The 230,686-nt window shown below is 33.6% G+C and carries 199 protein-coding genes, 2 tRNA genes and 5 pseudogenes; 126 read left to right on the top strand and 80 right to left on the bottom strand.

Going from position 1 to position 230,686, the window contains the following annotated elements:
• Window positions 1–99 precede the first annotated feature (99 nt).
• Window positions 100–810 carry an FRG domain-containing protein gene (locus tag OLM54_RS05260; RefSeq protein WP_264537554.1) on the top strand — a complete coding sequence of 237 codons (711 nt, stop codon included), beginning with the start codon at window positions 100–102 and terminating at the stop codon, window positions 808–810.
• Window positions 811–958: 148 nt separating this feature from the next.
• On the opposite strand, the gene OLM54_RS05265 is transcribed toward OLM54_RS05260, so the two are convergent.
• Window positions 959–1,366: an XRE family transcriptional regulator gene (locus OLM54_RS05265; RefSeq protein WP_264537555.1), complete on the bottom strand. Its 408-nt coding sequence runs from the start codon at window positions 1,364–1,366 to the stop codon at window positions 959–961.
• A gap of 180 nt (window positions 1,367–1,546) precedes the next feature.
• Here OLM54_RS05265 and OLM54_RS05270 point away from each other — a divergent pair, with 180 nt between their 5' ends.
• Window positions 1,547–2,107, top strand: coding sequence for a hypothetical protein (locus tag OLM54_RS05270; protein ID WP_264537556.1), 561 nt, complete (start codon window positions 1,547–1,549; stop codon window positions 2,105–2,107).
• Window positions 2,108–2,445: 338 nt separating this feature from the next.
• Here OLM54_RS05270 and OLM54_RS05275 read toward each other — a convergent pair whose 3' ends face one another.
• The gene (locus OLM54_RS05275) at window positions 2,446–2,802 is read right to left on the bottom strand and encodes a winged helix-turn-helix transcriptional regulator (RefSeq protein WP_264537557.1); all 357 of its coding nucleotides are present in this window, start codon (window positions 2,800–2,802) and stop codon (window positions 2,446–2,448) included.
• Window positions 2,803–2,915: 113 nt separating this feature from the next.
• Here OLM54_RS05275 and OLM54_RS05280 point away from each other — a divergent pair, with 113 nt between their 5' ends.
• From OLM54_RS05280 to OLM54_RS05295, 4 genes and pseudogenes are all read left to right on the top strand, one after another.
• A complete protein-coding gene (locus OLM54_RS05280; RefSeq protein WP_264537558.1) occupies window positions 2,916–3,878 on the top strand; it encodes an aldo/keto reductase in 963 nt (320 codons plus the stop codon).
• Between the two features lie 808 nt (window positions 3,879–4,686).
• Entirely contained in the window at window positions 4,687–4,986 is a 300-nt protein-coding gene (locus OLM54_RS05285; protein ID WP_264537559.1) for a hypothetical protein, read from the top strand.
• An 18-nt stretch (window positions 4,987–5,004) separates the two neighbouring features.
• Window positions 5,005–5,472 (top strand): annotated as a pseudogene (locus OLM54_RS05290) (DUF2490 domain-containing protein); the annotation flags it as partial.
• A gap of 264 nt (window positions 5,473–5,736) precedes the next feature.
• Window positions 5,737–5,877, top strand: coding sequence for a hypothetical protein (locus OLM54_RS05295; protein WP_264537560.1), 141 nt, complete (start codon window positions 5,737–5,739; stop codon window positions 5,875–5,877).
• A gap of 134 nt (window positions 5,878–6,011) precedes the next feature.
• Here OLM54_RS05295 and OLM54_RS05300 read toward each other — a convergent pair whose 3' ends face one another.
• Window positions 6,012–8,396 carry an arylsulfatase gene (locus OLM54_RS05300; protein WP_264537561.1) on the bottom strand — a complete coding sequence of 795 codons (2,385 nt, stop codon included), beginning with the start codon at window positions 8,394–8,396 and terminating at the stop codon, window positions 6,012–6,014.
• Between the two features lie 594 nt (window positions 8,397–8,990).
• Here OLM54_RS05300 and OLM54_RS05305 point away from each other — a divergent pair.
• The 4 genes and pseudogenes from OLM54_RS05305 to OLM54_RS21710 all read left to right on the top strand — a co-directional run bounded on the left by OLM54_RS05305 (window position 8,991) and on the right by OLM54_RS21710 (window position 26,451).
• Window positions 8,991–12,272: a PKD domain-containing protein gene (locus tag OLM54_RS05305; RefSeq protein ID WP_264537562.1), complete on the top strand. Its 3,282-nt coding sequence runs from the start codon at window positions 8,991–8,993 to the stop codon at window positions 12,270–12,272.
• A gap of 1,424 nt (window positions 12,273–13,696) precedes the next feature.
• On the top strand, window positions 13,697–23,566 hold the full coding sequence (locus tag OLM54_RS05310) for a gliding motility-associated C-terminal domain-containing protein (RefSeq protein ID WP_264538544.1): 9,870 nt from the start codon (window positions 13,697–13,699) through the stop codon (window positions 23,564–23,566).
• A gap of 34 nt (window positions 23,567–23,600) precedes the next feature.
• Entirely contained in the window at window positions 23,601–24,518 is a 918-nt protein-coding gene (locus OLM54_RS05315) for a type IX secretion system membrane protein PorP/SprF (RefSeq protein ID WP_264537563.1), read from the top strand.
• A gap of 12 nt (window positions 24,519–24,530) precedes the next feature.
• Window positions 24,531–26,451 (top strand): annotated as a pseudogene (locus OLM54_RS21710) (OmpA family protein).
• 11 nt (window positions 26,452–26,462) lie between these two features.
• On the opposite strand, the gene OLM54_RS05325 reads toward OLM54_RS21710, so the two are convergent.
• From OLM54_RS05325 to OLM54_RS05350, 6 genes are all read right to left on the bottom strand, one after another.
• Window positions 26,463–27,044, bottom strand: a complete 582-nt coding sequence (locus OLM54_RS05325; protein WP_264537564.1) for a hypothetical protein — start codon at window positions 27,042–27,044, stop codon at window positions 26,463–26,465.
• Entirely contained in the window at window positions 27,044–27,880 is an 837-nt protein-coding gene (locus OLM54_RS05330; RefSeq protein WP_264537565.1) for a hypothetical protein, read from the bottom strand. Before OLM54_RS05330 ends, OLM54_RS05325 begins: the two co-directional genes overlap by 1 nt.
• 227 nt (window positions 27,881–28,107) lie before the next feature.
• Window positions 28,108–28,923, bottom strand: a complete 816-nt coding sequence (locus tag OLM54_RS05335; protein ID WP_264537566.1) for a DUF4239 domain-containing protein — start codon at window positions 28,921–28,923, stop codon at window positions 28,108–28,110.
• Window positions 28,924–29,127: 204 nt separating this feature from the next.
• The gene (locus OLM54_RS05340; protein WP_264537567.1) at window positions 29,128–29,574 is read right to left on the bottom strand and encodes a hypothetical protein; all 447 of its coding nucleotides are present in this window, start codon (window positions 29,572–29,574) and stop codon (window positions 29,128–29,130) included.
• 326 nt (window positions 29,575–29,900) lie between these two features.
• Complete coding sequence (locus OLM54_RS05345) at window positions 29,901–30,080, bottom strand: hypothetical protein (protein ID WP_264537568.1); 180 nt, start codon at window positions 30,078–30,080, stop codon at window positions 29,901–29,903.
• 199 nt (window positions 30,081–30,279) lie between these two features.
• Window positions 30,280–30,353 (bottom strand) — tRNA-Arg (locus tag OLM54_RS05350).
• Between the two features lie 113 nt (window positions 30,354–30,466).
• On the opposite strand from OLM54_RS05350, the gene OLM54_RS05355 reads away from it, so the two are divergent.
• From OLM54_RS05355 to OLM54_RS05365, 3 genes are read left to right on the top strand one after another with little or no spacing between them, the layout of a single operon-like run.
• Window positions 30,467–30,979 (top strand): adenine phosphoribosyltransferase, encoded by a 513-nt coding sequence (locus OLM54_RS05355; RefSeq protein WP_264537569.1) that lies wholly within the window; start codon window positions 30,467–30,469, stop codon window positions 30,977–30,979.
• A 31-nt stretch (window positions 30,980–31,010) separates the two neighbouring features.
• Complete coding sequence (locus OLM54_RS05360; RefSeq protein ID WP_264537570.1) at window positions 31,011–31,481, top strand: hypothetical protein; 471 nt, start codon at window positions 31,011–31,013, stop codon at window positions 31,479–31,481.
• Window positions 31,409–31,783: a hypothetical protein gene (locus tag OLM54_RS05365; protein WP_264537571.1), complete on the top strand. Its 375-nt coding sequence runs from the start codon at window positions 31,409–31,411 to the stop codon at window positions 31,781–31,783. The genes OLM54_RS05360 and OLM54_RS05365 overlap by 73 nt, the downstream gene beginning before the upstream one ends.
• Before the next feature lie 21 nt (window positions 31,784–31,804).
• On the opposite strand, the gene OLM54_RS05370 is transcribed toward OLM54_RS05365, so the two are convergent.
• The 3 genes from OLM54_RS05370 to OLM54_RS05380 all read right to left on the bottom strand — a co-directional run bounded on the left by OLM54_RS05370 (window position 31,805) and on the right by OLM54_RS05380 (window position 34,291).
• Window positions 31,805–32,449: a response regulator transcription factor gene (locus OLM54_RS05370; protein ID WP_264537572.1), complete on the bottom strand. Its 645-nt coding sequence runs from the start codon at window positions 32,447–32,449 to the stop codon at window positions 31,805–31,807.
• Window positions 32,439–33,224, bottom strand: a complete 786-nt coding sequence (locus OLM54_RS05375) for a sensor histidine kinase (protein WP_264537573.1) — start codon at window positions 33,222–33,224, stop codon at window positions 32,439–32,441. Before OLM54_RS05375 ends, OLM54_RS05370 begins: the two co-directional genes overlap by 11 nt.
• 629 nt (window positions 33,225–33,853) lie before the next feature.
• Window positions 33,854–34,291 (bottom strand): hypothetical protein, encoded by a 438-nt coding sequence (locus tag OLM54_RS05380; protein WP_264537574.1) that lies wholly within the window; start codon window positions 34,289–34,291, stop codon window positions 33,854–33,856.
• A gap of 257 nt (window positions 34,292–34,548) precedes the next feature.
• Here OLM54_RS05380 and OLM54_RS21630 point away from each other — a divergent pair, with 257 nt between their 5' ends.
• Both OLM54_RS21630 and OLM54_RS21635 read left to right on the top strand, forming a co-directional pair.
• Window positions 34,549–34,695, top strand: a complete 147-nt coding sequence (locus tag OLM54_RS21630; protein WP_319802313.1) for a peptidoglycan-binding domain-containing protein — start codon at window positions 34,549–34,551, stop codon at window positions 34,693–34,695.
• 187 nt (window positions 34,696–34,882) lie between these two features.
• The gene (locus OLM54_RS21635; RefSeq protein ID WP_319802314.1) at window positions 34,883–35,371 is read left to right on the top strand and encodes an N-acetylmuramidase family protein; all 489 of its coding nucleotides are present in this window, start codon (window positions 34,883–34,885) and stop codon (window positions 35,369–35,371) included.
• A 395-nt stretch (window positions 35,372–35,766) separates the two neighbouring features.
• On the opposite strand, the gene pheT is transcribed toward OLM54_RS21635, so the two are convergent.
• A complete protein-coding gene (gene pheT, locus OLM54_RS05390) occupies window positions 35,767–38,187 on the bottom strand; it encodes a phenylalanine--tRNA ligase subunit beta (protein WP_264537575.1) in 2,421 nt (806 codons plus the stop codon).
• A 273-nt stretch (window positions 38,188–38,460) separates the two neighbouring features.
• On the opposite strand from pheT, the gene OLM54_RS05395 reads away from it, so the two are divergent.
• Window positions 38,461–39,372 carry an aldehyde dehydrogenase family protein gene (locus tag OLM54_RS05395; protein WP_264537576.1) on the top strand — a complete coding sequence of 304 codons (912 nt, stop codon included), beginning with the start codon at window positions 38,461–38,463 and terminating at the stop codon, window positions 39,370–39,372.
• 27 nt (window positions 39,373–39,399) lie between these two features.
• On the opposite strand, the gene OLM54_RS05400 is transcribed toward OLM54_RS05395, so the two are convergent.
• The 5 genes from OLM54_RS05400 to OLM54_RS05420 form a co-directional block, all read right to left on the bottom strand.
• Window positions 39,400–40,335 (bottom strand): AraC family transcriptional regulator, encoded by a 936-nt coding sequence (locus tag OLM54_RS05400; protein ID WP_264537577.1) that lies wholly within the window; start codon window positions 40,333–40,335, stop codon window positions 39,400–39,402.
• A gap of 65 nt (window positions 40,336–40,400) precedes the next feature.
• The gene (locus OLM54_RS05405) at window positions 40,401–41,264 is read right to left on the bottom strand and encodes a bestrophin family protein (RefSeq protein ID WP_264537578.1); all 864 of its coding nucleotides are present in this window, start codon (window positions 41,262–41,264) and stop codon (window positions 40,401–40,403) included.
• Window positions 41,265–41,503: 239 nt separating this feature from the next.
• Window positions 41,504–42,814, bottom strand: a complete 1,311-nt coding sequence (locus OLM54_RS05410) for a TolC family protein (protein WP_264537579.1) — start codon at window positions 42,812–42,814, stop codon at window positions 41,504–41,506.
• Between the two features lie 69 nt (window positions 42,815–42,883).
• A complete protein-coding gene (locus OLM54_RS05415; protein WP_264537580.1) occupies window positions 42,884–45,979 on the bottom strand; it encodes an efflux RND transporter permease subunit in 3,096 nt (1,031 codons plus the stop codon).
• Between the two features lie 116 nt (window positions 45,980–46,095).
• Complete coding sequence (locus tag OLM54_RS05420; RefSeq protein ID WP_264537581.1) at window positions 46,096–47,154, bottom strand: efflux RND transporter periplasmic adaptor subunit; 1,059 nt, start codon at window positions 47,152–47,154, stop codon at window positions 46,096–46,098.
• A gap of 542 nt (window positions 47,155–47,696) precedes the next feature.
• Here OLM54_RS05420 and OLM54_RS05425 point away from each other — a divergent pair.
• The 4 genes from OLM54_RS05425 to OLM54_RS05440 all read left to right on the top strand — a co-directional run bounded on the left by OLM54_RS05425 (window position 47,697) and on the right by OLM54_RS05440 (window position 50,248).
• Window positions 47,697–48,296: a TlpA family protein disulfide reductase gene (locus OLM54_RS05425; RefSeq protein WP_264537582.1), complete on the top strand. Its 600-nt coding sequence runs from the start codon at window positions 47,697–47,699 to the stop codon at window positions 48,294–48,296.
• Between the two features lie 29 nt (window positions 48,297–48,325).
• On the top strand, window positions 48,326–49,180 hold the full coding sequence (locus OLM54_RS05430; protein WP_264537583.1) for a hypothetical protein: 855 nt from the start codon (window positions 48,326–48,328) through the stop codon (window positions 49,178–49,180).
• A 57-nt stretch (window positions 49,181–49,237) separates the two neighbouring features.
• Window positions 49,238–49,582, top strand: coding sequence for a hypothetical protein (locus OLM54_RS05435; RefSeq protein ID WP_264537584.1), 345 nt, complete (start codon window positions 49,238–49,240; stop codon window positions 49,580–49,582).
• Window positions 49,583–49,645: 63 nt separating this feature from the next.
• Window positions 49,646–50,248 carry a PAS domain-containing protein gene (locus OLM54_RS05440; RefSeq protein ID WP_264537585.1) on the top strand — a complete coding sequence of 201 codons (603 nt, stop codon included), beginning with the start codon at window positions 49,646–49,648 and terminating at the stop codon, window positions 50,246–50,248.
• Window positions 50,249–50,683: 435 nt separating this feature from the next.
• Here OLM54_RS05440 and recG read toward each other — a convergent pair whose 3' ends face one another.
• Entirely contained in the window at window positions 50,684–52,837 is a 2,154-nt protein-coding gene (recG, locus tag OLM54_RS05445) for an ATP-dependent DNA helicase RecG (RefSeq protein WP_264538545.1), read from the bottom strand.
• Window positions 52,838–53,006: 169 nt separating this feature from the next.
• Here recG and OLM54_RS05450 point away from each other — a divergent pair, with 169 nt between their 5' ends.
• Window positions 53,007–53,552, top strand: coding sequence for a DUF1697 domain-containing protein (locus OLM54_RS05450; RefSeq protein WP_264537586.1), 546 nt, complete (start codon window positions 53,007–53,009; stop codon window positions 53,550–53,552).
• A gap of 45 nt (window positions 53,553–53,597) precedes the next feature.
• Here the strand turns inward: OLM54_RS05450 and OLM54_RS05455 are convergent, their stop codons facing one another.
• Window positions 53,598–54,371: a diphthine--ammonia ligase gene (locus OLM54_RS05455; RefSeq protein WP_264537587.1), complete on the bottom strand. Its 774-nt coding sequence runs from the start codon at window positions 54,369–54,371 to the stop codon at window positions 53,598–53,600.
• Window positions 54,372–54,437: 66 nt separating this feature from the next.
• On the opposite strand from OLM54_RS05455, the gene OLM54_RS05460 reads away from it, so the two are divergent.
• Window positions 54,438–56,498 carry a M1 family metallopeptidase gene (locus tag OLM54_RS05460; protein WP_264537588.1) on the top strand — a complete coding sequence of 687 codons (2,061 nt, stop codon included), beginning with the start codon at window positions 54,438–54,440 and terminating at the stop codon, window positions 56,496–56,498.
• A 29-nt stretch (window positions 56,499–56,527) separates the two neighbouring features.
• Complete coding sequence (locus OLM54_RS05465) at window positions 56,528–57,433, top strand: patatin family protein (protein WP_264537589.1); 906 nt, start codon at window positions 56,528–56,530, stop codon at window positions 57,431–57,433.
• A gap of 73 nt (window positions 57,434–57,506) precedes the next feature.
• Here the strand turns inward: OLM54_RS05465 and OLM54_RS05470 are convergent, their stop codons facing one another.
• A complete protein-coding gene (locus OLM54_RS05470; protein ID WP_264537590.1) occupies window positions 57,507–58,028 on the bottom strand; it encodes a hypothetical protein in 522 nt (173 codons plus the stop codon).
• A 123-nt stretch (window positions 58,029–58,151) separates the two neighbouring features.
• On the opposite strand from OLM54_RS05470, the gene OLM54_RS05475 reads away from it, so the two are divergent.
• The 3 genes from OLM54_RS05475 (at window position 58,152) to OLM54_RS05485 (ending at window position 62,173) form a co-directional block, all read left to right on the top strand.
• On the top strand, window positions 58,152–58,919 hold the full coding sequence (locus OLM54_RS05475) for a sulfite exporter TauE/SafE family protein (RefSeq protein ID WP_264537591.1): 768 nt from the start codon (window positions 58,152–58,154) through the stop codon (window positions 58,917–58,919).
• Between the two features lie 156 nt (window positions 58,920–59,075).
• The gene (locus OLM54_RS05480) at window positions 59,076–61,412 is read left to right on the top strand and encodes an ATP-dependent helicase (RefSeq protein WP_264537592.1); all 2,337 of its coding nucleotides are present in this window, start codon (window positions 59,076–59,078) and stop codon (window positions 61,410–61,412) included.
• 140 nt (window positions 61,413–61,552) lie between these two features.
• The gene (locus OLM54_RS05485) at window positions 61,553–62,173 is read left to right on the top strand and encodes an L-threonylcarbamoyladenylate synthase (protein ID WP_264537593.1); all 621 of its coding nucleotides are present in this window, start codon (window positions 61,553–61,555) and stop codon (window positions 62,171–62,173) included.
• Window positions 62,174–62,363: 190 nt separating this feature from the next.
• On the opposite strand, the gene OLM54_RS05490 is transcribed toward OLM54_RS05485, so the two are convergent.
• From OLM54_RS05490 to OLM54_RS05500, 3 genes are read right to left on the bottom strand one after another with little or no spacing between them, the layout of a single operon-like run.
• Complete coding sequence (locus tag OLM54_RS05490) at window positions 62,364–63,197, bottom strand: flagellar motor protein MotB (protein ID WP_264537594.1); 834 nt, start codon at window positions 63,195–63,197, stop codon at window positions 62,364–62,366.
• Between the two features lie 34 nt (window positions 63,198–63,231).
• Window positions 63,232–64,251: a glycosyltransferase family 2 protein gene (locus OLM54_RS05495; protein ID WP_264537595.1), complete on the bottom strand. Its 1,020-nt coding sequence runs from the start codon at window positions 64,249–64,251 to the stop codon at window positions 63,232–63,234.
• Window positions 64,252–64,267: 16 nt separating this feature from the next.
• Window positions 64,268–64,720, bottom strand: a complete 453-nt coding sequence (locus OLM54_RS05500) for a type I restriction enzyme HsdR N-terminal domain-containing protein (protein WP_264537596.1) — start codon at window positions 64,718–64,720, stop codon at window positions 64,268–64,270.
• Window positions 64,721–64,816: 96 nt separating this feature from the next.
• On the opposite strand from OLM54_RS05500, the gene holA reads away from it, so the two are divergent.
• From holA to ettA, 3 genes are all read left to right on the top strand, one after another.
• A complete protein-coding gene (gene holA, locus OLM54_RS05505; protein WP_264537597.1) occupies window positions 64,817–65,821 on the top strand; it encodes a DNA polymerase III subunit delta in 1,005 nt (334 codons plus the stop codon).
• A 67-nt stretch (window positions 65,822–65,888) separates the two neighbouring features.
• Window positions 65,889–66,071, top strand: a complete 183-nt coding sequence (locus tag OLM54_RS05510) for a CAL67264 family membrane protein (RefSeq protein ID WP_035680915.1) — start codon at window positions 65,889–65,891, stop codon at window positions 66,069–66,071.
• 76 nt (window positions 66,072–66,147) lie between these two features.
• Complete coding sequence (gene ettA, locus OLM54_RS05515) at window positions 66,148–67,839, top strand: energy-dependent translational throttle protein EttA (protein ID WP_264537598.1); 1,692 nt, start codon at window positions 66,148–66,150, stop codon at window positions 67,837–67,839.
• Window positions 67,840–68,065: 226 nt separating this feature from the next.
• Here the strand turns inward: ettA and OLM54_RS05520 are convergent.
• The 3 genes and pseudogenes from OLM54_RS05520 to OLM54_RS05530 all read right to left on the bottom strand — a co-directional run bounded on the left by OLM54_RS05520 (window position 68,066) and on the right by OLM54_RS05530 (window position 71,549).
• Window positions 68,066–68,508: pseudogene (locus OLM54_RS05520) on the bottom strand (thiol-disulfide oxidoreductase DCC family protein).
• Between the two features lie 214 nt (window positions 68,509–68,722).
• The gene (locus OLM54_RS05525; protein ID WP_264537599.1) at window positions 68,723–69,028 is read right to left on the bottom strand and encodes a GIY-YIG nuclease family protein; all 306 of its coding nucleotides are present in this window, start codon (window positions 69,026–69,028) and stop codon (window positions 68,723–68,725) included.
• 355 nt (window positions 69,029–69,383) lie between these two features.
• Window positions 69,384–71,549 (bottom strand): endonuclease MutS2, encoded by a 2,166-nt coding sequence (locus OLM54_RS05530; protein ID WP_264537600.1) that lies wholly within the window; start codon window positions 71,547–71,549, stop codon window positions 69,384–69,386.
• Window positions 71,550–71,681: 132 nt separating this feature from the next.
• Between OLM54_RS05530 and OLM54_RS05535 the strand changes: the two genes are divergently transcribed.
• Window positions 71,682–72,347: a uracil-DNA glycosylase gene (locus OLM54_RS05535; protein ID WP_264537601.1), complete on the top strand. Its 666-nt coding sequence runs from the start codon at window positions 71,682–71,684 to the stop codon at window positions 72,345–72,347.
• Between the two features lie 117 nt (window positions 72,348–72,464).
• On the opposite strand, the gene OLM54_RS05540 is transcribed toward OLM54_RS05535, so the two are convergent.
• From OLM54_RS05540 to OLM54_RS05555, 4 genes are all read right to left on the bottom strand, one after another.
• Window positions 72,465–72,851, bottom strand: a complete 387-nt coding sequence (locus OLM54_RS05540; RefSeq protein WP_264537602.1) for a DUF4258 domain-containing protein — start codon at window positions 72,849–72,851, stop codon at window positions 72,465–72,467.
• A 36-nt stretch (window positions 72,852–72,887) separates the two neighbouring features.
• The gene (locus OLM54_RS05545; RefSeq protein WP_059115633.1) at window positions 72,888–74,087 is read right to left on the bottom strand and encodes an alanine dehydrogenase; all 1,200 of its coding nucleotides are present in this window, start codon (window positions 74,085–74,087) and stop codon (window positions 72,888–72,890) included.
• 202 nt (window positions 74,088–74,289) lie between these two features.
• The gene (tsaE, locus tag OLM54_RS05550) at window positions 74,290–74,697 is read right to left on the bottom strand and encodes a tRNA (adenosine(37)-N6)-threonylcarbamoyltransferase complex ATPase subunit type 1 TsaE (RefSeq protein WP_264537603.1); all 408 of its coding nucleotides are present in this window, start codon (window positions 74,695–74,697) and stop codon (window positions 74,290–74,292) included.
• A 143-nt stretch (window positions 74,698–74,840) separates the two neighbouring features.
• Window positions 74,841–76,394, bottom strand: a complete 1,554-nt coding sequence (locus tag OLM54_RS05555; protein WP_264537604.1) for a bifunctional response regulator/alkaline phosphatase family protein — start codon at window positions 76,392–76,394, stop codon at window positions 74,841–74,843.
• A gap of 220 nt (window positions 76,395–76,614) precedes the next feature.
• On the opposite strand from OLM54_RS05555, the gene OLM54_RS05560 reads away from it, so the two are divergent.
• The 23 genes and pseudogenes from OLM54_RS05560 to OLM54_RS05670 all read left to right on the top strand — a co-directional run bounded on the left by OLM54_RS05560 (window position 76,615) and on the right by OLM54_RS05670 (window position 103,779).
• Entirely contained in the window at window positions 76,615–77,844 is a 1,230-nt protein-coding gene (locus OLM54_RS05560; protein ID WP_264537605.1) for an HD domain-containing protein, read from the top strand.
• A 39-nt stretch (window positions 77,845–77,883) separates the two neighbouring features.
• Entirely contained in the window at window positions 77,884–78,927 is a 1,044-nt protein-coding gene (gene lpxD / locus OLM54_RS05565; protein WP_264537606.1) for a UDP-3-O-(3-hydroxymyristoyl)glucosamine N-acyltransferase, read from the top strand.
• Window positions 78,920–80,308: a bifunctional UDP-3-O-[3-hydroxymyristoyl] N-acetylglucosamine deacetylase/3-hydroxyacyl-ACP dehydratase gene (locus OLM54_RS05570; RefSeq protein ID WP_264537607.1), complete on the top strand. Its 1,389-nt coding sequence runs from the start codon at window positions 78,920–78,922 to the stop codon at window positions 80,306–80,308. Before lpxD ends, OLM54_RS05570 begins: the two co-directional genes overlap by 8 nt.
• Window positions 80,309–80,382: 74 nt before the next feature.
• Window positions 80,383–81,168 carry an acyl-ACP--UDP-N-acetylglucosamine O-acyltransferase gene (gene lpxA, locus OLM54_RS05575; RefSeq protein WP_029270176.1) on the top strand — a complete coding sequence of 262 codons (786 nt, stop codon included), beginning with the start codon at window positions 80,383–80,385 and terminating at the stop codon, window positions 81,166–81,168.
• A gap of 132 nt (window positions 81,169–81,300) precedes the next feature.
• A pseudogene (gene efp, locus OLM54_RS05580) lies at window positions 81,301–81,866 on the top strand (elongation factor P).
• 136 nt (window positions 81,867–82,002) lie between these two features.
• Window positions 82,003–82,932 (top strand): UDP-3-O-(3-hydroxymyristoyl)glucosamine N-acyltransferase, encoded by a 930-nt coding sequence (locus OLM54_RS05585; RefSeq protein ID WP_264537608.1) that lies wholly within the window; start codon window positions 82,003–82,005, stop codon window positions 82,930–82,932.
• 1 nt (window position 82,933) lies between these two features.
• Window positions 82,934–83,296: a nuclear transport factor 2 family protein gene (locus tag OLM54_RS05590; protein ID WP_264537609.1), complete on the top strand. Its 363-nt coding sequence runs from the start codon at window positions 82,934–82,936 to the stop codon at window positions 83,294–83,296.
• A gap of 84 nt (window positions 83,297–83,380) precedes the next feature.
• Window positions 83,381–84,253 (top strand): succinate--CoA ligase subunit alpha, encoded by an 873-nt coding sequence (gene sucD / locus OLM54_RS05595; protein ID WP_047775108.1) that lies wholly within the window; start codon window positions 83,381–83,383, stop codon window positions 84,251–84,253.
• A 141-nt stretch (window positions 84,254–84,394) separates the two neighbouring features.
• Window positions 84,395–84,823: a hypothetical protein gene (locus OLM54_RS05600; protein WP_264537610.1), complete on the top strand. Its 429-nt coding sequence runs from the start codon at window positions 84,395–84,397 to the stop codon at window positions 84,821–84,823.
• Window positions 84,824–84,946: 123 nt separating this feature from the next.
• Complete coding sequence (locus tag OLM54_RS05605) at window positions 84,947–87,418, top strand: T9SS type A sorting domain-containing protein (RefSeq protein WP_264537611.1); 2,472 nt, start codon at window positions 84,947–84,949, stop codon at window positions 87,416–87,418.
• A gap of 260 nt (window positions 87,419–87,678) precedes the next feature.
• Window positions 87,679–88,296, top strand: a complete 618-nt coding sequence (locus OLM54_RS05610; RefSeq protein ID WP_264537612.1) for an RNA polymerase sigma factor — start codon at window positions 87,679–87,681, stop codon at window positions 88,294–88,296.
• A gap of 80 nt (window positions 88,297–88,376) precedes the next feature.
• A complete protein-coding gene (locus OLM54_RS05615; protein ID WP_264537613.1) occupies window positions 88,377–89,489 on the top strand; it encodes a FecR family protein in 1,113 nt (370 codons plus the stop codon).
• Between the two features lie 212 nt (window positions 89,490–89,701).
• A complete protein-coding gene (locus OLM54_RS05620) occupies window positions 89,702–93,418 on the top strand; it encodes a SusC/RagA family TonB-linked outer membrane protein (RefSeq protein WP_264537614.1) in 3,717 nt (1,238 codons plus the stop codon).
• A 12-nt stretch (window positions 93,419–93,430) separates the two neighbouring features.
• The gene (locus OLM54_RS05625; protein ID WP_264537615.1) at window positions 93,431–94,912 is read left to right on the top strand and encodes a RagB/SusD family nutrient uptake outer membrane protein; all 1,482 of its coding nucleotides are present in this window, start codon (window positions 93,431–93,433) and stop codon (window positions 94,910–94,912) included.
• Between the two features lie 18 nt (window positions 94,913–94,930).
• Window positions 94,931–95,791 (top strand): putative zinc-binding metallopeptidase, encoded by an 861-nt coding sequence (locus tag OLM54_RS05630; RefSeq protein WP_264537616.1) that lies wholly within the window; start codon window positions 94,931–94,933, stop codon window positions 95,789–95,791.
• 46 nt (window positions 95,792–95,837) lie between these two features.
• Window positions 95,838–97,178, top strand: coding sequence for a DUF4302 domain-containing protein (locus tag OLM54_RS05635; RefSeq protein ID WP_264537617.1), 1,341 nt, complete (start codon window positions 95,838–95,840; stop codon window positions 97,176–97,178).
• 96 nt (window positions 97,179–97,274) lie between these two features.
• Window positions 97,275–97,553, top strand: coding sequence for a hypothetical protein (locus tag OLM54_RS05640; RefSeq protein ID WP_264537618.1), 279 nt, complete (start codon window positions 97,275–97,277; stop codon window positions 97,551–97,553).
• 284 nt (window positions 97,554–97,837) lie between these two features.
• Window positions 97,838–98,584: a 3-oxoacyl-[acyl-carrier-protein] reductase gene (gene fabG / locus OLM54_RS05645; RefSeq protein ID WP_264537619.1), complete on the top strand. Its 747-nt coding sequence runs from the start codon at window positions 97,838–97,840 to the stop codon at window positions 98,582–98,584.
• 92 nt (window positions 98,585–98,676) lie between these two features.
• On the top strand, window positions 98,677–100,704 hold the full coding sequence (locus tag OLM54_RS05650; RefSeq protein WP_264537620.1) for a hypothetical protein: 2,028 nt from the start codon (window positions 98,677–98,679) through the stop codon (window positions 100,702–100,704).
• Between the two features lie 91 nt (window positions 100,705–100,795).
• Window positions 100,796–101,308, top strand: a complete 513-nt coding sequence (locus OLM54_RS05655) for a Panacea domain-containing protein (protein WP_264537621.1) — start codon at window positions 100,796–100,798, stop codon at window positions 101,306–101,308.
• On the top strand, window positions 101,298–101,819 hold the full coding sequence (locus OLM54_RS05660; protein ID WP_264537622.1) for a hypothetical protein: 522 nt from the start codon (window positions 101,298–101,300) through the stop codon (window positions 101,817–101,819). Before OLM54_RS05655 ends, OLM54_RS05660 begins: the two co-directional genes overlap by 11 nt.
• Window positions 101,820–101,830: 11 nt before the next feature.
• Complete coding sequence (locus OLM54_RS05665) at window positions 101,831–102,727, top strand: LysR family transcriptional regulator (RefSeq protein ID WP_264537623.1); 897 nt, start codon at window positions 101,831–101,833, stop codon at window positions 102,725–102,727.
• 74 nt (window positions 102,728–102,801) lie between these two features.
• Complete coding sequence (locus OLM54_RS05670; RefSeq protein ID WP_264537624.1) at window positions 102,802–103,779, top strand: YeiH family protein; 978 nt, start codon at window positions 102,802–102,804, stop codon at window positions 103,777–103,779.
• A 4-nt stretch (window positions 103,780–103,783) separates the two neighbouring features.
• Here the strand turns inward: OLM54_RS05670 and OLM54_RS05675 are convergent, their stop codons facing one another.
• On the bottom strand, window positions 103,784–104,731 hold the full coding sequence (locus tag OLM54_RS05675; protein ID WP_264537625.1) for a hypothetical protein: 948 nt from the start codon (window positions 104,729–104,731) through the stop codon (window positions 103,784–103,786).
• A 182-nt stretch (window positions 104,732–104,913) separates the two neighbouring features.
• On the opposite strand from OLM54_RS05675, the gene OLM54_RS05680 reads away from it, so the two are divergent.
• Window positions 104,914–105,912 carry a zinc dependent phospholipase C family protein gene (locus tag OLM54_RS05680; RefSeq protein ID WP_264537626.1) on the top strand — a complete coding sequence of 333 codons (999 nt, stop codon included), beginning with the start codon at window positions 104,914–104,916 and terminating at the stop codon, window positions 105,910–105,912.
• 254 nt (window positions 105,913–106,166) lie between these two features.
• Here the strand turns inward: OLM54_RS05680 and OLM54_RS05685 are convergent, their stop codons facing one another.
• Window positions 106,167–108,257, bottom strand: coding sequence for an LTA synthase family protein (locus OLM54_RS05685; protein ID WP_264537627.1), 2,091 nt, complete (start codon window positions 108,255–108,257; stop codon window positions 106,167–106,169).
• Window positions 108,258–108,460: 203 nt separating this feature from the next.
• Between OLM54_RS05685 and OLM54_RS05690 the strand changes: the two genes are divergently transcribed.
• The 11 genes from OLM54_RS05690 (at window position 108,461) to hisIE (ending at window position 118,781) form a co-directional block, all read left to right on the top strand.
• Window positions 108,461–109,123: a response regulator transcription factor gene (locus OLM54_RS05690; protein WP_264537628.1), complete on the top strand. Its 663-nt coding sequence runs from the start codon at window positions 108,461–108,463 to the stop codon at window positions 109,121–109,123.
• Between the two features lie 3 nt (window positions 109,124–109,126).
• Window positions 109,127–110,005: a histidine kinase dimerization/phospho-acceptor domain-containing protein gene (locus tag OLM54_RS21640; protein ID WP_319802315.1), complete on the top strand. Its 879-nt coding sequence runs from the start codon at window positions 109,127–109,129 to the stop codon at window positions 110,003–110,005.
• Window positions 109,996–110,523 (top strand): ATP-binding protein, encoded by a 528-nt coding sequence (locus OLM54_RS21645; protein ID WP_319802316.1) that lies wholly within the window; start codon window positions 109,996–109,998, stop codon window positions 110,521–110,523. The genes OLM54_RS21640 and OLM54_RS21645 overlap by 10 nt, the downstream gene beginning before the upstream one ends.
• Before the next feature lie 314 nt (window positions 110,524–110,837).
• Window positions 110,838–111,695, top strand: a complete 858-nt coding sequence (gene hisG / locus OLM54_RS05700; RefSeq protein ID WP_065450122.1) for an ATP phosphoribosyltransferase — start codon at window positions 110,838–110,840, stop codon at window positions 111,693–111,695.
• 166 nt (window positions 111,696–111,861) lie between these two features.
• Entirely contained in the window at window positions 111,862–113,145 is a 1,284-nt protein-coding gene (hisD, locus tag OLM54_RS05705) for a histidinol dehydrogenase (protein ID WP_264537629.1), read from the top strand.
• Between the two features lie 103 nt (window positions 113,146–113,248).
• Window positions 113,249–114,295, top strand: coding sequence for a histidinol-phosphate transaminase (gene hisC / locus OLM54_RS05710; RefSeq protein WP_264537630.1), 1,047 nt, complete (start codon window positions 113,249–113,251; stop codon window positions 114,293–114,295).
• Between the two features lie 193 nt (window positions 114,296–114,488).
• The gene (gene hisB, locus OLM54_RS05715) at window positions 114,489–115,625 is read left to right on the top strand and encodes a bifunctional histidinol-phosphatase/imidazoleglycerol-phosphate dehydratase HisB (protein ID WP_264537631.1); all 1,137 of its coding nucleotides are present in this window, start codon (window positions 114,489–114,491) and stop codon (window positions 115,623–115,625) included.
• A gap of 101 nt (window positions 115,626–115,726) precedes the next feature.
• Entirely contained in the window at window positions 115,727–116,320 is a 594-nt protein-coding gene (gene hisH / locus OLM54_RS05720; RefSeq protein ID WP_264537632.1) for an imidazole glycerol phosphate synthase subunit HisH, read from the top strand.
• Window positions 116,321–116,422: 102 nt separating this feature from the next.
• A complete protein-coding gene (hisA, locus tag OLM54_RS05725; RefSeq protein ID WP_264537633.1) occupies window positions 116,423–117,181 on the top strand; it encodes a 1-(5-phosphoribosyl)-5-[(5-phosphoribosylamino)methylideneamino]imidazole-4-carboxamide isomerase in 759 nt (252 codons plus the stop codon).
• A 79-nt stretch (window positions 117,182–117,260) separates the two neighbouring features.
• Window positions 117,261–118,016 (top strand): imidazole glycerol phosphate synthase subunit HisF, encoded by a 756-nt coding sequence (gene hisF, locus OLM54_RS05730; protein WP_264537634.1) that lies wholly within the window; start codon window positions 117,261–117,263, stop codon window positions 118,014–118,016.
• Between the two features lie 168 nt (window positions 118,017–118,184).
• Window positions 118,185–118,781 (top strand): bifunctional phosphoribosyl-AMP cyclohydrolase/phosphoribosyl-ATP diphosphatase HisIE, encoded by a 597-nt coding sequence (gene hisIE, locus OLM54_RS05735; protein ID WP_264537635.1) that lies wholly within the window; start codon window positions 118,185–118,187, stop codon window positions 118,779–118,781.
• Window positions 118,782–118,968: 187 nt separating this feature from the next.
• Here the strand turns inward: hisIE and OLM54_RS05740 are convergent, their stop codons facing one another.
• Entirely contained in the window at window positions 118,969–119,661 is a 693-nt protein-coding gene (locus OLM54_RS05740) for a carbohydrate-binding family 9-like protein (RefSeq protein WP_264537636.1), read from the bottom strand.
• Window positions 119,662–119,825: 164 nt separating this feature from the next.
• On the opposite strand from OLM54_RS05740, the gene OLM54_RS05745 reads away from it, so the two are divergent.
• From OLM54_RS05745 to OLM54_RS05755, 3 genes are all read left to right on the top strand, one after another.
• Complete coding sequence (locus tag OLM54_RS05745) at window positions 119,826–121,478, top strand: M1 family metallopeptidase (protein WP_264537637.1); 1,653 nt, start codon at window positions 119,826–119,828, stop codon at window positions 121,476–121,478.
• 175 nt (window positions 121,479–121,653) lie between these two features.
• Window positions 121,654–123,309, top strand: a complete 1,656-nt coding sequence (locus OLM54_RS05750; RefSeq protein WP_264537638.1) for a M1 family metallopeptidase — start codon at window positions 121,654–121,656, stop codon at window positions 123,307–123,309.
• A gap of 416 nt (window positions 123,310–123,725) precedes the next feature.
• On the top strand, window positions 123,726–123,908 hold the full coding sequence (locus OLM54_RS05755; protein WP_264537639.1) for a hypothetical protein: 183 nt from the start codon (window positions 123,726–123,728) through the stop codon (window positions 123,906–123,908).
• Window positions 123,909–124,110: 202 nt separating this feature from the next.
• On the opposite strand, the gene OLM54_RS05760 is transcribed toward OLM54_RS05755, so the two are convergent.
• Window positions 124,111–125,655: a hypothetical protein gene (locus OLM54_RS05760; protein ID WP_264537640.1), complete on the bottom strand. Its 1,545-nt coding sequence runs from the start codon at window positions 125,653–125,655 to the stop codon at window positions 124,111–124,113.
• A 155-nt stretch (window positions 125,656–125,810) separates the two neighbouring features.
• Between OLM54_RS05760 and OLM54_RS05765 the strand changes: the two genes are divergently transcribed.
• The 7 genes from OLM54_RS05765 (at window position 125,811) to acs (ending at window position 136,569) form a co-directional block, all read left to right on the top strand.
• The gene (locus OLM54_RS05765) at window positions 125,811–126,986 is read left to right on the top strand and encodes a 2-isopropylmalate synthase (RefSeq protein WP_264537641.1); all 1,176 of its coding nucleotides are present in this window, start codon (window positions 125,811–125,813) and stop codon (window positions 126,984–126,986) included.
• A gap of 90 nt (window positions 126,987–127,076) precedes the next feature.
• On the top strand, window positions 127,077–128,195 hold the full coding sequence (gene leuB / locus OLM54_RS05770; protein ID WP_264537642.1) for a 3-isopropylmalate dehydrogenase: 1,119 nt from the start codon (window positions 127,077–127,079) through the stop codon (window positions 128,193–128,195).
• Window positions 128,196–128,464: 269 nt separating this feature from the next.
• Window positions 128,465–130,138 carry a dihydroxy-acid dehydratase gene (ilvD, locus tag OLM54_RS05775; RefSeq protein ID WP_264537643.1) on the top strand — a complete coding sequence of 558 codons (1,674 nt, stop codon included), beginning with the start codon at window positions 128,465–128,467 and terminating at the stop codon, window positions 130,136–130,138.
• A gap of 219 nt (window positions 130,139–130,357) precedes the next feature.
• The gene (gene ilvB, locus OLM54_RS05780) at window positions 130,358–132,046 is read left to right on the top strand and encodes a biosynthetic-type acetolactate synthase large subunit (RefSeq protein WP_264537644.1); all 1,689 of its coding nucleotides are present in this window, start codon (window positions 130,358–130,360) and stop codon (window positions 132,044–132,046) included.
• Window positions 132,047–132,131: 85 nt separating this feature from the next.
• Complete coding sequence (gene ilvN / locus OLM54_RS05785) at window positions 132,132–132,653, top strand: acetolactate synthase small subunit (RefSeq protein ID WP_264537645.1); 522 nt, start codon at window positions 132,132–132,134, stop codon at window positions 132,651–132,653.
• 41 nt (window positions 132,654–132,694) lie between these two features.
• The gene (gene ilvC / locus OLM54_RS05790) at window positions 132,695–134,164 is read left to right on the top strand and encodes a ketol-acid reductoisomerase (protein ID WP_264537646.1); all 1,470 of its coding nucleotides are present in this window, start codon (window positions 132,695–132,697) and stop codon (window positions 134,162–134,164) included.
• A gap of 494 nt (window positions 134,165–134,658) precedes the next feature.
• Window positions 134,659–136,569, top strand: a complete 1,911-nt coding sequence (gene acs / locus OLM54_RS05795; protein ID WP_264537647.1) for an acetate--CoA ligase — start codon at window positions 134,659–134,661, stop codon at window positions 136,567–136,569.
• A gap of 270 nt (window positions 136,570–136,839) precedes the next feature.
• Here acs and OLM54_RS05800 read toward each other — a convergent pair whose 3' ends face one another.
• From OLM54_RS05800 to OLM54_RS05815, 4 genes are all read right to left on the bottom strand, one after another.
• A complete protein-coding gene (locus OLM54_RS05800; RefSeq protein ID WP_264537648.1) occupies window positions 136,840–137,436 on the bottom strand; it encodes a PolC-type DNA polymerase III in 597 nt (198 codons plus the stop codon).
• Between the two features lie 2 nt (window positions 137,437–137,438).
• Window positions 137,439–139,355 carry a DUF294 nucleotidyltransferase-like domain-containing protein gene (locus OLM54_RS05805; RefSeq protein WP_264537649.1) on the bottom strand — a complete coding sequence of 639 codons (1,917 nt, stop codon included), beginning with the start codon at window positions 139,353–139,355 and terminating at the stop codon, window positions 137,439–137,441.
• Window positions 139,356–139,722: 367 nt separating this feature from the next.
• A complete protein-coding gene (locus tag OLM54_RS05810) occupies window positions 139,723–140,103 on the bottom strand; it encodes a hypothetical protein (RefSeq protein WP_264537650.1) in 381 nt (126 codons plus the stop codon).
• 93 nt (window positions 140,104–140,196) lie between these two features.
• Complete coding sequence (locus OLM54_RS05815) at window positions 140,197–140,613, bottom strand: hypothetical protein (RefSeq protein ID WP_264537651.1); 417 nt, start codon at window positions 140,611–140,613, stop codon at window positions 140,197–140,199.
• A 143-nt stretch (window positions 140,614–140,756) separates the two neighbouring features.
• Between OLM54_RS05815 and OLM54_RS05820 the strand changes: the two genes are divergently transcribed.
• Window positions 140,757–141,986: a multidrug effflux MFS transporter gene (locus tag OLM54_RS05820; protein WP_264537652.1), complete on the top strand. Its 1,230-nt coding sequence runs from the start codon at window positions 140,757–140,759 to the stop codon at window positions 141,984–141,986.
• A 138-nt stretch (window positions 141,987–142,124) separates the two neighbouring features.
• Here OLM54_RS05820 and OLM54_RS05825 read toward each other — a convergent pair whose 3' ends face one another.
• The 5 genes from OLM54_RS05825 to OLM54_RS05845 form a co-directional block, all read right to left on the bottom strand.
• Entirely contained in the window at window positions 142,125–143,384 is a 1,260-nt protein-coding gene (locus tag OLM54_RS05825) for an NAD(P)/FAD-dependent oxidoreductase (RefSeq protein ID WP_264537653.1), read from the bottom strand.
• Window positions 143,385–143,508: 124 nt separating this feature from the next.
• On the bottom strand, window positions 143,509–144,036 hold the full coding sequence (locus OLM54_RS05830; protein WP_264537654.1) for a GNAT family N-acetyltransferase: 528 nt from the start codon (window positions 144,034–144,036) through the stop codon (window positions 143,509–143,511).
• A gap of 83 nt (window positions 144,037–144,119) precedes the next feature.
• Window positions 144,120–145,454, bottom strand: a complete 1,335-nt coding sequence (locus OLM54_RS05835; protein WP_264537655.1) for a DEAD/DEAH box helicase — start codon at window positions 145,452–145,454, stop codon at window positions 144,120–144,122.
• A 215-nt stretch (window positions 145,455–145,669) separates the two neighbouring features.
• Window positions 145,670–147,208: a DEAD/DEAH box helicase gene (locus OLM54_RS05840; protein WP_264537656.1), complete on the bottom strand. Its 1,539-nt coding sequence runs from the start codon at window positions 147,206–147,208 to the stop codon at window positions 145,670–145,672.
• A gap of 108 nt (window positions 147,209–147,316) precedes the next feature.
• On the bottom strand, window positions 147,317–147,850 hold the full coding sequence (locus tag OLM54_RS05845) for a DUF6155 family protein (RefSeq protein ID WP_264537657.1): 534 nt from the start codon (window positions 147,848–147,850) through the stop codon (window positions 147,317–147,319).
• Between the two features lie 104 nt (window positions 147,851–147,954).
• Between OLM54_RS05845 and OLM54_RS05850 the strand changes: the two genes are divergently transcribed.
• Together OLM54_RS05850 and OLM54_RS05855 are read left to right on the top strand one after the other, a co-directional pair.
• Window positions 147,955–148,242, top strand: coding sequence for a DUF3817 domain-containing protein (locus OLM54_RS05850; RefSeq protein ID WP_264537658.1), 288 nt, complete (start codon window positions 147,955–147,957; stop codon window positions 148,240–148,242).
• A complete protein-coding gene (locus OLM54_RS05855) occupies window positions 148,235–149,491 on the top strand; it encodes a mechanosensitive ion channel family protein (RefSeq protein ID WP_264537659.1) in 1,257 nt (418 codons plus the stop codon). The genes OLM54_RS05850 and OLM54_RS05855 overlap by 8 nt, the downstream gene beginning before the upstream one ends.
• A 169-nt stretch (window positions 149,492–149,660) precedes the next feature.
• Here OLM54_RS05855 and OLM54_RS05860 read toward each other — a convergent pair whose 3' ends face one another.
• Window positions 149,661–150,086: a hypothetical protein gene (locus tag OLM54_RS05860; RefSeq protein ID WP_264537660.1), complete on the bottom strand. Its 426-nt coding sequence runs from the start codon at window positions 150,084–150,086 to the stop codon at window positions 149,661–149,663.
• Between the two features lie 13 nt (window positions 150,087–150,099).
• Complete coding sequence (locus OLM54_RS05865; protein ID WP_264537661.1) at window positions 150,100–150,483, bottom strand: acyl-CoA thioesterase; 384 nt, start codon at window positions 150,481–150,483, stop codon at window positions 150,100–150,102.
• Window positions 150,484–150,551: 68 nt separating this feature from the next.
• Between OLM54_RS05865 and OLM54_RS05870 the strand changes: the two genes are divergently transcribed.
• The gene (locus OLM54_RS05870) at window positions 150,552–150,959 is read left to right on the top strand and encodes a glyoxalase (RefSeq protein WP_264537662.1); all 408 of its coding nucleotides are present in this window, start codon (window positions 150,552–150,554) and stop codon (window positions 150,957–150,959) included.
• A gap of 411 nt (window positions 150,960–151,370) precedes the next feature.
• Here the strand turns inward: OLM54_RS05870 and OLM54_RS05875 are convergent, their stop codons facing one another.
• Window positions 151,371–153,347: a dehydrogenase E1 component subunit alpha/beta gene (locus OLM54_RS05875; protein WP_264537663.1), complete on the bottom strand. Its 1,977-nt coding sequence runs from the start codon at window positions 153,345–153,347 to the stop codon at window positions 151,371–151,373.
• A 299-nt stretch (window positions 153,348–153,646) separates the two neighbouring features.
• Between OLM54_RS05875 and OLM54_RS05880 the strand changes: the two genes are divergently transcribed.
• From OLM54_RS05880 to OLM54_RS05915, 8 genes are all read left to right on the top strand, one after another.
• Entirely contained in the window at window positions 153,647–154,597 is a 951-nt protein-coding gene (locus OLM54_RS05880) for an isopenicillin N synthase family dioxygenase (protein ID WP_264537664.1), read from the top strand.
• A gap of 132 nt (window positions 154,598–154,729) precedes the next feature.
• On the top strand, window positions 154,730–155,062 hold the full coding sequence (locus OLM54_RS05885; RefSeq protein ID WP_264537665.1) for a translation initiation factor: 333 nt from the start codon (window positions 154,730–154,732) through the stop codon (window positions 155,060–155,062).
• A gap of 113 nt (window positions 155,063–155,175) precedes the next feature.
• On the top strand, window positions 155,176–156,045 hold the full coding sequence (locus OLM54_RS05890) for a nucleoside phosphorylase (protein ID WP_264537666.1): 870 nt from the start codon (window positions 155,176–155,178) through the stop codon (window positions 156,043–156,045).
• A gap of 32 nt (window positions 156,046–156,077) precedes the next feature.
• Window positions 156,078–156,518, top strand: a complete 441-nt coding sequence (locus OLM54_RS05895; RefSeq protein ID WP_264537667.1) for a DinB family protein — start codon at window positions 156,078–156,080, stop codon at window positions 156,516–156,518.
• A gap of 68 nt (window positions 156,519–156,586) precedes the next feature.
• A complete protein-coding gene (locus tag OLM54_RS05900) occupies window positions 156,587–157,060 on the top strand; it encodes a DUF4265 domain-containing protein (RefSeq protein WP_264537668.1) in 474 nt (157 codons plus the stop codon).
• Between the two features lie 57 nt (window positions 157,061–157,117).
• Window positions 157,118–157,969 (top strand): substrate-binding domain-containing protein, encoded by an 852-nt coding sequence (locus OLM54_RS05905; protein WP_264537669.1) that lies wholly within the window; start codon window positions 157,118–157,120, stop codon window positions 157,967–157,969.
• Window positions 157,970–157,988: 19 nt separating this feature from the next.
• On the top strand, window positions 157,989–158,921 hold the full coding sequence (locus OLM54_RS05910) for a transglutaminase (protein WP_264537670.1): 933 nt from the start codon (window positions 157,989–157,991) through the stop codon (window positions 158,919–158,921).
• A gap of 196 nt (window positions 158,922–159,117) precedes the next feature.
• On the top strand, window positions 159,118–159,483 hold the full coding sequence (locus OLM54_RS05915) for a hypothetical protein (RefSeq protein WP_264537671.1): 366 nt from the start codon (window positions 159,118–159,120) through the stop codon (window positions 159,481–159,483).
• 66 nt (window positions 159,484–159,549) lie between these two features.
• Here OLM54_RS05915 and OLM54_RS05920 read toward each other — a convergent pair whose 3' ends face one another.
• Window positions 159,550–160,251 carry a LytR/AlgR family response regulator transcription factor gene (locus OLM54_RS05920; RefSeq protein WP_264537672.1) on the bottom strand — a complete coding sequence of 234 codons (702 nt, stop codon included), beginning with the start codon at window positions 160,249–160,251 and terminating at the stop codon, window positions 159,550–159,552.
• A 12-nt stretch (window positions 160,252–160,263) separates the two neighbouring features.
• Window positions 160,264–161,340, bottom strand: a complete 1,077-nt coding sequence (locus OLM54_RS05925) for a sensor histidine kinase (RefSeq protein ID WP_264537673.1) — start codon at window positions 161,338–161,340, stop codon at window positions 160,264–160,266.
• Between the two features lie 209 nt (window positions 161,341–161,549).
• Here OLM54_RS05925 and OLM54_RS05930 point away from each other — a divergent pair, with 209 nt between their 5' ends.
• The 6 genes from OLM54_RS05930 to OLM54_RS05955 all read left to right on the top strand — a co-directional run bounded on the left by OLM54_RS05930 (window position 161,550) and on the right by OLM54_RS05955 (window position 169,065).
• Window positions 161,550–163,895, top strand: coding sequence for a TonB-dependent receptor domain-containing protein (locus OLM54_RS05930; RefSeq protein WP_264537674.1), 2,346 nt, complete (start codon window positions 161,550–161,552; stop codon window positions 163,893–163,895).
• Window positions 163,896–163,974: 79 nt separating this feature from the next.
• Entirely contained in the window at window positions 163,975–164,400 is a 426-nt protein-coding gene (locus OLM54_RS05935; protein ID WP_264537675.1) for a GNAT family N-acetyltransferase, read from the top strand.
• 63 nt (window positions 164,401–164,463) lie between these two features.
• The gene (locus tag OLM54_RS05940; protein ID WP_264537676.1) at window positions 164,464–165,039 is read left to right on the top strand and encodes a YdeI/OmpD-associated family protein; all 576 of its coding nucleotides are present in this window, start codon (window positions 164,464–164,466) and stop codon (window positions 165,037–165,039) included.
• A 73-nt stretch (window positions 165,040–165,112) separates the two neighbouring features.
• Window positions 165,113–166,267, top strand: coding sequence for a Gfo/Idh/MocA family protein (locus tag OLM54_RS05945; RefSeq protein WP_264537677.1), 1,155 nt, complete (start codon window positions 165,113–165,115; stop codon window positions 166,265–166,267).
• Between the two features lie 99 nt (window positions 166,268–166,366).
• Window positions 166,367–167,176: a hypothetical protein gene (locus OLM54_RS05950; protein WP_264537678.1), complete on the top strand. Its 810-nt coding sequence runs from the start codon at window positions 166,367–166,369 to the stop codon at window positions 167,174–167,176.
• Between the two features lie 89 nt (window positions 167,177–167,265).
• Window positions 167,266–169,065: a S41 family peptidase gene (locus tag OLM54_RS05955; RefSeq protein ID WP_264537679.1), complete on the top strand. Its 1,800-nt coding sequence runs from the start codon at window positions 167,266–167,268 to the stop codon at window positions 169,063–169,065.
• Window positions 169,066–169,213: 148 nt separating this feature from the next.
• Here OLM54_RS05955 and OLM54_RS05960 read toward each other — a convergent pair whose 3' ends face one another.
• Window positions 169,214–169,465 carry a hypothetical protein gene (locus OLM54_RS05960; RefSeq protein ID WP_264537680.1) on the bottom strand — a complete coding sequence of 84 codons (252 nt, stop codon included), beginning with the start codon at window positions 169,463–169,465 and terminating at the stop codon, window positions 169,214–169,216.
• A gap of 29 nt (window positions 169,466–169,494) precedes the next feature.
• On the opposite strand from OLM54_RS05960, the gene OLM54_RS05965 reads away from it, so the two are divergent.
• The 7 genes from OLM54_RS05965 (at window position 169,495) to OLM54_RS05995 (ending at window position 173,404) form a co-directional block, all read left to right on the top strand.
• Window positions 169,495–170,220: a helix-turn-helix transcriptional regulator gene (locus OLM54_RS05965; RefSeq protein ID WP_264537681.1), complete on the top strand. Its 726-nt coding sequence runs from the start codon at window positions 169,495–169,497 to the stop codon at window positions 170,218–170,220.
• A gap of 125 nt (window positions 170,221–170,345) precedes the next feature.
• Complete coding sequence (locus tag OLM54_RS05970) at window positions 170,346–170,669, top strand: ArsR/SmtB family transcription factor (protein WP_264537682.1); 324 nt, start codon at window positions 170,346–170,348, stop codon at window positions 170,667–170,669.
• A gap of 2 nt (window positions 170,670–170,671) precedes the next feature.
• A complete protein-coding gene (locus OLM54_RS05975) occupies window positions 170,672–171,139 on the top strand; it encodes an SRPBCC domain-containing protein (RefSeq protein ID WP_264537683.1) in 468 nt (155 codons plus the stop codon).
• Between the two features lie 223 nt (window positions 171,140–171,362).
• Window positions 171,363–171,746: a DoxX family protein gene (locus OLM54_RS05980; RefSeq protein WP_264537684.1), complete on the top strand. Its 384-nt coding sequence runs from the start codon at window positions 171,363–171,365 to the stop codon at window positions 171,744–171,746.
• A 244-nt stretch (window positions 171,747–171,990) separates the two neighbouring features.
• Window positions 171,991–172,389: a DNA alkylation repair protein gene (locus OLM54_RS05985; protein ID WP_264537685.1), complete on the top strand. Its 399-nt coding sequence runs from the start codon at window positions 171,991–171,993 to the stop codon at window positions 172,387–172,389.
• Window positions 172,329–172,661, top strand: coding sequence for a DNA alkylation repair protein (locus OLM54_RS05990; RefSeq protein ID WP_264537686.1), 333 nt, complete (start codon window positions 172,329–172,331; stop codon window positions 172,659–172,661). The genes OLM54_RS05985 and OLM54_RS05990 overlap by 61 nt, the downstream gene beginning before the upstream one ends.
• 185 nt (window positions 172,662–172,846) lie before the next feature.
• Window positions 172,847–173,404, top strand: coding sequence for a DUF4256 domain-containing protein (locus OLM54_RS05995; RefSeq protein WP_264537687.1), 558 nt, complete (start codon window positions 172,847–172,849; stop codon window positions 173,402–173,404).
• A gap of 127 nt (window positions 173,405–173,531) precedes the next feature.
• Here OLM54_RS05995 and OLM54_RS06000 read toward each other — a convergent pair whose 3' ends face one another.
• On the bottom strand, window positions 173,532–173,897 hold the full coding sequence (locus tag OLM54_RS06000) for a PepSY-like domain-containing protein (RefSeq protein WP_264537688.1): 366 nt from the start codon (window positions 173,895–173,897) through the stop codon (window positions 173,532–173,534).
• Between the two features lie 265 nt (window positions 173,898–174,162).
• On the opposite strand from OLM54_RS06000, the gene OLM54_RS06005 reads away from it, so the two are divergent.
• Window positions 174,163–174,732 carry a Crp/Fnr family transcriptional regulator gene (locus OLM54_RS06005; RefSeq protein ID WP_264537689.1) on the top strand — a complete coding sequence of 190 codons (570 nt, stop codon included), beginning with the start codon at window positions 174,163–174,165 and terminating at the stop codon, window positions 174,730–174,732.
• 78 nt (window positions 174,733–174,810) lie between these two features.
• Window positions 174,811–175,548 carry an SDR family NAD(P)-dependent oxidoreductase gene (locus OLM54_RS06010; protein WP_264537690.1) on the top strand — a complete coding sequence of 246 codons (738 nt, stop codon included), beginning with the start codon at window positions 174,811–174,813 and terminating at the stop codon, window positions 175,546–175,548.
• Between the two features lie 71 nt (window positions 175,549–175,619).
• Here the strand turns inward: OLM54_RS06010 and OLM54_RS06015 are convergent, their stop codons facing one another.
• The 3 genes and pseudogenes from OLM54_RS06015 to OLM54_RS06025 all read right to left on the bottom strand — a co-directional run bounded on the left by OLM54_RS06015 (window position 175,620) and on the right by OLM54_RS06025 (window position 178,197).
• Window positions 175,620–176,129 carry an ankyrin repeat domain-containing protein gene (locus OLM54_RS06015; protein WP_264537691.1) on the bottom strand — a complete coding sequence of 170 codons (510 nt, stop codon included), beginning with the start codon at window positions 176,127–176,129 and terminating at the stop codon, window positions 175,620–175,622.
• 3 nt (window positions 176,130–176,132) lie between these two features.
• Window positions 176,133–177,656, bottom strand: a pseudogene (locus tag OLM54_RS06020) (catalase).
• 187 nt (window positions 177,657–177,843) lie between these two features.
• Window positions 177,844–178,197, bottom strand: coding sequence for a winged helix-turn-helix transcriptional regulator (locus OLM54_RS06025; protein ID WP_264537692.1), 354 nt, complete (start codon window positions 178,195–178,197; stop codon window positions 177,844–177,846).
• Between the two features lie 107 nt (window positions 178,198–178,304).
• Here OLM54_RS06025 and OLM54_RS06030 point away from each other — a divergent pair, with 107 nt between their 5' ends.
• Together OLM54_RS06030 and OLM54_RS06035 are read left to right on the top strand one after the other, a co-directional pair.
• Window positions 178,305–179,060 carry an SDR family NAD(P)-dependent oxidoreductase gene (locus OLM54_RS06030; RefSeq protein WP_264537693.1) on the top strand — a complete coding sequence of 252 codons (756 nt, stop codon included), beginning with the start codon at window positions 178,305–178,307 and terminating at the stop codon, window positions 179,058–179,060.
• Between the two features lie 25 nt (window positions 179,061–179,085).
• A complete protein-coding gene (locus tag OLM54_RS06035) occupies window positions 179,086–179,856 on the top strand; it encodes an SDR family oxidoreductase (RefSeq protein ID WP_264537694.1) in 771 nt (256 codons plus the stop codon).
• Between the two features lie 91 nt (window positions 179,857–179,947).
• Here the strand turns inward: OLM54_RS06035 and OLM54_RS06040 are convergent, their stop codons facing one another.
• The 5 genes from OLM54_RS06040 to OLM54_RS06060 all read right to left on the bottom strand — a co-directional run bounded on the left by OLM54_RS06040 (window position 179,948) and on the right by OLM54_RS06060 (window position 183,517).
• Window positions 179,948–180,361, bottom strand: coding sequence for a hypothetical protein (locus OLM54_RS06040; protein ID WP_264537695.1), 414 nt, complete (start codon window positions 180,359–180,361; stop codon window positions 179,948–179,950).
• 19 nt (window positions 180,362–180,380) lie between these two features.
• A complete protein-coding gene (locus tag OLM54_RS06045) occupies window positions 180,381–181,718 on the bottom strand; it encodes a hypothetical protein (protein ID WP_264537696.1) in 1,338 nt (445 codons plus the stop codon).
• A gap of 669 nt (window positions 181,719–182,387) precedes the next feature.
• Entirely contained in the window at window positions 182,388–182,798 is a 411-nt protein-coding gene (locus OLM54_RS06050) for a helix-turn-helix domain-containing protein (protein ID WP_264537697.1), read from the bottom strand.
• 125 nt (window positions 182,799–182,923) lie between these two features.
• Window positions 182,924–183,331 carry a helix-turn-helix domain-containing protein gene (locus OLM54_RS06055; protein ID WP_264537698.1) on the bottom strand — a complete coding sequence of 136 codons (408 nt, stop codon included), beginning with the start codon at window positions 183,329–183,331 and terminating at the stop codon, window positions 182,924–182,926.
• A 111-nt stretch (window positions 183,332–183,442) separates the two neighbouring features.
• Window positions 183,443–183,517 (bottom strand) — tRNA-Val (locus tag OLM54_RS06060).
• Between the two features lie 265 nt (window positions 183,518–183,782).
• Here OLM54_RS06060 and OLM54_RS06065 point away from each other — a divergent pair.
• A complete protein-coding gene (locus OLM54_RS06065) occupies window positions 183,783–185,573 on the top strand; it encodes an ABC transporter ATP-binding protein (protein ID WP_264537699.1) in 1,791 nt (596 codons plus the stop codon).
• A 100-nt stretch (window positions 185,574–185,673) separates the two neighbouring features.
• Here OLM54_RS06065 and OLM54_RS06070 read toward each other — a convergent pair whose 3' ends face one another.
• Entirely contained in the window at window positions 185,674–186,843 is a 1,170-nt protein-coding gene (locus OLM54_RS06070) for a proline dehydrogenase family protein (RefSeq protein ID WP_264537700.1), read from the bottom strand.
• Window positions 186,844–187,157: 314 nt separating this feature from the next.
• On the opposite strand from OLM54_RS06070, the gene OLM54_RS06075 reads away from it, so the two are divergent.
• The 6 genes from OLM54_RS06075 to recQ all read left to right on the top strand — a co-directional run bounded on the left by OLM54_RS06075 (window position 187,158) and on the right by recQ (window position 196,115).
• Window positions 187,158–189,455: an O-antigen ligase family protein gene (locus OLM54_RS06075; RefSeq protein ID WP_264537701.1), complete on the top strand. Its 2,298-nt coding sequence runs from the start codon at window positions 187,158–187,160 to the stop codon at window positions 189,453–189,455.
• A gap of 142 nt (window positions 189,456–189,597) precedes the next feature.
• A complete protein-coding gene (aroB, locus tag OLM54_RS06080; RefSeq protein WP_264537702.1) occupies window positions 189,598–190,665 on the top strand; it encodes a 3-dehydroquinate synthase in 1,068 nt (355 codons plus the stop codon).
• Between the two features lie 296 nt (window positions 190,666–190,961).
• Window positions 190,962–192,365 carry an arginine decarboxylase gene (locus OLM54_RS06085; RefSeq protein WP_264537703.1) on the top strand — a complete coding sequence of 468 codons (1,404 nt, stop codon included), beginning with the start codon at window positions 190,962–190,964 and terminating at the stop codon, window positions 192,363–192,365.
• Between the two features lie 104 nt (window positions 192,366–192,469).
• The gene (locus OLM54_RS06090; RefSeq protein ID WP_056253513.1) at window positions 192,470–193,438 is read left to right on the top strand and encodes a deoxyhypusine synthase family protein; all 969 of its coding nucleotides are present in this window, start codon (window positions 192,470–192,472) and stop codon (window positions 193,436–193,438) included.
• 7 nt (window positions 193,439–193,445) lie between these two features.
• A complete protein-coding gene (locus OLM54_RS06095; protein ID WP_264537704.1) occupies window positions 193,446–193,853 on the top strand; it encodes a DNA primase in 408 nt (135 codons plus the stop codon).
• Between the two features lie 153 nt (window positions 193,854–194,006).
• Window positions 194,007–196,115, top strand: coding sequence for a DNA helicase RecQ (gene recQ / locus OLM54_RS06100; RefSeq protein ID WP_264537705.1), 2,109 nt, complete (start codon window positions 194,007–194,009; stop codon window positions 196,113–196,115).
• A 150-nt stretch (window positions 196,116–196,265) separates the two neighbouring features.
• Here recQ and OLM54_RS06105 read toward each other — a convergent pair whose 3' ends face one another.
• The 4 genes from OLM54_RS06105 to OLM54_RS06120 all read right to left on the bottom strand — a co-directional run bounded on the left by OLM54_RS06105 (window position 196,266) and on the right by OLM54_RS06120 (window position 201,210).
• A complete protein-coding gene (locus tag OLM54_RS06105) occupies window positions 196,266–196,781 on the bottom strand; it encodes a DinB family protein (protein WP_264537706.1) in 516 nt (171 codons plus the stop codon).
• A 41-nt stretch (window positions 196,782–196,822) separates the two neighbouring features.
• Window positions 196,823–199,408: a phosphoenolpyruvate carboxylase gene (locus OLM54_RS06110; protein ID WP_264537707.1), complete on the bottom strand. Its 2,586-nt coding sequence runs from the start codon at window positions 199,406–199,408 to the stop codon at window positions 196,823–196,825.
• A gap of 90 nt (window positions 199,409–199,498) precedes the next feature.
• Window positions 199,499–199,978 carry an Lrp/AsnC family transcriptional regulator gene (locus tag OLM54_RS06115; protein WP_007805990.1) on the bottom strand — a complete coding sequence of 160 codons (480 nt, stop codon included), beginning with the start codon at window positions 199,976–199,978 and terminating at the stop codon, window positions 199,499–199,501.
• A gap of 77 nt (window positions 199,979–200,055) precedes the next feature.
• Window positions 200,056–201,210: a M14 metallopeptidase family protein gene (locus OLM54_RS06120; RefSeq protein ID WP_264537708.1), complete on the bottom strand. Its 1,155-nt coding sequence runs from the start codon at window positions 201,208–201,210 to the stop codon at window positions 200,056–200,058.
• Between the two features lie 312 nt (window positions 201,211–201,522).
• Here OLM54_RS06120 and OLM54_RS06125 point away from each other — a divergent pair, with 312 nt between their 5' ends.
• Window positions 201,523–201,999 carry a helix-turn-helix transcriptional regulator gene (locus tag OLM54_RS06125; RefSeq protein WP_264537709.1) on the top strand — a complete coding sequence of 159 codons (477 nt, stop codon included), beginning with the start codon at window positions 201,523–201,525 and terminating at the stop codon, window positions 201,997–201,999.
• Window positions 202,000–202,170: 171 nt separating this feature from the next.
• Here the strand turns inward: OLM54_RS06125 and OLM54_RS06130 are convergent, their stop codons facing one another.
• A complete protein-coding gene (locus OLM54_RS06130; RefSeq protein WP_264537710.1) occupies window positions 202,171–202,722 on the bottom strand; it encodes a 1-acyl-sn-glycerol-3-phosphate acyltransferase in 552 nt (183 codons plus the stop codon).
• A gap of 64 nt (window positions 202,723–202,786) precedes the next feature.
• Between OLM54_RS06130 and OLM54_RS06135 the strand changes: the two genes are divergently transcribed.
• Genes OLM54_RS06135 through OLM54_RS06155 form a run of 5 tightly spaced genes read left to right on the top strand, consistent with a single transcriptional unit; the run spans window position 202,787 to window position 205,678 of the window.
• On the top strand, window positions 202,787–203,452 hold the full coding sequence (locus tag OLM54_RS06135) for a spermidine synthase (protein ID WP_264537711.1): 666 nt from the start codon (window positions 202,787–202,789) through the stop codon (window positions 203,450–203,452).
• A gap of 11 nt (window positions 203,453–203,463) precedes the next feature.
• On the top strand, window positions 203,464–204,141 hold the full coding sequence (locus OLM54_RS06140; RefSeq protein ID WP_264537712.1) for a peptidoglycan DD-metalloendopeptidase family protein: 678 nt from the start codon (window positions 203,464–203,466) through the stop codon (window positions 204,139–204,141).
• Between the two features lie 6 nt (window positions 204,142–204,147).
• Window positions 204,148–204,621, top strand: a complete 474-nt coding sequence (locus OLM54_RS06145) for a hypothetical protein (RefSeq protein ID WP_264537713.1) — start codon at window positions 204,148–204,150, stop codon at window positions 204,619–204,621.
• 14 nt (window positions 204,622–204,635) lie between these two features.
• Window positions 204,636–205,160 (top strand): hypothetical protein, encoded by a 525-nt coding sequence (locus tag OLM54_RS06150; RefSeq protein WP_264537714.1) that lies wholly within the window; start codon window positions 204,636–204,638, stop codon window positions 205,158–205,160.
• Between the two features lie 47 nt (window positions 205,161–205,207).
• Window positions 205,208–205,678 (top strand): nuclear transport factor 2 family protein, encoded by a 471-nt coding sequence (locus OLM54_RS06155; protein WP_264537715.1) that lies wholly within the window; start codon window positions 205,208–205,210, stop codon window positions 205,676–205,678.
• A 9-nt stretch (window positions 205,679–205,687) separates the two neighbouring features.
• On the opposite strand, the gene OLM54_RS06160 is transcribed toward OLM54_RS06155, so the two are convergent.
• Window positions 205,688–207,175, bottom strand: a complete 1,488-nt coding sequence (locus tag OLM54_RS06160; protein WP_264537716.1) for an aminotransferase class V-fold PLP-dependent enzyme — start codon at window positions 207,173–207,175, stop codon at window positions 205,688–205,690.
• Window positions 207,176–207,357: 182 nt separating this feature from the next.
• On the opposite strand from OLM54_RS06160, the gene msrA reads away from it, so the two are divergent.
• Together msrA and OLM54_RS06170 are read left to right on the top strand one after the other, a co-directional pair.
• On the top strand, window positions 207,358–207,891 hold the full coding sequence (gene msrA, locus OLM54_RS06165; RefSeq protein ID WP_264537717.1) for a peptide-methionine (S)-S-oxide reductase MsrA: 534 nt from the start codon (window positions 207,358–207,360) through the stop codon (window positions 207,889–207,891).
• A gap of 141 nt (window positions 207,892–208,032) precedes the next feature.
• Complete coding sequence (locus tag OLM54_RS06170; protein WP_264537718.1) at window positions 208,033–209,601, top strand: protein adenylyltransferase SelO; 1,569 nt, start codon at window positions 208,033–208,035, stop codon at window positions 209,599–209,601.
• 7 nt (window positions 209,602–209,608) lie between these two features.
• On the opposite strand, the gene OLM54_RS06175 is transcribed toward OLM54_RS06170, so the two are convergent.
• Both OLM54_RS06175 and OLM54_RS06180 read right to left on the bottom strand, forming a co-directional pair.
• Window positions 209,609–210,574, bottom strand: coding sequence for a YpdA family putative bacillithiol disulfide reductase (locus OLM54_RS06175; RefSeq protein ID WP_264537719.1), 966 nt, complete (start codon window positions 210,572–210,574; stop codon window positions 209,609–209,611).
• Between the two features lie 6 nt (window positions 210,575–210,580).
• Complete coding sequence (locus OLM54_RS06180; RefSeq protein WP_264537720.1) at window positions 210,581–211,054, bottom strand: CYTH domain-containing protein; 474 nt, start codon at window positions 211,052–211,054, stop codon at window positions 210,581–210,583.
• A 178-nt stretch (window positions 211,055–211,232) separates the two neighbouring features.
• Here OLM54_RS06180 and OLM54_RS06185 point away from each other — a divergent pair, with 178 nt between their 5' ends.
• The gene (locus OLM54_RS06185; RefSeq protein ID WP_264537721.1) at window positions 211,233–212,144 is read left to right on the top strand and encodes an OmpA family protein; all 912 of its coding nucleotides are present in this window, start codon (window positions 211,233–211,235) and stop codon (window positions 212,142–212,144) included.
• 19 nt (window positions 212,145–212,163) lie between these two features.
• The gene (locus OLM54_RS06190) at window positions 212,164–212,715 is read left to right on the top strand and encodes a hypothetical protein (protein WP_264537722.1); all 552 of its coding nucleotides are present in this window, start codon (window positions 212,164–212,166) and stop codon (window positions 212,713–212,715) included.
• Window positions 212,716–212,762: 47 nt separating this feature from the next.
• On the opposite strand, the gene OLM54_RS06195 is transcribed toward OLM54_RS06190, so the two are convergent.
• From OLM54_RS06195 to menD, 8 genes are all read right to left on the bottom strand, one after another.
• On the bottom strand, window positions 212,763–213,809 hold the full coding sequence (locus tag OLM54_RS06195) for an o-succinylbenzoate synthase (RefSeq protein ID WP_264537723.1): 1,047 nt from the start codon (window positions 213,807–213,809) through the stop codon (window positions 212,763–212,765).
• A 97-nt stretch (window positions 213,810–213,906) separates the two neighbouring features.
• Window positions 213,907–215,109 (bottom strand): tetratricopeptide repeat protein, encoded by a 1,203-nt coding sequence (locus OLM54_RS06200; protein ID WP_264537724.1) that lies wholly within the window; start codon window positions 215,107–215,109, stop codon window positions 213,907–213,909.
• Window positions 215,110–215,348: 239 nt separating this feature from the next.
• Entirely contained in the window at window positions 215,349–216,026 is a 678-nt protein-coding gene (locus OLM54_RS06205; RefSeq protein ID WP_264537725.1) for a metal-dependent hydrolase, read from the bottom strand.
• Window positions 216,027–216,056: 30 nt separating this feature from the next.
• Window positions 216,057–217,019 carry a 1,4-dihydroxy-2-naphthoate octaprenyltransferase gene (gene menA, locus OLM54_RS06210; protein ID WP_264537726.1) on the bottom strand — a complete coding sequence of 321 codons (963 nt, stop codon included), beginning with the start codon at window positions 217,017–217,019 and terminating at the stop codon, window positions 216,057–216,059.
• Between the two features lie 107 nt (window positions 217,020–217,126).
• Window positions 217,127–217,960, bottom strand: coding sequence for a 1,4-dihydroxy-2-naphthoyl-CoA synthase (locus OLM54_RS06215; protein ID WP_264537727.1), 834 nt, complete (start codon window positions 217,958–217,960; stop codon window positions 217,127–217,129).
• A 738-nt stretch (window positions 217,961–218,698) separates the two neighbouring features.
• On the bottom strand, window positions 218,699–219,556 hold the full coding sequence (locus OLM54_RS06220; RefSeq protein WP_264537728.1) for a S1 RNA-binding domain-containing protein: 858 nt from the start codon (window positions 219,554–219,556) through the stop codon (window positions 218,699–218,701).
• 187 nt (window positions 219,557–219,743) lie between these two features.
• Entirely contained in the window at window positions 219,744–220,085 is a 342-nt protein-coding gene (locus OLM54_RS06225; protein ID WP_264537729.1) for a DUF2853 family protein, read from the bottom strand.
• Window positions 220,086–220,185: 100 nt separating this feature from the next.
• A complete protein-coding gene (gene menD / locus OLM54_RS06230; protein ID WP_264537730.1) occupies window positions 220,186–221,847 on the bottom strand; it encodes a 2-succinyl-5-enolpyruvyl-6-hydroxy-3-cyclohexene-1-carboxylic-acid synthase in 1,662 nt (553 codons plus the stop codon).
• A 174-nt stretch (window positions 221,848–222,021) separates the two neighbouring features.
• Between menD and OLM54_RS06235 the strand changes: the two genes are divergently transcribed.
• Entirely contained in the window at window positions 222,022–223,197 is a 1,176-nt protein-coding gene (locus OLM54_RS06235) for a thioredoxin family protein (protein WP_264537731.1), read from the top strand.
• An 82-nt stretch (window positions 223,198–223,279) separates the two neighbouring features.
• Window positions 223,280–223,777 carry a GNAT family N-acetyltransferase gene (locus OLM54_RS06240; RefSeq protein WP_264537732.1) on the top strand — a complete coding sequence of 166 codons (498 nt, stop codon included), beginning with the start codon at window positions 223,280–223,282 and terminating at the stop codon, window positions 223,775–223,777.
• Here OLM54_RS06240 and OLM54_RS06245 read toward each other — a convergent pair.
• From OLM54_RS06245 to OLM54_RS06255, 3 genes are all read right to left on the bottom strand, one after another.
• Complete coding sequence (locus tag OLM54_RS06245; RefSeq protein WP_264537733.1) at window positions 223,755–223,922, bottom strand: hypothetical protein; 168 nt, start codon at window positions 223,920–223,922, stop codon at window positions 223,755–223,757. The genes OLM54_RS06240 and OLM54_RS06245 overlap by 23 nt on opposite strands.
• Before the next feature lie 76 nt (window positions 223,923–223,998).
• Window positions 223,999–224,586, bottom strand: coding sequence for a glutathione peroxidase (locus OLM54_RS06250; protein WP_264537734.1), 588 nt, complete (start codon window positions 224,584–224,586; stop codon window positions 223,999–224,001).
• Window positions 224,587–224,937: 351 nt separating this feature from the next.
• Window positions 224,938–225,117 carry a hypothetical protein gene (locus OLM54_RS06255; RefSeq protein WP_264537735.1) on the bottom strand — a complete coding sequence of 60 codons (180 nt, stop codon included), beginning with the start codon at window positions 225,115–225,117 and terminating at the stop codon, window positions 224,938–224,940.
• A gap of 302 nt (window positions 225,118–225,419) precedes the next feature.
• Here OLM54_RS06255 and OLM54_RS06260 point away from each other — a divergent pair, with 302 nt between their 5' ends.
• From OLM54_RS06260 to OLM54_RS06270, 3 genes are all read left to right on the top strand, one after another.
• Complete coding sequence (locus OLM54_RS06260; protein WP_264537736.1) at window positions 225,420–225,950, top strand: RNA polymerase sigma factor; 531 nt, start codon at window positions 225,420–225,422, stop codon at window positions 225,948–225,950.
• Window positions 225,950–226,738: an anti-sigma factor gene (locus OLM54_RS06265; RefSeq protein ID WP_264537737.1), complete on the top strand. Its 789-nt coding sequence runs from the start codon at window positions 225,950–225,952 to the stop codon at window positions 226,736–226,738. Before OLM54_RS06260 ends, OLM54_RS06265 begins: the two co-directional genes overlap by 1 nt.
• Window positions 226,739–226,814: 76 nt before the next feature.
• Window positions 226,815–227,237 carry a DoxX family protein gene (locus OLM54_RS06270; RefSeq protein WP_264537738.1) on the top strand — a complete coding sequence of 141 codons (423 nt, stop codon included), beginning with the start codon at window positions 226,815–226,817 and terminating at the stop codon, window positions 227,235–227,237.
• 81 nt (window positions 227,238–227,318) lie between these two features.
• On the opposite strand, the gene ccsA is transcribed toward OLM54_RS06270, so the two are convergent.
• Window positions 227,319–230,516, bottom strand: a complete 3,198-nt coding sequence (gene ccsA / locus OLM54_RS06275; protein ID WP_264537739.1) for a cytochrome c biogenesis protein CcsA — start codon at window positions 230,514–230,516, stop codon at window positions 227,319–227,321.
• Between the last annotated feature and the right edge of the window lie 170 nt (window positions 230,517–230,686).

The following is a 230,686-nucleotide window of genomic DNA, read 5'->3' on the forward strand; positions in this document are numbered from 1 at the left end:
TGTAAACTTAATCTTAAATTGTTAATTTTGGGAGAATTGAGCCCCAACTTTACAAGCTGGAGGGACGTTAGCGTTAACTTTAAGAAAATATTGCTTTATATGAGAAAACATAAAATAAATTCTTTTCAAGATTTTTTAATCTATATCGACGATATTGAACTGATAGGTTATGATATAAATCTTTTTCGTGGACAATCTGTTAATCAGCCACTATTGCCATCGATTTGTAGAGATGAACCTAAAACTGATACTACAGAAATTGAAATTAAAATGCTTGAAGATTTCAAAAGACGCTCTTCTTTATTAATTAGTAAAAAATTTCAAACTGATTGGGAATGGTTAATATATGCTCAACATTTCGGTCTAAAAACAAGATTATTAGATTGGACAAGTAATCCTTTAGTTGCATTATGGTTTGCTTGTCAAAATCAATATTCAATGAAGGAAAATTCTTTTTTATATATACTCTCTTGCGACGATAAAATGCGAGTTGACTTATCTAAAAATCAATCGCCTTTTAATACTACTAGTACAAAAATTTTAAGACCAACTTTGAATAATGAAAGAATAGTTGCCCAAGCAGGTTGGTTTACAGCACACAGATACTCAAAAACTGATAACCAATTTGTAGCTTTAGAGAAAAATTTAAATCTTAAAAGTCATTTAATAGAAATTGAAATTCCAGCACAATTGAAAAAAGAATTGCTAAGGAAATTGTCTATGTTTGGGATAAATAATCAAACAATTTTTCCAGATGTTAATGGCTTAAGTTTACATTTGAATTGGAAATATTTAGTAAATAAGTATTAAAGCTTATTGCTAGTGACTAATGGATTTTTGGTAATTGGCTTAATTAAAAGTTGGTTTGTATTTAAAATTGTTTACAAATCCAAATTATGAAAAACAAAAAAAGAGACTCAAAAGTCTCTTTCCAAAATCAATATATCTTAATAAACAATTATCTACTAATCAATTTCTCAAGCCTCACCATCATTTCATCTTTCTCTTTCAACATACGCTCGTATAACGCAATTTTTTCTTCATGAAGTTGAATTATCTTGTCAATTGGATTAACATTAAATGTAGCACTATAACCTGTATTTAAGAAAGCTCCATTATCAAAAGTATTAGAAATAATATTTATCGCTTGTTCTTCATCAAAATTCTGAAAAGCTTCAACAGGAATTTTTAATAATACTGAAATTTGTTTAAGCAGGCTATCTTCAATTACGTCTTTTGCCTCCAGCATAGAAATTTTCTTCTGATTCCAGTCATTTCCCAGATCAAAAGCCAAAGCTTCTTGTTTGATGCCAAGCATTTCTCTGAAGCGTTTTACGTTTCTTCCCTGATGTATTTTCTGTTCCATAATGAATATCAATTTTCTAAAGGCTCAAAGTTAAAGCCAATCGGATAAAAATCCTGAGTTTCAAAGATAAAAAAATATCCCATAAAACATCACTTTTGTCAGATATTATATCCGCAATTAGTAATAGATTATCCTTTTGAAAGACTGGAATTTCGCTTGTCAATTTTAAATCTCCTTGGTATGAAAAAGAATAAAATATCCTTCAAAACTAATTATTGGGAAGAATATTCGGCAGAAAATCCATTTAGGGCAATTGACGCCTTTTTTGACTTTGAACATCTTGATTATTATAAACAATCTTTAACCGAAGCGGTAATCTATAGCTATAAATCAAAAATTTACCAACAGGATAATCCTTCGAGTGTTTTTGTGTTGTATAGTGTTGTGAGCTCTTTTATTAAAGCCTGTTACGGTCTTCAACAAAAAAGCAAAAAATGGAAAGTAAACGAGTCTGAACGTTGTGAAACTATATATCATCTTTCGTCGCTCACGAAAGAAGAATTCGATAATCCTTTTATTGTATTTCAAAAAGCATTTGAAGAAAATACTCTCGAAGACTTTGAATTATTTCTATGTCTAATCATAGAGCTTTCATTATCTCCTTTTGCCGGAGATCCTTACTGTGACCTCACGACGCCTTATATTCACGTAATTAAAATGCTCGATGCAGTAGGATTAATTACAGAAAGAGGCGTTGAAAAAATCAAGAAAAAAGATCGGATTGATTGTGTAGCAGAATAAGTTATACTAATTATTAATATTACATTACTTTTTCAAACTTAATTGTTTAAAGCAAATAATTGATTATTTTTTTGTTTTAGTTTACAAATTGTGGGGATATGGTTAGGTAACAAAAATAAAAAATCCCTATTTTACTAGGGGTTTTTGATGCTTTTAAAGCTTTTTTTAAAGAACTCGCTACAATGACTACACTGTTAATTTATAGAAATGATGAACTACCTTCAAAGGCTTTAAAAGCATTTTTAGATCAGTATAGATAGATTTATTTTGATAAAATTATAGTTTTCTAATTTTTCAGTTTTTGAATTAATACAAAAACTATAGATTAAAAATCGAAGTTAAACTTGTGAGATTATCAAATGCTCTAATTCTTCACGATGCGTTTCGCCCCATTTTGCAGTAAGAGCAATAACGGGTATAAGTGTTTCTCCTAAAGGTGTTAATTTATATTCCACTTTTAAAGGAATTTCATTAAAATCAATTTTAGAGAGAATTCCATGATCAATGAGTTGTTTCAGCTGCGTATCCAAAACTCTTCGGCTTGCCTTTGGAATTTTTCTTTGTAATTCTCCGGGTCTTTTAATTCCCGAATAAATACTCCAGATCAAAGCAAGTTTCCACTTTCCGTTTATTACTTCGAGAAATAAATTTAATCCACAATCTAAGGAAACAGGTAATTTTTTTTGATAAGTCATATGATGATTTTCTACAGTAAAAATAGTAAAAATAAAAATCTGATAGGGTTGAATTTAGCCGTAATTGTATGTGTTGAACCTTCTGTGTAATTTTGCTTCATAAAATAAAAGTCATGAAAAATAAATTATTTGGAAAGAAAACAGGTTTATATGCAAGTGAACTCATTTTAGGAGCCGCTATGTTGGGAAACCGAAAAGGGTATGGATCTAATGCCGAAGAAGCGAAACAAATTTTAACTGCTTACGCCGATGCCGGAGGGAATTTTATAGACATCTCTGACCGTTACCAGCTTGGTGAAGCAGAAGAACTTGTTGGGAAGTTTGTAGAGCATCAGCGAAGCAATTTTATTATATGTACAAAATATACGCAAAGCAATGAAAATAACCCTGTAATAAGCAACTACGGAAATCATCGTAAGGCGATGAGACAAGCTGTAGAATCAAGCCTGAAACGATTAAAAACGGATTATATTGATGTTTACATGCCGCATTTTGATGACGGTGTTACACCTATTGATGAAATTGTACGTGGTTTGGAGGATTTAGTAAACGCCGGAAAAGTTCTTTATACAGGTTTAACCAATTTTCCTGCATGGAAAGTTGCTGCAATCGCAAAAAGTACAAATCTAAGCGCAATTCAAATTGAATATAATTTAGTACAGCGCACTGCCGACAGGGAATTTATACCGATGGCTTCAGAATTTGGTTTAGGGACAATGATGTATTCGCCATTAGCCGGTGGGCTGCTGACAGGAAAATACCGTCAGGGAGAATCCGGACGTATAAATCCCAATTCAGATTCAGAATATAAGGAAGATTATTTTACAAGAAAAATCATAGATCAACTTATCGTAATTTCTGAGGAACTGGGTAGTACACCGGGTCAGGTAGCTTTTGCATGGATTTTATCAAAGGATGCTTTTCCAATAGTTGGAGCTAGAGCTGTTTCTCATTTAAATGATGCTTTGAAGGCAGTATCTTTTCAGCTTACCGCAGATCAAATTACAATTTTAGATCAGCTCAGTGCAGTTTCTTTGGGCTATCCACATGATTTATTAAAACAAGTTCGAGGGTGATCTGATATTTTGTTTGCAGTAAAATATATTGCCGTAATTTATTTTATAAAAATTGCAACAAATCCAAATTTTATACAAAATTAATAATCGAAGGTATAACAGTAGAAAATTCAAATAATGATGAAATGATAAACATTTTTAAAAGAAATGTCATCATATGCAATTTAGGATATTATGGAGTCGTAATTTCTCTTCTATTTGTTGTTCGAATCCTGTTAAGTTTAAATAAATATTCCTTTACAGTTGTTTCTTTATTTTAGAGTGATCTAAAAAAGAAAAAAAAGAAAAAATGATTAAAAGTTAGCGTATTTAATTGCGTAAATGAAAAAATGGCGTCAATTGTCTTCAATTGACGCCATTTGGCTGTGTAGTGACCCCTAAAGGACAGATTACAAACCATTTTATGGAGGACTTAAAGAGATTGGCTTACTGGAAGTAGAAGCTGTCTTTATATGGCTTCAGTATTTTGGTTTGGATGTCCCGTTGGGGATTGGTGTAAATTGTATTTCAGTTTACTCTGATTTTGCCACTAAATGTAGTTGGATAATTTTTAGTTAATTTTCATAAGATTCAGTATTAATTTTTTCTGGATAATATGCAGCAAATCGAAGAATGTAAATCGATTCTTTAACTTATCAAAGTATGTTTTAAAGTTTTGAAAAAGTAAATCATATCTATAGTATTTCTATATGGGAGCTTGATTTATTAGATGAAATAATTTACTAAATTAGATGTGATCAATCTAAGTGCTGTTAAAAACGTATGAGACTCGAGTGAGAATTTCTTTTAATAACTTTAAAACGCAGTCATGAGAATTAAAATTTTGTTATTATTCTTATTGCTACTGAATTTAAATTCTTATAGTCAAACTGATAAATTAAATCAGTTTTGGAACGAATATGCCTTCACTAAAGATATTAATCAAAATTGGGTAATTCAGGCTGATGCTGGTTTAAACACCAGCAGTATTCCCGACAGCAGAAATATGTTTCATAATCTTACCCAGGTCTATTTGAGAGCATGGATTCATTATTATCCTTCACAGCGATGGAAGCTTTCTGCCTTTATTGCCTATTTTCACAACAGTAATGTTCCAGAACTGAATTAGGAAAAAGCCCCTGAATTTAGAATTGCTTTACAGGCATCTTATAACTTATTTAAAGAAAACCGGCTTAAGATCAATCTTCGAGGCAGGTTTGAGGATCGATTTCTTGAAGATAAGAATTCCAAATTTGAAGCTGTGGAACGATTTAGATTTCAAATAAAAGCTGTTTATCCGCTGCTCTTTTTTAAAATAAAAAATAACTCAGTTTATCTCTTTGGTTCTGAGGAAATTTATTTTAAGACCAAAAGCGCAGTCAGCGGTCCCGAATTCTTTGACCGTAATAGAATAACGGGTGGTTTTGGACTGCCTCTTAATGATAATATGCAGATTGAGGCTTCTTATGCCTGTGATATAATGCCAAGGACAGTAAATGATAAAGTAGTTAACGCATTTCAATTGAATTTTATTTACAGCAATATTTTTTCAAAAAAGGAAAAACCTTTTAAACGAGCAAAGACAAATGTAGATGATGGAAGCGGGGGATTGTAGTGTAAGAACACTAATTAGTATTATTATGCCTTTTTCTAAGAAATTAACAACACTTGATTCTAATCATAAAAACTAGGTTCCATTTTATATTTTGAAACATTGTTTAAATTTATTGTTTCTTATTTCTGCGTAAATTAGTTTGGCTTAATTAAAATTTTTCCAATATGTCAATACCAGATGAATTACATACTGCAAAATTTGCTGAATATTTTGAGTCTATCAAGATTTTCTATTTGGTAGATGATAGATTCAAAATGATTTGTGATGAGTATTGTGCCTGTAAAAAAAAATGCCGAAAAGTATAGAAAAAAAATTGAAAAAAAATTCAGTCAAAGAATAAAATCAGAGAATCTTGCTAAGGAATTGGAAGAAGAAATTTTGATTTACTTATTTAGAAAATTATAGCGGATCAGGCCCCATATAGATCAAAAGATATCGATATAAGCTGATAGCAGAATAGATAAAAAGAGCTGCGCATACAGATTTATAAAATCCTGTCCGCAGCTCTTTTTAATTTTATTTTACAACTATACCGCGTATTATTTCAAATTCACGGTAACTTTCTCAATTTCTCCCTGAAAGGTGAAAGGGACATCGTAGCTTCTATTTACCGGAGTTCCAAAATCTTCTCCGACATCGAGGGTTTCGTCAGCAGAGAACCTGCTGGGAACTGTTTTTGGAATATCGCCTTTAGCGGCTTCTTTTCCATCGACCAATAAAGTTACTTTTGCCGCTTTTCCTGTACCGCCGCCGGAATAATCAAAATTCACTGTAATGTTGTGTTTACCAGCTGTCAAAGCGGTTGGCGACTGAATCGACCATTTTGACTGGGGATAGTGTGAAAAGGCATAAGCAAAGGTTGGCTTTCCTTTCTGAAGCATTAAAGCCAAACCGGCAAAATACCCGCCTTGAGTGATAATCATTCCTTCGTCGCCTGCTTTTACTTCTATATCTGCAGTAATACTGAAAGAAGTGTTTTTCATATTTGGTGCCATTCCCTCTGTTATACGGGAATTTCCTTCATGATAAACATAGCTGGTTCTGCCTTTGTTTAAGTTAGGGCGGTTTTCAGGATTGACCCTATCTATATAGCGGTCATCAAGTGGGAACACATTATATTTGCGTCCTTCATCCAAAAAGGCTTTTTGAAGCTCTTTTAATTTTTCAGGATTTTTGGCAGCTACATTTTCAGCCTGGCTGAAATCTTTTTTCAGATCGTACAATTCCCATTTATAATCCTTCATGGGATCTTCTGAGGGAATAGGGTGTCCCTGCCAAGGTAAGTTTCTAGGTGTTGTATTGGCCAGCCAGCCGTCTTTATAAATTCCCCTGTTGGCTATAATCTCGTAGTACTGGGTGGTATGTGTTTCGGGAGCAGAAGCATTGTCAAAACTGTAAACAAGACTTTTTCCTGCCATTGGCACCTGTTTGAATCCATCTACTGAATTAGGGGCAGGAATATTAGCGGCTTCCAAAATAGTAGGAACAATATCTGTAATATGAGCATACTGGCTTCGGATTTGTCCAGTCTGTTTGATTCTTTTTGGCCAGGAAATCACCATTCCTGTTCTTGTGCCTCCCAGATGTGAAGCAATTTTTTTATCCCATTGGTATGGAGTGTTCATGGCATGCGCCCAGCTTTGGGAGTAATGTTCCTGCATCCACGGTCCTCCAAATTCATCGAGGTTCTTCAGCATAAATTCCTCCGTATCTTTTTCCCCGTTTACCATAATTCCAATTTCACTGGTTAGTCCTTGTCCGGTCGGGTCTTCAGCGCTGGCCCCATTATCTCCCATGATGTAGATGATAAGTGTATTGTCAAGTTCTCCTAAGTCTTTAATGGACTGAATTACCCTTCCAATCTGGTAATCACAAAAGGCAAGCTGTGCTGCATACACTTCCATTTCTCTGGCTACCACTTTTTTCATATTTGGGCTAAGTGCATCCCATTTTTGATAATCATCAGGAGTTGGCGCCAGTTTAGCATCTTTAGGAATGATCCCTAATTTCTTTTGGTTTTCATATGTTGCAATGCGCTGTTTGTCAAAACCCTGATCAAATTTTCCTTTAAATTTTGCAATCCATTCTTTTGGCGCCTGATGCGGTGCGTGCGCTGTACCTGGAGTATAATAGGCAAAAAACGGCTTATTGGGAGAAACTGCCTTTTGTGTCTGAATCCATTTTATAGCATGATTGGCTAAATCTTTATCCAATACATAATCAGGATCTACTTTACCATCAACCAAATATGGGTCTATAGGTTTTGTTCCTTCAATTAAGGAAGGCCTGAACTGATGCGCATCTGCACCTAAAAAGCCATAAAAATATTCAAAACCTAAACCTGTAGGCCATAAGTAGAAGGGCCCGGCAGGAGTGGACTGCCAATCTGGTACGTTATGGTTTTTACCAAACCAGGAAGTCCCGTAGCCATTGTCTGTTAATATTTTTCCGATAGTAGCAACGCTTTTTGGAACTAGACTGTTATAACCGGGATAAGGGGTAGAGAACTCCATAATGATCCCCGTAGCTGCAGTATGATGATTTCTTCCTGTAATAAGAGAGGCTCTTGAAGGCGAGCACACGGCCGTGGTATGAAAACGATTGTACTGCAGTCCGTTTTTAGCCAGCGCATCAAAATTAGGTGTTGGAACAGGACCTCCAAATGTAGAGGTAGCACCAAAACCAACATCATCAATTAGTATTAAAAGCACATTAGGAGCTCCCTGAGGAGCACTAATTTCTTTAGGCCATTCAATGGGATCAGAATCCTTAATGTTAGGCTCTATCTTACCTGTTTTTTGGTAAGCTTCAATTGGTAAAACCGTTCTGTCAGGCCAGTTTTGCGTTGAAGAATTTTCTTGAGATTGCATTACACTTAATGGAAGCAATGCTAGTACTGCAAAGAGTAAGAATTTACTTTTCATAAATAATGGTTTTTTGTTGAATCAAAAAAAGTGCAGAATGTTTTAAATGCTTGATTATTAGGAGTATTAGTAAAGTTAGTTAATTTTATAATATGTGTTAAAAATTTTGTTAAAAATTTCTAACTTTTTGATATTGTTGTAGATATGCCCAGCCAGCTTTGAATAAATATTTAATTTTTTAGAATTAATTATAAAAGTGCAATTTTTAAAAAAAAGGATACCAAGAGTAAAAAACATGTTGCAGATTATAAGTTGCAACCAAGTTATGTTCGAAAATTTGTACACGTTTTATAATTTTAGTCTCTCTGATATATTATTTAATCTAAAATAAGATTAATAAGATTAATAAGATTAAAATTTGTTAACATTTTTTTTTGTAATTTTACGTAAAGTGTTTGTAATTAAGGCTTTATTTTTTTTTTAATCAAATCTACTTCCTCTTTTAAAACATCTATATCAAGCAGATCCCTTAACGAACAAGTGCCCATATTTTAATTTGATAATAAGCAAGATTTTAAAACCAAATCATTTATAGTTTTAAATACCATTATCTATAGACAGTAATTCATTTTTTAAGTTTTAAATAAAAGATGTATGAAATTAATTTACCCACTTTTGGATTTTAAAGCAGTACAAAAAGTTTTGTTATCCATTATATTTCTTTTGCCTGTATTATCTTTTTCTCAGAACTGTACCGTAAATGCAAACGTAGACAGGATAATCTGCCCTGGTGGAGAAGGAGGTCTGCCTTTTGATCAGTTTTTATTATTAGGGACGGCAAATACTGATGCAGGATTAGGGTATCTGCAGAATCCTGTCTGGACTCAGATATCAGGACTTGCGGTTGTGATAGACGATCCAACAAGTCTTCAGAGTTTAGTAAGGGGTGCAAGCCCTGGCAATTCTTACGGTTTTAGGCTTACCGCGCAATGCCAGGACGGATCAACTGTTTCCGATGATTTTCTCATTACAATCAAGCCCATAACACTAGCAAAAGCGGGAACAGACCAAACCTATTGCCATGGAACGTATGTTTTAAATGGAAATGCAGTTGGCGCTTCTGAAACAGGGACTTGGTCCATTGAGGGAAATAATAATGCGGGTATTAGTATCAGCAATCCAAATTCGCCAAATGCTTCCATTACAGTTTCCGGAGCAAGTTCCGGAAGTACTACTTTAAGATGGACAATCGTTAACAGCGCATCCAACTGCCAGAGTTTTGATGAAGTTGTCATTACTACCCTGGGAGGTATTGAACCTGTTACAGCGGGAGCAGATATTACACTTTCAAATTGTTATTCTTCCACACAGAATGTAAACCTTAACGGAAGCTTTGGAGGAAATACTCCGGGACAGCAGCAAGGAATGTGGACTGTAGTTTCCGGCCCAAATATTCCGAATTTCTCGAACCCAAATGATAACGATACCAATGTTAATGGTCTTGTAGAAGGAACCTATGTTTTAAGATGGACAGTTACAGGTAATTGTGCCAATGGAACTGATGAAGTTACCATAACAGTTCCAGCGCCAACAGCTGACGTCACCGATGTGGGAGATGCCAATTTAATTTATTGTGACGCAAGAACCTCAACGGTTTTGCAGGGAACAATTCCATTGTATGTCAATGAAACGGTGCAGTGGACCCAGACTGGAGGTCCCATTACAGCAAACATTCAAAACCCGAACTCATCTTCGACATTGGTTACAGGTATGAGTGTGCTTGGAACCTACAATTTTTTATATACCTTAAATAATAGCACTACAGGATGTACGTCTACAGGAACTTACAATGTTACTTTAGAAGAAGTCATAGTCATATCGGCAGGTCCGGATCAGACATTAGGCTGCAGTGAATTCTCTGCCACTATCCCGGTTACTTCAACCGGTAACGGACAAATGAGCTGGCAGATTGTAAGCGGTCCAACGCCTTATACCGCAACATATCCTTCGTTTCCAACACCTTTGGTGAATTTTTCGGGAAATGCGGTAACAATTGATAGTTTACGGGTTTCAGGTACTTATGTTGTAAGGTTGATAAAAGCACCAAACCCGGGAAGCCAGTGCGAAACGGTTTATGATGATGTTTCAATAGTAATATCAGCACCGCCTTCAGCGTCAAGCGGAGGGACGCTACAGAACTTGGCTTGTAATTTAACAACGGCTCAATTAGCAGGAAATACACCAACGCGGGGACGAGGAACATGGTCGCAGGTTTCAGGACCTTCTACGGCAGCCTTTTCGGATGTTAAAAATCCTGAAACCACCGTTTCTGGATTAGTAAATGGCAAATACAGGTTTAGGTGGACGATTTCCGGCGGTCCTGCCTGTGAGGTTACACAAAGCATTGCCGAAGTTATTGTGTCGAGCGCAACACCTACACCGGCCCAGGCAGGAAATGACCAGTCTATTTGTTTTGGTGCGCCGGTTCAGCTGCAGGGAAATGCAACGATTACAAGCGAAATAGGAACATGGACCGTTTCTCCAAGTGCAGGGATAACTTTTAATAATGCAAACGACCCAAATGCCATTGCTTTGGGATTGGCACAAAATACAGCTTACACTTTTACATGGACAATTGTAAACGGCTGCGGAAGCTCTTCAGACAGCGTTGATGTATCTACAAATGCAGCACAGGGAGCTACTGCAAATGCGGGAACAGACCAATGTCTTGCGACAGGAACAACTACTGTGACATTAGCCGCAAATAATCCTTCTCCGGGAACAGGTTTATGGATACAGACGGCAGGAACAGCGGCAACAATTACAAATCCCGCTCAATTTAATACAACAGTTACAGGATTAAGTGACGGAAATTATGAATTTCAATGGACAGTAAGCAATGTAGGATGTACAGATGCGCAAGATACCGTTGCCGTAACAATAGCGCCACCAATTACAATTGCTCAGGCAGGAAATGATCAAAATGTCTGTGGGACTGCAGCAACACTTGCAGGAAATGCCCCGGCAGTTGGAGAGACTGGTTTATGGGAATTTGTGAGCGGAGGAGACGGACCTGTAATTACAGACCCCACCAATCCTACTACTGCAATTACAGGTTTAACTTCAGGTTCATGGGTTTACAAATGGACAATTTCAAGAGGAGCCTGCGCTGTTTCTTCAGATAATGTTCAGCTGAATGTCAGCCAGCCACCATCAACAGCTATTGCAGGAACAGATCAAACCATTTGTAACCAGACGAGTGTAACACTTGGAGCCGCAGTGCCAGATGCCGGAACAAATGGAATATGGTCGTTAATAAGCGGGCCAAATTCTCCTGTGTTCTCTAATGTAACAAGCGCAAATTCAACTCTATCGGGATTAATAACAGGAGAATATATTTTAGAATGGACCACTTCTACAGGAATAAATTGTCCGTCAAGCAAAGATCAGGTAAGTATAAAAGTAACGGAAGCTGCAGCGGCGGGTTCGGATTTTTCAACCTGTTTAGTTGGACCTCTTTATTTGGTAGGAAACGAAACCAGCACAGGAACCTGGAATTATGTTTCCGGAGGAAGCGGCGCGCCTACCATTACACAAACGGGAAATAATAGCGCTTCTGTGACTGGTTTAACACCGGAGTATATGTTTTTAGATATACGATTCCGGCGCAGGGTTCTTGTCCTGAATCTTCAGATGATATTCAGGTTACTGTTAATGGTCAGGCCTCTACGGCTAGCGCGGGACCAGATCAGGTTTTGTGCAGTGCCAGTCTGCCTGCGCAGGAAATTCAGCTTGCGGCGACTAATCCAATTCAGGGAACAGGTTTATGGACTGTTCTGTCAGGGCCATCAGGAGGAACTTTTGATAATGCAGCACTTCCAAATGCAAAATATACAAATCCTGGATTTGGAATTTATGTTTTTAACTGGACAGTAAGTTCCGGAAGCTGTAGTAATTCGGATCAGGTCCGGGTTGAATATGCTGCTTCACCTTCAGCGGCAGCTGCAGAAGGCGATAATGCTGTTTGTGGCTCTACGACAGAACTTACAGCAACACCGCCAGCAGTTGGAACAGGAAAATGGGCCCAGGTTTCCGGACCTACAACAGCTGTTTTCAGTTCTGAAATTCTGCCAACAACAACAGTTTCAAATTTAACACAAACAGGAGGGGTTTATGTTTTTAGCTGGACCGTTACAAACGGAACAGTATGTACACCAACAACCACGAATGTGCAGATTACTGTTACAGCAGATTTAACGGTTCCTCAAGCCGGACCAGACCAAACGATCTGCCAGTCTTCAACAGCAACTTTGGCAGCCAATGCAATCACAGTAGGAAGCGGGGAATGGTCACAATTTAGCGGACCTGCAGCCGGATCTTTTTCGAATACAGCAAGTCCAACTTCTACTTTTACGCCAAACGGAGCCGGAATTTATGTTTTACGCTGGACAGCAACCAATCTTTCCTGTGTCTTTTTTGATGATGTTACAATAACGGCTGATCCTCTGCCAACAACTTCAGCAGCAGGAACGCCAATTTCAATATGTGAATTTCAAGCCTTAAATTTAGCGGCCAATACACCAGCAATTGGGACGGGACTTTGGTCACAAATTTCAGGACCGACAACTGTAGTTTTTGAAACGCCAGCATCCCCAACAACCTCTGTTTTTGGCACTCAGGCAGGAGTTTATGAATTTCAGTGGACAATTTCAAACGGATCATGCCCTCCAAGTTCAAGCACAGTTTCAGTTACTATAAATCCTTTGCCGCCGCTTGCCCATGCAGGAATAGATCAAACTATTTGTAACGCTTCAACAGCAACTTTAAACGGAAATAATCCTTCGACCGGAACCGGGACATGGACATTTGTTTCGAATCCCGGAAATACGGCCCTTATTACAAATCCAAATGCTTTTAATACAACCGTAACTTCTATTTCTGTCGGAACAACAAGATTAAAATGGACGATCAGCAATGGCTCCTGTACGTCATATTCAGATGAGGTAAATATCGCCAGACCAGCAGATTTGACTGCTTCAGCATTAGCAAGTGACAGTACAATCTGCGAAGGCGGAACGATCACTTTAAACACAACTCCATCAGGAAGCATTGCTCCGTATATGTATCAATGGCAATCTTCGGCAGATGGAACAACGGGTTGGACAGACATTTCCGGTCAGACAAATGCATCATTTACATCAAGTAATTCTTTAACTGCCGGAGAATATTATTACAGAGTAAATGTGTCTAGTTCTTGTGCCCAAATTACGAGTAATGTTGCAAAAGTTACCATTATTCAGGACCCTGTAATTACAACACAGCCTGTTGGAAATACAATTTGTTCCGGTAATACGCACACAATGAATGTTGCTGCAACGACAACAAATTTAGCAGCAGGAACAATTGCTTATCAATGGCAAAGTTCTGTTGATGGAGCTTCTGGCTGGACAAATGTTTCAGGCGGGACAGGAGCTAATTCAGATACCTATACAACTTCGACATTAACTTCTAATTTATATTTTAGGGCCAGAATCACACAATCAGTAAGCGGCTGTGAAGCTTTCTCAAATCCGGCATTAGTAAATGTTACTGCCATTACAGCGCAGCCTGCAACGCCTGCGGCAGTTTGTATTGGAGGCATTGTCAATATCAGTGTAACCGCTTCTTCAAACGGCGGATCGGGAACCTTAAGTTACCAATGGCAGAGTGATTCAGGTTCGGGTTTTGTAAATGAAACAAACCCAACGGCAACAACGACCAATTTTACCTCAGACGCTTTAAATAGCACAACTGTTTTTCGGGTTTTAGTAACTTCATCAACAACAAATTGTACATTAACTTCAAATCCGGTTACAGCAACCGTTGTTCCGGATCCTGCCATTACAGCTCAGCCAGCCGGGGGAATTGTGTGCAGCGGCGGAACATTTACCTTAACGGTTGCTGCAAATGGCGGAACACCAGGTCTAAATTATCAATGGTTCAGCAGTTCGGATAATGTGAGCTTTGCGTCAATTTCGGGAGCAAATTCAAATACCTATACAACTCCGGTTCTTACTGCTGATACCTATTACAGAGCAGAAGTTTCAGCAACTGGAAACGGTTGTGGTCTGGTTACTTCAAACAATGTGTTGGTTGATGTAATTCCAGATCCGGTTGTTACACAGCAGCCCTTCGGAAACACAATATGTTCGGGCACAACCTATACGATGAATGCTGCCGTTTCAGCCGATGCTTCTGGCGGAACCTTAATCTATCAGTGGGAAAGTTCTACAGACGGAACATCAGGCTGGGCAAATGTAATGGGAGGAACAGGAGCTACAACAGATACTTATACAACAGCAGTATTAACTTCAAACTTATATTACAGGGTTAGAATTACACAGGCTTTCAGCGGTTGTGAAGTTTACTCCAATACTGCTCTGGTTTTCGTTACAACTATTGCAGGACAGCCAGCAACTCCTGCTGCTATTTGTGTTGGAGGAACAGTAAGTTTAAGTGTAACGGCTTCCATAAACGGAGGATCAGGAACATTAAGCTATCAATGGCAAAGTGATTCAGGCTCCGGTTTTGTAAACGAGACAAATCCAACAGCAACAACGGCCAATTTTACCTCAGATGCTTTAAGCATAACTACTGTATTTAGAGCTATAGTTACTTCATCGGCAACAAATTGTACTTTGACCTCGAACCCAGTGACAGCAACTGTTGTTCCGGATCCGGCAATAACCGTTCAGCCAGCAGGAACTACCATCTGCTCCGGCGCAAATCATACCTTATCCGTTTCAGCGACAAACGGAACTCCTGGTTTAACCTATCAATGGTTCAGCAGTTTAAATAATACTACATTTACTGCCATTACAGGTGCAACTGCTCCAACTTATGCAACGCCTGCGTTAACGCAGACAACGTTTTACAGAGTTGATGTATCAGCAAGTGGAAATGGCTGTACCACCATTACATCAAATGCCGCGACGGTAACCGTTTTATCAGATGTTTCCATTACCACGCAGCCGGTTCAAAAAACAAATATTTGCAGTGGTTCAACAGCAACTTTAAACGTAACAGCAAGCGGAGGTTCCGGAAACTATACCTATCAATGGAAAAATTCTATTGTTCTGGCAGGACCTTATAATGATATTCCGGGAGCAACTTCAGCAAGTTATACTACTCCAGCCTTAACACAAAACACCTATTATCAGGTTGTCATTTCAGACGCAACCCAAGGCTGTGATCCTGTATCATCATCGATCGCGGCCGTTATTATTCCGAGTATTACAACACAGCCAGCTACACCGCCGACAGTTTGCGTAGGAGGTACTGTTTCTGTTTCTGCTCAGGCTTCTGCTAACGGGGGTTCTGCCAATTTTACCTATCAATGGCAAAGTTCGGCAGACGGAACCACAGGCTGGGCGAATGTTTCGGGAGGAACAGGCGGTTCAACTGCCAATTATACTTCGGGACCTCTTACTGCAATAACTTACTATCGTTGTGTCATCACTTCAACGACACCTTCCTGTACGCTTATTACCAATGTTGTAACGGCGGCAGTAATACCGGATCCAACAATAGCGGTACAGCCTGTTGGAGGAAATATCTGTGAAGGCGGTACTTTTACCTTAACAGCAAGCGCGGCAAATGGTTCAGGATCTTATGCGTATCAATGGCAGAAATCTTTAGATGGAAGTTCGGGATGGGCAAATGTAACGGATGGAACAGGCGCAAACACGACGTCTTACACAACCGGAGCTGTAAATGCAGCTACTTTCTACAGACTGCAGGTAACAGATTCTGGAATTGGCTGTGGAGTTGTAAATTCAGATGCAGCAGAAGTTGATGTTTTTGAATCTCCAATTATAAACTTACAGCCAACAGATGGAGAAGTTTGTATTAATCAGACCCATACTTTTGCCGTTACGGCAACAGGAAATATTCCGTCAGGAACTTTATTGTATCAATGGCAGACAGCATCGGCTTTGACAGGGCCTTATATAAATGTTACAGATGGTACGGGCGGAACAACGTCTTTGTATACAACACCAGCATATGCTACTTCGGGCAATCGATATTTCAGGGTTTTAATTTCCCAATCACAGGCAGGCTGCCAGACTACTTCAAATCAGGTTACGTTACATGTTTTTGACGTTCCGGCCGCGCCGATTGGTTTGGTAACACAACAGCCTTCCTGTACAAATGCAGCAGGCACAATTGCCATCACCAATCCGGATTTGGGAACTGGATATGAATACAGTACAGACGGAATAACTTTTCAGACCAGTAATATTTTTGCTGGTTTGGCCTCTGGAAATGTTCCAATTTATGTACGTAGAATTGGTTTGAATACTTGTATTTCTTCACCTTCAAGCTTTACCATTTTTAATAGAATATGCTCAGCTGCTGAAAACTTTGCTTCAATATCCGGAGATGTTGGAGGAAATACGGGAACGCAGACTATCTTAGACAGCGATACATTAAATGGAATTCCGGTAACGGCGTCCAATGTTCAGATAACGGTAAATTCTATTTCAAGTTATTTGATTTTTGATTCCCTAACCAATACGATTTCCGTAGCCGCTGGGACTCCTGCAGATGATTATACTTTAACCTATACAATCTGTGAAGTTGGAAATTTAAGCAATTGCTCCACTGCAACTGAAACCATAGAAGTAACAACTGCCGGAATTGATGCCAGAATTGATGTTGTAGTTCCGCCTGTTAATGGATATACAGGTGCAAATAATGTTATTAATGCCTTAACAAATGACAGACTGGCAAGCGCGCAGGCCACACTTTCAAACGTAACGCTTTCCGTAACAAGCCCGGCTTCGCCAATAGATCCTGCTGTTTTGAATGTGCCTGTTCTAGATGTTTCTACAGGAAATGTAAATGTGCCGGCGGGAACCGTAAAAGGACTTTACGAAATCAAATACCGCATCTGTGAAATTGGAAGCCCTTTAAATTGTGATACGGCAAGTATTTTAGTGCAGGTTCAAACTACACTAATTGATGCGGATGATGATACAGCTCAAAATATTAATGGTTATACCGGACAAATAAACGTGGTTAATGCCTTAACGAACGATAGTTTGAACGGGGTTCCAATTACAACCGCAAATTTTGATGAAATAACAGTAACGCAGGAAACAGGGGCAAGCGCAGTTTATCCCGGGGCCAATGTGCCAATATTCAGTACAACGACAGGCTGGGTAACTGTGCCGGAAGGAACTCCTGCGGATACCTATTACATTACCTATCATATTTGCGAGAAATTGAATCCTTCAAATTGTTCGGATGCAAGTATTGCAATTGTTGTTGATCCGGCGCCGTTAATCGTAAATGATAACCTTGTTTCAAATGTAAACGGATATCAAGGAGCGGTGAACATCATTAATGCTTACACCAGCAACGACACTTTTAACGGAGCGGCTGTAAATATTAATTTAGCAGGACTTCTTACACCTTCAATTTTGATTCCTGCAACGCCAAAAACTCCCGGAGCGCCAGTTCCCGAATTGGTAGCGGCCTCAGGAAGAGTTAATATTCCGCCAGGAACACCCGAAGGGCAGTATCAGATTAAATATCAAATCTGCGAGAATCTTAATACGCCTGCAGTTCCGCCAATTGCAGGAGATTTAAGAACAGGAAATTGTGATGATGCTGTTGTTATAATTAATGTAACAGCGCCGCCAATTCTTGCCAGTGACGATACTGTTGGCAATGTCAATAGTTATTCTGGCGGAACAGATGTCATAAATGCCTTTGATAATGATGTATTAAATGGCGGCGCAATTGATCTCAGCACTATTACAGCAGCTATTATTTCAAATCCAAGTGCAATAAATGGCGGTCCGGTTCCAACGTTTGATACAGCAACAGGTTTTGTGAGCGTTCCGGCAGGAACCCCGGCAGGCGAATATAAATTTGTTTATGAAATCTGCGAAAACCTCAATACAGGAAACTGCGATCAGGCTACGATCACTATTACGGTTGTTCCGGCGCAAATTGATGCCGTTAATGATATTCCGTTTGCTTCCATCAATGGATTTACCGGTAATCCTAATGCTATAAATGCCCTGGATAATGACACTTTAAACGGAGTTTTGGTTATTGCCTCAGAAGTTCAGATTGATGTTTTAATTCCGGCAAGCCCTGCCAACGGAAGTTCAGTTCCAATCTTAAATCCATTAACAGGGAACGTCAATATACCGGCAGGAACAGCAGCAGGAACTTATAATATAACCTATCGCTTAAGGGAAAAACTGAACCTTGCCAATACTGATATTGCCCTTATTTCGATAGAAGTCACAGCTCCGGTTATTGAAGCAAATGACGATACGATTACCAATATAAACGGATATGCTGCCACAGCAAATGCCATCAATGTTTTGTCTAATGACACCCTTAACGGTTCAGCTGCAGCCCTTTCAAATATAAATATAACGGTTGATGCTCCGGCTGTGCCCATAAATGGCGGACCAATTCCTGTATTGGAACCGTTAACCGGAAATGTGAGTATTCCGGCAGGAACCCCTGCAGGAGATTATGAAATTAAATACACCATCTGCGAGAAAATAAATAGCACAAACTGCAATAATGCGACCGTATTTATTAATGTAATTGGAGCGCCAATTATTGCTAATGATGATTCTGCCAGCGGTATAAACGGATTTTCCGGAGCAAACAATGTTGTAAATGCTTTGACAAACGATACGCTCAATGGCGTTGCGGTAATTCCGTCGCAGGTTAACATCAGTAATATTGTTCCGGCAGCGGCAATAAATGGAGGGGAAATCCCTGTTTTAGATCCGTCAGGCGGAAGTGTAAATGTGCCGGCGGGAACTTCAGCGGGAAGTTATACTATTCAATATCGCTTAACAGAAAATTTAAATGCCGGCAACTTTGATACAGCAACAATAACCATTAATGTTGCTGCCCCGGCAATTGTGGCCAATAATGATGCTGCAAGTAATATTAACGGATTTACGGGCGCAAATAATGTGATTAATGCCATTACAAACGACAGATTAAACGGATTGGATATTCAGTTAATTAAAATTAATATTACTTCGATTTCAACAACAACTCCATCGGATTATGTTTCAGGGAACCCGGTTCCGGTATTGAATACTTTAACCGGAAATGTAGATGTTCCGGCCGGAACTTCATCAGGAACTTACGTGATTCATTATGGAATCTGCGAAAAACTAAATCCGTTAAATTGCAGTGAAGCTGATATTACACTCAATATTACCGCGCCAGTTATTGATGCTGACAATGATTTTGCCAATAATATTAACGGGTATGAAGGTGCTGCCAATGTTGTGAATGCTTTGGCAAATGATGAACTTAACGGCGCGCCGGCTGCTATACTTCAAGTCGATATTCATTCTTTAAGTACAACGCCACCTGCTTCTTCAACAAACGGAATTGTTCCGATATTAAATCTGCTTACAGGATTTGTAGATGTTCCGGGGGGAACTTCGGCGGGAACTTATACGATTCAGTATGAAATCTGCCAGAAAATAAACCCGGCAAACTGCAGTGCCGCAGCCATTATAATTGTTGTAAACCAGCCTTCGATTGCAGCCCAAGACGATTCAATTACAAATATAAACGGATTCGAGGGAGCAGGCAATGTCCTAAATGCATTCACAGATAATGATACCTATAACGGGGTTCTTTTAACCGATACCAGTTTGATAACTCCAACTATTATAACTCCTGCAGCTCCTATAAACGGTGGTTTAGTTCCAACATTAGATCCTGCAACTGGTTTTGTCAGCATTCCGGCAGGAACACCGGCAGGAGCTTATCAGATCAGATATAGAATCTGCGCTAAACTGAATACGCCAAATTGTGATCAAGCGCTCATCAATATTGTTGTGATCAATCCAATTATAGCGGCAAATGATGATACAGCAGGAAATATTATAGGATACAGCGGGGCAAATAATGTAATAAACGCCTACACCAACGACACGCTGAATGATGCGCCGGTTGTATTATCAGATATTAACCGGACATTAATTACCCCGGCAAGTTCAATTAACGGATCTCCGGTTCCGGTATTGAATTTATTGACCGGAAATGTAGATGTCCCGGCAGGTACTCATGAAGGCGAATACAAAATAGTGTATAAAATCTGTGATAGGCTCAATCCAGCAAATTGTGATCAGGCTGTTATCACCATTACCGTTATTGCAAACCCAATTGATGCCGTTAACGATTCGCCTGCCGCTGTATTTGATGGATCTGTCGATACAGGCAATGCCGTAAATGTGTTGGATAATGATACCTTAAATGGGGCTGCCGCGATTCCTTCAGAAGTTCAAATTGATGTTTTAGTGCCTGCAGGTCCTATTAATGCAGGTTTAGTTCCAATTTTGAATCCATCAACAGGAATTGTCAGTATTCCGGCGGGAACCACAACAGGAACTTACACAATGACCTATCGTCTGAGTGAAAAACTGAATTTAAGCAACACCGATACGGCCATAATTACAATCCAGATACAGGCGCCAATTCTTGCTGTAAATGACAGCGTAACAGGAATTAACGGATACACAGGTGAAACCAGTGTTGTAAACGCAATTGCGAATGACTTATTGAACGGTGCTGCTGTTTCATTATCCCAGATCAATATCACTTCAATAAACACAGCAACCCCTGCAGATTATACTTCAGGAAATCCGCTTCCGGTATTAAATACAGCAGCAGGAATTGTGGATGTTCCGGCGGGAACATCTTCGGGAACTTATATTATTCACTATGGAATCTGCGAAAAAATAAACCCGGCAAACTGCAGCGAAGCCGATATAAGTGTTGTGGTGACTTCTGCCACAATTATTGCAAATAACGACATTGATCTTAATGTAAACGGGTATACAGGATCCGCAAATGCCTTGAATGTTTTGGACAATGACAGTTTTAATGATTCATCGATAGAGGCTAAAAATGCAAAAATAAAAGTCATCAATATCAGCCAGATCACCATTGCGGTTTTAGATCCTGCAGATCCTGTTAACGGAAATCCTAATGTGCCGTCTTTGGATCCGGCAACAGGAATTGTCAGTGTTCCGCCCCAGACTCCTGCGGGATTATACAGAATAGAATATCGAATTTCAGAGAATCTAAATCCGGCCAATTTTGATGACGCGACTGTATTTATTACGGTAACGGCAACGCTGATAGAGGCTAACAATGATACCGTCTTAAATATTAATGGTTTTCAGGGGCAGGCCAATGTTATCAATGCAATTGCAAACGACAAACTGAATGGGGCGGCTGCTCAATTGGCTGAAATAACCATTGGAGTTGTGATACCTGCAGCTTCAATAAATGGAGCTCCCGTTCCGGCTTTAGATCTGGTTACCGGCAGTGTGAGTGTTCCGGCAGGAACGCCAAGCGGAACTTATACGATCAGATATCAGATTTGTGAGAAATTAAATGCCACAAACTGCAGTCAGGCCGATATTATTGTGACCGTAATTTCAGGGCCAATAATGTCAAATGATGATGCCGCTGGTGGAATTAACGGTTTAGATGGAGCTAATAATGTATTGAATGTGCTGACCAATGACGTATTAGATAATACAGCGCCAACGTTAGCTCAGGTTAAAATAAACCTGCTGACGCCAGCCGATGTTATTTCTTCAGCTGCCGTACCTGTTTTAAATACTGCTACAGGACTGGCAAGTGTTCCGGCGGGTACTTCATCAGGAATTTATACCATTGTGTATGAAATCTGCGAAAACCTAAACCCGGTAAATTGTGACCAGGCAGTCATTAAAATAACGGTTGTACAGCCCTCCATTACCCTGGTGAAAAGAGGGGTTTTCTCCGATACCAACGGCGATGGCTACGCGCAGCCGGGAGAACTGATCCGTTATACATTCCTGGTAAGCAATACCGGAAGTATGGATTTAAGCAGTGTGACAGTTACGGATCCCAAAGCCACCATTTCCGGAAACCCAATAGCCAGTTTACCTGCCGGTCAGCTCAACGTAACCAATTATACAGGAACGTATGTTTTAACTCAGGCCGATATTAATTCAGGTAGGGTTGCCAATCAGGCTTTGGTTACCGCGCAGCCTTCCGTAGGAAGTGCCATTCAGGATTTATCAGACAGCGATGACCCGGCGCTTGTCGGCAAAGACGACCCAACCATTACCCCTGTGCCTCAATTCAAACAGATTACTTTAGTAAAAGGGGGAACACTGACAGGTAACGGCGGGGCAGGATCTGTGATCCATTATAATTTCATTGTCAGAAATACAGGTAATGTGGTATTGACGAATATTGAAATAACTGACCCATTGATAGGCACAGCGAAAATTGCTGTTACGCCAGGTGTATTAATTCCAGGAGCGGCAGGAACAGCTTCAGCATCGTATACGGTAAAGGTTGCCGATGTTGCGCAGGGCGATGTAATCAATACGGCCCTTGTGGCAGGAGAGGCGCCTGACGGAACCCTTGTTTTTGATGTTTCAGATAGTGATGATCCAACTTTGGGCGGGGATGATGATCTTACCAATGTTGATTTAACCATGCAGCCCTCTATTGCAGTTATTAAAACGGGAGTATTTAACGATGAAAATAAAAACGGTTTTGCTGAAATTGGTGAAACCATCACCTACCATTTCGCTGTTACCAATACCGGAAATGTACCGCTGGTGAACATCATTATAAAAGACCCGAAACCTGGACTTGTCATCATAGGGGACCCTATTATTCTTCGAAAAGATGAAACCAATGCGGATCATTTTGTCGGCACTTATACTTTAACGGCTCAGGATATTGATAAAGGAAGTGTTGAGAATCAGGCGGCAGTGCAGGGAGTTGATCCAAAACAGGCAGCGGTAACCGATACATCCGATGATAATTCCATTGCAGAGGACGATCCGACCATTCTTGTGTTAAATGCATGTAAAATCACGATTTATAACGCCGTTTCGCCAAATGGAGACGGCCGAAATGAGATTTTTAAAATTGATAATATTAAATGTTATTCGAATTCTTACGTGCAGATTTACGACCGCTGGGGTGTTCTGGTTTATGATGCTCATAACTACGATAATGAATCGGTGGCCTTTAGGGGAATTTCAGAAGGAAGGGCAACAATTAATAAACAAAAACGACTGCCCGCTGGAACCTATTTTTATGTGATTACCTATACGACGTACTTAAATGAACCGGTAACTAAAACAGGCTATCTGTATTTATCGGGAAATTAAATTTTAAGATTATTGATTAAACAAACGATCTGCTATGAGAACTAAACTATTTGCCCTGACCATTATGCTTGTAACACTTGGCAGTTACGCACAGCAGGATGCGCAGTTTACCCAGTATATGTACAACACCATTACGATAAATCCTGCCTACGCCGGTTCCCGGGGGGCGCTGAGTATTTTTGGCTTGTACAGAACCCAGTGGGTAGGTCTGGACGGGGCACCTGAAACGAGTACTTTTTCCATAAATACGCCTTTAAACAATAGCCGGCTGGGAATCGGGGCATCACTAATTAATGATAAAATAGGCCCGACCAATGAAAATAATTTATCGGCAGACCTGTCCTATACCATTCAGACTTCTGCAGAATTCAAGCTTTCTTTTGGAATCAAAGGAACGGCAAACTTGTTCAATCTGGATATTAATAAACTCAACCCGGAAGATCAGGGAGATCCCCAGTTTCAGGATCTGGACAATAAATTTTCTCCCAATGTCGGCGCGGGAGTTTACTGGCATTCCGACAAGGCTTATGTCGGGTTGTCTGTTCCTCACTTCATTGAGACCAATCGCTATGATGACAACGATGTTGCCATTTACAAGGATAAAATCAATTACTATTTAATGGGAGGTTATGTATTTAACCTGGACAGGTATGAGTATTATAAATTCAAACCCGCAGTTCTGGCCAAGATGGTAGAAGGGGCGCCGCTGCAGGTTGATATTTCAGCCAATTTTATGTTTGTTGACAAATTTGTTTTGGGCGCTGCTTACAGATGGAGCGCTTCTGTGAGTGCTATGGCCGGTTTCCAGATAACCGACGGCCTTTACATAGGCTATGGATATGACCGTGAAACCACAAAACTGAACAACTACAATTCGGGCTCGCATGAGATATTTCTGCGCTATGAATTCATCAGCAGTAAAAACAGAATGACAACGCCGCGTTTCTTTTAAAAACGAATGATTATGAAAAAGTATTTAATTGTTTTTATAACTATTGCCTGCATATCTGCATTTAACAGTTATGCACAGGATTCAAAAATTAATGCTGCGGAGAAGAGCTACAGCAGCCTTGCCTATAAGGATGCGGTTAAGTCCTATGAAAGGGCGGCTGATAAAGGCTATAAGTCTGAGGAAATGTTTAAAAAACTGGGCAACTCGTATTATTTTAATTCAGATTATCAAGCCGCTGCAAGATGGTATGGAGAACTCTTTGCAATGAACAGTGCAGCGGGGCCTGAATATTACTACCGATATGCCCAGTGTTTAAAATCAATCGGGCAGTGGGAGAAGGCAGGCAAAATTATGGATGAGTTTAATGTCTTTTATAAAAATGATACAAGGGGAAAACTTTATAAGCAAGATGCAGATTACCTGGAACAGATTAAGGCCAATTCAGGACGGTATACGATCGCCGATGCTGGTATTAATTCAAAATATTCGGATTACAGCACCATTGTCCATGACAATAAAATCTATTTTGCTTCTGCCAGGGATACGGGCAATTTTTCAAAACGAAAACACAAATGGAACAACGAATATTTTACCAATTTATATCAAGCTGACCTGGATTCATCGAAGGTTACAAAAATAAAGTTGGTACTGAACTCAAAATTTCACGAAAGCTCGCCTGTTTTTACCAAAGACGGCCGCACGGTTTATTTTACAAGAAATGATTATGTAAACGGGAAAAGGGGCAGGGATGAAAATAAGGTGACCCTGGTTAAAATTTACAAGGCAAGTTTTGAAAACAACAAATGGACCAGTATAACAAGCCTGCCTTTTAACAGTGATAATTACAGCACCGGGCATCCGGCCCTTAGCGCTGATGAAAAAACATTATATTTTGCGTCGAATATGCGGGCAGTTTTGGCCAGTCGGATATTTATAAAGTCAGCATAAACGGCAGCGGGGGATACGGAAGTCCCCAGAACTTAGGAAAAAGCATCAATACAGAGGGAAAGAAACCTTTCCGTATGTGACCAGTGAAAACGAAATTTATTTTGCCTCTGACGGGCATCCGGGCCTTGGCGGATTGGATGTATTTGTGGGTAAAATTGAAGACAGCGGCATGATCAGCAATATCCAGAACCTGGGTGCTGACATCAATTCCCCTAAAGATGATTTTGCCTATATCATTGACCCGGTTTCCCGAAAAGGGTATTTCAGTTCCAATAAAGACGGAGGACAGGGGTCTGATGATATTTATAAGTTTACCGAAACCAGAAAATTAAAATGCATCCAGAATCTGGAAGGAATAATAACCGATGCTGAAAACGGTACTGTTCTGCCCGATACAAAAGTGATCCTTTATGAGAAAGACCAAATCAAATTTACTGCAGTTTCTGATCCAGCGGGCTTTTATAGTTTACCCGCGCAGTGCAGTAAAGCGTATACGATACGTGCTGAAAGGAGAAATTATGACAAGAAAGAAATAAGTGTGGCCATAGCGGCACTAAATGGAAAAACCAATGTTCCGATTGCTTTGGATAAATCGGCCTGTCAATTAATTGTGGGTACTGATCTGGCCAAATGCTTTGGAATAAAAGTGATTTATTTTGATTTAAATAAATCCGATATTGTTGACCAGGCAGCATCAGACCTGGAAAAAATCCTGGCTGCCTTAAAGGAGAACCCTACCATGAAACTGGATATCCGATCCCATACCGACAGCCGCGGATCTTATAAATACAATGAATCACTATCAGACAGAAGAGCTAAATCTACAATGCAATGGTTGATTACTAAAGGTATTGATCCTGATAGATTAACGGCTAAAGGATATGGAGAAAGCAAGCTTATAAATGCCTGTTCTGACGGAGTTAAGTGTTCTGAAGAAGAGCATCAGCAAAACAGGAGAAGCGAGTTTATTATCACTCACATATAGGTGTATAAAAATTATTTTCTGCCAAAATTTTTTGCAATCCCTATTCCGATGGTCCAGGTATCGTAGGCATTCCATTTAAAGTCATAACCAATGCTGCCCAACACCTCCCAACCGCTGTTAATTTCATAACCATATTCGACACCGGCACGGGTTAAAAGGAAATCCTCCTCTTTGGCAAATTCACCGCCCATTCCGAGTAGAAAGCTCCAGTGATCGTTAAGTTTGTAAATTCCCATTAGTGCCGGAGCAATAGGATAGCTCCTTTCCACAGTTTCTTTATCCTCACCGCTTTCAAGATTTTTTTCAACTTTAAATTTTTCTATAATAATATCCGTGTGCAGACCTAATGCCCAGTGAAGGCTCAGGTGATATGTATAGTCGATTCCCCAGGCAGGGAGTGAAAGCACCTCTCTGTCACCTTCTTCGTTTCGGCCTTCAAATACATGTGCATGGCTGATTACCAGACCCAATTGATGATGCGGTGTAAATACTTCTTCGTTTTCCTGCGCAATATTGCGGCAGGAAAATAGAAGAATTATGCCTGTAATGCAGACTTTGGTTTTAATGAATCTCATAAAAACATTCTTGATCATTATTCAAACGGATGTTTTTTTCCAAAAGAGTACGATACCGTGAGTGAAGGACCGTTATATCCCCATTTGAAGTATCCCTGCAGTCTTTCTTTTTGTACATCGACATCGAAATTCAAACCTGTATAACCAAGTGCCAGATCCAGGTTTGGCAGCACTTCATACATAACCGATACATTATAACTTATGATTTTCCCGCTGACATCCTTTATTTTTAAAGAGAGATAGCTCACATTTCCTGTCAGTGCCAGTCTATCGGTAAAAGCATACCCGCCCCAGATTCCAATATCGGGCAGCGGTGCGGTAAAGTCAAAATCATCACTGTATCCCAATTCGGCGGTGGCCCCGGCAAGGCTGATTCCAACGTTGCTTCTAAGGACGTGGGCACCGATCATCAAGCCAATTTCATATTTCGGATCCAGAAAGAAAGCGTAACCGTAAGAGAACCGGTAGATACTGGTTTCAAAGAAAGAATTAACACTGGCATCAACCGGATAGGTATGATCGCCAAATTCGATTTCTTTTTTAAGCTGATACGAGGTAGTTCTTTCCAGATGGAAATAACTCAAGTCAAATCTTGATCTGCGCGAAGCGCGCCACTGTACATCACTGAGAAAAGTGCTGGAGGATTTGCGGAAGCCCAGGTCATCTTCAAAATCGATGGTAGTCCCAAAAGTGCCGCTTTGATTGCCGACTTCAATTTTGGTATTATTGACAGGGATAAAAAGTCCTGCTGTTACTTTTATTCGTCGGGCAAACCAGGGCGGAACCGGTTTTGGTCTTTTATACAGATAATCATCAGCATTATTTCCAGCTGAAAAAGTAGTATCCCAGAGCATGCTGTTGTCGGGTAAACGGCTGTCTGCTGTGCCGCTGCGGTATTGTGCAGCAGCAAAACCCCGGCGAGCAGTATACTGTTAAAAATAGATGTAATTTTCATAATCAATAATTTTAATGTTGCCAATTGGAATTCCCCTCTAAAGGAAAAAACAGTATACATTTCCTGAATGCCGTTTTTTCAGTATTCCTAATTATTTTGAAATAGCAGATAATAATGCTGAGAATGCTACTTTGCATGGAGCTGTTTGTAAAGTGTTGTAATCGGAGATTGATTTAATTTCATAATTCCGGTCTCTGGCCGGTCCAAAGCCAGAATAAGGAACATGACAGAAGAAAAAATCACAGCGATAAAAACGGCCAGGATACTATTTTTGCTGCCGGAAATTCCAAATTGAAATCCCAGCAGGAACATGGAGAATAAAGTGATAATGAACAGGACCAGTAATATTGCGGTGGGGATCCGGTACTCAAATGTATAGGTGATCCTCTGATTGTAGATGTCCACCAGGTCGTTAACAGACGAGGTGTATAAAGAATAGGCTTCTGAACTGCGGTCCTGGGAGGCTAATTTTTCTGAGTAATCCCATAAGGAATCAAGAATATGCTGTGATCTGGTTTTTACTTTTTCTAACTCAGCGGGCCGGGCATCTTTGGCAAGTTCAATCCGTAATTGGGTATATTCTGTCAAAAGGTTTCTGGAGGAAGACCGGTAAGGTTCAGGGACCAGGCCTGCCTGAAGATAAGTTCTCCTTATAGCTGTCACTTCCTCAAGCAGCAGTTCTTTTCTGTGGCCGTAACGGCTGTCGACAATCTGAAAGGTGAAAGCGAGCATGAAAGCTAGAAGGCCCAGAGCGGCGCCCACTACTGACCCTATAGGGGAATCATTAATTTCTCCTTTTTTTTCCTGATCACCATTCCGTATTTCTGTCCAGCAACAATGGGTATCAGTATACTGAAAAATGGAATAAGGAACATTCCAATGATTTGGATATAACTGATACTGCCCATGGATAAAAGGTTGAAAATAGACGATCAAAATCAATTGCAACAGTAATTTTTCCTAACTGCACCAAAGCAGCAATAAAGGATAATCAAAGTTCTGACAATTAATGAATTCCGGCAGGATAATACAGCTTTAAATGGTTGCAAGTTATAATCTGCAACAAAATTTAACATAGTGAACAGCATATGGAAGTGAAGCTGACCGGCATCAATTAGAGCTGTCTTTTTTTTAAAGTGATAGATTTTACTGAACTGCCTTGTAAACCATCAGGACGATGATGGTAAAAAGATTGTGCAGGAATACCAGCTGAAGGTAATATCCCTTAAAATTATCTAAATGCCCTGATGGTATGACAAGGATCAAAAAAGTCCAGCTTATAATTCGCAGCAGGGCACTTATGAATCCTATAAACAAGCTTGCCGTCCATGATATTTCCCTGAATTCACAGTACCATATCAGGCAGTAAACTGCAGTTAAACAGATTCCCATGCCGTGGCTGATGATAGTGCTGGAAATGAATTTGGCTTTCAGGGAAAAGTCTACCTCCAGCATCGCAAGAAGCCAGGTAAGGAAGGCGGGCTCCCGATAGATTTCGCTCTGTGTCGCCGATACAGTTTTGTAGAACAGTACAAGGATACAGAAGGCCGCCAGCCATGAGAGCATAATTTGAAAGAGCAGATAAAGGGCCATAAAATAAAAATAGGGGCGTATTTATGCACCAAATATAAGAAGATTAATGTTTGGAATCCCTTATAAAGAAAAGACTGAAATTCATTTTAGTTTTATATCGTATCGGCTTTTTGTCTTAAAGGAAGGGTCACGGTAAATTTCAATGGCTTTATTATTTCTGGTAATGATTCGAACTTAAGCTTATAATTAACAATTATTCAGTGTCTTGATTTGTACTTTAAATTAAATGCAGCGATTCTGCACCCAATTCAAATTAATACTCTGTTTATATTGTTTCTTTCGTTAGCTTTTTATGGCAAAAAAAAGAATCAAGTCCAATTTTGGGATTAGGTATCTTCATCTTTTTCGTTTAGAAATTTTCTTACTTGAACATATGCGATTTTTTGTAGAAATTCTAAAATCTCTTTTGCTTCTTCAAGTGTAACATTCTTTCCTTCATCGCTAAGCATTTTTTGAGCTTTATTAGCTGTAATTTTTCCTCTATATTTTTCTTCTTCAATTTCCATAAACTTAAATTAATGTTAAGATGAAGGTAGTTATTTTTTATAATATCAATGTTTACAGAGTTTTAAAGATGGTTTGTATACCGTAAAGTCAACCTTACTGGATTTACAAACCTTTTTTTTATAAGTTAAATTGGGTTAAATTAAGTGAAAAAAGCATAAAAAAAACGCTAAAACTAATGTTTTAACGTTTTTTTAAGAGTGACCTCGACTGGATTCAAACCAGTAACCTCTTGAGCCGTAATCAAGTGCGCTATTCAGTTGCGCCACGAGGCCTTTTGTTTTCACTAAGGTTATTTTTTATACCTTTGGTGATTGCTGTTAGCGGGTGCAAATATAGGCATAAATGTGACATATACAAACGAAAAATAACATAAAAATAAAAAAAAATGAAGATTGAAAATTATATACGTGATATTCAGGGGTTTCCTAAAGAAGGAATTTTATTTAAAGATATCACGCCATTACTAATTGATCCAAATGCGAGGGAAGAATGCCTTAAAATATTGCTAAATTCTTTAAACGGACAAAAAATTGATAAGGTGATAGGAGCGGAGAGTCGTGGTTTTTTCTTCGGAATGTTATTGGCAGATCGATTAAATGCAGGTTTTGTGCCGGTTCGTAAACCTAAAAAACTGCCTTTTACCACTATTTCGGCTTCTTATGAACTAGAATACGGAACAGATTCGCTGGAAATACATATTGATGCGATTAAAAAAGGCGAAAAAGTTTTAATTCATGACGATGTTCTGGCAACCGGCGGAACCGCAAAAGCGCTTGCTGATTTGGTAACTGAACTTGGCGGCGAAATTGTTCAGTTTAATTTTTTAATGGAACTTTCTTTTTTAAACGGAAGAGATAAAATAAAGGATAATCCTATATTTGCTGCAATAACCTATTGATAAACCCAAATCAACCTAAATCTACCTACCTATGAAACAATTGTATTGTTTGGCCTTACTTACCGTATTATTTTCCTGTAATGAGAAAAAAGAAACTACGACAGAAAATCTAACTAAAAACACTTTAAAAGACAGCACAATCATAAAAGAAGCAACAGCCAATGCTTTAGACTTAAACCTGAAAAGTGTTTTAAGACCTGACGAAAATTTAAAACTCGAGCAAGTTTATAATGATAATGTTGAGTTTGTAAATTTTGACGGCAACGGCGATTATGCTTTATTTACAGTTCAAAAAAACAACAAGTTAATTTCGTTTTACACTGATCTTGCCGACGTTAAAACGTTTAAAAGAGGTGATATATTAGATGTTGCCTGGAAAATGGACACTATTTATGAAGCAGGCGAAGGCGAAAAACAAGAATTTGCAGAATGGCTGGTAACTGCCAAAAAAGTAAAAGACGGAAATGTAAGTTTGTTTCGAAAAAGTATCCAAAACAAATAAAATATTATACAGATAAAGAAGATTACACTGCCGATTTTAAAGATTATATCTATGAAGAAGTAGAATTTTATCTGGCAAATTCTAAAAATGAATTGGTAAAAAGTGCCATAAAAGATTCAAAAGCTAATTTGAGCTATTCAATTGAAGAAAAAGACAAAGACGGGCGTTCGTATGTCGTTTTAGGAATTTCGAATGATTTCGAGCATCATACCAATATAATTCAATGGCTGTATCTCGATAACGAAAATAGAAAACTATACGAATACGATTTACCAAATGATAAATTGATTCAGTTCGATTAAAGAATTTAAAATTGTCTTAGTTTATACTAAGACAATTTTGTTTTTAATAGCATATAAAACCAGTCCAATTCTGGTTTTAATTTCGAGTTTATCAAAAAGGCACTCTCTGTAGCCATCAATTGTTTTTGGGCTCAAACACATTTCAGAAGCAATTTCCTTATATGTTTTTTCTGTGCAGGCATGTTTTATAAAAACGATTTCTTTTTCTTTTAAACTGATTTTTTTCGAGTCGTTATTCGCTTTCTTTACTAACATTCCCGAAACTAATTCGGTAAAATAAAAGCCTTTTTCGATAACGGAAATAATACCGTCTTTAAAAATTTCGGGCGAAGTATCTTTTAGCAAATACCCTTTTGCGCCGTTGGTAATCATTTTTATAATAACTTCTTCATCATCATTTACAGACAGCGCAATAACTTTAAGCGCCGGCATATTTTCTTTAATCCATTTCATGGTACTAATACCATCTAAAACAGGCATATTAACATCTAATAAAATTAAATCGACATCAGTATTTATATTTTCCTGTAAATACGAAATAAATACTTTTCCGTTTTCGAAGCGGTTAATTACTTCAAAATCTTTAAAGCTATTTATAAGAAGTTCAAGCGATTGCGAAAACAGTAAATGATCATCTACAATAATAATTTTGTTTTTAGGTTTCATCGGGTTTAGTTAAGGGATATTCTAAAGTTACGGTTGTTCCTGTTGCATCAGAGTTCATGATTAGTGCGGCTCCAATTAATTTAGCTCTCAATTTCATATTGCTTAATCCCAGGCCTGAGTTTGTTTTAAGGGCGTCGTAACCAATTCCAAAATCTTGTATTTTCAGGCAAAAAAGATCAGCAGTTGTTGTAATATTTACATCAAACTTGTCACTGTGCGAATGTTTCAGGCTGTTATGCAAAGCCTCCTGAAAAATTCTGTAAATAAACAAATCGTGTTCTTCGTTAATCTCCGGTATTTCTCCGGAAAGCGTGTATTTATATTGAATTTTTTTCAGCTTTTTTATACGCTCTAAATCCTGTTTTATGGCTTCGATAAAATTGCTTTGCAGTAAATTGTCCTTATTGATAATTCGGGATAAAATTCTGATTTCGTCCAGCGATTTGGCTAATATTTCTTTTAAATCACTTAGTTCATTATGCTGAATGGGTTTTTCGCTGTTGATATACATATTAAGCTGCATAATACCAACCGAGACGATTTGCCCGATATTATCATGTAATTCTTTACTTATTTCAGAAAGAGTCTGATCTTTAATTTCAATTCTCGTTTTAATTAACTCAGATTGAAAATAAAGATCAGCTTCCATTTTTTCTACCAGATAGGTATTCTTTTTCTTTAGAAAATAAAAGAATATAACAAGCAAAATGATCAGTAAAGTTAAGAAAACTATACCTAACGAAATAACTAATAATTGTACTTCTTTTCGCTCCATAAAAATCCGATGATAAAACAAGTATGCGTTAAAAAATTCAGAATAAACAATACTAAACTAAATATTGAATCGTCTTGTTTGATTAAAAACCATTTTATGGCAAGCATGAAAGGTAAAAAAGGCACGTGAAAAACCAGAATTCCCAGAATGTACCAAAAAAAAACTGATTTTTTAAAATTTAATATTTTATCTGAATTAAAAATCTCTACCAAATATAAGCAAGATAGTATCATAACTACCAGAACACCAACTGCAAAACTATAAATAAACGAGTTATTGAGATCTTTTTCAAAATATAAAAGATTGAGAAAAAAAGAAAACACAAACAAGATTAAAAACATTACGGCTGATATTTTGTTATTCTGTTTTAGTAAAAGACTCCTGAGAAGCAATATGTAGGCACAAAAACTGACAAGCATGTAAAAATTATATACATAATAATTTAATAAACCTGTCCAGTAAGTAAAATAGTAGCCAACAATTTCTATAAGTATCGAAAACCAAATTAAAATAACTAACGATTTTGCTTTACGACCAGGAAGTTTGTGCAACGAAATCAAACCGATAATTCCTGATAATAAAGCAAAATAAATGACATAAGATCTTAAAAATTCAAACATAAATTTTTTTTAATATATTAAGCTTGGCGGTCTGCCAATGTTTCCGTAATTCATTGGTTCAAGGCTTTGTATATCGCTTGGTGCATCATCTTCTAACGCAACAAAACTTTGAATTTTTGCCGTATTTGCAGCTTCTGCTTTCTTGCCTGTTGGTACTAAAAATAAAGTGGTTTGTCCTGCTTTTTCTCCATGTTTTTCATCTTCGGGATAAACACCAAAATAAAAGCGAATACCATCAACATTATAACCGTCCTGTACGCCTTGGGTTTTTATATAATGAATGTAACTTTCTAAAGCCTCTATCGAATACCAAATGGCATTTGCATCTTCTTTTTTAACAGATTTGCCGGTTTTTAAAGCAGCTTTCTTTTTGTTGTAATTTACGTTTAATACCTGAGCAAATTCTCGGGTAATTAACTGGCTTGGTTTTGCGGGTGGATTTTTCATGTTTTTAATGTAATTAGTTAAAGGTTTAGTTAAAAAATATTTTTTAGATATTTCTGCCAAAATTATTTTAATCGTTTTAGAAACACAAGGGTGAATACACCCTTTTTTTACGAGGTAAATTTATTTAAAAAATCAGGTTAAAATACTGTTGTTTAGTGTTTTATGAATAATTATTTTTACAATGTTTGTTTTACTGAAAAAATAAACAAAAAATACGGAGTTCAACCATCATCAAAAATAATTATAAATAAGAAACCATGAAAACTATAAAATCAGGTCTGAGATCAAATGAAGTTTATTACTTAAATGAACTTCTCGAAAAACTAAAATACAGCGTTGTTGTTTCTGATTACTTTGGAGTCGAAACAGATAAGGCGGTGAAAGACTTTCAGTTAAAAAAATAATCTGGTTGTAGACGGAATTGTTGGCTTAAAAACATGGTCTGCACTTATTGAAAAAAGTAAAGAAGGATTTTCTTCTAATAACAAATTACTTTCAGAGCAAAATCTTATTGATTTTTCTAAAGATCATAATCTTGAGCTCGCTGTTGTTAAAGCGGTTAACGAAGTAGAGAGTGGAGGAAAAGGTTTTTTGGTAGACGGACGACCAAAGATTTTATTTGAAGGACATATTTTTTGGAAAGAACTCGAAAAACGAGGTATAAATCCGGCGAATTATGCCAATGCCAATAATCAGGATATTTTGTTTAAAAACTATACAAAAAAGTATTATTTGGGAGGTGCCGCAGAATATACACGATTAGAAAAAGCAATACATTTAAATCCAGATAAAAAGTTTAGCGACGCAGCAAAATGTGCCGCATCCTGGGGTTTGTATCAAATTATGGGCTTTAATGCAGTTTCTATAGGGTATAAAAATATAGACGAATATGTCGATAAAATGTATCTGAATGAAGGCGAACAGCTAAAAGCATTTGGATTGTTTCTCGCAAAGAATAATTTGATTGGTTTTTTAAGAAATAAAAAATGGGCAGATTTTGCTTCAAAATACAATGGACCAATTTATAAAACCAATAAATACGATGAGAAGTTAAAGAAAGCCTATATTAAATTTTCCTGAGGTTTTTTTGTTTGAAGTTTCAGGTTTAAAGTTTCAGGTTTGAGGTTTCTTTTGTTTCAGGTTTCTTTTGTTTCAGGTTTCAGGTTTTGCGTTTAGTTTGTCATTTCGATCGAAGAGAGAAATCACACACGAAACTCGACAAAGATTGGCGACATACTATACGGAGCTTCTGGTGTGATTTCTCGTTCCTCGAAATGACAAAACTAGTAACTTTCAAAACCTGAAAATTGAAACCTTTGCAGTTAATTAAACGTTCCAACAAACTTGAAACCTGAAACTTGAAACAAAAGAAACCTGAAACCGCAAACAAAACGCAAAACAAAACCCGACAGGTTTTTAAAACCTGTCGGGTTTGAATTATGTATAAACAAAAGTTTAGCTATAAACAGAAAGTTTTATCTTAAACTTGCTCCAAGTTCTGTCTCAAAAGTTTGTTGCAATTTCGACATGATTTTATCAATCTGAGTATCTGTAAGCGTTTTTGTATTATCCTGAATAGTAAAACTTAAAGCATACGATTTTTTACCTTCCGGAAGTTTTTCACCTTCATAAACATCAAATAAATTAACGTCTTTTAAAAGTGCTTTTTCTGTTTGCTTCGCCAGGTTATAAATACTATCGTAAGTTGTATTCTGATCGATTAGTAACGCTAAATCTCTGCGAACTTCCGGATATTTAGGAATTTCGGTATATTTAATTTTTCCGGTAATGATTTTCAATACTAAATCCCAGTTAAAATCAGCATAATAAACATCTTGTTTGATTCCGAAATGTTTTAAAATCGATTTTTTTACGACTCCCATTTCAACCAAAGTATCATTGTTGTAGCAAATAGAAGTTCCTTCTGAGAAAACATCAGATTGCATTGGCGCATTCGAGATTTTATCAATTCCCAAACGAGACAAAACCGCATTTACATATCCTTTTAATAAAAAGAAATCAGTTGATTTTTGAGGATTTGTCCAGCTTTCTTTATTTCTGTTTCCGGAAATAGACAAAGAAAGGTGTTTATGTTCTTCGTAACCGTTTAGGTATTTATGGTAAGATTTTCCAAATTCAAACAATTTCAAATCAGAATTTCTTCTGTTAATATTGTATGAAATCGCTTCAAGCCCGGAAAACAATAATGATTGACGCATTGTAGATAAATCACTACTCAACGGGTTTAGCATGGTAACATTATGTTCTTCTTTTAAAACAGCTGATAGTTTTGCATAAGCCGCTGTTGTTAAAGAGTTTGCCATCATTTCATGAAATCCTTGCGAATTCAATTGTGATGCAATTACATTTTGTACTTTATAATCTTCTGTTCTTGGTGAATTTGCAACCGTTGCGTTGAATTTTTTAGAGAAATCAATATTGTTATAACCGTAAACTCTCAAAATTTCTTCGATAACATCAATTTCACGCTGCACATCAACACGATAAGCAGGAATCGTTAATCCTAAACCGGAATCAGAAACACTGTTTACTTTAATATCTAGAGAAACTAATATTTTCTTGATGGTATCTTTTGGAATTTCCTGTCCGATAATTTTAGAAACATGGCTAAAATTCAGTAAAACAGAAAAATCTTCTACTTTTTTTGGATAAACTTCCACAACATCACACGTAATTTTTCCGCCTGCAACTTCCTGAATTAAAAGTGCAGCACGTTTCAAAGCATATTCTGTAATTGTTGGGTCAATTCCTCTTTCAAATCTAAAAGAAGCATCGGTATTTAATTGATGTCTTTTTGCTGTTTTACGAACGCTAACGGCATCAAAATAAGCACTTTCTAAAAATATAGTGGTAGTTCCGTCTGTAACACCCGATTTTTTTCCTCCAAAAACACCTGCAATACAAAGCGGTCCTTTTTCGTCGCAAATCATTAAATCTTCGGCGTGTAATGTTCTTTCAACATCATCAAGAGTGGTGAATTTAGTTCCCTCAGGAAGTGTTTTTACAATTACTTTTCCTGAAATTTTTGCAGCATCAAAAGCGTGTAATGGCTGTCCTAATTCGTGTAAAACATAATTAGTAACATCGACAATATTATTTTTTGGAGTTAATCCAATAGATTTTAAACGATCTTGTAACCATGCCGGAGAAGGTCCAACAGAAATTCCAGAAATCGTTACACCGCAATATCTTGGTGCTAAATGAGGATCTTCGACACTTACATCAATTTTTAAAGTACGCATGTCAACTCTAAAATTGCTTACAGATGGCGTAATCAATTCTACGTTTACACCGCGTTGCAGCATTCCTGCTCTTAAATCACGCGCAGTTCCAAAATGACTCATGGCGTCAGCACGATTTGGCGTTAATCCAATTTCGAAAACTTCATCACTTGCAATTTGAAATACCTCTGCAGCAGGAGTTCCGGGAACCAATTCCTGATCCAAAACCATAATTCCGTCATGGCTTGTTCCTAATCCTAATTCATCCTCGGCACAAATCATTCCGTGACTATCCTGACCGCGGATTTTTCCTTTTTTTATAGTAAATTCAGCTCCGTCTTTATCGTATAAAACTGTACCAATAGTAGCAACAGGCACTTTTTGTCCTGCGGCAACATTAGCAGCTCCGCAAACAATTTGTATAGGCGTTTCTAAGCCAATATCTACAGTTGTAACCTTTAATCTGTCGGCATCCGGATGTTTTTCGCACGTTAATACATGTCCAACAACAACCCCTTCTAAACCACCTTTTACTGATTCGTATTTTTCGACAACTTCAACTTCAAGACCCAAATCTGTCAATAATTCTGAAGTTTGCTCAGATGTCCAGTCTGTTTTAATAAATTGTTTTAACCAGTTGTAAGATATTTTCATGTTAACTTTTTTATTCTAGTATGAGGATACAAATATAAGGATTGCACATTGTAGTAAGAAAGAAATTATTTGGTTTTTTATCGTTGTTTTTAATTTTGATTTAAGTTATTATAAATGAGAATTTTACTGCTTTTTAACCAATTGTTTAATCAATAAAACATCAAATGCAGTTTAGAAAAATGAATCTGATACTTTTGTGCTACAAGATGAATGAAAAGTGCTATCCTGCTTTCGGGAATAAGCGTAGTTTTGACACAAATAAAATAATTAAGAATGAGTACTATTAGCCAAAAACCAAAATTTAAACCGGAATATAATAATTATATAAATGGAAAATCTAAAGCACCTGTTAAAGGAAAATATTTTGATGTTATTTCGTCAATCGACGGAAAAGCACTTACAAAAGCAGCTTATTCAGACAATGAAGATTTAGAAATAGCGGTAGATGCCGCATATAAAGCGCTTAATTCATGGCAAAAAACATCTGTTGCCGAGCGAAGTATTTTATTAAATAAGATTGCTAAAGAAATAGAAGACAATCTTGAATGTATCACTTTGCTGCAAAGTATTGACAATAGTAAAGTGGTTCGTAAAAAAGCAGTATCAGATATTCCGCTGGCTATTGATCATTTTAGGTATTTTGCAGGTTTAATGCGTACAGAAGAAAATGCTATTGAAGCGATGGATTCTCAAATTGTTTCTATTACATTATGCGATCCGTTAAAGGTTGTTACGAGGGTGATTCCGTGGAATTTTCCCGTTTTATTGGCCGTTTGGAAAATTGCACCGGCATTGGCAGCAGGAAATACAATTGTTTTAAAAGCCGACGAAAGAATGCCGTTGTCGATATTAGTTTTGATTAAGTTAATAGGATCTGTTCTTCCTCCGGGAGTTTTAAATATTGTAAACGGTTTTGACTTTGAATTTAGGTCTTCATCAAAAACAGATAAAAAAACTTCTAAAGCTGCATTTATGAGTTCTCCCACGGGAAATTCGGCAATCCGGCATATTGAAAACAGTATTTTGTTTACGCCTCAGGTAAATGGAAAATTTCCAAATATATTTGACCCGTCTGTAGCAGATCATGATGATGATTTTTTTGATAAAGCTATTGAAGGTGCTGTTTTATTTGCACTAAATCATATACTAATCAGGCAGGATATTCATGTTAAAAATAAGGGTTAGAAGTTTTATACTTTTAACCCCAAACTTTTACCTTTTTAGATTATTGACATGCAACGTTTTATATTGCTTTGGAGTAATTCCTTCGTGCTTTTTAAACACCCGTGTAAAATAATTAGCGTCTACAAAACCAGATAAATAGCAAATTTCATTAATTTGTAATTCAGGATTTTGGAGTAATTTTTTGGCATGTTTTATTTTTTCTTTCAAAATATATTCAATCGGACTCATGCCTAATTCCCGTTTAAAAAATCGATAAAATGATACGGTACTCATGCAGGCTTTTTCGCTTAAACTTTTAAGATTAATATTTCCTTTTAAATTGAGTTTGATAAATTCAGTCATTTCAAAAATCAAATTGTTAGGCTGAATAAGCGTTCCGTTATCAAGAGATTTTAAATTTTGAGTTTGTATAATCCGAATCAATAGTTCTTTTAAAGCCAAATCTGCCAGCGCATCTTTAGTAATCGATGTACTCATGCATTCTTTAAGAAGTTTGTTAATCGTTGTTGCCAGATCTGCATTATTATAGAAATAGTAATTTTGATAATCTAAGTTCCAATATTCATTATGATTTTCTTTTGGATAATTTTCGTTTAAATAAATTAAAGTATTTGTTATTTTCGATTTATCAATTGCCAATGCGAGACATTGTGTTGGATTTTTTTCTGATGCTTCAGGAAAATCGATTTTCATTTCTACGTTTGATGGAATTATAACTGTTTCACCGGGTAAATAATCAAACGCGGGATCATCAAAAAGATGCATTATCTTTTTGCCTTTTAGCATACTTGTTACTACAAAATCATTGAATTTTAGCGGTACCAAGCGGGAACATTCGTAAGTTTCAAAAATATTTAACTCACATTGACTCAGTGTATAAATGGTTCTGTTTTCGACCAGTGTTTTTAATGATTTTTCATTCGACAAATCAGGATGATTGTTGATAAAATGTTGTTTGCTCATTGTAATTAAATTTAAGAGTTTTTTAAATTTAATCAAAATAGAAGCTTTATAGGATTTAACGCCTATTAAATCAGTTCTTCAACATGTTTTTTGATGTTTTCGGCAATCTTTTTTGTTGGCAAATCATTTTCATCATCGCCAAAAGGATCTTCAATTTCCTCGGCAATAAGCTCTAAACTGGCTAAAACATAAAAGATAAAAACCACAACAGGCGCCACATAATATCCTAAGCTAATCGAATATCCAAATGGTAAAGTCATCGTATAAAAGAAAATGAATTTTTTTATGAAAGCGCTGTACGAGTAGGGAATAGGTGTGTTTTTAATTCTTTCGCAAGCGCCGCAAATATCGGTAAAAGACTGTAATTCTTCGTTTAGAATAATTAACTGATCTCCGGTAATTTTTTTGGCATCATACAAATCATTGATTTTATGAAACATCATTCTTTTTACCTGATTCGGTTTGTGTTTATAATGATCAATTTCTAAATCAACGTCTTCAAAAAGCTGTTTTCCGGTATCTGTATCTTTAAGATGTCTGTGTAAAATAGAAGCGTATGTTGGAATAAATTTTCTAAAAAACTTTCGGTCGTTTTCATCTTTCAGCATTGCCGATAGTTTGATGGCAAGGTTACGGCTGCTGTTTACAAGACCGCCCCATAATTTACGGCCTTCCCACCAACGATCATAGGCTGTATTGGTACGGAAAACAAGCAATAATGAAATCACAAAACCAAGCATTCCGTGCATAATAGGAATGTTGTGTATATAATCGTTTTTACTAAATTTAAAATATTCAACCTCCAGATAACCAACTATTGCAGCATAAATTCCAATCGCAATCATGATTGGAAATAATTTTCTAACGGTATCAGATTTATGAAAATGGAATATAAAAGTAAACCAGTCTTTGGTATTATATGAGATCATTAAAATTTGTTTTTGTAAACAAATTTAATTTAAAAATTAAGCTTTGTGTGCAATTCTTGAAAATTTTATTTAACACATAGAAACATAGACTTTTTCTTTTCTTAAAGAAGATTAAAATAAATGATACATCATTTAAACATAGTCCCGAAGCATCGGGATGCATTTAAATAAGTGAAATGCCTTTTTTGCAGTGATACAAATCTATGTTTCTATGTGTTAAAATAATTATAGACAACGAGTTAAAAATTAATATTTCCCGCCAATTCTTTTAACGCAATTTCAGATAATTTTGCTTCATATTGCGCATTGCTGTAACGCACTTTTGCATTTACATAATTAAGCTGTGCCGTTCTAAAATCAAGTGTTGTAATAGTTCCAATTCTAAATTTATCCAACGTAATTTGAAGATTTTGTTTGGCAATTGCTTCGTTATCTTCTTCAAGACCAATTAATTCAAGGTTGGTTAAATACGTTTGAAAAGCGGTACTTAATTGCGTGTTCAAAATCATATTTTGCTGTTCGATTGCAATTTGAGTATTCTCGATTTGCAATTTGGCAACTTTTTCATTTCGATGCTGATTAAAACCGTCAAAGATATTCAGCGTTGCATTAAAACCATAATTTAAACCTCTTGCAGATGACTGAGTTGTAAAGCCCAGACTCGATTGACTGTCGGCAAAATTATATCCCGAAGTTAAGTTTACCACAGGATAACGATCTGCTTTTACTTGTTTGAGTTGTAACTCGGCAATACGTTTATTAATAACCTGCGATTCTAAAGCCGGATTTTGCTTTTGTGCCAAATCCATTAAATTAGCCAGAACCAAAGTATTGTCAACCGTTACTTTATCACTTACCTTAAAGTCAATTTTAGGATCACGGGCTAAATATTGATTCAATAAAATTTTGGCATTTGCATACGATTCCTTTTGTCTTAATAACGCAACCTGATCAGAATTTAAATCTACCTGAGCATTTAAAACCTCCAATTTTGAAGCTTTCCCGATACTGAAACGATTTTGTGCCAATTCTAATCTTTGTTTAGAAATTACAATTGTAGTATCTAAAGCGGCTAATTGCTGTTGTTGCTGCACCAAATCATAATAAGAAGAATTTACCTGACCAATTTTTACCAAAATAGTTTGTTTAAGCTGAGAATCGCCCAGTTTTTGAAGCTCTTTTAACTGATCTAATCTGGCAAACATTTTCATACCGTCAAAAACAGTCCATCCTAAACTTACACCATAATTTAAACTATTGTTTTTAGCATTGTCAAGAGATGTAGATGTGCCATCCTGACGGGTTTGCGATGTATTTTGAATACTTCTGTTATCTGTAACCGAAGCTGTAGCAACAGGCAGCATTCCGGCGTTTCCAATAGTTACATTGGTTTCGTTTATTTTTGTGTTGTTTTTTGCAATTTTAATTTCAAAGTTATTTTCCAAAGCTATTTTCATAGCATCTTCAATAGTCAGAACTTCCTGTGCATTCACTTTTATGATGCAAAACAAGAATAATAGCAGCGTATTGAATAAAATTTTAGTATTCATATTGGTTTTCTTTTGCCATGAATTCACGAATTAATTTAATAAAATTCGTGAATTCATGGCTAATATTATTTATTTACTTTCTCTTTCGTATTCGTCAATATGATCAAATTCCGGATAATGTTTTCTGGCTTTAGACCACATCAAATAAATAGCAGGAATTACAAAAAGGGTTAATGCCAAAGAGAAAATAGTTCCTCCAACAATTACAACTCCCATTCCAATTCTACTTGTAGAAGCTGCTCCAAGCGACATTGCAATTGGCAAAGCGCCTAATGCAATGGCTAAACTCGTCATTAAAATAGGGCGCAAACGTGCTTCTGAAGCTTCTAAAATGGCTTCTAGTTTTGGTTTTCCCTGTTCTCGTAACTGATTCGCAAATTCGACAATCAAAATACCATTTTTGGTTACCAAACCAATAAGCATTACCGTACCAATCTGGCTAAAAATATTCCAGGTTTGATTGAATAACCATAAGGAGAATAAAGCTCCCGCAACCGCCATTGGCACCGTTAAAATAATAATAAACGGATCTATAAAACTCTCAAACTGAGCGGCAAGAATCAAAAATATTAATAATAAAGCCAATCCAAAAGCAAAAGAAGTATTCGAGCTGCTTTCGACAAAATCTCGCGATTCTCCACTTAAATCCGTTGTAAAACTCTGGTCTAAAACTTTCGCTTTAATTCGGTCCATTTCTTCAATACCGTCGCTGATACTTTTTCCCGGTGCTAAACCTGCAGAAACGGTTGCCGACATATATCTATTATTGTGATACAATTGCGGCGGATTACTTTGTTCTTCGACTTTAACCACGTTGTCCATTTGAATTAATTCTCCGTTTTTGTTTTTTACAAACATCGAAGTTAAATCCAAAGGTTTCGAACGGTCTTTTTGGTCAAATTGTCCAATAACCTGATATTGTTTTCCGTTTTTTATGAAATAGCCAAAACGCTGTCCGCTCAAAGAAAGTTGCAGCGTTTGCGCAATATCCATAATCGAAATTCCTAAACTTTCTGCTTTTGCGCGATCAATACTTACATTAATCTCCGGTTTATTAAATTTCAGATTTACATCTGTTGTCGAGAATACATCACTTTTCCCGACTTCATCCATGAAAACCGGAATTTTTTCTCTTAGTTTTTCAAAAGTCGGAGCCTGAATAATATACTGAATTGGTAAACCTCCACGTCGGTTTACGGCAATTGTAGGCTGTTGAATTACAGATGTTTTAGCATCCGGATATTTTTTAGTCCATTTCGTTAATTTATCAGCAATATCTTTTTGAGATCTCGTTCTTTCATCCGGTTCCTTCAACGAAAGCCTGATGAAACCTGAATTTGTTGCAGAACCTCCGGAACCTCCGGCGGTAATGACCAAACTTACTTTTTTCTCCGGAATTGAATCTTCAACCAATTTTGACATTTCCTGCATAAAACGGTTGGTATAATCGTAAGATGAACCTTCTGGAGTTGTCATACGCATGGTTACAGAACTACGGTCATCATAAGGAGCAGTTTCTTTGGGAAGTATGGTAAAAAATAAATAAATCAATCCAAAACAAACAATTAATATGGGGAAACTAATCCATTTTTTCTCCATAAAGCGACCTAAAGATTCGGCATATCCGCTATTTAGCTTTTCGAAAAAAGGCTCTGTTTTAACGTAGAATTTTGATTTTTTTTGCTCGCCGCCTTTCATTAAATACGCATTCAGCATTGGCGTTAATGTCAGCGATACAAAGGCAGAAATTAGAACCGCGGCTCCAATTACAACCCCAAATTCCCGAAAGAGTCGACCAACGAAACCTTCTAAGAAAATTACAGGTAAAAATACTGCGGCTAATGTTACCGAAATTGAAATTACGGCATAAAAAATCTCATTTGAACCTTTTATCGCCGCTTCAATTGGCGACATTCCTTCTTCGACTTTCTTGAAGATATTTTCGGTAACCACAATTCCGTCATCAACCACCAGACCGGTTGCTAAAACAATAGCTAAAAGGGTTAATACATTGATAGAGAATCCAAAAAGCCACATGATAAAAAACGTAGCAATTAACGAAACCGGAATATCAATTAAAGGTCTGAAGGCAATTGCCCAGTCTCTAAAAAATAAATAGATAATAATGATTACCAAAATAATCGAAATACCTAAAGTTTCGGCAACTTCAAGTACTGATTTTTTTACGAAAAGCGTATTATCAAGTGCAATATTTAGTTTAATATCCTTTGGAAGATCCTTCTTTAGAGCATCATATTTTTTATAAAACTCTTTCGAAATATCAAGATAATTGGCGCCCGGCATTGGTACAATCGCCAATCCAATCATTGGAAGCCCAGAAGATGTTAAGGAAGTTTCGATATTTTCAGGTCCTAATTCAGCACCGCCAACATCACTTAAACGAACAATTTTATCGCCATCAGTACGAATAATAATATTATTAAATTCTTCCGGTTTAGATAAATTTCCGATTGTTTTTACGGTTAATTCCGTGTTATTTCCCGTTAGTTTTCCAGAAGGTAATTCGACATTTTGTGCATTTAAGGCGTCACGAACTTCTGCAACTGTACAGCCGTAAGCCGTTAATTTTACAGGATCGATCCATAAACGCATTGCGTACCGTTTTTGTCCCCAAATTTGTACACCGCTAACTCCGGGAATTGTTTCTAAACGCTGCGAAATAACATTTTCGGCATAATCGCTTAATTCTAGAGAGCTTCTGGTATCACTTTGAACAGTCATCGAAATAATAGATTCACTATCGGCATCTGCCTTAGAAACTACCGGCGGCGCATCAATATCCTGTGGCAAACTTCGAACGGCTTGCGAAACTTTGTCACGAACATCATTCGCAGCTTCTTCAAGATTTTTGTCTAAGTTAAATTCGATGGTAATATTACTGCTTCCCTGATTACTTGACGATGTAATATTTCGAATTCCGTCAATTGCATTTACAGCTTTCTCAAGAGGTTCCGTAATTTGCGATTCAATAATATCAGAATTGGCTCCGGTATAATTGGTTCTGATAGAAACCTGTGCCGGATCAATAGAAGGAAATTCACGAACACCCAAAAAAGTATAACCAATGAAACCGAATAAAATAATTAAAAGATTCAGTACAATGGTTAAAACGGGTCTTCTTATACTTGTGGTTGATAAACTCATGTGAGATTTTAGATTTTAGATTGTTGATTTTAGATTGTTGATTTCTAATATCTATGTTCAAGCCTTATGACTTTTGGCTTTAAGACTTTCCGCTTTAGGAATATTTCACTTTAGGACTATTTCACTTTAACTTTTATCGGGGCTTCATTTTTTAATGACATTACGCCACTTGTAATCAAAGTATCTCCGGCTTTTAATCCTGATAAAATTAAAATAGAAGCATCTGTTCTGGTGGTTGCATCTACCATAACTTCTTTGGCTTTGCCCATATTGGCGATGTATACTTTTTTACCGTCTTGTACTGGTACAATAGCTTCTGTAGGAACTACAATGGCATCTTTTATAATATTTAAAGGCAATTTTACATCAGCAAAAGTTCCCGGAAAAAGTTTTCCGTCAATATTATCCGCAATAGAACGTATTTTTAATGTACGGGTTGCCACTTCAACTTCCGGCTCTATGGCGTAAATTTTTGCAGTATATACTTTATCAGATCCTGAAACAGAAAAATCAATCGTTGAACCATTTTTTACTTGTGAAGCATATTTTTCAGGAATCGAAAATGTAATTTTTAATTTTCCGGTATTCACTAATTTTGCCACCAAAACAGCTGGTGTAATATAAGTTCCCGGTGAAATAGAACGCAAACCAACTTTTCCTGAAAAAGGAGCTTTAACAGATGTTTTGGCAATTTGGGCTCTTATTAATTGAGTCTGGGCTTTCATCGAAGCATAATCTGCATTTGCAACATCAAATTCTTCCTGACTAATTGCTTCTTTTTGTAGTAATAACTTCGCTCGTCTTTCATTTTCGCCCGCTAAACCTTCTTTTGTCTGGGCTTGTCTTAACTGCGCTTTTAATTCAACATCATTTACTTTAAAAAGTACCTGACCTTTATTTACATAAGTACCTTCATTAAAGTAAATACCTTCAACAATTCCCGAAACTTCACTATGAATTTCTATTTGTTCATTGGCTTCAATAGATCCTGATAATGACAAATTATTATCAAAAGTCGAAGTTTTAACAACAATTCCCGTTACAGTTGTAGGCTTGTCTTTGTCGCCGGATTTTTTAGATTCGTCGTTTTTACTTTTGTTAGAAATCACTCTGTAAGTGATAAACCCTCCGAGTACTATAATTATAAGGGCGTAAATAAGGTTTTTTACTTTCATAAAATTGAGGTAAAGATATTTTTTTGGTGTTTTTAGTAGCTCGCAAATTTAACTTTTTGTATCGAAATCGAAAGGTGTTAGCGTTTATTTAACACATGAATCACAATAAATTTAAACAGCTGTTTGAATGGTTATTTCTGCAAAACTTTTGTCTTTAGACAATGATTTTTTGAAATGGTTTAAAATGAAAATGATTTTTTTAAGCTAAAACTAATAATTTCAAAAGATACAACTTGTAAAGTATTAAATATCAGATAATTGGTTTTATTTTAAAGATTTATCAGACAGAAATAATTTTAGGATAATTATTTTTTTTGCTTTTTGTCTGATTTTTTTTGCATTTAATCGTTTTTATTTGTAACATTGGTAAGCTTAAACAAAATGGTAGTTTTTTTGTGAGAATATTAATGTTTTCGGATGTTAAGTGTTAAAGTATGTAGGTTTTTTATTTTATTTTAAGTTAAAAACATACCTTTTTAAAACTAAATAATTAACAAGTGTTTATAATTCGTTCTATTTTTTAAATTAAAACTACCTGATTTATGAGGAAAAAAATACTCGTTAGTTTATGGATCACATTACTGTTTTGTGCCATTTCATTTTTGTTTTGGCAAAACGAATTAAAGTATACCTTACCTACGCCGGTTCCTAAAAATTACCATGCAGTTGCAATGGGTTCTACAATTAATTTAGGAAAATGCTGGATCACAAACAACAAACCGGTTTTTATTCATTTTTTTAATCCGGATTGTCCGTGTTCGCGCTTTAATATACCTCACGTAAGCGCACTCATTAAAAAATACGGTGACCAAATTAATTTTAAAATTGTGGTATTAAACAAACACAAAGATTTTACAATAGCAGAGATCCAGAAAAAGTTTAATGCCGATATTCCTGTCTATTTTGATGAAAGTATGGCCGTAAAATGTGGTGTTTTTTCTACGCCGCAAGCTGTCATTATGGATGGTTCTCACAGGTTATATTATCGCGGAAACTACAATAAAACAAGATATTGCACCAATGCCGACAGTAATTATGCCCAAATGGCAATAGATTCATTGCTGCAGCAAACCAAATCTCCATCATTTGATGCTTTAGCTCTGAGAGCTTACGGATGCTCATTACCAAAATGTACTAAATAAATCTAATCTTAACCTAAATTACTACAATTATGAAAACAAAAGCCAGTTTAAACGAACAGGATTATTTGCACAGTTTTATGTCGACAATGACGCAAAAATCAGACACGATTATCAATTACGTTCTTGCAGCCTATTTCTTTCTGGGAATTGGTCTTGCTTTCAAATACGATACATTCGAAATTGGAGTAGGAGTGGGTACCTTGAATCTTTTAATGTATTATTCGGCAAAACTTTTACTCAAAAAATCAAATTTTTACCAGTATGTTTTATCCGTAGTTTTAGCAATTTTTATGGCGCAGTATATCTATCAGATGCATGGTATGTTTGAGATGCATTTTACAGTATTTATTGCCAGTACGATTTTGATTATTTATCAAAACTGGAAACTGCAAATTCCGCTTACGCTTTTGGTAGTCCTGCATCACGCTGGTTTGGCTTATATGCAGAATTTTGTTTATCAGGATCCAAGAGGATTGCAGGTTTATTTTTCGCAGGTAAATTTTGACATGGAAACTTTGATTATTCATGTAGTATTGGCTGCTGTGGTATTTTTCATGAACGGGTATTGGGCTTATTATTTTAAAGAACACAGCCAGAATCACATTTCTAAAATATCTGACGAATACGAATTGGAAAACATCAAATTGGCTTCGGCAAAATACAGTTCCTTAACTGCAACCAAAGAATATAATGATTTCGTACACAGAACAACTTTAGATTTAAAATTACCGGTAAGTTCTGTCTTAAAATTAATTGATGTTTCAAAAGGACATACTGATAATGATCAATTGCTTAATTATCTGGAAATGATGAGAGAAAGTGCTAAAAAAATTGACGATTTAGTGAACGATATTCACGTAAAATCTACAAATGGCAGAGGTTAGAATTTTATATTTTGCCACTTCGTTTTCTCAAATCAATTTTTAACTTAATCTTATTTTATGTCCAAACACGATTTTGAATCAGCAAACAGAATGCTGATGAACTTAAAAAAATCATTTGATGTTTTTTTGAAAAATGATGCTTCTTCACATTCATTTGAAAAAGCGGGATCTGAAACCGAATTCGGTAAAGAGGTTGCCAAAATTTTTGATGAAAACAAGGACAATCCAAATGTAAAAAATTTAGATTTTCAGTATAAAAAAATCATTCAGATTGCCAACGATATTCAGCATTTAAAACAAGTAAATGATAATACTTTGCCTGATTGGTTAGAAGATGAACTGGAAAATGTTTTTAAGAAAATCAAAGACTTATTGAAGATTTTAGAAGAAGAACTTAATTAAAAAACTTTAAAGAACACCACTTATACGTACAAACGTAATTACTATTAATTAAAACACAAGATTATGGATACCAGAATTACTCGCCCAACCCCATCTGACAGAGAAGTTGATTGGAACAAAACAAAGGTGTTACTCAGTAAAACAGATACAAAAGGAACCATTTTATATGCCAACGAAGCTTTTATTGATGTTTCTGGTTATGATGAATTTGAGCTGATCGGACAGCCGCACAACGTTATACGTCATCCCGATATGCCAAAAGTGATTTTTAAATTTTTATGGGATAGTATCAAATCAAACAAAAATATTCATGCGATTATAAAAAATATGTCTAAAACAGGCAGATATTATTGGGTAATTACCGATTTTAAAATAATAGCCGATGGCGATGGAGAAATTGTTGGATTTTTTGGAACCCGAAAATCAGTGCCCGAAGAAATTATCGTAAAGTTTATAGAACCATTGTATAAAAAACTAATACACATTGAAGAAGTAAGCGGAATTGAAGCCTCTGAAAATTATTTGATTGGCTTTTTAGAAGAACGAAAGAAAACGTACATGGAATATGTAGATCATTTGGTTGCAACAGGCAAAGACGATAAAAATAAAGTAAGTAAAGGTTTTTTTAATGGTTTTTTCGAAAAAAAGAATACTGGTAAAAAGTAAAAAGTTAAATGTAAAAAGTTAAATGTAAAAAGTAAAAGGTAAAAAGTTAAAAGTTAAATGTTAGAAGTTAAGTGGAAAACATCTAACATTTAACATCTAACATTTCACATCCAATATTTAACATCTAACACATATGCTTCATTGTATCGATAAAATATTCAACTTAAAATTTGCTCCCCAACAAATTTAAATCAACCTTACCGTAATGGTAATTGGATATTGATACAGTGAAGTTATTTTTTTTCTTTAGGTTCAAAGGTGCAAAGTTTCAGAGGTTCAAAGTTGCAAAGGTTAAAAACGAAAAAGTTTTAACCTGAAACCTGAAATTAAAGCTTAAAAAAAATAAAAATCCAACCTTTGTCCATATAAACCTTTATCCCTCTGAACCTCAGTCCCTATGAACCTTTGTACCTTTGAACCTTTGTCCCTTTGAACCTAACTAATATAATTCCAAATATTCTTTTTCTTCGTTAATTCGATGAAAACCGCTTTTAAAGTCGCGTGTTCCGGTTTTTGTAAAGGAGCATCATTTTTTAAAACCATTAAAGCATAATTTCTGGCTAAAGCCAAAATATCACGATCGCGAACAATGTCTGCGATTTGCAGGTTTAGAACGCCACTTTGCTGCGTTCCCATTAAATCGCCGGGACCACGAAGTTTTAAGTCAACTTCGGCAATTTCAAAACCATCGTTAGTCTGAACCATCGTTTCCATTCTCGTTTTACTGTCCGCACTTAATTTATGGCTCGTCATTAAAATACAATAACTCTGCTCAGCGCCACGACCAACACGTCCGCGTAATTGGTGCAGTTGCGATAAACCAAAACGTTCCGCACTTTCGATAATCATAACACTCGCATTTGGCACATTTACGCCTACTTCAATCACGGTTGTAGCCACCATAATATTGGTTTTTCCTTCAGAAAAGCGTTTCATTTCGGCATCTTTATCAGCAGGTTTCATTTTTCCGTGCAAAATAGAAATCGAATATTGCGGTAACGGAAAATCGCGCGAAATACTTTCGTAACCGTCCATTAAATCTTTAAAATCCATTTTTTCAGATTCCTGAATTAGCGGATAAACAATATAAATTTGTCTTCCAAGAGCAATTTCATCTCTCAGAAACTTCCAGACTTTCAAACGATTACTGTCAAAACGATGCACGGTTTGAATAGGTTTTCTGCCCGGAGGCAATTCATCAATCACAGAAATATCCAAATCGCCGTATAAACTCATTGCCAGAGTTCGCGGAATTGGCGTTGCCGTCATAACCAAAACGTGTGGCGGAATTTCGTTTTTCTTCCACAATTTAGAACGCTGTTCCACACCAAAACGGTGTTGTTCATCAATTACAGCCAAACCTAAATTCAGAAACTTTACTTTATCTTCAAGCAAAGCATGCGTTCCTATCAAGATATGTAAAGATCCGTTTTCAAGCTCTTCGTGAATGATTTTTCGAGCCGCAGTTTTAGTAGAACCTGTTAATATTTTTATGTTGATATTTAATGTTTTAGCCAATTCTGATAAACCAATAAAATGCTGATTAGCCAAAATTTCGGTTGGCGCCATTAAACAAGCCTGAAAACCATTATCGAGCGCCAAAAGCATGCTCATAAAAGCGACAATTGTTTTTCCTGAACCTACATCACCCTGCAATAATCGGTTCATTTGGGCATTACTTCCCATATCAGAACGGATTTCTTTAATCACTCTTTTTTGCGCATTTGTAAGTTCAAAAGGCAAATGATTTTGATAGAATTCATTAAAAAACTCACCCACTTTTGTAAACGGATGTCCTTTTATTTTATGTTTTCTGATTAGATTTTTCGTAATTAATTGCAATTGAATAAAGAACAATTCTTCAAACTTTAATCGGAATTGGGCTTTCGCCAAAGCATCAGTACTTTTTGGAAAATGAATATTAAATAAAGCAGCTTTTTTTGAAATTAACTTTAATTCCTCCATTAAATAAGCAGGGAAAGTTTCAGAAAACAACGCTTGAGTTTCAATAAACAATTGCTGCATTAATTTATTAATCGTTCTATTCGAAATACCGCGATTCGTTAACGTTTCTGTAGAAGGATAAACCGGCTGCATGGCAGATCGTAAACTTTTTTCGTGTTCACTCAATAATTCAATTTCCGGATGCGCCATACTAAACTGACTTCCGTAAAGAGAACATTTTCCAAAAATCACACAAACTTCATTCAGTTTCAAACTTTCGCGAACCCATTTATGTCCCTGAAACCAGTTTAGGTCAATTTGCCCCGTATCATCCACAAAAGTAGCAACAAGACGTTTTTTATTCTTAGCAAATTCAACCGTTTTTATGTTGATAATTTTACCAATAATCTGAACTTCAGCACCAGTATTCTGCAATTCATTGATCTTATAATATCGGGTTCTGTCAATATACCGATTCGGAAAAAAATTAATCAAATCTCCGTATTTATGAATTCCCAATTCCTTACGAAGCAACTGGCCGCGACTGGGACCAACGCCTTTTAGGTATTCAATTGGGGTTTCAAGAAGATTATTAGACATTTTTTTAGACTTCTTAGATTTTAGATCTTTAGACTTAGACTTTATAAAATAGAATATAGAAAATAGAGTATAGAAAATATAGACAAAAGTCTGTGCTCTATTTTCTATATTCTTTTCTCTTTAGGAAAGCGAAGATAGATTTTAATTGGGAATTTTGAAAATGAGCGGGTTTAAAGTGTAGAAAATAATATCTTTGAAGAATAAAATTTTACAAATGACAACACATTTAGCACTTTTACGCGGCATCAACGTTTCTGGTCATAATATGATGAAAATGGACGCTTTGAAAGCAATGTTGGAAAATATTGGTTTTCAAAATGTGAAGACTTATCTGCAATCCGGAAATGTTTTTGTTGATACTGACGAAGAAAGCGCTTCAAAAGTGGGTTTCATGATCAAACAGGAAATTTTTAAGGTTTTCGGACATGAAGTTCCTGTGATTGTAATTACGAAAGAAGATTTAGAATTGTGTTTTAAAAACAACCCATATTTCAAGGAAAAAGATATCGATACCAAAAAACTATACGTAGCATTTGTTTCGACATTATTGAAAAAAGAAAATATAAATGATTTGAAAATCAGTCAGTTTAAGCCAGACGAAGCAAGTATTGACGGAAACAGAATTTTTATTAAATATGATGTTGGCGCCGGAAAAACCAGATTGGAAGGCAAATATATCGAGAAAAAACTGAACGTTTTAGTAACAATGCGAAACTGGAATACGGTTACGAATTTGCTTGCGATGTATGCTGAAAATTAGAAAATGAGTCAATTAGATAATTATTAAAGAGCATTCTAAAATTATCTAATTAACACATTTCAAATCACAATACCAAAATCCAAAATCAAAAGGATCATTTGTGGTAGAATCGCAAGCGGTATTTGATGTGTTTTCATTTTTAGGTTCTTCGTATTTGCGATACACAATTTCCCCAATTTCAAAAAGGATTGGTTCTGAAAAAATAGGACCATCAAATGTAAACGTATGAAACTCGCCATTTTCTCCGCAAACATCTACATTTTCGGGCAAATCATTAATGAAGTCCTGATCGATAATTCGCCCAACAAAACTTTTATCGAGATATCTCTCATTAACACAAACCACAATCGTTTTAAATCCTAAGGCAATAAATTCCTGAATTAAATCATGAGTCGGAATTTTCCAGATTGGAAAAACGCCTTCAAAACCTATTTTTGCCAATTGATCTTCGCGATATTTTCGCAAATCTTCCAGAAAAATATCCCCAAAAACAGAATGTGTAATACCTTCATTTTTCAATTCTGTTAACGTTTCAGCCATTATAGCATCATAGATTTCCATTGTTGGCATTTCCGGAATCTGTATGATTTTTAAAGGTATGACGATACTTTTTGCCTGCGATTCCAATAATTCAACACGAACGCCATGCATCGAAATTCTCTGAAATTGCTGGTTGACGCTTGTTAGAAGATATTCGATTTTATATTCGGAATTTTTTAAGATTTTGTATAATGTAAGAGCAGAATCTTTTCCGCTGCTCCAATTGAATATGGCTTTTTTTGGTGTTGACACGATATTGTAATTTTCTATCGTAAACATACAAATTTCATTCGATTTGTTAATGAAACCTTTGTAACTTTGAACTTTGCCGCTAATCTATTTTAAATGAAATACATTCTCTTATTATTTACCACATTCATTTTTGCTCAACAAACCCAATTTGTCGATTTTAAATCGGTAAACGGACAATTGAAATTATACGCCAAAGAAAAAACGGTTACAGGATCTGTCGATTATCAATTTGATGTTTTACAGCCCATTGACACGATTAAATTAGATGCCAAAAACATGGAATTTTCAAAGGTCGAAATCAATCAAAAAGAGGTAGTTTTTGTAAATACAGGCAAGGAATTGCAAATTATTTTCAATTTCCAGAAAGGGCAAAATCATCTAACTTTTGATTATGTTGTAAAGCCAAAACAAGCTTTGTATTTTGTAGCTATTGAAAACACCGACGTGCAAATCTGGACGCAAGGGCAGGGAAGATACACCAGTAATTGGTTTCCGAGTTTTGATGATGTGAATGAAAAACTGGTTTTTAATCTGGGAATTACGTATGATAAAAATTATCAGGTGGTTTCAAACGGAACTTTAAAAGAAAAAACAGCAACCGGAGATTTATTGCATTGGCAATATCAGATGAAAAACCCAATGAGTTCTTATTTATTGATGCTTGCCATTGGAAAATATGATAAAAAAGAATTCACGGCAAAATCTAAAATTCCGTTAGAATATTATTTAGAAAATAAAGATGCGAATCGTTTTGAGCCAACATATCGTTATTCGAAACGCATTTTTGATTTTTTAGAGAAAGAAATTGGAGTTGATTATCCATGGGAAATTTACAGAGAAATTCCGGTTCGCGATTTTTTATATGCGGGAATGGAAAATACAACATCGACACTTTTTGCAACACGTTATGTTGTTGATTCGATAGGTTTTGAAGATCGAAATTATACCAATGTTGATGCGCATGAACTGGCACATCATTGGTTTGGAGATTTAATAACCGCCGAAAGCAGCACGCATCACTGGCTCCAGGAAGGTTTTGCAACCTATTATGCGGCATTAGCAGAAAGGGAAATTTATGGCGATGATTATTTTTATTCGAAATTATATGATACCGCTCAACAAATAAAATTCGCCTCAAGAACCGATACAATTCCCGTTTTAAATGCCAAAGCAAGCTCGCTTACTTTTTATGAAAAAGGAGCCTGGGCATTGTTCGTTTTACATGAATCAATTGGTGACAAAGCGTTCAAAAAAGCTATAAAAAGTTATTTAAAAAAGTATGCTTTTCAAAATGTCAATACGCAGAATTTTCTCGACGAAATAAAAAAAGTATCCAATTTTGATGTTGCTCAATTTCAAAAAACGTGGTTAGAATCAACAGTTTTTGATACAGCTGCAGCAAATGCTTTGTTGAGTAAAAATAAATCAATTCAAATTCGTTTAGAAGTTGATAAACTGAAAAAAACACCAATTGCAGATAAACTGGATTTTCTAAGAAACACCTTAAAATCTGATGTTTATTATGCTGTAAAAGAAGCTATTGTTGATCAATTAGAAAACGAAAAATTTGAAGCAAAGAAAGAACTTTTACTTTTGGCTTTGCAAACTAATAATGTACAAATTCGTCAGGCTGTTGCAGGTAGTTTGACCAAAATTCCGGAAGATTTCAGAACAGCATATGAAACTTTGCTTGACGATAAATCCTATCAAACGCAGGAAATTGCATTGTATTGGTTATGGAAAAACTTCCCAAATCATCGCACTGAATATTTGGATAAATCTAAAAACTGGATCGGTTTTAATGACTATAATTTGCGTACGATGTGGCTTTCGCTGGCATTATCAACACCGGATTACAGTACTAATTCTGAAGGTTTAATTGCAGAATTAATTTCGTTTTCATCAACAAAATACGAAGCTGCAACACGACAAAATGCTCTTGAAAAATTGATTGCTTTTAAGATAATTAACGATCAGGTTCTCAGTAATTTAGTTAGTTCGACAACACATCATATGTGGCAATTTTCAAAATTTGGAAGAGAAACAATTCGATTTTTATTAAAAAATCCTGAAATGCGTGCTTCGTTTGATAGAATTTTACCTAATTTGAGCCCCGATGAACAATTTCAATTGAATCGTTTGTTGAAAGAATAGAACGCCAAAAACAAAACCTACAATATTTTATGAGAGCATTGGTTATTTCCGGTGGTGGCAGTAAAGGCGCATTTGCCGGCGGTGTTGCACAATATTTAATAGAAGAGAAAAATTACGAATACGACTTATTTTTAGGAACTTCAACCGGAAGTTTGCTTATTCCGCATTTAGCTTTAGGACATATCAAAAAAATTCATTCGGTTTACACCAATGTTACCATGTCGAGTATTTTCAATATTTGCCCATTTGTGGTAAAAAATAAAGATGGAGTTGATATTGTAACCATAAATCACTTCAATGTTTTACGTCAGTTTTTTAAAGGAAAAAGAACTTTTGGCGAAAGTAAAGGATTGAAGAAATACATTCAGAATAATTTTAGTCTTTCTGATTTCAATAAACTAAAAAAACTCAATAATGACGTTATAATTACCGTAACCAATTTTACCAAAAACGAATCAGAATACAAATCTATAAAAGATTGTACGTATGAAGAATTTTGTGACTGGTCGTGGATTTCGAGTAATTATGTTCCGTTTATGAGTTTGGTAGAAAAAAATAACTACGAATACGGCGATGGCGGATTTTCTAGTTTGGTGCCAATTCGTGAAGCGATTAACCGCGGAGCAACAGAAATTGATGTAATTATTCTGGAAACCGAAGTGAATATGGATAAAATGGTTATTGGTAAAAACCCGTTTTCGCTAATGATTGATTTGTTTAGAATTGCCTTAGATCAGGTTGAAAAACACGATATTGCTATAGGAAAACTTATGGCAAACAATAAGAATGTGAAACTTAACTTATATTACACACCAACAAAACTCACTGATAATGCGCTTATTTTTAATAAGGAAGTAATGAAATTATGGTGGGAACAAGGGTACGAATATGCTCAGAATAAGTCTGAGGTTATGAGTGATAACAGGAAATTTTAGATTATTTGATTTTAGATTTTAGATTGCTGTAACGTTAATCTAAAATCTAAAATCTGAATTCTAAAATTAATTCTTACCAAAGCTCTGAAACTTCATTTTTAATATATCCCAAAGCAGCATTACTAGGAGATTGTTTTTCTAATAAATCATTTAAAATTACTTCGCGTAATTTATCTGCGCTGTCTACACGCTCGCTCATGGCAGCTTTACGAATAATTTGTATTGTTGAGTTTTTGGCTGTTGTAATAATTGTCCAGCATTCATCAGACATGTAAATTTGCTGCGTTAAATTGTGCTCAAATTCCTGTTCGATCTGATCGATTACAAAGTTTTCATAATCGTGTTTTTGATTTGAAATTGGCGCGATTCTAATCAATAATTTTGTCAAATTAATACGTTCCAAATATAAAGTCATACGCTCATAAGCCTGTAAACGTATTGGCAAAGATTGTTTTTGATATTCTCTGTTTAATAAAAAAGCACGTTTTTTATCGTTGTTTTTAATGTGTAATTCAAAAAAACTGTAAGCCACAAATCCGGTAACAATGGCTGGTAAAGTATAACTGGCTAATTCTATAATTCTTGTAAAATCCATTTGAATAATTTTTCAACAAAAATATACTTTTTGATGAGAAAACAACATTATTTTTATTGTAATAAATGAAATGGAAGCCTACTTTTGTGCACAATTCTTTAAACCGACTGAAACCCAATATAAATGGAATCATACATCATAATTTTACTTTGTTTAGCGGCTTTTGCTGCAGGATTTATTGATGCAATTGTAGGCGGCGGCGGATTAATACAAACTCCAATGGGTTTAATTTTATTGCCTAATTTACCGGTTTCAACAGTTATTGGAACTTTAAAATTACCCGCTTTTACCGGAACCGCTTTTGCCGCTTTTCAATATTTGAAAAAAGTAGTTATTGAGTGGAAGTTATTATTGATTATGATGTGTTTGGCGGTTCCGTCGGCATTTTTGGGTTCGACGATATTAACGATGGTCAGCAATGATTTTATGAAGCCACTTTTGCTTGTCGTTTTGTCTTTATTGTTTATTTATACCTATGCAAAGAAAAATTTTGGTCAGCATGTTGAAAAAGATCATTCTTCGACGACACGAATAATTTATGCGGTTGTAATTAGTATAATTGTTGGCTTTTATGATGGATTTATCGGTCCCGGAACCGGAAGTTTTTTTGTCGTTGCTTTTATCGCACTTTTAGGTTTTGATTTTTTACACGCTTCGGCAAATGCTAAAATGGTTAATCTGGCGACAAACTTTGGTTCGATTTGTTTGTTTATGATAAAGGGGAAAATCATTTGGTCAATTGCAATTCCGATGGCAATTAGTAACGGACTTGGCGGCTGGATTGGTGCTAAATTGGCAATCAACAAAGGAAATGGTTTTATTAGGATTTTCTTTTTGGTTGTAGTAATTGGCACTTTGATTCGTTTTGCTTATGATGTGTTTTTTAAGTGAAAGATGCTAAGGTTCTTAGATTCTGAGTTCCTGAGTTCCTGAGTTTTATTTTAATAACTCAGAATCTCAGAACCTCAGAACCTTAGCGTCTTAAAAAAAAGGTACTAGCTTATTCAATCATTAATTCTTATTTTTGCATAAAAGGAGAAAAATTTCATGCGTAAATATATTGACCAGCTGAACGAAGCACAACGAGAACCCGTTTTACAAAAAGACGGGCCAATGATTATTATTGCTGGTGCAGGATCTGGAAAAACCCGTGTTTTAACAATTAGAATTGCTTATTTGATGGCTCAGGGTGTTGATGCTTTCAATATTTTGTCACTTACGTTTACGAACAAAGCGGCTCGTGAAATGAAGCACAGGATTTCGGATATTGTGGGAGCGACGGAGGCAAAAAACCTTTGGATGGGAACTTTTCACTCGATTTTTGCACGTATTCTTCGTTCAGAATCAGAACATTTGGGATATCCGTCTAACTTTACGATTTATGATTCTCAGGATTCGCAGCGGCTTATTTCTTCGATTATAAAGGAAATGCAGCTGGATCGTGATATCTATAAACCAAAACAGGTTTTGGGCCGAATTTCGAGTTATAAAAATAGTCTGATTACGGTAAAAGCATATTTTAATAATCCTGAATTACAAGAGGCTGATGCTATGGCGAAAAAGCCAAGATTGGGAGAAATTTATCAGCAATATGTAGAGCGCTGTTTTAAAGCAGGGGCAATGGATTTTGATGATTTATTATTGAAAACCAATGAGTTACTAACGCGTTTTCCGGAAGTATTGTCTAAATACCAAAACCGTTTTCGTTATATCCTGGTTGATGAGTACCAGGATACAAATCACTCTCAGTATTTGATTGTTAGGGCTTTATCAGATAAATTTCAGAATATTTGTGTGGTTGGAGATGATGCGCAGAGTATTTATGCTTTCCGTGGCGCGAATATTAATAATATCTTGAATTTCCAGAAGGATTATGAAGGTGTAAAAACCTTTAGATTGGAGCAAAATTACCGTTCGACAAGAAATATTGTTGAAGCTGCAAATACAATTATTGACAAGAATAAAACGAAGCTTGATAAAATTGTTTGGACAGCAAATGATTTTGGTCCGAAGATTAAAGTACATCGCAGTTTAACTGATGCCGAAGAAGGTCGTTTTGTAGCGAGTACAATTTTTGAGCAAAAAATGCAAAATCAATTGCACAACGGTTCGTTTGCAATTTTGTATCGTACTAACGCTCAATCTCGTGCAATGGAAGATGCATTGAGAAAACGCGATATTCCGTATCGAATTTATGGCGGATTGTCATTTTACCAACGCAAGGAAATTAAAGATGTTTTGTGTTATTTGCGTTTGGTAATTAATCCTAAAGATGAAGAAGCGCTGATTCGTGTAATTAATTATCCGGCTCGTGGAATTGGTGATACTACGGTAGAAAAACTAACTATTGCGGCAAATCATTACAAACGTTCGATTTGGGAAGTAATGGTGAATATTGATAAAATTGATTTGAAACTGAATGCCGGAACAAAAAATAAACTGAATGATTTTGTAACGATGATTCAGAGTTTTCAGGTAATCGATCAAAATCAGGATGCTTTTTATGTTACGGATCATGTGGCGAAAAAAACAGGTTTGGTTCAGGAACTGAAAAAAGATGCTACGCCTGAAGGGATGGCAAAAATTCAGAATATAGAGGAACTTTTAAATGGTATAAAAGATTTTACGGAAGGGCAAAGAGAAATTGACGGAGCAAGAGGTGCATTGTCTGAATTTATGGAAGATGTGGCACTTGCAACAGATTTAGATAAAGATACATCTGATGAAGATCGTGTAGCTTTGATGACGATTCACCTGGCAAAAGGACTTGAATTTCCGCATGTTTTTGTGGTTGGTATGGAAGAAGATTTGTTTCCGAGTGCCATGAGTATGAGTACCAGAAGCGAGCTTGAAGAAGAACGTCGTTTGTTTTACGTAGCTTTGACCCGCGCTGAACATCAGGCGTATTTAACGTATGCGCAATCGCGTTACCGCTGGGGAAAACTGACAGATAGCGAACCGTCTCGTTTTATTGAAGAAATTGATCCGCAATATTTAGAATATTTAACACCTGCAGAAAGCAATTATCGTTATAAACCCATGATTGATGGTGATATTTTTGGTGATGTTGATAAATCGAAACTACGATTGGCAAAACCGGTAGGAGGAACTCCGCCCAAATATATTACGGATAACGAACCAAAACCGGATTTAAATATTCGTAAACTAAAACCTGTTTCAGGAAATGCTCCGGCTTCTGCCGGTACAAATTTATTTGATAGTAAATTAACCATTGGAAATGTTGTCATGCATGAGCGCTTTGGTAAAGGTGAAGTGGTTAATCTTGAAGGCGTTGGCGCTGATAAAAAAGCAGAAATTAAATTTGAAGTCGGCGGAATTAAAAAACTGTTGCTTCGATTTGCAAAACTTGATGTAATTGGGTAAAAAAAGTTTCAAGTTTAAAGTTTCAGGTTTTTACCAATTTTGTGTAAAATTTCCCGAACTTTATAGTAAACACTTAATAAACTTATTCACGTTTTCAACTTGAAACCTGAAACAAATAAAAACTTGAAACAAAAAACAAAATGGCTGAGTTCATAAAAATATATCCTGATAAACCTAGTGAAGCTGCAATTGCAAAGGTTGTAAAAGTGCTTCAAAACGGAGGTTTGGTTATTTATCCAACAGATACTGTTTACGGTTTGGGTTGTGATATTACCAATTCTCGTGCTTTAGAAAAAATTGCCAAAATTAAAGGAGTAAAATTAGAAAAAGCTAATTTTTCATTTATATGTCATGATTTGAGTAATCTTTCAGATTATGTGCGCCAGATAGATACTTCGACTTTTAAAATTCTAAAAAGAGCTTTGCCGGGACCTTATACTTTTATTTTACCGGGAAATAATAATTTGCCAAAAGAGTTTAAAAAGAAAACTACTGTTGGTATTCGTGTGCCTGATAACAATATTATTTTGGAAATTGTTCGACAACTAGGAAATCCTGTTGTCTCTACATCAATTCGTGACGAAGATGATGTAATTGAATATACTACAGATCCTGAATTGATTTTTGAGAAATGGCAGAATCTTGTCGATATGGTAATTGACGGTGGTTACGGTGATAATATCGGTTCGACGATTATTGACCTTTCAGAACACGAGCCAGTAATTGTAAGGGAAGGCAAGGGCGATATTGGAATTTTGTAAAAAAATACTGAAATAGTATAATTATTTAAAATAAATAACTAACTTTAGTATAGTTAAAATTTAGTTAGTTAATTTAAAGATAATGCTATTCTTGATTTATATTTAATTGGTTATTAAAAAAGTTAAGGATACATAAAAGCAGGTCATTGACCTGCTTTTTCTGTTTATATAAGTATGTAAAAAACTTAGATTATTTCGCTTGTTTTTTCATTTCTTTTTCAATCATATCATAGAATTGATCAATTTTTGGCATAACAACAATACGAGTTCTTCTGTTACGTGCTTTGTTTTCAGGAGTATCATTTGCAACTAAAGGTACATATGAACTTCTACCTGCAGCAATTAATTTTGCAGGGTTAACTCCAAGATCATTTGTTAATACACGAACGATAGAAGTAGAACGTTTAACACTTAAATCCCAGTTGTCTAGCAAAACTCCGTTGCTTTTGTAAGGAACGTTATCTGTGTGACCTTCAACCATACATTCAAAATCAGGTTTGTCGTTTACAACTTTTGCAACTTTAGCTAAAACACCTTTTGCTGCATCAGTTACGTCATAACTTCCACTTTTAAATAATAATTTATCAGCAATAGAAATAAATACAACTCCTTTTTCAACATTGATTTCGATATCCGGATCGTTGATTCCAACTGCTCCTTTTAAGCTTGTAACCAAAGCCAGAGTAACACTGTCTTTTTTAGTTAAAGCATCTTGAAGTCTTGATATTTTTAAATCTTTTTCTTTTAAACTTTCTAAAGATTTTTCAAGATTTTCAGCTCCTTTTGTAGTTAATACTGTTAAATCTTTAGAGCTGTTAATTAAGTCCTGATTGTGTTGTTTATAGCTTTCAGCTGTTGCTGCTAATCCTGCTTTTTCTTCAAGGCAAGAATTTAATTTAACTGTACAAGAGTTTAATAAATCCTGGATCTCTTTGTTCTTAGCTTCTAAAGCTGCGTATTCTTTTTTAGATACACACGAAGTTAAGGCCATTAATACTGTTAGTGCGATGACTATTTTTCTCATAGGTATTATATTTAATTAAACGTTGATTACAAATTTAGTTTTTAATATTTTGATTACTGTTAAAGATTTCTTTAAAAACAGTGACTTTCTTAATGTAATACAAGTAAACGATACTTTTTACGGTATAGTATTGCTGTATTTGAAAATCTTTTCGTTTTCGTATATATTTTAAAGATATACAATAAAATGAAAAATGCGCCTTTAAAATTGCAAAAGTATGATTAAATTTTCCTTGCGTAAGAAAACGTATACCGGCAATACCATCTAAAATCATTCGGAAGAAAATTACAAAAAACAATCTTTTTCCAGGCAGATTCTTCACCAGCATTAGCAAGGAATTTCTGAAATTTAAATAGGTTTTTCGGGGATTAGATTGGTTTAAAGTAGCTCCGCCAACATGATAAACGACTGACTTTGAATTGTATTTAATGATATGTCCTTCATTTGATGCACGCCAGCATAAATCTATTTCTTCCTGATGTGCAAAGAAAGTTTCATCAAAACCTTTTAGTTCATCATACACTTCTTTTCGAATAAAAAAGCAAGCGCCCGATGCCCAAAATAATTCGCAATTATCATCGTACTGACCATTATCTTTTTCGATGGTGTCAAAAATTCGGCCACGACAATAAGGATATCCGTATTTATCTATAAAACCACCGGCAGCTCCGGCATATTCGAAATATTCTTTGTTTTTAAAATCCAGAATTTTAGGTTGAATAATTGCTGTTTGGTTTTCAGTATCAAAAGTTTCGATAATAGGTTTCAGCCAATTCTCTGTAACTTCTATATCAGAATTAACTAAAGCATAAATTTCGGCATTAACATCTTTTAAAGCATCATTATAACCTTTTGCAAAACCATGATTGCCACTGTTTATAATGATTTTAATTGTTGGGAAATTTTGCCTGACAAAATCAATTGAATTATCTGTTGACGCATTATCTGCAACATATATTGTGGCTTCTTCTGAAAATTGAATTATTGAAGGTAAAAATTGTTCTAATAATTTTACTCCGTTCCAATTTAAAATGACAACAGCTATTTTATCCAAAAGTATTTTTTTATAGTTAGTAAATTTCTTTATAATCAGGTAAAGATTTTAAAAACTCATATTTTTCATTTTCAAAATCCATCTGACAATAGTAATGGTTTAGTCCATTCGTCACATTCAAAAACCGTGCCTGCATTGTCATATTATAACGGGCAATCTGATCAAAAGTTGCTTGAGATATTTTTACTTCAGGCGCTTTACATTCTACCAATATATGTATAGAACCATCAGAATTAAAGACAACAATATCATAGCGTTTTCGTAAGCCATTGATTGTTAAAACTTTCTCTACGTTTATGAGCGATTTGGGGTATTTTTTTTCATTCATTAGATAATGAACAACATGCTGACGAACCCATTCTTCCGGAGTAAGAATGATAAATTTTTTCCTGATTTCATCAAAAATAGACACTTTATTTTCGCTATTTTTGAATCGGAAAGTATAAGTAGGAAAATTTAATTGCTGCATTGCACAAAAATATTAAAATAGTTTAAAGTTTCATGTTTAAAGTTTCAAGTTATTGAAGCCGGAACCTGAAACTTTAAACTTGAAACAAAAGACCGAATGGATGAAGTTGTAAAAATTGTTAATGATATAAAAGCCGGAAATATAAAACCTATTTATTTTTTAATGGGTGAGGAGCCTTATTATATTGACAAGTTATCTGAATATATAGAACAAAATGTCCTTTCGGAAGAAGAAAAAGGGTTTAATCAAACTGTATTATATGGTAGGGATGTTTCTGTAGAAGATATCGTTTCAACGGCCAAGCGCTATCCTATGATGTCTGACCGTCAGGTTGTTATTGTAAAAGAAGCACAAGATTTATCAAGAACAATAGACAAAATTGAATCGTATGTAAATAACCCAATGGAAACTACGGTTTTGGTTTTTTGCTATAAATACAAAACCCTTGACAAACGTAAAAAGGTTACCAAATTATTAGCTCAAAACGGAGTGGTTTACGAAAGTAAAAAACTATACGAAAATCAGGTTGGCGATTGGATAAAACGTGTTCTTGCAGGAAAAAAATATACAATAGATCCAAAAGCAAATGCGATGTTAGTCGAGTTTTTAGGAACAGATTTGAGTAAAATCAATAATGAACTGGAGAAATTACAAATCATTTTGCCACAAGGAACCGTTATTACACCACAACATATTGAAGAAAACATTGGTTTTAGTAAAGACTATAATGTTTTTGAATTAAGAAAAGCAATTGGAGAACGAAATCAGTTAAAAGCATATAAAATTGCCGAAAATTTTGCTCATAATCCTAAAGAATATCCATTGGTAATGACAACGGGGTTGGTTTTTGGATTTTTTGTTCAGCTTTTAAAATACCACGGATTAAAGGATAAAAACCCTAAAAATGTGGCAGCTGCAATTGGTGTAAACCCTTATTTTTTAAAAGAATACGATTTGGCAATAAAGAATTATCCAATGCGAAAAGTGAGTCAGATTGTGGGAGCTTTGCGCGATGTAGATGTTAAAAGTAAAGGAGTTGGCGCTAATGCTTTGCCTCAGTCAGATTTGTTAAAAGAAATGCTGTACAAAATATTTAATTAAGCCACGAAAATTCACGATATTTGCATCTCTAAAAATTTTACTACTTTAAAATAATAATTACACAATTATGGGAATGAATAAAAATACCGTTTTAGGATGGGCTACTTTTATAATGGTACTTATGGGATTGTTACTTATAGGTCTTGGCGCTTTTAGATACAGAGATGTATCTGGCTGGGGATTTGTAGCGGTAGGTGTTGGTTTTTTTGCTAACGCATGGGTTTTTAACGCATTAAAAGGTAGAGTATAATTTCAATATCAATTGCAAAAAAACAATTGCAATATAAAATCAAAAAAAATCAATTAATTAAAATAAAAATAAACAAATGTCAGACGATAAGAAAGTAATTTTCTCAATGCAAAAATTGAGTAAAACCTATCAGGGAGCAGACAAACCAGTACTTAAAAATATTTATTTGAGTTTCTTTTACGGAGCTAAAATTGGTATTTTAGGACTAAATGGTTCTGGTAAATCTTCACTTTTGAAGATTATTGCCGGAGTTGATAAAAATTATCAGGGAGATGTTGTTTTTCAACCGGGTTATACTGTTGGTTATTTAGAGCAAGAGCCTATTCTTGATGATTCTAAAACAGTTATTGAAATTGTACGCGAAGGAGCTGCAGAAACTATGGCAGTTTTAGAAGAGTACAATCAAATTAATGATTTGTTTGGTCTTCCTGAATATTATGAAGATCAGGATAAAATGGATAAGTTGATGGACCGTCAGGCAGCATTACAAGATAAAATTGATGCTCTTGGTGCTTGGGAAATCGATACGAAACTTGAAATCGCAATGGATGCTTTGCGTACGCCGGAAGGTGATACGCCTATTAAAAACCTTTCTGGTGGAGAGCGTCGTCGTGTAGCTTTATGTCGTTTGTTATTGCAACAACCTGATGTACTGTTACTTGATGAGCCTACCAACCACTTAGATGCTGAGTCTGTACTTTGGCTAGAACAGCATTTAGCACAATATGCCGGAACTGTAATTGCAGTAACGCACGATAGATACTTCTTGGATAATGTTGCCGGTTGGATTCTTGAGTTAGATAGAGGAGAAGGTATTCCGTGGAAAGGGAATTATTCATCCTGGTTAGACCAAAAATCAAGCCGTATGGCGCAAGAAGAAAAAGTAGCTTCTAAACGTAGAAAAACATTAGAGCGTGAGCTTGACTGGGTTCGTCAGGGAGCAAAAGGACGTCAAACCAAACAAAAAGCACGTTTACAGAATTACGATAAATTATTAAACGAAGATCAAAAACAACTGGATGAAAATCTGGAAATTTATATCCCGAATGGTCCACGTTTAGGTACAAATGTTATTGAAGCTAAAAATGTTGCTAAAGCTTTTGGAGACAAATTATTGTACGATAATTTGAATTTCACTTTGCCACAAGCCGGAATTGTTGGAATTATTGGACCAAACGGTGCCGGTAAGTCAACCATTTTCAAAATGATTATGGGCGAGCAAAAAACAGATAGCGGAGAATTTTCAGTTGGTGAAACGGTAAAAATCGCTTATGTAGATCAGTCTCACTCTAATATTGATCCAAATAAATCTATTTGGGAAAACTTCGCCGATGGTCAGGAATTGATTATGATGGGAGGAAAGCAAGTAAATTCAAGAGCTTACCTTTCACGTTTTAATTTTGGTGGAGGCGAGCAAAATAAAAAAGTTTCAATGCTTTCCGGTGGAGAACGTAACCGTTTGCACCTTGCAATGACATTAAAAGAAGAAGGAAACGTACTTTTACTGGATGAGCCTACGAATGATTTAGATGTAAATACGCTTCGTGCCCTTGAAGAAGGTTTAGAGAATTTTGCTGGTTGTGCCGTAATTATTTCGCACGACAGATGGTTCTTAGACAGAATTTGTACACACATTCTGGCTTTTGAAGGAGATTCTGAAGTTTATTATTTCGAAGGAGGTTTCTCTGAATACGAAGAAAATAAAAAGAAACGTTTAGGTGGTGATTTAACGCCAAAACGTTTGAAATACAGAAAGTTAATTAGATAATAATCTGATAAATTTCAATCCCGTCCCGAAGTTTCGGGATCGGGATAAAATCCCAAATTCCAAATTGTCATGATTTGAATTTGGGATTTTTTTTATTTTTTTGTCATTTCGACGTAAGGAGAAATCACACGCGTAACTCGCCAAAGATTAGATTTTCGTTGTGAAGTTTCTTGTGTGATTTCTCCCTTTGGTCGAAATGACAATATTGTGAATTTGGGATTTTTTATTAAAGAAATTTTGCTTTCAATTCCGGAGTAGGAATCATACAGCTTTCTTTTTTGCCATACCATTTATAACGGTTTTTAGCAATATAATCGTAAATGTAATTTCGCACTTTTTCAGGTAGAATTTTAAAAACAGAAATGAAACTGTAAATCCCGCCTAAGTCTTCAGCGATTTCTATTACTGCCGAAGATTTATAATAATAAGCAACACCGGGATTATATAAAATAATACTATCAATTTTAGTTTGATCTACACCTATATAATTACAAATCTCAATTCCTATTTCGGATTGCAATGCCACAAAACGAAAAATATCTTTTTTGTCATGTTTAATGATAAACTGAACTGCGTCGTTGCAAAGATTGCAAACGCCGTCGAAAAGGATTATTTTTTTCCGTCAGCAGTCTTTGCGAGGAACGAAGCAATCTCATTTTGGGTTTTCATAAATTGTGGTTACTTATTTTAGTGTGGTTGCTTCGTTCCTCGCAATGACCTTGCGTGCGTGCGTCTTTGCTAGGAACGAAGCAATCTCATGGGTTTTCATAAATTGTGGTTACTTATTTTAGTGTGGTTGCTTCGTTCCTCGCAATGACCTTGCGTGCGTATGTCTTTGCGAGGAACGAAGCAATCTCATTATGTATTTCCGTTTCAATTGTAATTACTCAAACATTATATTTTCAATTTCTTCGAATAAATCTTTCCAAGTTGGATTTATAGAACGAATCAAATCGTTTTTTGCCTCTCTTGATCCGGCTTTAATTTGCTTTTCTCTGGTTATTGCGTCTTCAATCCATTGAAATTGTTCGTAGTACACTAAAATATTTGTGTTATAACGAGCAGAGAATGACTTTGGATATTTTTTATTTTTATGCTCTGATATTCTTTTCGGCAGATTTGAAGTCACTCCTGTATAAACAACTGTTTGATATTTATTGGTAATAATGTATACAAAACCTGGCTTCATGTATTTATCTTTTTAAGTTTGAGTCCTTGCGAGGAACGAAGCAATCTCACTACAATTAGACACAAAGTTTGATTTTGTTAGTGTGGTTGCTTCGTTCCTCGCAATGACAAAGCTAAAGAATAAAACTATGTTTGTAGGTTTTTTATTATTATTTATTTTATCTATTAAAATGATAAAATGTATAAATTTTACAAATAAAAAATGGCTTTCATAAATTATTTTTAAGCACTTTTTAAAAAATATCCATCTTCATTGTTGTCTTTTATAAAGATCTTTGTTTAAATCGCTTTATTTTAATTTTCGACTAAATTTAAGCTTTTATAACAACTGAAAACTGCGACAGAATACTGAAAACTTATTTCTTCCCAACTTCTACAAATTCCAATTCATCTAAACTTACTTTCGAAGTAAAAATGCCGTAATTAACTGTTGCCTTATTTTTTTCGATGGAATCAATACTTCCAACAGATCTTCCGTCTAGCATTCTTACCCGATCGCCAACTTTTAAAACAGGTCTTGGTTTTTCGATAACAGGTTTCAGTTTCTTTTCTTTTTTCTCTTTTCGAATTTCTTCAACCTGAACAGAAACTTCTGCAATAACTTCTTTTTTCTTTTCGATTATAGCTTTTGTTTCTTTTGGAGTTGCTTTTTTACGTTTTGAATTTTCAATTTCTATGATTTTCAAAAATTCTCCAATAAGTTCTTTTTTATTTTTATTGTTGAAATATTTTTCAGAAATATCTTCGATTTTCTGACCTATGTAAATTGTCTTTTGGTTGCTGTCGTATAATTCCTGATAGCTTTCCAGTTTCTGTTTGATTTTTACATTGATGTTTTCCATTTTTTTGCTTTCTTCACGCGCTCTAGTTTCTTCTTCTTTAAGATTAATAGAAGTTTTTTCTAATTTTGAACGCTCTTTTTGAAGTGTTGCTATGGTTTTATCAAAACGAACTTTACCAACTTCGATTTTTTTCTTGGCACGATTTATCAATCCAAACGGTATTCCATTTTTTAATGCGACTTCAAAAGTAAAAGAACTTCCTGCCTGACCTAAAGCCAGCTTGTACATTGGTTCAAGCGATTTTTCGTCAAACATCATATTGGCATTTGTAGCAAAAGGCAATTCGTTAGCCAGAATTTTCAAGTTTGAATAATGCGTTGTAATAATTCCGAAAGCTTCACGATGGTAAAATTCTTCTAAGAAAATTTCAGCCAAAGCGCCACCTAATTCAGGATCTGAACCTGTACCAAATTCATCAATTAAAAACATGGTTTTCTTGTTGCATTTTTTCAAGAAGTAATTCATGTTTTTTAATCGGTAACTATATGTACTTAAATGATTTTCAATGGATTGATTGTCTCCAATATCTGTTAAGATTCTATCAAACAAGAAAGTTTCGCTGCGTTCATGAACCGGAATCAACATTCCTGATTGTAACATCAATTGTAATAAACCAACTGTTTTAAGGGAAATTGTTTTTCCTCCGGCATTTGGTCCCGAAATTACAATGATTCGGTTATCTTGTTTTAATTCAATTGTTTGCGGATGCGTAATTTCGTTTTTCTGTTTATTGTTCAGATACAAAATAGGATGATATGCTTCTCTAAAAAACAATCTTCTTTCTTCGGTAATTGTGGGTAAAATTCCGTTGATTCTGTTTGCGTATTTTGCTTTTCCGGCAACGACATCAATATCACTTAGAAACTCCTGATATTCAATTAGTAAAGGTAAATACGGACGAATCTGATTTGATAATTGTTTTAGAATTCGGGTAATTTCTTCTTTTTCTTCGTATTCAAGATTGGCTAATTCTCTGGAATATTGCAAAGTAGCTTCCGGTTCAATATAAGCAATGCTTCCGGTTTTAGAACTTCCTAAAATAGAACCTTTTACTTTTCGACGATACATTGCTAAAACGGCTAAAACTCTACGGTTTTGCACAAAACTTTCCTTGATATCATCCAGATAACCGAGACTGTTATTGTGAGAAAGTGCTACTCCAAAACTTTGATTTACTTTGCCGCGAACGATATTCATATTCTGGCGAATACTTAAAAGAGCAGGCGAAGCGTTGTCTTTTATTTCTCCATATTTGTCTACAATGGCGTCAATTAGAGTTACAATATCTTTTGTATATTCAACTCTTGAAGCTCTTGCGTTTAAGTTTGGATAATAGTCATCAAATTTTTTTAAGAAATTCAGCAAGAAATTTGATGTTGACGAAAGTGTTGCAATTTTCCTAAAACTGCCTACTTCCAGAAAACTATCTTCTATTGCTAAAAACTTGATTTCGTGCGTTATGGCATCAAATCCGTGATTGGGAATTGCGTTATTATTTTGAAAAGACGAAACATATTCTGATGTCTGCATTAAAGCCTGCATCAAAGTTTCTTTATCTCTAAATGGTGTTATTTGTAAAGCTTTTTCCTTTCCAATATCTGTATTACAGCCTGCCGAAATGGTTTCTAGCACTGTTGGAAATTGTAAATCTTGTAATGTTTTTTCGGTAATACTAATCATTTAATTCCTTTAATAAAGTACGTACAAAAGTACGAAAATAGTGTGACTGAATTCTATAAACTTCTTATCTAAATTTTATCGTTTCGTAATATGATTTTACTTAAAAATTTCTGAAATTCGCAATAAAAAATTATGGACGTAAAAATGCATTCTTCCTGGAAGCCAGTTTTAAATGAAGAATTTGAAAAACCATATTTCAACGAATTAATTGCTTTTGTAAAATCTGAATATACTGCTAAAATTTGTTATCCAAAAGGCAATCAAATTTTTTCAGCTTTTGATCATTGTCATTTTGATCAGGTAAAAGTTGTTATTATAGGACAAGACCCGTATCACGGACCAAATCAGGCGAATGGTTTGTGTTTTTCTGTTAATGATGGAATTCCTTTTCCTCCCTCTCTTCAAAATATTTTTAAAGAAATTGAAACGGATTTAAATAAACCTATGCCTAAATCGGGTAATCTTGAACGTTGGGCAGATCAGGGCGTTTTTCTTTTAAATGCTACTTTAACAGTTCGACAGTCTGAAGCCGGAAGCCATCAGGGAAAAGGCTGGGAAAAATTTACAGATGCTGTTATTAAACAGATTTCTGCTGAAAAGGAAAATGTTGTGTTCTTACTTTGGGGAGGTTTTGCTCAAAAAAAAGCCGCATTAATTGACGCTTCAAAACATCATATTTTAAAATCAGGACATCCTTCTCCTTTAAGTGCAAATAGAGGGTTTTGGTTTGGAAACAAACACTTTAGTCTGACTAATGCTTTTTTGAAATCAAAAGGAATGAAAGAGATTGAGTGGTAATGTTTTTGTCATTTCGACGTAAGGAGAAATCATACAAGTGATTCCGTTCCTAAAAGCGCTAATCTTTGTCGAGTTTCTAGTGTGATTTCTCCTTACGTCGAAATGACAAAAAAAACACTATTTTTCAGCAGGCTTCTTAACAATTTCGTCAAGAATTGCTTTATTTTCGTAGTTGATTACTTTTAAAATAATTTCCTGATTTTTAACTGTTTTTCCTTCTATAATATACAGTTTTCCTTTGTTTACCGGAACGTTACTTTTGTCAAAATCAACATCTCCGTATGTCAGCGTATTTTTAATATCGGCAGTATCAACCCATTTTTCGTTTAAAGTCTGAATTGCTTTTGCAGAATATTGAAAGGGTTTTGTTCTTAGATTATTTAAAACTCTTGCGTTTGGAAAATAGTTGCAACGTGTATCTTTTCCACTAAAAACAAGGGCTACAAAAAAGCATCCCATAACCAGACCAATCAAATAATAAGCAAAACGATGTACGAACTTCATGAGTAAAATTTTTGGCAAAGGTACATTAAAGTTCTTTTAAAATACAAGTAAATTAATATCGTTATCAGGTAAATCAAACCATTCGCCAATTGCTTTATTTGTTAGGATTCCGTGGTATAAATAGATTCCGTTTTTTAAACCTTTATTACATCTGATAGAACTTTCTAAACCGCCATCATCTGCTATTTGAAGTAGGTATGGTGTTAGTATGTTACTAATTGAAAGTGAGGCAGTTTTGGAATATCTTGATGGAATATTTGGTACACAATAATGTAGAACATTACTTTTTATGAATGTTGGTTTTTCGTGCGTTGTAACTTCTGATGTTTCAAAACAACCGCCTGTATCAATACTTACATCTACAATTACGGCGCCTTTTTTCATGTGCTCCACCATCGTTTCAGTCACTATAATTGGGCAGCGTTCTTTTCCGCGCATAGCTCCAATAGCGACATCACAACGTCTTAAAGCTTTTAGTAGTGCTTTTTGCTGAACTGTAGAAGTGAATATTCTTTGGTTTAAATTATTTTGTAAGCGGCGTAATTTGGTAATCGAATTATCAAAAACCTTTACGTTTGCTCCTAAACCAATGGCGGTTTTGGCAGCAAATTCGCCAACTGTTCCTGCGCCTAAAATAACGACTTCGGTAGGAGGGACGCCGGTAATGTTTCCGAATAAAAGCCCTTTTCCGAATTCGTCAGTAATCATCAATTCTGATGCTATAAGTATAGAAGCTGTTCCGGCAATTTCGCTTAAAGATTTTACAGCCGGATAAGAACCGTCTTCGTCCTTAATATATTCAAAAGCAAGTGCAGTTATTTTTTTCTGTGCCAAAGCTTCAAAATAAGCTTTCTTTTTTGTTTTTAACTGAATGGCAGAAATAATAATCGTTTCAGGATTAATCATCTCAATTTCAGCTAATGTTGGCGGTTCGACTTTAAGCAGCATTGGGCAGCCAAATACTTTTTTTGTATCTTTTGTAACTTCTGCGCCCGCATCACTGTATTCTTTATCAGAATAACTCGAACTTTCTCCGGCGCCTGATTCAATCATAACGCGGTGACCTTCGTAAGTTAACGAATTTACTGCGTCCGGCGTCAGGCAAATACGACGTTCCTGATAACTTGTTTCTTTAGGTATCCCTATGAAAAGCTCTCTTTTAAAGCGGCCCACTTCAAGTTTTTCTTCTTGTGGCAACAATTGTTGTTTCGTAAATGGAGTTAAGGTTATTGACATGGGTTATGCGAAAAATTAAGGGTACAAATTACGTAAAAAGTTTTAAAATTAGTGCAAATATTCTGCTAATACTAAAAGCGAATTTTAAGATATTATTTTTTCTGTTTTTAGAGTATTTTATATTTGCTAAAAACTTTGTGAATCTCTGTGAAAGTTTTAACACGGAGATTCACAAAGTTTTTCACAGAGTTTCATAAAGATTTTAAATTAATTCCAGTTCTCTTTTTCCATCTGGCAATAACTTAATATTGATTGTTGAAGTTTCTTCAGGAAGCAGATTTTCAATTTTTTCAGACCATTCAATAAAACACCAGTTTTCGGAGTATAAATAATCATCAACGCCCATATCTAGCGCTTCCGTTTCTTTGTTTAATCGGTAAAAATCAAAGTGATACACTATTTCGTTTTGTGAAGTAAAGTATTCATTTACCAAAGAAAAAGTTGGGCTGCTTGTTGCATCTTTAACTCCTAAACTTTTGCATAATTGTTTAATTAAAGTAGTTTTTCCTACGCCCATTTCTCCGTTAAAAAGGATGATTTTCTTTGGGTTTTGGACTAAAATCTGTTCGGCTACTTCTTGAATCTGATCTAATGAAAAAACGATATTCATTTTTTTTAAAGTTACAAAGGTTCAAAGAGGAAAAGTTCTGAGGTTTTTCTCTTGAAGGCATTGGTTTATATTTAGTTTTAATAGTCTCAGTTGCAGTTTTCAGTCTCAGATGAAAACTGAAAACTGCAACTGAAAACCGTTTTTTATTTCGGATTAAATACCAAAAACGGAATAATCATTTCTTCTAAAGAAATTCCGCCATGCTGATACGTGTTTTTGTAATAACTTACATAATGATTGTAGTTGTTTACGTAGGCTAAAAACAAATCATTTTTGGCAAAAATAAACGAACTGCTCATATTTATAGCCGGCAAACCAATTGTTTTAGGTTCTTTTACCACATAAACATCTTTTTGTTCATAGGTTAAACTACGTCCGGTTTTGTAACGCAAATTTAAACTTGTATTTTTATCTCCAACAACTTTCGACGGGTTTTTTACATTAATTGTTCCGTGATCTGTAGTTAGAATTAATTTAAAACCTAAAAGTTGTGCTTGCTGAATAATTTCCAGTAATGGCGAATTTTTAAACCAGCTTAATGTTAAGGAACGATACGCTTTATCATCAGAAGCAAGTTCTTTTACAACTTCCATTTCGGTTTTTGCGTGCGATAACATATCTACAAAATTGTAAACAACTGTTACCAAGTCATTTCCTTTTAAGGCTTTAAAGTTTTCGGCTAATTTTTTTCCACCGGCATAATTGGTGATTTTAAAATAATCTTCTTTGATATCTAAACCTAAACGTTTTAATTGTGCCGATAAAAATTCTGCTTCATAAAGGTTTTTTCCGCCGTCTTCGACATCATTTTTCCAGTATTCAGGAAATTTCTTTTCCATTTCCAAAGGCAGTAAACCAGAGAAAATTGCATTTCTGGCATATTGCGTTGCTGTTGGAAGTATAGAGAAATACGGAACTTCTTTTTCTAATTTATAATAATTGGCTACGACAGTTTCAAAAGATTTCCATTGATCGTAACGCAAATTATCAATTACAACAAATAAAACGGGTTTGTCTTTCTTTTTAATTTCGGGAACAACCAGTTCTTTAAATAAGGTATGCGACTGAATAGGCTTGTCTGCTTTTGGCGCAAACCAATCTTCATAATTTCTTTCAATGTATTTTCCAAATTGCGAATTGGCTTCTACTTTTTGCGATTCAAGAATTTCAATCATTCCCTGATCGTTGATGTTCTCCAATTCCAGTTCCCAGAAAATCAGTTTTTTATATAGTTCTACCCAATCTTCATAGGAATTAACCATTGCTAATTCCATCGAAATTTTTCTAAATTCTTTTTGATAATCTAAAGTCGTTTTTTCAGAAATTAGTCTCGAATGATCCAGATTTTTCTTCAAACTCAATAAAATCTGGTTTGGATTTACGGGTTTTATCAAATAATCAGCGATTTTAGAACCAATGGCTTCTTCCATTATATATTCTTCTTCGCTTTTGGTAATCATTATCATCGGTATTGCCGATTTTTTCTCTTTCATTTCTGAAAGTGTTTCCAAACCACTCATTCCCGGCATGTTTTCATCCAAAAAGACAATATCAAAATTATCTTCTTCGAACAAGGCAATCGCGTCCAGACCGTTATTTGAAGTTGTTACAGTGTAGTTTTTCTTTTCGAGAAATAATATATGTGGCTTTAAAAGATCGATTTCGTCATCAACCCAAAGTATTTTGATCTTATCCATAAACAGTTTTAATTTTAATGCAATTTAAATGTATAGAACTTAAAAAGTATTAAAAATAGTATAAAATTCAGAATAACAATTTGAGATTTATTTCAAATTTAATTTTAGTTCTGTTATTACCTAAGAAATTAATACTGTAAAATCGCAATTTTTTAAGTGAAAAACCCAAAGCTGTTTATAGTTAATTACTTATATTTGTTGACCAAAAAATAACCAAATAGTGACCCATATTAATAAATTAAAAATATTTAATGATCCCATTTATGGGTTTATTTCCATCCCGAACGAGCTTATTTACGACTTAATTCAGCATCCGTATTTTCAGCGTTTGCGCCGTATTTCTCAAATGGGACTTTCTTATTTGGTATATCCGGGAGCAAATCATACTCGTTTTCATCATGCCTTAGGATGCATGCATTTAATGCAAAAAGCTATTGAAACACTTCGTTTTAAAGGCGTTGCAATTTCAAATGAGGAAGAATGTGCTTTGTTAATCGCCATTTTACTACACGATATTGGTCATGGGCCATTTTCGCATGCTATGGAAAAAAGCATTGTTGAAGATGTGCATCATGAGGCTATTTCGTTGTTATTCATGAATCAGATTAATGAGGAATTTGACGGAAAGTTAAGTCTGGCAATTCAGGTTTTTAAAGGAGAATATCATAGAAAATTCATGCTGCAACTAATTTCTAGTCAGTTAGATATGGATAGAATGGATTATCTGAAAAGAGACAGTTTTTATACAGGAGTTGCAGAAGGAAATGTAAATTCTGAACGATTGATTCAGATGATGAATGTTGTGGATGATATTTTGGTTATTGAAGAAAAAGGAATTTATTCGGTTGAGAAATTTTTGCTTTCAAGAAGGTTAATGTATTGGCAGGCTTATTTGCACAAAACGAGTTTGGTTGCCGAATTAATTTTGATGAAGGTTTTGAAAAGAGCCAAAGAACTTACCTTAAAAGGGGTTAAACTGCCTTGTAGTGAGCCACTTTCGTATTTTATGCAAAACAAAATTACATTGGAGGATTTTGATGCCGAAATACTGGATTTGTTTTCACAATTGGATGATTTTGATATTATAAGTGCTTTAAAAGCATGGCAAAAACAGGATGATTTTATACTTTCTACTTTAAGTAAAATGATCATTAACAGGGATTTACTAAAGATTAAATTGAGTGCAGAAAAGATTCCGATGGAAGAATCCCAATCGCTAAAGGAAGAATTTGCAGAGGAACATCATATTTCATCGGTAGATGCGGGATATTTTATATTTCGGGGCAAAATAAAAAATCAGGCATACAGTAAAGAGGCCGAACCGATACGAATTTTGAAAAAAGATAAAACAATTGAGGATGTTGTTGAAGCTTCTGATCAGCTGAATTTGAAATCATTATCTAAATTGGTGACAAAATATTACATCTGTTATCCAAAACAACTTATCTAAAATTAACATTTAAAATCTATTTTTTATATTTTTGTCGCGATGAAATTTACAGCAGAACAAATAGCAGGAATTTTAGAAGGAGAAATTGTTGGTAATCCCAATGTAGAAGTTTCCCGCTTATCTAAAATCGAAGAAGGCGAGGAAGGATCGCTTACTTTTTTGGCTAACCCAAAATATATCAACTACATATATACTACAAAAGCGAGCGTAACGATTGTTAACGACAGCTTTGTACCAGAAGCCGAAATCACTACAACTTTAATTAAAGTAGAAGATGCGTATGCCTCTTTTTCTAAACTTTTGCAGTTTTACAATCAGGTAAAACTGAATAAAAACGGGATTGAAGCGCACTCTTTTATAACGGAAGGAACTAAATATGGCGAAAATCTATACTTGGGAAGCTTTAGTTATATTGGTCAAAATGTGATTTTAGGCAATAATGTGAAGATTTACCCAAATAGTTTTATTGGTGATAATGTTGTTATTGGTGATAATGTATATATTTTTGCCGGGGCTAAGATTTATTCTGAAACCGTAATTGGCAATAATTGTACAATACATTCAGGAACAATTATAGGTGCAGATGGTTTTGGTTTTGTACCAAATGAAGAAGGGGTTTATAGTAAAGTACCGCAAATTGGTAATGTTATTATAGAAGATAATGTTGATATTGGTGCAAATACTACAATAGACAGAGCAACTCTGGGATCTACAATTATTAGAAACGGAGTTAAATTAGACAATCAAATTCAGATTGCACATAATGTAGAAATTGGTAAAAACACTGTAATCGCTGCTCAATCAGGCGTTGCGGGTTCTACAAAAATTGGCGAAAACTGTATGATTGGCGGGCAGGTTGGTATCGCAGGTCATTTAATAATAGGTAATAACGTTAGGCTTCAGGCGCAGTCCGGAGTTGCAAGAAATATTAAAGATGATGAAGTGCTGCAAGGTTCTCCATCGCTTGGATATGCTGATTTTAATAAGTCATACGTTCATTTTAAGAATTTACCTAAAATTGTGGCCGAACTGGAAGAATTGAAGAAACAAATAATAAACCCAAAAAATGGAAATAATGGTTAAACAGAAGACCATCAAAAATGAAATTTCGCTAACAGGAGTTGGATTACACACTGGAAAAGAAGTTACAATGACTTTTAAACCAGCTCCAATTAATAACGGTTTCACTTTTGTAAGAATTGATTTGCAAGGTCAGCCAGTGATTGAAGCTGATGCTAATTATGTTGTTAATACACAAAGAGGTACAAATTTAGAAAAATTAGGTGTAAAAATCCAGACTCCGGAACACGTTTTGGCTGCATTGGTTGGATGTGATCTGGATAATGTTATCATAGAATTAAATGCTTCTGAACTGCCTATTATGGACGGTTCTTCAAAATATTTTGTTGAAGCTATTGAAAAAGCCGGAATCGAAGAACAAGATTCTAAACGTAATGTTTATGTAGTAAAAGAAGTTATTTCGTTTACTGATGAAGCTACGGGAAGTGAGATTTTGGTAATGCCAAGCGATGATTATCAAGTTACTGCAATGGTTGATTTTGGTACTAAAGTTTTAGGTACTCAAAATGCTACTATGAAAAGTATTGCCGATTTTAAAGATGAAATCGCAAATTCAAGAACTTTTAGTTTCCTGCATGAGTTAGAGTCTTTATTAGAACATGGTTTAATTAAAGGCGGAGATTTAAATAATGCTATTGTTTATGTAGATAAGGAAATATCTGACTCTACAATGGAAAATTTAAAGAAGGCTTTTGGTAAGGATAAAATTTCGGTAAAACCAAATGGTGTTTTAGATAACCTTACTTTACATTATCCAAACGAAGCTGCGCGTCATAAATTATTAGATGTTGTGGGTGATTTAGCTTTAATTGGTGTTAGAATTCAAGGAAAAATTATTGCAAATAAGCCTGGGCATTACGTAAATACCCAATTTGCTAAAAAGATTGGAAAAATCATTAAAATCGAACAAAGAAATCATGTTCCGGTTTATGATCTGAATAAAGAACCTTTGATGGATATTCACAAAATCATGGCGATGTTACCTCACCGTCCACCATTTTTGTTGATTGACAGAATTATAGAAATGTCTGACCGCCATGTAGTTGGTTTGAAAAATGTTACAATGAATGAAAATTTCTTTGTAGGACATTTTCCTGAGGCTCCGGTAATGCCGGGAGTTTTAATTGTTGAAGCTATGGCTCAAACAGGAGGAATTTTGGTTTTAAGCACGGTTCCGGATCCTGAAAATTATTTAACATATTTCATGAAAATTGATAATGTTAAATTCAAACATAAAGTATTGCCCGGAGATACGCTGATTTTCAAATGCGAATTGATTTCTCCTATCCGTAGAGGAATCTGTCATATGCAGGCAAATGCTTACGCAAATGGTAAATTAGTTACTGAGGCAGAATTAATGGCGCAAATTGTAAAAAAACAATAATAATTTTATCAAATTTATTGTTTACGTTTGTTGCCCAAATTAGATTATTTTAATTTAAAATATAAAACTTACAGATGAATCAACCATTAGCATATGTTCATCCTGGCGCTAAAATCGCTAAAAATGTTGTAATTGAGCCTTTTACAACAATTCACAATAATGTTGTTATTGGTGATGGTACCTGGATTGGTTCAAATGTAACCATTATGGAAGGCGCTCGAATTGGTAAAAATTGCAATATTTTTCCGGGAGCGGTAATTTCTGCGGTACCACAAGATTTAAAATTTGGCGGAGAAGATTCTCTTGCGATAATTGGCGACAATTGTACGATTAGAGAGTGTGTAACTATAAATAGAGGTACAGTTGCTTCAGGGCAAACTATTTTGGGTAACAATTGTTTAGTTATGGCTTATGCCCATATTGCGCATGATTGTGAGATTGGAAATAATGCTATTATTGTAAACGGAGTTGCTCTTGCAGGTCACGTAGTTGTTGGTAATCACGCAGTTATTGGTGGTTTGGCAGCTATTCACCAATTTATTCATATTGGAGATCATGCTATGATTTCTGGTGGATCTTTGGTTAGAAAAGATGTTCCGCCTTATACAAAAGCGGCAAAAGAACCATTATCATACGTAGGAATTAATTCTGTTGGTTTAAGAAGAAGAGGATTTAGTACTGAAAAAATTAGAGAAATTCAGGAAATTTACAGAATTTTATATCAAAAAAATTACAATACTACTCAGGCTTTAAGTATTATTGAAGCTGAAATGGAAGCTACTCCTGAGAGAGATGAAATTCTGGATTTTATCAGAAATTCATCAAGAGGAATTATGAAAGGTTATTCAGGGAATTATTAATTTTAGAGTTTAGATTTCTGATTTTAGATTTCTAAGCTGCAGATTAAAAAATAATATCATTAAATATAAAAAATGAAGATTGATTCTGTTGAGAATCTAAAATCTACATTCTAAAATCTAAAATAAAAACAAATGGCATCTACATCAGATATTAGAAACGGATTGTGTATTAAATTCAATCACGATATTTATAAAATCGTTGAATTTCTTCACGTAAAACCTGGAAAAGGTCCCGCTTTCGTAAGAACAAAATTGAGAAGTTTAACTACAGGAAGAGTATTGGATAATACATTTTCTGCAGGACATAAAATTGATGATGTGCGTGTTGAAACGCATAATTATCAGTTTTTATATGCTGAAGGAGATGAATTTCATTTTATGAATACAGAATCTTATGAGCAAATTTCTTTAAATAAAAACATTTTGGATGCTCCGGGATTATTGAAAGAAGGAACAAGTGTAATGGTTCAGGTAAATACTGAAACTGATTTGCCATTATCTGTAGATATGCCATCTTCTGTAATTCTTGAAGTTACTTACGCTGAGCCGGAGTAAAAGGAAATACAGCTACAAACGCAACTAAATCTGCTACGGTAGAAACTGGTGCAACTGTAAACGTTCCTTTATTCATCAACGAAGGTGATAAAATTAAAATTGATACAGCTTCAGGTTCTTACATGGAGCGTGTAAAAGAGTAGTTTATTAATTAGATAATTTGTCAATGAGTCAATTAGAAAATTGATGCTACAGCAGAAATTGAATATTTTTATTTTCTAATTGACACATTTTCTAATTGGCACATTTTCTAATTGACAAATTTTCTAATTTAAATATATGAAATTTCCAAAAGTTCACTCTTTACGAGAAATTGCAAATTTGCTTGAGTGCGAATTTATAGGAGACCAAGACTTCCCCGTTTTAGGTATGAATGAAATACATGTTGTCGAACCGGGCGATATTGTTTTTGTAGATCATCCTAAATATTACGATAAAGCTTTACAATCTGCAGCTACAATTGTTTTAATTAATAAAAAAGTAGACTGTCCCGAAGGTAAAGCACTTTTAATTTCTGATGATCCTTTCAGAGATTTTAATACCTTAACTAAACATTTTAGACCTTTTCAGGGAACAAACGTATCTATTGCTCTTTCTGCAAATATTGGCGAAGGAACTGTAATTCAGCCTAATTGTTTTGTTGGAAACAACGTTACAATTGGTGAAAATTGTTTGATTCATTCTAATGTTTCCATATACGACAATACGGTTATTGGCGATAATGTAATAATTCATGCAGGAACTATTTTAGGAGCTGATGCTTTTTATTATAAAAAACGTCCTGATGGTTTTGATCAGTTAATTTCCGGTGGACGGGTTGTTATCGAAAATAATGTTGGTATTGGTGCTCTTTGTACTATAGATAAAGGAGTTACAGGAGATACAACAATTGGTGAAGGAACTAAAATTGACAATCAGGTTCATGTTGGTCATGATTCAGTTATAGGAAAAAAATGTTTAATTGCTTCACAAACCGGTATTGCGGGATGTGTTGTTATTGAAGATGAAGTTACAATTTGGGGACAAGTTGGTACTACAAGCGGTATAACAATAGGAGCGAAGGCTGTTATTATGGGACAAACTGGTGTTACTAAATCAGTTGAAGGCGGAAAATCTTATTTTGGAACTCCAATCGAAGAATCAAGAGAAAAGTTAAAGCAATTAGCCAATATCAAAAAGATTCCTGAAATTCTAAATAAATTGAAGTAATATGTCTATAAAAGAATTTGTTCAAAAATTTTATAAGTCGGATGCCTTGATTGACAGCGAAATCATGAAAACTTATTTGCATCCCGAAGTAAAGTTAGATTGGCATAGCACCAAAGGACTAATCGAAATGGATTATGATTCGATGCTGGCTATGGCGAATGAATTAAGTCGTGCTTATGTGCGTTCGAAAGTTAGAATTAGCCATATTATTGCCGAAGATGACTTAGTTTCAATTCGTTACTCTCATTTTGTAAAAACGATTGAGAACCCAAGAGAAGAAATGCTATTGGCGCATTTTTCTACAATTTGGCAAATTAAAGATGACAAACTTTATCGCGGTTATCAAATGAGTCAATTTTCTTAATTTTTTTGAGGACAAAAACGTTAAAATAGATTACAAAACCTTATTTTTGCAACACAATTTTAAAAACTACATAAAATATATATCATGAGTGTTTTAGTTAATAAAGATTCCAAAATAATTGTTCAAGGATTTACAGGAAGCGAAGGAACTTTCCATGCTTCTCAAATGATTGAGTACGGTACTAATGTTGTTGGTGGTGTTACTCCTGGAAAAGGAGGAACCAGCCATTTAGACCGTCCGGTTTTTAATACAGTAAAAGACGCTGTAGAGCAAGCCGGAGCTGATACATCTATCATTTTTGTTCCGCCGGCTTTTGCTGCTGATGCAATTATGGAAGCTGCTGACGCTGGAATTAAAGTAATTATTGCAATTACAGAAGGAATTCCTGTAGCAGATATGATTAAAGCTAATAATTATGTTAAAGAAAGAAATTCAAGATTAATCGGGCCAAACTGTCCGGGAGTTATTACTCCGGGTGAAGCTAAAGTTGGTATTATGCCAGGTTTTGTTTTCAAAAAAGGAACTGTTGGTATCGTTTCTAAATCAGGAACTTTAACGTATGAAGCTGCAGATCAGGTTGTAAAACAAGGTTTAGGAATTACTACAGCTATTGGTATTGGTGGAGATCCAATTATTGGAACTACTACTAAAGAAGCTGTTGAATTATTAATGAACGATCCAGAAACTGAAATTATCATCATGATTGGTGAAATTGGAGGTCAATTAGAAGCTGATGCTGCTAAATGGGTTAGAGCTGATGGTAACCGTAAACCAGTTGTTGGTTTTATCGCCGGAGAAACTGCTCCTGCTGGTAGAACAATGGGTCACGCAGGTGCTATTGTTGGTGGTTCTGATGATACAGCTGCCGCTAAAAAACAAATTATGAGAGACAACGGAATCCACGTTGTTGATTCACCAGCTGAAATTGGTAAAAAAGTAAAAGAAATACTTGGATAATCTCCAATATTTAAAATAAAAAAATTCCAAAAAAGTCTCAATGTTTACTTGAGACTTTTTTACATTTTAAAAATACTGAGGTATAAATAAAAAAACTTAGCATCTTAGAACCTCAGTATCTTAGAGGCTTAAAAAAGAAATATGTACAAAGAATTAGAAAAGTTTAAAGTAAGCAACAGTTTTACTTTTACGATCGAAGATAGTTTAGAACAAATTTGCAATGCTCCCGAAGGAAGCGCTGGAATTTTTGTTGTTTATGCTGTTGAAGGTGATGCAAAAGAATTGATAATGGTTTCTTCTACAGGAACTGTTCAAAATGACGGAACTTTGAAAAGCAAAAACGGTGGTTTATATGATAAAATCGTAAACGGACACCAATTTGCAAAAACAGGAAGAAAATATTCATGGCCGGCACAAATGAAGTTAGAAAGTATTGACGCTCTTGAAGTAGTTTGGTACGAAACTTTTAATGCTGATGTAAAAGCAATTCCAACAGCAGTTGAAGGTCTGGTTTTGCAAAATTTCTTAGATGAAAATGCAAAATTACCAAGATGGAATGTTGCTTTCTAAAAGCTATTAAAATATAAATTTTTGAAAAAGCCTTGCTATTTATTTAGTAAGGCTTTTTTTATTAAGTTGTAGGTTTTCAATTTTTGGTTTTATATATTTAGCATCCAAAAACAAACCTAAACTATGATTAAAAACTACTTGCTATTACTGGCTTTATGCTTCTTTTCGTCTATAAATGCTCAGGTAATTACTATTCCTGATGCTAATTTTAAAGCTGCTTTGATTGCGGCTGATCCTGAAGCTTTAAATTATTCGGCTTTAGATAAGGATGGATATGGGTTGAAAGTCGATGCAAATGATGATGGAGAAATACAGCAGTCCGAAGGATTATTAATAGCTACTTTATATGTAACAGGCAAAGATATTTTAACATTAGATGGGATTCAGGAATTTAAAAATTTGAAATTTCTGGATTGTTCTCAAAATAATATTACCACTCTTGATTTGAGTGCATTAGTAAAACTGGAATCATTATTTTGTGATTTTAATAGTTTAAATAATTTGAATCTTGAAAATCTGTCACAGCTTCGTGATTTATCTTGTGTAAATAATCAATTGACGAGTTTAGACCTGCGTAGTTCAGTTAATCTTAAATTTCTTTATTGTGCAAGTAATAATCTTTCAAATTTAAATATATCCGGTTTAAGTAAAATAACTCAAATTGATTATTCTTATAACAGTTTAAGTAATTTAGATATAAGTAATCTTTCAGCTCTTGATTATTTAGGTTGTTTTTCTAATCAAATAATTAGTTTAAATTTAGATAACTTCAACAAACTTGAAGTTTTATATTGTGGCAACAACGAATTGACAGATTTGAATTTGACAAATTTGCCAAAGCTGAAACATTTAGCATGCCAGAGCAACTCACTTACCACTTTAGATGTCACAAAATTACCTGCACTTGAATCAATTTCCTTTGGTAATAACGAATTTACAGCTATAGATTTAAAAAGTCTGAGCAATCTTAATTCGGTATCAGTTATAGGATCTTCATTATCCGGCATCGATGTTAGTGAATGTCACTCTCTGAATTATCTTTTTGTATCCGGAAATTCTTTATTAGAATCTATATTCATGAAAAATGGCAGTTTGGAAAGCGATATTATAATTGAAGCAAATGAAAAATTAAAATATATCTGTGCAGATGAAGAACAGATATTAAAAGTTAAAACCATATTAGAAGAAGCAAACCAGCTTGAATGTAATGTAAACTCCTATTGTTCGTTTGTTCCAGGAGGAGAAAGTTTTACGATTCAGGGAAGTAACAAATATGATATAGACAATAATGGCTGCGATGCTGCTGATATTCCGGCATCTTTTTTCAAATTTAAAATTGATGATGGTTCAAAATCGGGGACTTTTATAAGCGATGAAACGGGAAATTATGGAATAAATGTACCCGCAGGCTTGTATAATATTACTCCGGTTTTTGAAAATCCTTCTTATTTTTCTGTTTCACCGGCAGCTTCAACAATAGAATTTGCAACAGCTACAAGTCCGTTTTTGCAGGATTTTTGTATTACATTAAACGGATTACATAACGATTTGGAAATTACATTTTTACCAATTGGAGTAGCAAGGCCAGGATTTGTTACAAAATATAAAATTGTCTATAAAAATAAAGGAAATACAACGCAATCAGGAACTGTTAATCTTTTGTTTAATGATTCAGTATTAAAATTAATAAATGCTAATCCGGCAGTTTCAACGCAGTCTTTAAATAATTTGTCATGGAGTTTTGCTAATTTAAAACCTTTTGAAAAACGTGAAATTGCATTTTCTTTAGATGTAAATTCAACCATGGACACGCCGGCAGTACAAAATGGAGATATTATTCCATTTACGGCTTCTGTAAGTTCATCACAAACAGACGAAACGCCAATAGATAATACTTTTGCTCTCGATCAAACGGTGGTGGGTTCTTATGATCCAAACGATAAAACGTGTTTAGAAGGTAATGTTATTAAACCGGAATTAGTTGGAGAATATGTTCATTATATGATTCGTTTTGAAAATACAGGAACTTATTTTGCCGAAAATATTGTGGTGAAAGATATGATTGATTTATCTAAGTTTGATATTTCGACATTAATACCAATAAGTTCAAGCCATAGTTATACAACTAAAATTTCTGATGGAAATAAGGTGGAATTTATCTTCGAAAAAATAAATCTTCCATTTGATGATGCCAATAATGATGGTTATATTGCTTTTAAAATCAAAACTTTACCTACTTTAAAAGTGGGTGATTCGTTTACAAATGAAGCTAATATTTATTTTGATTATAATTTTCCAATTTTAACGAATAAGGCAACATCTACGTTTAATACTTTAGGAACTAAGGATTTTGAGTTCTCTGATTATTTTAATGTATATCCAAATCCTGCAAAAGAAACGTTGAATATTTCTTCAAAAAACGATCTTGAAATACAATCAATTTCAATTTATAATATGTTGGGTCAATTGGTAATTGCAGTTCCAAATGCGAAGAATACGACAAAAATTGAAGTTTCGAAATTAAGAACAGGTAATTATTTATTACATATTAAGACGGATAAAGGAATTTCAGGAACAAAATTTATTAAAGAATAAACTTATGTCGTCATGGGTAAAATCTGACAATTACAATTTTGTTTGAAAATATTTATTTTTTAATATTTATTTAAGAATGCTGATGCAGTCAAAGATAGGAGCGGTTTCTGTATTAAGAAACCGCTCCTTTTTTGTAAAAAAATTGTTTTTATATTTTTGCTTTTATATATTTATCGCACAATACGAAAGAATAATGTTAAAAAACTGTTCTCTCAATATTAAGAAAGCCTGTCTTCAAAAAATACGACGCCTCGATAAATATGAAAAGCCAAATTTTAAATAGCAAACCATTAGATGATAATACTCTTTGGAGTAATTTAAAAGTTGGCGATGAAAAATCTTTTTCGCTTCTTTTTGAAAAGTATTATAAGGATTTAATTAGTTACGGAAATTCACTTTCTCCTTTTTCAGAAAAGGTGCAGGATTGTGTGCAGGATGTTTTTGCTGATATTTGGGTTTATAGAAACTCATTGCAGGAAGATGTTGTTGTAAAGGCTTATTTGTTATCGAGCGTAAGAAAAAGAATTGCACGCTTATTTCAAAGAGATCATATTTTTCGTAAAACTACTTCGACTGAGGCAATTGAATTTCTTTTTGACTTTTCTATAGAAAACGAATTAGTTGAAGATGAAGTTACTGCAGAACGTGTTTTATATTTGAACAAATTACTTAACGATTTGCCGGCACGCCAAAAAGAAGCTTTGTATCTTAGATATCATCAAGGTTTGACTGTTGAGCAAATTGCAGAATTGCTGGATGTTAATTATCAATCGGCAAATAACTTATTGTACCGCGGATTATTGAGTCTTCGTAAAGAATGGAAGGGCAATTTATCCTATATTTTACTACTATCTTCGGGGGTTTTACAATTTTCTTAAAAAAAACTTAAAAAAAATCACAATTAGGTGAGTATATAATAAGAAAAGTGTCCTCTATGTTTTTGTAACCTTATTTCTAAATGCAAAAACGTAATAATTATACCGAAATCGAAGACCTTTTATCCGATCAATCTTTTCAATCATGGGTTTTATTAAAAATTGATGAGCAAGGCTGGGAGGAATGGACTTTAGAAAATCGTCAACGAGCGAAATTAGTTGAAGATGCCAGACTTTTATTGCTGGCCATGAAAGTTACTGATATTAATTTATCTCAAAACGAGATTTATTCAGCGCTGGAATCTACCTGGAAAAAGATTGAAGAAAAAGAAAGTTTTTATAGAAACACAAAATCAAAAATAGTACATCTAAAAAAGTACTTGTTGGGTGGTGTTGCTGCAGCAATATTGCTTTGCTTTTTATCCATCTGGGTTTTTAAAAATAACAGCATAACAAGTAATACCGTTGTTACATACAATGAACTGATTGAAGAGAATAATGAAGGTCTGGTGGAACAAACCAATAATTCAGACATTTCACAAATCATCACATTATCTGACGGAAGTTCGGTTTTATTACAACCAAAAAGTAAATTAAGTTATCCTAAAATCTTTACCGGAAATGAAAGAAAGGTCTATTTATCCGGCGAAGGTTTCTTTGAAATTAGTAAAAATCCCAAAAAGCCTTTTTTTGTTTACGCAAACGAAATTGTAACAAGAGTTGTTGGTACTAGTTTTAGAATTAAAGCATATCAGGACCAGCAAAATGTTGAAGTTCTTGTTCGCACCGGTAAAGTAAGGGTAAAATCAAACAGTCTAATTTCGAATGCAACCAATAATGAAGTGATTTTACTTCCAAATCAGGCACTTCGATTTATTCGTAAAGATTTAGTTTTTAATAAAATAACCAATATTACCAAAGACGAAGTTCTGGTAAAAAGTGTTGGAAATATTGAACAATTAAGTTTTGAATTTAACGATATTCCAATTGCTCAAATTTTCGAAACAATAGAACAGGCTTATCTGGTTAATATTGATTATCCTAAAGATAAATTGAACGACTGTCATTTAACAACATCATTAAGTGACCAGCCGCTTCCGGAAAAACTTAAAATTATTTGTAAAAGTATTGGAAATGATACAAGTTTTGAGATGAATGGCAATCAAATTACCATAACATCAAAAGGCTGTAACTAGAAAAAAATCTTTTTCAAGTAAATAAAATTTAAACTAAAAACCAAACCTAAATATTATTAATGCCTATGTAACAATGCAATACATAAAAAAAGTGCCGAAATGCTGTAACATTATCGACACTTAAATTTAATTGAATTGCTTTCTGTAAAAAGTAATTCATAACGTTTCTTAAAAATACACTCGAACAGTATTAATCAAAACACACCAAAATTATGAAAAAACCAGTTGTTAAACAACGATTACTCCACCGAATCATGAAAATAACGCTATTTCAGTTTGTCTTAGCACTTGTATTTTCAAGTGTTACAATGGCAAACAGTGTAAATGGACAAAGAAAACTAGATACGAAAGTTACGATTACTGTGTCAGATTTAACTTTAGATAATGCTTTATCGAAGTTGCAAAAGTCTGCACATGTAAAGTTTTCGTACAATTCAAGATTGCCGCAATTGAACCAAAAGGTTACGATAGAGGCCAATCAGGAAGTTTTGTCTAGTGTACTTAATCGAATTTTAAAACCATTTAATATTACTTTTTCGGAGGTAAGCAACCAGATTATTTTACAAAAAGATACTTCATTAGAGCCATTTTCTAATTTAGATAATAATAATTCCTTATTTGCTACGCTTATGGCAGGGCCTATCATTAAAGGAAAAGTAACAGACCCGTCTGGTGTGCCGCTTCCTGGTGCAACAGTAATGGCAAAAGGTACTAAAATTGCTGTATTGACTGATTTTGATGGAAATTTCTCTATCGAAATGCCGGCAAACAGTACAGCATTAGTTGTTTCTTATGTTGGTATGGAAACTAAAGAAATTGGTATCGAAAATACGGCTCCAACTGTTATTTTGAATGAAGCAGGACAAAACCTGAAAGAAGTTGTAGTAACTACAGGTTATGAAAAAACATCAAAAAGAACATTTACGGGTGCGATCAGTAAAATTTCCGGAGCTGAATTAAAAGTAGACGGAGTTGTTGATGTGAGCAGAATGATCGAAGGTAAAGCTGCCGGTGTTACGGTACAAAACGTAACGGGTACATTTGGTACAGCGCCTAAAATTACAGTTCGTGGATCGTCTTCAATTTTTGGAGATACAAAACCTTTATGGGTTATTGATGGAGTTGTTCAGGAAGATATTATCAATGTTTCGTTTGCTGATTTAGCTTCAGGAAATTCATCAACATTATTAAGTTCTTCGGTAGCAGGTTTAAACTCGAATGATATTCAAAGTATTGAGATTCTGAAAGATGCATCGGCAACATCTATTTACGGTTCAAGATCGTTAAATGGGGTTGTGGTTGTTACTACAAAACAAGGACGTAGAGATTCTCCGTTAAAAGTGAGTTATTCTGTAGAAAATACAGTTAGAACAGTGCCAAGTTATACACAATATGACATCTTGGATTCTCAGGAATCGATGAGTGTTTTTCAGGAAATGAGACAAAAAGGGTACCTTGATTTGAGTTCATCGTATACAGGTAGATTTGGAGGAGCTTATAATATTCTTGCAAAAGAGATTAACAATTACAATACCAGTGGTGGTCAATACGGAGTTAAAAATGACCAACCGTATATTAACGAATTCCTAAAAAAATACGAACTGGCAAATACAGATTGGTTCAGTGTTTTATTTAGACCATCTATTACTCAAAACCACTCATTAAGTTTTTCTGGTGGTGGAAAAAACAATACATTTTATGCTTCTCTTGGATATTACACAGATCCGGGATGGACTATTGCTGATAATGTAAAACAGTTAACATCAAACATTAAAGGGACTTTCTTTGTAAACGACAGATTAAATATTACAGTTTCGAGTATGGGTTCGGTACGTAATCAACAAGCTCCGGGATCTTACGAAAGTAAAGAAGATGTGGTATTTGGAAAAACAACGAGAGATTTTGACATCAACCCGTTTAATTATGTTTTAAGTACAAGCAGAACTTTAAGACCTTATGATGATAATGGTAATTATGAATACTACCAAAACAACTGGGCGCCAATGAATATCATCAACGAATTAGAAAATAATACGTTAGATATTAAAGTAAATGATATTCGTTTTCAGGTTGATTTAGATTATAAAATCAACAAAAATTTAACTTACAATCTTACAGGTTCTGCACGTTATGCAAACACTTCAAGAGAGCATAAAATTTATGAAGGTTCAAATGTTGTTGCAGCCTATAATGCAGGTGTGGGAGATAATGTAAATACAACAATACAAAGTGCCAACGTATTTTTATATCAAAACCCAAATGATTTAACAGCGCCAAAAGTGTCTGTTTTACCAGAAGGAGGTTTTTTAAGAAAATATACAAATGACCTGACTTCTTACAACATTAGAAATAGTGTTACGTATAGAAATACAATTAAAGACAAGCATGAAATTGAAGGTTTTTTTGGTACAGAGCTTAGATCTGTAGACAGAAATAATGACAATTTTACTGCTGTAGGTATTCAGTATGACAAAGGTCTTGTACCATTTATTGATCCTAAAATCATTGAAAAAATTGTAAATGGAGGAGATTCATATTATGAGTTTGGTGAAGAAAGAGAAAGAACGGTTGGTTTCTTCGGTAAAGTAGGTTATACATACGATCGTCGTTATACAGGATCTATTACAGGTCGTTATGACGGATCTAACAGACAAGGAAACAGCAATTCATCAAGATGGCTGCCAACTTATACATTTAGTGGAAAATGGAATGTGGCTGAAGAAAGCTTCATGAAAAATGTAGAATCTGTTAATACTTTGGCTTTAAGAGCTTCTTACGGGCTTACTGCAACGGCTGGTCCTGCAACAAACTCATTAGCTATTTACAAAAGTTTTATAACAGATCGTTTTAACCTTTCTGATAGAGAAAATGCTATTAGAATTGAAGATTTACAAAATCAGGATTTAACTTGGGAAAAACAATTTGAAACTAACATTGGTGTAGATTTAGGTATGTTTAACAATAGAGTACAATTAACAACAGATGTATACAGACGTAAAGCGTTTGATTTGATTGATTATGTAATTACTTCAGGAGTTGGAGGACAATCTGTTAAACAAGGTAACAATGCCGATATGGAAACTAAAGGTATTGAGCTTGGATTTACTACTCAAAACATTGTAACAGATAGTTTTAAGTGGTCAACAACATTAAACTTCTCAGTTTATGATCAAAAAATTACAAAATTAGCAAACAAACCATCAGCATTTGATTTGGTTGATTCTAATGGAGGAAATACAGTAGGACATCCTAGAAACTCGATCTATTCGTATCAGTTTACAGGATTAAACAATCAGGGATTACCAACTTTTATTTTACAGGACGGCGCTACAAATAACATTACAGAAGCTGACTTTCAGGATACGAATGATGTTACTAAATACTTGAAATATGAAGGATCAATTGAGCCTAATAAATCAGTTGGTTTAGCAAATACATTTACGTATAAAAACTGGTCATTGTATGTATTTGTTGTAGGATCTGGCGGAAACAAAGTTCGTTTGAACCCAGTTTATAGCAATGAATATACTGATTTAACAGTATTTACAAAAGAATATGCAAATCGTTGGATAAATCCTGGCGATGAAAATGTAACTAATGTTCCTGTTATTGCAGATAAATTATTAAATAGAAATTACGGAGAAAATGATTTACAAATCGCATACAACACCTATAACTTCTCTGATGTAAGAGTTGCAGACGGTGATTTTGTGAGATTGAAAAATGTTTCTCTAAGCTGGGAATTTCCTAAAGATTACAAGAAAAAATTAGGAGTGAGCACTTTTACATTAAAAGGATCAGCAGTAAATCCATGGTTGATTTATTCAGATAAGAGATTACACGGTCAGGATCCTGAATTCCGTAATACAGGAGGAGTTGCTTTCCCAATCACTTCTCAATACACATTTACTTTAAATGTTTCATTCTAATATATAATTAATATGAAAAATATAAAAATAACACTTTCATTATTATTACTGATAAGCATTAGTAGTTGCGATGAATTTCTATCAGAAGTACCAGATAACAGAACACAAATTAATACACCTGAAAAAATTTCAGAGTTATTAGTTACAGCATATCCTAGCAGAAGTTACATAGTAATAGGAGAAACAATGTCTGATAACGTGTTTGACAGTAGAATTACGGAGTCAGATTTAGATAACGAACAAAGTTTTAACTGGGAAATGCAAACCCAATCCGGATTAGATACTGAATCTGCTTTTTGGAATGCATCTTATGAAGCTATTGCAGCAGCAAATCAGGCTTTGTCTGCCATTGAAGAACTTGGAAGCCCGGCTAGTTTGAATCCTCAAAAAGGAGAAGCATTAATTGCAAGAGCTTATTCTCATTTTATGTTGGTTTCTTTTTGGGCAAATCGCTACAATCCTGCAACTGCCGCAACAGATTTAGGAGTTCCGTATATAACAGAACCGGAAGGAGCTTTGTTAGTAAGTTACAAACGTAATACTGTAAAAGAAGTATTTGATTTTATTGAACAAGATATTATCGAAGGTTTAAAAAATGTTACAAGTGATTACAAAGAGCCTAAATACCATTTTAATGTAGCTGCAGCAAGAGCTTTTGCAGCCCGTTTTTATCTGGTAAAAGGAGATTGGGATAAAGTATTAGAGTTTTCAAAAGAAATGGGTACTAAACCAACAACGCTTAGAGATTATGTTGCTTTTAATGCAGCAGCATCTGCCCAAAAACCTTTGGAATATTCAAAAGTAGAACAGCTAACAAATTTATTGGTAGCCTATCCAAATTCAATTGCACGTAGAGGATATGTAAACAGATTTTACTTTTATGCGAATGAAGAAGATAATATTTTAGGTACAGATACCAACCTTTGGGGAAAACCATGGTTAATTTATACGTCATCTTTTTATAAAAATAACGTAATCATTCCTAAATTTTACGAATACTTTAAAGTTACTAACGTAACTGCAGGAGTTGGAGAACCTTATACAGGAGTTGTACTTTTAAGCAATGATGAATTATTCTTAAACAGAATTGAAGCAAATGTGATGAAAAATAATTTTGCAGAAGCTAATACGCAGCTGGAATATCTTTTTTCACTTAGAACATCAGGATACAATGCAGCTACAGATAAAGTTACAGAAGCAAATATAGCGGCTAAATATCCGGTTATTGCCGATGAATATACACCATTCTATACTTTAACTCCGCTACAGGCTTCATACATAAAAGCTATTGCCGAAGCAAGAAGAAGAGAATTCATTCAGGAAGGTTTGAGATGGTTTGATATTAAACGTTTTAATCTTGTAGTAGAGCACGATACATACAATAACGGTAATCAAATTGAGAGAAAGAACATCTTGGTTAAAGATGATAAAAGAAGAGCATTGCAAATACCGCAAAGAGCATCAGATAATGGAATCGAAAAAAATCCTAGATAAAAATTTAATTTAATTATTATGAAAATATTAAAAAGATATAAAGCGATTGCAATGATTACAGGAACAATGTTATTTGTTTCCTGTGCTCATGAAGACCAGCCTACAGAAACACAATTAGATTATACAGTAAAAACCAAAACAGTATTAGATAACTGGATTGACGCTAGTTTTTTAGATCCGTACAACATAAAAGTATATTATGAGTGGAATCAGAATCTGGTAGATAATAACCGTTACTTATTTCCGCCAACTGTCGATAAAGTACAGCCTGCAATGGAAATAGTAAAAAAAATCTGGATTGATAGTTATTCAACAATTGGAGGAGCAGATTTCGTTAAGAAAATTTCTCCAAGAGAATTTGTATTAGTTGGAGGAACAAACTTAAACACAACCGGTACAATTACTTTAGGATTAGCAGAAGGCGGACAAAGAGTTACACTTTTTGACATCGATTATTTAAACAAAAAGAGCAGACCTGCTGTTACAGAATTTATTCATACCATTCAACACGAGTATGTACACATTCTAAACCAGACAAAACCGTTTGATGAGCAAGCCTGGTCAAAATTAACACCATCAGGTTATACAGCAAGCTGGTATATTCAAAGTACAGCAAGTTCAAGAGCCTTAGGTTTTATAACAAGTTATGCAAGATTAAATATATACGAAGATTTTGCTGAAACTGCTTCAACTATTTTAACAAGCTCAAAAGCAGAATATGATGCGATTTTGGCTGGTGTTACAGATGCTACTGCAAAAGCTAATCTTAAAAAGAAAGAAGCAATTGTTGTTCAGTATTACAAAGATAATTTCAATATGGATTTTTATGCTTTAAGAGATGAAGCACAAAAAAATACAGATTTTATCATAAACAACTAAGAATAACAATAATAATGAGTGATAATTAATTTATAAAATCAATATTATGAAAGTAAAACACATATATAAGTATCTGATTCTTGCACTTGTTGCAGTGATATTGGTTGCGTGTACAAGTACAGAAGCTGACCCAAAATTTGATCAGACTCCTTTAGAGCGATTAAATGGACAGAAAAAAGAATTAAATGATTTACTGCTTTCATCTTCAGAAGGATGGAAAGCCGTTTATTACACTGATAGTACACAATTAGGCGGATGGACACATTTATTTAAATTTTTGCCTGATGGAAAAGTAGATATGGCATCTGATTTTGATGATGGTGACACAAGCATTCACAGAAGCCAGTACGACATTCAATTAGGAAGTGCTGTGAGTTTGGTTTTTACAACAGCAAACAGAATACACCTTTTGTCACAATCAGATATGTTTCCTACTGCAGCACTTGTAGGTAAAGGATTTTTAGGTGATTTTCAATTCTATTACTATGGAGAAGAAAATGGAGAAATCATATTTAGAACCAACAGATCATTTCAGGAATTACGATTCGTAAAAGCCAAAGCATCAGATTGGACAGACTTGTCTAAAAACACGCCTATCATTGAAGCAATTGCAGGAGATATGACAAGTCCGTTGTTTAGATTATTAGTTGAAAATGACGGAACTACAACAACAAATTACGAATTCGACTTTAATCCGGATGCACGTTTTGGCACCGCAACATCATTAGCTCCGGGTTCAGAAGAAGTTTTTCCAATGAGTTTGTCCTATACTGCAACAGGCGCAGTAGTAAAACCGGCAGTAGTTGTTAAAGGACAAAAATTAACGGATTTTACTTATGACAGTGTAAGTAACACTTTTGTAGCGACAGGAACAGGCGGAGTAAGTGCAACAATTAAATATACAAACGCACCACCTAGATTAACAGATGATTACAAACGATTTGTAAACGGACAACCACAGTTTGTAGTAGGATATATCGCAGCCAATTTATATACAGCTCCTACAACTTCTGATTATTTTAGATACCTGATTAATAAAGTAAACGCTACGTTGCCTGCAGCACAATCAATTGCCAGAGTTCAAATATATTTTAATACTGCTCTTAATGGTACTTATATTCAATACCAATTTAATGGTGGAAAAGCAGCTATATCTCACCTTGTAACAACACAAGAAGATGCTGTAAACAAAACTATAAAATTAACTAATGTTGGTTGGACCCAAAGTGCTGCTAATGTTGCTTTCTTGAAACCTATAGATGATGAATTATTAAATATTAAAGGTTTATACATTAAAAGAGAGGATTTTACAATTACATATTCTAACACAATATATACACTAACAAGTGCTTCAAGTAGTTTTAGAATGACAACATATCAGTTATAACAATTTTAGTTCTATTTTTTATTTTGAAGAAAAGCAGCTCAATCTTGGGCTGCTTTAATAATTAAAAAAATAATATTCAAATTTTAAATGATTACTATGAAAAAGTACATTACACTAAAAAACATTGGAATTTTTTATATATTAATACTTTTGGGGACATCATTTGCATTTCCAGAGTACAATAGATATGTATCATATTCAGCAATAGTGATAATGGTACCATTACTGATCTTAAAACTTGTAAAGCAAAGAGAAGAAGATAAAGTTAATGGTACGCAGAATTTTAAATTTTCAATTTACAATGTATTGATGGCGGCGGTATTTATGGGAATTTTATTTTATCTCATTCACTCAAACTATCCATCAGCATCTTAACGTTTAGTTTTTATTTTTTATTTTGAAGAAAATGCAATTCATCTCGAATTGCATTTTTTTTATTTTTTAAAGCCATTTTTAAACTTAAAAATTCAGCACTTCGAAACCTTTGTTGCTGTGACCTTTGTAACTTTGAACCTTTTTTACGATTGCTATTTTTTTAAAAAGGGAATTATCATATATTTGACAAGTCATTCATGCCCCTGAATGAAGCCGTTTTTTTATCATTATTATAAGGATTAAAAATACGATAGCTAAAAATAAAAATAAACTTAATTTTGAATATGAAATTACTAGAAGGAAAAGTTGCCATCATTACAGGCGCTAGTCGTGGAATTGGAAAAGGAATTGCCGAAGTTTTTGCTAAACATGGAGCAAACGTAGCTTTTACATACAGCTCATCTGCAGCATCTGCAGAAGCTTTAGAAGCAGAATTGAACAGTTTAGGCGTTAAGGCAAAAGGATACCAGTCGAATGCCGCCGATTTTAATGAAGCGCAAACTTTTGTTGAAGCTGTTTTGGCAGATTTCGGAACAGTTGACATTTTAATAAACAACGCAGGAATTACAAAAGATAATTTGTTAATGCGTATGTCTGAAGCTGATTTCGATCAGGTTATTGATGTGAATTTAAAGTCAGTATTTAATATGACAAAAGCAATTCAAAAAACCTTTTTAAAACAACGTGCAGGTTCTATTATCAATATTAGTTCAGTAGTTGGAGTATCAGGAAACGCCGGACAAACCAATTATGCAGCTTCAAAAGCCGGAGCAATTGGCTTTACAAAATCGGTAGCTTTAGAGTTAGGTTCACGTAATATTCGTTGCAATGCAATTGCACCGGGATTTATCGAAACCGAAATGACGGCAAAATTACCGGAAGATGTAGTAAAAGGATGGAGAGACGGAATCCCGTTAAAACGTGGCGGGACTACAGAAGATGTTGCAAACGCGTGTCTTTTCTTAGCCTCAGATATGAGTGCCTATATTACAGGACAAGTACTTAATGTTTGTGGAGGAATGCTTACTTAGAAAAGTACAAAGGCACTAAGTAGCAAAGGTTCAAAGGTTTTTTTATTGGAATCTTTAAATTATTAAATCTTTTCAATCATTAAATCATAAATATGACTACAAATACGATTCTGTTATTATTACTTTCTTTAGTAATCGCTGTTGGGTTGTCATATTTTCAATATTTTTTCAAAGCCAAAAACAAATCCAATGTGATTTGGTTTTTGGCTTTTTTACGTTTTTTAGCCATTTTCGGATTATTACTTTTGTTGATAAACCCGATAATGACCAAGAATTCACTCGAAATTACCAAAACGCCTTTGGCAATTGCAGTAGATAATTCCAGTTCAATCGTAGCTTTAAAATCAGACCAAAATGCAGTTGAATTGTACAAAACACTAATTTCAAATCCTGCATTACAGGAAAAATTTGAAATTCAGTCCTATCAATTTGATGCAGATTTTAAACCTTCAGATACATTTGATTTTAAAGGAAAGCAAACCAATCTTGATGAAGTTGCCAAAAATCTAAAAAGCATCAACAAAAACCTGATTTTTCCAACAGTTGTAATTACAGACGGAAATCAAACTACAGGAAACGATTATGTATATCGTTTTGATCCTGTCAATAAAGTTTATCCTTTGGTTGTGGGAGATACAACTACTTTTTTAGATTTAAAAATAAATCAGTTAAACGTAAACAAATACGCTTTTCATAAAAATAAATTTCCCGTTGAAGTTTTTCTTCAATATGCCGGAGACAAAAATATCAATGCCGATTTTACCATTTCGCAAGGAAATTCAGTTGTTGTAAAAGAAAAGGTTTCATTTTCACCATCAAAAAAAACAGCCACATTAAACTTGCTTTTACCGGCAGACAAAGTAGGATTGCAAATTTTTAAAGCCACAATTTCTTCCAATACAAAAGAGAAAAACAGCTATAATAATATCAAGAATTTTGCAGTTGAAATCATCGATCAAAAGTCGACAATTGCAATAGTTTCAGCAATAAACCATCCGGATATTGCAGCCTTAAAACGTTCCATTGAAGTTAATGCACAACGTAAAGTGATATTGGTAAAACCAAATGAAATCAACTTATTACAAGAAGCCTCGGTTTTGGTTTTGTATCAGCCAACAACAGCTTTTAAAGCTATTTTTGATAACAATAAATTAGCAGGAACAAACACATTTATCATTACAGGAAACAATACCGATTTTAATTTTTTAAACCAGCAGCAAAACATTTTGGTTTTTAAAATGAGCAATCAAAGAGAAGATTATTTAAACGAATTTCAGTCGCAGTTTAATCTGTTTGCCATTGAAAATATAGGATTTGAAAATTTCCCACCGCTTCAAAATCCATTTGGAACCATAACAACAAACGGAAATGTTTCCGTTTTACTCTCCTCTAAAATTAGAAACGTTTCAACAAATGCTCCATTATTGGCTTTCACCGAAAATCAAGGCAAACGCACCGCATTTCTATTAGGAGAAAACAGTTGGAAATGGCGTTTACAAAGTCATATCGACAATCAGTCATTCGAAAAGTATGATGTATTTATCGATAAAATAATTCAGTATTTAGCAACATCAACTTCCAGAAAATCATTAGTTGTAACACACGAAAGTTTTTATAATTCAGGAGAAGCCATTGTAATTAACGCACAATATTTCAACAAAAACTACGAGTTCGACGAAAAAGCGAGACTAACAATTACCGTAACAAATGCTGAAACAAAACAAGCTAAAAACTACGATTTACTAAAAGGAAATAATTCATTCTCAGCAAATTTAGATGGTTTAGCAGCAGGAAAATACAACTTTACAGTAAAAGAGCTAAACTCAAATACATCATACTCAAGTCATTTTGAGATTCTAGATTTTGATATCGAAAAACAATTTGTAAATCCCGATGTTACAAAACTGAAACAATTGGCTTTACAAACTAATGGAAAAGCTTTTTTCCAAAACCAGGTTGATGATTTGATAAAAACACTTATCGAAAATAAAGACTATAAATCGATTGAAAAAAATGTTGCAACCAAAACACCATTAATTGATTGGGTTTGGTTGCTGATTTTAATTGCTCTAGTATTAACGGCAGAATGGTTTATTAGGAAGTATAATGGGTTGCTTTAAATTTATAAATATATTTTGAAAGATTAATTTTACAAATTAAAAATCAGTTTAATCAGTTTGCATTTAGTAACTTTGCAAAAAAATAAATCAAATGGAAACTTTACTAAATAAAATGTCTGATTTCACAATATTATATTGTCAAAATATGGGCGTTAGTATAAATCCGCTTAAATTACAGAAATTATTATATTATATCCAATCCTGGCATATCGTAAAGTTTGAAAAAGATATATTATTTGAGGAAATGCCGGAGGCTTGGGTTAATGGTCCAGTTTACAGATCAGTTTACAATAAATACAAAACAACTTTTTTTAGAAATGAAAATTTTCCAAATAATTTAGAAGAAGAAGCAATGTCGCATAAACTTTCTAAAAGCTTGGAAAATTTACAATTAAGTGAAGATAAACAGGAACTAGTTTTTTCAGTTTTAAATTCTTACGGTAAATTAAGCGATGAAAGGCTTGTTTTAATGACTCACAGTGAAGAACCCTGGAACGAAGCAAGACTTGGATTATCACCAATTGAAAGATCTGAAAAGAAGATATCTCCAGAAACAATATTCAACTATTATACAAAAAGAATAGAGGAAAGAAATGATCAATAATATCAACGACGAAATTTCATATTTTATTGATGGTAAAGGCAGTGATTTCACCTTTAAATTTGGAGATAAAGTTTATAAACCTATTGATAATTCAGCAGCATATATTTCATATCGATATTTGTTAAATGATGATTCTGAATATTCATTTAAAAATCCTGAGTTTTTAATTAATGGAAGTCAATCCATTACAGACAAAACAGATTATCAAATTTATTTTGAGAAAATAAGTAAACTTTGTTGTATTGACTATAATTCATTAATTAATGATACTGCAAATTATATTTTAATTTCTTCCCCTAATAAAAAATTGATAGAAGTTCTATGCACTGTTTTTAGAAAACCAGAGATTAAAAAAGAAGAAATACCACCAATCATAGAGATAAAATTATATACAAATAAACAAGATAATAGAGCTCCCAGAGTTTTTGGCCTTTTAGGAAATATGAATATTATTTATATTTTGTTTTATGATCCGTTTCATCAAATATATAATAAAACAGTTGTAGTATAATTTATAACACAATGGATTTCCGCCTAAAAGTATTTTACACTGTTGCGCTCCGCCTTAATTTTACTAAAGCGGCAACAGAATTGTATATTACACAGCCGGCAGTTTCAAAACACATTCAGGAACTCGAAGAAACCTATAAAACCAAGCTTTTTGAACGAAACGGTTCTAAAATTGCCCTAACTCCGGCAGGAGAAATTTTGCTAAAACATACCAAAAGCATTTTCGAAATATATCGCAAAATAGACTTTGATATGAGTTCATTTAGCAGCGAACGCCAGGGATTACTGCGGTTAGGAGCAAGCACAACAATTTCTCAATATATTATTTCTCCCGTTTTGGCAAGATTTCATCAAAAACAACAAGACATAAAAGTTAATTTGCTGAACGGAAATACAGAGCAAATCGAAAACGCTTTAATCAGCAAAGAAATCGAAATTGGAATTGTTGAAGGACAATCAAAAAATCAATCCATAAAATACATTCCGTTTTTAAAAGACGAATTAGTTTTAGTTTGTAACAGTAAAAATCCTTTACTCAAACAAAATGAAATTACTGTAGAAGATTTAAAAACAATGAAATTCATAACTCGCGAACGTGGTTCAGGAACACTTGAAGTTATAGAATATGCCTTAAAACAAGTTGGTGTAAAATTAGCCGACTTACAAATCGAAATGCAGTTAGGAAGCACAGAAAGTATAAAATCATACCTTTTAAATTCAGATTGTTTTGCTTTTATGTCTATTCATGCTGTAGATAAAGAATTGAAAAATAATGAATTAGTTGTTTTAGATGTTGAAAAATTAGCTGTCGAAAGATATTTTTACATCATTACATTATTAGGAAAATCAGATGCTTTGTCTGAATTATTTATTCAAAATATATCATCTTATTATAACCTGAAGTTATAGCCGATTGTATTTTACGATTGGTGTTTTCGATAAAAAAGGCAGACCTTTGTAAGGTAAATATCAAGTACCTTATTTTGAAAACGAAACAATACACCGCAGCTCATTTATTCGAAGTTAACCTTTATATACAACAGGCAATTTTTGCTTTAGTAATAGTATTGTGTTTATTTTCGATTATTTCTCCGCCAATTGCTCTGTTATTAGGAGTTTTGATCGTAAATGTTTTCGGAAATCCGTTTATCGCATTCAATCATAAAGCCATTACTTTTTTACTGCAATTTTCGGTGGTTGGTTTAGGTTTCGGAATGAATGCAGCATCAGCAATTTCGGCAGGAAAAGAAGGCTTTTTATTAACTATTTTTTCTATTTTCAGCACCTTAATCTTCGGAACACTTTTAGGAAAATGGCTTAAAACAGATAAAAAAACATCACATTTAATTTCGTGCGGAACAGCAATTTGTGGAGGAAGTGCTATCGCAGCAATTTCTCCGGTTATTAAATCAAACGAAAACCAGACCTCGATCGCTTTAGGCGTTATATTTTTACTAAACTCAATTGCTTTATTTGCATTCCCGTTTATCGGACATCAGCTTGATTTATCTCAAAAAGATTTTGGTTTATGGTGCGCAATCGCAATTCACGACACCAGTTCTGTAGTTGGTGCCGCTAATAAATACGGAGCCGAAGCCTTGCAGGTTGCAACAACAGTAAAGCTAGCCAGAGCGTTATGGATAATTCCAATTTCACTTTTAACGGCAATAATTTTCAAAGATAAATCTCAAAACCAAAACGCTAAAATCAAGATTCCTTACTTTATAGGTTTATTTATTTTGGCAATGCTTTTAAATACTTATGTACCTGCAACAGCCATTTTTTCACCGCATATTGTAAGTATTGCCAAAATTGGTCTAACAATAACTTTATTTTTAATAGGCGCAACATTAAACATAAATACCTTAAAATCAGTAGGAGTGAAGCCTTTATTTCAGGGGATTTTTCTGTGGATTTTTATTGCAGGATTAAGTTTGATGACAATTCTTTATCTGAATTAATATATCATTTTACATTCGAAAATTTCACAACAGCTTTACCAATAGCTTTATAATGTTTACTGGTAAAAGTATATCGCTTTTCTATACTAAATGTAAATTGTTTTTTTGTTTTTGCCATTTGAGCTATTTCTTCGGGCAAATTCACTTCAAATTCATCATCAGCTTTTGGTTTGCGATAGGACCCGTTTGTAGTGATGATAATATCCCTGAAATATTTTTTATTGTTATCATTGACCACTTTGTGGGAACTTGACCAATTAATATATTCAACATTAGTAAGTTGATATTGAAAGATTTCCATAATCGGCTGATATTTTCCGTCCAAACCAACAACCAGATATAAAGTTCCATCAAACGGACCGCCGCCACCGCCGTTTACATGCAATAACGTAAATGCATATTGGTCTTCTCCAATCGCCACAAGTTTTGGTGTAGGCGATTGAGCAAAAGCTCCAAACGCTGCTACAGCAGGTTGAAAAGACCTCATTTCCCAGACATTACCATTTTTTGCAAATTTGGAAACGCCTAAAAGACCTCCCGTAAATCGGCTGGTTTGCAAACCATCTTCATCATAAACAGAATGATTAAAAAACAGTAATTTAAATTGATTTCCTTTCGAATCCGTATAATCAATATTAGACAAAAGTCTCGTTGCAACACCATTTTCATACGGAAATAACTGATCGCCTTCTTCGCCATTAACATCAGTAAAAGATGCAGGTTTGCAGTTTTTGCATTTCCAGCTTACAAAAGTATTACGATCAGATATGTTATATAATTTTCCCGGAAACAATTTTTGCATTGTTTTTTCAGCATCAAACGGATCCGATATTGACAATACTCTTTTGGGATTTAAAATAGTATCACTTACATTTTTTAATTGTACAATTTCTTGTGAAGTACAAATAGAAGTAAAAAGTAAAAAAAGGAAACTTAAACGAAATAGGCGCATATATCAAAATTTTAAGCAAAATTAAGATAAAGATGTGAATAAACTTTAAGATAACAGTTAAATGAAGTTATCTGATTTCTAAGGTTCAAAAATTAAATAATCTTAAATTAACACAATATTTGTTAGTATCCTTTTGAATTATATTTAAATGAGATAAATTTGCTCCTCAAACAAATTTGCAAATGAAAAACTTTAAAATGAAACCAAGACTAATTGCTTTTTTCGCATTAGGAATTGGATTTTTGACATTATCCTGGGGGATCGTTGGACATGAACGTATTAACAAAGCAGCAGTAATGGCTTTGCCACATCCACTTCAGGTATTTTTTTACAATCACATTGATTTTATTACGCAAGAAGCTTCCGTTCCGGATATTCGTAAATATGCCTTAAATTATAAAGATGAGAATCCGAGACATTATTTTGATATGGAAAATTTTGGTCCTGCTGACACATGGCCACAAACATTAGAAGAAGCAAAGAAAAAATACGATGCCAAATTCTTAAATGATAACGGAATTTTACCTTGGTATATCGAAGATATGATGGTAAAATTAACCAAAGCTTTTAAAGATAAAAACAGAGCAGAAATTTTATTTCTTGCCGCAGATTTAGGTCATTATATAGGAGATGCGCATATGCCGCTGCATACTTCTGCAAATCATGACGGACAATTGAGCGATCAAAAAGGAATTCATTCTCTTTGGGAAAGCAAATTGCCTGAATTATTTGCTAAAAATTACAAATTAAATGTTCCGCAGGCACATTATTATGAAGATGTTCATAAAGCAACCTGGGATTTGATTAATGATACGCATAGTTTGGCTCAGCCGTTGTTAGACATTGACAAAAAACTTAGAACTTCAACTCCTGAAAACGAGACTTTTAAATTGGATGCTGATGGAAAAGTGTTGAAAAACAAATACAATTCGACTGTTTTCTCTGATGAATATGCTAAGAAACTGCATAAAGAATTAAATGGAATGGTTGAAAATCAAATGAGAAAAGCCATTGAAGCAACGGCAAGTTTTTGGTACACAGCGTGGGTAAATGCCGGAAAACCTGATCTAAGCGATTTAGATTCTTCAGCGGTTACACAAAGAAATAATCAGGCTTTAAAAGACGATTACAAACTATACCAACAAGGATATTTGTTTGGAATGCAGAATCAGAATGACTAGGGAAATTTTGTTTTTTTAGTTTCAGGTTTCAAGTTTCAGATTGAAACGTGATTAAAATAAAAAGCCTCAAATTCAAATGAATTTGAGGCTTTTTTGTTTCTGTTTTTCCCACAATCTTGTCATCCTGACGGAGGAAGGATCTCCACAAGTAGCTCGACAAAGATTGGGGATTCTCTATACGGAGTTTCTTGCGGAGATCCTTCCTCCGTCAGGATGACAAAATAGCGTGATTAGCAAACTTTACAATAAACAAATTACTTCTGATACTTCTTTTTCTTCAACATATCTGATGCCGATTGATAAAAGGAAATCGTTTCATTCACTAAATCAGTTCTCTCAGATTTTAAAGGAGTTTCACTATAATAAATTTGAAATTCAGGAGCTATGCCGGGTTTTGAATCTAATTGTAGTTTAAATTGTTTTACCTGCTGTTTCGGAGATAAAATGGTCAAAACATTATCTTTTATCAAACCTAAATCCTGATACGTTGCAATAAAAGCTCTTGGTTTATAGTCTGGTTTTAAAACATCCTGTCCGAAAAATTTGCTTTGATAATCAAAATGAAGCAAGCCGAAAAGAGTAGGCATTAAATCAATTTGAGACATTAATTTATTGCATTTTTCAGGTTTTCCATTCGGAGAATATATAAAAGCCGGAATTCTGTATTTATCCAGCGGAAGTTCTGTTTTTCCCGCACTCGAAGCACAATGATCTGCAACAATTACAAAAACCGTATTTTTAAACCACGGCTGTCTACTTGCCATTGCAAAGAATTTTCGCAAAGCATAATCCGTATATTTCACCCCGCCGTCACGAGATTTTATATCGCCCGGAATATCAATTTTATTATTTGGATACGTAAAAGGCCTGTGATTACTAACCGTCATAATATGATTAAAGAAAGGCTGTTTTTGCTTGCCTTCAACATTCATAACCTTTATGGCTTTATAATACATATCTTCATCACAAACGCCCCAAACATTTGAAAACGAAATTTCACTCGGCGCAAAACTCGATTTATCAATAATCTGATACCCGTTTCCGGAATAAAAATCCTGCATATTATCAAAAAAAGCATCGCCGCCGTACATAAATTTAACGTTGTACCCTTTTTGTTTGAAAATGGCTCCAGTAGAAAATTTATTTTTATTGTCTTCTCTTTTTAAAACACTTTCACCTGCAGTTGGCGGTAAACACAAAGTTACAGCCTCAAGTCCGCGAACTGTTCTGTTTCCAGCGGCATACAAATTGGTAAATTGCAAACTTTTTTGAGCTAAACTATCTAAAAAAGGTGTTACATTCTGCTCATTTCCATACGCCTTCATAAATTCGGCACTATAACTTTCGATCGTAATCAAAACCACATTTTTATGAGTTTCTGCTGAATCACTTTCTATTTTACGACTTGTGTTTTCGCCGGAAATAGTCGGAAATTGCTGTTTTAAAATCGCAAATGCTTTTTGATTTGGAAGTGTTTTATAGAATTTAAAATAATCTAATTTATTATTCTGAAAAGCCAAATAAAATTTATACAATCCGTTTGACTGCAATTCATTAACAAAAACATTTTTAGAATTCTCTGTTTTAGCCAAAGTAGGAATGGCAAGTAATGAAACTAAAAATAAGACGATATAAATAGCCGAAATTTTTAATTTTTCTTTAAAGGCTGGAATATGATTGATATAACTTTTTGATTTTTCCAGAATAAAATAAGTTACTATTCCCGTTACCAAAAATAAAGCTAAAAATAGAGGAATTACAGGATAAGACTGCATAATATTTCCGATAACTTCATTGGTATAAATCAGGTAATTTACTGCGATAAAGTTATATTTTACGCCAAATTCATTCCAAAAGAAATATTCGCTTAATCCGTTTTGCAGAATTAATAAAACATACAAAAACATAACAAAAGCAAAAAGCCAATATCTTATTTTATCTCTTAATTTTGGAAGAAAAAGTAAAAGTGCAAACAAAACTGTTTTTAGTCCGATAAAAATTAAGACAATTTTTGGTAAAGCGCCGCCGTATTCATCAAAAATACTTTTTCCCGAAGCCACATAAGCAAATAAAGCGACAAGAAATCCCAGAATAATATATCCTGAAGGTTTATTATATTTAGAATTAGAAATAAAAATCAAATACAGCCATAAAAATACAGCAGCAATTATAAACAGAAAAAAGTCTGAGATAAGTCCTAAAGTGAATATCTTTAAGCTCTCAATAAAAGTAAAAGAACTTTGAGTGATAGGATGAAAGAATAAAACAACTCGTAATATAAAACTGATAACAAAGTAAAATAGGCCAAGATTGTAAAAAGGAGAAAATTTCTTGTAAAATGTCATGGAATTATTTTTTTACAAAATTAGTTCCGGTCAATTAATACGAGATTAAGATAAACCTTAACCTTACTTAGGGTTAACTTAATATTTACTTAATATCATTTTTTAGTTTAAATTGTAGATACCATTTTTAAGAGCGCAAATTATTTATCTTTGATATTGGCAATGAAATAATAAAACTAAAAATCTTAATTAAACAATCTGAAATGCATATTTTAATAGTTGAAGATGAATTAGGAATCATTCAGTTTTTGCAGCAAGGACTGCAGGAAGAAGGATATCAGGTTACAACAGCAAACGATGGTTCAAAAGGTTTTGAATTGTCTCAAAATCAACGATTTGATTTGATTTTGTTAGATTGGATGCTGCCAAAAATAAATGGCTTAGAATTATGCAAAGCTATCAGAATCAAAGATCAGTCGACACCAATTATATTTTTGACGGCAAAAGATACGGTTCAGGAAACTATAGAAGGCTTAAAAGCCGGAGCAAATGATTATATAAAAAAGCCCTTTAGTTTTGAAGAATTGGCAGAACGAATCAAAATTCATTTTAGAAAACAAAAAGGAACCGAAACACTTACTTTAGGATCTATAAAAATTGATTTATCAAAATATATTGTTTTAAAAAATGATGAAGAAGTTTCCCTGACTCACAGAGAATTTGAATTGCTAACCTATTTAATTCGAAATAAAGGCAAAGTCTGCTCCAGAAATGACATTTTAAGAGATGTTTGGGAGATTAATTTTGAATATGATACCGGCGTTATCGATGTTTTTATGAATGCAATCAGAAAAAAACTCAATTTAAAAATTGAAGAAGATTATATAAAAACAATTCGTGGTGTGGGTTACATTGCAAATGACTAAAAAATGGCACAACTTTCCTTTAAAAACAGAATTGCTTTAAACTATATTATCACAACCGGTTTGTTGATTTTAGTAGTTTTCTTTGCGATTTATATCATTGTAAAACACTCTGTTTACAGCCGTATAGATCAGGATATTAAGTTCGAAGTTCAAAATCATCTTAAAGAAATTCAAATTATAAACGGCGTTGTAATATTGGTTGATAAAGAAGAGTGGGAAGAGCGTGAGCATAATACCGTTGATGTAAACCCTGTTTTTGTTCAGTTTCTGGATACAAACAAAAAAATTACAGAGAAATCACCCAACCTTAAATCACAAACACTTGTTTTTCATGACAGCGTTGAAAATTTTGAATTGTTTGACACCAAAATAGGCGGTAATACAATACGGCAAATTCAGGTTCCGCTTTCTATTAAATCAAAAAAAATAGGTTATTTGATTATCGGAATGTCCTTAACCCACTCCCGTTTAGTGCTAAATAACTTGTTTGATATTATGTGTCTGGCGTTTCCTGCCATATTAGTATTGTTGTTTTTTATCGCGCGTTTTTTTGCCGGCCGAAGCATAAAACCAATAAATGCGATAACAAATACCTCAAAAACAATCACAAAAGACAACCTGAAAACGAGGATTCCGTTGCCAAAAACACGCGATGAATTATATACACTTTCAAAAACAATAAACAATTTATTAAACAGAATTCAAGATGCCATTGAACGCGAAAAACAGTTTACTTCTGATGCTTCACATGAACTTCGAACACCTTTGACTGTTATTAAAGGAACACTTGAAGTATTGATTCGAAAACCCGAGAAACGTGGGAATACGAAGAAAAAATTAATTTTTGTATCGAAGAAGTTAATCATCTGGATATGCTGGTAGATCAGCTGCTTTTATTGGCACGTTTTGAAAATCAGAAACAGAATATTGTACCGGAATCTATTTATTTGAATGCGCTTATTTTGGATATTCTGACCTTATATTCAGATAAAATAAACGCTAAAAAGCTCCATATAAAATTTAAGGCAGAAGAAGATTATTACATTCATTCAGATACTTATTTGATTATGATAATTCTGAGAAATATAATTTCAAATGCAATTAATTATACAAATGCCGAAGGAGATATTACAATTTTACTTTCAAAAGAAAATAACAAAACAATCTGTCTAATTAAGGATAATGGAATTGGAATCGATCAGGAAGATTTAGAAACTGTTTTTAATCCGTTCTACAGATCAAGATCATCAGAACATCCTGAAATTAAAGGAACAGGTTTAGGACTTTCTATCGTAAAAAGAATTTCAGAATTGCTTCATGTTAAGTTTAAAATTACCAGTGAAATTGGAGAAGGAACAACTGTTGTTTTAAATTTTGGCGAAAATATGAAAACGTTATAGTAAATTGAAAAAATGGAATAAAAATGGCGCTTCAACTTTTTTTTAACAATAAACTATGGTTAAGTTAAATTAAAAATTGTTTTTTTATGAAATTATCTAGTATATTTGCAACCGAATCAAAGAATAAAAACACAAAACAAATCATGATTTCAATTCAATTACATCATCATCATTTTCATTATTGCTCTCAGGCGATGTGTTAATGGTATGCATGTAAATCATCATATTTTAAAACCCGTTTGAGTACATCAAGCGGGTTTTTTAATTCCAATTCTTTGTACTCAAACTTTTAACCCAACAAAACAACTAAAAAAATGAGTACATTAAAAATTGCAATTCAAAAATCAGGTCGTTTAAACGAAGACAGCATTCAGATCCTAAAAGATTGCGGCATTTCGATTAACAACGGAAACGATCAGTTAAAAGCAGAAGCTTCAAATTTTCCTTTAGAAGTTTTATACCTGAGAAATTCAGATATTCCCCAGTATTTAATTGATGGAGTAGTAGATTTAGCCATTGTAGGCGATAATTTATTAGTAGAAAAAGGAAAACATATCGAAGTAATCCAGAAACTTGGATTCTCAAAATGCAAGGTTTCCGTAGCCGTTCCTAAAACATTCGAGTACAATTCAATTCAGGATTTGGCAGGTTTGCGAATTGCGACTTCATACCCAAATACGGTTAACGAATACTTCAATTCTTTCGGTTTAACCGTTGATATTCACCAAATTTCAGGTTCAGTAGAAATTGCACCAAACATTGGTCTTGCCGATGCTATTGTAGATATTGTTTCAAGCGGAAGTACCTTATTCAAAAATAATTTAAGAGAAGTAGAAGTAATCCTGAAAAGTGAAGCCGTTTTAGCCGTTTCACCAAAAGTTTCTCCTGAAATTCAGAAACATATTGATACCTTAAAATTCAGAATTCAATCTGTTTTAAGAGCCAGAAATTCAAAATATATTCTGATGAACGTACCAAACGATAAAATTGATGAAATTGGAAAAATTTTACCTGTTTTACGAAGCTTAACCGTTTTGCCATTAGCGCAGGAAGGCTGGAGCAGCGTACACTCTGTAATTGACAAAGACACTTTTTGGGACGTAATTGACAAACTAAAAGAAGCCGGAGCCGAAGGAATTTTAGTTTGCCCAATCGAGAAAATGGTACTGTAAATAGAAATTCCAATAAAAAAAACAAATTTCAAATTCCAAACAACAGCTTTGTGAACTCTGTGATTTAAGTTCAAAGAATATTAAAAAAATCGTAGTTTTCTCTGTGTTAAAAAAAACAAACAACATTTGGAATTTAAAAATTGGAATTTATATAAATAATATAATTATGAATAAAATAGACAATCCAAAACCAGAAACCTGGTCAGAAATATTAAAAAGACCAACCAAAACCATCGACGATATCGAAGTTACGGTAAAAGAAATCTTTAAAGAAGTACAGAAAAAAGGCGATGAAGCCGTTGCAAAATACACTTCAATCTTTGACGGAATTGCTTTGGATAATTACGAAGTTACTGCTGCAGAAATTCAGGAAGCAATTAGCTTGATTTCAAATGATTTAAAAGAAGCGATTCAGTTAGCAAAAAACAATATTTATAAATTTCACGCCGCTCAAAAAACAGAAAGAATCCAAGTTGAAACTATAGAAGGCGTAAATTGCTGGCAGGAAAAACGTCCGATTCAGAAAATTGGATTGTATATTCCGGGCGGAACAGCGCCTTTGTTTTCGACCGTTTTAATGTTGGGAGTTCCTGCAGAAATCGCAGGTTCTAAAGAAATCGTATTGTGTTCACCACCGGACAAAAACGGAAAAATAAATTCTGCCATTTTATACGCAGCGAATTTATGCGGCGTAACAAAAATCTTAAAAGTAGGCGGAATCCAGGCAATTGCCGGAATGACTTTTGGAACACAATCTATTCCGAAAGTGTACAAAATTTTCGGACCCGGAAATCAGTTTGTAACCGTTGCAAAACAATTGGCAACGCAATTTGGTGTTGCAATCGATATGCCGGCCGGACCTTCAGAATTGTTGATTGTGGCAGATGATACCGCGGTTCCTGCTTTTGTAGCTTCAGATTTATTGTCGCAGGCAGAACACGGAACGGATAGTCAGGTAATTTTAGTTTCGACTTCAAAGAAACTAATTGATACTGTAGAAAAAGAAATTCAGATTCAAATTGAAGAACTTCCGCGAAAAGAAATTGCCAAAAAAGCAATTGAAAATTCAAAATTAATTTATGTGCAAAACGATCAGATTGCATTAGATTTAATCAATGAATATGGGCCGGAACACTTTATTATCTGTTCAGAATTTGATGATTTTTATTGTAATGGAATTGTAAACGCAGGTTCTGTTTTTATTGGAAATTATACTCCCGAAAGTGCCGGAGATTACGCCTCCGGAACCAATCATACATTGCCAACAAACGGATATGCAAAGAATTACAGTGGAGTAAATCTGGATAGTTTTATGAAATCAATGACATTCCAGAAAATATCTAAAAAAGGAATTCAAAATATTGGTAAAGCGATCGAAATTATGGCCGAAGCCGAAGGTTTACAAGCGCATAAGAATGCTGTAACGCTTCGCTTAAAGAGTATAGAGTAAAGAATATATAATATAGAACAAAGAATATAGAACAAAGAATTTACAGATAAAATGAGAAGTCTATTCTCTTTATTCTATTTTCTATATTCTAAAAATTAAGATAATGAAATTCGATATAAATACAATAACACGTGAAAACGTAAAAAACCTAAAGCCTTATTCGTCTGCCAGAGATGAGTTTGAAGATTTTGATACCGCAGAAATGATTTTTTTGGATGCCAACGAAAATCCGTTTCAAAATGGGGTAAATCGTTATCCTGATCCGCAGCAGAATTCGGTTAAAGCGATTTTGGCTAAAAATAATACCGTAAAACCAAGTCAGATTTTGCTTGGAAACGGAAGCGATGAAGTTTTAGACTTACTTTTTAGAGCTTTCTGCGAACCAAAAATCGACAATATTATTTCGTTACCGCCAACGTATGGAATGTACAGCGTTTTGGCAAACATAAATGCGGTAGAAAACAGAGAAGTTTTACTTTCAACAGATTTTCAGCCACAAGTAGAAAAGATTTTAGATAATGTTGATGACAACACGAAAATCATCTTTTTATGCTCGCCAAATAATCCAACCGGAAATTCTTTTGCAGATGAAAGCGTGGTAAAATTGCTTCAAAACTTTAAAGGTTTGGTGGTAATTGACGAAGCATATATTGACTTTTCGGAGAAAGAAAGCTGGCTGACAGAAATCGACGAATATCCAAATTTAGTGATTACACAAACACTTTCAAAAGCCTATGGTTTGGCTGGAATTCGTTTAGGAATTTGTTATGCTTCTGAGGCTGTAATTTCTGTTTTAAATAAAATAAAACCTCCGTACAATATAAACGAATTAACGCAGCAAAGGGCTATTTTGCGTTTGAAAGATTCGGGTAAAATAAAACAGGAAATCACTTCTATTATTGAGCAAAGAGAAGAGTTACTTAAAGTTTTACTTGAAGTAAATTTTGTTGAAAAAGTATATCCTACAGAAGCTAATTTTGTATTGGTAAAAGTGGATGATGCCAACAAAAGATACAATGAATTAATTGCAAAAGGAATCGTAATCAGAAACAGAACAACGCAGCCTTTATGCGAAAACTGCCTGCGTTTTACGATTGGAATTCCAGAAGAAAATGCAATTTTAATTAAAGAATTGAAGTTATTGAAATAAAAACGAATATGCCACAGCTTAAACAGATCAAATGATTTTTTCACGCAGATTTTGCTGATTAAAGCAGATTAATTTTGATTTTTAGTTATTAATAATTTGCGTTCATTTGCTCAAATCTTTTAAAATCTGCGTGAAATAAAAAAAGAAAAATCATTTTAATCTGCGAAATCTATGGCAGAAAAAAATATAATATATGAAAAAAGTACTTTTTATCGATCGTGACGGAACGATTGTTTTAGAACCTGAAAATTATCAGTTAGACAGCCTGGATAAATTAGAATTTTATCCAAAAGCATTTCAATATCTGGCTAAAATTGCCAGCGAATTAGATTATGAATTGGCAATGGTAACCAATCAGGACGGTTTGGGAACGGATAGTTTTCCGGAAGATACGTTTTGGCCAACGCAAAATTTTATACTGAAAGCCTTTGAAAATGAAGGAGTTTTGTTTGATGATATTTTTGTAGACAGATCATTTCCGGAAGATAATGCGCCAACGCGCAAGCCAAGAACCGGAATGCTAACAAAATATCTTGATAATCCGGCGTATGATTTGGCAAATTCGTTTGTTTTAGGTGATCGTTTAACTGATGTTGAATTGGCAAAAAATCTTGGTGCAAAAGCGATTTTCATCAATATGACAGAAGGAATTGGAAGCAACGAAATTTCGGCTAAACGCGAAGAATTAAATGATACAATTATCTTGCAAACAACAAGTTGGAAGACAATTTATGATTTTTTGAAACTGGAAGCACGTTCCGCTACAATTACACGTAAAACCAATGAAACGGATATTTTTATCGATTTAAATCTGGACGGAACAGGAAAAAGCAAAATCGAAACGGGAATTGCTTTTTTTGATCATATGTTAGATCAAATTTCGCGTCACGGACAAATGGATCTGGAGATTTTGGTAAAAGGAGATTTGGAAGTTGATGAACACCACACGATTGAGGACACTGCAATTGCTTTAGGTGAAGTTTTTGCAAAAGCACTCGGAAATAAATTAGGAATCGAACGTTATGGTTTCTGTTTGCCCATGGACGATTGTTTAGCGCAGGTTGCCATTGATTTTGGCGGTAGAAACTGGCTGGTTTGGGAAACGGAATTTAAGCGCGAAATGGTTGGAAAAATGCCAACAGAAATGTTTTATCATTTCTTTAAATCGTTCTCTGACGGTGCAAAAGCCAACATCAACATTAAAGCCGAAGGAACAAACGAACACCATAAAATTGAAGCAATTTTTAAAGCTTTCGCAAAAGCCATAAAAGTAGCCGTAAAAAGAGATACAGAAAAAATGATTTTGCCTTCGACGAAAGGGATGCTTTAATTAAGTCAAAAGTTGAAAGTCATAAAGTCAAAAGGTTTCTGTATTATGGATAACAAAAGCGACTTTAAGACTTTGGACTTTGGACTTTAAGACTAAATAAAATGAAAATAGTAATTATAAATTACGGAGCAGGAAATATTCAGAGCATTATGTTTGCTATTGAAAGGCTTGGTTTTAAAGCTGTTTTGAGTAATGATCGGGACGAAATTCTGGCGGCAGATAAAGTGATTTTCCCCGGAGTTGGCGAAGCGAGTTCGGCGATGAAAAAACTAAAAGAAAGTGGGTTGGATAGTTTGATTCCGAATTTGAAACAGCCTGTTTTAGGAATTTGTCTGGGAATGCAGTTGATGTGTAATTCATCTGAAGAAGGAAATACAAAAGGCTTAGGGATTTTTGATGTTGATGTGATTAAATTTACTTCAAAAGTAAAAGTGCCTCAAATGGGATGGAATCAGATTTATGATTTAAAATCGGATTTATTTAAGGATATTCCAGAGCATGAATTCATGTATTTGGTACATAGTTTTTACGCGCCAAATTGCGATGATGCCATTGCTACCACAGATTATGAATTAGAATATGCTTCGGCTTTACAGAAAAATAATTTCTACGGAACTCAGTTTCACCCTGAAAAAAGCGGCGCTGTCGGAGAGAAAATACTGGAAAATTTTCTTAACTTAAATTCCAAAGAATAAATTTCAAATTCCAATTTTTAAATCAATATCAATTGCAATATCAAAAATCAATTTCAATTTTAGAATCTAAAATCTAAAATCTGAATTCTAAAATATTAAAACATGAGAATAATACCAGCCATAGATATCATTGACGGAAAATGTGTTCGCTTGTCAAAAGGCGATTATGACACTAAAATAATTTACAATGAAAATCCGCTTGAAGTAGCGAAATCATTTGAAGCACACGGAATCGAATATTTGCATTTAGTAGATCTTGACGGCGCAAAATCGAGCAAAATTGTCAATTATAAAATATTAGAACAAATTGCGACACAAACGAGTTTACAAATTGATTTTGGAGGCGGTTTAAAATCTGATGAAGATTTAAAAATTGCTTTTGAAAGTGGTGCGAGCCAAATTACTGGCGGAAGTATTGCGGTAAAAAACAAGGAAATTTTCGAAAAGTGGATTTCAGAATATGGTTCTGATAAAATTATTTTGGGAGCAGATGCAAAAGATGAAAAAATTGCGGTTTCCGGCTGGTTAGAAGACTCAGATGAAGATTTGATTCCGTTCATTAAAGAGTATATGAAAAAGGGAATTGATTATGTAATCTGTACTGATATTGCAAAAGATGGAATGCTGGAAGGACCAAGTTTTGATCTTTATAAAAAAATATTAGAGCAAGGAACGGTAATTACGGATGATAAAACCATCTCAAGAAAAGTAAAATTGATCGCTTCGGGCGGAATTTCAACATTTGACGAATTACCAAAATTAGCACATTTAGGCTGCGAAGGAACCATAATTGGAAAAGCAATTTACGAAGGCAGAATTACCTTGAAACAACTGGAGAATTATATTATTGGTAAAATGTAAAAAGTGAATTGTAAAATGAGAGTTTTAGGTTTTACAAGTAACATTTCACATTTTACATCCAACAATTAACAAAAGAAAAATGTTAGCAAAAAGAATTATTCCTTGTTTGGATATAAAAAACGGAAGAACTGTAAAAGGGGTTAATTTCGTTGACTTGCGCGATGCGGGAGATCCTGTAGAACTGGCTAAAATTTATTCAGACGAAGGGGCTGATGAATTGGTTTTTCTCGATATTTCGGCTACGGAAGAGCGCAGAAAAACGCTCGTGAATATGGTACGAAGTGTTGCGGAAAAAATCAATATTCCGTTTACAGTTGGCGGTGGAATCTCGTCTGTAGAAGATGTTGAAATTCTGTTGAATAACGGCGCTGATAAAGTTTCGATCAATTCATCGGCAGTAAAAAATCCACAGTTAATTAATGATTTAGCTCAGAAATTTGGAAGCCAATGTGTTGTTGTCGCCATTGACGCCAAACAAATTGACGGACAATGGATTGTGCATTTAGTGGGCGGAAAAGTGCCGACAGAACTAAATTTATTCGATTGGGCGGTTGAAGTGGCAGAACGCGGTGCAGGCGAAATCTTATTTACTTCAATGGATAATGACGGAACTAAAAATGGCTTTGCAAATGAAGCTTTGGCTAAATTATCATCATTAATTAATATTCCGATTATTGCTTCCGGAGGTGCGGGAAATATGCAGCATTTTGTAGATTCATTTAAACAAGGAAAAGCAGATGCGGCTTTGGCTGCGAGTGTTTTTCACTTTAAAGAAATTGAGATTAAAGCTTTGAAAGAAGAGCTTAGAAATAATGGTATTGAAGTTAGACTTTAGAGAATAGAGAATAGAAAATAGAGAATAGAAAATAGAGTATAGAAAATAGAGTATAGAATATAGAAGAAAGATATTAGAAGCAAGATTATAAATAATGGTAATACTATAGAAGTTCGAATCTAGTTTTATCTTTAAGACTTTCGACTTTAAAACTTTAGACTAAAAATTATGGACATAGATATAAAAAGCGCACACGGATTGATTCCGGCAATAATTCAGGATTCAGAAACAAAGAATGTTTTGATGTTGGGATATATGAATGAAGAGTCGCTTCAAAAAACAATAGAAACTCAAAAAGTGACTTTTTTTAGCCGATCCAAACAAAGACTTTGGACAAAAGGCGAGGAGAGCGGCAACTTTTTAAATCTTGTAGATATTAAAAATGACTGTGACGGCGATACGCTTCTAATTCAGGCAAAACCTGTTGGGCCAACGTGTCACACGGGCACTGATACGTGTTGGCAGGAAGAAAACAAGGAAAATTATGGCTTTATTTCGAGTTTAGAAAACACAATAAAAACCAGAAGAGAGAATGCCGATTCTGAGAAAAGTTATGTGGCTTCTTTATTCGAAAAAGGAATCAATAAAATTGCTCAAAAAGTAGGCGAAGAAGCGGTTGAAGTTGTTATTGAAGCAAAAGATAATAACGACGATTTGTTTCTTAGCGAAAGCGCTGATTTATTGTTTCACTATTTGATTTTATTGCAGGCAAAAGGTTTTGAATTGAATGATGTTGTGGAGGTTTTGAAAAAACGCCAGAAGTAGTAGATTTGTCATGTAGACCGAAGGGAGAAGTCGCACAAGATATTCCGTTTCTAAAAGCGCCAATCTTTGTCGAATTACTAGTGCGATTTCTCGTGCCTCGAAATGACAAAAATGCGGCAAACAAAAAGGGGATAAAGAATCCGCGTTTTCGCATAGCGAATCCGTGTCATCCGCGTGCCATTCAACACTATTCCACAAACTCAAAAACAGTAAATTCCTGCGGTTGATGAAAACCAAATTTAAAACTCTTATAAGGTTGTAATGCAAGATATTCAGTTGTGTTACCGTAATCAATTCTAAAGGTATTTCCTTTCCATTTTGCACCAACTTTTGGCTTGGTAAAATTGCCGTTTTTTATCTTTTCCAAGCTTGAAAACGGAATCTTTATTTCGGTGCAAAATCCTTCTGGAGTTGTTTTACTTACAGCTTCCATTTCCAGAATATCAAAAGCCATCGAGGCATTCCATCCGCCACAATTTTGAGATGGGCATTTGATTAGCATGTCATAATTTGTGGAAAAAGCATTTACGCCAATTTCCAGATAATTTTGTCCGTCTCCATCAGGATCAAGAAAAATTTCTACTAAATCATCGGTATTATAAATTTGAGAATCTTTCTTTTGGGAACTTCCTACTATTTTGGAATCTTGAGAACGAAAGGCGATATATAGATTTTTGTCATTCCACGAAAGTGAAACATAAGTATTTTGAGTGGCTTTTTCTCCGGAATTATGAATTACAAAAGGACTTGAAAAAGGTATTTTCCAATCTGTTAAATCACCGTCAATGATAATTTTTTCATTTGTTTTATGAACCGGAATGGTTTGCGCGTAGTTTATCAGAGAAAATAACAGCAATAAAATAGTTAGGTTTTTACTCATTTTTATAAGGTATATATTTTTTCGAACGGCTAATTAACAATTAAATTTCGGTATTAAATTTTCTGAAGATAAATTGTAAACTTATTAAAAAATTAGATCGAATGTTTATTTTTGTTGAAGACTAAATTCAGTTTATTAGCTTATTTATCTCAAATTTATAAATAATGAAAAAATACTTTGGTGGCGTTTTTATCGCCTTTTTGATTGGTTTTTCTGCCAATGCACAAGGACTTCTAAACAAGTCTGAAACGGTTTTTACGCATCAGGATACACTTCGCGGAAGCATTACGAAAGAAAGATCCTGGTGGGATTTAAAATATTATCATCTTGATATTAAGGTAAATCCGGCGGACAGAACAATTACAGGTTCAAACACGGTTCGTTATTCTGTTTTGACGGAGTACAATAAAATGCAGATTGATTTGCAGGAACCAATGCAAATTTACAAAGTAGTGCAGGATGGAAAGGAATTGAAATTTAAAAGAGACGGAAATGCTTTTTTTATTGACTTAACGGCGCAAAAAGTTGGTGAAACTAAGGAAATCGTAATTTCATTTGGAGGAAAACCAAAAGAAGCCGTTCGCCCACCCTGGGATGGAGGAATTACGTGGAAAAAAGATAAAAACGGAAAAGATTTTATAGCTTCATCTTGTCAGGGTTTAGGCGCCAGTATTTGGTGGCCAAACAAAGATCATATGTATGATGAAGTCGAAAATATGCTGATTAGCGTGAATGTTCCGGGTGATTTAACGGATGTTTCTAACGGAAGACTGCAAAGCGTTAAAAAACAAAAAGACGGTACAAAAACTTTTAATTGGTATGTTTCGAACCCAATTAATAATTATGGCGTAAATATAAATATTGGCGATTACGTTAATTTCTCTGAAAAATATAAAGGCGAAAAAGGCGATTTAGATTGCAGTTATTATGTTTTAAGAGACAATCTGGCTGTAGCAAAAGAGGAATTTAAGGACGCGCCAAGAATGCTTAAAGCGTTTGAAAACTGGTTTGGTCCTTATCCGTTTTACGAAGACAGTTACAAATTGGTTGAAGCGCCGTATTTGGGTATGGAACACCAAAGCAGTGTTACGTATGGAAATAACTTTAAAAAGGGATATAATGGTACTGATATGAGTGGAACGGGCTGGGGATTAAAATATGATTATATTATTATTCATGAGTCTGGACACGAATGGTTTGCCAACAATATTACGTATAAAGATATTGCTGATATGTGGATTCATGAGAGTTTTACGACGTATTCTGAAGCGCTTTTTGTAGAATTTTATTACGGTAAAGAAGCGGCTAATGAATATATAAGAGGGATTCGAAAAATGATTCGAAATACAAAACCTATTATTGGATTTTATGATGTAAATGTTGAAGGATCAGGAGATATGTACCCGAAAGGAGCAAATATGATTCACACGATTCGTCAGGTTATTAATGATGATGCAAAGTGGAAATCGATTTTAAGAGGCTTAAATAGTACTTTTTATCACCAAACAGTAACGACAAAACAAATTGAAGATTATATAAGTACACAATCCGGTATTGATTTTAGTAATGTATTTGATCAGTATTTAAGAACGGCTCAGGTTCCTACTTTTGAATATTATTTTAGGGATCAAAAGTTAATTTATCATTGGATAAATTGTGTTGAGAAATTTGATTTGCCTTTGAAAGTAACTTTAAACGGCGTCGAAACCTGGCTAAAACCTACAACTGAATGGAAAGCAGAGAATGCAAAAGCGGATATACCAACTTTAGTGACAGATAAAAACTTTTATGTTACTGAATTTGATATTACGAAGTAAATTTCTAAATAGCTACAAACCAAACCCAGCAATCTTTGTTGGGTTTGGTTTTTTTATTGGGAAATCATAAAATTTTAGAAAACTTAATTCGAATGTTTACATTTGTTGCAGATTAAGTCCCGATCCAGAAGCTTCGGGACGAGATAAATACCCTATTTATTCCAAATTTATAAAAATGAAAAAATACTTTGGTGGCGTTTTCATCGCCTTTTTGATTGGTTTTTCTGCCAATGCGCAAGGACTTTTGAGCAAGTCTGAGACGGTTTTTACACATCAGGATACACTTCGCGGAACTATTACGAAGGAAAGAGCCTGGTGGGATTTAAAATATTATCATCTTGATGTAAAAGTAAATCCAGGTGAAAAAACGATTACGGGTTCAAATACAGTTCGTTATACTGTTTTGACTTCGTATAATAAAATGCAGATTGATTTGCAGGAACCAATGCAAATTTACAAAGTAGTGCAGGATGGAAAGGAATTGAAGTTTAAAAGAGACGGAAATGCTTTTTTTATTGATTTAACGGCTGCGCAAAAAGTTGGTGAAACTAAAGAAATCGTAATTTCATTTGGAGGAAAACCAAAAGAAGCCGTTCGCCCGCCTTGGGATGGAGGAATTACGTGGAAAAAAGATAAAAACGGAAAAGATTTTATAGCTTCATCTTGTCAGGGTTTAGGCGCCAGTATTTGGTGGCCAAACAAAGATCATATGTATGATGAAGTTGAAAATATGCTGATTAGCGTTAATGTTCCGGGCGATTTAACGGATGTTTCTAACGGAAGACTGCAAAGCATTAAAAAACAAAAAGACGGTACTAAAACTTTTAATTGGTATGTTTCGAACCCAATTAATAATTATGGCGTAAATATCAATATTGGTGATTACGTTAATTTCTCAGAAAAATTTAAAGGCGAAAAAGGTGATTTAGATTGTAATTACTACGTTTTAAAAGATAATCTGGCTGTTGCAAAAGAGCAATTTAAAGACGCGCCAAGAATGCTGAAAGCGTTTGAAAACTGGTTTGGACCTTATCCGTTTTACGAAGACAGCTATAAATTGGTTGAAGCGCCATATTTGGGTATGGAACACCAAAGTAGTGTTACTTACGGAAATGCATTTAAAAATGGTTATTTAGGTCGTGATTTAAGCGGAACGGGCTGGGGATTAAAATTTGATTTTATTATTATTCACGAATCAGGTCATGAATGGTTTGCCAATAATATTACATACAAAGATATTGCTGATATGTGGATTCATGAGAGTTTTACGAACTATTCTGAAAGCCTTTTTGTGGAGTATTATTACGGAAAAGAAGCTGGAGCTGAATATGTAAGAGGCTGCAGAAAAAACATTCATAATGACACGCCAATTATCGGACATTATGATGTAAATAACGAAGGATCTGGTGATATGTATCCAAAAGGTGCAAATATGCTGCACACAATTCGTCAGGTTATTAATGATGATGCAAAATGGAAATCGATTTTGAGAGGTTTAAACAGTACTTTTTATCACCAAACAGTAACTTCTAAACAAATTGAAGATTATATAAATACGCAGTCAGGAATTAATTTCAATAGAGTATTTGCACAATATTTGACTACAACTCAAATTCCGGTTTTTGAATATATGTTTAAAGATGGTCAATTAGGATATCACTGGACAAATTGTGTAGCAAAGTTTGATATGCCGGTAAAAGTAAAAATTAACGGTGTAGAAACATGGTTAAAACCAACTACAGAATGGAAATCAGAGAAAATAACGGGTGATCAAAAAACGGTTGAAGTTAATAAAGATTTTTATGTAACGAGTTCTAATATTGTAGAATAAAGTTTTAAAAATTCCAATCCCGAAGTTTCGGGATAAATCCCAAATTCTAATAATTAATTGGAATTTGGGATTTTTTATGTTTAGTAAACCCGACAGTCCCGAAACCTCGGGATTAAAAAGCTGTCGAGTTTGTTGTTACGAAAGCTTTGTCATTTCGACCGAAGGGAGAAATCACATGAGAGATTCCGTTCCTAGAAGCGCCAATCTTTGACGAGTTACGCGTGTGATTTCTCCCTACGGTCGAAATGACAAAAAAAGAAGAAGCTGATTTGGGTTTTCTATCTAATGTTAATTTTATTTTTTGTACGAATATTACCGTTTTATTTTTTAATTTAGATTGTATTAATCTGAATATGAATAAATAAGCGTAATCCGAAAAGCTAAAAGAGTAGGAAACAAATCAAAATCAAACTATTATGAAAAATTTAAAAAACCTAAAAAACATTGAAATTCTAAGTAAGACTGCTCAAAAATCTATTTCCGGAGGTATTCCTTTATGCGTTATATTATGCGGCGAAGCGGGAGGAGTTATTTCGAATACGCCGGGCAGAGGAGATGTTTGTCAGCCGGGAACTACAGTTTGTTGTTATTGCAGATAAAACACGTAAAGCCTTGTCATTCTGAGGAACGAAGAATCTTCATAAGGAACTCCGCAACGAGAATCCAATCTTTGGCGAGCTACTCGTGGAGATTCTTCGTTCCTCAGAATGACAAAACTGGCGTAAGAGAAACCCGACAGGTTTTTAATCCCGAGGCTTCGGAACTGTCGGGTTTGTTGGTATAAATAACAAAAAAGAAACCCTAACGGCTATTCAATTTTGCTTTTTCCTTGATAATATCAGCAATTTTTCTGTTTTCAATTTTACTTTCCAGCCATGAAATAATGTCTAAATAAAGAAATGCTCTTTTTTCGTAGGTATTCTTCTCAAGTTCAACAAAACGGGCATGCATCTTTTTGAACTCTTTTTTAATATCGGCTGGATATAGGTTATTCAGGCTTCTCAGGAACTTAATAATTTCTTTTTGAACTTCGTGTAGGTCGTTCATTTTGATTAGAAATTTATAGGTGTTTTTAAGATGATTTTCTAAATAATAATCTTTTCCTAATTCATAATGTGCGATCAACGACAATAATCTGGCAAAGCACATTAAGTCTTCGCGCATGGTTAGGTTTTTGTTATTGATGATTTTATCTAAATAAAAAATGCATTCATTATACTTTTCATTTCCAAAATAAATCGAAGCAATTTTGTAGAAAAACAACATTTCGTGATGTTCGTCAAGATGTTCGCTGTGAATTTTGATTTTCTCCAGAATTTCCGGAATCAAATATTCACTCTCTTCAAAAGTTCCTTCAAGAATATGTAGATTTAATTTATTGTTATATACATATAAAAATGATAGCGATGCAATGTTGTCGTTTACAGGAAATTTAGGATCTGCAATTGTTTCTTCTAAAAGCGTTAAATATTTCCTGAAATTCGATTGGTATTTCAACATATACAAAGACTCCAAAAAGTAATGATTTCCTTTTAAGAAAAATACCGGATTCTGATAAATCATGTTTGGATTATCATAAAACAATGTAACCCATTTATAAGCGTATTTATAACTGGCTAAGAAATCCTGAACCAGGAAACTGCGCCATAAATTGGCATTATAAAACCAATATTTTTCGCGGAAACCAAATTTAGTTTCGTCTAGTTTTGCAATATGTTTATTAAAATAATCGTCTATATATTTATATTCTTCGTCATTTTTTACGTAACCGGTTTTCAGCATGATTCCGTAAAGCTGCAGGGATAAATTCGATAATTTGCTTGAAATTGTATTTCGGTAATTTAATTCTTTGGCCTGAATCACCAATTCATCGGCGCGACCCTGAATACTTCGGGTAATATATTGCGATTCGATTAGTTTTTCGAATTCTACAATTTCATACGCCATATATTTTTCGTCATTTTCAAGCGCAATAATTTTGGTTTTATCCAGAATTTTCAAACTCTGTTTATACAATCCTTTATTATATAAAATACCTGCAAAATCTATTTGTTCACGCAATTGATATCGAATATTCTGACTTGGAATATTTAATCTAATACTAACTAAAATTTGCTTGTATAAGTATGATTTTAAGTTAGATAGCTGTATTTTTTTAATGATTCCGCTTTTTAAAATAAGCTTTTCATCGTAGTTTTCAGATTTATCTAAAATATTAAATAATTCGATGAATTTGGTATTCGAACTGGTTTCTAATCGGCTTGCAAAAATTTTAAACTGTCTTTTTTCAGATTTCGAAAGCGATTTTATTAATACAAATAAGAAATCTTTTTGATGGTTAGCCATTGTAAAATATAATAGTGTAACTTATTGGTTATTAGTTATTTAATACGTTATAAATTGTGTTATAAACAGTATAATTTCATTAAAATGAATTTCGTACTGAAGAAGTACAATATATATTTGTTATCAAGATGTGAAATTACATTAAATAAATGAATATGAATAGAGAGAAAGTTCAAATTTTTGACACCACTTTGCGCGATGGTGAACAAGTTCCAGGATGTAAGTTAGATACTAAACAAAAATTAGTTATCGCAGAACGACTTGACAAAATGGGAGTTGATATCATCGAAGCAGGTTTTCCTGTGTCAAGTCCGGGCGATTTTTTATCGGTCTCTGAGATTTGTAAAATTGTAGAAAATGCAACGGTCTGCGGACTAACAAGAGCTGTAAAAAACGACATAGATGTTGCTGCAGCTGCTTTAAAGCATGCTAAAAGACCTAGAATCCACACCGGAATCGGAACATCTGAATCTCATATACTCCATAAATTAAATACCACAAGAGAAGATATTATTGCCAGAGCAAAATTTGCTGTATCTCACGCAAAATCTTATGTAGAAGATGTTGAGTTCTACGCAGAAGATGCCGGAAGAACTGATAACGCTTTTCTTGCAAGAGTTTGCGAAGAAGTAATTAAATCAGGCGCAACTGTATTGAATATTCCTGATACCACAGGATATTGTTTGCCGGAAGAATATGGGGCAAAAATTAAATATTTGAAAGAAAACGTAAAAGGTATCGAAAATGTGATCCTTTCATGTCACTGTCATAATGATTTAGGAATGGCAACTGCAAACTCTATTGCAGGCGCTATAAATGGAGCAAGACAAATAGAATGTACTATTAATGGTATTGGTGAAAGAGCCGGAAACACGGCACTTGAAGAAGTGGTGATGATTTTTAAACAACATCCTTACCTTAATTTAGACACTAACATTAATACGAGAGAATTGAACGAAATGAGCCGTTTGGTTTCTGAAAGTATGGGAATGATTGTGCAGCCAAATAAAGCGATTGTTGGTGCAAATGCTTTTGCACACAGTTCTGGAATTCATCAGGATGGTGTTATCAAAAACAGAGCAACGTATGAAATAATGGATCCGCTTGATGTGGGCGTAAATGAATCATCAATTATTTTAACAGCAAGAAGCGGAAGAGCTGCTTTGGCTTATCGTGCTAAAAAAGTAGGTTACGAGCTTACAAAAGTACAATTGGATATTGTATATGTTGAGTTTTTGAAATTTGCCGACATCAAAAAAGAAGTTGTTGATGCTGATATTCATCAGATTATTGAAGCTTCAAAAATTGAAGGCGATTTAATTAGAAGCTAGTTGGGAAGAATATAGAAGAAAGAGAATAGAAGAAAGACGAAAGAACAAAGACAAAAAATAAAGATTTAAATACATAAAGAACGAGACGTTATGAATTTGAAAATAGCAGTTTTACCAGGAGACGGAATTGGACCGGAAGTAATTTTACAAGCCAAAAAAGCTTTACATGCTATTGGTGAGGTGTACAATCATGAATTTGTTTTTGAAGAGGCGCTCATGGGAGCGATTGCAATAGATAAAACAGGAAATCCGCTGCCGGAGCAAACGCTAAACCTTTGTTTAAATACTGATGCTGTTTTATTTGGAGCCATTGGTGATCCTAAATATGACAATAATCCAAATGCAAAAGTTCGTCCGGAGCAGGGATTATTAAAGCTTCGTAAAGAACTGGGATTGTTTGCTAATATTCGTCCTATAAAACCTTATAAATCACTAATTGATGCATCTCCTTTAAAAAGAGAAATTATCGAAGGTGCTGATTTTACTATTTTCAGAGAATTAACAGGCGGTGCTTATTTTGGAGCTAAAACATTAAATGAAGAAGGAACACATGCTTCGGATTTATGTGAATATTCAGAGGAAGAAATCACCAGAATTGCACATTTGGCTTTTAAATCGGCACAAAACCGACGCAAAAAGTTAACGATGGTTGATAAGGCCAATGTTTTGGAAACCTCCAGATTATGGAGAAAAGTAACTCAGAAAGTGGGCGAAAGTTATCCGGATGTTCTTTTAGACTTTTTATTTGTGGATAATGCAGCCATGCAGTTGATTTTAAATCCGAAACAATTTGATGTGATTTTAACAGAGAATTTGTTTGGAGATATTTTATCAGATGAAGCCAGCGTTATTACAGGTTCTATTGGTTTATTGGCTTCGGCATCTTTAGGAGAAAAAAATGCGCTTTTTGAACCAATTCACGGTTCTTATCCTCAGGCAAAAGGAAAAAATATTGCCAATCCAATTGCTTCAATTTTATCTGCGGCGATGTTGCTGGAACATTTTGGTTTGTTTAAAGAAGCAAATGTAATTTATCAGGCAGTCGAAAAAGCAATTGAATTTAAAGTAGTTACGGTTGACTTAAAACCAGATTCAAAATTTGGCACAAATGAAGTAGGGGAGTTCGTTTCTAATTTCATTTTTAGCAAAGATGATCTGTTGTATTTTAATAATGATAATGTTCATATCGGTCAATCGACGATTGTTTAGGTTTTTTATTAAAATAATGAAATAAATAACAAGAAGTATTGTAAATGTTGAGATTTTATTTTTTTAGTTCTTAAAGTTTTCATACTTTTGTAACACTAAAAAAATAAATGATGCAAATCTCAATTATTATTACTTCTGTCGTTGTTGTCAATGTGTTTAGCACATCTGCATCGGGAATGGTATAAATATAATTGAAAAACTATATTACAAACCTTCCAAATACTGGAAGGTTTTTTTTTGGAATAAAAATTAAAAAAAATAATACAATAATGGAATTAAATAAGTACAGCAAAACCATCACTCAAGATCAAACACAACCTGCAGCGCAAGCCATGTTGTACGGTATTGGTTTAACTGAAGAAGATTTGAAAAAAGCACAAGTTGGTATTGTTAGTATGGGTTACGATGGTAACACTTGCAACATGCACTTGAATGATTTAGCAAAAGATGTTAAAAAAGGTGTTTGGGATGTGAATCTGGTCGGACTTATTTTTAATACCATTGGTGTAAGTGACGGAATTTCAAACGGAACCGAAGGAATGCGTTTTTCATTGGTTTCTCGTGATGTGATTGCCGATTCTATTGAAACAGTTGTGGGAGCGCAATGGTACGATGGTGTAATTGCGATTCCGGGTTGTGATAAAAATATGCCGGGAGCATTAATCGCAATGGGACGTTTAAACCGCCCGTCGATGATGGTTTACGGAGGATCAATTCACTCTGGAAAATGGAAAGGGGAATCTTTAAATATTGTATCCGCTTTTGAAGCTTTAGGAAAAAAAGTAAAAAAAGAAATTACTCCGGAAGATTTTAAAGGTATTATTCAAAATGCATGTCCCGGAGCCGGTGCTTGTGGCGGAATGTATACTGCAAATACGATGTCTTCGGCAATTGAAGCATTAGGAATGAGTTTGCCTTACAGCTCTTCAAATCCTGCGTTAAGTCAGGAAAAAAGAGACGAATGTCTGGCTGCCGGAGAAGCAATTAAAATTTTATTAGAAAAAGATATTAAGCCAAGAGATATCATGACTCGTAAAGCTTTTGAAAATGCTATTACAATTGTAGCAGTTTTAGGAGGTTCTACAAATGCAGTTATGCACTTAATTGCAATGGCGCATGCTGTTGACATTAAAATTACTTTAGATGATTTTCAGGCAATTAACGACAGAACACCGGTATTGGCTGATATGAAACCAAGTGGTAAATATATGATGGAAGATATTCATGAAGTTGGAGGAATTCCATCGGTAATGAAATATTTATTGAAAGTAGGGCTTATTCATGGAGATTGTTTAACAGTAACAGGAAAAACAGTTGCTGAAAACTTAGCTTCAACTCCTGATTTACAAGACGGACAAGAGGTAATTCATGAAATTCAAAAAGCTTTAAAACCAACAGGAAACATTCAGGTTTTATACGGAAATCTTGCTTCTGAAGGTGCTGTTGCAAAAATCAGCGGAAAAGAAGGAGAATATTTTGAAGGACCGGCAGTGGTTTTTGAAGGTGAATTTGAAGTAATTCCGGGTCTCGAGGCCGGAAAAATTAAACCGGGTAGTGTAGTCGTCATCAGGTATTGTGGACCAAAAGGTGGTCCCGGGATGCCTGAAATGCTAAAACCTACATCGGCTATTATTGGTGCCGGATTAGGTAGCAGCTGCGCTCTTATTACAGACGGCAGGTTCTCTGGAGGTTCACATGGCTTTGTCGTAGGACACATTACACCAGAGGCTTATGATGGTGGTGGTATTGCACTTGTAAAAGATGGTGATTTAATCGCGATCGATGCAGTAAAAAATACAATCGACCTGAAAATATCCGACGAAGAATTTGCAGCGAGAAAAGCGGCTTGGGTTCAACCACCGTTAAAAGTTACAAAAGGAGTTTTACTTAAATATGCAAGATCGGTTTCAAGCGCATCTACAGGTTGCGTTACCGATAATTAATTTATTAAATAACAATGTCAATTACAATATCAATGACAATAACAAAATTTAATATCAATGAAAATAACAAAAAGCAATAGCAAATAGAAATATAAAAAGATCAATTTAAAACGACCATTGAAATTGATTTTGACATTGCCATTGAATTTTGATATTGATTGTTGACATTGAGTTTTGAAGTTGAATTTTTGATATTGATTTTTGAAAACAAAATATACTATGAAAATATCAGGGGCAGAAGCCGTTATAAGATGTTTATTAGAAGAAGGAGTAGACTTGGTTTATGGATATCCGGGAGGAGCGATCATGCCGGTTTATGACGAATTATATAAATTTCAGGATCAATTACACCATGTTTTAGTACGTCATGAGCAAGGCGCAACACACGCCGCTCAGGGATATGCAAGAGCAACAGGAAAAGTTGGGGTTGCAATTGCTACTTCAGGACCGGGAGCAACAAATTTAGTGACCGGAATTGCAGATGCTCAAATCGATTCAACGCCAATGGTTTGTATTACAGGTCAGGTTGGGAAACATTTATTGGGTTCTGATGCATTTCAGGAAACAGATATTATCGGAATTTCGACTCCGGTAACCAAATGGAATTATCAGATTACAGAAGCTTCTGAGATTCCCGAAATCATTGCAAAAGCATTTTATATTGCCCGTTCAGGACGTCCCGGACCGGTTTTGATTGATATTACTAAAAACGCTCAGTTTGATGAGTTTGAATTTAGTTATGAAAAATGTACTTCAATCAGAAGTTATGTTCCGGTTCCGAAATTAAAATTAGATAAAGTTGCCGAAGCTGCGGCGTTAATCAATAGTGCAAAAAAACCTTTTATTGTTTTTGGTCAGGGAATTATTCTCGGTCAGGCCGAAGAACAGCTAAAAGCTTTTATTGAAAAATCAGGAATTCCGGCTGCATGGACAATTTTAGGACTTTCGGCTTTGCCAACAGAGCATCCTTTAAATGTAGGAATGTTGGGAATGCACGGAAATTACGGACCAAATTTATTGACAAACGAATGTGATGTTTTAATCGCTTTGGGAATGCGTTTTGATGATCGCGTTACTGGAAAATTAGCTACTTACGCTAAACAAGCCAAAGTAATTCACTTTGAAATTGATCCTGCAGAAGTTGATAAAAACGTAAAAACAGAAGTTGCCGTTTTAGGAGACGTAAGAGAAGCTTTGAATGCTTTATTGCCATTAATTGATGCAAAATCACATGATTTGTGGCATAACGAATTTAAGGAATTGCATAAAATAGAAGTAGAATCTGTTATAAACGAAGAATTAAATCCAACAAACGGCAAAGGAATTTCAATGGGAGAAACCATGGAAATGATTAACAAACACTCAAAAGGTGATGCAATTATTGTTTCAGATGTTGGTCAGCACCAGATGTTTGCCTGTCGTTATGCTAAATTTAATTCGACCAAAAGTAATATTACTTCCGGAGGTTTAGGAACAATGGGATTTGCGCTTCCTGCTGCAATTGGAGCAAAAATGGGAAGACCGGATCGTGAAGTTGTTGCTATTATTGGCGATGGAGGTTTCCAGATGACAATTCAGGAATTGGGAACTATTTTCCAGACTAAAGTACCGGTAAAAATTGTGATTTTAAATAATGAATTTTTAGGAATGGTGCGCCAATGGCAGGAATTGTTTTTTGATAACCGATATGCCTCAACAAAAATGATCAATCCAAATTTTGTTGCAATTGCCGAAGGATATCATATTAAATCTAAAAAAGTAACTCAAAGAGAAGATTTAGATGCCGCTGTTGCAGAAATGATGGCTTCAAAAGATTCTTATTTCTTGGAAGTTATGGTAGAAAAAGAAAACAATGTTTTCCCAATGATTCCAACAGGAGCATGTGTTTCTGAAATTAGATTAAGCTAAAAAGTTTCATGTTTCAAGTTTAAAGTTTCAAGTTCTCAGCAACATGAAACTTTAAACCTGAAACAAAAAAAAACTAAAAAACAAAATGGAAGATAAAACATTTACCATATCGGTATATTCAGAAAATAATGTAGGATTGTTGAATAGAATATCAGGAATATTCTTAAAGCGTCACATTAATATATTAAGTCTAAACGTTTCAGAATCAGAAATAGAGAATGTTTCAAGATTTATCATTGTAGTAAATACAACAGAGAAATGGGTTCAGAATATCGTTGGACAAATTGAAAAACAAATTGAAGTTATAAAAGCATTTTATCACACAGATGAAGAGACAATTTATCTTGAAAATGCTTTGTTTAAAATTGCTTCAAGTTTGTTGTTTGATGAAAAACAGATTCAGAATATCATCAAGGAAAGCCAGTCTACAATTGTGACGGTTTCCCGCGATTTCTTTGTGATTTCAAAATCAGGACGACGTTCTGAAATTGAAGAATTATATGCCAAATTCAAACCTTACGGAATTATGCAATTTGTGCGTTCAGGAAGAATCTCTGTTTCGAAAGAAAAAATGGAAATTTCAACATTATTAGAAGCCCTAAAATAGTATCATTATTAAATTACAACATCATTAAATATTAAAAAAGAATGGCAAATTATTTCAACACATTACCACTTAGATTACAATTAGAACAATTAGGCGTTTGCGAATTTATGGAGCAATCAGAATTTGCAGACGGAATTGCTGCATTAGCCGGAAAAAAAGTTGTCATTGTAGGTTGTGGTGCACAAGGTTTGAATCAAGGTTTAAACATGAGAGATTCTGGTTTAGATATTTCATATGCATTACGTGCAGATGCAATCGCTGAAAAAAGAGTTTCTTATAAAAATGCAACTGAAAACGGATTTAAAGTTGGTACGTATGAAGAATTAATTCCAACTGCTGATTTAGTTTGTAACCTTACTCCTGATAAACAACATACTGCGGTAGTTACTGCAATTATGCCATTAATGAAAACAGGTTCTACTTTATCATATTCTCACGGTTTTAATATTGTCGAAGAAGGAATGCAGATTCGTAAAGATATTACTGTAATTATGTGTGCGCCTAAATGTCCTGGTTCTGAGGTTCGTGAAGAATACAAAAGAGGATTTGGTGTACCAACTTTAATCGCGGTTCACCCAGAAAATGATCCAAACGATTTTGGTTTAGATCAGGCAAAAGCTTATGCTGTAGCAACCGGAGGACATAAAGCAGGAGTTTTAAAATCATCATTTGTTGCCGAAGTTAAATCAGATTTAATGGGTGAGCAGACTATCCTTTGCGGATTATTGCAAACAGGTTCTATTTTATGTTTTGATAAAATGGTTGAAAAAGGAATCGAGCCCGGATATGCTTCAAAATTAATTCAATTTGGTTGGGAAACTATCACAGAAGCTTTGAAACACGGTGGTATCACGAATATGATGGATCGTCTTTCTAATCCTGCAAAAATCGAAGCTTACGAAATCGCAGAAGAATTAAAAGATATTATGCGTCCGTTATTTCAAAAACATCAGGATGATATTATTTCTGGAGAATTCTCAAGAACGATGATGATCGACTGGGCTAATGACGATAAAAATTTATTGACATGGAGAGCTGCAACCGGAGAAACTAACTTCGAAAAAACGCCTCCAACTGATGCTCCAATCTCTGAACAGGAATATTTTGATAATGGAGTTTTAATGATTGCAATGGTGAAAGCCGGAGTTGAATTAGCTTTTGAAACAATGACTGAGGCTGGAATTATCGAAGAATCAGCTTATTATGAGTCTTTACACGAATTGCCTTTGATTGCAAATACAATTGCAAGAAAAAAATTATTTGAAATGAACCGCGTTATTTCGGATACTGCTGAATACGGATGTTATTTATTCGACCACGCTTGTAAACCGTTATTGACTGAATTCATGAAAACTGTTGATACTAATGTGATTGGAAAACCATTTTCGACTTCAAACGGAGTAGATAATGCGATATTAATTGCAGTAAACAAAGAAATTCGTCAACATCCTATCGAAGAGGTAGGAGCATGGTTGAGAGAATCGATGACTGCAATGAAAAAAATTGGATAATAATTGGGAATTACCACACATTCGAATGTGATGGGATTTGCACTGTATCATTATTTTATGTAATATTTTGAATTAGTAAGCACTTATTAAGAAAATTAGATATAGATGCATATTGCATTCACTTAACTTCGGTGAGTAAGTTAAGTGAAGCTAATCCCTAAATGAAGGGGCATGTTTAGTGATAAATATGCTTGTTGAAATTTCTGTTTTAATTAATAAAGCTGCTGCTATTTTCAAAATAGAACGTGAAGCGTTGTAATGCAGATTACAAAATTAATTGTTATTGAAATTGTTAAAATCAAAAGGCATGGTATTTATTTATCGTGCCTTTTTTGTGAATTGCTTTTTTAGTTCAAAACGCAAATTTTTATATTAAACACATAAAAAAGAAGTATTTTTTTTAATATGTGTTTTTATTTGATAAAATTTATGAATTAAATAATTTTAAGAATACGTCGAGATTTAATACATTTATAAAAAAATTCCAAAAACATATGAGTTATTATAAAATTGAAAATTTAGAACAATATTTTAAACATTACAATAAGTCAATAAGGGAACCAAGGAAGTTTTGGGGGAAGATCGCAGAGGAGAATTTTACCTGGTACCAACAATGGGATAAAGTAGTAGATTTTAATATGGCCGAAGCCGAAGTAAAATGGTTTACAGAAGCTAAAGTTAACATTACCAAGAATTGTATCGACAGGCATTTAAGCAAAAGAGGAGAAAAAACGGCTATTATTTTTGAACCGAATGATCCTTCTGAATCTGCTTTACATATAACGTATAACGAATTATACGAAAGAGTATCAAGAATGGCGAATGTTTTGCGTGATCAGGGCGTTCGTAAAGGAGATCGTGTTTGTATTTATTTACCAATGATTCCGGAATTGGCCGTTGCCGTATTGGCTTGCGCCAGAATTGGGGCAATTCACTCAGTAATTTTTGCAGGATTCTCAGCATCTGCTGTTACAGCAAGAATTAATGACTGCGAATGTAAAATGGTAATTACTTCTGATGGAGGATACAGAGGAAATAAAACAATTGACCTTAAAGGAATTGTTGATGAAGCCTTAGACACTTGTCCTACAGTTAGTAAAGTTTTGGTTGTAAAAAGAACCAATACCGAAATTAAAATGAAAGACGGTCGTGACGAATGGTTACAGCCTTTATTAGATGCTGCAATAGACAATAGTGTAGCTGAAATTATGGATGCCGAAGATCCTTTATTTATTCTGTATACATCAGGTTCTACAGGAAAACCAAAAGGAATGGTGCATACTACAGCTGGTTATATGGTGTATACAGCTTATACTTTTAAAAACGTTTTTAGTCACGAAGAAAATGATATTTTCTGGTGTACTGCAGATATTGGTTGGATTACAGGTCACTCTTATATATTATACGGACCGTTATTAAATGGAGGAACAACCGTAATTTTTGAAGGAGTTCCGTCTTATCCTGATTTTAGCCGTTTTTGGGATATTATCGAAAAACATAAAATCACACAATTTTATACAGCGCCAACAGCAATTCGTTCGTTAGCAAAAGAAAGCTTAGATTATATTCAAAAATACCCGTTAAAATCTTTAAAAGTTATTGGATCTGTTGGAGAACCAATCAACGAAGAGGCTTGGCACTGGTTTAATGACCACGTTGGAGATAAAAGATGTCCAGTGGTTGATACATGGTGGCAAACTGAAACGGGTGGAATCATGATTTCGCCAATTGCTTTTGTAACGCCAACAAAACCAACATACGCAACTTTGCCTTTACCGGGAATTCAGCCTGTTTTAATGGATGAAAAACGTAACGAGATTGAAGGAAACCAAGTTGTGGGAAGTTTATGTATTAAATTTCCGTGGCCGGGGATCGCCAGAACTATCTGGGGAGATCACCAGCGTTATAAAGACACATATTTTTCATCTTTCCCAGGAAAATATTTTACAGGCGACGGAGCATTAAGGGATGAAGTTGGTTATTACAGAATTACAGGTCGAGTTGATGATGTTGTAATTGTTTCTGGTCATAATTTAGGAACAGCGCCTATTGAAGATGCAATCAATGAGCATCCGGCAGTTGCAGAATCTGCTATTGTTGGTTTCCCACATGATATAAAAGGAAATGCGCTGTACGGTTATGTAATTTTGAAAGAAACAGGAGAAGTTAGAAATAAAGAAAACCTGACAAAAGAAATCAATCAGTACATTGCTGACCATATTGGGCCAATTGCAAAACTAGACAAAATTCAGTTTGTTTCTGGTTTACCAAAAACACGTTCAGGAAAAATTATGCGTAGAATTTTGCGTAAAATTGCCGAAGGAGATTTCTCTAACTTTGGAGATACATCGACATTATTAAATCCTGAAATTGTAGAAGAAATTACAAAAGAAAGAATTTCTTAATATTGAAGTAAATAGAAAACAAAAAATGCCTCTTAAAATTAAGAGGCATTTTTTTTTATAATAATAAATCAGCTTATGTATATTTTAAATTTTTTTTCACGCAGATTTGACAGATTAAGCAGATTTTTTTTAATCTTTTTTAATTCTTTCGTACGGTTTGTCATTTCGACCGGAGGGAGAAATCACACCAGAAATTCCGCAAAGTAAAGAACCAATCTTTATCGAGTTTCGAGTGTGATTTCTCCCTCCGGTCGAAATGACAGTAAAAAATTATTTAATTCCCAATCTCGATTTTAATTTCAAAAATAAAAGTGCAATTCTGTAAGCATCTTCAGAAGAAGAATTCCTGTCACTTTTTGGAATTTTAAAAATTTCACCTAAATCGTCCAATGAAAATTGTTTGTCATTAATATCAGTCAATTTGCGGTACATCATGTCAACATCCAAAGCTTCGTTTTTTAATCTTCCACAATCCAGGCGTTCCAAGGCACTATTAAGCATTTCAATATCAAAATTGATATGATGCCCAACCAAAATCGCATTTCCCAGAAAATTAACAAAAGCTTCCAGAGCAGCCGGTTCTTCCATTTTAATCATCTTGCTTTCGATAATAAATTCATTCGAAAGACCATTATCGTGCAAAAACTTGTATTGCAATAAAACAGACTCAAAACTGTCTTTAATTACAACACTGTCGTCAATTATAGAAAATGCTCCCAATGATAAAATTACATCCTTATTCGGGTTTAAGCCAGAAGTTTCAGTCGATAAAACTACAAATCGGTTAGGCTTTGTTTCGAATTTGGTTAAATAATCCTTCCAAAAATCAGGATATTCTTTATTGATATTTTTAATCCAATCTAACATACTTATGAAAATTGCGTAAGTTGAAATTTGCTCTTGATTAATTCTTCAAGATCTTTCATTGGCGTTAGAGCATTTTTTAATTTCTCTCTATCTGTTTTTGACATTTCTTTGATATTAATATATTGTCCGGAATCGTCATTTTTTAAACCTTCAACAGTTCTAAATTTTGATAATGTCAGAAAAGCTTCGGCACAACTTAAATAAATTTCCGCATTTTTAGAATCCGTAATCGCTAATTGCTTGAATCTTAAATAAGTATTTTGAATTCCTTTTATATTAGAATTTAAAATCAACAAACGCGCGCCATCAATTAATGGCATTAAAGCACGTGTTTTAATATCAAATTTTCCTTTTTGCGGTCCTTCTTCTTCAACAATAAACTTTTTGAAAAAGCTTAAAGGAGAATTTCTTTTTAAAGCATCATTTCCTAAAAAGTCAAAGAATAAAGTATTGTTTACAGCATTTTTAAAAATAACACTTTCTATCGCTTCTTCAATTTTTGGTTCTCCAAAAACGATCTCATAATCAAAGAAAATACTACTTAAATCATTGCTGTTTTCACCTGGAGTATTCATCCAACTGTTGTATTGTTTTGTCCAGTCAGTCAATGACTTACACCATAACATATTACTTCCCATATGTCCGTTAGGGCAAAGCTCATAACCTACTTTTTCTAATATGGCTGTTGTTCTTTTTGCCAGTCTTAAAAAATAATCTTTTACGTCTCTGTATTTTTCCGGAGTAACATCTTCAAAAACTAAAATGCTATCCTGATCTGTAAGCAAAAGCTGTTCTTTACGTCCTTGACTACCAATACTTAACCACGCAAATCGAGCAGGAGGTGAGCCTAAATCTAAAATAGACAATTCTACCGCACGTTTAATGATGGCCAGGTTAATTTCACTCGCAATATTACTAACGTGTGAAAGCGGAATATTTTTTTGAAGCGAATTCTGAATCAAATCAGATAAACGATCTCGTATTTGTTTTAAGTCTTTCGGAAGCTGCGAACGTTTAATTTCTTTAATTAAAACCCCGGGATTGCTTGCCTGAGCAACAATTAAATCATGTTCAGAGATAATTCCTTTAACAGCAGATTTACTCGTACCGTCCTTAGTAACACATAAATGCGTTACATTATGTTTTAGCATTAAAAGCTGAGCCTCGGCAAGAGAAACATTTTCTAATACAGTAACCACCGGCGATGACATAATTTTGTCAATCGTTTCAGTAATAGGATAGCGTCCTGTAGCAATTTTAGAAGACAAATCAGCGTCTGTAACAATACCAATAGGGTGATTTTTTTCTGTAACCACAATATTGTCAACCATAGATTCCGTCATTAAAATAGCCACATCTTTTACAATACGGTTTGCTTCTGTTTTTAATGGCGAATTATTATAGGTTAGAGACTGAAGATATTGCATTTCAGACTGTTGATCTACATAAAACGAAGTGTCGGAAATTAATTTTCCGTTAGAACTTACATTATCCTTGGTATGTCTTGAATTTACGGCGAAATTTTCAAGCAAAAAGTTTAATACATCAGAATTATTGGCTACAAAAGGTCTGAATGCAACAATTGGAATAGCATAAATAATGCTTTCTTCTCGTGCTTTAGCAGTCATCATATAGTTATTTTTGGCAAAAAACGGACGTAAACCAAAAATATCACCTTCATGACATTTATTAATTATAGTTTCCTCACCATCAGCAATTGTTGTCAGATTTATAACGCCGGAAGCCACTACATAAAAACTATCATGTAAGGGATCATCATTTTGAAACAATATCGCATGTTTCTCTAAATTAAGAACACGAATATTGGTTGCAATATCAGCTAATTCCTGAAAAGTTAAGTTATTAAATGGCGGGTATTCTTTTAGAAAATCTGCAATATGCTCAGCAATTGTATTCATATGTTTGATAATTTCTTTAAAGTATCGAATGTAAAAATAATAAAATAAACTCTTACAATGAAAGCATCTGGAACAGAATATGGTTATTATTAAAAAAATGTTAATTATCCCAATTTAAAATGATATTTATCGATAATTTTTGTCTTTAATCGAGAAAATTTGGCTTCAATTTTCACAGATTAAATTCTAAGATTCGAGAGAATGTAAATTAAATCAAAAGATATTATTTATAAACGGGATAAAGAGAATCTAAGAACGAATACAAATCAGATTATTTGTAAAATATTGATGCAGAGGAGTTCTCTAAAAAGTCTATTTTACATAATATAAATTATAGTTCAAATATGTTGTAACCGAAATACATGCTTTATTCGTGTACTTTCGTTAAAATTGTTTCTTTTGGCATTAAATCAGCTCCACCGCGTTTTACAAACTGCAAAACGCCATCATTTGCAAAAAGAACTGCGCTTACAGAACCTTTTTCACCTTTGATACTTATTTGGGCTTTTTCACCAAGTACATATACATTACCGGTGATATCCATAACGCCTGTAACAAATTTTTCGTCGCTGCTTGTAATTTCTGCAGTTCCGTATATTTTATTATTTGATTGCGCTATATTTAATTTTAAAACATATTCTTTACTGCAGTGTTTGCAATTTTCAGTGCTCCAGGTTCCATTAAACAGATTTGTTTGAGAATATGCTGAAAAGGAAATAAATAGCAGCAACAGAAAAATATTTTTCATCAGATTAAAGATTTAAAGGAATTTTGTTTTCAAATATAAAATAAAAAAAGCACCATATAAAATGATGCTTTTGATATAATTTCTAAAATTTGCTTAAATCTTAGTTTGATAAACAGATTTTCCGTCTAAAGAAATGTCAATTAAACCGGTTCTTTGTGTAAACGTTGTTCTTAAAACACTTCCTTTAAAAAGAGAAACGTCTCCGTAAACTTTTCCGGCTTCATCTGTAACATATTCGAACAATAATTTTTTGTTATCAGGCTCAATTCCAATCTTATAACTTGAGAATTTTGTTCCTTTTAAATCAAATGTCTGCTGTGAATCGATAATTTTTCCGTCAGCATAAAAATTTGTAATAGCCTTATTTAGTGTAATATCCGGATAATATTTGTTTACTTTTTCAAGTAAAGAATATTGAGCCGGGTTTGCATCTTCTAGTTTAGATGTAATGGTTTGAGCAAACGAAATTGTTGTAAAAATAAGAGCTAAAAGTAATGTGAATTTTTTCATAAATTTAAATTTAATGGTTAGAGTTTCAAAATAATTTTTAAAACTTACATAATATCCATTTTTTGCATAAAATGCGATTATTATATGTATCAAGGTACTAAATATTTATCTTTGCACGAAATAAAAAGCAAAATTTTAAGAAAATGACAACAAAAAAATACATTCAACTTATCCTTATTTTAGGTTCTTTAACAGCACTTGGTCCATTTTCTATCGATATGTATTTACCTGGTTTTTCGGGCATTGCAAAAGATTTGCATACAACTGTTGCTAAAGTTTCAATGAGTTTATCGAGTTATTTTATCGGAATTTCTGCGGGACAATTACTTTATGGACCTTTATTAGACCGCTTTGGTCGCAAAAAACCTTTATTTGTTGGCTTAATGGTTTATATTTTGGCTTCTTTAGGTTGTGTTTATGTAACTAATATTGATTCTTTTATCCTTCTGCGCTTTATTCAGGCCGTTGGAAGCTGTGCTGCAACTGTAGCTTCTGTCGCTATGGTTCGTGATTTATTTCCTGTAAAAGATATTCCAAAAGTATTTTCATTATTAATGCTTGTTTTGGGACTTTCGCCAATGCTAGCGCCAACAATTGGTGGTTATGTTACTGAAGATTATGGCTGGCATACTGTGTTTTTTATATTAATGTGTATGGGAATCGCTATTTTAATTGCCTCACAAGTTGGTTTGCCAAATAGTTTTAAACCGGATACTTCGATTTCATTAAAACCGAAACCTATAATTTCTAACTTTTTAAAGGTTTTAAAAGAGCCACAATTTTATACCTATGCATTTACAGGTTCTATCGCTTTTTCGGGTTTATTTACCTATGTAGCGGCCTCTCCTATAGTTTTTATGGATATTTACCATGTAGACGCCAAAACATACGGATGGATTTTTGCTTTTATGTCTGTAAGTTTTATTGGTTCAAGCCAATTAAATTCGATATTATTAAAACGATTTTCAAGCGAACAAATGATTTTTGGAGCCTTAATTGCCCAATCTGTAATAAGCATTGTTTTCCTGATACTTTCGTTAAATAACCTTTTAGGTTTGTATGAAACGATCACAATGTTATTTTTATTTTTGGGATGTTTAGGAATCTCAAATCCAAATACTGCGGGACTTACAATGGCGCCTTTTGCTAAAAATGCTGGAAGCGCTTCGGCGTTAATGGGCGCAATTCAGTTAGGATTAGGTTCTTTAGCTTCGTTTGCCGTTGGTATTTTTGTAAAGAATTCTGTTGCACCAATGGTTATTATTATAACTTCAACAACAATTATTGCATTTATTGTGCTGAATGTTGGAAAACGATTTATCAAAGAAAAAGTAGAAGTTTCTAACGAAGATGACATTGTGATTGGGCATTAACACAATGTTTTGTCATTTCGACGGAGGAATAATCACACGCGTATATCGACAAAGATTAGGGATTTTCTTTGCGGAATTTCTGATGTGATTATTCCTCCGTCGAAATGACAAACTAATTGGAATTTGGAATTTTAAATTTTAAGTTCTTTTCTCAGGTCTGATAATCATTCTAAGAGATTGATCTCTGGCAAAATACGCTACCATCCAATTCCAGAACGTATTAATCCTGTTTCTATACGTTATAAGAGAAATTAAATGGATAAACAACCAGATAATCCAGGCAAAAAATCCTTTAAAATGCCATTTTGGACTTGGTAAATCTACTACAGCTTTATTTTTTCCTATAATTGCCATAGAACCTTTATCATTATAAGCAAATGGTTTTAAAGGTTTGTTTTTTACTTTCGCTTTAAAGTTTTTAGCCAGATTTAATCCTTGTTGAATCGCAACCTGAGCCACTTGCGGATGTCCGTCGGGAAAATTTTTATCTCCCGCTAAAATTGCAGTATCACCAATTGCATAAACATTTTCAAGACCGTTTACTTTACTGTATTGATCTGTGGCCATACGACGACCGCGACCGTAACTTTCTTTCGGAATTCCTTCAAAAATTTTAGCCGAAACTCCCGCCGCCCAAATTAAATTTTTGGTTTTAATCGTGTCTCCGTTTTCAAAATGCACCGTATCGTCTACATAATCAACAACTCTGGTGTTCAGTTTTACCACAACACCCAGTTTTGTAAGCGCTTCTAGTGTATCTTTTTGAGAATCTTTACTCATTGGCGACAGCAAAGCATCTCCTCCATCGACTAAATAAACATTACTTGCAGAAGTTTCTAATTCAGGATATTCTTTTAAAAGAATATTTTTTCGCATTTCGGCAAACATTCCAGAAACCTCTACTCCTGTTGGTCCGCCACCGGCAACAACAATTGTCAATAATTTACGACGTTTGCGAATATCTTTTGTGATTGCCGCTTTTTCAAGATTTTTAAGTAATGCATTTCGCATTTCGATGGCATCATTTAAGGTTTTCATCGGAATGGCGTTTTTCATTACGTTTTCCATTCCAAAATAACTCGTTTCGGCACCAGTGGCAAAAACCAGATGATCGTATGTTAGTTCGCCATTACTAAGGATTATTTTATTTTCGGCAGGAACAACAGAAAGTAATTCTCCCAAACGAAACTGAAGATTCTTTTTACCGGCAAAAAATTTTCTAAAAGGATAACTAATACTTGATGGTTCTAAAAAAGCGGTAGCAACTTGATATATTAACGGAGGAAAGAAATTATAATTATTTTTATCTACAAGTGTAACTTGTATTTCAGGCTGATTGACAAGCTCTTTTGCAAGATTGATTCCCGCAAAACCGCCTCCTATGATGACTATATTCATATATGTTGTTTATTAACTAGGATTTATAACTAAAACTATTTTGCCTAAAGCAATTCTATAAATTTAACATTATAATTTCAAATAGAAAAACCAATTTTGCGTTTTCTGTTAAATATTTATGGAACTAATTATCCAGTTTTAGTTTCATCATAAGGTCTGTTTGTTCATCGTTCCCGAGTTTAAAAATATGCTTGTCGAATTCAGTAAAACCATTCTTTTTATAAAAACGCAACGCTCTCAGATTGTTTTCCCAAACGCCCAGCCACACATATTCAGTATTTTTTTCCTTAGCTATTTCAATAGCTTTATCATAAAGCAATTGTCCGATTTTCTTTCCGTGAAATTCTTTTGAAACATAGATTCTTTCAATTTCCAACGATTTATTGTCTTTTAATTCGGTTTGAGATTCTCCAAAATTAATTTTCAAATAACCAATTACTTCATTGTCAAGAGTTGCAAAGTAAAACTCAGAATTATCATCTGTAAGTTCTTCGGTTAGTTTTTGATACGAGAATTTTTCTTTGAGATAACTTTTCATGTTTTCTTCAGAATTTGATTCTGAAAATGTTTCATGAAAAGTTTGCTGGCCAATTTTTTGCAACTGGTCAATTTCGTTAAGGGATATTTGTCTAATTATAATATTTTCTGCCATTTCGGTGCGTATTTTTATAGTTCAAATTTGTCATTTGATTATAAAAATACAACATAAATTGGCGAAGTAAAGTACTTTAAATATTACTTTTTGAATTTTTTAACAGGCTTTTCCGCGACTTCAACTTTGTTTTGTAAAACGTAATTGGCCATCAGTTTTTCAACTAATTCATCCTTAGTAAGATGATGAAAAACAGTTTTAACCTTCGTTTTTAAATCTGCTGAAACATCGTGATTTGGCTTTGTTTTGAAGATTTGTTTCGCCCATAAAAGCATATTATTTTCTTCTAAACTTATTGCTGAAGGTTTTTGGAATTTAGTAAATTTGATTCCTAATTCTTTTTCAAACTCAGGAATTTCAATTGTTTCTTCTTCTTGTAAAACCGTTAAAGAAAGTCCCTTTGCTCCTGCCCTTGCGGTTCTTCCGCTTCTGTGAACATAGTTTTCATAAGTATCAGGCAAGTGGTAATTCACGACATAAGAAATTTCTTTAACATCAATTCCTCTCGCTGCCAAATCGGTAGCAACCAGAATATTAATATGTCCTTCGCGAAATTGCTCCATAATTCTGTCACGAATTCCCTGAGATAAACTTCCATGAAGCGCTCCCGAAGAAAAACGGTTTATCGCCAGATTTTTAGCCAGTTTATTAACTGCAGCTTTGGTTTTACAGAAAATAATACCGCGTTCACCATCTTTTGAATTCAGAAAATGCATTAAAACATCCAGTTTTTCAATAGGATCAACCACAATATATTCGTGATCAATTCCTTGGTTACCAACGGTTTCCATATTGGCGCTAACCTGAACTACATTTTTATTTAAATAATTCTGAATCAATTGTTTAATTGTTCCCGGCAAAGTTGCAGAGAATAATAAAGTGCGGTGTTTTTTAGGAAGTTCAGTAACAATTTCGTCCAAACTTTCTTTTAAGATCGAAACCATTTCATCGGCTTCATCCAAAACTAAATATTGCGTTTGTTTTAAATCGACCGCTTTACGCTGAATCAAATCGATTAAACGCCCCGGAGTTGCAACAACAATATGAGTTGGCTGCGTAAGGCGTTCAATTTGTGGCTTTATGGGGATTCCACCACAAGTTGAAGCTATAGAGATATTCGGAATATGTTTTCCAAAATCCTCTAAATTTCTAAATATTTGTTGTCCAAGTTCTCTGGTTGGTACCAAAATAACAGCCTGAACGTTTGATAATTCGGTATCAATTAATTGCAGCAAAGGCAATCCGAAAGCGGCAGTTTTTCCCGTTCCGGTTTTGGCTAAACCTACAACATCATGCGTTTCAGATAGCAATAGCGGAATTGTTTTTTGTTGAATTTCTGTTGGTTCAACAATGTTTAATTCGCTTAATGCTTTTAAAATTGGTGCTGAAACTCCTAATGCTGAGAATTGTTTAGACATGCCTTGTATTTTAGATTTTAGAGTTCTGATTTTAGATTTTCTGTCACAGATTACTCAGATTAAAATGATTTTTATTGTAATGTTCTCGTTTTGTCTTCCTGAGCGAAGTCGAAGGATTTACAAATGCTGAATCACTTTGCGTAAGCTTTGACTTCGCTCAGCCTGACAACCTGAAAACTGTGACTGAAAACTGAAACTGAAAACCTTTCCCCAGATCAATCCGGTTCGTTCATGATTTTTTCACGGTATTTTTTCCCGATCAGTAAAACCATTTTTAACTTATAATCGTCAACCAGCCATTCGCGGTAGTTTTTACTGCATTGGCTCAAACATTTTGCGTAACGTTTAATACGGCATTCGATATCGTCATCAAGCTCTTTTCCTAATGATTTTGCTTCTTGTAACGTTTCTGTATTATCGACACACATTGATGCGTGTTGTTCTAATGATTTGTCTAATACAACTTTAGAACGTAAATTTTGTTTGATGATTAGTTTATGTTCTTCATCAACATCAAAAGTAACGTCGGCTGTTTTACTGAATTTAGCACGCAATTCCGGTGGCATACTGTATTTAAAATACAATTCGATTTCAGTATCATCACGTAAATTCTCCAAATAAAACTCTGGTGATTTAAAAATATGCTGCCAGTTTACAGGTTCGCTCCACAAACCAAAACGCGCTGCATTATTTCCTAAATCGATCACTGTAAACTCGTCTTTACCAGGTAATTTACGAGACCCACGACCAATCATCTGGTAGTATAACGTCAACGATTTTGTTGCTCTGTTCAGGATAATTGTTTCAACAGTAGGTTCATCAAAACCAGTAGTTAAAATTCCAACCGAAGTTAAAATTGCATCCGGAGTTTTCTTAAACCAAGCCAAAATATCCTTACGTTCTTCAGAACTGCTTGTGTTATCAAGGTGTCGAATATCGTAACCGGCTTCTCTAAACGTTTCATATACATATAATGAAGTATGAATACCGTTGTTGAAAATCAAGGTTTTTTTACCCAAAGAACGCTCTGTATAAGCATGTAACAGTTTTTCCTGCATTACAGTATTTGTATACAAATCATCAGAAGATTTTACGGTATAATCTCCGTTAATACCTACTTTTAATGATGTTAATCCAACATCATAACTATAAGTTGTTGCTCGCGCCAAAAATCCTTTGTCAATTAATGAGCTAATCGTGTCACCCACAATAAGTTCATCATAACTTTGGTGCATTGGTAATTTTATATTCGAACTCAAAGGCGTTGCAGTTACTCCAAGAATAAAGGCATTTTTAAATGAGTTTAACAGTTTTCTAAACGAGTTGTAATGCGCCTCATCAATAATCACCAAACCAATGTTGTCAAGATGTAATTTCTCGTCATTGATACGGTTTTTTAAAGTTTCGACCATTGCCACAAAACAAGAATAATCATTTTGATCAGGCAATTCTTTTACTTTACTATTGATGATTTTGTTAGATACACCAAAACCTTTCAGCATTTTTGAAGTTTGCTTGCAAAGTTCTATACGGTGCGTTAAAACCACTACTTTTTTATCATTATTTGATAAATAACGACGAACGATTTCAGAAAATATTACAGTTTTTCCTCCACCTGTAGGTAGTTGGTACAATAAATGATGTTGAGCTGGAGCATTGTCTAAACGTTCAAAAATGGCGTCAATATCGCCTTTTTGGTATGCATAAAGTTCTTTTTTCTCTTCTCTTTCTATTTCTAAAGTGTTTTGAGACATTGTTTATTTTTGGATTTTTGCAAAAATACATCTAAAAAACAGTTATCCGTTCTATTTTAATTTAAAATAAATGATTTTTTTTAATAAGATTTTTTATGAGATATGCTTTTATAAGTCTATTTTGTCTAAAATTGTCTCAAAATCATATTTGTTTTTCCATTTTTGTTGAATAGTTTGCTGATGAATTTGAATAATTCTGGATTTAAATTCATTTAGGATTCCGTTTGAAATAACAAAATTTAACGCCTGTTCAAAAGAATTAAACATACTTTTGTAAAATAATTCCTGCTTAATAAAATTTTGCGACGAAAAAGTTTGTGCGATTTCGATATTATACAGCATTAAATCGGCAATAATGAAAGAATCAACGCCAAGTGACATAAAATGTTTGATGATTTTCTGCGCAACAGATCGTCGCATTTTGGCTTTTGGACGCCATTTTGCATTTGGCTTTCTTATGGGGAAATATTCGTGAGAAATTTTGACTTTAGATTCCTGCAGCAATTTATCTTCTTTCGGATTAAAAGCAAAATCGTAATACACTTTTACGGGACTAAATTTTTCGTACAATTCGATAATTTGTTCCTCGAGTTGTTCTTTATTTAAATCTGCCAGATATTTTTTTAAATCGCGCTTGCTCATTATCAAAGTTTAAGAATACAAAGTTAAATTACTTTTGCGATTCATACTCTAATAATCAACCATAATACTTAATTTTGCCCGTATTAACTCAAAAAAATAAATACATGCTCAAGATTTTTAAAGTTACCGCAATTTTAGAAGGAATCTCCTACTTAGTATTATTCGCCAATATGCTTATCATTAAAAATAACAATCCTGAACTTTATCATACTTTGTTACGCCCGTTAGGAATGACGCATGGTGTTTTGTTTATTGGTTATATTATTCTGGCTTTTTTGCTGAGAAAATCTCAAAACTGGGATCTTAAAACTTTCGGGATCATACTAATTGCTTCCCTTATTCCGTTTGGAACTTTCTATATCGAGAAAAAATATTTAGAAAATAATGCATAAGCTTTTGGATAAAATATTTAACTTTTTATATCCGATTTTTAGAGATTGGGGAATGAGCCGCAATTTTGCCTCATACATCAGTCTTGTATTTAATATTGCCATTATGGTGGCTTTGGCGTATGCCATTTATTATGTTGCCAAGTTTGTTCTGGTTACGCTTACGGCCATTTTTGCCCAGCGTACTAAAACCAAATTCGACGATTATTTAATACACAATAAAACCACAAAATACACCGCTTATTTAATTCCGTTTTTCTTTATTTATAAAGCCGTTCCTATTATTTTAGATAAATATGAATATTGGGAGGGACTTTTTGGAAAAATAGTAGGCGTTTATATTGTTTTGATCACATTATGGATTATCCGGACGATTTTTAATTCGCTACGGGATTATCTAAAACAAAAGCCGGAATACAGCGATAAACCTATCGACAGTTTCATTCAGGTTATTATGATTGTGCTTTGGATTTTTGGTGTTGCCATGATTATTTCGACTTTATTCGGAATCAAACACGGCGAATTGCTGACTATTTTAGGAACTCTTTCGGCTATTATTATCTTGATTTTCAGAGATACTATTTTAGGATTTGTTTCAAGCGTTCAGGTTGCCATAAACGATATGGTGCGTATTGGCGACTGGATTACAATGGATAAATTTGGTGCCGATGGAGATGTAATCGAAATTAATTTAACGACTGTAAAAGTTCGAAATTTTGATAATACGATCACCACGATTCCAACGTATGCCTTGAGTTCAGACTCTTTCCAGAATTGGCGCGGTATGCAAAAATCTGACGGAAGACGTATTAAAAGACATATTCTGATAAAAAGCAGCAGCATTCGTTTTCTGAATAATGACGATTTGAATCAGATGAAAAAAGTACAGCTTATTTCATCGTATATCGAAACCAGACAAGCTGAAATTGAGAAATACAATGATTTACGCGGAGTTGATAAAACGCTTGCGATAAACGGTCGCAATATGACCAATTTAGGTTTATTCAGAAAATATATCATGCAATATTTAGTATCACATCCCGGATTAAATAAAGATATGCATATTATGTGCCGCCAGCTGCAATCGACCGCACACGGAGTTCCGTTAGAAATTTACGCTTTTTCGAGCGATAAACGCTGGGCAAATTACGAGTATATTATGTCTGATATTTTCGATCATGTTATGGCTTCAGTAATTTATTTTGATCTCGATATTTTCGAATTACCATCGCAGATTGGACGATTGGATTAGTTAAGAGTTTCAGGTTTTCTTTGTTTCAGGTTTCAGGTTTGCATTGTGTAGTTTAACCGCGAAGTTCGCAAAGGTTTACGCTATGTACGCAAAGTTCATCATTGCGAACTTCGCGGTTATGCTCAAAGTAACTTAACTTGAAACCTTAAACAAAGAAAACCTGAAACAATCAATATGCTTTTTCAAAAACAAACCCTGAATTGTCATATTCTATTGGAGTTCCGGGTATAAAACATGGTAAATTAAAATAAGTTCCTATTACGCCGGTTCCTAAAAATAGTTTGTTTTCTTTTTTTAATAAAGCCAAAGGAACTCTTTTCCATGCACCGCCATTAGAAATATAATGATAATCGCCCCGTAAAGTATCGCCTTTTAAATCTCCTCTAACATCGCCGGAATCCTTCCCTACTTTGTAATAGGATATTTCATAACGTCCGTAAAAACGTTTATCGTTTATATTAATGTCTAAAATAGCGGTATCTTTATTGTTTACCGCACGATAAACAATGTGATTGTATTTGTCTTTTTCTTCTTTAGAATTGCAGGATATTATTAAAACGAAAAACAAAAAAGCAATTGCAAAATTTTTAAACATAGAGAGAAATTATTTATAAACGATCTTTTACAAATTCGATTTGGGTTTTACCGTGCGCTTTTGGTTTTCCGTTTTCATCTAAATTAACCATTGTCGTCTGATCGATTGTAATGATAATTTCGCGTGTCATCATATTTCGAACGGCACATGTTAAAACCAGAGATGTATTTCCAAATTTTACAACATCAATTCCAATTTCGATAATATCGCCTTGTCTTGCAGAACTTTTAAAATTGATTTCAGACATGTATTTGGTTACCACTTTTGGGTTTTGAAGCTGGATAATAGTATACAACGCTAATTCTTCATCAATCCAGGCTAATAATTTTCCGCCAAATAAAGTTCCGTTGGGATTTAAATCTTCGGGTTTAACCCACTTTCTGGTATGAAATCGCATATTTTAAATTTATATAATATAAAATCTGGTTTTTGTATTTTATTTTTTTCTAAATTTAAATAAAAAACATGGCAGATAGAGACACTTTTTTAAAAGAATTCAGAGGCGAAACTTTAGGAACTGTAAGTGCTCAATCTTCGGTAGATGAGTTATTTCAAAATCAGACTATTAGGCCTATTTTAAAACTTCAAAACGACTTGTTTGTAGCCGTTTTTATCAACTACGTAAACAAGAATAAAGCAGATTTTTATTCGTATACAGCCGAAAAGAAATTACAAACCATCGAAAATTCCATTCAAAAAGATATTAAATTCCGTAATTCTTTAAAAGGAATTGTAATGGCACTTTTTACCATTGAAGAATACGATACTTACATTCAAAATTCGTCCAGTTTAAACAAAAGAATGATGAATTTATTGATTGACCGCTTGAAAAGTCAGGTACAATTGTTTGAGTTAAAATCGAATTCGAATTAGTTTTTTTGCCACGAATTCTACTAATAAGCACGAATTAATTGATGTAATTCGTGGTATGCTTTTCGTCTAGATTGTTAAACCTGACAGGTTTTAAAAACCTGTCAGGTTTAATATAACAAATCTTAAATCATTTTAATCTTTTAATCTGTGACATTACATTATATGTTGGTGTTTGTTTTAACACATAGAAACATAGATTTTGTAAACTTAAAAAGGCGTTTCACTTATTTAAATTCACATAGTTCTGTGTAACAGCTATGTGTTAGAAACTGGTTTCTTTTTATATTCTTTTTCTCTACATATAAGCCTATGTTTCTATGTGTTTTTTTAAAAAAAGTTCCTAAGGTTCTGAGATTCTAAGTTTTTTAGAAACTAAATCTAAGAGCCTTAGTATCTTAGTATCTCAGAACCTTAATATCTTAGCAACTCTAACAAAACCTCTTCAAAACGATTTTTAGGTAAAAACTGATCTTCTAATGCTTTTGTAAACGGAATTGGCGAATCTAAACTTGCAACTCTTTTTACCGGAGCATCAAGATATTCAAAGCATTCTTCCATAATTAGAGCCGAAATATCGCTGGCAATTCCGCCAAACAAAGTATCTTCCTGATATATAATCACCTTTCCTGTCTTTTTAACCGATGCAAAAATAGCTTCAGTATCCAAAGGCTGTAAAGTTCTTAAATCGATTAAGTCAGCTTCAATTTCCGGATTATTGGCTAAAGTTTCTAAAGCCCAATGAACCGTCGCTCCAAAAGCAATAATCGTAACTGATTTTCCTTCTTTTAATAAAGCTGCTTTTCCTAACGGAATTGTATAATAATCTATCGGAACATCCTGATAAACACTTCTGTATAATTGTTTGTGCTCAAAAAACAATACCGGATTCGGATCGTTTATTGAGGTATTTAATAATCCTTTTGCATCATAAGGAAAAGCCGGATAAACGACTTTTAAACCAGGTGTTTTTGTAAACCACGCTTCATTGGTTTGAGAGTGAAAAGGTCCTGCCTGAGTTCCGCCGCCACAAGGCATACGAATCACAACATCTGCTTTTTCGCCCCAGCGATAGTGAGATTTTGCCAGTAAATTTACAATTGGATTAAAACCTGTTGAAACAAAATCAGCAAATTGCATTTCGACAACCGCTTTATAACCATTAATCGATAAACCCATTCCGGCAGAAACTACGGCACTTTCGCAAATTGGCGTATTGCGAATACGGTCTTTCCCGAAAAAATCAACAAAACCTTCAGTAATTTTAAAAGCTCCGCCATATTCTGCAATATCCTGACCCATAAGTATCAAACGATAATGACGCTGTAATGATTGCTCAAGACTGTTTCTGATGGCGTCTATAAAACGAATATTTCTGGTTTCAGATTTTGAGTTAACTTCTTCATATTCATAAGGAGCGTAAACGTCATCTAATTCTCCACTGTAAGTAGGAACAATTTCAGGTTCGGCATTTGCAATAGCCAGATTTTCGTCGATTTCCTGCTTAATTTCACCTCTTAAAATAGTATCATATTCTTCAGTAAGAATACCCTGATCCAATAAAAACATCCTGTAATTATCAACAGGATCTTTTGTTGCCCATTCTTTCATCATATCTTCCGGTACATATTTAGTACCGCTCGCCTCTTCGTGACCGCGCATTCTAAATGTTTTAAATTCCAGTAAAACCGGATGCGGATCTTCCTGCATATGTGCTTTTAACTGTAAAATTTTATTATAAACTTCCAGAATATTATTTCCGTCGATAATATAACTTTCAATGCCGTAACCAACACCTTTATCGGCAAGATTTTCGCATGAATACTGCTCATTTGTAGGCGTTGAAAGTCCGTAGCCATTATTTTCGATTACAAAAATTACAGGCAATTTCCAAACCGCAGCAATATTTAAGGCCTCATGAAAATCACCTTCGCTTGTAGCGCCTTCACCTGTAAAAACGGCTGTCACTTTTTTATTTTTTTGAAGCTTATCTGCCAGAGCGATTCCGTCTGCGATCCCTAATTGCGGACCCAAATGCGAAATCATTCCTATAATATTATATTCCTGAGTTCCAAAATGAAAACTACGATCCCTTCCTTTTGTAAAACCATTAGCTTTTCCCTGCCATTGCGAAAAAAGTCGGTGAAGCGGAATGTTTCTTGTCGTAAAAACGCCAAGATTTCTATGCATTGGCAACACATATTCCGTTTCATCCAAAGCAGCTGTGATTCCCACAGAAATTGCTTCCTGCCCTATTCCGGAGAACCATTTTGATACTTTTCCCTGACGAATCAGAATAAGCATCTTTTCTTCGATTAAACGTGGTTTAAGTATTTTTTTATATAAATCTAATAATTGATTATTACTCAGGTCGTGTCTGTAAAAGATCATTTGGTTTATTTTTTTATTGCTTTCAAATATATAAAAATATAACAATTTTAACGTTATTTGTTAAATAAATAACATTTGAAAACATGAATTATTAATGTTTAAAAATAGGAAAATTGCAGAGAATAAAAACTTTTAAGTGAAATAATTCATCTATTTGATAAATTCTTTATTTGCGTTAAAATATTACGATTAAACTCAATTTTCTATTAATTTTTAAAATTCAAAACTAAAATATTAGCTACCTTTGTTATTGTAAGGATTTACCATTCCTTATTCTTTTTAAATAAAAAATGTAAAGTATGCAAAACATTCCTAGTGTAGACTTACGTGATTTCCTTTCGGACGACCCGAAACGTAAACAAAAATTTGTAAATGAAATCGGCAGTGCATTTGAAAATATTGGCTTCGTAGCCCTAAAAGGTCATTTTCTTGATGATCAATTAGTAGACGAACTTTATGGCGAGATTAGAAATTTTTTCGCTTTGCCAGTAGAAACCAAGCATAATTATGAAATTCCCGGAATTGGCGGTCAAAGAGGTTATGTTTCTTTTGGAAAAGAACATGCTAAAGGACGTAAAGAGGGAGATTTAAAAGAGTTTTGGCATTTTGGACAGTATGTTGATAAAGATTCAAAATACGCTTCAGAATACCCTGAAAATGTTGAAGTAAAAGAGTTGCCGCGTTTTAATATCGTAGGTAAAGAAGCGTATCAAATGCTTGAAAAAACAGGTATTTATGTATTAAGAGCTCTTGCTTTGCATTTAGGTTTGGATGAGTTTTATTTTGATCAGTATGCAAAAGAAGGAAACTCTATTTTGAGACCAATACATTATCCGCCAATTACTTCTGAGCCGGAAAACGCAATTCGTGCTGCTGCTCATGGTGATATTAACCTGATTACCTTATTAATGGGTGCGCAGGGAAAAGGTTTACAGGTTCAAAATCATAATGGTGAATGGATCGATGCAATTGCAGAAGATGATGAATTGGTCATTAATGTTGGTGATATGTTGTCAAGACATACCAATAATAAACTAAAATCGACTATACATCAGGTAGTTAATCCGCCAAGAGAATTATGGGGAACCTCTCGTTATTCAGTTCCGTTTTTTATGCATCCCGTAAGCGATATGCGTCTGGATTGTTTAGAAAACTGTATTGATGCCGAGAATCCTAAAAAATTCGAAGATATAACTGCAGGAGATTATTTATATGAACGTTTAGTAGACTTAGGTCTGATAAAAAAATAAACGTAAATTAAATTTTAAATCTCTCCCGATAGTTCGGGATATAAATTCCAAATTCCAATCCTAACTTTGGAATTTGGAATTTAATTTTTACAAACTATATTTATTGGAATTTATTTTTTAGAATAAACATTTATGGACTTACAAGATCAATTAAAAAATTTATTTCCGGATCATGTCGAATCAAACGAACCAGAAGAAGTTCAGGATCAAGAACATGTACTTTATGTTCAGAAAGAACCAATGATTTGCAAATTCGAAAAACGAAAAGGAAAAGCTACCACTATAATTGAAGGTTATGAAGGAAGCGATGAAGATTTTAAAATTCTGGCTAAAGAAATTAAAACAAAACTAAGCGTTGGCGGAACTTTTAAAGACGATGCAATCATTATTCAAGGTGATTATCGCGATAAAATTATGGCAATTTTAAAAGAAAAAGGATTTAAAACAAAACGTGTTGGAGGCTGATAATTTTAGATTTCTGATTTTAGATTTTAGATTGAAAAATGATTAAAGAATTAAAGATTAAAAAAACCTTAGAACCTTGGCGCCTTTGCCACTTTGAACCTTAAAGAAAAAAAATGATACAAAATTCAGAATTAATACTTAACCCGGACGGAAGTGTTTATCACTTAAACCTTCTTCCTGAACATATTGCACACGATATAATTTTTGTTGGAGATCAAAACAGAGTAGAGAAAATCACGCAGTTTTTTGATTCAATTCAATATTCGACTCAAAAAAGAGAATTTAAAACACAAACCGGAATCTATAAAGGAAAGCGCATTTCGGTAATGTCAACAGGAATTGGTCCTGATAATATTGATATTGTCCTGAACGAATTAGACGCTTTGGTTAATATCGATTTAAAAACGCGTGAACCAAAAGAAACGCTGACTTCTTTAAATATTATCAGAATTGGAACTTCGGGTTCGCTACAAGCGGATATTCCTGTGGATAGTTTTGTAATGTCAAAATTTGGACTTGGATTAGACAATATGCTTCGCTCCTATTTAATCGACGAAGTTTCAAATCCGGCTATTGAAGATGCTTTTGTAATGCATACCAATTGGGATATTCGCAAAGGAAGACCTTACGCAATTCCGTGTTCTGAAAAACTGGAAAAAATAATCGAATCTGATAAAATTTTCAAGGGAATTACCGCTACAGCCGGAGGATTTTACGGTCCGCAAGGGCGTGTTTTACGTTTAAATATTCAGGACGAGGAATTGAATAATAAAATGGATAATTTTAATTTTAATGACAACCGAATCACGAATTTAGAAATGGAAACGGCTGCTATTTACGGGCTTTCGGCTCTTTTAGGTCATAATGCTTTATCATTAAATGCGATTATTGCCAATCGCGCAACCGGAACTTTTAGCGATGATCCGTATAAAGCTGTTGATGAATTGATTACTTATACATTGAATAAACTGGCGGCTAAATAAATTAATTAGTCAATTAGATAATTAGATAATTCATGCAGGACGCGATTCTTAAATTTGAAAAAATACTGGCTGAAAACATTGACTATTTTACAACATTAAAGAGTGAAATTTTAGAAGCCAAAATACCAGGAAAATGGTCTAAAAAAGAAATTATCGGACATTTAGTCGATTCGGCAATTCATAATCTGGTTCGGTTTACAGAAATTAATTATCTGGAAAAACCTTATCGTCACAGACCATATAATCAAATAGATTTAGTAAATTTAAATCAATATCAAACAATGGATATTATTGATTTAACACAGCTTTGGTTTTCGATTAACAGTCAAATTATCAGGGTGATGAAGTCTGTTGATGAAAAGGTTTTGGATTATAAAATTATTCTAAGTGATGAATCTGTGATCGATTTAAGGTTTTTAATGACAGATTATGTAGAACATTTAGAGCATCATATCAATCAATTGAGGTCTTGAATTAGATAATTAGTCAATTTGAGAATTAGATAATTAGGAAAATGATTGAATTATTACAACATTAAATAATGGCAGAAACACATAAAAAAATACTATTTAAGTATTACAGCACATATCTTGAAGAAGTAGTTTCAGAAACTATGTGGGCAGAAATTATAGATTTGGAAAAAGGATTTTATAAATTGGACAATATCCCGTTTTTTGGACCTTTGATTGCAACAGATGATATTTTTCGCGCAGAATACGATGAAAACGAAAAGTGTTTAATACATAAAGAAACATTAGAAAATTCGGGAAACTCGATTATTCAGATTTTGATTCTTGAAGAAGGTTTTGACAGAGAAATTATCAGAGATAAATTTAAATCAATCAATTGTATTTCAGAAGGTTTAAACGAAACTTTTCTTGCGGTTGAAATTTTAAAAGAAGTAGATTATGCAATTGTAAAAAATCTTCTGGACGAATACGAAACACATTCTGTAATAGAATATGCCGAGCCGTGTTTATCAGAAAAACACAGAACAGATTTATTAAAAAATTAAGCTTAAACGACAAACAAACTTATAATACGCATACCAAACAAACTTAAACTTAAACTAATGAAAACTGTAAAAATTGTAGGTGTTCCCGAACACTTCAATTTGCCATGGCGTATATGCATCGAAAATGGCGAATTTGAAGCTGAAAACATTGATTTACAATGGACTAATATTCCGGAAGGAACCGGAAAAATGTGTCAGATGCTTCGTGACGGAGAAGCTGATATTGCGGTTATTTTAACAGAAGGAATTGTAAAAGATATTATTGCCGGAAACCCAAGCAAAATTGTTCAGATTTATGTGCAATCGCCTTTAATTTGGGGAATTCACGTAGGCGCAAAATCTGATTTTCAAACTATAAATGACCTTAAAAATAAAAAAGTCGCGATTTCGAGACGTGGTTCAGGATCAGAATTGATGGCTTATGTAAATGCAAATAATCAAGGTTGGGAAACCGATAATTTGCAGTTTGAAATCATAAATACGATTGATGGCGCTGTTGAAGCTTTGACAAACGGAACTGCCGATTATTTTATGTGGGAACATTTTATGACAAAACCTCTTGTCGATCAGGGAATTTTCAGGCGTGTTGGCGACTGCCCTACTCCATGGCCGTCTTTTGTAATTACGGTTCGCGACGAATTTCTGAAAAAAAATCCAAAAGCGGTAGAAAAAATTCTCGAAGTCATCAATAAAACAACGCATGATTTTGCGCAGATTCCGGATATTGACAAAACGCTGGCTGAACTTTTTAACCAGCAGCTTGAAGATATTCAGGAATGGCTGAAACTAACACAATGGTCACAAAAACATTTAAGTGAAAAAGCATTCGATAAAATTCAAAATCAATTATTTGATCTGGGAATTATTGATAAAAAAAGTACTTTTGTTGAAACTGTAAAAGCGCTGTAAATTACTGCTTTTGATACTTATGATAAAATTTCCTAAAATTGACTTTCCGCAATTAAAATCCAGATTACAGGTGAAATCACCCTGGGACAGGATTATTATTAGCGTTTTAAGTCTTTTGATAACGATACCTATTTTTATCATTCTGCATCAAAACCTTATCGATTTAAAATGGCCGTTTAATCTCGATCGTGTCTTTATTTTTCTGTTTGTTTTTGTTGCTATTTTCTTTCTGCTCATGCTTTTACGGACGATTATAATAGTTTGTATCGCGATTTATATATTGGTTTTAATTTACGGAAGTGTCATTGGAAATTATGGTTTTAATGAAATTTCTGAAGATTATAATTCGATGATTTACACCATGTCAGATAATCCGTTTCCGCAGGATATTATTGTGGCAAAACTGCTTCCGTTTCCCAATAAATCAAAGATTATAAATGCAATTGAATATCAAAATCCCAAAGTTCGAAATTTTGCGATTATGGCGACTTCAAAACATTTTAAAGGCATAAAAGGCTATTCTGATTACAGAACTACAATTCAGTGTTTTGCTGTGTTTAAAGAGATTAACAGCCGATGGAATTATGTAAACGATCCAAAAGAAGGTGATTATATTGCAACTGCCAGCGAATCATTAGAATATTTTTCAGGAGATTGTGACGATCATTCCATTTTAATGGCGGCGGCGATTCGTTCTATTGGCGGAACTCCGCGATTAATTCACACCAAAGGACATATTTACCCTGAAATACTAATTGGTTCCTTAATTGACTTGGAAAAAGTCAATTATTTAATAAAAAATGTACTTTTTCCTAAAGAAAGTTACAAGCAAAAACTGCATTACCATATTGACGAACGCGGTCAGGTTTGGTTAAATCTTGATTATACTGCCAAATATCCCGGCGGACCTTTTATGTATGAGGAGATTTTGGGGGCGTTAACGCTTAATTAAGGTTCTTTCTGAGTTACTAAGTTACTAAGGTGCTAAGGTTTTGAGGTTCAAAGGGACAAAGGTTTTTTGTAGAGTGCATTGCTGCGTGTCTGGTTTGTAGGTTTAATCGCTTTATTTTTTGTAAATATTTGGTTTTTAGATTTTTAATTAAAAATATTTTCGTAATTTTCTGTGGTCTAACTTTAATCACAAAATCATGAAAAAATCTAACTTATTTATCTTTGGGATTGCATTATTGGCTATATTAATTGTGTCATGCAAAGGGCGCGGCAAACTGGTAAATTCCTGGAAAGTTACCTCTGTTGAAGCAAAAATACCTCTTTCTGACTCTTTAAAAAATGAAATTTTAGCTAATGGAACTCTAACTTTTACACAAGACGGACATGTAACCGGATTTTTGCAGAGAGAAATAACGGATGGCACTTATGCACTTACAAAAGGTGGAAAAAGTTTAGTAATTAAAGATGAAACAGGAACACCATATCCTTGTGAAAGTACTATTACAGATGACAAATTAATTTTGGATAGTAAGGAAATGAAAATTACACTAAACAAGATTTAAGTTTATAAAAACACTTTAATAAAATATATAAATCTCCTTAAAGCTACTGTTTTAGGGAGTTTTTTTTTAGCCTTTTAGAATTTTAAAAGCATATTCTTTGTAACTCGCTCCAATAGGAATTTCTATATTTCCAAACTCCACATCATAAGCCGTAAACGCTGTAATATTTTTTAAGTTGATGATAAACGAACGGTGAATTCTGAGGAAATTTTTCCCCTGCAATTCGATTTCAATATCGCTGATTTTGTATTTTACGGTTAGTTTAAAATTTTCCTTTTGATGTATTACGATATAATCTTTAACGCTTTCGATATACAAAATCGAATCAATATTGATTTTATTAAACTTAGCACCATTTTTAAGATAAATAAAATCTTCCTGCAGCGGCGTGATAATCTTATTGTTTACGGGCGCACTTATACGCAAATAGCGATCTGTAGCTTTAAAAAACCGATCGAAAGTAATTGGTTTTAAAAGATAATCTATAATATCGAGCTCGTAACTTTCTAAAGCATATTCGCGATATGCGGTTGTAAAAATAACTGCCGGCGGATTTTTTAATGTTTTTAAAAAGTCGATTCCTGTAATCTGAGGCATTTTAATATCCAGAAACAAAAGATCTACAGGAGTTGTTCGCAATACTTCTGCGGCTTTTAAAGCGTTTGGGCAAGTGCCAACAACTTCAAAATAATCTAATTTGCTAATATGATTTTGCAATAAGCTTATGGCTAAAGGCTCATCATCGACCAATAAACATTTTATCTTCATTTTTAGCTTAATTTATTCGTTTACAAGGTTTATTTTTAAATGAGCAGTAAAATCTTTTTCTGTTTTAACAATATCAAAAGTATAATGATCAGGATAAATTTTATCTAGTTGCTGCATGATATTATTCAGTCCGATTTTTCCACTTTCTGGTTGAATATCAAATTGATTGATGCTGTTTTTGATAGTAAATTCAAAATTATTTTCGATTAGTTTCAGGTCAATTTCAATAATTGGCGAAATTCCTGTATCCTCGCCTGCTCCATGTTTAAAAGCATTTTCGACTAACGAAAGGAGAATTAATGGCGCAATTACGCCATTATGATCTACAGCGTGATTAAAAACAACACTCAATCGTTCGTCGTAGCGTAATTTTTCGAGAGAAATATAATTATCTATTAACGTAATTTCCTGCGAAATTGGCACATACATACTGCTGCATCGGTACAAAACACAATCCAGGATTTCAGATAAAACCGCAATCGATTTTGACGTAATTGGCGAATTGATAATAGAAAGCGAATATATATTATTGAGCGTATTAAACAGAAAATGAGGGTTTAACTGCGCTTTTAAGATTTTTAATTCCGTTTCGGCTTTTTGTTTTTCCAGTAATAAAGCCTTTTTCTGAATTACGTATTGATCTTTTATCAATTTTATAAAAACAAAAAACATTGATAATGAAAAGATATGCAAAAAATAAGATCCAAACAAAGTTGGTAAATCCGTTAAGATTTCGCTAATAGATTCCTGCTCAAAAGGTTTTGGGCGAACAAAAGGCTCTAAAACATAGATCATTACTATTCTGGCCAATATTGAAATCAAATACGATATTACAATAAATTCAATCCAGACCAATACGTGTTTTTGAGGCGCCATTAAACGGGGTAAAATTCTATAGGCTAAAAAATAAGCCGACGTCATGGAACATATCTCGTAATATAAGGTGTAAAATATATCAACCCGCAATTCCTGAGGATCTGAAGATGTATTTTTACTAAAAAACATAACAAAGATACATATCCAAAAAATGATATGTGCGCTCAGTCTGTGAGCTGTAGAAAATTTTAATAGTTTTTCGAATGGTGTCATAGAATTCAAATTTACTATTTATTTTTAAAGACAAAAACGTTGTCGACAAACACGCCAAAAAAAGGCATCAACAAGTAAAAAACGTGCATAAATGGGTTTTATATCAAATATTTGACTGTTTGTAGTTGATAACCGCTAGTGTGGCATGTTCCTATTTTTTGAATGGAGATAAAGCTGAGTTTTGCTTAAAATTTAAAACCAATCAAAAAATGAAACAGTTTGCATTATTAATCGCTTTGCTTTTCGGATTTACCGTTATGGCACAATCAAATCAATTTACGATCAAAGGAAAAATAACGGATTCGAAAACCAAACAGCCGTTGCCTTATGTTACGATTATGTTGTCTTCATCTGAAACGAAAAAAGAAATTTCTTCGGATGCTGATGGAAATTATATGGTAAAAATCATCTCAGGAAACTATCAATTAAAAGTTCAATTCATGGGATATAAAACGCATACAATCAACAATATTCAGTTGAATAAAGATGTAATAAAAGATATTACTCTCGAAGAAAATATCAATGAATTAAATGAAGTAAATGTGGTTGCCGAAAAATCGGCTGTAGAATTAAAAATCGATAAAAAGGTATTTAACGTTGGCAAAGATATTTTGTCACGCGGAGGATCTGCCAATGATATTTTAAACAATGTTCCGTCTGTAAATGTTGATGTTGCGGGCGTAATCAGCCTTAGAGGAAACAATAGCGTAACGGTTTTAATAAACGGAAAACCATCGATGTTGACCGCCAATAATGGTTTGGCACAAATTTCATCTGCCAATGTCGAACGTGTTGAAGTAATCACAAATCCATCTGCGGCGTATGAAGCGCAAGGCGGTGCAGGGATTATCAATATTATCCTGAAAAAGAATAGTATGCAGGGATTTAACGGTTCGCTGCAGGCAAGTATTGGAACTCCTGCAAACCATAATTTAAACGCAAATGTGAGCTATAAAACAGAAAAAGTAAATCTTTTTTCGAATATTGGATATCGTTATTTTGACATTTATGCGTCGGAAAAACAATTTCAGATGAATACCAATAATGGCGTTACAACCATTTTAAATCAATACGACAATACGAAACGAAACAATAGTGTTTATAATATGTATGTGGGCGGAGATTATTATATCAACGAAAAAAACACGCTGACAGGAAGCTATTATCGAAGCAAAAATGACAATAATTATAAAACAAACTACAGTTATAATTATGCAAATGCCGGAAACGTAACGGATAGTATTATTTCGGGATTTGAAAACTACAAAGAGCCGCAATATTACAATGCCTTAGAATTAAATTATGTAAAAACATTTGATAAAAAAGAGAAAAAATGGACTACAAGCCTGCAATACGATTTTTGGAACGATGATGAAAATCAATATATTGACCAACAAAAATTGTATCCTTTTGAAGCTGCTGTGTCGAATTTATATACAAAAGATATTGAAAGCAGTAATGACATTTTTATAAAGTCTGATTTTGTAAACCCCATAAACGAAAAATCTAAAATAGAAATGGGCGTTAGAAGCGATTTAAGAGCGCTTCGCAGTGATTATTATACCATTCTCGATGATGTACAGCAAGAACAGTTTACGAATAAACTTAAATATGATGAAAACCTGTATAGTGCTTATTTTCAGTTTTCGAGCAAGATTAAAAAATTTAATTATCAATTGGGTTTAAGATCTGAATTATCAAATATTAATATCGCCGATACGAAGAACACTTTTAATAACAGTAAAAATTATATCAATCTATTTCCAACGGTTCATTTGGTTTATAATTTAACCGAAAAAACAGATTTGCAATTAAGCTACAGCAAACGAATCAACAGACCAAGATTTTGGCAATTGAACCCGTTTTCAGGACTTTCGGACTTGCGAAATCTTACGGTTGGAAATCCGGATTTAAACCCAATGTTTACCAATTCTTTTGAGTTTACGGTATTGGCAAAACCGGGAAAATTTAGCATAAATCCTGCTGTTTATTACCAACATACAACCAATTACTTCGAGTATATTGTAAAGCGCACTGCTGAAAATTATTTTATAAGTACACCGGTAAATTTAGATACAGAAGATCGTTATGGCGCCGAACTTTCTGCAACTTACAACCCGGTAAACTGGCTGCGATTATCGCTTGATTTTAATTATTACAAATTTAAACAGCAGGGTAATTATGAAGATGTGGCTTATAATGCAGAAGATCAAACTTGGTTATCGAATTTTCGTTCTGTAATTAAGTTTCCTAAAATTGTTTCGGGCGAATTTAGTTTTAGATATCGTGGAAAAAGTCAGGGCGTTCAAACGCTTAAAGAACCACAATACAGCGCAAATTTGGGTTTAAACAGAGATTTTTTTGAAGATAAAATGTCTGTAACCTTAAATATCAATAATTTATTTAATTCGCAGATTACAAAAACAAAAACGGTAACCGAAGATTATTATCTTGAATCTGAGCTTAAATCGCAGGGACGATACTTAAATCTGACTGTAATTTATCGTTTTAACCGCAAAAAAAATGAAGCCGACAGATTGCCCGACGGAATGTAATGTAAATTTAATGCAATTGTAAAATTTAGATTTCGAAAAAATAGTACCTTGTTGTCTTTTAATAAAAACTCAAATTGTAATGCTTCAAATTGTTGAAATAAGGAAAAATTACATTCCGGATTTGCAAAGGATTTTTCTTGAAGTTCGCCAAAAAACTTTTTATTGGGTAGATACAGAAAATTACAATCTAACTGATTTTGAGCATGAAACAGAAGGTGAATTTGTACTTATTGCTCTTTTTGATGAAAAAGTTGCAGGATTTATTTCTCTTTGGCTGCGGGATAATTTCATTCATCATTTATATATCGATGAAGAATATCAGCATAAAAACATTGGAACAAAATTACTTGAAGAAGCAGTTAAAATCATGAATTCGCCAATTACGCTAAAATGTCTTATAAAAAACACGAATGCAATTGCCTTTTACAGAAAAAATGGTTTTGCAGCAATAGAAAAAGGTAATTCTAATCACGGCGAATATATTTTGTTTGCGCTTGCAAAATAGTTTTTACTGCTGACATACGGTTGTCATACGACCAAATTAACTTTGTTGATAAATATAAAAGTCATGCAACAAGATAAAGAAACTTTTTATCCAAAAAACCAAAAGGATTGGAGAGATTGGTTAGAAAAAAACCACGACTCAAAACAATCCATTTGGCTTGTTTGTTATAAAAAACAAGCCAATAAACCCACAATTGCCTGGAGCGATGCTGTCGACGAAGCGCTTTGTTTTGGCTGGATTGACAGCACCAGAAAATCGATTGGCGATAATACTTTTATTCAGTTTTTTACGCGAAGAAAACCCAATAGCGTTTGGTCTAAAATAAATAAAGCAAAAATTGAGCGTTTAATTAGCGATGGATTAATGCAAAAAGCGGGTTACGACTGCATCGAAAAAGCAAAAGAAAATGGTTCGTGGACTATTCTCGATGAAGTTGAAGAATTAACAATTGCGGAAGATCTTGAAAAAGAATTTGAAGTCAATCCCGGCTCAAAAGAGTATTTTATGAGTTTAAGCAAATCAGTTAAAAAAGCTATTTTGCAATGGCTCGTTCTTGCAAAACGCCCAGAAACCAGACAAAAAAGAATTACTGAAATTGCTGCACTTGCGGCTCAAAAACGAAAACCAAAACAGTTTTAAATTATTAATTCTGTAACGTTTTTATAAAATAGTTTACTAATAAATTAGTGTTTCATCTAAATAAGTAAACTTTATGGAAAAAATTTCAAGACGTTCTTTTGTTAATAAATTTGGCGTTGGCGTTGGCGCTTCGGTTGTTATGACTTCGCTTCCCTCCTTTTTAACTTTGACGGAAAATCAGCCTGAAATTTATACGGGCAAAAAAATAAACATCGCTCTTTGCGGATTAGGAAATTATGCCGGTTTATTGGCGCAAGGACTTCAGGTTTCTGAATATTGCAAGCTTGCCGGAATCGTTACCGGAACACCATCAAAAGCCGAAGCGTGGAAAAAACAATATAATATTCCCGAAAAAAACATCTACAACTATCAAAATTTTGATGAAATAATTCATAATAAAGATATCGATTTGGTTTACGTTGTTGTGCCAAACGGCTTGCATAAAGAATTTGTTATTCGCGCTGCAAAAGCCGGAAAACATGTCATTACTGAAAAACCAATGGCGGTTTCTGTAAAAGACTGCGAAGAAATGATTAAAGCCTGCAACGATGCAAATGTGCAATTGGCAATTGGTTATCGTTTGCATTTTGAACCTTATCATTTAGAAATTAAACGTTTAGGACAAAATAAAGTTTTTGGGCAAGTTCGTTTTATCGAAGCTTCGTTGGGTTATAAAACCTACGATACGACAAGTAAAGCTAAAGTTGATAAAAATGACCGCAGCGAATGGCGATTGACAAAAGCATTATCCGGCGGCGGTCCGTTAATGGATTTGGGAATTTATTGTATTCAAAGCGCGCGTTATGTTTTAGGCGAAGAACCAATTGCTGTTACAGCTCAATTTGGAACTGTAAATGACAAAGACAGATTTTCTGAAACGGAAGAAAGTATCAGTTGGCAAATGGAATTTCCGAGTGGCGCGGTTGCCAATTGCAATACGTCCTGCGGTTTTTATATTGACCGGTTTTACGCCACTGCAGATGAAGGTTTTTTCGAATTGAGTCCAGCGTTGAGTTACGGACCGTTTACAGGGAAAACTTCAGAAAAAGAATTAAAATTTCCTGTTATAAATCAACAGAAAACACAGCTTGATGAAATTTGTAAAGTATTGATTGAAAACAAAAAATTACCAAGCCACATTACGGGTGAAGAAGGTAAAAAAGACATCAAAATAATTAATGCGATTTATAAAGCTGCTGAACAAGGAAAGCGAGTTGTATTACAATAATATAAAGCGTTTTAGCCGTACTTTAATCTGTATTTTCGTTTAAACAAAAAATTCAATTATAAATTTTCAAATCAGCAAACCACGATCGCTACAATCAAAATGAAAAAAATCTTAACCGTATTTATTTGCCTTTGCCTTAATACTATCACTTTTGCACAAACTAAAAAAACCGAAATTTATGTGATTGGAGTTGTTCACGATAAATCAAAAATTCTGGATCCTGACAAATTATTTGAAATTTTGAACACCATTAAACCTGATATTCTTTTGCAGGAAAACGACAGCCAGCAAATAAAGGAATATTTTGATGAAATCAGACCAAATTCAAACGAACAAACCGCTACAATTTTATATCTTAAAAAATATCCCAATACATTAAACCTGCCGTTTGAGTTTGAAGGAAGAAATGATTACAGAAAAAAGAATGGCATGGTTCCTACGGATAATTTAACGATAAAAGCTTTAGACAGTTTGTATCAAAATAATAAATTAAACGCTCAGGAAAGTGCGATTTATAAAAAATATGCCGACGCAAATATCCAGCTTAGAGCCTATACAACCAGAGAATTTAAAGACATGAATTCGAAAGTTTTTGACAGCATCAATAAAAACAGGCAATATATACAGCATAAAGAATTGCCAAAAATTACGGCTAATAATGACTATTTTAAAAATAAATTTGTTGTAAAACCAAATGGCGAAAAAATTTCACTTAGTGAAGGATACCAATTATGGTGCAACTTCTGGGATTTAAGAAATAATTCGATGGCAATAAATATTATCAAACAAGCCAATAATTATCCAGGAAAAAGAATTGTTGTATTAACCGGAGTTCAGCATCGATATTACCTTAAAGAATTGCTTGCCAAATATTATGACGGAAGTTATACGGTTTTAGATTTTTTTTAAATTTATTGCGTTAAAAATTAGACGCAACATATTAATATAGTTTGTTTTAGCGTTTATAACAACAGCATTTTCATGTAATTAATTTTAATATGATAAAAAAAACACTTTTATTGATTGTTATATTTTCGGGCTTTAATGCGGTATTATCTGCGCAAAATAAAGCCGCTGTTTTAAAATTAAATCATCCCGTAAATGATTTGATTATCAAGAAAAACGAAGAACAAAGCTTCAATTTCAATCTGAAAAAAGATACTTACTATTCGATTATTGCAACACAGCAAGGCATTGATTTGGTAGTTGCTTTAAAAGATAAAGCCGGAAAAACAATTCAGGAAGTAGATTCGCCAAATGGAATGTTTGGTCCTGAAAAAATAGTTTTCTCACCAGAGAATTCAGATGTATTTTCGATTTCTGTAAAACCATTAAATGAAGATTCAAATGCGCAGGAAGGAAAATATTCGATTGTATTTGAAGAAATTTCAAAAACCCTTAAAAAACTAAGCTATAAAGCACTTATTCAGGATTTTGATATACTGCAAAACGCATATTACGAAACCCATATTGGGCTTTGGTACAATACCAGAACGCAATTTGACAGCATTTGTAATATTCAAAAAAGTAAAATAAAAGATAAAATGAATGCTTTGGATTTTTACAGAATCCTGGCGCCCGTTGTTGCTTTTACAAAAGAAGGACATTGCAATATCAAGCTTTCAGATGAAATTGCTACGTATTTTAAACAAAGCGGTACTTACCTGCCCTTTTGTGTCAAAATAATAGATAAAAAAGTATATCTGCTCAATGACATAGAAAATAATAAAACAAAAGGTTTTCAGATTTCTAAAATAAACGGAGAAAATATCGACGAAATTGTAAACAAGTTTTTAAGTATTGAACCTGCTGACGGCTTTAATATTACAAGCAAATATCGATGGATTGAAAAAGCTTTTTCAAGATATTATACGCGTTATTATGATGTAAATAAAGTGTTTAACATCGAATTAATTAATCCTGTCGACAATCAGAAAATAGTTTTGAATGCTCTTGCAACATATAATTACAAAGACTTTAATAAACTGTATAACAGTATTATAGAAACAATCCCGAATTATGATTTTAAAGAATCGGCAACATTTTCGATTGATGAAAAAACAAGTACAGCGACATTAACGGTAAACACGTTTAATCTGAATAATTTTAAAGATAAAAGAAAAGGATTTCAGGATTTTCTGGCTCAAAATTTCAAAACTATTTCAGAACAAAAAATAAAACATTTAATTATTGATATTCGAAAAAATGAAGGCGGTGAACAAGGTATGGAAGATCATTTACTATCTTATTTGATCAATCAGGAATATGCCAAGTATAAGTATGTAGAAATTCCGGGGTTCACCTACTCATTTATCGATTATACCGATTATAAAGACCAGAAAGATGGTTTGGTTAAAGAACTAAAAGAGGATTTTTACCGTACAAATGATGGTAGATTTTTAAATCAAGAAGGTCATTATGTGGGAGAAAAACCAAATCCGAATAATTTTAAAGGAGATATTTACATATTAATCAGCGGATTAACATTTTCAGGCGGATCTGAATTTGCGGCATTGGCAAAAAACTATACAAACGCAGCCTTTATTGGCGAAGAAACCGGCGGTGGTTATTACGGAAATTCAAGCGGAAGCTTTTTAAAATTCACACTTCCAAACTCAAAAATTACAGGCAGAATTCCGTTATGTAAATTTGTTATTGCCGATAAAAACTATGAAATTCCCTTTGGTCACGGCATAATTCCTGATTATTCTGTACAGCCCACAATTGAAGATTATCTAAAAGGCAATGATCCGGAAATGAACTATGTGAAAAAATTAATTTTGAATAAAACAAAATAACCTCCAAAATAAATGATTTTGGAGGTTTTGGAATGAGGAAAAAACTTACTTAAAACCTACTCATTCAATTAGCAGCTTAAATTACCTAAGACTCTTAAATCTAATTAAGCTGTTACGTTTAAATCCTTAATTTTCAAAGGATTGATTTTTATAATGTTCGCAAAAGTGCCAGAATTGCAATTTCCATTTTTTTGTAATCCTTTCTTATTTTTTCTGTTATTTCACTATTTCGGTCACCCGAAAGACTCATTGTAATAAATCTTTTCGATAATCCGTACTTTTCTTTGATACGATTCAGGATTTCTTTGTTGTAAGTATTCTTCTTTTTCGTTTCTTTGTCCATTGCTTCGTTTGTTCCTGTTGTAAGAACAAATGTATAAACAATAGTTTGATTAAGCAATTAAAAAGTAAACTATTTCCTATATTTTTATGAAAGCCATTGAAAGATTTTACCAATACCTTGACAATAAAGGTATTAAGCCAGCGCCATTTGAAATAGTCTCAGGACTCTCTAACGGCTACTTAGGCACGCAATTAAAACGAAGAGGAAATCTTGGAGAAGAGATTCTAAACAAGATAATAGACAATTGTCTAGATCTTAATCCTGTTTGGCTTCTTACAGGAAAAGAAACCATGCTTAAAACGAATCCTTACTTACAAAATTCGGATATAAATGTTTTAAATGATGAGCGTGCAGAATTTCTTAAATCGAAACCAAACGAAACAAATAAACAGCTCGTTCCACTCTATGATATAAAAGCATTAACATCTGCCGAAATATTATTTAAGGACGAAAACACCGAAAATTCAATTGGTCAAATAACAATTCCCAATTTGCCAAAATGTGATGGTGCCATTTATGTCAGCAGCGATAGCATGTATCCCCTTTTAAAATCGGGAGATATTGTATTATACAAAAAAGTTGCCACTACAATCGAGAATATTTATTGGGGTGAAATGTATCTTGTATCCTTAATAAATGATGGTGAAGATGAATTTGTGTTGCTAAAATGGATTTATAAATCAGAGAAAGGCGATGATTTTATAACGCTTTCTTCAGAAAACAAACATCACCAATCTAAAGACATCCACATTAATGCTATTAAAGGTCTGGCATTAATTAAAGCCAGCATCCGAATAAATTCAATGTATTAATGGCTTAAAGCGAAAGTTTTCAACAACTTACAAAAAAAACATTAAACTGTATTTTTAAATATTTTTATAAAAATATTTTGTGCAGTCAGATAACTGCATTATATTTGCAGTCAAATAACTGCGCAATGGAAATTAGAAGAGACGTATTTCAGGCAATTGCTGATCCTACACGAAGAGCAATATTAAGTTTGGTCGCCATACAAGCTATGACGCCCGGCGCTATTGCAGAGAACTTTGATTCGTCGAGACAAACGATATCAAAACACATTCAGATATTAACTGAATGCGAATTACTGAGCCAAACGCAAACAGGCAGGGAAATCTATTATCATTTAAACCCTCAAAAAATGAAAGAAATAGACCAGTTTATCGAACCATTTCGCAAAATGTGGGATGATCGTTTTAACAAACTTGAAACAATTATGAAAAACTATCAACCAAAAAAGTAATTATGGAACAAAAAACAAAAATTGACGCTCAGGAAGGTAAACAGGAATTAGTAATTACGAGAGAATTCGATTTGCCTTTAGAATTACTTTTTAAAGCGTATGAAGATCCTGAAATTGTAGCGCAATGGATGGGAACAAAAGTGCTTAAACTTGAGAATAAAAAACATGGCGGTTATCAATTTGAAACTTCTGATGCCAACGGAAACGTGGCTTTTAAGGCAAACGGAACTATTCATGAATTTAGTTTGAATGAAAGAATCATCAGAACTTTTGAAATGGAAAATTCTCCTTTTGCAGTTCAGCTTGAATTTCTGGAATTTGAAAAACTTACCGACGAAACAAGTAAACTAACTATGCAAATTGTTTACAAAAGTATAGAATTACGAGATCAAATGTTGAAATTACCATTTGCTCAAGGATTAAATATGGCGCATAACAGATTGCAGGATGTGGTGAGGAAGTTAGTTTAGACTTTCAGTCTCGGTTTACAGTTTACAGTCTCAGTTTACAGTCTCAGTTTACAGTCTCAGTTTACAGTCTCAGTTTACAGTTTACAGTTTACAATTCACAGTTTACAATTCACAGTTTTCAGGTTGTTACGCTGAGCCAAGTCAAAGCGCGTTTTTTACATTTGTAAACTATATTCCCGAAATATTTAAAAAATCATATACAAACAATTTAAAATTATAAATCATGACAAAAAGAAATAAAATTATTTATTGGATTGCAACACTTTGGCTTGCATTAGGAATGACATCAACGGGAATTGTACAGGTAATAAAATTAAAGGAAGAAGCTGATATGATGAAGCATTTGGGATATCCGCTTTATTTTTTGACGATTCTTGGTATTTGGAAAATTTTGGGTGTTATCGCAATTCTAATACCTAAATTTCCGTTATTAAAAGAATGGACTTATGCCGGTTTCTTTTTTGCCATGACCGGAGCTATTTTTTCTCATTTGGCTTGCGGAGATGAAGCTATAGCGCTTTTTGGACCAACATTATTACTTGTTTTAACAATAGTTTCTTGGTATTTTAGACCTGCTGAGAGAAAAGTTTCCAGTTTCAGTTCTTAGTTTTCAGACTTTCACGCAGATTTTAAAAAAATTTAAGCAGATGCACACAGATTATCTAAATTTTATCTGCTAAAATCTGCTGAATCTGCGTGAAATATTTTTCTTAATTTTAATATTTACAAAAAGATCTAACCTTGTCACGCTGAACGAAGTCGAAGCGCAACCTGAAACCTGAAACCTGAAACCTGAAACCTGAAACCTGAAACTTGAAACCTGAAACTTGAAACTTGAAACTTTTTTCAACATGAACTTAAATTCAAAAGAAATACTCGCACAGCTAAAAAGTTTGAGCAACGAAAAAATGATAATTCATAATAAAAAATTTGGCGCCGGAGATAATCAGTTTGGCGTTAAAATGGGTGATATTCGGGCCTTGGCAAAGAAAATAAAAACCAATCATGAACTCGCACTGGAACTTTGGAACACAGAAAATGTCGATGCCAGATTTTTAGCTATTTTAATTATTGATCCTAAAAAACTATCTCACGACGAAATAAACAGACTGGTAAAATCTGAAAATTTCCGCACGTTGCAGACTGGCTGTATACAAATGTTATCAAAGTATTTCCTGATCATGAAAGTTTGCGCAAAGAATGGATGCAATCATCTGATATTATGCAGGCTCGTGCCGGCTGGAGCTTAACAAGCGGCGCCGTAGTTAGAAATCCTGATATTCTGGACTTCCCTGCACTTTTGGATCGAATCGAAGCTGAAATGTCAAAAGCAGCTCCTGAAGTGCAATGGACAATGAATAATACGCTGGCAAATATCGGAATTAATCATCCTGAGTATCGTGAACGCGCACTTCGCATTGGTGAAAAATTAGGCATTTACAAAGATTATCCCGTTTCTAAAGGCTGTACCTCGCCTTTTGCTCCAATTTGGATAAATGAAATGGTAAGAAGACAGAAATAAAATTGTTTCAGGTTTAAAGTTATGAGTTTCACGTTTCAAGTTTCAAGTTGTCACGCTGAATGGTCTCGAAAATTTTGGAAAAAACGTTTTTTTTACATTTGTAAACTTGAAACATGAAACCTGAAACATGAAACCTGAACTTTAACCCTGAAACTTTTTTTAATTCACAATCAAATAATTAAAATATGAAAAATACGTTAGCAGCAGAAGCATCTGAAGCATTACTTAAAGTACTTAGAAAACGTTTTGAAGATAATATGAACCGTCACAAAGGTTTAGATTGGGACAAAATTCAGGCAAAACTAGAAGCAAATCCGCAAAAACTTTGGTCGCTTGATGAAATGGAAAGAACTGAAGGTGAACCCGATGTTGTAGGTTACGACAACAAAACCGACGAATATATTTTTTACGATTGTTCGACAGAAAGCCCAAAAGGACGCAGAAGTATCTGTTACGACCATGAAGCGCTCGAAAAACGAAAAGAGCACAAACCAAATGACAGCGCCATAAATATGGCTGCCAATATGGGAATTGAAATTTTAACAGAAGAAGAATACAAAGAACTTCAAAAACTGGGGAAATTTGATGCCAAAACATCAAGCTGGATTGCAACGCCCGCAGAAATTAGAAAACTTGGCGGTGCAATATTTTCAGATTTCAGGTATAATACCGTTTTTGTGTATCACAATGGTGCAGATTCTTATTATGCGGCCAGAGGATTTCGCGGTTCATTGCGAGTTTAAGTTATTTGAAGCTATAACAATAAAAACTCCATTAAAAATAATGGAGTTTTTATTTAATCGTTGTCTTTTTTATCTTTTAGAATTTTCCCTTCTTTGGTAAATTCTAAATCAATTTTATTCGTTAAATCTACATCCAGATCTTTGTGTCCGTAGTCAATATGCGTAATTTTTCGTTTGGATGATTTTTTGCCACATAATCTTTTACCGATTGTGGAATAAAAGTGGTTGGAATTGGTTTATCACCGCCGTCAACTTCGCGATATGAACCGTCTTTCCAAAATTCGACTTCGGTTCCGTCTTTTAATTTTACTTCGTAGCCTTTTTCGCCATGTTCGGCATCTTTTTTAGCAACGTCTACACTTGTATTGCTAAAATATTTTTTCAAAAATTCCTGTGCCGGTTGTGGCAATTCAGAGACTTCTATTTTCTTTTGGGCGTTTGCCGATATTACAAATCCTAATAATAATGCGGCTGATAAAACTCTTATTTTCATGATTTTACGTATTAAAATTTATTTTAATTACTAATTTACAATAAGTTAAAAAACATTCAAATTGCTTTAAGAAAATTTTAGTTTTATTGAACCTCCGCTCCTGCAAGGTTTTCAAAACCTTTTTGGTGTTTTCATTTATGTAGTAACAATTGTTGATGCTGAAATCATACCTACAAGGTTTTGAAAACCTTGCAGGAAAAAATGTAAATACTTTTTTTTGCCAAATGACAAATTCTGTAAAAATAACTTTGATTAACTTGCAGCTATGAAAGAATTTATAGACTACATACTACAATTTGGCAGTTTAAACGAACACCAAATTGAGCTAATCTCAAAAAAAGCAACTGAACTAGAGCTTCAAAAAGACGACTATTTTTCTGAAGCAGGAAAAATTTCAAATCAGGTTGGTTTTGTTTTAGAAGGAATTGTTCGGGTTTGTTATTACAATAATAAAGGCGAAGAAATTACTAAATATTTCATCGACGAAAATAATCTGGTGGTTGATTTGGAGAGTTTTGAAACTGAAACTCCTTCAACTGCTTATGTTCAGGCTACAACAGATTGTAAAATTCTTATTTTTTCGAGAAAGAACTGGAGGGAACTTTCAGACACCATTATTGGCTGGGATGCTATTGTACATAAGCTTATTTCGAAAGCATTGCGTCAAAAAGTAGAAAGGCGAAGCCCGTTAGTTTCAGAAGATGCCACTACCCGATATTTGATGTTTTTAGAGATTTATCCGAATATTGTGAATCGTGTTCCACTTTCGTATGTGGCTTCGTATTTAGGAATTACACAATCATCTTTAAGCCGAATTAGAAAAAATATCCGCTAAAGTTGCTTTTTGTCATTTGGCAAATGATTCTATTTTAAAACGAAAGAAATTTGCGGTATTAATTTAAAAATAAGAAAAATGAAAATAGTTTTAATTACCGGAGCAAACAGAAGTATTGGATTGGAAACAACCAAACAACTTTCTAAAAAGGGATTATTTGTATATTTAGGTACGCGTGATCTTGAAAAAGGCAAAGCCGTTGTTAAAGAATTAAATGAAAACGGATATGAAAATATCAAAGCCATTGAAATAGATGTTACCAAACCGGACTCGATTTTGGCTGCAAAAAACACAATTGAAAACGAGCAGGGAAAATTAGATATTTTGATAAATAATGCCGGAATTAGCGGTGAACTTCCTCAAAGTGCTTTAAATACGGCTGTAAAAGACATTCAGAATGTTTTTGATACTAACTTTTTTGGTGTAATCAGTGTAACGCAGGCATTTATAGAATTACTTAAAAAATCAGATAGTCCAATAATAAGCAATATCACTTCGGGACTTGGGTCTTTAACGCTGCACAGCGATCCTAACTGGAAATATTACAATTTTAAAGCGACAAGTTATGTCACTTCAAAAGCTGCTTTAAACGCTTATACCATTACTTTGTCTTTTGAATTAAAGGATTTAGGATTTAAAGTAAACGCAATCGATCCGGGTTATACCGCAACAGATTTTAATCATCATTCTGGTCCTGGAACTGTTGAAAGTGCAGCAGCTTTTGTAATCAAACATACTTTAACGGACGAAAACGGACCTACAGGAAAATTTTTCAGTAATGATATTGAAGATGAAACTGAGGTAAGTCCTTGGTAGGAAGATTATAATTTTAAAAACAAAAGGGATATCTCATTGAGATATCCCTTTTTGATTTCTGAACTATTTAGTTACTTTAACAGTTTTTCAATAGTTTCATTTTCTTGTAATTGGGCATGATTCAAAGCTGTTTTTCCAAAACGATCTGTAATTTTTGTATCCGCTTTAGCGTCAAGCAACAGTTGTATTATTTCGGTATGACCAAATGTGGCAGCAAAAATAAGTGCCGTTGCATTGTTTGCATTTACTTGGTTTACATCTGTTCCTTTCTTTATTAAAAGAGCGGCAAGGTTTGTATATCCTTTAAAAGCGGCTCCCATTAAGGCAGTGTTTCCGGCAGAATCTCCTGTATTAATATCTACATTTGCATTCAATAAAAACTGAACAGCTTCGGGATTATTGTTATAAACAGCAATTATAAGTGGTGTAAAACCTCGGGAATCGGCTTTGTTTAAATCTACTCCGGCGTTTTTAAAACCGGCGAGTTCTGAGATATTATTATTGCGTGCAGCCGAAACCGGATCCTGCGCAAAAACATTCCCTGAAAATACCAGCAAACAAGAAAAGATAAATAGTTTCATACTCTAGCTTTTTAATAATTTTGTAACATCTTCACGGCTTAATTTCAGTTCTTTTGCAAGACGTGAACCGTATTCAGAATCTGCTTCGTAGAAATACGAAACCATTTTTGCTACCACTTTCTGATCTTTTACTTGTTTCAATGCGCCTGATAAATTGCTAATTAAAGCATCTTTGTCTTTTTTGCTAAAAGAACGATATAATTGTCCTGCTTGTACAAAATCACTTGGCTTCGAAATTCTAGCTTGTCTGGTTTCTACTTCTGGAAATTCTGCTTTTACATATTTAAATTTAGGAGAATCAACAACTTTTGGTTTCGAAGATGATGGCTGATAATTTACTTCTCCGCTTTGTTTTTTAATACTCATAAAACCATCCTGATTATAAGATGTTACGGTGTTTTTTGGAGCATTTACCGGAAGCTGTAAAAAGTTTCCGCCTAAACGATAACGCTGTGTATCAGGATAAGAGAATAAACGCCCTTGCAGTAATTTATCTTCACTTGGTTCAATACCGGGAACAAGAGTTCCGGGTGAAAAAGCGGCTTGTTCTACTTCCTGAAAAAAGTTTTCGGCATTACGGTTTAATGTCATTGTACCCACAAGTACTGGTTTTGCAACGCTTTCAGACCATGTTTTGGTTGGATCTACAGCATTATAATATAATGCCTTGAAATCTTCTTTTTTCAACATTTGAACATATAAATCCCATTTTGGAAATTTACCGTCATTAATAGAATTGTACAAATCCAGTGAAGCATGTTCTATTTGTGTACTCTGAATTTTGTTGGCTTCATCTTGCGAAAGATTGCGTTCGCCTTGTTGTGATTTCCAGGTATATTTTACATACGTTACTTCTTCTTTATCATTTATCCATTTAAAAGCATGAACTCCTGAACCGTTCATTTCTCTATAGTTTGCAGGTATTCCAAAGTCTGAAAATAACCATGTCAGCATGTGTGTAGATTCCGGAATATTGGCAAAAAAGTCAAATACACGTTTTGGATCTGATGCTCCGTTTGTTACCGGCGATGGTTTAAAAGCATGAACCATGTCCGGGAATTTTATAGCATCACGAATAAAGAAAACCGGAAGATTGTTTCCTACTAAATCATAATTTCCCTGTTCTGTATAAAATTTCACTGCAAAACCACGCGGATCACGATAGGTTTCCGGTGATCCTTTTGGATGTACAACGGTTGAAAATCGTACGAAAAGAGGTGTTTTTTTTCCTGCCTATGCTAAGAAACCTGCTTTTGTTACATCTGAAAAATCTGCTGCAGCAACAAATTCTCCGTAAGCTCCGGCGCCACGCGGGTGAACGACTCTTTCCGGAATACGTTCTCTGTCGAAAGCGGCTAATTTTTCGATAAGATGAATATCTTCAAGCAAAACTTGTCCGTTATTGCCAATTGTTTTCGAATTTTGATTGTCACCAACAACAGAACCTGTGTTTGTAGTAAGTGCCTGCGCAAAAGAAGATGTTGCTGCCATCATTAATCCTGCTAAAAATGCTACTCTTTTGATCATAGTATTTAAATTAAAAGTTAATCCTCAAAAATAGCTTTGGTTATTAAGGTTTTCCTATCAATACAATCGTTATTGCTTATTGTATTATAAGAAAATTCTGCTTTTAATTAAATAAAAAGGTAAGAACTTGATTATGATATAGATCGGATATAATAAATCAAAAAAATTAAATTTAACTGAGGTAATTTTAACTACCAATAATTTTTTTTCTGTGTTCCATTCCCCAATCTGTCAGGTTATTAATTATAGTTTGAAGCGTTTTGCCGTGATCTGTAAGTTCATATTGAACCGTGATGGGCTGCGTATCGAGAACTGTTCTTTTTATCAATTGATTTACTTCTAGTTCTTTCAATTCCTTACTCAGCATTTTGTTTGAAATTCCCACAACATCATTCAAAATGTCTGAGAATCTTCTTTTGTTATAATAACAAACAGACGAAATAATCGAGATTTTCCATTTGCCGCTTAGCACGTCCATGGAGTCCTGGACTGCCATCATCTCCTTTTTGTGTAGTTCTTTTTCAAGTGGTTTACATTCCATAATGTTACTTTGTTACTTCGAGGTTACTGTTACTTTTAGTTACAAAGTTACTAAAATAAATTAATCTGCTATAAATTTGCATCGTTAAACATTAAGAAAATATAAAAATGAATAAATTAAAAAACAAAGTAGCAATAGTTACAGGCGCTTCAAAAGGAATTGGTGCTTCTATTGCTGAATATTTTGCTGCTGAAGGCGCAAAAGTTGTCGTAAATTATGCTTCAAGCAAAGAAGGTGCTGATAAAGTAGTAAAAACAATAACAGATAATGGAGGAACGGCAATTGCGGTTCAGGGTGATGTATCAAAAGAATCTGATGTGACAAGATTGTTTGAAGAAACCAAAAAGGCTTTTGGAACATTGGATATTTTGGTAAATAATGCCGGAATTTATCAGTATGCGCCAATTGAAGAATTTTCTGCAGTTTCTTTTCATGATCAGTTTAACATCAATGTTTTAGGATCATTACTTGCGATTCAGGCTTCTTTAAAATTATTTGGTAATAATGGCGGTAACATTATCAATATTAGTTCTGAAGCTGGTAAAACACCGCTTGCAACAGGATCTGTATATTCTGCAACCAAAGCAGCTTTAGATGCTATTACAATTTCTTTATCTAAGGAATTCAGCGGAAGAAACATTCGTATCAACTCGATTTTACCGGGCGTTGTAGAAACAGAAGGTTCTCGCAGTGCAGGTTTTATTGGCAGCGATGCCGAAGCAAAATTTGTTGCCACTACTCCACTTGGTCGTACGGGTCAGCCTGATGATATTGCAAAAGTTGCTGTTTTTCTTGCTTCTGATGATGCGGGTTGGATTACGGGGGAAAAAATTTCTGTTTCAGGAGGAATTTACGGGATATAAATATTCATAATTTAAAATTTAAAAAATGAGCAAATTAAAAAACAAAGTAACTGTAGTTACTGGAGGAAATAGCGGTATTGGTTTTGGTATTGCAGAAGCATTTAAAAACGAAGGCGCTGTTGGAACTGTTACAGGAAGAAATCAAGCAACATTAAATACTGCTGTAGACGCGTTAGGTACAGGTTTTATAGGTATTACGGGCGATGTTACAAATGGGAATGATTTAGAAAATATCTTCAAAAAAACATTTGATAAATTTGGAAAAATTGATGCTTTGGTAGTAAATGCCGGTGGTGTTGTAGACGGCATTCCAATGAGCAGTATAAACGACACTACAGAAGAAGGTTATGATAAATATATGGATTTGAACCTGAAAAGTGCTTATTTCACGGTACAAAAAGCGCTTCCGTATTTAAACGACGGAGCTTCAATTATACTTATCGGTTCGAGTGCTGCGCATCGTGCGGTTCCGGGAATGGCTATTTATTCAGCAGCAAAAGCGGCTATTATATCACTGGCTAAAGGTTTGTCGCTGGATTTACTTTCAAGAAAAATACGTGTAAATACACTTTCTCCGGGTTCGATTAATACGCCTGCTTTTGATAAACTTGTGCCAGAGGAACATGTAGAGCAGGTAAAACAACTTTGGATAGATATTACGCCAGTTGGCAGACAAGGACTTCCGTCTGATATTGGAAACGCTGCTGTATTTTTAGCGTCAGATGAGTCGGCTTTTATAGTTGGTACCGAAATTCTGTCAGATGGTGGTCTTACGAATATTAGTTTGATGAAATAATTTTTATAAATTCAAAAAGAATTACTTAATACATTTAAAAAATCCTCAATCGAATTTATTGATTGAGGATTATAATTAAGTCATAATTGGATTACTCCTTCCCGGTAACTTTAATTCGTGTTACAGTAAGATTGCCATATTTTTCGACATCTTCCTTAGACCATTCATATTCTTTTCCTTTGGGTCTTTTATCGAAGTTCCAGTCTAAAGGTTCTTTTACGTATATAAATAATCCTATAGTAGTTCCGTCAGCCGGCTTTTTCTTGAGTTCTTCTCTGCTCAAGAAGCGGAAAGAGAAATAAGGCGGATAATCAACTGTTCCCATCACAAATTTAATTTCAGGCTTTATTTCTTTCAATAAATCTTTTAAAGGTCTATTGATGAACTTTTGTTCATTTGTTTTTAATTTATATGCATCTGCTGGTATCTGAACCATCTGCTGTGCCTTACAGCCGGTGCTGATTAAAAGAATCAGTACTACTATGATCTTAATTGTATTTTTCATATTTTTCATGTTTTTCATTTTATTGGCATGGAACAGATGAGTAAGAGCCATCTGCATTTTTTACAATTTTAATTCTGTTAAATTTACCGTTGCTTTCTAGTTTCATTAATGTAATTCCAGCATTGTATTTATCCAGAACCGAAGAAATGGATGCTGTTTTAGAATCGATAGAGTTCCCTATTTGAGAATTTATAAAATCAATCTGGTCAAATATAACATTAGGAAATTCAGGAGGATAATTAGGTGATAAATCTGGCGGGTAATTATTTACAAAATTCTTTGCGTTTGGCAGGTTATTAACTACAATAGCATACGTCTGACCTCCGGTAATAATAAATGAAGTCGTGAAGGCAGCATTTTTAGTATTAAGTGTGACCGCTGCATAAATATCTCCTGAAGATAATGCACTGTTATTGGGGTGGTTGTGAATTGCTGCAAAAGCTCCCTGAAGGCTTTCGTTTACTGCGACACCATTTGTTCCTCCATTGTTCATTACGGACTGTGTATAAGGACTTGAGGAACTTGCTGTTCCTCCTAATGTAATACTATGTTCATGACCATCTGCACTGGCCGCCACAACAGCAGCTCTCGCATTGATAAAGCCTTGATTTGTCACAATACCGTTTGTTCTAAGTGCAGCTATGCAGGGATCAACTGGTGGAAGACCATTAGGATAAAGCGGGCCTGAGATTCCCGGCATATACCCCGGTGGAAGATTTCCCCCAGAAGTGGTGTTATCAGGATACCATACCCAGTTACTACAGGTTGAGTAATTGCCTACCGTAACATAATAAGTACATACAAGTTTGCTTGTAGTACTTATTTTTGGGCTGTAATTATGAAAACCGGAAAATTCCCCGTTTTCATATTTTCCTGAGAATGCAATATTATTATCACTTTTCTGAATCGTTATATAGCCTGAATATTCAGAACCAATATTAAGGATATTAAATGATTTGTCATTATTATTTAACAATTCATTTTTGGTAGTATAAACGATATTAAATACATTATATACGCCGGCAACATTTTTAATAAACAACAGGCTCATGCAAGTTTTATAGTCTTGGTCTTCAATAACATTTGTAGAAATATTATTTTTCAATACAATAGGTACTTCAACTGCTTCTTCGCCTCCGTTATTAAGAAGTACAGCGTTATTCCAGTCAACAGTCTGCGTATATTCCAGCGCTTCTAAATTTGGCTTATTATTCTCTAACCATTCTTTTGCTTTACTAATTGTTTTGTCTTTACTTATAATCTCATTGGTGGCGGGTGATTCATTTTCGCAACTATATAAAGTCATAATCCAACAAAACAGCAATCCTTTTGCAATCGGTTTTAATTTAAATCTCATAATTAATTATTGGCTTTTAGTTAATAACTTAGTAAAAGTCTAAACCATCCACTAAACAAGTTGCCGCGAAAAGCTATAAGAATATTAAAATAAGACTTAAAAAAACGTCAGCAGATTTGCTATTGGCATAGTTACAGAGAAAATCGATTATCCGATCACACGATTTATTATCCGTACCCACAACCGTTTAACATACCTAAAAATATAAAACATAAAAAAACTCCATTATTTCTAATGGAGTTTTATATTTTTTTAAAGATTATTTTTCTTTTAGTAATTTTTCTAAAGCCTTAATATGTTTATGTTTAGCTTTTAAAAATTCAAGATTTAATTGTTTAATCGACTAAGAAAAACCGCAATCTTGTCATCCTGACGAAGGAAGGATCTTCGCAAGTAACTCGGCAAAGTTTCTCTGTAGAGCTACTTGCGGAGACTCTGCGTGCCTCAGAGTGACAAACTGGGGCGATAAACTTTACCTACATTTTTTTTATCCGTTAACGCAAATTTATAAACCAGACTGCTATTTTATACCTACAAGGTTTCGAAAACCTTGCAGGAAAGATATCGAGATCTGTAGCCATAAAAAAACTCCCTAAAAATTAAGGAGTTTTTTTATTCTTTTAAGAATTTTTAAGTTTTCAAGATTACTTAAATTGATTTTATCCCAAATTATTTATTGATTAGTTTTTCAAATCTTGCCATCATTTCATCTTTCTCTTTCAACATACGCTCGTATAAAGCAATTTTTTCATCATATAATTGTACAATTTTGTCAATTGGATTAAATGTACAGTTTGGGTTAACTGCATTTAATGTTGATGTATCATTACTTGTAAATGTATTAGAAATAACATTCACAGCTTGCTCTTCATCAAAATTCTGAAAAGCTTCAACGGGAATTTTTAATAATACTGAAATTTGTTTAAGGAGGCTATCTTCAATTACATCTTTTTGCTCCAGCATAGAGATTTTCTTCTGATTCCAATCGTCCCCCAGATCAAAAGCCAATGCCTCTTGTTTAATGCCAAGCATTTCTCTGAAACGTTTTACGTTTCTTCCCTGATGTATTTTTTGTTCCATAATGAATATCGATTTTCTGAAGGCTCAAATATAAAGCAATTTAGTTTGCATTTTCAAAGGTAGAAAAATATAAGCCATAAAAAAAACTCCATTATTTCTAATGGAGTTTTATATTTTTTTAAAGATTATTTTTCTTTTAGTAATTTTTCTAAAGCCTTAATATGTTCATCTTTGGATTTTAAAAGCTCCACATTTAATCGCTTAATTTCTTCTAAAGCCTCTATCCATTTTTCAACAGGATTTACATTAAAAGTTGGATAATAATTATATCCATTTGATTGATCGTTAAAAGTATTAGAAATAAAATTTATCGCTTGTTCTTCATCAAAATTCTGAAAAGCTTCCACAGGGATTTTTAATATATGTGAAATTTGCCTCAACATATCATCTTCAATAACATCTTTTGCCTCCAGCATAGAAATTTTCTTCTGATTCCAATCGTCCCCCAGATCAAAAGCCAATGCCTCTTGTTTGATTCCAAGCATTTCTCTGAAACGTTTTACGTTTCTTCCCTGATGTATTTTTTGTTCCATAATGAATATCAATTTTCTGAAGGCTCAAATATAAAGCAATTTAGTTTGCCTTTCAAAGGTAGAAAAATATAAGGCATAAAAAAACTCCATTATTTCTAATGGAGTTTTTTGTGGGCGATGAGGGGTTCGAACCCCCGACCCCCTCGGTGTAAACGAGGTGCTCTGAACCAGCTGAGCTAATCGCCCTATTTTACTAGGTTGCTATCATTATCTGATTGCGAGTGCAAATATACAGCTAGAATTTGTATTTGCAAGTGTTTTTTAAAATAAAATGAATTATTTTTTAGTATTTCTGTTTACCAATCTATTTTTCAGCTTTTTAAAAAGCAAAGAAAATTTATCTTTTTCTTATCATTTAGTTAAAATACAAAATCTGAGTGGCTAATTTATAATATTCTTTTGTATTCATTTGCTATAGTTATACATTTGCATACCTTAATTGTATATTCAAATGGCAAGATTTCAAGAAAATGATTTACCAAAAGCTAAATTAGACTCTAACTCACTTCAAAAAGCTTTCAGAATTTTTGAATACGGCAAAAATCATAAATGGAAATTTTTCCTGGGTTTGATTTTCTTATTATTAACGAGTGCCACTGCCCTCGCCTTTCCTAAATTAATGGGAATGCTGGTAGATTGTGTCACCAATAAAGACCTTTCGAGGGCCAACGAAATTGCTATTGGTCTTATGGGAATTCTGGTTTTACAGGCTGTTTTCTCTTTTTTCAGGATTTCACTTTTTGTAAATTTTACTGAAAATTCATTATCAAATATTCGTTTTGCATTGTATGAGAATCTGGTTAAACTTCCAATGTCATTTTATTCTCAAAAACGTGTTGGAGAACTTAATAGCAGAATTAGTGCTGATATTTCGCAATTGCAAGACACATTCACCACTACGATTGCTGAGTTTTTACGTCAGTTTATATTAATTATTGGAGGTTTTGTTATTTTGGGAAATATAAGTCCTAAACTAACCTTAATGATGTTGGCAATTGTACCAATTGTTGCTGTTGCTGCAGTAATCTTTGGAAGATTTATTCGTAAATACGGAAAAAAAACGCAGGATAAAGTAGCAGAAAGCCAGGTAATTGTTGAAGAAACTTTACAGGGAATAAGCAATGTAAAAGCTTTTGCTAATGAATGGTACGAAATTCAGCGTTATAAAAATAAGATTAAAGAAATTGTAAAAATTGCCATCAAAGGCGGTCAATACAGAGGTTACTTTGCTTCATTTATTATTCTTTGCCTTTTTGGCTGTGTTGTAGCTGTTGTTTGGTACGGAATTACTTTAACGATTAAAGGTGAAGTTGAAGGTGTTGGTGATTTAATTTCGTTTGTACTTTATACCACTTTTATTGGTGCTTCTTTTGGCGGAATTGCCGAAATGTATGCACAAATCCAGAAAGCTGTTGGAGCAACTGAACGTGTTTTTGAATTGCTGGAAGAAACTCCGGAAGATATAAAAGGTACTCAAAAATCATCTTCTATAGAAAAATTAAAGGGAATTGTAAGTTTCAAAAATGTTGCTTTTAGTTATCCTTCCCGTAAGGAAGTTGAAGTTTTAAAAAATGTCAATTTTAATGCTGAATTTGGTCAAAAAATCGCCATTGTTGGTCCAAGTGGAGCAGGAAAATCAACTATTTCGTCTCTTTTATTACGTTTTTACGATATTACATCAGGAGAAATTTTGGTTGATGGAAAAAACATCTACGATTATGATTTAGAAAATCTTCGTGGAAATATGAGTATTGTTCCACAAGATGTAATTTTATTTGGCGGAACGATCAGAGAAAATATTGCTTACGGAAAACCGGATGCAACAAACGAAGAAATTATGCTGGCAGCAAAACAAGCCAATGCACTAAATTTTGTTGAAGGTTTCCCTGAAAAATTTGAAACTCTTGTTGGAGAACGCGGCGTAAAATTATCAGGCGGACAACGCCAGCGTATTGCAATTGCAAGAGCACTGCTTAAAAACCCAAGTATTTTAATTCTTGACGAAGCAACATCATCTTTAGACAGCGAAAGCGAAAAACTGGTTCAGGAAGCATTAGAAGTTCTAATGGAAGGAAGAACAAGTATTATTATTGCGCATCGTCTTTCGACCATTAGAAACGCAGATAAAATTTTAGTTCTGGATAACGGAAAAATCACGGAAGAAGGAACACATCAGGAATTAATAAACCTTGAAAACGGAATTTATAAAAATTTAAGTAATCTTCAGTTTAGTAATTCGTAGATATTGTAGGTTTTAAAAACCTGTCGGGTTTAGAATGCATAAAAAAAGCTCCAATAATACTTGGAGCTTTTTTAGGTAAACTGTAAACTGAGACTGAAATTTACTTCCCTTTTCTACGCTTACGTTCTGCTTTTATCATCGATAATTCGCGGCTTGTTTGTCCGGCTACAGAAGTATTTTCTTCAGCACGACGAATCAAGTATGGCATAACATCTTTAACCGGACCAAACGGAAGATATTTAGCAACATTATAACCGTTTTCGGCTAAGTTGTAACTAATATTATCACTCATTCCGTATAATTGCCCAAACCAGATTTTATTCTCATTTTTGGAAATTCCTTTTTCCTGCATCATTTCCATCAATTTATAAGAACTCAATTCGTTGTGAGTTCCTGCAAAAATTGACATTATTTCTAAATGCTCTAACATATAATGTACGGCAGCATCATAATTAATATCTGTAGCTTCTTTAGAAACACAAATTGGCGAAACATATCCCTTTTCTTCTGCTCTTTTGTGTTCTTTTTCCATATAAGCGCCACGAACCAGTTTCATTCCAATAAAGAAACCTTCATTTTTCGCAATTTCATGCAATTTTTTCAAATAATCCAAACGATCCCAACGGTACATTTGCAAAGTATTAAAAACAATTGCTTTTTCTTTATTGTACTTGCGCATCATATCGGTAACCAAATCATCAGCAGCATCCTGCATCCAGCTTTCTTCACCATCAATTAACAGGGCAACATCTTTTTTATGTGCTTCGCCGCAAACCTGGTCAAAACGAGCTACTACTCTATCCCACTCTGCTTGTTCTGCAGGAGTTAACGTTTGTTTTTCGCCTAGTTTCTCATACAATTCAAAACGCCCAAAACCAGTTGGTTTAAAAACTGCAAACGGAATCGCCAAACGTTCTTTAGCAAATTCAATAGTTTTTAAAGTCATTTGTAAAGCCGCATCAAATTGCTCCTCTTCTTCTTTTCCTTCAACTGAATAATCTAAAACAGATGAAACTCCTTTGGTAAACATTTTGTCAACTACTGTAATACAATCGTCTTCGTTTACACCACCACAAAAATGGTCAAAAACAGTTGCGCGAATTAATCCTTCAACAGGAAGATTTGCTTTAATAGCAAAATTTGTAACAGCAGTTCCTATTCTTACCAAGGGCTGGCTGTCGATCATTTTAAAAAGAAAATAAGCTCTATCAAGTTCTGTATCGCTTTTTAGCGAAAATGCAACTTGTGTGTTATCGAATATTTTTTCCATTAAGGTCAGTTTTTTGTGCAAATATAGATAGACTTTTGAATATTATTTAGTAATAAGTGTCATATTTTTTCATATTGTTAACTAGGAAATAAGTTTTATGGTGAGAGTTTACTTCTTTGTGAAATTTTGGAATAAACGCTTTAAATCTTAATTAGAATTATTTATTGTAAAACAAATTAGACAGTTGTAAAATATTATTTATTTAATAATAAAGATGTTAACATTTTGAAAGTAAGAAAAAAATTATATTTCATTTGTTTTTTTAACAAGATTAAACGTAAAAAAATTATATTTGCAAAAATTATATTTTTATTATGTATAATATCCGCGCAAGCACAAATAGCGAAATATCACTAATTCCAAATTTTATTGTCTTACTTTTTACTGGATTGATTTTGGTAGTCGATTTTTTACCTCATAAAGGTATGACAACTATAAATCCGCAATTTTTATATTTATCATTATTAAATTTAGTATTCGGTATTTATGTTTGTTTCAATTTAAAACTTATCTCTAAAGATCTGGTTCCAATATTAAAAAAAAGTTATATTTTTAGAAGTTATTTAGTTTTTTTATTTATCTCACTATTATCTATTATTGTTGCTGGCAACACTTCTCTTTTTTTTACAAAAATTACACAACTATTAATTGTATTTTGTTTGTTTATAAACCTTTGTATTTTATTAAAAGACAAAATTGATCTACTTTACAAAATTATTATTATTATTTCTATTGGTGCTTTTTTTCAGAGCTGGCAGGTATTCAACGAATTTATGCAAACTTATAAAGCTTCTATTGACAGCGCTTTGATCAGAATGACTGGAAACGCAGGTAATGTTAATATATTAGCTGCCAGTTTAACCATAAAAATTCCATTTTTATTATTAGGCATTACCCATTTTACCAATTATAAAAAATTACTATTATTAATTACGTTACTCCTTGTAACTACGGTAATTTTTTTAACAGGAGCCAGAACAGCCTTACTTAGTACTATTTTAATCTTTTTGATTTATATTTTTTCTTACTTAAAAATAAATTCTTTTAGTAAAGCTTACCTTCTCAAAGTTTCAATTCTAATTTTACCTCTCTTAATTTCTATATTTATTTCAACTAATATGTTTAAAAAAACGACTAATAGTCGTTATGTTTCTATTGACAATAAACTTCAGCAAATAAATACAGAAGATGCCTCATCTCAGGCAAGATTAAGATATTGGGGAAATGCTATAAAACTATCCAAACAAAACCCTTTCTTAGGTGTTGGATTAGGAAATTACCTTATAGAATCAATACCATATGAGGCGACAACTGAAAATGATTCTATTGTTTCATTAAATACCCATAATGATTTTCTGGAAATTACTGCCGAAACAGGAATAGTAAACGGATTCGTTTTTTTATCACTTTTTGTATTTGTTTTCTTTGTCAATGCAAAAAAAATCATCTACTCTACTGATCCTGATGTAAGGACTGTTGCAATGTTAACCTTAATGCTAGTAGTAGTATATGGAATGGATTCACTATTCAACTTCCCGTTATACAGACCCACAATGCAAATTTTTCTGTCATTATTATTATCGTTAACCGTGATAAACAAACTTGTTTTAGATGATTTTAAATTACTAAAAAACCATAAAATCAAATTATACCCAATTTTGCTTTTAGTGACAATAATTACAACTTACTCTGCCTATTTAATCAATAAAGCTTCAACTTTAGAAGATTTAATTAAGAAAGATGATATTAATCATCAGACTAAAGGAGCTTTAACAGGTGATGAAGTAATAAGTCGATTACCATTATATCCTAATGTTTTTAACACCTCAGAAGCCTATTACGAATACGCAGGTATTTATTATTTACGTGAAAAAAACTATGAAAAAGCATATGTTTGTTTTTCTAAAGCAAGCAAAATCAACCCATATACTGGTAGGATAAATTATTATAAACATTTAATTTCCAAAGAAAAAAACAATGTCGACAGTGCGTATGTTTATATTAAAGAAGCTTTTTACTTACGCCCTAGAGATTTATTTTACTATCAACATTCAACTAGTTTAGCCGCAGTAAAAAAGGATACTACGGAAATACTTAAAGAATATAAATTATTTTCAAAATACAGAAAGATTGCGGAAACCTGGAGTATTCCGGCTACTGAATTGCAAAAAGCAAAATATAATGAGAAGAGTTTAAATAGCTTTATAGATCACGGATTAAAAGAAATGCCAAATGATAGTACTTTAAAAAAATTAAAGAGCAATCTTCTAGTAAAAAAATACACTTTGGATGGGCAGGTATTGTTATCACAATCAAAATTTAATGAATCACTTGAATCTTTTAAAGAAGCATTAAAAATAGATCCTAAAGATGCGTACTTACTACAAAGTATTGGTCTAAATTATTATTATTCAAAAAATTATATCCAAGCTTTGACTTACTTTCTTGATGCAGTAAAATATCCAGGTTTAAATAATGGATTAGCAGAGTACTATATTGGTATTTGTTACTTAAAAAATAATGATCAGAAAAATGCCTGCAAATATTTTAATTTGTCTAAAGCTAAAAATTTTGGAGGAGCACAACAGCAATTAATTAAAGAATGTAAGTAATAAGTCTTAATTTAGTTTTTAAATAAAGTAAATAATTTAAACCTTAATTAGAATGATTCATTTTAAAACAAATTAGCACAAAAGTTTGAATATTATTTCCTTAAAAATGCCTTATTTTGCGGTTTCAATTAACCCGTGAAATATGCAGTCTATTCAAGCCAATAATTATCTCGTACATTTTAACCAAAATGCTTACGAAGCCTTAAATACACATTTAAAAGAAAATAAATATTCTAATTTGTTTATTATAGTTGATAATCAAACAAATGAATACTGCTTGCCTAAATTTTTGCCTTTACTTGAAACTGATTTAACTATAGAAATCATCGAATTTGAAGCCGGTGAAGCCAATAAAAATATTGAAACCTGTATTCAAATCTGGAACGTACTTACGGAACTTGGTGCTGACAGAAAATCTCTTGTAATTAATCTTGGCGGCGGCGTTGTAACTGATTTGGGCGGATTTGTAGCTTCAACTTTTAAACGTGGCGTTGATTTTATAAATATTCCAACTACCTTATTATCTATGGTTGATGCTTCTGTTGGAGGAAAAACAGGCGTTGATCTTGGAAATCTTAAAAACCAGATTGGTGTTATCAACGTTCCTCAAATGGTTTTAATTGATACACAATATCTTGAAACTTTACCACAAAGCGAAATGCGTTCCGGTCTGGCAGAAATGCTAAAACACGGTTTAATATATGATGCTGCTTACTGGAGACAATTTTTAGACTTAAAATCAATTGATTACGCAGATTTTGACGAATTAATTTATCGTTCTGTCGAAATTAAAAATGAAATTGTAATTCAGGATCCAACAGAAAAAAATATTCGTAAAGCCTTAAATTTCGGTCATACTTTGGGTCACGCCATCGAAAGTTACTTTTTAGAAAGTGAAACCAAGAAAACTTTGCTGCATGGTGAAGCGATTGCTGTTGGCATGATTCTGGAAAGTTATATTTCGTTGCATAAAAACTTAATTACAGCGGCAGAATATACCGAAATTAAAACCGCAATTCAGGATATTTATGATCACATCGCATTTGAAGAAAATGACATCGAACCTATATTAGAATTACTTGTTCACGACAAAAAAAATGAATATGGATTAATTCAATTTGCATTGATTGAAGCAATCGGAAAGATAAAAATTAATCAATCCGTTGAAAATAAATTGATTCTGAATGCGTTTCAGGATTATAAATCTTAAACTTTTTTTAATCAAAACCTTTGCTTTAGGTATATATTATTTTTTACATTTGCCACGATGAAAACAAACAATAAACAAAGACAGTTTAGTTCTTATAGAAACCGGCTCAATAGTTCTTTACTAAGAATGTTGAATCGTTTTTATAATAGTAAAAGTCCGTTTTGTTTTGATGTTTTCCTTTGCTCAAAAGCCGAACACGAAAAACTGCAAATCATATTTGCCAATATTAGGGTTTGAATTTAAGATTATTATCGTATCTTAAATTAAAATTACAATCCTAAAATATTGAAAAATAAATGAATACAAAATATTCTGATCTAATAAACCAAACATACTACTTTCCACAAGAGGAATTTAAATTAAACAAAGACAACTTACAATTTCACAATATCGACTTGATGAAATTAGTTGAACAATATGGTACGCCATTAAAGTTTACTTATTTGCCTCAGATTTCTGAAAATATCAACAAAGCAAAAGCCTGGTTCAGAAAATCAATGGAAAAAAACAAATACGAAGCAAAATATTACTACTGTTATTGTACAAAAAGTTCTCATTTTGAATATATTATGAATGAAGCTTTCAAAAACAACATTCATATTGAAACATCTTCGGCGTTTGACGTTAATATTGTGGAGAATTTGCTGGAGAATGGTAAAATCAACAAAAGTACTTACGTTATTTGCAATGGTTTTAAAAGAGATGAATACATCAGTAATATTGCAAGATTAATTAATAACGGACATAAAAACACCATTCCGATTATTGATAATTACGAAGAACTTGATTTGCTTCAGGCAGAAATTAAAGGAAAATTCAAAATTGGAATTCGTATTGCAGCTGAGGAAGAACCTAAATTTGAGTTTTATACATCTAGATTAGGTATTGGATATAAAAACATAGTTTCGTTTTACAAGAAACAAATTCAGGAAAATGATAAACTAGAGCTGAAAATGCTTCACTTTTTCATTAATACCGGAATAAACGATACAGCATATTATTGGAATGAGTTAGTAAAATGTATTAAAGTATACATTGCGCTTAAAAAGGAATGCCCTACTCTTGATGGATTAAACATTGGAGGTGGTTTCCCGATTAAAAACTCGCTTGCTTTTGAATATGATTATCAATATATGATTGATGAAATTATTAATCAGATTAAAATCGCCTGCGATGAAGCAGAAGTTGACGTTCCTAATATTTTTACAGAATTTGGGTCATTTACTGTAGGCGAAAGCGGTGGCGCTATCTATCAGATTTTGTATCAAAAGCAACAAAATGACAGAGAAAAATGGAATATGATTGATTCGTCATTCATTACTACTTTGCCGGATACTTGGGCTATAAATAAGCGTTTTATTATGCTGGCGGTAAACCGTTGGAACGATACTTACGAACGGGTTTTATTAGGAGGATTGACTTGTGATAGTGACGATTATTACAATTCAGAACAAAATATGAACGCGATTTATTTGCCTAAATACAACAAAGAAAAGCCATTGTATATTGGTTTCTTTAATACTGGTGCGTATCAGGAAACTATTGGAGGTTACGGAGGTTTACACCACTGTTTGATTCCACAGCCTAAACATATTTTAATAGATCGTGACGAAAACGGAATATTAGCAACTGAGGTCTTCTCAGAACAGCAAACTTCTGACGATGTATTGAAAATTTTAGGATATACAAAAAAAGTATAAAAAAAAACCTGCAAATTAAATGTTAATATCCATAAAATTATTAATTTGCAGTACCATCCCAAAAGGTTAACTTTTAATTCAAAAAAAAACAAAAACAAAACAAAATGAAAGGACCAATCAGTCAGTTTATTGAAAAACATTATTTACACTTTAATTCTGCTTCTTTAGTCGATGCTGCAAAAGCATACGAACAACAATTGGCAAATGGTGCTAAAATGATGGTAAGTATGGCTGGCGCTATGAGTACAGCAGAAATTGGTAAAATTTTTGCCGAAATAATTAGACAAGATAAAGTACAGATCATTTCATGTACCGGAGCCAATCTAGAAGAAGATATCATGAATTTAGTAGCACACTCTCACTACGAAAGAGTGCCTAACTATCGTGATTTGACACCAGAAGACGAATGGGCTTTGCTTGAAAGAGGATTAAATCGTGTTACTGACACTTGTATTCCTGAGCATGAAGCATTTCGTCGTTTACAAAAACACATTTATAAAATCTGGAAAGATGCTGACGATAAAGGTGAGCGTTATTTCCCACATGAATTCATGTATAAAATGCTATTATCCGGTGTTTTAGAAGAATATTATGAAATAGATTTAAAAGATAGCTGGATGTATGCAGCTGCAGAGAAAAACTTACCTATTATTGTACCGGGATGGGAAGATAGTACGATGGGAAATATCTTTGCTTCATACGTAATTAAAGGAGATTTGAAAGCTTCTACCATGAAATCAGGAATTGAATATATGGTATTCCTTTCTGATTGGTATCCAAAAAATAGCGCTAACGGAATTGGATTTTTCCAAATTGGTGGTGGTATTGCAGGAGATTTTCCTATTTGCGTTGTGCCAATGCTGTATCAGGATATGGAAATGCATGATATTCCGTTTTGGTCTTATTTCTGCCAAATTTCAGATTCAACAACCAGTTATGGTTCTTATTCCGGAGCAGTTCCAAACGAGAAAATCACTTGGGGTAAATTAGATATTAAAACCCCTAAATTTATTATTGAGTCGGATGCTACAATCGTTGCACCGTTAATTTTTGCTTACTTATTAGATTTATAGGATATTTATGAAAAGAGTTATAGTAGACTACGCTAAACTTACCAACGAAATTTTGAACCTTTTGGTAGAGAAATTTCCTGATGGTTATGATGATTCGGATGTAATCCGTTTTAGAAATGCTAAAAACGAATTGATCGAAGCTGTTGAAGTTCGTACAGAAGACACTATTTATTTAGTAAAAATTAGTACTAAACTTGCCGACAGAATTGAAAATTACGATGAAGATGATGATATCGACGTAGATGTTGATGTAATCGAACCAGTAAAAGGTCTTGATCTTGATGACGATATTGATGACGACGATGATGATGATAATCTAGACAAACCAGATGTTGATGGCGGAGACGATGATGACGATGAGGATAAAGATCCGGATGATATTGCTGACGAAGATGATGAAGACGATGAAGATTAATTCATCTCTTTAAAAATAAAGTAAAGGAACTCAATTCGGGTTCCTTTTTTTGTTTAGATTACTAATTTCAAAATATCAATGTGATTTTAAATTATAAGAAAAATTATACAATTTGTTATTTCTTCCTATATTTACTGCCATAAATTATAAGCCATGAATTCAGAAATACTGCACGCCAAACTAAAAGAAAATTTTGGTTTTGAAAAATTCCGACCTAATCAGGAAACTATTATAAACACCATACTTTCTGGACAGGATGCACTGGCAATAATGCCAACCGGTGGCGGAAAATCGATTTGTTTTCAATTACCCGCTTTAGTTTTGCCAGGAATTACAATTGTCATTTCTCCCTTAATTGCCTTAATGAAAGATCAGGTTGATAGTTTAAAAACCAACGGTATTTCTGCCTGTTACATAAACAGCAGCCAATCCAGCGAAGAACAGCAGTTTTATATTGATAATTTAAAATCCAATACCTTTAAGCTTGTTTATATTGCTCCTGAAAGTTTATCTTATCTTGATGTAGTTTTTAATGAATTGACAGTCAGCTTAATTGCAATTGATGAAGCGCATTGTATTTCATCATGGGGACATGATTTTAGACCGGCTTATACTAATTTAGGATATTTAAAAAGCCGCTTCCCTTCTACTCCCGTTCTGGCTTTGACTGCTACTGCAGATAAGGCAACACGAACGGATATTACAAAACAATTAAAATTAAGAAATCCAAAAACTTTTGTTGCTTCTTTTGATCGTAAAAATTTAAGTCTGGAAGTTCGCCCGGCTTTAGACAGAGTAAAACAGATTATTGATTTTGTAGAAAATAGACCAAATGAATCAGGTATTATTTATTGCCTGAGCAGAAAAACTACAGAAGAACTCGCAGATAAGTTATTGAAAAACGGCATAAAAGCAAAAGCCTATCACGCCGGTTTAGATAATAAACTCCGTGCAAAAACGCAAGATGAATTCATCAATGATGATTGTCAGGTCGTTTGCGCAACAATAGCTTTCGGAATGGGAATCGATAAATCTAATGTACGCTGGGTAATTCATTATAATTTGCCAAAAAACATTGAAGGTTATTATCAGGAAATTGGTCGCGCAGGACGTGACGGATTGCCTGCTGAAACGGTTTTATTTGAAAGTTATGCCGATGTAATTCAACTTCAGAAATTTGCTTCAGAAGGATTAAACTCTGATGTTCAGTTGGCTAAACTGGAAAGAATGAAGCAATATGCCGACGCTTTGAGTTGTCGACGCAAAATTCTACTCTCCTATTTTGGCGAACTGGTGAATGAAAATTGTGGGAATTGCGATATTTGTAAAAAACCACCCGTATTTTTTGACGGAACAATTTTGGCACAAAAAGCATTGTCCGCCATTAGCCGTTTGCAGGAATCTGAGCCTTTGGCTGTAATTGTAGACTTTTTAAGAGGCTCAAAAAACGCGTATATCTACGAAAAAAATTATCAAAGCTTAAAGACGTACGGAATTGGCGCCGACATTTCATGGTACGACTGGAATCAATATCTTATTCAGTTAATTAATTTAGGATATTGTGAAATTGCTTTTCATCAGCACAATAAAATTTTGCTCACCTCTTTTGCAAGAAAGGTTTTGTTTGAAGGAGAAAAAGTAAAATTGACCACTGTTGTTAAAAAAGTAATTGATAAAAACGAAATCAAAGAAACAAAAGCCAAAACAGCAAAAAATTCTCTTTTTGAAATACTGCGAAAATTACGCTATGAAATTTCAAAAGATGAAGAAGTTCCTGCGTATGTAATTTTCAGTGACGCTGCTTTAAGACAAATGGAAACGTTACGACCAATGAGCGATGAAGAATTTCTTGCCATTGATGGTGTTGGTAAAGCCAAGCTTGAAAAATACGGCTCAGAATTTATAGATGCCATTGTTTATTACGAAAAAGTAAAAAAAGAAAATAGTAAAGTAAAAAAAGAAAGCAACACCTATAAAACAACTTTAGAGCTTTTTGAAAATGGAGATTCTATAGACGAAATTGCCGGAAAACGAAATCTGGGGCGCACTACAATTGTTTCGCATTTAGCGAAATTGTATGCAGACGGTCATAATATTGATATAAATCAGTTTGTTACTGAAAAAGAAGTAAAACTACTTCACAAAGCACAAATAGAACTAGAATATCCAACTGCTCTAAAACCTTACTACGATTATTTTGAAGAAAAAGTTTCTTACGATACAATTAGATTTGGACTTGCGATTGTAGAGAGAAATAAGTAGAATTCGCATTTTATGTCATTGCGAGGAACGTGGGATCTCTGTAAGTAACGCGTCAAAGAAATACTATTCGTATTTTATGACAAGATTCTGAAAACAAAAAAATCCTGTGAAGTATTCACAGGATTTTTTTATATTCTAATATTTCATACGTTACAAATACCTTTCTTCAAACACTTTTTGATGATGTTTTTGATGTCCAATGATCACAAAACCCAAAGCACGAACAGAAATCTGATTATTAGAAGCTGTTCCTATACGTTTAAGCTGTTCTTCAGATAAGCTTTTGTAAAACAATAAATTTGAATGTCTTAACGCTGATAATTCAGTTAATAAATCCTGAATACTTCTTCCGTTTGAGTTTGTACTATTAGCATAATCATCTTCTTCAAAACTTGCCAAAGGTGTTTGGTCGTTTCTTGAAAAACGCAAAGCACGATAAGCAAAAATACGTTCGCAATCAATCAAATGCTGAATAATATCTTTGATCGTCCATTTTCCTTCAGCATAACGATAATCAAATTTATCCATCGGAATGTTTTGAACAAACCGAATAAAATCATGTAGAGAAATCTCTAATTCTTCAATTAAATTTACTTCTCCGGCTTCTCGAATATAAGTTGTAAAACCGCCTGAATATTCATTCTCTAATAATTGACTTGAATTCATTTCTTTTATTTTTAATTATAAAATGAGTTAAAATTCTATATTTAAGCGGAGTTTCTACTCGCATTTGTATTTCCAAATAATGATCTGGTAACAATTTTCTCGTAAACCTTAATTAACTCCTCGTTGTTGCTGTTTTCTCTGTTCAGTTCATTAATTCTTAATAAAGCATATTGTTGTATCGTCAACAACGGCATTACAATACGCTCTCTTACCTGAATAGAAGCTATACCATCAGGATAATTCTCCATTAATGTTTTATGACCTGCAATTTTAAGCAAAAGACGTTTTGTTTCTAAGAATTCATCATAAATAATTTGCCAGAATTCTCCAAATTCAGGATCTTTTCTCATATATGCTGTTAATGGAAAAAATGATTTCGCCAATGACATCATACTATTTTCAAGCAAGGTTCTAAAAAATAAAGAATCGTGATATAAATCATGTACTTTATCCCATTGATTATTGTCTTCAAAATATTTCAAAGCAGTTCCTACTCCAAAGAAACCCGGTACATTTTGTTTTAACTGACTCCATGAACCCACAAACGGAATTGCTCTTAAATCAGCAAAATCTAATGATTCTGATTTGCTTCTTTTTGAAGGACGGCTTCCAATATTTGTTTTAGAATAATACTTTAAAGTACTCATCTTTTCCAAATACGGAATAAATTTTGGATGATTTTTAAAGCTTAAATATTTTTCATAACCTAAACCTGCCAACTGCGTTAAAATCGCCGTTTCGGTCTCGCTTAATTCATTTTTATCTTTACTGAAAACCTGATTTGTAACACCGGCACTTAATAAGTTTTCGATATTATAACGGCAAGAATCTAACGTACCAAAATTTGAACTAATAGTTTGTCCCTGAACTGTTATCTGAATTTCGTTGTTTTCGATTTTTGGACCTAAAGAAGCGTAAAATTTATGCGTTTTTCCACCGCCACGAGCCGGAGGTCCGCCACGTCCATCAAAGAAAATCGCTTTAATGCCATATTTTCTTGAAATTTCAGTCAGTGCTATTTTAGCCTGATAAATACTCCAGTTTGCCATTAAATAGCCACCATCTTTAGTTCCGTCAGAGAAACCAAGCATAATCGTTTGTTTATTTCCTCGGTCCTGTAAATGCTTAGAATATTCGGGATTTGTATACAATTGCTCCATGATTTCATGCGCGTTTTGCAAATCATCAACAGATTCAAAAAGCGGAATAATATCCACAGTAGGGTTTTCCCAATTGTTTAAACGAATCATGGCAAAAGTTTCCATTACATTCAGCGCACTTTCGTTATTACTGATAATATAACGGTTTGCACCAAATTCGCCATTGCGTTCCTGAATTGTTTTTATAGCCTGAACAGATTCTAAAGTAGATCTTGTGATTTCATCTTCAAAATGTTCCGGATTCAATTCTCCTTTTACTTTAGATAAAACAACTAATTTTTCTGCTTCGGTTAATTCATAATAGTTTTCAGGGAAAATTTGTGAACCTGAATTCAGATAATGATTTACTATGTCTTTAAAAACGGCATTGTGAATTTTACTATTCTGACGAATGTCTAAAGTTGCAAAATGGAATCCGAATAAATTTATTTTAACCAAAAACGCTTCCAATTCATCTAAATACAATGATTGATGTTTTTCGATTATTATGTTACGAATTTTATTTAATTGCGATAATAACTCGTCTAAAGTAATATAGATTTCTCCTTTTGAATAAAAAACAGAACGATAAAGTTTATGTTCAAGTTCTGATACTAAAGTATCTACTCCTGAGAATGTTAACTTTCTTTTTAAACTTCTCATTTCTACATAATAACACTTCAGAATTGAAGTACGCAAACGCTCTGCAACTTTCAAAGTGATTTCGGTTGTTACAAAAGGATTTCCGTCACGGTCACCTCCCGGCCAAAAGCCAAGTTTGATTAATTGGTTTTGAATTGCATTTCCGTGAAGGATATTTTTTTGCAGATAATGCACAATTTCACCTGATGTGGCATAGAAAACATTCTCTAAATACCAGATCAAACTAACCGCTTCATCATAAGGATTTGGCTTTTCGTTTTGAATAAAAGGTGTTTTACCTAACTGCGCCAATAATTCTTTAATTTTTAATAAATTATTCAATCGAATTGCTTCTGTCAAATCATTTATAATTCCAAGCACCGGACCAGGATAAAATTGTGTTGGATGCGCCGTTAAAACCGTTCTGACATTGAAATTTTCAAGAAATTCAATCAGATCGTCGTCTTTTTCCTTTGCATCTGATTTTTCTTTAATGTCACGTAAAGAACCGCGCCCTTCCATGTTATTTACAACCGGAAAAGCTGCATCTTCAATCGCATCAAACAATACAATCTGACGTTCTATATACTGAATAAATCGAAACATTAAATCGATTTTTTCAGTCTCAGAGGCATTGTTTAAATATTTATTCGAAAAGAAATCAAAAATTTCTTTTGGTGTTTCTTGTTTTTTAAATCCCGTTTCGCAAGTTTCTGTAAATAAAGGCAGTAAAACTCCTGTATTATCAATAGAATCAAAGGGTAATGTTATGAAAACACTATTATAAATGTGGTATTTTGAGAGAACATCTTGATTAAAACGTTCAATTTTGGGTAACGTATACATAATTGTGTTGTAGTTGGTTGGTTAATAGGTCATAAAAAAACCCCAAGAATAAACTTGAGGTTATATTTTAATATAGCATTCAAGAAAATATTACATATTTTTAAAAATAGTATGCATCAAACGCTTCTTATCGTTTATACTTTCTTCTAATGAAATCATTGTTTCTGTTCTGTAAACGCCTTCGATATCGTCGATCATGAAAATAACTTCCTTCGCATGTTTAGTATCTTTCGCTCTAATTTTACAGAAAATATTGAATTTTCCTGTAGTTACAGAAGCCACAGTTACGAATGGAATTTGATTTATTCGCTCTAATACAAATTTAGTTTGAGAGGTATTATTAAGAAACACACCTACATAAGCAATAAATGAATACCCTAATTTATCGTAATCTAAGGCTAATGAAGATCCCATGATAATTCCTGCGTCTTCCATTTTTTTTACTCTAACATGTACTGTTCCAGCAGATATCAATAATTTTTTTGCAATGTCAGTAAACGGAACTCTCGTATTGTCTATTAACATATCTAAAATCTGGTGATCTACTTCATCTAAACGAAATTTACTCATAATTCTTTAATTAATATTACTAATTGCTATTACAAAGTATAAAAATATATATAAAAAATAACAAATTCACATAAAAATTAACTTTTTGTCAATCCGTTAACAAATTTAACATTTTTATTTAAATAAAAATCTGCTTTTTGATTCAATTTCGGAAAGTTACCAAAGTCATCTGAATATTCTGCTCCTTTGCCATCATATTCTAAATGTCCAAAATAATTTTCCAACTCACCTACTTCAACTATGTAAGCGTTGAAATGAATCTCATTTTCAATCAATTCTTCTTTGTATTGTGCGACAAAATTCGTAATAATTTCGATACCATCATAATTTATTTTGATGTTTTTATACATAAAATCATAAAAAACCACTTTATTTTGTGAAATATTCAAATATTCATTAATTCGATTATCAACTAAATCGTTTTCGGAGAGTAGTTTAAAACTTGAAATTAGTGAGAAAAATAGGAACTTTCGCGTGATTTCCCTTTGATAATCATCCGGAAAATGACCTGCTTCAAACAAAATCGTCGGCACACCTAAAAACTGAAACGTATCTCCTATACAATTAATATTGAATGAATCATCAAAACGCCCAACCTGCCCCGGAATATAATCCTGTAACACCTCATTAATACCTGCAATAAGGTTTATAGCCTTTAATCGGTTAGCATTTATCTCACGTGCTTCATTATAAGAAGGTGCTAAAAACGAAACTGTGGCTGGTTTTCCTGTATCTCCGGCACCAAAAATAGTTCGTTGATCATGAAGATTAAAGCAATAATGCGGTTTAAAAGTATCAAATACAGCTCTTAATATATTACTTTCTGGCTGTGTCAGATTTTGCGAATCACGATTTAAATCAATTTTATTCGCATTTTCACGTGTATAAAGCGCTGCTCCGTCAGGATTTAAAATCGGAATAGCATAAAAAGTAAATGTTTTTAGCATTTTCTCGGCAAAATCAGATCCGTTGTTTAATACGTTTATAAAATCAAAAAGCGCTTTCGTTGTAGTGCTTTCGTTTCCGTGCATTTGAGACCACAAATAAATACGTGTTTCTCCCGTACCAATTTCGTAACTATATATAGGTTTGTTTAAAACAGAATATCCTATAATTTTAACTTGATTATTAGTATTTAGTTTGTCTAATAAAGGCTGAATATGATCTAAAGTAAGATAACGACCCGATATAGATTGCTCTTTGTGTTGGTTAAATAATTCTTCTAAATTCATCGTATTTTGATTAATTTACAAAAGTAAACATCTTTATTTTTACAATTGTAAACATTTAAAAAAGACTATTATTTATAAATGTAAACAGATTTTAATATCGGAAATGTCCTTTTTGTGATTATCATGTTAACATTTGTGACTTCTGTTAACACTAAATACTAAACTATTCTATTTCAATAACTTAATAGGCTTCACTTATAGTTAAATTAAGCGTTATTTATGCATAATCTTGCTGTTCACTATTGTAAAATTGCTTATTTCATTTATTATAGTTACATTTGTAAACATCTATAAATTAAACTAGAATTTACAATGGTAAACATCGATGATTTTGTAAAAAGACTTGAAATAATACTCGATTATTATGCATTAAATGCTTCTTCGTTTGCTGATAAAATTGGTGTGCAGCGCTCTAGTATGTCTCACCTACTTTCTGGCAGAAACAAACCAAGTCTGGATTTTGTTCTTAAAATTCTAGATGTTTTTCCGGATGTTGATTTATATTGGATATTAAATGGAAAGGGAACATTCCCGAAAAATGACGAAGGAACTTCTAATGTAAAGATTGAAAATACCACAGAAATTGAAAAACCTTCTGCTCCTATCTCATCAAAAGAAAGTTTAATTTCTACAGATCTATTTGCAGAAATGAATCATAAAGAAATAATAAATCCAGAAAAAAGAATTTTTCAGGAAAGTAAAAACTCAAATTTAAATTCTGAAGAAGGCGAAATTGAGAAAATTGTTTTTTTTTATAAAAACGGGACATTTAAAGTATATATCCCGTAATTTGAATTTTTCGCGTATTTAAAAAATTTTGAAAATATTTTTCGTTTAAGCGATTCTCACGCCATATATAAAAATAACTTTGAACCTATAAAGACACTGTCCTGCGTTTCTATAGAAAGCCTCTGCATCTTTGAACCTTTGCACCTTTACCTACTACTGTGAACCTCAAAACTAAAACCAAACTCCATTTTCAGGAATTTTTCCTAATACTCCTTTATAATGTTCTTTTAAAATTTCGAGATCAGCTTCGTAATTTCCGGTTGGATGAAATGGCTTTCCTAAATTCACTTCCTTTTTTCCCCAATCAAAAGCTACGGGAACAATTGGCACATTTGCTTTAAGCGCTATATAATAAAAACCACTTTTAATTTCTTTAACTCCTTTTCGGGTTCCTTCTGGAGCAACTGCTAAACGAAAAACTTCTTTTCTGTCAAAAATGGCTGCGATCGAATCTACTTTATTTAAACCGCCAGTGCGATCTAAAGGTTCTCCGCCCATATATTTAAAATAATATCCAAACGGAAAAGTAAATAATTCTTTTTTTCCAACCCAGTTCATTTCTAGCCCGGAAATTCCACGAGTTAAAACCCCCAAATAAAAATCATGATTACTTGTATGCGGCATAACCATCAGAATACATTTTTTTACTTCAGCATTTTCTACACCTACTATTTTCCAGCCCATTAACTTAAAAAAAATGAACTTGTATAAATCTTTCTTCATTAATTTTTTTTATTTGATGCAAAATAAAAGATTTTAATGGTAATTTTGAGTAAAAGCCTGTGAAATGATTCAAAAAATATTCAGTTATCTCATTCCCATAAAAATATTCAAAAAAAAATCGGCCAGAAGTAAAATGATTGAAGTTACCTGGGCAAACGGTGAATTAGTTTTAGACTCTGAAAATACCAATTATTCATACGGAAGTTTGCAGCGTATATTAAGGTACGGTTTGCGAAATATTGGGTATGAAAATATTATAAAAATGAATCATGTTTTATTGCTGGGTGTTGCCGGCGGAAGTGTCATTAAAACTTTGGTAGACGAAATTGAATATAAAGGAAAAATTACCGGAGTTGAAATTGATCCTGATATAATACAGATTGCAAATCAATATTTTAATCTCGATCAGATAAAACAACTTGAAATTATTATTGATGATGCTTTTGAATTTGTGCTAAAAACAAAAGACAAATATGATTTAATAATTATAGATGTTTTTGAAGATATAAAAATGCCCAATTTTTTATTTGAAAGTTTCTTTTCAGACCGTGTTTTTTCATTACTAAAAAATGAAGGAGTGGTGCTTTTTAATACCATGATTTTAGATGAAGCACATAATGTTAGAAATAAAAAGTATATTTCAGAAATAAATCCTAAATTGTTTTCCTCAAAAATGTTGCCCCGCATAGAGGTTCACAACGAATTAATTATCATTGAAAAAGTCGCCTAATTTACCATTTTATGAAGACCCTAGTTTCTATTTTAAAAACTTTACCACCTACTAAAGTTATCGATTCAAGTATAGATTTTTCAAAATATGCAGCATTAGATTTATCTGTTACCAACAAAGAACTGGTTGAAAAGAAACCAATAACTGCTGTTGATTTTGAAAATTTTATATCAAATTATTTAAAAAAGAATAATGCAGAAATCGCTTTTGGCGGTTATATCGAAGGACGGAACTTATATCAAAGAAGTACTATTTTTAAAAGTGATAATAACCCCGAACGCAATATTCATATTGGTCTGGATTTATGGGGAAAAGTGGGTACAATAATTTTAGCTCCGCTTGACGGAAAAATTCATAGTTTTAAAAATAACGAAGGTTTGGGCGATTATGGTCCAACGATTATATTGGAACATGAGATTGAAAATGAAAAATTTTATACTTTATACGGACATTTATCGTTAGAAAGTATAGAAAACTTAACCGTTGGGACTGTTTTTAAGAAAGGTGAAAGTTTAGCAACCTTTGGAGATTCTACAATTAATGGCGATTATGCACCACATTTGCATTTTCAGATTATAAATAATATCGAAAATTATAATGGCGATTATCCCGGAGTTTGCAACATTAATGACTTAAATTTTTATATAGAAAACTGTCCCGACCCTAACTTATTATTAAAAATAACATAAATAGTTATGAAGAAAGCAGTATTGATTATATGTTTGTTGTTGCTTATTGGCTGTAAATCGAAAACCATAAGCAGAGATACCGAAGATTTAAAAATTAAAAAAGTTGTTTCGACTGAAATTAGTTCATTGCAACAGCAAAAAGCGTATGATTTGGGCAAGCGCGTTTTAGAAACCTGCAACACGTCTAAATTTAAACCTTTTAATGAAACCGAAGTTACACCATCTGTAATGGAAAACACAACAGAGGAACGCCTGACAAAAACATGCCAAAGATTTAGACAATATTATGGCAGTTTTATTGATTTGAAATTAGATGGTGTTTATAAAACAAAACAAGAAACAATTTATCGATATCATGCATTGTACAGCAAAAAAGTGGCTAACAAAGAATTGCGTGTTTTTGTAAATGAAGAAAATTTAGTTTCTGCAATAAAATCTATGGATTGGGATGAAAAATTCGAATCTCAAATAACAGACTAATAAACCATTAAACTATGAATTTAAAATTCCCTCTTTTTGTGTTATTGTTAATTTCAACATTATCAAATGCTCAGCAAACAATGATTGTAAATGGTTCTAAACCTTTTTCGGCAACACAAAATTATACTTTTATCTGCGAAAAATATGCGTATACCGGCGAAGTTGGCGTACAGATTGCAAAAACAGACAAAGGGGGAATTTTAAAATTAACAATCGCAACAGCAAATGATAAAGCCCGAATTGCCGGAGGCGTTTATGTAGATCTTGCCAATGCCGATGTTATTGCCTGCACAGACAAAAATGTAAAAGAATCTGCCGATGGTAAAACAACATCTTACTATTATTTTACTCCCGCAGAAATGAATAAATTGAAAAATACTGATATTAAAGGAATTAGATTTATAATTACCGGAAATTCAAACACTTTTGGCAACCAAACCGGATATTTTACAGCAGTAAATAAAATGTCTTATTTTTCTACAGCGTTCGATCAATCTAAAAAAACATTCAATACAGCTAAAGAAATTAGTATTTTATAAAGATTTTTTCTTATATTAAATCTATATTTATAATCTAATTGTATTCTATGAACTCGAACGAAAACTTAATCGCCAAATTTTATACCGCTTTTGCAAATGCCGATTACCAAACAATGAGTGAATGTTATCATCCAAAAGTTCATTTTATTGATCCCGCTTTTGGTTTATTAAAAGAAGGACAGGTTTCTGATATGTGGAAAATGTTACTTTTAAGAAGTAAAGGCAGTCTTAAAATTGAGTTCTCTAATATAAAAGCTGACGATTTTACCGGTTCTGCAAATTGGGTGGCTACGTATAATTTTAGCAGAACCAACAGAAACGTAATCAACAAAATTGCCGCCGAATTTATTTTTCAGGATGGTTTAATTATAAAACACACCGATAATTTTGATGTCTGGAAATGGTCCAAACAAGCTTTTGGAATTAAAGGATTATTATTGGGCTGGACAGGATTTTTTCAGGACAAAATAAAAGAACAAGCCTTATTATCACTTAAAAAATTTCAGGAAGCACAGTAATATTGTTTTTTAAGACTTAAACCACTTCGCTACCAATTCATCTTCAAACGAATTTGCATTTTTATGGATAAATTCATTTGTGCTATTATTATATGAATAATCTAAAGCCCATGTTTCGTGGTTTTTAGCTAAATCTTTAATACTATCGCAAACAAAAGTAATTTCTTCATCAGTAGTTGTTGGATGAATTGACATTCTAATCCATCCCGGTTTTTTGATCAAATCACCAATCGTAATTTCATTCACCAGTTTATTCGAAGTTTCCTGATCTACGTGCAATAAAAAGTGACCGTAAGTTCCGGCACAGCTGCATCCGCCTCTGGTTTGAATTCCGAATTTATCATTCAGTAATTTCACACCTAAATTAAAATGCAAATTTTCAATAAAAAAAGAAACAACGCCCAAACGATTTTTATGCTGACCGGCAAGAATTTTAATATTCTCAACAGATTCTAATTCATTAAAAACAAAATCAACAATTTCGTGTTCGCGCTGTAAAATGTTCTCAATTCCCATTTCTTCCTTCAACTCAATTGCCAGGGCCGTTTTTATAACCTGAAGAAAACCCGGAGTTCCGCCATCTTCACGATCCTCGATATTGTCAATATATTTATGTTCTCCCCAAGGATTTGTCCAGCTTACAGTTCCGCCGCCAGGACAATCAGGAATCATATTATTGTATAATTTTTTATTAAAAATCAAAACTCCCGAAGTTCCCGGACCACCCAAAAATTTATGAGGTGAAAAGAAAATAGCATCTAAATATGCTTCCGGATCTTTAGGATGCATATCAATTTCTACATAAGGGCCTGAACACGCGAAGTCTACAAAACAAACACCATTATGCTGATGCATTAATTTTGCCGCTTCATGAAAAGGAGTTTTTAATCCTGTAACATTCGAACAAGATGTTATTGAAGCGATTTTGATAGCTCTGTCACTATGTTTTTCTAATAATAAAGCTAAATTATCCAAACAAAAAAGACCTTTTTCGCATGATGGAATAATTTCAACATCGGCAATAGTTTCTAACCAAGACGTTTGATTCGAATGATGCTCCATATGTGAAATAAAAACAACAGGTTTTTTTTCAGCAGGAACAGTTGTAAAATCCTTTAAGTTCTCAGGAATTTTTAAACCTAAAATACGTTGAAATTTATTGATAACTCCCGTCATTCCGGTTCCATCGGTAATTAAAACATCATTTTCATTTGCATTTGTATGACGTTTGATAATATGTCTGGCATGGTGATATGCCTTTGTCATGGCAGTACCTGACACAGTCGTTTCTGTATGAGTGTTTGCTACAAAAGGTCCAAATTCATTAAGCAGTTTCTCCTCAATAGGGCGATATAATCTTCCACTGGCAGTCCAATCCGTATAAATGATCTGTTTTTTACCATAAGGAGACATAAAATCCTGATTAATTCCGACAATATTTTTTCTAAAATCCTGAAAATATGTTTCTAAACTGATGGTATTATTTTTGCTATTCATTATTGTGCCTGAGTTTGACTGCAAATATATTGCTTTTTTACAGAATTGTGAATTTATCAATTATAAACTTCAAACATTAAATAACCTTTTAGTATCTTTAATTAAAGAGTCGTTTTTTAACTAAATTATCATAATATTCTATCGGTTTAATAGGGCATATAAAACTTTAACTATAACATTTAATGGAAAATTTATCTGTAGCTACTTTTGGTGGTGGATGTTTTTGGTGTATAGAAGCTGTAATTCAGCGTTTAAAAGGAATAGAATCTTTAAAATCAGGATATTCGGGAGGTTTTATTAAAAACCCGCCTTATCGTGAAGTTTGTACTGGCAGAACCGGTCACGCCGAAGTCATACAAGTTACATTTGATCCTGACATAATTTCATATCATGATTTAATTTTTATATTTATGACAAGTCATGATCCAACAACTCTAAATCGTCAGGGCGCAGATGTTGGCACACAATATCGCTCTGTTATTCTATATCATAATGAAGAACAAAAAGCAATCGCTAAACAAGTTTTTGAAGAAGTAAAAGATTTTTACGACGATCCAATTGTAACGCAATTAATTGAATTTGAAGTATTTTACAATGCCGAAAAAGATCATCAAAACTATTATAACAACAATCAGGATGCTCGTTATTGCCAAATCGTAATTGACCCGAAAGTACAGAAATTAAAAAAAATGTACGCTGATAAATTAATTGAATAAAAAGTTTAGCCATAGATTAAAAAGATTTTTTTACCATTAAGTGATTAAGTTATATTAAGAAGCACAGCTTCATTTTTCTTAATTTCAAAATTAAATGTTTTATCTATCATTTTAATCAGTGGCTGGAAAAATAAAAATGAAATGAAAAATTTAAAAATAAATAATCGTTTTACTGCTGAATTACCTGCAGATCCAGACGAAACAAATGAAATTCGTCAGGTTAAAAATGCGCTTTTTTCATACGTAAATCCAACAAAACCTTCAAATCCAAAACTAATTCACGCTTCAGAAGAAGTTGCTGATTTAGTTGGAATCTCTGCAGAGGAAATTCAGTCTGAATCATTTTTGAATGCATTTTCGGGAAAAGAAATTCTACCGGATACAAAACCTTATGCGATGTGTTATGCCGGACATCAATTCGGAAATTGGGCTGGACAATTAGGTGACGGCCGCGCTATAAATTTAACTGAAGTTGAATATAATAATGATTTTTTTACGCTTCAATTAAAAGGCGCAGGAAAAACACCTTATTCCAGAACTGCTGATGGTTTGGCTGTTTTGCGTTCATCAATAAGAGAATATTTATGTGCCGAAGCTATGTATTATTTGGGAGTTCCCACTACCCGATCGCTTTCGCTGATGTTGTCTGGTGATGAAGTTTTGCGTGATATTTTATACAACGGAAATCCAGCCTACGAAAAAGGCGCCATTGTTTGTCGTGTTGCTCCATCTTTTATTCGCTTTGGAAGTTTTGAAATGCTTACTGCCAGAAATGAGCTTAAAAATTTGAAACAATTTGTCGAGTACAATATCAAATATTATTTTCCTGAAATTAAAGGAGAGCCAAAAGAACAATATTTACAATTCTTTAAAAAGGTTGCAGATACTACCCGCGAAATGATTTTGCATTGGCAGCGCGTTGGTTTTGTGCACGGGGTAATGAATACGGATAATATGTCTATTCACGGAATCACGATTGATTACGGCCCTTATGGCTGGTTAGAAAATTATGATCCAAGCTGGACGCCAAATACAACAGACAGTCAAAACAGACGATATCGTTTTGGAAATCAGCCTCAGGTTGCACAATGGAATTTGTACCAATTGGCGAATGCTCTTTATCCTTTGATCAACGAAGCCGAACCTTTAGAAAAAATACTTGAATCGTTTATCATTGATTTTGATTCAGATTATAAAACAATGTTTTTAAGTAAATTAGGAATATTTACTTCAACTGAAACTGACAGTAAATTAATCACTGCTTTAGAAACTGTTCTACAATTATCTGAAACGGATATGACTATCTTTTTTAGAAATTTAAGTAAAGTTTTAAAGTCGGATTCTGCGAAAGATGCCATTGAAAAAATTCAGGACGCTTTTTATATTCCCGAAGAAATTTCGGGAGAAATTCTGGAATCCTGGAAAAAATGGTTTTCTGTTTACATCGAAAGATTAAATACCGAAGACCTTTCCGGTGAAAATCGAGCAGAAAAAATGAACAAGATAAATCCAAAATATGTGCTTCGAAATTATATGGCGCAATTGGCAATTGATGCAGCAGATCAGGGAGATTATTCACTGATAAATGAACTGTATTTATTACTGCAAAAGCCTTATGACGAACAACCTGAATCTGAAAAATGGTTTGTAAAACGACCAGATTGGGCACGCTCAAAAGTAGGTTGTTCAATGCTTTCCTGTAGTTCTTAAAAGTTTTTTACTTTGAAGTAATATAATCTACAATCATATTAGCATGAATTCTTGAATTTTCAATAAACCATTTATGTGTTTGCATTCCGCCGCAAACTACGCCTGCAAGAAACAAACCTTCAATATTTGTTTCCATGGTTTCAGGATTGTACGTCGGAATTTTCAATTCATCATTAGAAAGATGAATTCCCATATTTTCAAGAAAGGTCAAATCAGGTTTATAACCTGTTAACGCCAAAACAAAGTCATTTTCAATTGTTATTTTCCCGTTTGGAGTTTCGATTTCAACTTCATTTTCTTTAATTTCAGTAATATTCGATTCAAAGTACGCTTTTATGCTTCCTTCGGCGATTCGGTTTTCTATATCTGGTTTTACCCAATATTTTACTCTGTTATTTATTTCGTTTTTACGAATAACCATAGTAACATTTGCGCCTTTTCGCCAACATTCTAATGCCGCGTCAACAGATGAATTATTAGCGCCAACAACAAGAATATTCCTAAAGGCATATTCATGAGCTTCCTTATAATAATGACGAACTTTTGGCAACTCCTCGCCTTTTATATTCATCTTAATAGGAATATCATAAAAACCTGTAGCAATGACAACATTTTTGGCCTCGTATGTATTTTTATCAGAAATTATTCTGAAGATTGAGTTCTCCTGTTTTTTAACGCTAATTACCCTTTCAAATAAACTCATTGAGAAATTAAAATAACGATGAATATTTCGGTAATATTCTAAAGCTTCCTGGCGACCTGGTTTTGGCGCCAGACAATTAAACGGAATATCTCCAATTTCCAGCCGTTCAGCCGTTGAAAAAAAAGTCATATATAATGGATAATTGAAAATACTGTTTACAATTGCCCCTTTTTCAATAATTAAATAACGCAAGTTTTTCTTTTGAGCTTCAATTGCGCAGGCTAATCCAATTGGTCCGCCTCCAACAATTATCAAATCATATTCTGTCATAATTTATTATTTTTCCCAGTCTTTAAAGGGATTTTTACTCAAATAAGCGTTATAATATCTTTCATCATTAGTAACTTCTTCACCAAGCCATTCGGGCTTTTCAAAAGATTCTGTTTCTGATTCCAATTCAATTTCTGCCATTACCAAGCCTTCATTTTCTCCGTAGAATTCATCCACTTCAAAAACATGTTTTCCGACTTTTATCTCATATCGCGTTTTTTCAATTTTACCTTTTTCACATAATTTAAGCAATTCCTGTGCTTCGTCAAGCGGAATTTCATTTTCCCATTCAAAACGAGACATTCCACCGTGATGACCAATTCCTTTTATAGTAATAAACCCTTTATTTCCTTTAATTCTTACACGAACTGTTCTTTCAGGAAGAGAACTCAAATAACCCTGTGCAATTTTATTTTGAGTAAAAGCCTGTTCTTTAAAATCACCTGATTTTACAAGAAACTTTCTTTCTATTTCAATCATTTTATTCTTAAATTTTTTCTTATGCAAGTTAATCAATTAGTTAGAACAATAAATCACTTAAACTTTTTGTTTCTGTAACCTTTTAAAATGTCTTATTCTGATACAAAAATAACTAATTGATACACAAACACATAAGTTATTTTTCGTTAAATTTGATATAACTTTAAATCAATTTTTTATGTCTAAAAAAGCACTTTATCTCATTGGTATTGTGGTAACTATTATTTTAGGTACATTTTTGTATCTTAAATTCTGCTGCAATTGCTGTATGAAAACACCTACTCCTGATACTTCAAAAGTACCAACAGTAGCAACGGAGAATATCGGTCTTCAACCCTTTATTCTTGATGGTCCCGGAATTAATTATCAAACAAATGATAATTTTAAATTTTTAAAGAATAGCGCTGCATTAATCAAACCTGTAAGCGATTCTTTATTGATTGGAATTGAGAAACTTAAATCGTTATTAATTGCAAATCCAAGGCAAAAAATTACAATTACCGGTTATTCAACTTCTGACGAAAGTAATTCAACAACTTTTGAAAATCTTGGTCTGGCAAGAGCAAATGATATTAAAAATTATTTTATTTCTAACGGTTTATCAGCATCACAATTTGATACAAAAGGTGAGATTATTGATCAATGGAAAATGAATGCTGACACTCTTATCGGTCCTCTTGAATATCGTTTTCCTGCGCTGGACACTACGGCAGTTGCAAATAACGAGTGGAGTGAGTTAAAAGAAAAAATTAATGCTGATCCTCTTACTTTACATTTCAGCACTAATAAATCAAGTGATAATTTAAATTCTGTTGAGAAACAAAAAGTAACTGATATTGTAAAATATTTACAGAATGTTAAAGATGCTGCAGTTTTAATTACAGGACATTCTGATAATGTTGGAAATCGTGATGCAAATATTGCCTTAGCACAAAAACGTGCCGAATTCTCAAAAAATTATCTGGTTAAGAAAGGTATTGAAGCAACACGCATTACAACAGACTCAAAAGGTCCGGATGAACCGGTTGGCGAAAATACAACCGCTGAAGGAAAAGCAAAAAACAGAAGAACTGTAATAACGATCAAATAATAATCAAAAATATATTATCATGAATATACCTTGTATCTTAATTCCTGCGCTAGTGGGATTAATCTGTGGAATTTTAGGTTACTTAATAGGAAAAATGAATTCAAAAGGAGGAGATGATTCACTTGCAACGGCATTACAAGCTGATTTGGATGCGTGCAAAGCAAATACTAAAAGTCTGAATGCAAAAATTTCGTCTCTTGAAGCTGATTTAGTTGCAAAAGCAAATTTCACAAACACAACTCAGTCTTTTGTTGCTACAGCACCGGCTTTCCTTTTTGATGGAAATTTGGCTGCAACAGTTTACAACAAAAAAATAAAAGAAAATGATTTGAAAATTGTGGAAGGAATCGGACCAAAAATTGAAGCGCTAATGAATGCCGCCGGAATTAATAGCTGGAGGGAATTATCAGAAGCATCTACCGATAAACTACAAGCAATTTTGGATGCCGGAGGAGAAAATTATGCCATTCATAATCCAACCACCTGGTCCAAACAAGCATTATTGGCTTACGAAGGAAAATGGCAGGACTTAAAAGACTGGCAGGAAAATTTAACAGGAGGAAAAGAATAACCTTCAACATCAATAATAAAAAAGAACTGGTCAAAAGCCAGTTTTTTTTATGCCTTATTAAGAAATCCTGAATCCCATTTTTTATCTGTATTGTACCATAATTTTCCTTTTGAAACTTCAAGAGGACAATCAAAATTATTGGTATAAAGTGCACCGGTTCCTAAACCTTGTGGCATATTTGAGTTTTGCAAAAAAGTCCATTGTGCAATGGCATTTAATCCAATATTACTTTCCAGTGCGGATGTAATCCACCAGCCAATTTTATATTTATCTGCCAATGCTATCCATTGCTGAGTTCCTCTAAAACCACCAACAAAACTAGGTTTCAGAATAATGTATTGTGGTTTAATATCCTGTAAAAGTTTTTCTTTTTCTTCTAATGAAAAAACACCTATTAATTCTTCATCCAAAGCAATTGGAAATGGAGTTGTCTGGCACAAATCAGCCATAACCTGAATATTTCCTTTTTTAATAGGCTGTTCAATACTATGAAGCTGAAATTGATTTAGTTGATTTAATTTATCTAAAGCTTCATTTAAACCAAAAGCGCCATTGGCATCAACACGAATTTCTATTTTTTCTGCAGAAAAGTGACTTCGTATATATTGCAATAATTCCAGTTCTTTTTGAAAATCGATAGCACCTATTTTCAACTTTATACAATTAAAACCATCGGCTAGTTTTTCTTCAATTTGCTGTTTCATGAAAGAAGCTTCTCCCATCCAAACCAATCCATTTATAGTAATTGATTTAGAATTATTGGTAAAATCAGATGGAAATAACAAATATGGATTTTCACTTTTCAAGGACAAAAAAGCCATTTCTACCCCAAATTGTATGGATGGAAATTCTAATAAAGCTTCCCAAAGAGCCGTTTCTCCTAAATGAATATTTTGGCAAGTCCATTTAAGCTTTTCTTCATAATCATCCCGATCATCTGCACTTAAACCACGTAAAATTCCGCACTCGCCTATTCCTTTTTTACCATCTTTTTCAAGAATAATAAACCAGGTTTCTTTCTCGGTCATAATGCCACGCGAAGTCCCTGAAGGGCGCTTAAATTCGAGCATGTATTTATGGTAAGTTGCTTTCACGATGTTTTTTTATGCAACAGATTGCACAAATTAGCATGATTTTTTAAAAATTTTTAAAATCTTTTTAATCTGTACAATCTGTGGCTAACTTTTTTAATTAATTGTATAGATTTAAAACTTTTTCGAAATCTTTTGATGGCAGACCTGCTTTTTCGAAAATAGTAAAATCTTGTTTTGTTTTATCTTTCCAGCTCAAACTGTCTGTTACGTTTTGAGTTTGGTATTTTTTATAAATTGCTTTTGCTTCGCTGTAATCATCGCTGACTAAATAAACATGTGCAAGATTTAATTTTACTAATAACTCTGTATCGTCAAGTTTCTCACCTTCTTTTAATGCTTTAATGGCTTTTGCATATTGCTTAGTCAAAATATAACAATAGCCAATAGAACTGTAATCCAGCGCTGTAGCTTTTCCATCATTAATAATAGTATTTAATTTTGGAATCGCTTCGTTGTATTTTTGTAGTTTTATTAATGTCGCAGCTTGTGTTCTTAAATCATTGTAGACATTTTTAGAAATATCGGCATCGCCATAACATGCATTTCCAAAATCTTTATAAGCTTTGTTTTTTTCAATAGGCAACAACTTTTGAAATTCTGAATAACGGTATTGTTTTATGATTTTATCCAGAATACAAACACAAAAATCATCAGAGTTAGCCATTTTCTGAGCCATTGTTGATGTTTTGCATAAACTGATAATTTCGTTTTTATTATCCTGATTCCAGCCACGATTTAATTTTGTATCAACCCACGGCACAACTTCTAAAACTATTTTTTGATTTAAAACCCAGTTTTTACTGTGAAAACCAAACCAAATTGTGCTTACATTTTGACCTAAACATGACGATTTATCGAGCGATAATCGTTTTGCATCCTTGCTAACGGCATCGACTTGTGCGTAACAGGCTTTATCCGTTTTTCCGTCTTCAATGTATTTTTTTGCATTTTCGTTTGAAGTAAATAATGCATACGTACAGGTATCATCGCCTGAAATTTTTGACATTAAAAAAACAGCTCCGGCAGAACCCTGGCTTATTCCTGTTGGATCCGGGATTGCTTTTAAAACAGAAACCAAACTATTTGCCATTTGCTGATTTTCGTCAAGAAGTGTAATTCGATACACAATTTCGGTAGTTCCTACTGGTAAATCTTCTGTTGTAAGAGCGATTCTATCGCGTGCAGAAACGATGATTTCTTTTGTAGTAGCACGTTCTTTGTCCCAATAACCATCTTTTTGAGCAAAAGAATTATAGGAAACTGTAATTAAAAGAAATAGAATTATTTTTTTGAAGTTCATTTTATTTTTTTTGCCACAACCCGAGCGATAACGAACAGGTGAAGCAATTACACTAATTTTCTCTAATTTTTTTGCCACAGATTTTATAGATTAAAATGATTTATTTTCGTTTTTGTCTTGCGAGGAACGAAGCAATCTCGCTTGCTATATAAACTTTGTGCCTTTTGTTAGTGTGGTTGCTTCGTTCCTCGCAAAGACTGAACCTTTACAGAAATGACATAAATTGTGCCAAATATTCCTTATAATTCTATTGATTCTCCTATTTCAAGAAGCATTAAATCTTTTCCTTTATCAAAAAATTTGCGAATCGCTTCTTCATGATTAATTTCGATATAACCAAATGTATCAAAATGATAACCCAGAATTTTATCACATTCTACAAAATCTGAAGCAATAATGGCATCTTCAACATCCATTGTAAAATTATTTCCGATTGGAAGTATCGCTAAATCAAGCTTTGTTCTTAACGGAATTAGTTTCATATCGTATGTAAGCGCTGTATCGCCGGCAATATAAATGTTTTTATGTTCGCCTTCAATTACAAAACCTCCTGGATTTCCTCCGTAACTTCCATCAGGAAAAGAACTTGAGTGAATTGCATTTACATATTTTACTTTTCCAAAATCAAATTTCCAGCTTCCGCCATGATTCATTGGATGTGCTTTTAATTCTCTTTGCGCATAATAACTGGTAATTTCTGCATTTGAAATTATTGTCGCATTGGTACGTTTTGCAATTGCTTCAACATCAAGAACGTGATCGCCGTGTGCATGAGTTAATAAAATATAATCGGCTTTTAATGTTTCTATATCGATTGCCGCAGCTTGTGGATTTCCTGTAATAAAAGGATCAACAATAATATGTTTTCCTCCAACTTCAATGCCTAAAGAAGCGTGTCCGTAAAATGTAATTTTCATTTTTTTAAATTTTTAAAGTTGAACTTTATTTTATCTTCCGCCTAAGAACAGATTAACGAATATGTCTGAAATAAGCGAAATCATACATACTGTTAATAATATAGAAAGCAAAAATGTGCTAAGTGCCAGTTTTTTTAATTCCGGATCTAATAGTTTAGGATTCTGGTTTTTATAAACTGTAATTAAATGCTTCGTTAAAGGTATATAAGCTAATAAAAACAAATATTGGTCAAAGTTGTAATCGCTTAAAAAGGCAAAAATAATAACCAAAAGCATCGCTGTAATAATCAAAGTAAAATGATAGATTTTAGCTTTTGCTCCGCCCATTTGAACTACAATTGTATTTTTTCCTGATTTTTTGTCTGACTCTTCATCGCGCATATTGTTAAGGTTTAAAACCCCAACACTTAATAAACCAATTGAAATTGCAGGCAAAATTAAAAGAGGATCTATTTCTTTTGAATATAAAAAGTTAACGCCTAAAGTACTTACAAGTCCGAAGAATATAAATACGAATACATCGCCAAAACCTTTGTATCCGTACGCCGAATTACCAACTGTATAACGAATTGCCGAAACAATTGCAGCAATTCCCAGTAATAGAAAGAAGATAGAATAACCAAAATTACTTTGCCCAAATGCAAAATATATTAAAATAATTGCTGACAACAGCGTTAATAATGACGTTATTATAATCGCTTTTTTCATTGCCTGCGGCGTAATTGCACCACTTTGTATGGCACGTTGTGGTCCAACCCTGTCGGCATTATCGGTACCTTTTACACCATCTCCGTAATCATTGGCAAAATTGGATAAAACCTGTAAACCAAGCGTTGTTAAAAGTGAAAAACCAAATATTTTCCAGCTAAAAACTTCTGTTGGTGTATCTATGGTCGCGGTTGGGTTTGATAAGGCGTATATACTTCCTACTATAATTCCGGAAACTGATAAAGGCAATGTGCGCAGTCTGGCGGCTTCAATCCAATGTTTCATTATGTTTTATTTTAGATTTTAGAGTTTTGATTTTAGATTGTTAGATTCTGAATTAAGATCGCAGATTTCAAAAATCTAAAATCTGCAATCTAAAATCTAAAATATTTTTACGGCAACCATTTATTCTCGCCAAAGTTTGGTTTTCTTTTTTCTAGAAAGGCATTTCTTCCTTCTTTTGCTTCTTCGGTCATATAAGCCAAACGTGTTGCTTCTCCGGCAAAAACCTGCTGACCAACCATTCCGTCATCAGTTAAGTTCATGGCGAATTTTAGCATTTTTATTGAAGTTGGTGATTTTTGAAGAATTTCCTGTGCCCATTCATACGCTGTTGCTTCCAGTTCATCATGCGGAATCACGGCATTTACCATTCCCATATCCATTGCTTCCTGAGCAGAATAATTTCTTCCTAAAAAGAAAATCTCACGCGCTTTTTTCTGACCCACCATTTTAGCCAGATATGCAGATCCGTAACCTCCGTCAAAACTTGTTACATCGGCATCGGTTTGTTTAAAAATAGCATGTTCCTTACTTGCCAAAGTCATATCGCAAACTACATGCAAACTGTGTCCGCCGCCAACAGCCCATCCCGGAACTACGGCAATAACTACTTTTGGCATAAAACGGATTAAACGCTGTACTTCGAGAATATTTAAACGATGCTGACCATCTTCTCCAACATAACCCTGATGTCCACGTGCATTTTGATCGCCTCCACTGCAAAAAGAATATATACCATCTTTTGTTGATGGTCCTTCTGCAGAAAGTAAAACCACTCCAATCGAAGTGTCTTCCTGAGCATCATAAAATGCCTGATACAATTCTGAAGTTGTTTTTGGTCGAAAAGCATTTCTCACATTTGGTCTGTTAAAAGCAATTCTTGCAACTCCGTTACATTTTTTATAGGTTATATCTTCAAATTCTCTGGCAGTTATCCAATCCATTTCTATTTGTTTTATTTTAAATAATTATAATGTAAAAATAAACCATTTTTACATTTTTACCTACTCAATTTACTTTAAGTCTTTGCTAAAATTACTTTGAATGTTAACAATTGGTATTTACCTACAAAAAATAACATTATTTAACATTGCTTTTAAAAAAAAAGAAGTAATTTTACAGCCTAGAAATCAATTAGATACATTTTATTTACTGATTTCAGATTGATTTTCTTTCACTGATTTATTAACCTAAAAAATGATTTTTTTGAGAAAATTTAAAAAATTTGTCGCTCATTTTTTTAGGGTTTTCAATACTAAAACTTTAACTGATGAGCAAATGGTTTACGCGTTTGTTGAAACTTCAAGGAAGAGATAGTAACACCTAAGGTTAAAGAATAGAATTGTTTACTCAGTTTGTCTAACAAGGATTACGATAATGGGGACTTAATAAAAATTGAAAAACTTTCTATAAATATCATATCAAACAAACCAAATGGTTCTGCCGTGAAATTAATTTTTTGCTTTTGAATGCAGATGTATTAGACTATTTAAAGACATACCAATCAAGGATTTAATTTCTAAAATTTTTAAAGCTGTTATTTTTTTGATTGATTCGAATAATTTTATTTCTGTTTTTTTTTAATTACAATTTTTTTTAAAACTAGAATAAAAAGGGAAAGGCTACTTGTAATGAGTAGCCTTTCCTGTTATAATCGTTTAGATAAATTGCAATAAAAGAAACTATTCTTCTTTTATAAGATAAATTCCATCTTCTTTTATTTCTATGAGTTTGTCTTTATATAAAGCTCCAATTGCTTTTTTAAAGGTTTTTTTACTCATTTTTAATACCGTTTTAATATCCTCAGGGTGCGAATTGTCATTTAAGCGTAAAAAGCCTCTGTTTGCTCTTAATTCATCTAAAATTTTCTCTGCATTTGGCTCAATACTCTGATAACCCTGTACTTGCAAAGCAACATCTATTTTATTGTCAGGACGAATGGTTTTAATATATCCGCGCATTCTGTCGCCGGTTCTAATGGCATCATCATATACTTCATCTTTATACAATAATCCTTTGTGTTGTTCATTGATAATCACATTGATACCTAATTCTGTAATATGAGAAACAATCAAATCAACTTCTTCTCCTTTTTCTACCGTTAGGTTTTCATTGCTTAGAAATTGGTTCAATTTGCTTGAAGCCACCAAACGATTGGTTTTTTCATCCATATAAAGGTAAACCAGATAACGTTTTCCTTTTTCCATTGGGCGCGCCTGTTCTTTAAACGGAACCAAAATATCTTTTTCCATTCCCCAATCCATAAAAGCACCAACCTGATTGATGTAATTTACACGTAAAAGAGCAAATTCATTCAATAAAATATAAGGTTCAAGAGTTGTCGCAACCGGGCGCTGTTCGTGATCTAAATAAACGAAAACGATAAGTTCTTCGCCTATTTCAAATTCATTGGGAACGTATTTATTGGGTAATAATATGTCGTGAATTCCTTCAGGATCTTTTTCAGGATTTCCTAAAAACAAACCAACTTTGGTATCACGTAATATAGTTAGTGTATTGTATTTTCCTATTTCAATCATATAATGAGGTTCTGAGTTGCAAAGCAACTGAGTTTCTAAGCTGCAAATGTACGAAGTTTGAAAATGGTTCAAAGAAAAATATTCGAGATAAAAGGAACAAATGCTTCTTAATTTGCATTTATTAAATACATCAAAATACAAAAGCACCAAATAAATGGTGCTTTTTACTTTTTATAAATTTTAAAATCTATTTGTAAACACTTTCTTTTTTAAAGTGTATGGTCAATAAATAGTAAACTACTGCTCTGTATTTGTGTTTGTTCGAATGTCCGTATTTTTCAAGAACCGCATGAATTGCCGCTTCTAATTCCGGACCATTTGGTAAACCTAATTTTTTAATCAGGAAATTATTTTTCACTGTATCTATTTCTGAATGCTGTGTTGCTGAAACCGTTGATGCATCGGCATTGTAAATTGCCGGTCCGCAGCCAATTGTTACTTTGGTCAATAAATCCATATTTGGAGTTACACCGCATTTTTCTTTTAGATCTCCTGCATACTTTTTAATTAATTCTTCTCTTGTGCTCATATAAAATAGTTTAAATTTATTACTCATTAAAAGTATTCAAATTTAAATATTATTCTTACAAAAACAATTATTTTAATATTATTTAACTTATATTTTAAAACTAAATTAATTCTTTGAAAAACTGATTTAAAATAACATTGTTATCTAAAGTTGGTGTGAAAATTTCTAAAATAGTTGGCGCATCATTATTAGCATATAATGTTTCAATTCCTTTATTTAAAGAATCTAAATCTGTTGCTGTAAAATAATTCATTTTGTACATTTTGGCTAAATGTTCTGCAGTTAAATGATGCGAAGTTTCAAAATAAGTATTAAAAACAGGTTTTTCTTCATGACCGGGTAAAATCCTGAAAATTCCTCCTCCTCCATTATTTATCAATATAATTTTGAAGTTTTTTGGAATATATGAATTCCACAAAGCATTACTATCATACAAAAAGCTAATATCTCCGGTTATAAACACATTTGGTTTTTTGCTCCCAACCGAAGCTCCAATTGCCGTTGATGTACTTCCGTCTATTCCGCTTGTGCCACGATTGCAAAAAACTTCGATAGAACTATCAATATCAATTAATTGTGCATATCGAATGGCTGAACTATTGCTAATTTGCAATTGACTGTTTTTTGGCAAAGCCTCAATTATTTTTTCGAAAACCTGAAAATCTGAAAATGGTATTTTATTTAAATATTCTTGTTTTCTAACTTTTCGCAAATCATAAATTGTATCGATTTTCGAAAAATAATCACTTTCTGTAATGCCGGTTTTTGAAAGTAAATCTGTAAAAAAATCATTTGGCTGCATCACAACATGTTTTGTCAATGCATTAAAAGTATCATACGCACGCAAAGTATCTATGTGCCAATGTTGTTTTGGCTGGTATTTTCGTAAAAATGCCTTGATTCTTTTTGAAACAATCATTCCCCCAAAAGTTACTAAAAGATCGGGCTGAAATTCTTGAAAATCAACATCTTGAAATGGAGTAATTAAAGTATCAATACTATTGATAAAACCCGGATGATGAAGATTAGAAGTTGTTTCTGTCAACACTACAACAGATGGATCATTTGCCCAATTTTCTATAATTTTTTCATCAATAGTATTGGCTTCGTTTACGCCAATCATTATTAATTTACGTTTGGCTGAATTCCAGATTGAAACAAATTCTTCGCTGTTTTCTATTGTTTTTGTTCCAATAATTTGCTCTGAAATTGTGACTTTCGGATGTACTGAAAGCGTTTCTACAGTTTGATAAAGCGGTTCTTCGAAAGGTGCATTAATATGTACCGGACCTTTTTGAAGAATGGCCGTTTCGATTGCTTTATTTATTTTTAAGTCATTTTCTTCAGAAGCTTCTTCAGTCAAATTGGCATTAAAAACAGAGTGATTTTGAAAAACATTTTCCTGACGAATCGTTTGTCCGTCGCCAATGTCTATTTTACTTTGCGGACGATCTGCAGAAATTACAATTAACGGAATCTGACTGTAAAATGCTTCGGCTACAGCCGGATAATAATTTAACAGTGCTGATCCTGAAGTACATATAATTGCTGTTGGTTTTTTAATTTGCTGTGCAATTCCTAATGCAAAAAATGCGGCGCAGCGTTCATCTGCGATACTGTAACAGGTAAAATTAGGATTTTGGGCAAAACCTATTGTTAAAGGTGCATTTCTTGATCCCGGAGAAATTATAATATTGGTGATTCCTTTTGCTAAACAAATTTCGATAATGCTTTGGGCAAGCGGTATTTTGGGGTAAATCATTCTTTTGGAGTATTATTTATATAAGAAAATCAAAAATAAAGATCCTCTTTTAATAATACAAAGTTACAAACTTCGCAGTTGATTTAACTTATAAATGGGAAGATATTAAAGCTGCTTTTTAGAAAAAGGGAATATATTTGTAAAACCGAATTTCGAATAAAAAATAAAATCAAAATGCGATTTCTATATACATTCCTTCTTTTTATTTCATTGCAGATTATTAGTGCTCAAAATCATTTTGTTCCGGATGATATTCCGTATAAAACAGCGCTGGAAACTGCAAAAACAGAAGGAAAACCACTTTTTATAATGCTTTATGCTGATTGGTGTCCGCATTGTAATCAAATGAAAAAAGATGTTTTTAGTGATACAGAAGTTATGGATTTTCTTAAAAAAAACTACGTTTGTGTTTGGAAAAATATAGAAAAAGAAGAAGGAATAGCGCTAAAAAATAAATTCAATACGAAAGCATTGCCTGCTTTTTTATTTTTAGATGCCAATGAAACGCTTTTGTATGCTTTAAAAGGTGAAATGAAAAAACCTGAATTTATGACGGAAGCCAATTACGCTTTGAATTCTAAGATGCAATTGCCTTATTTAGAAAAAGAGTTTTTAGCCGATAAAAGCAATTCGACCAAGTTTTTTGCTTATTTAAATACAATGAGAAAAGGGCAAGAAAGAACAGAATTAGCAATTCCCACCCATATTTATCTTGAAACGCAATCTGATGATCAATTAGTTAGCGAAACAAACTGGCGCGTGATTGCAAATGGTGTAACTGATATTAATTCGAGAGAGTTTCAGTATGTTTTAAAACATCAGAAAGAATTTGCTGCTGTGGCTTCAAAAAATCGTGTCGATCGCAAAATAGAAAATATTGTTACTGAATTACTGCGCCCGTATGTTGATAATTTAGATACGGTAAATTATTATAAAAAAAGAGAAATCGCAAAATCTATTCGTTTGCAAAAAACAGATTCTCTGGTTTTTAAGTTTGATTTAACGTTGGCAGAAAGAACAGAGAAATGGCAATTTTATAAAAAAGTTACGCTTGAAGATACTCAAAAATTAGTTTGGAATGATGCCAGTTTTCTAAAGGACATCGGACAGACTTATTTAAAACATATTACGGATGAAGAAAGCCTTAAAAAATCAATTTCATGGGTAAAACATTCTTTGGAATTAAATGATTCATACGATGGAAATCTGCTTTTGGCCCGACTTTATAATAAAATTAAAGACAAGAAATTAGCTTTAAAATATGCCAAAGATGCTAAGGTTATTTCTAATGAAATGAACTGGAATTCTAAAGATGTTGATACTCTGTTAGCTGAATTAAACACTAAATAATAATCAAAATAGCCACGAATTCACGAATTATTTATCTGAGAACAATTTGTTTATTTTTAATTCTGGCAAAAAAACAAAACCGATGAGCGTTATACTAAGACCCGCAACTACAAATGATTTAGAAAAAATTCTGGAAATCGTTAATCATTCTATTTTGCATACTACAGCAAATTATAGTTATGATATTCAAACTCTTGAAGTACAGACAAAATGGTTTGAAGATAAAAAAGCAAAAAACCTGCCTATTGTCGTAGCCGATTTAGATGGCGAAGTAGTTGGTTTTGGTAGTTATGGGCAATTTCGTGAAAAAATTGGCTATCAATATACGGTCGAACATTCTGTTTATGTGGTCGATCATGTAATAGGAAAAGGGATTGGTTCTAAATTATTGACTGAATTAATTCGTTTAGCAAAAGATCAGGGTTATCACGTTATGATTGGCGCCATTGATGCTGATAATGCAGGAAGTATTGCTTTTCATGAAAAATTTGGGTTTACTGTAACCGGAACTATCCGTGAAGTGGGATACAAATTTGATCACTGGCTTGATTTGGTTTTTATGCAGTTGATATTGGTTTAAACGCAATTTTTGTCATTTCGACCGAAGGGAGAAATCGCACGAGAAATTCTACAAAGATTGGCGCTTTTAGGAATGGAGTTTCTTGTGCGATTTCTCCTCCGTCGAAATGACATATTTGAGATTGACTCGTTCCTCCCAATGACATGCTTTGAAACAAAAAAAATCCACAAACTTGTAAATAATTACAAATTTGTGGATTTTTTGGGTTGATAGTTTATCGATTAGCTTTTTATCCAGTTGATAACTTCAGGATCTGTTGGCAATGTTCTTGGCTTGATTACTTTTACCAATTCGCCTTTTTCGTTGATTAGATATTTTTGAAAATTCCATTCTACTTCTGAATCCTGTAAACCATTTTTAGATTTCTGAGTCAGGAATTTATATACTTCGCACATATCATCTCCTTTTACCGAAACTTTATCCATCATTGGGAAAGTAACACCGTAATTTTGTTGACAAAAAGCGCCAATTTCTTCATTTGTACCAGGTTCCTGTGATGCAAAGTTATTTGCCGGAAAACCTACAATTACAAAACCTTTATCTTTATATTCTTTATAAATTGCTTCAAGATCTTTGTATTGAGGCGTTAACCCACATTTTGAAGCCGTATTTACAATCATTACTTTTTTGCCTTTTAAAGAAGCAAAATCAAAAGGATTTCCTGATAAATCTTCTACTTTAAATTGATAAATAGTTTCTTTTGTCATAACATTATCCGTTTTAGGCGTTTTTGTTTTATTGGTTTGCGCCTGATTTTGGCAGCTAATTAAAAATAGTGCGCTATAGGCTAGAAATAGTAATTTTTTCATTGTTTATATTTTTTATAAAATTAATTAAAATCAGTTTCTTATAAAGTGTTTGACGGCATTATTTTTTATTAAACAAAAGTTAAATAAAAAAATGAAGCCTAACGTTAATCACTCGTTAGGCTTCTCCCCATACAAACAAATCAAACCATGAAATTAATTTTCTAAGCAATTTTTGCTTTATATCTTAAATTATAGTTGGTGTGTCACAGTTATGATGAAAATTTATTTTATCCCTGATTTGCTAACTTCCAATATTTGGCGTTTACAATTTTTAAATGGTTTTATTGTCTGGATGTTTGTAATTAGGGTAAATTTTCGGGTTGGAAGTCCGATCGCACCAACTATAAATCTTTAAATTTTAAATCCTGTATCAATAAAGTCTTTCTTATTTTCTGAATTATAACTTACGGGTATTTCATATGCGTTATTTCGAACAATACCTTTACGAAGTTTACTGCCGGTAAAATTTGCAAACTGCAAAACACTTGTTAGGGCAACGATCAATATTTTCAATTTATTTATGTTATTCATGACATTAATTTTTTGATTATTGAAACTCACTTTTTGACATTCTTTTACTGGCTTTTATCTGCGTTTTTTGTTTCTGTATTATTTCACTTACTTTTATAATGGTATATACGTAAGGGATTAAATTTTGGTTTTAAAAAATTGAAAAAAAAGTAAAAAAAAGTAATTTTTCTCACAAAGACCTTATATTTAAAGGGTTACAAGCTTTTAAAAAAAAATATTTTTTCATAAAAAAATAAATTATCTTTATAACATTGTAATAAAATATTTCCTAAAATTTTGTTTAAGCTTAAAAATCTAAATGTATGAGTCAAGAAGAATTGTTAGTTTTAATTTATAAAAAAGACGAAAGAGCTTTTACCCATTTGTACGATATGTATTCGAAAAGTTTGTTTTCGGTCATCAATGTTCTCATAAAAAACCGTGAAGAAGCCGAAGATGTTTTGCAGGAAGTTTTTGTAAAAATCTGGAAAAATATAGATTCGTATAATGAAAGTAAAGGCCGATTTTATACCTGGATCCTTAATATTGCCCGCAATACAAGCATTGATAAATTAAGATCGAAAAACTTTAATAACAGCCAAAAAAACCTTTCTTCAGATAATTTCGTAAATCTGTTAGATGACAGTAATAAACTCACTAATAAAATTGACACGATTGGAATTCAGGAATTTGTAAAAAAATTAAAACCAAAGTGTATTGAAATTATTGACTTATTATTTTTCAAAGGATATACACAGCAAGAGGCGTCAGAAGAACTGGCAATTCCGTTGGGAACTATCAAGACACAAAACAGAAACTGTATTAACGATTTACGTACTTATTTAAAAATATAATGGAAGCACAAGAATATATTGAATCAGGAACTCTGGAACTTTACGTTTATGGTTTATTAACCGAAGCAGAAAATCTGGAAATCGCCGAATTGGCAAAGAAAAATCCCGAAGTTGAACAGGAAATTCTTGCAATAGAAAAAGCTATTGTGGCTTTATCATCAAGTTTTTCACCTTTTCATTCAGTAGCTAATTTCGAGAAAATAAAAGCACGTTTAGAACTGAAACATGGCAAAGTAGTCGACATGAAACCGGCATCAAACTGGTCTCAATATGTGGGTTGGGCTGCTGCGGTCGTATTGCTTTTAGGTCTTGGATATCAAACTTTAGAATTAACAAAAACCAAAGATGCTATTACAGATGTTGGTAATCAAAAAAATAAAATAGAAAAAGAGTTTGCGTATTTAGATCAGCAAAATAAAGAAACTGAGAAAAACTTAACTATTGTTAGGGATATTAAAAACACAGGTGTAACACTTGGCGGTCAGGCAGTTTCTCCAACATCATTTGCAAAAGTATACTGGAATAAAGATACCAAAACGACTTATATAGATGCTGCAGGTTTACCAAAACCACCAAAAGGCATGGTATATCAGGTTTGGGCTTTAAAATTAAGTCCGGTACTTACACCAACAAGTATTGGTTTATTAGACAATTTTGATTCAAATAATCAAAAAATATTTGCTGTAGACCAAACGGTTTCGGCAGAAGCTTTTGGAATTACACTTGAGCCTGCCGGAGGAAGTTTAACTCCAACAATGGAACAATTGTATACTTTAGGAAAAGTTTAAAACGCTTTATAATACAAAATTTAAAACGCATATTAATTTATTTTAATGTGCGTTTTTTTATTATTTTTAATTTAAAATGCTAACAATCAACCATTATACTATGAACGGAAATTTACTTTTAAGAATTGCAACAGCAATTATACTTCTCTCCCACTCTGTCTTTGGAATTTTCGATAACGGCATTAATGATTTTGGAAACTTATATCTTAACCAGATTGGTTTTGCTCCGTTTGGCGTTTTTCTGGCTTGGTCCGTAAAAATATCACACATCATTGCCGCTGTATTATTGCTTGTAAATAAGTATGTTAAACCGGCTGGTTTTGTCACTATTTTTATTTTAATAATGGGAATTATCCTGGTTCATTTTCAGGAAGGATGGTTTGTTGTAGGCGGCGGAAGAAACGGTGCAGAATATAACGTTTTGCTGATTTTTGTTTTATTGGCTATTATGTATCCAAACGGTTTTAAAAATCAGAAACATAATAGGGAAACTCCCTAAATAATCACTACTGACAAATTAGAGTTTTAGCATAAAAAAAAGGTTCAACTTATTGTTGAACCTTTTTTATGAATTAGAAATTTACTTTTTACTTTTATAATGTTTGCGGTAACTTGGATATGTAATGGCACCTATTACGCTAATTGTTCCCATACAATAATAAATCCAGTTTAGTGAATGTGCTTCTCCGCTTGCATAAGAATGAAGCCCGACTAAGTGGAAATTTACTCCGTAATAAGTGAATAAAATCGAAATAAAAGCAAACATACTCATTAAGTTAAAGAACCATTTTCCGCGTAACGAAGGCACAAAACGTGAATGAATTACAAATGCATACACCATAATGGATATTAATGCCCAGGTTTCTTTTGGATCCCATCCCCAGTAGCGTCCCCAACTTTCGTTTGCCCATTGTCCGCCAAGGAAATTTCCTATCGTTAACATGATCAAACCAATTGTTAATGCCATTTCGTTTATATACGTGATCTCTTTTATATTTAACGCCATCTTAGTTTTGTTTTTCTCATTTGTAAAGAAAATCAATATAAGAGCCACAAAACCCAGAATCATTCCAAGAGCAAAAGGACCGTAACTTGCTACGATAACTGCTACGTGAATCATTAACCAATATGAATTAAGAACCGGTTGTAAATTTGCAATTTCCGGATCGATCCAGTTCATGTATGCCGCCATTAATATCATTGCCGTTACAAAGGCTGATGAAGCTACGGTTAATTTAGATTTTCTGTCAAAAGCTAAACCAAAGAACATCGTTGCCCACGCCACATATACAATAGATTCGTAAGCGTTACTCCACGGTGCATGACCGGAAATATACCAACGTCCAATTAATCCTAATGTATGCAGCGCAAATAAAAGACCAATTATAATATGAAAACCATTTACTGTTATGCGAAGCCATTTTTTCTCAAAAAAGATATTTACGATTGTAAAAATCAACATTAAGATTGATGCTGTAATATACCAATAAGGTAAAACTTTGAAAACATCGTATTTATTATAAGCAATTTCAGCGTCAATTTTTTGCTCGCTTGGACGTACTTTTGCGCCAAATTTCTTTTGAAAACCATTAATACTTTCTACCAATTGATCGGCTGTATTAAAGTTTTTTGAAATAGAAGCGTTATTTAAAGCGCTAAAATATAGGGGAAGAATTTGTCGTACGTATGTAGAATCCATTCCTTTAAGACCGGCACTTTGGCGTTCTAAATAAGAAACCCATTTGTTGTTTGGATCATTCGGAATTGGGAAAATTTTCAAAATGCTTCCGCTTAAAGCAGATTCCATTAAGTTTACTTTTTTATCTGTTTCGATAAAATCTTTCTCAAATTGATTTGGATTTGCAGCTTTGTACGCAGCATCTAAATAAGGTGAAAGTTTATAATTTCCGTTTGCATCAAAGAAATTTACAAAAGGAGCAAATCCTGCCTCTTTGTCAATACCAATAATTTTACGAATACTATCGTTTCCTGATTTGATATAAATAATCGGAATTTGTATCCAAACCTGAGCATATTGCGTCATTGACAAAAATACCTGATCAGAATTCATTCCGTTATAAGTATCCTTATGACTTACTTTTCTCAATAATTCAGAAGAAAAAGTATTAATAGGTTTCATTCTTCCGCCTGCATCCTGAATAATCAAACGTCCAAATTTTGCCGCATGTGCTTCCGGAGCTTTGTAAATGGTCAATAACGAATCTAATTGTCTCTGACTTGGCGGCGCTGTAACGTGATTGGCATGATCATTAGGATCTTCGTTATGTGAATGATTATGTTCGTGAACGTGAGGTGCCTGCGCAAAACCATTTAAGCTAAATAATAGAATGAAAATGGTAATTAATTTTTCTTTTTTCTTTTTCACAACTTCCAGTTTACGTTTCAAATCAGCAAAACGAGAATGTTTGGTAAACATAATTGCCATTAAACCAAAGAAAAGCATAAAATATCCTAGATAAGTAATTGAAGTTCCCCAAAAATCGTGGTTTACAGAAAGTACGGTTCCTTTTTCGTCAGGATCAAATGAAGATTGAAAAAATCTATATCCTTTATGGTCTAAAACGTGATTCATATAAATATCTGCATCAAATGTTTCTGCAGAATCCTGAACGGTTACTTTACTTTCAAAAGCAGAATAACTTTTCTCTGTTCCCGGATATTTTGTAGCAATAAAGTCGTTTAATTTTATTTTAAAAGGCAAAACATACGCTTTACTTCCGTAGAATAAACTATACTCTATTTTCCCGATTTTTACGGTTTGAGGCTCGCCTACGCTTCCTTTAGAACCAAGAAGTCTTACTTCTTTTTCTTGTCCGTCAGCTTTTAAAGTTACAATTAACGCATCAGTATGAGATTTCGCTTTAAAATCCTTATTCGATTCATAATCAACGATTCCTTTTATGGCAGGATCCGGAAAAACAATTCGAATATCTCCAATACTATATAAAGAACGCATCATTAAAGGCTGTACATTATCTTTTGTAACGTCTCCTTCTAATTTATCTGCCATTCGCATAAAACGTCCTTCAAAAGGAGTTTGAATGGTATATTTTTCGCCTTTTGTATTAATATTTATGGCACCATCTGTAGGTTTATTTAAAGCAAATAAAACATTGTGAATGTTTTGAACTTCACCTTCTTTCAGGAAATGTTCTTCACGTCCTCCTGCTCCCGCTTCAACCAATTTCAGGTATAAAGTTCCGTTTGCATCCGGTTTTATGGTTTCCTTAGCTCCCATGATATAATTTTTGTAACTCACTTCAAAAGGAGTTTCGTCAAATTTTCCTGAAACACTAAAATCGTTATTGGTAACCGGCGATAATAAAAGGTTTTTCTCGAAAACTCTGCGTTTCATTTCGCCTTTATATTCTCCGTCGGCAAGAATAGTAATGAATGTTTTATCAGAATAAATTTGGTTTTCGGCAGCGCCTTCACGAATTGGCATCATACCTTCGTAGCTGATATATCGTGTAATAAAAGCTCCTAAAAGAATAAAAATAAAGGCAATATGAAGTAAAAAAGTTGCCCACTTTTCTTTTTTTAATAATTGATAACGTTTGATGTTTCCGAAGAAATTAATCATGAAAAAGACCATTATAGCCTCGAACCACCAGGTATTGTAAACTAAAATTCGGGCTGTATCAGTATTGTATTTACTTTCGATAAAAGTTCCAACACCCATTGCGATTGCAAATGTTAAAAAAAGAACGGCCATTAATCGTGTAGAAAACAAAAAAGAGAATATTTTTTTATCCATTTCTGAGGAATTACATTGTATAAAAGTGCCACAAAAGTACTTAAAAATGTTGAGTTCCAATATTTGGTATTTGTTAATTAAAACCAAAAAAAAATCTTAAAATTATATATCTAATTCATAACATTCTCTCTCGATACCGTTTTAATAAGAAGAACATTTCTTTTTTAAAT

The sequence above is a fragment of the Flavobacterium sp. N1736 genome, assembly GCF_025947065.1.
Lineage (GTDB): Bacteria > Bacteroidota > Bacteroidia > Flavobacteriales > Flavobacteriaceae > Flavobacterium.

What these genes read in the sequence shown, in the direction of transcription:
- OLM54_RS21640 (WP_319802315.1), top strand. Translation starts at nt 109,127, where the DNA reads ATGGCACAACTTTCCTTTAAAAACAGAATTGCTTTAAACTATATTATC.
- OLM54_RS05295 (WP_264537560.1), top strand. Translation starts at nt 5,737, where the DNA reads ATGAGTATTGTGCCTGTAAAAAAAAATGCCGAAAAGTATAGAAAAAAA.
- OLM54_RS05525 (WP_264537599.1), bottom strand. Translation starts at nt 69,028, where the DNA reads ATGAAGCCAGGTTTTGTATACATTATTACCAATAAATATCAAACAGTT.
- fabG (WP_264537619.1), top strand. Translation starts at nt 97,838, where the DNA reads ATGAAATTACTAGAAGGAAAAGTTGCCATCATTACAGGCGCTAGTCGT.
- OLM54_RS05485 (WP_264537593.1), top strand. Translation starts at nt 61,553, where the DNA reads ATGGCTGAGTTCATAAAAATATATCCTGATAAACCTAGTGAAGCTGCA.
- OLM54_RS05680 (WP_264537626.1), top strand. Translation starts at nt 104,914, where the DNA reads ATGAAAAACTTTAAAATGAAACCAAGACTAATTGCTTTTTTCGCATTA.
- OLM54_RS05315 (WP_264537563.1), top strand. Translation starts at nt 23,601, where the DNA reads ATGAGAACTAAACTATTTGCCCTGACCATTATGCTTGTAACACTTGGC.
- OLM54_RS05765 (WP_264537641.1), top strand. Translation starts at nt 125,811, where the DNA reads ATGAATAGAGAGAAAGTTCAAATTTTTGACACCACTTTGCGCGATGGT.
- OLM54_RS06150 (WP_264537714.1), top strand. Translation starts at nt 204,636, where the DNA reads ATGAATTTAAAATTCCCTCTTTTTGTGTTATTGTTAATTTCAACATTA.
- OLM54_RS06085 (WP_264537703.1), top strand. Translation starts at nt 190,962, where the DNA reads ATGAATACAAAATATTCTGATCTAATAAACCAAACATACTACTTTCCA.
- OLM54_RS05870 (WP_264537662.1), top strand. Translation starts at nt 150,552, where the DNA reads ATGGCAGATAGAGACACTTTTTTAAAAGAATTCAGAGGCGAAACTTTA.
- menA (WP_264537726.1), bottom strand. Translation starts at nt 217,019, where the DNA reads ATGAAACATTGGATTGAAGCCGCCAGACTGCGCACATTGCCTTTATCA.
- hisIE (WP_264537635.1), top strand. Translation starts at nt 118,185, where the DNA reads ATGGACATAGATATAAAAAGCGCACACGGATTGATTCCGGCAATAATT.
- OLM54_RS06220 (WP_264537728.1), bottom strand. Translation starts at nt 219,556, where the DNA reads ATGATTGAAATAGGAAAATACAATACACTAACTATATTACGTGATACC.
- OLM54_RS06045 (WP_264537696.1), bottom strand. Translation starts at nt 181,718, where the DNA reads ATGAGATTTAAATTAAAACCGATTGCAAAAGGATTGCTGTTTTGTTGG.
- OLM54_RS06215 (WP_264537727.1), bottom strand. Translation starts at nt 217,960, where the DNA reads ATGGATTGGATAACTGCCAGAGAATTTGAAGATATAACCTATAAAAAA.
- OLM54_RS05845 (WP_264537657.1), bottom strand. Translation starts at nt 147,850, where the DNA reads ATGAGCAAGCGCGATTTAAAAAAATATCTGGCAGATTTAAATAAAGAA.
- OLM54_RS05630 (WP_264537616.1), top strand. Translation starts at nt 94,931, where the DNA reads ATGAAAATATTAAAAAGATATAAAGCGATTGCAATGATTACAGGAACA.
- OLM54_RS05355 (WP_264537569.1), top strand. Translation starts at nt 30,467, where the DNA reads ATGAAGATTGAAAATTATATACGTGATATTCAGGGGTTTCCTAAAGAA.
- recQ (WP_264537705.1), top strand. Translation starts at nt 194,007, where the DNA reads ATGAATTCAGAAATACTGCACGCCAAACTAAAAGAAAATTTTGGTTTT.
- OLM54_RS05650 (WP_264537620.1), top strand. Translation starts at nt 98,677, where the DNA reads ATGACTACAAATACGATTCTGTTATTATTACTTTCTTTAGTAATCGCT.
- ccsA (WP_264537739.1), bottom strand. Translation starts at nt 230,516, where the DNA reads ATGGATAAAAAAATATTCTCTTTTTTGTTTTCTACACGATTAATGGCC.
- OLM54_RS05825 (WP_264537653.1), bottom strand. Translation starts at nt 143,384, where the DNA reads ATGAATATAGTCATCATAGGAGGCGGTTTTGCGGGAATCAATCTTGCA.
- OLM54_RS05430 (WP_264537583.1), top strand. Translation starts at nt 48,326, where the DNA reads ATGAAAACAAAAGCCAGTTTAAACGAACAGGATTATTTGCACAGTTTT.
- OLM54_RS06170 (WP_264537718.1), top strand. Translation starts at nt 208,033, where the DNA reads ATGAAAAATTTAAAAATAAATAATCGTTTTACTGCTGAATTACCTGCA.
- OLM54_RS05835 (WP_264537655.1), bottom strand. Translation starts at nt 145,454, where the DNA reads ATGTCTAAACAATTCTCAGCATTAGGAGTTTCAGCACCAATTTTAAAA.
- OLM54_RS05800 (WP_264537648.1), bottom strand. Translation starts at nt 137,436, where the DNA reads ATGTTAGATTGGATTAAAAATATCAATAAAGAATATCCTGATTTTTGG.
- OLM54_RS05395 (WP_264537576.1), top strand. Translation starts at nt 38,461, where the DNA reads ATGAGTACTATTAGCCAAAAACCAAAATTTAAACCGGAATATAATAAT.
- hisC (WP_264537630.1), top strand. Translation starts at nt 113,249, where the DNA reads ATGAAATTCGATATAAATACAATAACACGTGAAAACGTAAAAAACCTA.
- OLM54_RS06270 (WP_264537738.1), top strand. Translation starts at nt 226,815, where the DNA reads ATGCTAACAATCAACCATTATACTATGAACGGAAATTTACTTTTAAGA.
- aroB (WP_264537702.1), top strand. Translation starts at nt 189,598, where the DNA reads ATGCAGTCTATTCAAGCCAATAATTATCTCGTACATTTTAACCAAAAT.
- OLM54_RS05280 (WP_264537558.1), top strand. Translation starts at nt 2,916, where the DNA reads ATGAAAAATAAATTATTTGGAAAGAAAACAGGTTTATATGCAAGTGAA.
- OLM54_RS05410 (WP_264537579.1), bottom strand. Translation starts at nt 42,814, where the DNA reads ATGAATACTAAAATTTTATTCAATACGCTGCTATTATTCTTGTTTTGC.
- OLM54_RS05690 (WP_264537628.1), top strand. Translation starts at nt 108,461, where the DNA reads ATGCATATTTTAATAGTTGAAGATGAATTAGGAATCATTCAGTTTTTG.
- OLM54_RS05755 (WP_264537639.1), top strand. Translation starts at nt 123,726, where the DNA reads ATGAAAAATTTAAAAAACCTAAAAAACATTGAAATTCTAAGTAAGACT.
- OLM54_RS06265 (WP_264537737.1), top strand. Translation starts at nt 225,950, where the DNA reads ATGGAAGCACAAGAATATATTGAATCAGGAACTCTGGAACTTTACGTT.
- OLM54_RS05590 (WP_264537609.1), top strand. Translation starts at nt 82,934, where the DNA reads ATGTCTATAAAAGAATTTGTTCAAAAATTTTATAAGTCGGATGCCTTG.
- OLM54_RS06190 (WP_264537722.1), top strand. Translation starts at nt 212,164, where the DNA reads ATGAATATACCTTGTATCTTAATTCCTGCGCTAGTGGGATTAATCTGT.
- ilvB (WP_264537644.1), top strand. Translation starts at nt 130,358, where the DNA reads ATGAAAATATCAGGGGCAGAAGCCGTTATAAGATGTTTATTAGAAGAA.
- OLM54_RS05925 (WP_264537673.1), bottom strand. Translation starts at nt 161,340, where the DNA reads ATGACACCATTCGAAAAACTATTAAAATTTTCTACAGCTCACAGACTG.
- OLM54_RS05860 (WP_264537660.1), bottom strand. Translation starts at nt 150,086, where the DNA reads ATGTTTAAAAATTTTGCAATTGCTTTTTTGTTTTTCGTTTTAATAATA.
- OLM54_RS05640 (WP_264537618.1), top strand. Translation starts at nt 97,275, where the DNA reads ATGAAAAAGTACATTACACTAAAAAACATTGGAATTTTTTATATATTA.
- OLM54_RS05450 (WP_264537586.1), top strand. Translation starts at nt 53,007, where the DNA reads ATGACAACACATTTAGCACTTTTACGCGGCATCAACGTTTCTGGTCAT.
- OLM54_RS05895 (WP_264537667.1), top strand. Translation starts at nt 156,078, where the DNA reads ATGCAGGACGCGATTCTTAAATTTGAAAAAATACTGGCTGAAAACATT.
- OLM54_RS05985 (WP_264537685.1), top strand. Translation starts at nt 171,991, where the DNA reads ATGAACTTAAATTCAAAAGAAATACTCGCACAGCTAAAAAGTTTGAGC.
- OLM54_RS05345 (WP_264537568.1), bottom strand. Translation starts at nt 30,080, where the DNA reads ATGGAAATTGAAGAAGAAAAATATAGAGGAAAAATTACAGCTAATAAA.
- ilvC (WP_264537646.1), top strand. Translation starts at nt 132,695, where the DNA reads ATGGCAAATTATTTCAACACATTACCACTTAGATTACAATTAGAACAA.
- OLM54_RS05915 (WP_264537671.1), top strand. Translation starts at nt 159,118, where the DNA reads ATGAAAAAATCTAACTTATTTATCTTTGGGATTGCATTATTGGCTATA.
- OLM54_RS06130 (WP_264537710.1), bottom strand. Translation starts at nt 202,722, where the DNA reads ATGAAGAAAGATTTATACAAGTTCATTTTTTTTAAGTTAATGGGCTGG.
- OLM54_RS06205 (WP_264537725.1), bottom strand. Translation starts at nt 216,026, where the DNA reads ATGAAAATTACATTTTACGGACACGCTTCTTTAGGCATTGAAGTTGGA.
- ilvN (WP_264537645.1), top strand. Translation starts at nt 132,132, where the DNA reads ATGGAAGATAAAACATTTACCATATCGGTATATTCAGAAAATAATGTA.
- OLM54_RS06035 (WP_264537694.1), top strand. Translation starts at nt 179,086, where the DNA reads ATGAGCAAATTAAAAAACAAAGTAACTGTAGTTACTGGAGGAAATAGC.
- OLM54_RS05260 (WP_264537554.1), top strand. Translation starts at nt 100, where the DNA reads ATGAGAAAACATAAAATAAATTCTTTTCAAGATTTTTTAATCTATATC.
- OLM54_RS05675 (WP_264537625.1), bottom strand. Translation starts at nt 104,731, where the DNA reads ATGCGCCTATTTCGTTTAAGTTTCCTTTTTTTACTTTTTACTTCTATT.
- OLM54_RS06225 (WP_264537729.1), bottom strand. Translation starts at nt 220,085, where the DNA reads ATGAGCACAAGAGAAGAATTAATTAAAAAGTATGCAGGAGATCTAAAA.
- OLM54_RS06140 (WP_264537712.1), top strand. Translation starts at nt 203,464, where the DNA reads ATGAAGACCCTAGTTTCTATTTTAAAAACTTTACCACCTACTAAAGTT.
- OLM54_RS05840 (WP_264537656.1), bottom strand. Translation starts at nt 147,208, where the DNA reads ATGTCTCAAAACACTTTAGAAATAGAAAGAGAAGAGAAAAAAGAACTT.
- OLM54_RS05475 (WP_264537591.1), top strand. Translation starts at nt 58,152, where the DNA reads ATGGAATCATACATCATAATTTTACTTTGTTTAGCGGCTTTTGCTGCA.
- OLM54_RS05885 (WP_264537665.1), top strand. Translation starts at nt 154,730, where the DNA reads ATGGACTTACAAGATCAATTAAAAAATTTATTTCCGGATCATGTCGAA.
- OLM54_RS05540 (WP_264537602.1), bottom strand. Translation starts at nt 72,851, where the DNA reads ATGAAGTTCGTACATCGTTTTGCTTATTATTTGATTGGTCTGGTTATG.
- OLM54_RS06240 (WP_264537732.1), top strand. Translation starts at nt 223,280, where the DNA reads ATGAGCGTTATACTAAGACCCGCAACTACAAATGATTTAGAAAAAATT.
- OLM54_RS05880 (WP_264537664.1), top strand. Translation starts at nt 153,647, where the DNA reads ATGCAAAACATTCCTAGTGTAGACTTACGTGATTTCCTTTCGGACGAC.
- OLM54_RS05440 (WP_264537585.1), top strand. Translation starts at nt 49,646, where the DNA reads ATGGATACCAGAATTACTCGCCCAACCCCATCTGACAGAGAAGTTGAT.
- OLM54_RS05530 (WP_264537600.1), bottom strand. Translation starts at nt 71,549, where the DNA reads ATGATTAGTATTACCGAAAAAACATTACAAGATTTACAATTTCCAACA.
- OLM54_RS06050 (WP_264537697.1), bottom strand. Translation starts at nt 182,798, where the DNA reads ATGGAACAAAAAATACATCAGGGAAGAAACGTAAAACGTTTCAGAGAA.
- OLM54_RS05500 (WP_264537596.1), bottom strand. Translation starts at nt 64,720, where the DNA reads ATGCAGCAATTAAATTTTCCTACTTATACTTTCCGATTCAAAAATAGC.
- OLM54_RS05375 (WP_264537573.1), bottom strand. Translation starts at nt 33,224, where the DNA reads ATGGAGCGAAAAGAAGTACAATTATTAGTTATTTCGTTAGGTATAGTT.
- OLM54_RS05570 (WP_264537607.1), top strand. Translation starts at nt 78,920, where the DNA reads ATGGTTAAACAGAAGACCATCAAAAATGAAATTTCGCTAACAGGAGTT.
- OLM54_RS06155 (WP_264537715.1), top strand. Translation starts at nt 205,208, where the DNA reads ATGAACTCGAACGAAAACTTAATCGCCAAATTTTATACCGCTTTTGCA.
- holA (WP_264537597.1), top strand. Translation starts at nt 64,817, where the DNA reads ATGGATGAAGTTGTAAAAATTGTTAATGATATAAAAGCCGGAAATATA.
- OLM54_RS05760 (WP_264537640.1), bottom strand. Translation starts at nt 125,655, where the DNA reads ATGGCTAACCATCAAAAAGATTTCTTATTTGTATTAATAAAATCGCTT.
- OLM54_RS05685 (WP_264537627.1), bottom strand. Translation starts at nt 108,257, where the DNA reads ATGACATTTTACAAGAAATTTTCTCCTTTTTACAATCTTGGCCTATTT.
- OLM54_RS06160 (WP_264537716.1), bottom strand. Translation starts at nt 207,175, where the DNA reads ATGAATAGCAAAAATAATACCATCAGTTTAGAAACATATTTTCAGGAT.
- OLM54_RS21645 (WP_319802316.1), top strand. Translation starts at nt 109,996, where the DNA reads ATGCTGGTAGATCAGCTGCTTTTATTGGCACGTTTTGAAAATCAGAAA.
- OLM54_RS06135 (WP_264537711.1), top strand. Translation starts at nt 202,787, where the DNA reads ATGATTCAAAAAATATTCAGTTATCTCATTCCCATAAAAATATTCAAA.
- OLM54_RS05920 (WP_264537672.1), bottom strand. Translation starts at nt 160,251, where the DNA reads ATGAAGATAAAATGTTTATTGGTCGATGATGAGCCTTTAGCCATAAGC.
- OLM54_RS05635 (WP_264537617.1), top strand. Translation starts at nt 95,838, where the DNA reads ATGAAAGTAAAACACATATATAAGTATCTGATTCTTGCACTTGTTGCA.
- OLM54_RS06005 (WP_264537689.1), top strand. Translation starts at nt 174,163, where the DNA reads ATGAAAGAATTTATAGACTACATACTACAATTTGGCAGTTTAAACGAA.
- OLM54_RS05850 (WP_264537658.1), top strand. Translation starts at nt 147,955, where the DNA reads ATGCTCAAGATTTTTAAAGTTACCGCAATTTTAGAAGGAATCTCCTAC.
- OLM54_RS06055 (WP_264537698.1), bottom strand. Translation starts at nt 183,331, where the DNA reads ATGGAACAAAAAATACATCAGGGAAGAAACGTAAAACGTTTCAGAGAA.
- sucD (WP_047775108.1), top strand. Translation starts at nt 83,381, where the DNA reads ATGAGTGTTTTAGTTAATAAAGATTCCAAAATAATTGTTCAAGGATTT.
- OLM54_RS05405 (WP_264537578.1), bottom strand. Translation starts at nt 41,264, where the DNA reads ATGATCTCATATAATACCAAAGACTGGTTTACTTTTATATTCCATTTT.
- hisB (WP_264537631.1), top strand. Translation starts at nt 114,489, where the DNA reads ATGAAAAAAGTACTTTTTATCGATCGTGACGGAACGATTGTTTTAGAA.
- hisD (WP_264537629.1), top strand. Translation starts at nt 111,862, where the DNA reads ATGAATAAAATAGACAATCCAAAACCAGAAACCTGGTCAGAAATATTA.
- OLM54_RS05665 (WP_264537623.1), top strand. Translation starts at nt 101,831, where the DNA reads ATGGATTTCCGCCTAAAAGTATTTTACACTGTTGCGCTCCGCCTTAAT.
- OLM54_RS05975 (WP_264537683.1), top strand. Translation starts at nt 170,672, where the DNA reads ATGGAACAAAAAACAAAAATTGACGCTCAGGAAGGTAAACAGGAATTA.
- OLM54_RS06145 (WP_264537713.1), top strand. Translation starts at nt 204,148, where the DNA reads ATGAAGAAAGCAGTATTGATTATATGTTTGTTGTTGCTTATTGGCTGT.
- OLM54_RS05745 (WP_264537637.1), top strand. Translation starts at nt 119,826, where the DNA reads ATGAAAAAATACTTTGGTGGCGTTTTTATCGCCTTTTTGATTGGTTTT.
- OLM54_RS06015 (WP_264537691.1), bottom strand. Translation starts at nt 176,129, where the DNA reads ATGAAACTATTTATCTTTTCTTGTTTGCTGGTATTTTCAGGGAATGTT.
- OLM54_RS05660 (WP_264537622.1), top strand. Translation starts at nt 101,298, where the DNA reads ATGATCAATAATATCAACGACGAAATTTCATATTTTATTGATGGTAAA.
- OLM54_RS05970 (WP_264537682.1), top strand. Translation starts at nt 170,346, where the DNA reads ATGGAAATTAGAAGAGACGTATTTCAGGCAATTGCTGATCCTACACGA.
- OLM54_RS06025 (WP_264537692.1), bottom strand. Translation starts at nt 178,197, where the DNA reads ATGGAATGTAAACCACTTGAAAAAGAACTACACAAAAAGGAGATGATG.
- OLM54_RS05945 (WP_264537677.1), top strand. Translation starts at nt 165,113, where the DNA reads ATGGAAAAAATTTCAAGACGTTCTTTTGTTAATAAATTTGGCGTTGGC.
- OLM54_RS05275 (WP_264537557.1), bottom strand. Translation starts at nt 2,802, where the DNA reads ATGACTTATCAAAAAAAATTACCTGTTTCCTTAGATTGTGGATTAAAT.
- OLM54_RS06105 (WP_264537706.1), bottom strand. Translation starts at nt 196,781, where the DNA reads ATGAATTCAAGTCAATTATTAGAGAATGAATATTCAGGCGGTTTTACA.
- OLM54_RS06185 (WP_264537721.1), top strand. Translation starts at nt 211,233, where the DNA reads ATGTCTAAAAAAGCACTTTATCTCATTGGTATTGTGGTAACTATTATT.
- OLM54_RS05900 (WP_264537668.1), top strand. Translation starts at nt 156,587, where the DNA reads ATGGCAGAAACACATAAAAAAATACTATTTAAGTATTACAGCACATAT.
- OLM54_RS05420 (WP_264537581.1), bottom strand. Translation starts at nt 47,154, where the DNA reads ATGAAAGTAAAAAACCTTATTTACGCCCTTATAATTATAGTACTCGGA.
- OLM54_RS21630 (WP_319802313.1), top strand. Translation starts at nt 34,549, where the DNA reads ATGAAAACTATAAAATCAGGTCTGAGATCAAATGAAGTTTATTACTTA.
- OLM54_RS05480 (WP_264537592.1), top strand. Translation starts at nt 59,076, where the DNA reads ATGCGTAAATATATTGACCAGCTGAACGAAGCACAACGAGAACCCGTT.
- ilvD (WP_264537643.1), top strand. Translation starts at nt 128,465, where the DNA reads ATGGAATTAAATAAGTACAGCAAAACCATCACTCAAGATCAAACACAA.
- OLM54_RS05980 (WP_264537684.1), top strand. Translation starts at nt 171,363, where the DNA reads ATGACAAAAAGAAATAAAATTATTTATTGGATTGCAACACTTTGGCTT.
- OLM54_RS06075 (WP_264537701.1), top strand. Translation starts at nt 187,158, where the DNA reads ATGTATAATATCCGCGCAAGCACAAATAGCGAAATATCACTAATTCCA.
- OLM54_RS05330 (WP_264537565.1), bottom strand. Translation starts at nt 27,880, where the DNA reads ATGCTCTGGGATACTACTTTTTCAGCTGGAAATAATGCTGATGATTAT.
- OLM54_RS06120 (WP_264537708.1), bottom strand. Translation starts at nt 201,210, where the DNA reads ATGAATTTAGAAGAATTATTTAACCAACACAAAGAGCAATCTATATCG.
- ettA (WP_264537598.1), top strand. Translation starts at nt 66,148, where the DNA reads ATGTCAGACGATAAGAAAGTAATTTTCTCAATGCAAAAATTGAGTAAA.
- hisF (WP_264537634.1), top strand. Translation starts at nt 117,261, where the DNA reads ATGTTAGCAAAAAGAATTATTCCTTGTTTGGATATAAAAAACGGAAGA.
- OLM54_RS05360 (WP_264537570.1), top strand. Translation starts at nt 31,011, where the DNA reads ATGAAACAATTGTATTGTTTGGCCTTACTTACCGTATTATTTTCCTGT.
- OLM54_RS06180 (WP_264537720.1), bottom strand. Translation starts at nt 211,054, where the DNA reads ATGATTGAAATAGAAAGAAAGTTTCTTGTAAAATCAGGTGATTTTAAA.
- OLM54_RS05865 (WP_264537661.1), bottom strand. Translation starts at nt 150,483, where the DNA reads ATGCGATTTCATACCAGAAAGTGGGTTAAACCCGAAGATTTAAATCCC.
- OLM54_RS06110 (WP_264537707.1), bottom strand. Translation starts at nt 199,408, where the DNA reads ATGTATACGTTACCCAAAATTGAACGTTTTAATCAAGATGTTCTCTCA.
- OLM54_RS05270 (WP_264537556.1), top strand. Translation starts at nt 1,547, where the DNA reads ATGAAAAAGAATAAAATATCCTTCAAAACTAATTATTGGGAAGAATAT.
- OLM54_RS06250 (WP_264537734.1), bottom strand. Translation starts at nt 224,586, where the DNA reads ATGAAAAAATTACTATTTCTAGCCTATAGCGCACTATTTTTAATTAGC.
- OLM54_RS05535 (WP_264537601.1), top strand. Translation starts at nt 71,682, where the DNA reads ATGGACGTAAAAATGCATTCTTCCTGGAAGCCAGTTTTAAATGAAGAA.
- OLM54_RS05300 (WP_264537561.1), bottom strand. Translation starts at nt 8,396, where the DNA reads ATGAAAAGTAAATTCTTACTCTTTGCAGTACTAGCATTGCTTCCATTA.
- OLM54_RS05425 (WP_264537582.1), top strand. Translation starts at nt 47,697, where the DNA reads ATGAGGAAAAAAATACTCGTTAGTTTATGGATCACATTACTGTTTTGT.
- OLM54_RS05370 (WP_264537572.1), bottom strand. Translation starts at nt 32,449, where the DNA reads ATGAAACCTAAAAACAAAATTATTATTGTAGATGATCATTTACTGTTT.
- OLM54_RS06010 (WP_264537690.1), top strand. Translation starts at nt 174,811, where the DNA reads ATGAAAATAGTTTTAATTACCGGAGCAAACAGAAGTATTGGATTGGAA.
- OLM54_RS06040 (WP_264537695.1), bottom strand. Translation starts at nt 180,361, where the DNA reads ATGAAAAATACAATTAAGATCATAGTAGTACTGATTCTTTTAATCAGC.
- OLM54_RS05955 (WP_264537679.1), top strand. Translation starts at nt 167,266, where the DNA reads ATGATAAAAAAAACACTTTTATTGATTGTTATATTTTCGGGCTTTAAT.
- OLM54_RS06260 (WP_264537736.1), top strand. Translation starts at nt 225,420, where the DNA reads ATGAGTCAAGAAGAATTGTTAGTTTTAATTTATAAAAAAGACGAAAGA.
- OLM54_RS05935 (WP_264537675.1), top strand. Translation starts at nt 163,975, where the DNA reads ATGCTTCAAATTGTTGAAATAAGGAAAAATTACATTCCGGATTTGCAA.
- acs (WP_264537647.1), top strand. Translation starts at nt 134,659, where the DNA reads ATGAGTTATTATAAAATTGAAAATTTAGAACAATATTTTAAACATTAC.
- pheT (WP_264537575.1), bottom strand. Translation starts at nt 38,187, where the DNA reads ATGAAAATATCTTACAACTGGTTAAAACAATTTATTAAAACAGACTGG.
- OLM54_RS06235 (WP_264537731.1), top strand. Translation starts at nt 222,022, where the DNA reads ATGCGATTTCTATATACATTCCTTCTTTTTATTTCATTGCAGATTATT.
- OLM54_RS05305 (WP_264537562.1), top strand. Translation starts at nt 8,991, where the DNA reads ATGAAATTAATTTACCCACTTTTGGATTTTAAAGCAGTACAAAAAGTT.
- OLM54_RS05625 (WP_264537615.1), top strand. Translation starts at nt 93,431, where the DNA reads ATGAAAAATATAAAAATAACACTTTCATTATTATTACTGATAAGCATT.
- OLM54_RS05400 (WP_264537577.1), bottom strand. Translation starts at nt 40,335, where the DNA reads ATGAGCAAACAACATTTTATCAACAATCATCCTGATTTGTCGAATGAA.
- OLM54_RS05940 (WP_264537676.1), top strand. Translation starts at nt 164,464, where the DNA reads ATGCAACAAGATAAAGAAACTTTTTATCCAAAAAACCAAAAGGATTGG.
- OLM54_RS06200 (WP_264537724.1), bottom strand. Translation starts at nt 215,109, where the DNA reads ATGAACTTCAAAAAAATAATTCTATTTCTTTTAATTACAGTTTCCTAT.
- OLM54_RS06090 (WP_056253513.1), top strand. Translation starts at nt 192,470, where the DNA reads ATGAAAGGACCAATCAGTCAGTTTATTGAAAAACATTATTTACACTTT.
- msrA (WP_264537717.1), top strand. Translation starts at nt 207,358, where the DNA reads ATGGAAAATTTATCTGTAGCTACTTTTGGTGGTGGATGTTTTTGGTGT.
- OLM54_RS05455 (WP_264537587.1), bottom strand. Translation starts at nt 54,371, where the DNA reads ATGTTTACGATAGAAAATTACAATATCGTGTCAACACCAAAAAAAGCC.
- OLM54_RS06175 (WP_264537719.1), bottom strand. Translation starts at nt 210,574, where the DNA reads ATGACAGAATATGATTTGATAATTGTTGGAGGCGGACCAATTGGATTA.
- OLM54_RS05310 (WP_264538544.1), top strand. Translation starts at nt 13,697, where the DNA reads ATGAATGTTGCTGCAACGACAACAAATTTAGCAGCAGGAACAATTGCT.
- hisA (WP_264537633.1), top strand. Translation starts at nt 116,423, where the DNA reads ATGAGAATAATACCAGCCATAGATATCATTGACGGAAAATGTGTTCGC.
- OLM54_RS05740 (WP_264537636.1), bottom strand. Translation starts at nt 119,661, where the DNA reads ATGAGTAAAAACCTAACTATTTTATTGCTGTTATTTTCTCTGATAAAC.
- OLM54_RS05470 (WP_264537590.1), bottom strand. Translation starts at nt 58,028, where the DNA reads ATGGATTTTACAAGAATTATAGAATTAGCCAGTTATACTTTACCAGCC.
- OLM54_RS05555 (WP_264537604.1), bottom strand. Translation starts at nt 76,394, where the DNA reads ATGGATAAGATCAAAATACTTTGGGTTGATGACGAAATCGATCTTTTA.
- OLM54_RS05585 (WP_264537608.1), top strand. Translation starts at nt 82,003, where the DNA reads ATGAAATTTCCAAAAGTTCACTCTTTACGAGAAATTGCAAATTTGCTT.
- OLM54_RS05610 (WP_264537612.1), top strand. Translation starts at nt 87,679, where the DNA reads ATGAAAAGCCAAATTTTAAATAGCAAACCATTAGATGATAATACTCTT.
- OLM54_RS05855 (WP_264537659.1), top strand. Translation starts at nt 148,235, where the DNA reads ATGCATAAGCTTTTGGATAAAATATTTAACTTTTTATATCCGATTTTT.
- OLM54_RS05615 (WP_264537613.1), top strand. Translation starts at nt 88,377, where the DNA reads ATGCAAAAACGTAATAATTATACCGAAATCGAAGACCTTTTATCCGAT.
- OLM54_RS06255 (WP_264537735.1), bottom strand. Translation starts at nt 225,117, where the DNA reads ATGAATAACATAAATAAATTGAAAATATTGATCGTTGCCCTAACAAGT.
- OLM54_RS05340 (WP_264537567.1), bottom strand. Translation starts at nt 29,574, where the DNA reads ATGGCCCTTTATCTGCTCTTTCAAATTATGCTCTCATGGCTGGCGGCC.
- OLM54_RS05805 (WP_264537649.1), bottom strand. Translation starts at nt 139,355, where the DNA reads ATGAATACAATTGCTGAGCATATTGCAGATTTTCTAAAAGAATACCCG.
- OLM54_RS06065 (WP_264537699.1), top strand. Translation starts at nt 183,783, where the DNA reads ATGGCAAGATTTCAAGAAAATGATTTACCAAAAGCTAAATTAGACTCT.
- OLM54_RS05875 (WP_264537663.1), bottom strand. Translation starts at nt 153,347, where the DNA reads ATGATCTTTTACAGACACGACCTGAGTAATAATCAATTATTAGATTTA.
- OLM54_RS05950 (WP_264537678.1), top strand. Translation starts at nt 166,367, where the DNA reads ATGAAAAAAATCTTAACCGTATTTATTTGCCTTTGCCTTAATACTATC.
- OLM54_RS05620 (WP_264537614.1), top strand. Translation starts at nt 89,702, where the DNA reads ATGAAAAAACCAGTTGTTAAACAACGATTACTCCACCGAATCATGAAA.
- OLM54_RS06115 (WP_007805990.1), bottom strand. Translation starts at nt 199,978, where the DNA reads ATGAGTAAATTTCGTTTAGATGAAGTAGATCACCAGATTTTAGATATG.
- OLM54_RS06245 (WP_264537733.1), bottom strand. Translation starts at nt 223,922, where the DNA reads ATGTCATTGGGAGGAACGAGTCAATCTCAAATATGTCATTTCGACGGA.
- OLM54_RS05460 (WP_264537588.1), top strand. Translation starts at nt 54,438, where the DNA reads ATGAAATACATTCTCTTATTATTTACCACATTCATTTTTGCTCAACAA.
- hisG (WP_065450122.1), top strand. Translation starts at nt 110,838, where the DNA reads ATGAGTACATTAAAAATTGCAATTCAAAAATCAGGTCGTTTAAACGAA.
- OLM54_RS06125 (WP_264537709.1), top strand. Translation starts at nt 201,523, where the DNA reads ATGGTAAACATCGATGATTTTGTAAAAAGACTTGAAATAATACTCGAT.
- OLM54_RS05600 (WP_264537610.1), top strand. Translation starts at nt 84,395, where the DNA reads ATGTACAAAGAATTAGAAAAGTTTAAAGTAAGCAACAGTTTTACTTTT.
- OLM54_RS05820 (WP_264537652.1), top strand. Translation starts at nt 140,757, where the DNA reads ATGACAACAAAAAAATACATTCAACTTATCCTTATTTTAGGTTCTTTA.
- OLM54_RS06095 (WP_264537704.1), top strand. Translation starts at nt 193,446, where the DNA reads ATGAAAAGAGTTATAGTAGACTACGCTAAACTTACCAACGAAATTTTG.
- lpxA (WP_029270176.1), top strand. Translation starts at nt 80,383, where the DNA reads ATGAATCAACCATTAGCATATGTTCATCCTGGCGCTAAAATCGCTAAA.
- OLM54_RS05930 (WP_264537674.1), top strand. Translation starts at nt 161,550, where the DNA reads ATGAAACAGTTTGCATTATTAATCGCTTTGCTTTTCGGATTTACCGTT.
- OLM54_RS05965 (WP_264537681.1), top strand. Translation starts at nt 169,495, where the DNA reads ATGAAAGCCATTGAAAGATTTTACCAATACCTTGACAATAAAGGTATT.
- OLM54_RS05905 (WP_264537669.1), top strand. Translation starts at nt 157,118, where the DNA reads ATGAAAACTGTAAAAATTGTAGGTGTTCCCGAACACTTCAATTTGCCA.
- OLM54_RS05810 (WP_264537650.1), bottom strand. Translation starts at nt 140,103, where the DNA reads ATGAAAAATATTTTTCTGTTGCTGCTATTTATTTCCTTTTCAGCATAT.
- OLM54_RS05490 (WP_264537594.1), bottom strand. Translation starts at nt 63,197, where the DNA reads ATGAGAAAAATAGTCATCGCACTAACAGTATTAATGGCCTTAACTTCG.
- menD (WP_264537730.1), bottom strand. Translation starts at nt 221,847, where the DNA reads ATGATTTACCCCAAAATACCGCTTGCCCAAAGCATTATCGAAATTTGT.
- OLM54_RS05415 (WP_264537580.1), bottom strand. Translation starts at nt 45,979, where the DNA reads ATGAGTTTATCAACCACAAGTATAAGAAGACCCGTTTTAACCATTGTA.
- tsaE (WP_264537603.1), bottom strand. Translation starts at nt 74,697, where the DNA reads ATGAATATCGTTTTTTCATTAGATCAGATTCAAGAAGTAGCCGAACAG.
- OLM54_RS05325 (WP_264537564.1), bottom strand. Translation starts at nt 27,044, where the DNA reads ATGATCAAGAATGTTTTTATGAGATTCATTAAAACCAAAGTCTGCATT.
- OLM54_RS05750 (WP_264537638.1), top strand. Translation starts at nt 121,654, where the DNA reads ATGAAAAAATACTTTGGTGGCGTTTTCATCGCCTTTTTGATTGGTTTT.
- OLM54_RS05655 (WP_264537621.1), top strand. Translation starts at nt 100,796, where the DNA reads ATGGAAACTTTACTAAATAAAATGTCTGATTTCACAATATTATATTGT.
- OLM54_RS05435 (WP_264537584.1), top strand. Translation starts at nt 49,238, where the DNA reads ATGTCCAAACACGATTTTGAATCAGCAAACAGAATGCTGATGAACTTA.
- OLM54_RS05465 (WP_264537589.1), top strand. Translation starts at nt 56,528, where the DNA reads ATGAGAGCATTGGTTATTTCCGGTGGTGGCAGTAAAGGCGCATTTGCC.
- OLM54_RS05265 (WP_264537555.1), bottom strand. Translation starts at nt 1,366, where the DNA reads ATGGAACAGAAAATACATCAGGGAAGAAACGTAAAACGCTTCAGAGAA.
- OLM54_RS05995 (WP_264537687.1), top strand. Translation starts at nt 172,847, where the DNA reads ATGAAAAATACGTTAGCAGCAGAAGCATCTGAAGCATTACTTAAAGTA.
- OLM54_RS06070 (WP_264537700.1), bottom strand. Translation starts at nt 186,843, where the DNA reads ATGGAAAAAATATTCGATAACACACAAGTTGCATTTTCGCTAAAAAGC.
- hisH (WP_264537632.1), top strand. Translation starts at nt 115,727, where the DNA reads ATGAAAATAGTAATTATAAATTACGGAGCAGGAAATATTCAGAGCATT.
- OLM54_RS05830 (WP_264537654.1), bottom strand. Translation starts at nt 144,036, where the DNA reads ATGGCAGAAAATATTATAATTAGACAAATATCCCTTAACGAAATTGAC.
- OLM54_RS05510 (WP_035680915.1), top strand. Translation starts at nt 65,889, where the DNA reads ATGGGAATGAATAAAAATACCGTTTTAGGATGGGCTACTTTTATAATG.
- OLM54_RS05365 (WP_264537571.1), top strand. Translation starts at nt 31,409, where the DNA reads ATGGCTGGTAACTGCCAAAAAAGTAAAAGACGGAAATGTAAGTTTGTT.
- OLM54_RS05545 (WP_059115633.1), bottom strand. Translation starts at nt 74,087, where the DNA reads ATGTCAATAACCTTAACTCCATTTACGAAACAACAATTGTTGCCACAA.
- OLM54_RS05380 (WP_264537574.1), bottom strand. Translation starts at nt 34,291, where the DNA reads ATGAAAAATCCACCCGCAAAACCAAGCCAGTTAATTACCCGAGAATTT.
- lpxD (WP_264537606.1), top strand. Translation starts at nt 77,884, where the DNA reads ATGAAATTTACAGCAGAACAAATAGCAGGAATTTTAGAAGGAGAAATT.
- leuB (WP_264537642.1), top strand. Translation starts at nt 127,077, where the DNA reads ATGAATTTGAAAATAGCAGTTTTACCAGGAGACGGAATTGGACCGGAA.
- OLM54_RS06030 (WP_264537693.1), top strand. Translation starts at nt 178,305, where the DNA reads ATGAATAAATTAAAAAACAAAGTAGCAATAGTTACAGGCGCTTCAAAA.
- OLM54_RS05285 (WP_264537559.1), top strand. Translation starts at nt 4,687, where the DNA reads ATGAGAATTAAAATTTTGTTATTATTCTTATTGCTACTGAATTTAAAT.
- OLM54_RS05910 (WP_264537670.1), top strand. Translation starts at nt 157,989, where the DNA reads ATGATAAAATTTCCTAAAATTGACTTTCCGCAATTAAAATCCAGATTA.
- OLM54_RS05890 (WP_264537666.1), top strand. Translation starts at nt 155,176, where the DNA reads ATGATACAAAATTCAGAATTAATACTTAACCCGGACGGAAGTGTTTAT.
- OLM54_RS05605 (WP_264537611.1), top strand. Translation starts at nt 84,947, where the DNA reads ATGATTAAAAACTACTTGCTATTACTGGCTTTATGCTTCTTTTCGTCT.
- OLM54_RS05815 (WP_264537651.1), bottom strand. Translation starts at nt 140,613, where the DNA reads ATGAAAAAATTCACATTACTTTTAGCTCTTATTTTTACAACAATTTCG.
- OLM54_RS06000 (WP_264537688.1), bottom strand. Translation starts at nt 173,897, where the DNA reads ATGAAAATAAGAGTTTTATCAGCCGCATTATTATTAGGATTTGTAATA.